Raw genomic sequence first — 230,686 nt, 5'->3', positions numbered from 1 at the left:
CAGGAACACACCGACGACGATGAGGCAGCCGATCGCGGCAAGCTTGATCAGCGCGAACCAGAATTCGGCCTCCCCGAAGTTGCGGACACTGAACAAGTTGAACATCAGGATCAGACCGACTGTGACCAGAACCGGTAGCCATGCGGGTAGGCCTGGCCACCAGAACCTCGAGTAGCCCGTGATCGCGACCAGGTCTGCGATACCGGTGACGATCCAGGCGAACCAGTACGACCACCCCATGAAAAAACCTGCCGCGGGACCCAAAAGATCGGACGTGAAGTCGACAAACGACTTGTAATTCAGGTTCGACAGCAACAGCTCGCCCATCGCGCGCAGCACGAAGAATACAAAGAACCCGATGATCCCGTACACCACCAGAACTGCCGGACCGGCGACGGAGATTGTTCGTCCTGAGCCCATGAAGAGGCCGGTGCCGATCGCGCCTCCGAATGCGATCAACTGAATATGACGGTTGGCAAGGCCCCGACGCAGGTGCGGCTGCGCCGCTACCGAGTGCTCAACGGCGACATCGTCCGACATGGGTGGTGTCCTCATCAGGTAGCGGCTCGCTTAGGTGCATCAATTGGACCACGACTCCCTGGACAGTTCGACGGTGCCTAAGCGGCGTTCGCTACGTTGTCGACATGGCTTCCTATGTTGCCGGGACAGGCGAATTCACCCGCGACACCAATTACCTCACCACCCGCATCACCGCCGACGGACGTGACGGCTATCCGGTAGCGCCCGGCCGGTACCGGCTCGTTGTTGCCCGCGCGTGCCCTTGGGCTAACCGCACGATTATTGTGCGGCGGCTACTGGGCCTGGAAGACGTTCTCTCCATTGGATTTTGCGGCCCAACTCATGATCAGCGCAGTTGGACGTTCGATCTCGATCCGGGCGGGATCGATCCGGTGCTGAAGATCCCGCGACTACAAGACGCCTACTTCAAGCGCTACCCCGACTACGCCAAAGGCATCACGGTCCCAGCGATCGTCGACATCCCCACCGGTGCGGTGGTCACCAACGATTTCGCGCAGATGACGTTGGATTTCTCCACGGAGTGGACCGCTTATCACCGCGACGGCGCACCGCAGCTATACCCTGATCGGCTGCGGGCCGAGATTGACGAGGTGAGCACACGGATCTACACCGAAATCAACAATGGGGTATACCGGTGTGGCTTTGCCGGCTCGCAACAGGCTTACGAAGCGGCCTACGATCGGCTGTTCACCGCTCTGGACTGGGTGAGCGATCGTCTGACCAGCCAGCGATACCTCGTGGGCGACAGCATCACAGAAGCCGACGTCCGGTTCTTTACCACCCTGGTCCGCTTCGACCCCGTCTATCACGGGCATTTCAAATGCAACAGGTGCAAACTCAGCGAGATGCCGGTGCTATGGGCCTACGCGCGGGATTTGTTCCAAACACCGGGTTTCGGCGATACCGTCGACTTCGTCCAAATCAAGCAGCACTACTACATTGTGCACGCCGATATCAACCCCACCGGTATCGTGCCCAAGGGCCCGGACTTGACTGGCTGGCTGACCCCACATGGCCGGGAAGCGTTGGGGGGAAGGCCTTTCGGCGATGGCCGGCCTCCCGGGCCCTAACCTGCGCCGAGATTGCCGTCAGGGCTGTGATTGGGCAGGCGAGCACGACCATGGCGGCAATCTCGGCGAAAAGGTCAGAACGTCAGCCGCACCGACCATTCCGCGTGCGGGACATCGTGCACTTCACCGGCGGGGTCGACCACCAACGTCAGCAACTGTACGACTATCCCGGTCAGCCGCCCGCGGTGCGGGTCGAGGGTGGGGATGGTCACCGCCAGGCGGGTATTCGGCCGATAGAGAGTGCTGGTGGTGTCGGTCGGGTCTTCATAGACGCGCAGCAGTCGCCAGGGCGCCCGACCAATCGCCTCGGGAACCGAAAGCTGCACCGGATCGTGTTCGTCTGCCGGCAACACGCCCTGCGCTTGCGGGGTCTGACAATCGTCGAGGTTGAGTACGTTGCAGTACAGGTATGGCCCCACGCGGGTCATATATCCGCGTGAGTAGGCGCTGATCTCAGGTCGTTGCGGTCCGGGCTCGCGCACCAGGAGCCACGTGCCGAACCCGGCCCCGGCGGCCAGCAGCATCACCACGGCCGCGAGCAGCACGGCTACCCGGCGCTGTACCGGGGGCTTCATTGGGGGCTCACCGCCGCGCCGCGGCGCGTGCTCTCCTGCTCGACCATCACCGGACGATTACCTCCGAGGCCTGGAATTAACGAATCACCGCGGAAGCTCACGACGGTTTGCGCCAGACCTAGGATCAGCAAAGCGCTGACCGCGGTGAATCCGACCCACAAATCGGTGTACACCATCACCCCCAGCGCTCCGCCCAGCACCCACGCCAGCTGCAGCGTCGACTCCGAACGGCCGAAACCCGATGCCCGTGACTCCTCGGGTAGATCGTGTTGCAATGAAGCGTCCAGCGAGGCCTTCGCAATCGCACTGGACCCCGATGTGATCAGGGTAGCGATGGCAGCCATCACTAGATTGCCGGCCACCGCCGCGGCGAGGGCTAACACGGTGACCGCGACTGTGCAGCGCACCACCAGCACCGCCGGCCTGCCCAGCTGCAGGCGTGCGCTGGTGAAGTTGCCAGCGAAGTTGCCGATTGCGGCCGCAGCGCCGATCAGACCCAGCATCCCCAGCTGAACCCAGCCGTTGGCTTGATGCGCCTTGGCGACAAACGCCGGATATAAGAATAGGAAGCCCACCATCACTTTGATGGTGCAATTTCCCCACAACGAGGTAATGATGTTGCGGCCCAACGGCTGTCGAAGTCTTCCGCCGACCTTCTTGACTTCCTCCGGCCAGCTCCGCCGCAGCGGTTCGCTATGCGAGTGATAGCTCAAAGTGGCTGGAACTTCACCCGCGGTCACCTCGACCCAGCGCGGAATCCGCATTGACAGTAAGGCGCCGGCGATCGTGATCGCGACGACGACGAACAACGCGCCAGGCAGCTTGAGCAGGTGGGCGCAGACGAACTCGACACCGGCCGCGATGGCGCCACCGGCGATGGTGCCGCCGAGCAGACCGAACACGGTTAGCCGGGAATTGACGCGGACCAGGTCAATGCTGGGCGGCATCACCCGTGGCGTTACAGCGCTGCGCAGCACGCTGAACGACTTCGACAACACCATCATGGCCAGCGCGCTCGGATAGAGCACCATTGACGGGTAGCTGCCGGTGGCGCCGTCGTAGTTCATGATCAGCAGCGCTGCCAATCCGGTGCGTAGCGCGAACGAGGTCGCCAGCGCGATGCGGCGGCCGTGCTGCAGCCGGTCCAGCGCCGGACCGATGAGCGGTGCGATCACCGCGAACGGTGCGATGGTGATCAGCAGGTACAGCGCGACTTTGGACTTGCTCTCCCCGCTGGCCGCGGCGAAGAACAACGTGTTGGCCAGTGCAACGGCCATGGCGGAGTCGACCGCGAAGTTCGCTACCACCGGCCACGTCAGCGCCGTCAGCCCGGATTTGTCAGCGCCGTCGGCGGTGGCGGCGCGCTGGACCATCCAGTACATCCGGTAGCCCATTTCGCGGCTTCGCTGCGCGGCGGCCCGAGTGACCGTGATCCGTTCACCAGGGTCCGCGCCGCGTGGTGGCGCGCTGTCGCGTTGGGGTTTCGGCTGCTGCTGGTCCAGGGGCGGGAGATAGCGGTTGGCGCTGGGCATCGGCCGCGGGCGGCGGGCTGGGTCTGATTGCCCGGCTCCTTGTTCGCGTCGTTCCGGCGCTCGCCGTCGTCGGGCTGGCTGAGAGTCAGAGCCGTCGGCCGGGTAGTTCGCCATGCCCGGATGCTGGTCGCGCGAGCCGGTGCGGGTCCGGCGGCCTGGGGTAGAGGCCAAACGGCCCGGATGATCACGCCGCCGTCCAGACACGAATCAATTCTGTCCTATGTCGACTCCATGCGTGTGCAGGCGGCCGGGTGTCGCTTGCCAACCGTGTCTTCCGGCAGAATTGCCAGATGTGTTGCAAAGAGGAGGCAGCGTGACCGGGCCCGTCGAGGATTCCACCGTCGCGACCGTGGCCGAGTGGCCCGAAGGATTGGCCGCGGTGCTCACGGGTGCGGTCGACGACGCCAAGGTGGCCATCGAGGAGCTCAGCGGTGCTGCGGCGGTCGGGGACTACCTTGGGGTCGGTTACGAAGATCCGAACGCCGCCACTCACCGGTTTTTGGCGCATCTGCCCGGCTACCAGGGATGGCAGTGGGCGGTCGTCGTCGCTGCCTATCCCGGTGCCGAGCACGCCACAGTCAGTGAAGTGGTGCTGGTGCCCGGGCCGACGGCGCTGCTCGCGCCGGAGTGGGTGCCGTGGGAGCAGCGGCTCAGACCGGGGGATTTGAGTCCAGGGGACCTGCTCGCGCCGGCATCGGAGGATCCACGGTTGGTTCCCGGTTACAGCGCCAGTGGTGACCCGCAGGTGGACGAGACCGCCGCCGAAATCGGGTTGGGTCGGCGCTGGGTAATGAGTGCCTGGGGCCGGTCGGCGGCGGCCGAGCGGTGGCATGACGGCGACTACGGTCCCGACTCGCCGATGGCGCGGTCCACCAAGCGTGTGTGCCGCGATTGCGGTTTCTTTCTGCCGCTGGCGGGATCGCTTGGCGCGATGTTCGGGGTATGCGGCAACGAAATGTCCGCCGACGGGCATATTGTCGACAAGTTGTACGGCTGCGGCGCTCATTCCGACACCCCGGCTCCGGTGGGCAGCGGCTCGCCCGTGTACGAGCCATACGACGACGGCGTCCTCGATATTTTGGAGCCGCCGACAGTGCAGCCGCCAGAGTCTACGGCGGACTCGCCGGACTAGCTTTTTCGGCTGGCGGCGGCTTTGGCGTCCGCCGGCTCGTGAATTGCCGACCTTGGCACGCTATTTCGGGTCGAGATAGGTTTCGAGTCCGGCTTGTGCGCCGCGTGCACCGCGGCGGGCAGCGGCAAGTTGCCACACGAAGATGCCGGTACCAAGCAATCCGACGACCAGCCCGGCCAGTGTCACCGGACGCCAACTCTGTAGGCCCGGTACCACGAACGCGGCGGCCACCGCGACCAGCCAGGCCAGCGCGCCGACCGTGATAACCGGCCACACCTCGAGCAGTATGGGCGGCAGCGGCGGCGGTTCGCGGCTTCCGTCAGGTTCGACAGACATCGTGCCTAATTTAGCTCGGCAACGAGTACGCAGCGCTGCGGCCTGAGCGAAAAGGATCGAAGTCCGCCGTTCGTCGTTTCTGATCCCGAATTCTCAGGTTCCGATGTAACCTCGCGCCATGCTTGACAGCGATGCGCGGCTGGCTAGCGACTTATCGTTGGCCGTCATGCGGCTGGCCCGCCAACTGCGGTTCCGCAACCCGCAATCGCCGGTGTCGCTGTCGCAGCTGTCTGCGCTGACGACGTTGGCCAATGAGGGCGCCATGACGCCCGGCGCCCTAGCGATCCGCGAACGGGTCCGGCCGCCGTCGATGACCCGGGTGATCGCATCATTGGCTGACATGGGGTTCGTGGACCGCGAGCCACACCCGGTCGACGGGCGGCAGGTGCTGGTCTCGGCATCGCAGTCGGGTGCCGAATTGGTCAAGGCAGCCCGGCGCGCCCGCCAGGAATGGCTGGCCGAGCGGCTGGCGACGCTGGATAGCGATAAACGTGACATTCTGCGTCGTGCCGCCGATCTGATTTTGGCATTGGTTGACGAAAGCCCGTGACCCTACGCTTTGGTGACGCTGACGGTCCGGATGGCCTCGATGTTCAAGACATCAACGATCCCGACGATCCGCGACTCGATGATTTCCGCGACCTGAACAGCATCGATCGTCGTCCTGATCTGCCGACCGGCAAAGGACTGGTGATCGCTGAGGGCGTGCTGGTTGTGCAACGCATGCTGGCGTCCCGATTCACTCCGTTGGCTTTGCTGGGTACCGACCGCAGATTGGTCGAGCTCAAGGATGATCTGGCCGGCGACGTTAAGGCGCCCTATTATCGAGCGTCCGCCGATGTCATGGCCCGGGTAGTCGGCTTTCACCTCAATCGTGGAGTGCTGGCCGCCGCGAGGCGGGTGCCCGAGCCAACTGTGGCGCAGCTGGTCGCCGACGCCCGGACGGTCGCAGTGCTTGAAGGTGTCAACGACCACGAGAATCTGGGTTCGATCTTTCGCAACGCGGCGGGGTTGGGCGTGGACGCGGTGGTGTTCGGCAGCGGCTGCGCCGATCCGCTATACCGACGAGCGGTCCGGGTGTCCATGGGTCACGCTTTGCTGGTGCCGTATGCCCGAGTAACCGACTGGCCCGCCGACCTCGTGGCGCTCAAAGAACGAGGCTTTCGTCTGTTGGCGCTGACTCCACACCGCGAAGCGTGCGCGCTGCCGGAGGCGATGACGGCGGTGCGCGGTGAACGGATTGCCGTGCTGGTGGGCGCCGAAGGCCCGGGACTGACGCCAGCCATTCTGCGGTTAAGCGATGTGCGGGTTCGCATCCCGATGTCGCGGGGCACTGACTCGCTGAACGTCGCGACGGCGGCGGCCATCGCCTTCTATGAGAGGGCTAGGCTCGGCAACGATGCACTCCGCGGCGCGGAGTGAGGTGGGGGTACCCCCAGCCGTGCAGCGGGTAGGGGGCGAGCCGAGCGGATCGGCTAGGCTCGGCGGATGAGCGACGGGCGCAGCGATCGCGACCAATCCCAGCCCTGGGCAACGGGTTTGACGGTGGCGGGGTTTGTTGCTGTGGTTATTGCTGCCGGGGTTGTGGTGCTCAGTCTCGGACTGATTCGGGTGCATCCGCTGTTGGCTGTCGGGCTCAACATCGTCGCGGCCGGCGGGCTGGCGCCGACGTTGTGGGGGTGGCGGCGCACCGCGGTCCTGCGCTGGTTTGTGCTGGGCGCGGGGATAGGTGTGACGGGGGCGTGGCTGACCCTGCTCGTGTTGACCGCATCGGGTCGGGCCTAACCGCTACCCGGCTGGTGACACCAGCAATCAGCGCTGCCCGCCTGAGCGCACCCCGAGCAGGACATCCTCCCATGCCGGAATGGCTGGCTTGCCTCGTCGGCTGCTCACCTGTTGGTCGTGCGGCTCGACGGTCGCCGGTGTCGCGGATTCGACGAAGTCGAGGTGTGCTACCGGCGCCAGTGGGCGCAACGGACGGTTGAAGTCCGGGTCAATGAGCTCACTGGCCGCATCATCGCTTGCGGTGACGGTTCCGCCATGAGCGCCGGGAGTGAAGCAGAAATGTGCGAGGTTGTCGGAACGGCCGGCCTGCCACGCGAGTTGCACCGTCCAGCGGCCGTCTTCATTGCGCCAGGCGTCCCAGCTCAGCTTGTCCGGCTCGAGGCCACGTGTCACCAACGCGGCGCTGACGGTCTCCAGGAGCGTCAGCACTGCTGGGCCGTCAGCGAGGACGGGGTGTGCGGCGGTTGCCAGCTCGGCGGCGCGTGAACGCTCCAGCAACACCGGGTGGGCGAACCGGCGGATTCGCGCGATGTCGGCCTCCCCGGATACCGCCGACCCCGATACCATGGCCACCTGCTCGACAGAGGCGCCAGCCCGGATCCGGGCCTGAATTTCTTTAGGGCTCAGCATGTTGGTGACTTGGATGTCGAGGTGCGGTTGGTCCAGCAACGCCGCGTCGCCGCGCATGGCCGCGCGTAGCCGGTCGTCGGCCGGCAGCTTGAACCGTTCACCAGGGATGTCACCTTCGCAGATGATGGTTTTGCCGTCGGGATCGAGCCCGACGACTTTGAGTTCCCGCATGGCCTCTCCTCGCAGACTCCGTGCAGGGTCAGCACCGGACCTGTTGCGCACTCTAGTGCAGCGAATGCTCGGAGCCGTGCTGACACGCTGGGGGATTGGGGGTCGATGAGCGCCGCGTTACAGGCGCTCGACTACCCAGTCAACGCACTCGGTAAGGGCGCTGACGTCATCGGGCTCGACCGCGGGGAACATCGCGACCCGCAACTGATTGCGGCCGAGTTTGCGGTACGGCTCAGTATCGACGATGCCGTTGGCTCGCAACGTTGCCGCCACGGCCGCGGCATCTACGTCGTCGGTGAAGTCGATCGTGCCCACCACCTGAGAACGCAGCCCAGGGTCGACGACGAACGGAGTGGTGTACGGCCGGTCTTCCGCCCATGCGTACAACCGCTGCGATGAGTCTGCCGTGCGCTTGACTGCCCACTCCAGCCCGCCGTTGCCCAGCAACCAGTCGAGCTGTTCGGCCAGCAGCGCCAGGGTGCCAATTGCCGGTGTGTTGTACGTCTGGTCTTTCAGGCTGTTCTCTACCGCGATCGGCAGCGACAGGAAGTCGGGAACCCAGCGACCGGACGCGGCGATGGACTCGACCCGGGCCAGCGCGGCTGGGCTCATGATGGCCAGCCAGAGGCCGCCGTCGCTGGCGAAGTTTTTCTGCGGCGCGAAGTAGTAGGCGTCGGTCTGGGCAATGTCGACGGGTAGCCCGCCGGCGCCAGAGGTCGCGTCGATGGCGACCAGCGCGTCACCCGAACCGGCTGGGCGGCGGACCGGGACCGCGACGCCGGTCGACGTCTCGTTGTGCGCCCACGCGATCACATCGACCGACGGATCGCCCGTTGGCTCGGGCGCGCTGCCCGGATCCGCTTTGATGACGATGGGGTCGCCGATGAACGGGTTTTTAGCGACGGCGGAGGCAAATTTCGAGCTGAACTCGCCGTACGTCAGGTGTAGCGAACGCTTGTCGATCAGCCCGAAGGCTGCGGCATCCCAGAACGCTGTCGCGCCGCCATTGCCCAGAATGACCTGGTAGCCGTCTGGCAAGCTGAACAGCTCAGCCAGCCCTGACCGAACCCGACCCACCAGATTCTTGACTGGTGCCTGCCGGTGTGAGGTGCCGAACAAGGCAGCTGCGGTGCTGGTCAGCGCCTGCAACTGTTCGGGTCGGACCTTTGATGGTCCCGACCCGAAGCGGCCATCGCGGGGTTTCAGCGCGGCGGGAATGTCAAGGAAAGGGGTGAGCTGGTCGGCCATGCCACCCAGGTTAGTGAGCTGATCCAGCACCGCGACAAAGCGGGCCATTGGCTGGACTCGCCGAAAGCTGGTTTAGCCACGAGCGACGACACTGCAGTGTGAAACAGGTCACATCACAGCGCAGGTTTCGGTGTCAGTCACAGCGCTGCGCGACGATCTGGAGAATTCCCGGTACCTGCGGTACTGTGTACATTACACGTCCAAATGTAAACCTCATCGAGGAGGCTTGATGGCCAGGACGCGAATGGTTCGGCGTTGGCGCAACAACATGGAGGTGCGCGACGACGCCGACTATGTGGGTATGCTCGCCACATTGTCCGAGGGGTCGGTGCGGCGAAACTTCAACCCGTACACCGATATCGATTGGGAGTCAACGGAGTTCGCGGTAACGAACAACGATCCGCGGTGGATCCTGCCGGCCACCGACCCGCTAGGTCGCCATCCCTGGTATCTGGCGCAGCCGGAACACCGCAAGATTGAGATCGGGATGTGGCGCCAGGCCAACGTGGCCAAGGTTGGGCTGCACTTCGAATCCATCCTGGTCCGCGGTCTGATGAACTACACGTTCTGGGTGCCGAACGGGTCACCGGAGTATCGGTATTGCTTGCATGAATGTGTTGAAGAGTGCAACCACACCATGATGTTCCAGGAGATGGTTAACCGCGTCGGCGCGGACGTGCCGGGAATGCCGCGCGGACTGCGTTGGCTTTCGCCGTTGGTGCCATTGATTGCCGGGCCGTTGCCGGTGGCGTTTTTCATCGGTGTGCTCGCCGGCGAGGAACCCATCGACCACACGCAAAAGAACGTGCTGCGCGAAGGCAAGTCGCTGCATCCGATCATGGAGCGGGTGATGGCCATTCACGTAGCCGAGGAGGCGCGACACATCTCCTTCGCCCATGAGTTCCTACGTAAGCGGTTGCCGCACTTGACCAAGCGGCAGCGCTTCTGGGTCTCGCTGTACTACCCACTAACGATGCGGATGTTGTGTAACGCAATCGTGGTTCCGCCCAAGGCATTCTGGCAGGAGTTCGACATTCCGCGTGAGGTCAAGAAGGAGTTGTTCTTCCGATCGCCGGAGTCGCGAAAGTGGTTGCGTGACATGTTCGCCGACGTCCGGATGCTGGCCTACGACACCAGGCTGATGGAGACGCGCTCTGCGCGGCTGATGTGGCGGATATGCAAGATCGACGGCAAGCCGTCGCGCTACCGCAGCGAGCCGCAGCGTCAGCACCTGGCGACGACACCTGCCGCGTAGGCTTTAGGGTTTCTATGCCGCACATCATCACCCAGTCGTGCTGCAACGACGGGTCTTGTGTCTTTGCCTGCCCGGTGAATTGTATTCATCCAACACCGGACGAGCCCGGGTTCGCCACCTCGGAGATGCTCTATATCGACCCGGTGGCCTGCGTGGATTGTGGCGCCTGTGTGAGCGCCTGTCCGGTTGGCGCGATCGCGCCCGACACCCGGTTGGAGTCCAAACAGCTGCCGTTTGTCGAGATCAATGCGTCGTATTACCCGACGCGGCCCGCCGACCTGAAGCTTCCGCCGACGTCGAAGCTGGCTCCGGTCATCCCGGCCGCCCAGGTGCATGTCCGTCGTCGGCCGTTGACCGTGGCCATTGTCGGGTCCGGACCGGCGGCAATGTATGCCGCCGATGAGCTGCTTACCCAACCTGGGGTGTGGGTCAACGTGTTCGAGAAGCTGCCTACCCCTTACGGTTTGGTGCGCGCCGGGGTGGCACCCGATCACCACAACACGAAGAGGGTGACCGAGCTCTTCGACCGGGTCACCGATCATCGCCGTTTCCGGTTTTTTCTCAACGTCGAAATCGGCAGGCACTTGAGCCACGCCGAATTGTTGGCCCATCACCACGCCGTACTGTACGCGGTCGGTGCGCCCGACGACCGTCGTCTGGACATCGACGGGATGGGTATCCCGGGTACTGCAACCGCTACCGAGCTAGTCGCCTGGATCAACGGGCATCCCGACTTTGCTGATCTGCCAGTCGATCTCAGCCACGAACGCGTTGTAGTCGTCGGCAACGGCAATGTCGCCCTCGATGTGGCACGGCTGCTTACCGCCGATCCGGACGACTTGGCCCGCACTGACATTTCCGAGCGTGCACTGCATGTGTTCCGCGGCTCCGCGGTCCGCGAGGTGGTGATCGCCGCCCGGCGCGGGCCCGCGCACTCGGCGTTCACCCTGCCCGAGCTGATCGGGCTGACGGTCACCTCTGAGGTGGTGCTCGACGCCGGCGACCGCAAGCTGGTGGCAGGTGATTTCGCGACCGCCTCAGACAGCTTCACCAGAAAGAAGCTGGAGATCTTGAGCGGCCTTGGCGATAGTTCGACGCCGACTTCGCGGCGGCGAATCCGGCTGGCCTATCAGCTCACGCCCAAGCGAGTGCTGGGCAGGCAGCGGGCTACCGGCGTCGAATTCTCGGTCACCGGCACCGACGAGTCATGTCAGCTCGACGCGGGCCTGGTGCTGACATCGATTGGCTACCGTGGCAAGCGGATTCGCGATCTTCCATTTGCCGAGGCAGCGGCCGTAATCCCGAATGACGGCGGCCGTGTCGTCGACCCGAGCAGCGGCCGGCCGATGCCCGGCGCATACGTGGCGGGCTGGATCAAACGTGGGCCAACCGGCTTCATCGGCACCAACAAGTCGTGCTCGGTTCAAACCGTTCAGGCAGTGGTCGCTGACTTCAACGCCGGCCGGCTGACCGACCCGGTGGCCGAGCCCGCGGCGCTGGCCAAGCTGGTGCACGCTCGCCAACCCGATGCCGTCGACTCCGCGGGATGGCGGGCCATCGACGCCGCCGAGATCGCGCAGGGCAATGCCCAGGGCCGGCCACGCCGCAAGTTCACCGATGTCGCCGAGATGCTGGCGGCCGCAGCCAGCGCGCAGCCGGCACCGCCGCGGCGGCGCCGGCTGGTGGCCCGGCTGCGTGCCCTGTCGTAGTCGGGCGCGAACTAACTGTTTGCCTGCCCAGACATCGCCGCTGCGATCTCATCCATGCTGACCTCGCGGACCGGCTGTCCCAGCGACCAGCGATGGCCGAACGGATCGGCGACCACACCGTAACGATCACCCCAGAACTGGTCCGCCAGCGGCATCACCACGGTGGCACCGGCGTCCAGCGCCCGCTGGAATTTGGTGTCTACATCGGTGACCGTCAGGTGAATCGTGACCGGTGTTCCGCCCAGTGACGTCGGAGTCATCGACTTGCCGCCACACGTTTCCGGGAAGTCGTCATTGAGCAGCACCGTGAAGCCATTGATGCGCACGGCGGCGTGGATCAGCTTGCCGTCGGGACCGGGCACGCGCCCAAGTTCGACACCGTCAAAAGCCTTGACGTAGAAATCGATCGCCCCGGCGGCGTCGTTGACCACCAGATGTGGGGACAATGCGGGTTCGACGTTGATGGCCATGATGTCTCCTCCAAATCTTGTCTGGCCCGGGTTGGGCTCCTGGGTATTGACCCCGGCCGCGATGCAGAATCATCGCGCCCACTGCCATTCAACCGCGGGGCACCGACAGGTTTTGGCGCCAGTGTGGGGCCTATGTACGTCAACCGCCGCGGATTCGTCCATAAGCCCCACGCTCGGCGGATCACTACGCCGTGGAGAGAATCTGGTCCCAGCCAGCCACGGACTCTGGGCTACGTGCTGGGGGTCCCACATAGAGGGCCGACGGGCGGACGAGCTTGCCGAGTCGTTTCTGCTCGAGAATGTGGGCGCACCAGCCCGCGGTCCGACCGCAGGTGAACATCGCCGGCATCATATTGGCCGGCACCCGGGCGAAGTCCAGGATCACAGCGGCCCAGAATTCGACGTTGGTCTCGATGGCTCGATCCGGACGGCGCTCCCGTAGTTCCGCCAGCGCGGCCTGCTCCAGCGCGACCGCGACCTCGTGGCGCGGTACCCCCAACCGTTCGCAGGTGGCCCGCAGTACCCGCGCCCGGGGATCCTCCGCGCGGTAGACCCGGTGCCCGAACCCCATCAGCTTTTCGCCGCGGTCCAGGATCCCCTTGACCAGGCCACGTGCGTCGCCGTTGCGCTCGACCTCTTCAAGCATTGGCAGCACCCGAGCGGGCGCCCCACCGTGCAGCGGTCCACTCATCGCACCGATCGCTCCGGACAGCGCTGCCGCCACGTCCGCGCCGGTCGAGGCGATGACCCGCGCGGTGAACGTCGACGCGTTCATGCCATGCTCGGCGGCCGACACCCAATAGGCGTCGATGGCATCGATATGTTTGGGGTCAGGATCGCCCTGCCAGCGAGTCATGAAACGTGCTGTGACCGTTGGGCATTCATCGATTGTTCGCTGCGGGATCGCTGGCTGATAGATGCCGCGTGCGGACTGCGCGACATAGGACAGCGCCATCACCGACGCCCGAGACAGCTGCTCCCGGGCGGTGGCGTCGTCGATGTCCAATAGCGGCTTGTATCCCCAGATGGGCGCCAGCATCGCCAGGCCTGCCTGGACGTCGACACGCACATCGCCGGTGTGGATCGGCAGCGGGAATGGCTCCGCCGGGGGCAGGCCGCTACCGAATTTGCCGTCGACCAGCAACGCCCACACGTCACCGAACGTGACCCGGTGGTGCACCAGATCCTCGATGTCAACACCGCGGTAGCGCAGCGCGCCACCATCTTTATCCGGCTCGGCGATCTCGGTGGTAAAGGCCACCACGCCGCTCAGGCCAGGGACAAAGTCTTCTGGGACCACAGTCATGGGGAAAATTCTCCCACCTGGCCCGGGCCGATGCTACCGGTCGGTAACACGCCCAGGGTCGCGCTGGCGCGATGGCAGGGCCGGATGACCAGCACCTGTCGAGCAACCTCCGGGTCGACGCTATCGGCTGCTATCACCCCGCGGGTAGCGTTGGCGCGATGGCAGGACCAGATGACCAGCACCCAGTGGTGATCGCAAGCGCGGCGGAGCCGGGCGCAGCGGGTCACCACTCATCGCACCCAGTGGTGATCGCAAGCGCGGCGGAGCCGGGCGCAGCGGGTCACCACTCATCCAACCTGTCGGGGATGCGGGTGGAGTACGGCTCCGTCGAGAAGGACGGCAGCCCCGATCTCGACACGGACTGGCTAGATGACGGTTGGCTTGCGCTGTTCTGCAAGTGGATTGACGACGCGCAGCGCGCCGGAGTTGCCGAGCCCAACGCCATGGTGCTGGCAACCGTCGCAACCGGCAGGCCGGTGAGCCGATCGGTGTTGTGCAAGAGCGCGGATGAGGCAGGAATCACTTTCTTCACCAGCTATGACTCTGATAAGGGCGACGAGCTGGCGGCGACGCCGTATGCTTCGGTGACTTTCCCGTGGTATCAGCTGGGGCGGCAGGTGCATATTCGCGGCCCGGTGAGCAAGGTCGACCCGCAGGTTAGTGAGGACTACTGGTCCAAACGGCCGCGCGGCTCGCAACTGGGGGCATGGGCGTCGCACCAGTCGCGACCGATCGCCTCGCGGACGGCGCTGCTCGATCAGCTGGCAGAGGTGACCGCGCGCTTTGCCGACTTAGAGTGCGTCCCGATGCCGCCGAATTGGGGCGGATACCTCATCGCGCCCGAGGTGGTGGAGTTCTGGCAGGGCCGGGAAAACCGGGTGCACAACCGGATTCGAGTGATCGGCGGGTGTATCGAGCGTCTGCAGCCCTAACCCGGTGAGGATGTGCTACCGGGCGTTGAGAGCCAGCTCACGCCTCGACGGATCGGGGCTAACCTGATGGACCGCCGTGAGATTCTTAGACCCGACCCCGGGCAGGCGCTCGGTTGAGGTAACGACTACCTTCACAGCTATACCAACAGGAATATTAGCCAGAGCGCAAAGGGGTTCTCGTGGCCGACACCGACGACACCGCCACCCTGAAGTACCCGGGAGGCGAGATCGACCTACAGATCGTCCGCGCCACCGAAGGTAATGACGGCATCGCGATCGGCCCGGTGTTGGCCAAGACCGGGTACACCACGTTTGATGTCGGCTACGGCAACACCGCGTCCACCAAGAGCTCCATCACCTACATCGACGGAGACGCCGGTATCCTGCGCTACCGCGGCTACCCGATCGAGCAGCTCGCTGAGAAGTCGACCTTCCTCGAGGTCAGCTACCTGCTGATCTACGGTGACTTGCCGAGCACCGATCAGCTCGCTGAATTCACCCACCGGATCCAGCGCCACACCATGCTGCACGAGGACCTCAAACGGTTCTACGACGGCTTCCCGCGCAACGCGCACCCGATGCCGGTGCTGTCCAGCGTGGTCAACGCATTGAGCGCCTACTATCAGGATGCGCTGGACCCGATGGACAACGGTCAAGTAGAGCTATCGACGATCCGACTCTTGGCCAAGCTGCCCACCATCGCTGCCTATGCCTATAAGAAGTCGGTCGGCCAGCCGTTCCTTTACCCGGACAACGCGTTTTCGCTGGTGGAGAACTTCCTGCGAATGACGTTTGGTTTGCCGGCTGAGCCCTATGAACCTGATCCTGAGGTGGTACGGGCCCTGGACATGCTGTTCATCCTGCATGCCGACCACGAGCAGAACTGTTCGACGTCAACCGTGCGCCTGGTGGGCTCGTCGCGAGCCAACCTGTTCACCTCGATTTCGGGCGGCATCAACGCGCTGTGGGGACCGCTGCACGGCGGCGCCAACCAGGCGGTGCTCGAGATGCTCGAAGGTATCCGCGAGAGTGGCGACGACGTCGGTGAATTCGTCCGAAAAGTCAAGAACCGCCAAGCCGGTGTGAAATTGATGGGCTTCGGTCACCGCGTCTACAAGAACTACGATCCGCGGGCCCGCATCGTCAAGGAACAGGCCGACAAGATCCTGGCCAAGCTTGGTGGCGACGACGATTTGCTGAACATCGCCAAGGGGCTCGAGGAGGCGGCGCTGACCGACGACTATTTCATCGAGCGCAAGCTGTACCCGAACGTCGACTTCTACACCGGCCTGATCTACCGGGCCCTCGGCTTCCCGACCCGGATGTTCACCGTGTTGTTTGCGTTGGGTCGGCTGCCCGGCTGGATTGCGCACTGGCGTGAGATGCACGACGAGGGCGACAGCAAGATCGGCCGTCCGCGCCAGATCTACACCGGCTACACAGAGCGCGACTACACCGCCATTGAAGCGAGATAGCTATGGCGGTCACTGTTGTTGGGTGAACTGCAGGGTTTCTCGTGTAGTGGCTGTGTGACACCGTCGCTGGTGCGTAGTAATAGATAACGCTTTTTGCTCGCCTTTGTCTGAACCGAGTGTGAATCTCGCGACGGTCGCCCGGTGTGTCGCGTCGCCAGATTCACAGTCGGCGCGGGTCACAGGGTGAGCCGCTCACCCATTACTAAGCAATGTCAGGAGCACCCCGGGCGCAGCTGTCGATCTTTGGGGAGCGTGGCGAGCTGGCGCCGATTTCGCGAAGGCCCCTAGCCCCGTTGCGTTAGAGGCTACGGATTTGCCAGCACGATGGGGATTCGCGATGAATTCCAGTGGAGCATAGCTATTTTCAATGGCGAATGGTAACCAGCGCCAGAAGTGTATCCGTACTGCTAGGTTTTCATGGTGGCCAGCACTGCCATGGCGGCGTTGTGGCCGCCGATGCCCGAAACCGCCCCGCCGCGGCGGGCGCCCGAGCCGCACAGCATGATTCGCGCGTGGGCCGTAGCGACTCCCCATTGCCGTGCCGGGGTGTCCAGCGGGTCGTCGTCTTCGGCGAACGGCCAGCTCAACGCGCCGTGGAAGATATTGCCTCCAGTCATCTGCAGTGTGCGTTGCAAATCCAGGGTGGTCGTTGTCTCGATGCACGGTCGGCCGCGTGCGTCGGTCATCAGCACCTCCTGAATCGGTTCGCCAAGAACGGAATTCAGCGACGCCAGGACCAACTCGGTCAGTTGGTGGCGTAAGCCGTCTGGGTCTTGGTGGCCGAACATCGAGTGCGGTGTGTGCAAGCCGAACACCGTCATTGTGTGCGCCCCCGAGTCGCGCAAACCAGCCGACAGGATGCTCGGGTCGGTCAGCGAATGGCAGTAGGCCTCGCATGGCAGTGGATCCGGTAGCTGCCCGTCAGCCGCACGCGAATATGCCGTATCCAGTTGACTCCACATTTCGTTGACATGGAACGTCCCGGCAAACGCCTGCTCCGGTGTGACGCTGTCGTCGCGCAAGCGAGGCAGTCGGCGCAGCACCATGTTTACCTTGACCTGCGTGCCTTGGGCCAGTGGCGGCGGCGGTTCGCCTAGCAGGTTGGCCAGGACCGCCGGTGTGACGCCGGCCAGAATGAACCGGCCACGGACTAGGTGCTCTTCATCGTCGGTGCGGTAGTGCACGCTGCCGTCCGGGTTCACAGCGTAAACATCTGCGCCGGTGGTTATTTCGGCTCCATGGCCGATCGCGGCCGTGGCCAGTGCCGCGGTCACTGAGCCCATCCCGCCGATGGGGACGTTCCAATCCCCGCCAAGCACGTGGTACAGGAAGCAGATGTTCTGCCCCAATGATTGGTCGTCAATGCGAGCGAAGGTTCCGATCAGCGCGTCGGTGGCGATCACCCCGCGGACCAGGTCGTTGCCCACCGCGTCGGCGATGGCGTGCCCGATCGGTGTATCGATCATTGCCCGCCACGCGGCCGCTGCATCGGGTCCACCGGCTGCCGCAACGTGCTGGCGAGCCTGTTTGCGGGTGCGCAGGGGTTCGAGCAGCGTCGGCCCCAGCCGATCGGTCACCAGTCGGCAGCGCCGGTAGAACTCGGCGAATCCGCGCTCATCGCCGGCCGCGCCGATCGCGGCGAATGTGCTGGCGGTATGCCCGATCAGCAAGCCAGAACGCCCCGCCGTAGCCGGCTGCGGTGTATACGACGAATACCGTCGCTGGGCCAAGCGCACCGGGACACCCAGCTCGTCGACGATGCGTGACGGCAGCAAGCTGACCAAGTATGAGTAGCGTGACACTTGGACCTCGACACCGTCGAAAGCCTGCGTCGACACCGCGGCCCCGCCAAGCTGCCCCAGCCGTTCCAGCAACTGCACCTGCAGGCCCGCCCGGGCTAAGTAGGCTGCCGCGACGAGGCCGTTGTGGCCGCCGCCAACGACGATGACATCGAAGTCCGTCGTGTCGAGGTCCCGCGCGTTGGTCATCCTGGGCGTGTTTCTAGCACCGTCACCCCGCGCGGGTCACCGCCAGTTTCGCTAAGTGCTCGACGTTGCGCAGTCGGTTTCCTCCCTTCGCCCATCGCTATAGTGTGCCCGATCTGGGCAGTGTCCTGGTGTCGACTCGGTAGGCTGCATATCGCCTGCAGCGTGGACGAGCCGCGCCAAACGATCAGAGGGGAGGGCGATGGTGGGTGATAAGGGAAGTGTCGACACAACGGCCGCCATCACCGACCCCCGGCAAGCTGCACGATTCGATCGACGCTCGCCCGGCCTTCCGTGGTTGATCGGTGTGGTAGTTATTCCGTTGCTGATCGCGGCAATCGGTTACGGCGCGTTCGATCGGCCCCCGCCCGTCAATGGGCCAACCGGCACGCTGCCGTCACTTACGCCGTCGAACAGTTCTGGCGCTTCCAAGTTCTCCTTGGCGCCGCTTTCAATTAGCCGCAATGCCAACAATATTACGCTCAGCGGCGAGTTTCCCGACGACTCCGCCAAAGCGGCGCTGATGGATGCGCTCAAGGGCTCCCTCGCCCCAGGTGTCAACGTCGTTGACCAAATCCAGATCAACCCCAATGTTGACGCGCTCGATTTCTCAAATGCGGGGCTGCTTTTCAAGCTGAGCGCGTCGATGATCGATTTCAGCCTCACGGTCAATGGTGACACTGTGACCTTGGCGGGAACAGCAGTATCGATGGACCAGAAAAATACCCTCGATCGTGCCGCAGTGCACACCTGGTCCGGTCTGAATATCGTTGACAACATTCAGGTTAAGGGGCAGATTCCGCCGCCTGGAGCTCCCGGCCCCGTTCCGCCTGGAGCCCTTCCGGCTGATCCGTGTGCCGATTTGCAGTCGGCCATTAACGCCGCGACGGGTGGGCCGATTACCTTCGGGAACGACGCATTTAGCTTGACCCCGGCTGACGGCCAGATCCTGACTCAGGTTGCCGACAAGCTCAAGGCATGCCCAAAAGCGCATGCGACGCTCAATGGTTACACCGATAATTCAGGCTCCGAGGGCATCAATATTCCGTTGAGCGCCCAGTGGGCCGGTACAGTCGCCGACTTCCTGGTTGCCCATGGCGTTGCCCGCGATCGCCTCGCCGTGAAAGGTATGGGTTCGGTCAACCCGATCGCCAGCAACGACACGCCCGATGGCCGCGCTAAGAATCGCCGCGTCGAAATCGTGGTCAGCTAAGGAGAATCCGGCATGGATTTGGTGGTCCAGTGGTTGTCGTACCTGCTTGCTTTCGTCGCGGGGTCGGCGGTTTCCTGGGTGATCGTCACCTTGTCGATCAAACGAGCGAGCGACAACACTGAGAGAGAAGCTCCTGCGGATGTGTCCGGCTCGAATGAGATGGGCGCACAGTGATGACCTCTGTGCTGGTCGACCACGCACATTGGGGGCTGGTCGCGTTGTCCTTTGCTATCGGGTTGGTGTTGACCTTGACGCTGATGGTTCGTCGCGTCAAACATCAAGTGCCGGTTCCGACGTCGATGGGCGAGTTGGGCTCTGAGTCCGGCACACCGACGACCACGATCCCTGTTACAGAAGAGCCACCGACGACGATTCCCGTTGCAGAAGAGTCACCGACGACCACGAGTCCCGTGGCGCCATACGCGCCGTTTGGCCCGGGCTCCGCGCGTGCCCGCGCCGACGGCAGCGGGCCGGCGGGATGGCTGGTCAAGGGCCGGTCGGATACCAGGCTCTACTACACGCCCGATGACCCAACATACGATTCGGCTGTCGCCCAGGTCTGGTTCAAGGATGAGGAGTCCGCGAAACGGGCCTATTTCACGCCGTGGCGCAAGAGCTCACGGAAATAAGGTATTCAGCGGGGTTGCGTCGGTTAGCTGGGCGCGGGTATGCGCAGCAGCAGCCGCGCACCGCCCAGCGGGCTGGTTTCTAACGACGCCGTCCCGCCGTGCAGCCGGGCCTGCTGGGCCACCAGCGCCAGCCCCAGGCCTGACCCCGAATGCGATGCCGTCGAGCCTCGAGAGAATCGTTCAAACACCACCTGGCGCTCATCCTCGGGCACGCCGCTGCCGTTGTCGTCGACGGCGATCTCCACCCCGGACCGCGAACTGACTGCGGATAGCTGGACTTGGGTGGCGCCGCCATGTTTCACGGCATTGGCGATTGCGTTGTCGACGGCAAGTCGCAACCCGGCCGGCAACCCCACAATGATGCAGGTCGGCGACGGCACCAGTGAGACGTCGAGGTCAGGGTAGCTCCGGGTCGCGTCGTGGGCGGCACGGTCGAGGAGGTCGGTGATGTCGACCGGCACGTGATCGTCCGACGTCGACAGTTCGCCCTGGGCCAACCGCTCCAACGCGCTGAGGGTGGCCTCTATCCGCGACTGGGTGCGGATCACGTCGCCCAGGACTTCTTTGCGTTGGTCGTCGGCCAGATCCAATGTGGCCAGCACCTCGAGATTGGTGCGCATTGCGGTCAATGGTGTGCGTAGCTCATGGGAGGACACCGCAGCGAAGTCGCGGGCCGATGCTAGCGCCTCCTTGGTCCGGTTCTGTTCATTCCAGATGCGCTGCAGCATTCCCCTCATCGCCTCGGCGATTTCAACGGCTTCGGTGGCGCCGTGCACTTCCACCCGTGGTGCCTCGTCTCCGGCATCGATTGATCGGGTCTGCTGAGCGAGCTGTTTGAACGGGCGCACCGCGAATGCGGCCAGCAGCCAAGCGAACACGGCCGCCGCGGCGATGGCGAATCCGCAGATCAGTAGCACTCGGCGGTGCAAGTTGTTGGTCTCGGCGATGGTGGCGTCGTACGTCGCGCCGACGGCAATTGACGTCGGCTCTGGTGCCGGGATCTCCACCGTGCGCACTCGGTAGCGCACCCCGTGGAGGTCGGTGTCGGCGTAGTCGTCTTTCAGTTTGGGCAGCGTGATGTCGGAATTCGACTTGACCAAGTTGCCGCGGCGCACCGTGATGATGGCGTCCCGGTCGTTGGGCGAGCGCGGAATTTCGTCAAGGCCCCGCGGCACGAACGGGATCGCGAAACCCGCGGCCTCGTCCAGTTTGCGGTCTAGCCGCTCTTTGCGGTCGTTGGTGATCCCGACCCAGACGACGGTGCCGACGATGAGCACTGGAATCGCTGCACCGATGGCTGTGGCGACCACCACCCGGGTTCGCAACGACGGCGTACGGGCAAAGATGCGCGACAGGATATTCATGGCATGCTTCGATCCGGTTACTGCATGCGCAGCACGAACCCGACTCCTCGAACGGTGTGCAGTAGCCTAGGCCCGCCGTTGGCCTCCAGCTTGCGGCGCAGGTACCCGATGAACACGTCGACGACATTGGTGTCGGCGGCGAAATCGTAGCCCCACACCAGCTCCAGCAGCTGGGCGCGCGACAGTACGGCGGTCTTGTGCTCGGCCAGCACTGCCAGCAGATCGAACTCTCGCTTGGTTAGGTCGACGTCGACACCATTGACCCGGGCTCGCCGACCGGGGATGTCCACCTCCAGCGGGCCCACGGTGATGGTTTCCGAGGAGGACGTCGCGGTGGCGCCGCGGCGGCGCAACAGCGCCTTCACTCGTGCTACCAGCTCGGCCAGCACGAACGGTTTGACCAGGTAATCATCGGCGCCGGCCTCCAGGCCCGCCACCCGGTCGTCGACCGAACTGCGTGCGGACAGCACGCAAACCGGGACGTCGTTGTCCATGGCTCGCAACGCCGTGACGACGCTGACACCGTCCAATACCGGCATGTTGATGTCGAGCACGATTGCGTCCGGCCGGGTCTCGGTGGCGCTGCGCAACGCCTCGGCCCCGTCGACGGCGGTTGATACCTCGAATCCGGATAGTCGTAGGCCGCGCTCCAGCGAGGCAAGCACATCGGAGTCGTCGTCGACGACCAACACTCGAGGTGAGCTGACACCAGTGTCCATGCCGCCCATTTTGCCGGATCGTTGCCGACGGCGGTGGGAGGACCACCCGCTGGGTCGCGGGGGAGTGACCCGCCGCACGGCTGTTCCCCGAGTGTCTGCTCTCGACACGGCCGCCCGTCGGTTAATAGTTACTGTTTCGGCGCTGACTGTGTGGTAGTCGAAATCAGTTGGTAGACAGCGATATCCAGTGTATTTGCCACCGCTGATGTTGCGGGATTTAAACTTTGGCGCGCCATCTTGCACCTGGATCGGGAGACGGATTCGGCGAGGGCTAGGGCGTGGTGCTGGCATTCGGACGCGTTGACGCAGTTCGTCGAAGACATCCGGTTGGGTCAGAGGGCCTCGGCGGTCGCGCGTCCGGCAGCGCGTCCGGAGAAGATGCAGCCACCCTGGAAGGTGCCTTCCAGCGCGTTGTAGCCGTGCACCCCACCACCGCCGAACCCGGCGACCTCCCCCGCGGCATACAGGCCGGGAATGGGTTTGCCGTCGGCGCCTAGCGCGCGCGAGGCAAGGTCGGTTTGGATGCCGCCCAACGTCTTTCGGGTCAGGATGTGCAGTTTCACCCCGATCAGTGGTCCCGCATCGGGGTCGAGGATGCGGTGCGGGGCGGCTACCCGGCCGACCCGATCGCCCAGTGAGCGCCGCGCGTTGCGGATGCCTTGAACTTGGACGTCCTTGCTGAACGGGTTGGCCATTTGCAGATCCCGGGCTTCGATCTGCGCGCGGATCACGGCCGGGTCCAAGAGGGGTTCATCGGTGAGGGTGTTCATTCTTGCGACGAGTTCTTCGAGGCTTTCGGCGACCACGAAGTCGGCGCCGTGGGTTTTGAACGCCTCGACCGGGCCCGGCGCATGCTTATTGAAGATCCGTTCCCGCAGAACTGCTTTGCGGCTCTTGGAGGTGATGTCGGGGTTTTGCTCCGAGCCGGACAGCGCGAACTCTTTCTTGATGATCTTCTGGGTCAGGATGTACCAGGAGTGGTCGTAGCGCGCGATGTCGGGGGTGGTGCGCAGGTACCGCAGGGTGCCCAGGGTGTCGTAGCCGGGTAGGTAGGGGGCGGGTAGCCGCCGGCCCAGCGCGTCGAACCACATCGACGACGGGCCGGGAATGATCCGGATAGCGTGGTTCGGCCAGATCGGGTTCCAGTTGATGACGCCTTCGGTGTAGTGCCACATCCGGTCGCGGTTGACCAGCCGTACTCCGCTGTCGGCGGCGATGTCGAGCATCCGGCCATCGACATAGGCGGGCACACCGGTGATCATGGACGCCGGTGGGGTGCCCATCCGCTGCGGCCAGTGGCGCCGCACCATGTCGTGGTTGCCGCCGATCCCGCCGGTGGTGATGATCACCGCCTGCGCGGACAGCTCGAACTCGCTGATCTTTTCCCGGTTGGAGGGGGCGCCGCGCACCGAGTCGTCGGGTGCCAGCACTATGCCTTTGACCCCGGTGGCAGCGCCGTTGGTGAAGACCAGTTCGTCGACGCGGTGACGGTGATAGAACGTCACCAGCTTGCGCGCCGAGCCTTGGCGGGCCGAGTTCACGAACGGCTCCACGACTCCGGTGCCGGTACCCCAGGCGATGTGAAAGCGGGGCACCGAGTTGCCGTGCCCGTTGGTGCGCAGATCCCCGCGCTCACCCCACCCCACGGTGGGCATGAACTGGATGCCGTGCTCAGCCAGGTAGGCGCGCTGATCCCCGGTGGCGAACTCCACATAGCGCCGAGCCCACTTTGCGGCCCAGAAGTCTTCATCGTCGAGCCGGTCGAATGCCGCGCTCCCAGACCAGTCGTTCCAGGCTAATGTGAAGGAGTCCTTGATCCCCAGACGGCGCTGTTCGGGGCTGTCGACCAGGAAGATCCCACCGAACGACCAGAAGGCCTGACCACCCAGGTTAGCTTCGCTCTCCTGATCGACCAGCGCGACCTTCTTGCCCCGAGCGGTCAGTTCGTGGGTCGCGACCAGTCCGGCCAAACCGCCGCCGATGACGATGGCATCAGCGTCCATGTCATGGTCTCCTAACGGTTTGGTACTGATGCCGCCCTCAGGCGCCGTCGGATGCCTAATTGAATCAGATATTCTTATGCATTGGAGTGTGATGTAGATGACATCCACAACTGCCGACGCTGCCAAGCCGGTCCGGGTGACAAAGCGTCGCGCAGAAACTCGTGCCCGGTTGCTTGACGCTGCGTTTCAGGTGTTCGCCGACAAGGGATTCGGGCATGTGCGCATCGAGGATGTATGCACGGTGGCCGGCTACACCCGCGGGGCGTTTTACTCGCAGTTCGACCGCCTTGAGGAACTGTTCTTCACGCTTTACGACCAGCACGCGACCCTGATCGCCGAACAGCTCAGCACCGCCATCGCGGGGTCGGCCGAACCGGCCGAGGTTGTGGACAGGGTTGCGGCCACCCTGCTGCTCGACCGTGACTGGCTGCTCATCAAAACCGACTTCCTGATGCACGCCGCGCGCCACCCCGACCTCGCCCAACGCCTGGTCGCCCACCGCGCTCAGCTGCGAGCAGCCATCGAAGACCGTCTCAGCAGCAGAGCCACCGAGTTACCCGCTGCACTTGGGACAGTGAGCGACGCCGCCCGCGCTGTTGTCGCCATATACGACGGGGTGAGCATTCAACTCCTGCTCGATGGCGACCAGGCCGCCGCCCGCAGCTGGCTCAGTCAACTTCTCAACCTTCTGCTGACCCGCTGACCACCTGGCCAGATCACCGGTAGGCCAGGCGGTGACGGTGGTGCATGGGCCGCGGGCAACGTTGCCATGACCGACTGACACGTTCACCCGGACATCACCACGGTCATGTGTCCCGTGTCGGGTACCTGGTGTCAGTGTCGCGGGGCAACCCGATGCGGCGGTAACGCTGCAACCGCGCCGCAAGACGCTGGGCATCGGGTACCTCGCGTAGCGCGTGCAGCTCGGCGGCGATAGCACTGGACAGCCGTTGGGAAAACGCGACCGGTTCGTCGGCAGCGTCGGGATGCTCGGGCACGATCACGTCGACGATTCCGGACTTCAGCAGGTCGGCCGACCGGATGCCCTGGGCCGCTGCAAGTTCGGCGGCATGAGCGGTGTCACGGAAAACAATCGCGCTGGCGCCCTCCGGCGGGAGTGGCGCCAGCCAGCCATGCAGTGCCGCCAGTACCCGGTCGGCGGGCACCATGGCCAGCGCCGGTCCGCCGCTGCCCTGACCCAGTAGCACCGACACCGTCGGAGTGTCCAGCGTGACGAGCTCAGCCAGGCACTGGGCGATCTGGCCGGCCAGCCCACCCTGCTCGGCTTCGGCCGACAACGCCGGGCCAGCGGTGTCGATCACCAGCACGAGCGGTAGGCGTAGCTCGGCGGCCAGCGCCATGCCGCGCCGGGCCTCGCGCAACGATGCGGGCCCGACCCTGCCCTTTTCCAACCCGCCGGGACCTCGTTGCTGACCAAGGACCACTGCGGGCTGGCCGGCGAATCGGGCCAGTGCCAGCAGCGTGGTCGCTGCCTCGCCGTGACTGGTGCCGGACAGCAGCACTCGGTCGGTGGCGCCGTGCCGCAGCACTCGTTCGACACCTGGCCGGTCAGGCCGTCGCGACGCCATTACCGAGTCCCAAGCCGGCACATCCGGTATCGGTTCGGGTCGCGGCGGCGGCGGTGGCGGCTCGGGGACATCGGCGATCACCGTCAGCGCACGATCCAACGTCGGTCGCAGTCCATCCAGCGCGACGACAGCGTCGATTACCCCATGCCGCTGCAGATTCTCCGCGGTCTGGATGCCGGCCGGGAAGGGCTCGCCATACAGCAACTCGTACACCCGAGGTCCAAGGAAGCCGATCAGAGCACCCGGCTCGGCGACGGTGACGTGGCCCAGCGAGCCCCACGACGCGAAGACTCCGCCGGTGGTCGGGTTACGCAAGTACACCAGGTAGGGCAGACCCGCCCGTTTGTGGAGTTTGACGGCCGCGGCGATCTTCACCATCTGCAGGAACGCGACAGTGCCTTCCTGCATGCGGGTGCCCCCGGAGCTCGGCGAGGCCAGCAGCGGCAGCCGCTCGGCCGTCGCTCGCTGCACGGCGGCGGTGATCCGCTCCGCGGCTGCCACCCCGATCGAGCCGCCGAGGAAGCTGAACTCGCAGACCACGATCGCTACCTGTCGCCCGAATACGCGCCCCTGGCCAGTCAGCACCGATTCGTCTAGGCCGCTGGCGGCTCGGGCGTCAGTCAGCTCCCGCGTGTAGGACTCGGTTACCGGCAGCGCTAGCGGTTCGCGGTCCCAGCTGACGAATGAGCCAGCGTCTAGCACCGCGTCGCGGAGTTGGTCGGTCGTGATACGACTCACCCGACGAGGCTATATAGGCTGGCCCAATGATCGGTATTACCCAGGCCGAAGGCGTTATGACTATCGAGCTGCAGCGTCCCGAGCGCCGCAACGCCCTGAATTCGCACCTTGTCGAGGAGCTGCGGGAGGCGGTACAGAAAGCCAGTAGTGCCGCCAGCGAGGCGCCCACCCGCGTGATTGTGCTGACCGGCCAGGGCACAGTGTTCTGCGCCGGCGCGGACCTGAGCGGAGACGCGTTCGCCGCTGACTACCCTGACCGGCTGATCGAGTTGCACAGGGTCATGGACGCAGCTCCGATGCCGGTAATTGGTGCTATCAACGGCCCCGCCATCGGCGCCGGCCTGCAGTTGGCCATGCAATGTGATCTGCGAGTTGTCGCACCGGACGCGTATTTTCAGTTTCCGACATCGAAATACGGTCTGGCCCTTGATAACTGGAGTATCCGCCGACTGTCTTCGTTGGTCGGCCACGGCCGGGCCCGCGCGATGCTGCTGACGGCGGAGAAGTTGACCGCCGAGATCGCGCTGCAGACCGGGATGGCCAACCGCATCGGCACGCTGGCCGACGCCCAGGCCTGGGCCGCCGAGGTGAGCGGTCTGGCACCGCTGGCGATCCAGCACGCCAAGCGGGTACTCAACGACGACGGCTCCATCGAGGAGGCGCGACCGGAACACAAGGAGCTCTTCGACAAGGCCTGGGCCAGCCAGGATGTCATCGAAGCGCAGGTCGCCCGGGTGGAGAAACGGCCGCCGAAGTTCCAGGGGGCATGACATTCATGCTGCGCAGAGCGCTGCGATGGGCCGCTGGTACGTCCGCGCTGGCGGTGGGCGGTTGGCTGTTGCGGGCATTGCATGGCGCGCCAGCCGCCCTCGGTGCCGACCTAGCTTCGATCCAGGCGGTGGCGGAGGGTTCTCCGAACTACCGAGACGGCGTCTTTATCAACCTCGAATCCGCCTCGGTGCTCGACATGGACCGCGAGCAACTGCGGCTCATCGCGTGGGAGTTTATCGGTGGACGCGACGCGAGCCGGCCGGCAGCGCCGATCCCGTTGGCCGCACCGAATATTTTCGAGGCTGTCCCCGGCCAGCTCGCGGTCAGCTGGTTCGGTCACTCGACGACGCTGCTGGAGATCGACGGCTACCGTGTGCTCACCGATCCGGTGTGGAGTGACCGATGCTCGCCCTCGGACGTGGTCGGACCGCACCGGCTGCACCCACCGCCGATACAACTGGAAGCGCTGCCTGCCGTTGACGCGGTGATCATTAGCCACGACCACTACGACCATCTCGATATCGACACTGTCATCGGGTTGGCTCGCACACAGCGGGCCCCGTTTTTCGTGCCGCTCGGTGTCGGTGCCCACCTTCGCGCCTGGGGGATCCCTGAGCACCGCATCGTCGAACTTGACTGGGACCAGAGTGCTCACATCGACGAGCTCACCCTGATCTGCATGCCGGCACGGCATTTCTCGGGGCGCTTCCTGAACCGAAACACCACGCTGTGGGCGTCGTGGGGGCTGATCGGTCCAAGTCGTCGCGCGTATTTTGGCGGCGACACCGGCTACACCAAGAGCTTCGCGCAGATCGGCGCCGACCACGGGCCGTTCGACCTGACGTTGATGCCCATCGGCGCCTACCATTCGGCATGGCCGGACATCCACATGAACCCTGAGGAGGCGGTCCGGGCGCATCTGGAGGTCACGGACTCACGGTCAGGACTGCTGGTGCCGATCCACTGGGGTACCTTCCGGCTGGCTCCTCACCCGTGGGCTGAACCGGTCGAACGGCTGCTCGTGGCCGCCGAAGCTGCACAGGTCCAGGTCGCCATACCCGTCCCCGGTCAACGTCTCGATCCGGCCGTGCCGTTGAGGTTCAATCCCTGGTGGCGGCTCTGATTGGCTAACTCCGTGTTTTCCGGCCCGCTCGGAAGTTTGGGGTTCCCGCGCTAGAGTCTGCGGGCATGACGAAGCGCGCGGCGATGGCCGCTGTTGTGATGGTCGTGTTGGCGTTAAGCGGATGTGGTTCTGCTCAACCGGTGTCGAACCCGCCGTCCACTTTGTCTGATGCTCCTCCCAACGAGGTGTCGGGTCTGCAGATTCCGGCCGGCCGCATCGACAATGCCGTATCCAAGGTCGACGGCCTGGTCAGCGAGCTGATGAAAAGCAGCGGCATACCGGGCCTGGCCGTGGCCATCGTTCATGGTGGAAAAACCGTGTACGCCAAGGGTTTCGGTGTCAGGGACATCAGCAAAGGTGACGGTCAAGACAACAAGGTTGACGCAGACACCGTTTTCCAGCTGGCTTCGATGTCAAAATCCGTGGGTGCCACAGTGGTGGCGCATGAGGTGACCGACGGCGTCATCGGATGGGACACACCCGTGGTGTCCAAGTTGCCGTGGTTCGCGTTGGCTGATCCTTACGTCACCAGCAATGTGACCATCGCTGACCTGTACTCGCATCGCTCTGGGCTACCCGATCACGCAGGCGACAAGCTGGAGGATCTCGGCTACGACCGGCACCAGGTGATCGAGCACATGCGCTATCTGCCGCTGGCGCCTTTTCGGAGTAGCTACGCCTACACCAACTTCGGCTTGACCGCCGCCGCTGAGGCGGTGGCCACCGCGGCGGGCAAATCGTGGGAGGACCTGTCCGATGAGGTGCTGTACCGCCCGTTGGGGATGTCGTCCACGAGTTCGCGATTCGCCGACTTCATGGCCAGGCCTAATCACGCGGTGAACCACGTCAAGGTTTCAGGCAAGTGGGAGCCACGTTTCCAACGTGATCCCGATGCGCAGACGCCCGCGGGCGGGGTGAGTTCAACGGTCAACGACATGGCCCACTGGCTGACCATGGTGATGGCCAACGGAAGCTACAACGGCCAGTGGATCACTTCGCCTGAAGCTCTGCTGCCCGCCATTACTCCGCAGGTCATTTCGGTGGCCGCGACATCGCCGCAAGCACGGCCCGGCCTCTACGGCCGCGGCTTCAACGTGTCGGTGACGTCGTCGGGGCGTACCGAGTACAGCCACTCCGGTGGCTTCGGGTCGGGGGCAGCGACGAACTTTGTGGTGCTGCCATCCGAGGACATCGGCATCATCGTGTTGACCAACGCCGCGCCGTATGGTGCGCCGGAAACGCTGACCGCGGAATTCATGGATCTGGTGCAGTACGGCCAGGTTCGCCAGAACTGGGCCACCCTGTATAACCACGCAGTCGGCCCGATGAACAACCCGGCGGGCTCGCTGGTCGGCAAGCAGCCGCCAGCCAACCCTGCGCCGGCCAGACCGCTCGGCGACTACCTCGGCGTGTACGCCAGTGACTACTGGGGTCCGGTCATCGTGACCGAACGAGACGGCGCGCTGCAGCTGGCAATGGGGCCAAAAAACCAGACGGTCACCCTGACACACTGGGACGGCGATACCTTCACATTCCCGTTGACGAATGAAAATGCCGCGCCTGGAACGATTTCCAAGGCGGTCTTCTCAGGGTTCCCCGGCGCCACTCTAAACCTTGAGTACTACGACACAGAAAAACTGGGAACGTTCACCCGATGACCACATTGTCGCCCGGCGGCCTGACCGACGCCGAGGTGGAGCAGCGGGTTGCCGAGGGCAAGAGCAACGCCGTTCCGCAGCGCGCCGCTCGCAGCATCGCGGACATCGTTCGGGCCAACGTTTTTACCCGAATCAATGCGATCCTGGGCGTGTTGCTGATGGTCGTGCTGGCGACGGGTTCAGTGATCAACGGGTTGTTTGGCTTGCTCATTGTCGCCAACAGCATTATCGGCATGGTCCAGGAGATTCGGGCCAAGCAGACGCTGGACCAGCTGGCGATCGTTGGGCAGGCGAAACCGTTGGTGCGCAGGCAATCCGGGACTCGAATACTTCTGCCCGGCGAGGTGGTGCTCGACGACGTCATTGAGCTCGGCCCTGGAGATCAGGTCGTCGTCGACGGCGTGATCGTCGAGGTGGATGACCTGGAGGTCGACGAATCGCTGCTGACTGGTGAGGCGGATCCGATCACCAAGGACATCGGCGATGCGGTGATGTCGGGTAGCTTTGTCGTCGCTGGTACCGGCGCCTATCGCGCCACCATGGTGGGCCCGCATGCCTATGCCGCCAAGCTGGCCGAGGAGGCCAGCAAGTTTACCCTGGTGAAATCCGAACTGCGCAACGGTATTAACCGGATTCTGCAGTTCATCACCTACCTGTTGGTGCCGGTGGGTCTGCTGACTATCTACACCCAGTTGTTCACCACACATGCAGGGTGGCGGTCATCTGTGCTGCGGATGGTGGGTGCGCTGGTATCGATGGTGCCAGAAGGGCTGGTGCTGATGACGTCGATTGCTTTCGCGGTCGGCGTCATCAGGCTGGGTCAACGTCAATGCTTGGTGCAAGAGTTGCCCGCTATCGAAGGGTTAGCCCGGGTCGACGTGGTCTGCGCGGACAAGACCGGCACCTTAACCGAAACTGGCATGTGGGTTTGCGCTGTCGAGGATCTGACTGCCCAACGGGCCCAACGGGAAAGTGTCGCGGAGGTGCTGTCCTCGCTGGCCGTTGCCGACGCCCGCCCCAATGCCAGCATGCGGGCGATCGCCGAGAGCTATCAGCGGCCGCCCGGCTGGATCGCCACCGCAACAGCACCTTTCAAGTCGGCCACCAAGTGGAGCGGCGTGTCCTACCGCGACCACGGCAATTGGGTGATCGGTGCGCCCGATGTGCTGCTCGATCCGGCTGCGGCTGCTGCTGAACAAGCCGAGCGAATCGGCGCGCAGGGGTTGCGGGTCCTGCTGCTCGGTGCCGGCGACGTAGCCGTCGACGATCCGCACGCGCCGGGTCATGTCACCCCGGTCGCACTGGTGGTGCTGGAGCAAAAGGTGCGACCAGACGCCCACGAGACGATGGAGTATTTTGCTGCCCAGGATGTTTCGGTCAAGGTAATCTCCGGCGACAACGCGGTTTCGGTCGGCGCCGTCGCCAGCAAGCTCGGGCTGCGTGGAGACGCGATGGACGCTCGTCAACTCCCCGCGGGCCAGACTGAACTGGCTGACGCTCTGGAAACCCGCACCACGTTCGGCAGGGTGCGGCCCGATCAGAAACGGGCCATCGTGCGTGCCCTGCAATCGCGTGGTCATACCGTCGCGATGACCGGCGACGGCGTCAATGACGTGTTGGCGCTTAAGGATGCCGATATCGGCGTCGCGATGGGGGCGGGCAGTCCCGCATCCCGCGCGGTGGCTCAGATCGTGTTGCTGGACAACAGGTTTGCCACGCTGCCTTATGTCGTCGGTGAGGGCCGTCGGGTGATCGGAAATATCGAGCGGGTGGCCAATCTGTTTTTGACCAAGACGGTGTATTCGGCGCTGCTGGCGTTGCTGGTGGGTACCGAATGCTTGTTCTCCAAACTGCTCAACGCCGACCCGCTGCTGTATCCGTTTCAGCCAATCCATGCCACCATCGCGGCGTGGTTCACGATTGGAATCCCGTCGTTCATTCTGTCGTTGGCACCCAACAATGAGCGCGCTTATCCCGGTTTCGTCCGGCGGGTGCTGACGTCGGCGCTGCCGGCCGGGCTCGTGGTCGGCAGCGCAACTTTCGTCTCCTACTTGGTGGCCTACCGCGGCCGTCACGCCAGTTGGCAGCAACAGGACCAGGCGTCGACCGCGGCGCTGCTCACGTTGCTGGTAACCGCGCTATGGGTGCTTGCCGTGGCGGCGCGTCCCTACCAGTGGTGGCGGCTGGCGCTGGTCATTGGCTCGGGTCTGGCCTACGTGGTGATCTTCAGTGTGCCGCTGACTCAGAAAAAGTTCTTCCTGGATCCGTCGAATCTCGTGGTGACGTCGACCGCGTTGGGGATCGGCGTGCTCGGCGCCGCAGTGATCGAGGCAATGTGGTGGATTCGGGCCAGGAAGCTCGGGCTCGAACCGCGGTTGTGGCGGTAACCCGGTAGGGTGCTACCAGCCCTGGGAAGGACATCGACTAAACGCATGGCGAAACTCACCGGATCTATCGACGTACCGCTGCCACCGGACGAGGCGTGGATGTGTGCCTCCGACCTGTCCCGCTTCAACGAGTGGTTGACGATCCACCGGGTGTGGCGCAGCAAGTTGCCCGAAGTGGTGGAGAAGGGCACGGTTATTGAGTCATATGTCGAGGTCAAGGGCATGCCCAACCGGATCAGATGGACGGTCGTGCGTTACCAGGCGCCCGAAGCCATGACGCTGAACGGCGACGGTGTTGGCGGTGTCAAGGTCAAGCTGATTGCCAAGGTGGTGCCTAAGGACGACGGCTCCGTCGTCAGCTTCGATGTGCACCTGGGTGGTCCCGCGCTGTTCGGACCGATCGGCATGATCGTCGCGGCTGCGCTGCGAACCGATATTCGCGAATCGCTGCAGAACTTTGTCACAGTGTTCTCGCGGCCCGAGCCGGGCCGGAACCGGGCCTAAAGCGTGTCATGGCGGCTGTCGCTGACCGCCTGGCCCACCGTTTTCGAACAGCCGTCGGCGTCGGCCGGCCGGTGACTTTCTGGTTTGGCGCGAGTCGATAGTGGTGAACCCCCATTGCCAGGGACAGACACCACGAGGAGGCCATCATGCCCATCCGTAACAGTGCGTCGCTGGGCGCTCCCTGCTGGGTCGATTTGACGTCGTCGGACGTCGAGCGCGCCCAAGACTTCTACGGCACGGTATTCGGCTGGACGTTTGAGTCTGCCGGACCCGAGTACGGCGGCTACATCAATGCTGCAAAGGACGGCCACCGGGTCGCTGGCCTGATGGCCAACCGGCCGGAGATGCAGTCCCCGGACAACTGGGCCACCTACTTCCACACCAGCGATATCAACGCAACCCTGTCCGCGGTCACCGCGGCGAGCGGCACAGTATCCATGGGACCGATGGAGGTACCCGTCCAAGGCTTTATGGCGATGGCGACTGACCCGTCGGGGGCATTCTTTGGGTTGTGGCAGCCGCTGGAGCACCGCGGCTTCGAGGTAATCGGCGAGGCTGGCGCGCCTGTCTGGCACCAACTGTCCACGCGCGATTACCTGGCCGCTCTCGAGTTCTACCGCGAGGTCCTCGGCTGGCGGACCGAGCAGATTTCTGATACCGACGAATTCCGTTACACCACAGCATGGTTCGGCGACCAACAATTACTCGGCGTGATGGACGGCGCCGCTTTTCTGCCGGATGGTGTCCCGTCGAATTGGACCATCTTTTTTGATGCTGAGGATGTTGACAAAACGCTGCACGTGATCATTGAACATGGCGGCGCCGTGTTGCGCGCGGCTGAGGACACCCCCTACGGACGTCTTGCCGCGGTGACGGACCCGACGGGTGTGGTTTTCAACTTGTCCTCACTGCAGAGGTAGTCGCACACGCCGCGCGCCGACCGCAGCACCGACCGGGCACCCGACTAGGGTCGCAACCATGACCCACCGACTGCGCCTTGGTTGGCTGGTGGCGTTTTTTGCCGCGATCGTCTCGGTCAGTGCCTGGATGCCATGGCTTACGACGAAGGCCAACGGCGACGGCTGGGCCAACGCTATCGGCGGCACGCACGGCAACCTGGAACTTCCGTCCGGCTTCGGTGCGGGCCAGCTCATCGTGTTACTGTCGTCGGCGCTACTGGTGGTCGGCGCGATGATGGGTCGTGGGCTGTCGGCCAAGGTTGCTTCGATTGCCGCGCTGATCATTTCACTGCTCATCGTGGGGCTCACGGTGTGGTATTACCAGCTCAACGTCAATCCACCGGTCGCCGCCGAATACGGGCTCTATCTCGGCGCAGCTGGCGCGGTATGCGCGATGGTGTGCTCGGTGTGGGCGGTAATCGCGACAGTGGCCACCGGCCGGTCCAGGTCGTGAGGTCTCAGGCCGACGGGAATTCGTGTTTGCCTGAGGCGGCGCTGTCGCCGGGCTCGTTGACGCCGAACACGAAGGGCGCGAACACAACTTCGCGGCCGTCCGGGTCGCGATAGGTGACGGCTCCCGTCGCTTCCCAGTACGGATGCTGCTGCACGGGTTCGATCGCCGCCTGCTGCAGGCGAGCAATCGCATCCTGCTGTGCCTGTTTGTCAGGGAAGTACAGGCACAGCTGTTCGTGGTGGTCTATGACGAGCGCGTCGGTCGCCTCCACAATTTCTAGCGTTAGGTTCCAGCTGGGCAGGCCGAATATCGCACCGTTGCTGCCGTAGCTCGCCTCGAACGTCTGGTAAAGCGGCAGTCCCACCAGCTCACGGTAAAATCGCACTGTCTCTTTGAAATTCGACGAGCGGCGAGCAAACCGGATGGCGCCGACCGACGCCAACTCCCTGGGCCAATGTGTTGCCCGGCGCGCCTTCTGATTGTCCACTGCTACTCCGGCTCTCCGATGCTGTATATCTGCAGGCCGCTCATAGCCCGATGGCGCTTGCCGCGGAGTCTGCGGCATTCCACCGCCGCAACTCAGCGCCAGGTACCCAAGTTGAATGTGTGCCGCTGGAAATACGTTCCGGCAGTTGCAGCGTGCACACCGGGCCGTCAGCGATCCGGGCTGCGTCGAAGACCAGACAATAAGACGCGTCGGCGTTCATGTCGGTGGTCAGGGTGACCAGATAGCCGTCGTCTTCACCGCTACTACCCAACCGCGGCGCCATCGCGGTCTCACTTCCGTAGACACCGTCGCCGAATGAATAGTGCTCGTGGTGTCCGGTCAGCAGATCGTGTTTGGCCACTCCGTCGAACAGGAACCAGCCCGGTTTGCCGGTAGCGGCATAGGCGTAGCGGTACTTGCGGGCGGCGTAGTCGGCATTGATCATCCCGAACTCGGTGATCGACTCCGACAGTTGCTCTTCTGTCACCGCACCGGTGACCAGGTTGAATCGCCAGCGGTGCAGCCGGGACTGCAAACGATCCAGCGCCAAGAAGCGAAAGAGCCGATCCCATTTCGTTCCACCGGTAGCGCCGCGTTCAAAGGGGTACGGCTCACCTTCGAAGAAGCCGTCGAGCACGATCTCGTCACCCTCTTCGTAAGCGTTGACGAAATGCAGCACGAACGTCGGGTCTGCCTCGAACCACCGGATATCGCCGGTACCGCCGCGGCGCGGGAGCACCGCGAAGCGCGACGGCATGTCGGGATAAAACCGTGGCAAGTGCACGTCGTGCTCGAGCAGTCTCGGATCCCAAAACAACGGGAAATCGTTGAGGATCACGTAGTTTTCGGTGAACGCCATGTCATGCGGCAGCCGCGGCCCGGGCAGCGGGATGTCGACGTAGTGGGCCAGCTCGTTGCTCGCCTCGACGACGCCATAGCGCATGTACGGGTCCTGCTTGCTGTAGTTAAAGAACAACAGGTCGCCGGTTTTGTTGTCCACCTTGAGATGTGCCGACACGCCCCAGTCAACCGGAAAACGGCCGTTCCAGGTCTCCTTGCCGAGCGTGGTGGCGGAATAGGGGTCGATGCGGTACAGATCACCGCACTGGTAGAAACTGGTCAGCGCGACGCCCCGATGGACGATGACGTCGGTGCTCGACGCGTCTTTCATCCGGGTACGAGCGCCCCAGCCCTGTTTACGCTTGGCCAATTGCACCGGTTCGGCCAGACCGGGCCACAGTGGCTCGCCTGCGGCGTTCTCGGCCAAGAATCCGTCTGTGCGGATAAAGCGGTTGCGGTAGAAGGCTTTTCCATCGCGGAAGCCGACCACGTGCAGCATGCCGTCGCCGTCGAACGGGTGATAGGTCGTGAACGCTGGGTGCAGAGGGTTTTCGGTGTTGCGGAGATAGATACCGTCGAGGTCGCGGGGGATTTCTCCCGCTACGGCGGTGAGGTCGTTGGCGTCCCATTCGGTCGTCTGTGGTCGCCACGGGCCAGTCCGGTAGGGGTGGTCGTCGTCTTCGGGCAGGGTGGACAGGAACTTGCCGACAATTTCAACATCCATGTCAGGATCCCTCTACAGTGCTGACAACGAAACTGACCGTGGTGGCGGTGCTACCACCAAAGTTCAACGTGGCGAACCTCTTCGCATTCTGTACCTGGTAGTCACCGGCCGAACCACTGACCTGCTTGGCCGCGTCCAACAGCATCCGCACACCGGATGCCCCCACTGGATGACCGCCGCCAATGAGGCCGCCGCTGGGATTGATCGGTAACCGGCCGCCGATCTCGATCTCACCATTTTCGATGGCCTTCCACGATTCGCCGGGGCCGGTCAGCCCGATGTGGTCGATGGCCAGGTATTCGCTAGGCGTAAAGCAGTCGTGCACCTCAAAACCGTCGACGTCGTCCAGGCTCACCTGCGCGCGGCGCAGCGCGTCCAATACCGCGGCCCGCACATGCGGCAGCACGTACGGGTCGTCAGAAGCGCGGTCCAGTTTTTGCCGCAGACCCAGCCCGACGGTGCGATGTCCCCAGCCATCGATGCGACCGACCGGCTGTGCATTGGGATGATCTCGGAGGTAGGCGTCGCTGACCAGAACCAATCCGGCGCCGCCGTCGGTCATCTGACTACAGTCGAACCGCCGCAGCCGGCCGTCGATGACCGGGTTGGCGGTGTCGTCGGCCTGAGCCAAGTCGGGGATCGTCCAGCCGCGGGTCGAAGCGTTGGGGTTGCGGCGCGCGTTGGCGAAATTGAGTTGCGCAATGGCTCGCAGATGGGAGTCGTCTAGCCCGTAACGCCGGTCGTATTCGTCGGCGACCTGCGCGAACATCGATGGCCACAGATAGCGCGCTTCGGCCCCCTCGTGACCGGTCCACGCCGCGGCGCCGAGATATTGGGCGGCGGTGTCACCGGGCACCGTTTTCTCCAGCTCGATCCCCACGACGAGCGCGATATCGTATGCGGCTGACCGCAGGTCGGCCATCGCCGCGAGCGTGGCGACGCTGCCGGATGCGCATGCGGCTTCGTGCCGTGAGGCAGGTGTGTTCCAGAGTTCATCGCACACCGTGGCCGGCATCGCGCCGAGGTGGCCCTGGCTGGCGAACATCTCGCCGAACGCGTTCGCGACGTGGATGACTCCTGTGGCGGCTATGTCGGTGGCGTCCACCTTGGCCGATGCGAGCGTGCCCGGTACGACCTCGGCGGTCAGCGCCGCGAAGTCGCGGTTTTCTTTGCTGAAGTTGCGAGCGAAATCGGTCTGGTAGCCGCCGAGAATCCACACACCAGTCGAGCTGTCCATATGCCGCACGCTACTCGCCTGTTCGACCCAACCCGCGAGGTTTGCCTAGCCGTGCAGGGCATTGGCATCGGACGCGGAAGACAAACCTGAGTGTTCATCGCCTGGCAGTGCGCTCCGGCGGGACTCGAATCAGCTCGCCGACATCACAGCGACGGCGCGGCCCCGGTCCGGTTCGTCGCGAATTGCATTCAGCACCAAGGTATTGGCGGACTGTTCGGGGCAATGCTGGGCTTAGGTAACGACGGGAGTGGTGCCATTCAGTGGTTAGCAGCACCGGCGCATGGCGGGTGTGGGGCAGGTCCTGGACAGCGGCGGCCGCTACAGGTCGTATGGGTTATGGGGCATCTCGGCCGTGTTCTCCACCGGTATCCCGTAGAGCATCTGGCCTTCCTCGGTTTGGGCCTTCGCGGCCAGGTAGCCCATCGGCCATGAGGGCGGCGTCCCAACGGTCGCCTGGTGGGTCGTCTCCCAGCTCTGCGGCACCGACAACCGGCCAACCGAGGCTGCCTCGCCCAAGCCGGCGGCCACCGGACCGTCCAGGCCCGTCCAGTCGGTAGTATCCCAAAAGTCAGCCCTCATATCATCGGCGCTGATCGGGTACTCGGACTCTAACGACGCCGCCTGGGCGGCGGCCTCGTAACCGTCCAAGTCACCAAGCGGGTCCAGGTCCCCGAACTCGTAGTTGGTCGTCATGTCCGATTACTCCTCACGTGAAAAAGGAGCGGCTGCCCGACATCTGCGGCGAGGCCCCTCTTGCTATTGGTAGTTGTTGGCGTCACGAGCCAGCTCGTCACACAACCCCGTGCCGGATGATCACGATGATGCCAACGCCTAATCCATCTGAACCATCGGCGCTATCGAGATTGCCGTTATTGGTATGCTAGACCGCCGCGGCCTCTGGACCAACCCGGCCTTGTCGGTGATCTCTGGTTGTTCCTGTCACACAGTCAACGCTGACAACGCATCCAACACCCTTAGCTGCATAGGTATCCGCGGGTATCCGCGACGCGGAAGGCCTGTCCGGTGGCCTGTGCGATATACCCGATGCGAGGCAGTTGGCCACGCCTGACGCGGAGCGGCCGCCCGGCCATCGTTAACTGCGACCGACCTCATTGCTCCCGTGTTCAGCCTCGTAAGCACTTCCCCGAAGGACCCGGATGTGTGAGTAATCTCATCAACCAGTTTCTCCCACCTCGTGGCGGCGGCATACCTCGAGGTAGGCCTCGGCTACGCCAAAGATGTTGGCGGATTTAGCTTCGAGTGGTGGTGTCGAGGTCTGCTGTGCTGGTATCACCTTCGGTCAGATCAGGCGTAGGTTTTGTCGTGTCGACATCGGCGGTCGAATACGCAGCCGCGTGGTCGATAAGGCCTCAGAAAAGCGGTCAAGAATCGCTGCGGCCGCGATGGTCCCCTGATACTTCTGCGCGTGCATCGCCAGATGCCCCGCCGCCGTATCAGACACCGCGTCGACAGCGGGACAAGATGCCGCTTGTCACCGCGGCCGCCTCACTGTGGATCTCCCTGCACGATGACGGAGGGCCTGGCCCTTGGGCCGCTGTCGTCAACACCGTGGCGACTGCAACGACACGCCATCCCGCACGGACAAACCAGCAATTACCGGGGGATGGTCAAGTAACCGTTTGGTTGCGCTGTCGGCACCGCCGGAATTTGGTGTTGCCGAGCGACAACCACTGCTCACAGTTATGTGACGAACGCAATAGGTTAAATCCACCCGAACTGCGGCAGTTCAGCGTGCAAACTACACACACCGTCGACTGTTGAACCCTTCTAGCCCTCGGGCTCAGATCGCCCGTCTACCTCGATGTGTCCGAAGACTTATTCGATATCGACGTCCATGTGATGTCCGCTGATGGCCGAGCGTAAGTTCCAGGCGATCCTGGCCGGCGCCGAGGTCAGCGACATCTACTTCGATAGGGAAGGGTTTGTGTTCCAGGGCGAACGGCTTACTGAGGAGCGGGCCGATCAGAAGCCGTCGACGTGCTCAAGAAGGCCTGGCCCGCAACACGGAACTCGGCGATCGCCGCGGCGCCGACCATTAGGCGACCCGCAGAACCTATTCGGACACGTTGAAGTCGATAACGGAGTAGCCCTGCTTGCGTAGCTGGGCGGCCGCCGCTTCCGGGTTTCGACGTACGGCGGCCCGCAGCTGCTTCTCGTGAAGCCCAGCGCGGCTTTTCTCGAGCACGCTCTCCCAATTCGGTTGCGCCTCGGCGAGTTTCTCGCGCACTATAAATTCGACGAGATCTTCCAACGTGGGGCGAAACCGTCGCCCGCCCACGGGGAGGTGAAGCCGCTCCAATAGGCGCTTGCTGCCGTCGAGGCGCTTTCCGGCGTTCTCCCACGCCTTCGAACTAGCGCAGATCTGTAGATGAGCCTCCGGATAGGAGTCCGCCTTATTGCGCTCATAGTCGTAGTGCAGCAGTACATTTGAGTCGTCGCCGACATCTGGATCGTTCGCCAGGATCATCACCGATTGCGTGACCATCAAGTGTTGGCTGTGGCTGTCTGGCGCCAGATGAACAGATAGGCCTATGTAGAAGTTGGGTGGCCGTCGACCAACGGTCACAGGGATGCCGTCGGTCACGTCCTGGTTATGCCTGCTGATCTGGTATCCGACGACGGTACGGTCACGGGAATAGGTCGAGACCACGGAAGTCAGACGGATGCCAGTACAGACTGTCCCGTTGAGAAGCCAGGATAGGTGTTCCCCAAACTTGCGGGATTCTTGCTCGAGGTCAAACCTCCGAGTCAAGGTCTACCTGGTAAAGATCACCAATCGCGACCCAGGCCAGCCGGGCCCGCATCGAGGTGAACCTTCTGGTACGGGCTTGCTCGGCGAGGTCGTCAAAGCTCCTGCAGCCAGCGCGTCGTAGCGCGTTGGCCACCGCGGTCTTCAGATCCTCGCGGGAGGCCACTTCCACGTCAGCACCGACGTCTGTCGCCTTTAGCGCCACCGTCATCGCATCCACCTCCGAACTCCGTCGAAATACGTCAATCTAATGATTGAACAGGCCGAGTATGACACGTATGCCCAACTCTGCATCAATTGATTCACCACCGTAACAAAGCCGTAGGTAAATGGACTTGATGGAGGCAGCGGGACCGACATTCCGGACGTCAGTTCCTCGCTTAGAGCCGGCAAAATTCGCTCAGCTGCGATTTGAGCCACTAGCTGCGGTTATGTCCGGCTCCCGGTCACCTTAGGCACCGGGAGACTCTGCGAATCTACCCGGGCTCAGGGATCCGCTTAGGATCTCATCTGGCGTGTCGTCCATCACCGAATCCTGCGCGACCTGACGAATCGACAACCCATCACTAATAACCGCCAACACGGCCTGATACCTCTGCTCAGCCACGCTCAACTCCCTCATTAAGGGAGTGTCAAGGATCAACCGAAGTAGCTGTCAAGCATCAGCCGAAACAACGTCAACCATCAACCGAAGCCAAAACATCAAGCATCAACCGACGTCATACAAACGCAAAGTGCCCCCGACAGGATTCGAACCTGCGACACCGGCTTTAGGAGAGCCGTGCTCTATCCCCTGAGCTACGAGGGCCAGGGACGTCCTTGAATGCCTAACTAAAACCTAGCCGGTGAAGGCGGCGGGCGGGTTTCAGTGGTGTTCTTGGCGTCCTGGCGCCGTTCCCGGCGATAGGCCTGGTCGTCGGGGTGCGGCAGGTGTGAGTGTAGCGGGCATGATGATAGCCACGCGACGCTTGCGCGTGCGTGGTAGGCGCTCGGCGTGGCGGCCAGCGTTAGGCGGCTCGTTCTTCCGGTTGTCCTCGACGGTGTAAGTACGCCGCTATTGCGTTGCGGCCCAAGGCGAACCCGATTCGCGCTTACCCGTCGCACCGTCGTTTGAGATCGTCGTCGAGTTGTTAGGCTTTGTCTGTTGCGCTGAGTCCCGGGTCGGGTATCGATCGTGACCTCTTGCCAATACGCCGGACTGTAGCGGGTGAATATCGTTGCCGCTGCTGACCTCTAGCACACCGCCCGTGAGCACTTCATAGGTGGAGTCATCCGATACTTGTCATCCTCATCGTGGCCTCCAATTTGGATCCACATTTTCATAATGAAGGTAATCCTTCGCATCGGCCGATCAGGATTCTTGAGGCTGCCGCTGCGACGCCGAGATGCCGGAGTCAGAGGTCCTGCCCATCGGTGTCACAAGTCCCCACAACAAGGTCTTTGGCCCGCTGGTCAGTAGACATCGCGGGATTCATTCTGTATGGATCCGACGACTGCAAAAGGTGGTGCCGTGCAGGTGCGCATGCAACTTCTGGTGAGGCGCGCTGGCTGGCGGCACGCGGGAATGCTTTATGCGTTCAAATGATGTCGCGGCCGATGCTCTGCAGGAGCTGGCCGATCTGATTGCTATCTCTGGTGGCGATCCATATCGGGTGCGCTCTTATGAAAAGGCCGCCCGTTCGGTCGCCGGTTACCCGCTCGACCTGGACACTCTGGACCGGAAGGGTTTGCTGGCGATTCCGGCGATTGGCGCGCACACTGCTGACAAGCTGCTTGAGTTACGGCAGACCGGCCGTATCGCCGCCCTTGAGGAACTGCACGCCCAGCTGCCCGCAGGTCTGCGCGCTCTGCTGGGAATCCCCGGGCTCGGACCGAAGCGGGCCCATCAGGTCTATGTGGAGCTGGGCATTTCGTCGATGCTTGAGCTATTCAACGCGCTGCACGACGAGCAACTACGCCACCTGAAAGGCTGGGGCGAGACCAGCGAACGCAACCTGGCCCGCGCGATCCGTCAGATGCAGGAGGTTGGGGGGCGCATGCCGCTGGCGATCGCTCTGGATATCGCCGAGGATCTGGTGGCGCAGCTCGCCGCACTGCCGCAGGTGAGCCGAGTCGAGTACGCAGGATCGCTGCGGCGGATGCGCGACACCGTCGGCGACATCGACCTGTTGGTGGCCGCAGATGAGGACCCGGCAGCGGTCATGAAACAGTTCTGCACCCTGCCACTGGTGGATCGCGTGTTAGTCCGCGGTCCGACCAAGTCTTCGGTGGTAACAACGAAGGGTATTCAGGTGGACCTGCGGGTGGTACCCGCGAAGGTTTGGGGTGCGGCTCTGCAATACTTCACTGGGTCGAAAGCTCATAACATCCGCATCCGCGAATTGGCGGTGCGCGCCGGGCTGAAGTTGTCTGAGTATGGGCTGTTCCGCGTCGATAATGGCCAGCTCGTGGCGTCGACAGACGAAGCGGACATCTACTCCAGACTCGGGCTGCCGTGGATCCCGCCGGTTTTGCGCGAAGACCGCGGGGAAGTCGAAGCCGCGCTAGGGGATCATCTCCCCGATCTGGTCGAGGTGCACGACATTGTTGGCGACCTTCATGTGCACACTAATCTCACCGATGGCCTGGCCGGCCTGGATGAGATGGTCGCCGCTGCCTCCCGTCGCGGGTATCGCTACTGCGCCATCACCGATCACGCCCCGCAGCTCGCGATGCAACGGATGACCCGTGACAAGGCCCTCCAACAGCGCGGCGAACTGCCCGAGCTGGCTCGCCGCCACGACATCGAGTTGCTGCACGGCTCCGAACTCAACATCGCCGCCGATGGCTCCCTGGACTGGGACGATGACTTCCTCGCCGGCTTTGACGTCCTGGTTGCTTCGGTGCACTCCGATCTCGACCAGACCCGCGAGGAGATGACTCGGCGCCTGCTCGCTGCTATCGAACACCCCTACGTCAACATCATCGGCCATCCGACCACCCGCGTTCTCGGCCGTCGTCCGCCCGTCGATTTCGATGCTGATGAGGTCTTCGCTGCTGCCGCACGGACCCATACCGCCTTGGAAATCAATGCCTTTCCTGACCGGTTGGACCTCAGCGATGGACTCGTGAGCCGCGCTCGCAAATACGGCGTTGCTTTTGCGATCGACACCGACGCCCACGCCGTGCCACATTTGGACTACCTCCGTTACGGTGTTGCCGTTGCCCAGCGCGGCTGGGTATCGGCCGGCGAAGTGATCAACAGCTGGCCGCTGGATCGGCTGCGCGCGTTCCTCGCAAAGGGACGCCGCCTCGCCGACAACCCGTCAGCCGCACACCACCGCGCCCATACCCGCCCTCATTGAACAAGCCAAAAGTGTTGGCCGAATTTATCGGGCAGGTGCCAACGACGACAGCCACCGAGAGATCGTGGGCCGCGGATAGGGGATAGGAGTCTACGAGTCCGCTACTCTTCGTCTGCGATGAGGTAAACCTCGTCGTCGATGATGTGAACCGCGGCTTCCTCCGCCGATGCTGCGCCTCCGCTGATGCCGACGTCCTCAGCGACCAACCCGGCCTCGGCGTCTTCGCCAAATCCCTGGTCCGGCGCGACAAGCCGGCCGGCTCGCGCTCGGCCAACCTCGCGTCGCTGGGGAAATTCGGCTTCGCGCTCGGCTTCGTCGGAGCGTTGCTGCTCGGTTTCATCGAGCAGGACATCGATTCGCGCGGCAGGATCCGGCTCTTCTGCTACAAGCATCTGGTCGATGGTTTCAGACGGTCCGAAGGCGCCGAGTCCATATGGTCGTTCGGGCGGCGAATAGCCCTCGTCGAGCATGTCGTCCATGCCCCGGTCGATGAGGGTGTCCTCTGGCTGAAGCTGATTGTCGTTCTCGACACTGTATTCGCCTGCGGCAGAGCCGGCTTCATAGTGAGTGCTCATGATCGTGTACTCCTGAATCGTGACGGTGCCTCCGTACTCGCCGCGTCGGCAGTCCAACCATAAAGATGGCGACGTTGTCCGCCTAGGGCCATTCGTCCCTTTAAGTCGACGGCGGTGGACCGGCGAACCGCGGACTTGTCCCACTCCGTGATCCACACTTGCGCTCGAACTGAAGAGGCCGAAAGTCTCGGCTTCGCTTCGGAATGACTCCTGCAGCAGATCAGATGACTTTCGGCCCCTCGGCCCCTCGGCCCCTCGGCCTCGATGGCCAGTCGGAGCGAGGGGCGAGGGTGATTGGGTGACCATCGGCATTGGCTGCCCGAGGGGTTCAGCCGAGCCGCTCCATTTCGTCGGCCGCGTCGGCCAGTGCTGCCGCTAGCTCGCGGGCTGCCGCCCCGTCCAGCGCGTCCAGGTGGCGGGTATGCACGGTGATCCACCGCCGCGTCGAGCCGTCCGCCTGCTGTCGGCCGAAGATTTGAACGCGGGCCTGCCTGCCACGGCGGGTGGTCCCCTCGAAGTCGCGGAACCAGTTACTGTCAAGCTGCCAGTCGAACGTGCGCACCGCGCCCGCGGGCGGCGCGACATCGTCGAATGGCATCGGGGCAGAGATGTTCATGGCCGCCCACTCCCGTGCCATCTCCAGCAGCGTCTGGGGCTCATCGCGTTCAAGGCGCTCGAGCTGTGCGATCTGCGCAGCGGTGAGCTGGTCGGCCACGTCGCGCCAGGTTTGAGCGGTGTCGTCGTGAGTGGTCATGATGTGCAGTGTGTGTGACTAGCGCCGCTGTCGGCGAGGGCCGAAAGTCATCATGTCTTGGGTCTATCCGTCGGTGCGCTCCGTTGGCGCGGTGCTTGGTGAGCGTGCTTAGCTCACGTTGCCGCTCAATCGTTTTGACCGATCCCTACCGTGTCGCCGGTTGCTGCGGGGTAGCTCCACCGCTTTTCGTGGTTTTTGCTAGGGGTTGGCGGTGAGCTACCGGGCTCAGGTGATCGATGAACCAGTCGCGGGCCAACACCGCGACCCGCTCGAGGGTGCCAGGTTCTTCGAAGAGGTGGGTGGCGACGGGAACGACGACGAGCTCACACTCGCCGGGCAGCATGGCCTGGGCCCGTCGATTCAATTCCAGTACCACGTCATCGCGCCCACCCACGATCAACAATGTCGGCGCGCGAACCTTGGTTAGGGCCGGGCCTGCCAGGTCAGGCCGCCCACCGCGCGACACCACCGCCGCCACCCTCGCGCGGGGATCGGCGGCCGCGGCCAGGGCCGCGCCCGCCCCCGTGCTGGCGCCGAAGTAGCCAACCGGAAGCGCCGCGGTATCGGGTTGGTTAGCCAGCCAGTCGGTGACATCACCCAGCCGTCGCGCCAACAATTCGATATCAAAAACGTTGGCGCGGTTGCGCTCCTCATCCGGGGTGAGCAGATCGAACAGCAGGGTGGCAAGACCCGCCGTGTTCAAAACCTCGGCCACATAGCGGTTGCGGGGGCTGTGGCGGCTGCTTCCACTACCGTGAGCGAATACCACCACGCCGACCGGATGCTCCGGAATTGTCAGATGTCCGGCCACCGACACCAGTCCGGCGCTCACCCGGACTTCCTCGTCACGTATTTGCGGGTCGCCGGGCGTGGCGGTGGCCGCGGGCTCGCCAAATCCGTTCCGGGCGCGATCGAGCAGCGCGATCACCTCAGCGTCGGACGTCTGGGTGAAATTACAGTATCCCTGGCCGACGGCGAAGAAGAACGCCGGTGTGTGTAGGCAGACCACCTCGTCGGCGTATCCAGCGAATCGCGCGAAGATATCGCGTCCGCCGATAGGAACTGCCAGCACCACCCTGCTGGCGCCCTGGGCGCGGGCCACCTGGCAGGCGGCCTTGGCGGTCGCGCCGGTTGCAATGCCGTCATCGACGATCACCGCGATCCGCCCCGCGATCGGGGTGCGGTTATGCCCGCAGCGGAACCGTTCCGAGCGACGCGCCAGTTCCGCCCGCTGCTCCGTTTCGACGGCGGCCATCTCGTCCTGTGACAGGTCGGCTTCGGCCACCACCGAGTCGTTGGTCACCCGCACGCCGCCCTCACCGATGGCGCCGAAGGCCAGTTCGGGTTGAAACGGCACCCCCAGTTTGCGTACTACCAGGACATCCAGCGGCGCCCGCAGTGCCTTGGCGACCTCGAAAGCCACCGGCACCCCACCGCGCGGCAGGCCCAACACAACAATGTCCTTGCTGCGCAACGACTCCAGGCGCTCGGCCAGGTGCCGTCCAGCGTCGACACGGTCGTCGAACAACCTCATACTGTCGCGCAATGAAGCCAGCCGCCGGGCCAACGGACGCCCGCCATCATCGCTACCGGTCAGTTCTGTCATCCCCCGAGTGTGGCGCGACGGGTGGGCCCGCCGAAGGGCCTTAGGACCATTCCCGGTGGGGACCAACGCCTCCTGACGGGCTATCGACGACCCTCTAGCGTCGGCGGGATGGAGACGGATCAGTCGTCGGGCTCTTCGGGTAACCCTGATGAGGTGACAGTGCTGCTGGGCGGTGACGTCATGCTTGGGCGTGGCGTCGATCAGATCCTGCCGTATCCCGGTGAACCGGTGCTACGTGAACCGCATCTGCGTGATGCGCGGGGATACGTCCGGCTGGCCGAGCACGCGAACGGGCCGATTCCACGCCCGGTGGATTGGCACTGGCCTTGGGGTGAGGTGCTGGCGCTCCTCGACGAGGCCGCCCCCGATGTGCGGCTGATCAACCTGGAGACAACAATCACCGCCGACGGTGAATTCGTCGAGCACAAGACGGTCTGTTATCGAATGCACCCGGATAACCTGCCAGCCCTGACGGCGTTACGGCCGAACGCGTGTGCCCTGGCCAACAACCACATTCTCGACTTCGGCTACCAGGGGCTGACTGACACCGTCGCGGCTCTCACCGCGGCGGGGATCCAGAGTGTCGGGGCGGGAGCCGACCTGCCCGCCGCTCGCCGCCCTGCGGTGGTCAGCGTTCACGGTAAACAACGGGTGCTCGTCGGCTCGGTGGCGGTGAAATCGGCCGGCGTTCCCGAATCTTGGGCCGCCCACTACAACCGGCCCGGGGTGTGGCTGATCCGGGATCTATCACTGCGGGATGTTGCCGACGAGGTGGCCGCAGAGGTGCTGGCGCACGAACGCGACGGCGATGTCGCCATCGTCTCGGTGCATTGGGGATCCAATTGGGGCCATGCGATAGCGCCGAGCGAAATCGCGTTCGCGCACTGGCTCATCGATGCCGGCATCGACGTCGTGCACGGACATTCTTCGCACCATCCCAGGCCGATCGAGATATACCGTGGCAAACCGATCCTGTACGGCTGCGGCGACGTCATCGATGACTACGAAGGCATCGGCGGGCACCAGTCGTTCCGCGGCGACCTCAGACTGGTGTATCTGATCCAAACAGATTCCGTCAGCGGTCAACTGGTCTCGCTGCGGATGATTCCGCTGCGGGTGCGGCGGATGCGACTCGAGCGGGCCTCTCAGACCGACGCCGAGTGGCTGCGCAAGACCGTCGAGCACACCAGCCGCCGGTTCGGGACCCGGATCACGGCGCGATCCGACGATCTACTGGAGGTCGTATCATTTCACGGTGACATTCATCGCCGGATGAGCCGGGCAGGCTGAGGAGCGACCACGAACCCGTAGTGTAGTACGGAAAGCCATGGCAGAGTACACATCAGGGCATCGGAGTGTGCCGCACACTGCGGATCTGCGGATCGAGGCGTGGGCGCCGACCCGCGATGGCTGTATCAGGGAGGCGGTGCTCGGCACGGTAGAAAGCTTCCTGGATTCCTCGTCGGTTCGGCCGCGCCACACCCGCCTGCGCCGGCTGACGGCCGACCGTGACGACGATCTGCTGGTCGCGGTGCTCGATGAGGTCATCTATTTGTTGGATACCGAGGGCGAGGTACCGGTTGATGTCAATCTGAACGGTGCCGACGGCGCCGTCGACGCCAACTTTACGATGGTCGATGCAACGACGCTGCCTCAGGTCGGTGCTGTACCGAAGGCGGCGTCGCTCAACGAGCTTCGCTTCTCGCACGGCCAGCATGGCTGGCGGTGCGCGGTGACACTTGACGTGTGAGTGAGGGAATCATCCGCATGAAGATCATCGAGGAGGCGCCATATCGATTCCGGATCGAACAAGAAGGCGCGATGCGGGTGCCTGGGATCGTGTTCGCGTCCAGGTCGCTGTTGCCTGACGAACACGCCGATATGGCGTTGGTTCAGGTGGCCAATGTGGCGACACTGCCGGGGATTGTCCGGGCGTCGTATGCGATGCCGGACGTGCACTGGGGCTATGGGTTTCCGATCGGCGGCGTCGCCGCAACCGACATCGACGCCGACGGGGTCGTCTCCCCCGGCGGGGTCGGCTTTGACATCTCCTGCGGGGTAAGGCTTTTGGTCAGTAACCTGGACCGCGAGCGGTTGCAACCAAAGATCCGCGCGGTGATGGACCGGCTCGACGTTGCGATACCGCGCGGCGTGGGCACCAAGGGTGTGTGGCGGCTGCCCAACCGCGGTGTGCTGGAGGATGTTTTGACCGGCGGCGCCCGGTTCGCGGTGCAACAGGGACACGGCGTTGCCCGCGACCTGCAGCGCTGCGAAGACGGCGGCATGCTCAAGGGGGCCGACGCGGCAACGGTCAGCGAGCGGGCGATCGAACGAGGGCTTGGGCAGATCGGCAGCCTAGGCTCGGGCAACCACTTCCTGGAAGTGCAGGCCGTGGAACGTGTCTACGACACCACCGCCGCCACACAGATGGGCCTGTCCGAAGGCACTGTCTGCGTCATGATCCACACCGGCTCACGCGGCCTGGGTCACCAGATCTGTACCGATCACGTCCACCAGATGGGAAACGCTATGGGCCGCTACGGTATTCAAGTACCCGACCGCCAGTTGGCGTGTGTGCCCGTTCGCTCGCCCGAAGGACAGGCCTACCTGGCAGCGATGGCCGCGGCCGCCAACTACGGACGCGCCAACCGTCAGCTACTCACCGAAGCGACCCGTCGGGTGTTCGAGAAGCAAACCGCGACATCGCTGGACCTGCTTTACGACGTATCGCATAACCTCGCCAAGATCGAAGAACATCCCGTCGACGGCCAGATGCGCACCCTGTGCGTGCACCGCAAGGGCGCGACCCGCTCGCTACCACCGCACCATCCCGAGGTGCCGACCGAACTGGCCGCGGTCGGCCAACCGGTGCTCATCCCCGGCACGATGGGCACCGCCTCCTACGTGCTGGCCGGTGTGCCGGATAACCCCGCCTTCTTTTCCACCGCACACGGCGCCGGCAGAGTGCAAAGCCGCCACCAAGCCGCCCGGCACACCAACGCCGAGGCGTTGAGCAGAAGCCTCGAGGATGCCGGTGTACTTGTGCGCGGCAAGTCCCGCAAGGGGCTTGCTGAGGAAAAACCCGAGGCCTATAAGGACATCGACGCTGTCATCGAAACCAGCCACCTCGCCGGGCTAGCCCGCAAGGTCGCCCGCCTCATACCCCTCGGTGTGGTGAAAGGCTGACGAACCTGCTCGCAGTGCAGCCCGCCACCGGGCTAGGAGCGTGGAACGTGCTCTCCGGGCTGTGGACATTCGTCGGGCAGGTGAATAACTACTGCGCCGTCTTCGGCCGTCGCGGCCTGGCCACGGCGATACGCCGTCAAGTAGAGCCATCCCGGTCCGATGGGTTGTTTGCAGCGGGCGCATTGTGGGTCGGCGACCATTGCTCCCTCCTTCCTCGGCATCACTATCTCGGCCCTCATCCTCCGCGTCTGGCACGCGTCGCTGAGCCGCTATTGACCGCCTCCAGCGCAGCAGCGCCAGAAACGGGCCCGTGAGGCTATCCGGCGGCGACCTTCGCCGGCGTGGGATAGGGCGCCCCGAAGTCGGGGACGGTCTGATAGCCGCGCCTTCGGGCCGCGGCCGCGCCGCGGCGCAGCAGTGCGCCAAGCCCGATGAAGGTGGCCTGGTCGAAGATCATCGGGGTCAGCAACCGGTTATGCACAAAGCCGAACGCGATTCCGCTCGCCGGGTCGGCCCACCCGATCGATCCGCCCATGCCGGCGTGACCGAATCCGGGCAATACTCCCGCAATGGGTACCGCGTGATATCCCATGTGCCAGGCCAGTGGCAGGAAAAGGTTGTGGTCGGGTCGCAGGCTGGGCCTGCCGGTCAATCCAGCCACCAGTTCGGGCGACAGGAATCGTATTCCGTCGAGCTGGCCCCTGTTGGCGATTGCACCATAGACGCGTGCCAGCGCGCGTGCGGTGCACACCCCATTAGCTGCCGGTACCTCGCCGTCGAGTATCGGAATGTTGCCTTGGACAAAGGCTTTCATACCTGGGAAGTACATCGCCCCGAAAGCGGCCGAGAACGAGAAGGCGGCGATTTTCGGTGCCACGAAGTTGAACAGCGGGTTTGCTCTGGTGCTCTGCGGGGCGATGATCTGTGCTGTGTGGGTCGGCGCGTCGGCCGGTGGCCGGCCCAGATGCAGTCCGTCGGTGTTCAGCGGCTGGGCCAGCTCCTCGCGGATCAGCTCGCGCATTCCCTTGCCCGTGACTGCGCGCGCCAGGCCGGACATCAACCATCCGTAGGTCATGGCATGGTAGGCTGGCTTACCCAGCAGCCGCCCTGCCGGCGCTGCTGCCAGTCGGGCCTCCATCAGGTGGTGGTCCATCAAGTCGGCGGCGCTGGCGCCGTCCAAGTGGGACAGCCCGGCCCGGTGCCGCATCATGTCGCCAATGGTGATGGCTGATTTGCCGTTCGTGCCGAACGCGGGCCAGTAGTCGGCGACCGGCACGTCGTAGGCAAGCAACCCCCGGTCGACAAGCCGATGGATGACCGTGGAGGCCAAGCCCTTGGTCGCGGAAAACACCATCGCGCCGGTGTCGGCCGACCACGGCACGTTGCCACGGCGGTCGGCCCATCCGGTCCACACGTCGACAACTGGTGTGCCGTCGAGGTATACCGACAGCGCGCCGCCGCCGAGTTGGCGGACCGGAAACAAGCTGGCGAAACTGCGGATCGCGCACGCAAAGTTGGCGTCGGCGGCGCCGTGGACTCCGCCCGGCAGCCAATTACCTTGGTGGTAAACGCCTGTGCTTGTCATAGAGTTCAGAATCGACCATGACAAACAGGCCGGACGAGTGCCGGACGGCCTGAGCGCCGTCGTCGTAAGTCCCTTGCTCGAAGGGGCAGAAGTCACTATCGCACACGGCCACCGCTGCCGCCGCGGCGGCGGTTCAGCCTTCGTGCGGGTGGGTCATGTTCCGTCTTTCGCGGCTGCAGATGTCAGCGCGTCTCGCGACGATGTAGGGGAGCGTCGTGATCGGCCATCGTCCGTAGCGCGACCGAGCCCAACGACCCGCCCCGTCTCGGACAGCCAACCGAGGCGACGACGGACCCTTGGTCATCCAAGTTGGTGACGTGATACCCCTTCCGCTGACGGGCCGAACGTGTGCACGATTGAATTCCCGAAGGATAAGGAGAAGCGCATGAAGGCAAAGGTCGGTGACTGGCTGGTGGTCAAGGGCACCACAATCGACCAGCCAGACCAACGAGGACTGATCACTGAGGTTCACTCACCAGATGGGGCGCCACCGTATGTGGTGCGGTGGCTCGCCACCGACCATGAGGTGACCATTGTTCCTGGCGTCGACGCGGTCGTCGTCACAGCTGCGGAGCAGGCGGACGCCGACGAGCGTGCCCAGCATCGGTTCGGTGCCGGGCAGCCAGCACATCTCTCGCGATAAGTGCAAGTAGGCGCTTTCGAAGCCGATGAAGTCGGCGTGGCCGGTGCAGGTGCGGCGCCGCGATGGGACGCTCACTCGCTTCGACGTCAGACGAATTGAGGTAGCGGTCGCGCGCGCCAGCCGTGAGGTGGGCTATGACGACCCCGACATGCCGGCCGCGCTGGCCAAGGCTGTTGCCGATGCGCTGGGGCCCAGAGTTGTACCCATCGAACAGATTCAGGATTTTGTTGAGGCGCGGCTCGGCGAATCTGGCCTGGATGACGTTGCCCGGGCCTACATCATCTATCGGCAGCGGCGCAACGAGCTGCGCATGGCAAAAGCTCTGCTCGGGGTGCGCGACGAGCTGAAGCTGGGCCTGTCCGCCGTGGCGGTGCTGCGGAAACGCTATCTCCTGTGCGACGAGCAGGGTAGACCGACCGAGTCGACCGGCGAGATGATGGACCGCGCGGCACGCTTCGTCGCGGGCGCCGAGGATGGGTACCGGCGCGGCACCTCGGCGCGGTGGGCGGAGCGCTTTGCGGCGCTGCTGCGCAACCTTGAATTCCTGCCGAACTCGCCCACGCTGATGAACGCGGGCACCAATATCGGACTGCTTGCCGGATGTTTCGTTCTGCCCGTGGAAGATTCGCTGCACTCGATCTTCACGACTCTTGGACATGCTGCCGAGATCCAACGCACTGGCGGGGGCGTTGGTTACACCTTCAGCCACTTGCGACCCGCCGGGGATCATGTGTCCATTACGTCCGGCACCGCGAGCGGACCGAATTCGTTTCTTCGACTGTTTGACGCTGCGGCGGACGTGGTCTCGATCGGTGGTCGTCGCCGCGGCGCATGCATGGCGGTCCTCGACGCGTCACACCCGGATATCTATGACTTCGTCACCACCAAAGCCGAAAAACACAGCGATCTTTCACATTTCAACCTGTCTGTCGGAGTCACCGACGCGTTTCTGCGCGCCGTTGAACGCAACGGCACACACCGCCTCGTCAACCCCCGAACCGGTAAGACCGTCGCGCGGATACCTGCCGCCGCGCTGTTCGGCGCCATCTGCGAAGCTGCACACGCATGCGGCGATCCCGGGGTGTTATTTCTCGACACGATCAACCGGGCCAACCCAGTTCCCGGACACGGCCGAATCGAGGCAACCAATCCGTGCGGGGAGGTTCCGCTGCTGCCCTACGAGTCATGCAACCTCGGCTCGATCAACCTAGCCCGGATGGTCACCGATGGTCGCGTCAACTGGGATCGGCTGGCCGCGGTGGCGGGGCTGGCGGTGCGGTTCCTCGACGACGTCATCGATGTCAGCCGCTACCCATTCCCCGAGTTGGGTGAGGCCACCCGGGCGACCCGCAAGATCGGGCTAGGTGTGATGGGTTTGGCCGAACTACTTGCCACACTGGGCATCCCGTACGACAGCGAGAATGCCGTGCGGTTGACCGGCCAGGTCATGCGTCGCATCCAGCAGGAGGCACACACGGCGTCGAGGCAGCTGGCAGACGAGCGGGGCTCGTTCCCCGCGTTCGCCGATAGCAGGTTGGCGCGTTCAGGGCCGCGGCGAAACGCACAGGTCACCTCCGTCGCTCCGACAGGCACCATCTCGCTGATCGCCGGCACCACCGCCGGGATCGAGCCGATGTTCGCCATCGCCTTCACGCGCGCCATCGTTGGCAGGCACCTGCTGGAGGTTAACCCGTGCTTTGACCGGCTGGCCCGCGACCGCGGCTTATACAGCGACGAGCTGATTGCCGAGATCGCACAGCGCGGGGGAGTGCGTGGCTATCCGCAACTACCGGCCGAGGTGCGGTCGGCGTTCCCGATCGCAGCCGAGATCGCCCCGACGTGGCATCTGCGTGTCCAAGCCGCCGCGCAGCGCCACGTCGACGCCGCCGTCTCCAAGACGATCAACTTGCCCGCGACCGCAACTATCGATGACATCCGTTCGATCTACCTGGCCGCCTGGAAGGCTAAGGTCAAGGGCATCACGGTGTATCGATACGGTAGCCGCGGGGACCAGGTATTGACTTATGCCGCGCCGCAACCGGCACTGGCCCAGGCCGATACCGAGTTCAGCGGCGGCTGCGCCGGGCGATCCTGCGAATTCTGATGACATGCGGTCGATGTTCTTGGGCCATGGCGATCCTTCAAGCATCGAAACTGTGAGTGGGCGTGGACCTTCTCGGCGTGTCGTCACGGTAGCTACAGTGTCGAGGCCGTCAACCTGAAGCACCCTACGGTTAGGCGCTTGTAGTGGTGCCCCGCTCATGTTCCGATACTCGTGCGACGCGCTTCTACTTGCGAAGCACGAATCCACACCAAAGCCCGAATTAACTCCGGTTTAATCAAGCACGAAGTTCCCGAAGAGCGCTACGCATCGGGCTAATTGACACCACGGCCTGGATCTAGTCGCAGCGGTGGTCGGGACGGAGTCCTAGCCATCATCGGAGCTCGGCGATCACCTTCGCGAAGTTGTCGATGTGCTTATCCTGCACGGTGAAGGACGTCACACCGTACGTGTCGCGGTACCCGGACAACGTGTCGGCTATTCCGCGGGGGGACCCGCTGAGCACCGCGGGTAGGGCCAGCAATTGCTCGTCCGACGCAGTCGGCGCATGGCGGCGGGCTAGCGACAAATCGGGGATGGTCTCGCCGATGTCCGGCACCGCCGTGATCGCCAAGTTCAGCTCCAGCGCATCAAACCGATCACCGGCAGCGTTACGGACGAACTCGACACGCTCGGCCAACGGATCATCGAGCCCGTGTGGGTTGGCGCCGGTAAGCCCGATGATGTCGGCGCGCTGGGCGGCCAGGGTCATGACGCGGTCGCCGGTGCCAGCAATGAGGATCGGCACGGCCGGAAGATGCCCCTTCAAATAGGCCGTCATGTGCTCGAGATAGTCGACTCGACGTCCGGCGCTCGGGTACGGCAGTTCGGCGGCCTCGAATTCCTCCTGGACGTAACCGGCGCCCAGGCCGATTTCGAGACGGCCGTCGCTGAGGAGGTCCAGTGCCTCGACGTCGCGGCTGAGCAGCGCGGGCTTGTAGAAGCCGGCGTTGAGCACATACATGCCCAGCCGGATCGTTGTCGTGACCTGGGCGGCGGCTGTCAGCGTCGGAAACGGCGCCACGCTGCCGAGATGGTCGGGCACCTGCAGGATATCGAATCCAAGGCCTTCCGCACGTTGTGCTTTCTCTTGTAGCGCAGTGCGTGACTTGATTGCACGGATGCCTAGCCCAAAGCGAAAATCCTTGGCCACCAACAACCTCCGTTCAACGAGCTAAGGGAACCTGCCAGCAACGGGCTGTGGCCACCAAACCCTGCACCAGGGTGCTGAAATCCGAAACGTGACCGCAGCAAGCTGACCTCAGCAACCCCGGATTCGCTCAACAACGCCGAAAGCGACGGTGGTGCAGGCTCGGATGGCAACAGTGTCGGGCGAGGCCAGGGTGTGGGATCCCAGCGGCGCAGCGAGTCGATCCAACGCTGGGGCAGCCCATGGTGGACGGCGCCTTCGATGATTCTTGGCAGGTAGCCCGGCCGGGGCGGACCCGCGGCGAGCCGATGGTCGATGTATACCCACGCCGGCGCTGGCCCCTTGCCGGTGTGCACGGTCAGCCGGTCGCGTCGGTAACGCACCGGTACCCCCTCGGCCCGGTCCAACGCGGCCAGGTCATGGTCGGATACCTGCCAGAGCACCCCGTGCACCTGATTTCCGGCGAACGGCTCGACGGTCGCGACGCCGCGTTCATTGATCAGCCAGTCGTGATCACTCAGTATCGCCGGCCGTGGATCGACGGCGTCGGGACAGCGCCGCGCCATCTGTCTCACACACAGGTTCGACCCATATGCGAAATACGCATGCCGGCCGGCCGGCATTTAGCTGGTTACGGTCAGATAGATCAGCACCACGTTAAGCAGACTAACCAGTACCGCGACGGCCCAGCCAAGAACAGTTGTGGCGGGATGGTTGGTATCGCTACCCATCAGCCCGCGGTTACTGGTCAGTCTGACCAGCGGAAGCACCGCGAACGGTATACCGAAGGACAGCACGACCTGGGACAGCACCAATGAGCGGGTGGGGTCGAAGCCGAGCGCCAGGATCACGACCGCGGGGCACAACGTGATCAAGCGCCGCATCAGCATCGGAATTGACCGCTGCAGCAATCCCTGCATGATCAAGGCGCCGGCGTAGGCGCCCACCGATGCGGATGCCAAGCCGGAGGCGAGTAACCCGATCGCAAACAGCACCGCGATCGTCGCTCCCAAGGTGTCATGGATGGCGGCGTAGGCGCCCTCAATGGAGGCGGCTACCTGGTGATGCTGCAGGTTGATCGCGGCCACTAGCAGCATCGCCGCGTTCACGGTTCCGGCGATCGCCATCGCCAGGGCGACGTCTAAGCGGGTGACGCGGAGCAGTCGACGCCGGCTCCGGCCCGCGTGGGGATGTCCGTGCCGGTCGAGGGCAAGACCGGAATGCAGGTACACCGCGTGCGGCATCACGGTGGCGCCCATGATCGCGGCGGCCAGCAGCACGCTTTCGGTGCCCCGGAAGCGCGGCAGGAGGCCGTTCAGCACGTCCTCAGGCGGGGGCGTCGCGACGAAGAAACTGGCTGCAAAGCCGACGGCTATGACGAGTAGCAGTCCAGTGATGACGCGCTCGAACAAAAGCTGGCCTCGACGGTCCTTCACCGTCAGTAGCAGCAACGACACCGCCCCGGTGATCACCCCGCCGAGCAGCAGCGGTAGACCAAACAGCACGCGCAAGGCGATGGCCCCGCCGACCATTTCAGCGACATCGGTTGCCATCGCAACCAGTTCGGCCTGCACCCAAAAGGCCAGCCGGAGCGGACGACTCATTTGCTTGCCGATTGCCTGGGGCAGTGACTGTCCGGTCACCAGCCCAAGCTTCGCCGACAAGTACTGCACCAGGCCGGCCAGCACATTGGCCACGACCACCACCCACAGCAGCAGATAGCCGAACTGCGCGCCGGAGCTGACGTTGGCTGCCACATTTCCGGGATCGACATAGGCGATTGCGGCGACGAAAGCCGGTCCGAGCAGATACCAGCTCGTCTTGAGCTCTGCCTGGGTGCTTTCCGCCAACGCTTTGCCCCTCGATTCATTACCCCCGATAGGCAAGTGAGGTTAACGAACATGTCTTGCTACGGCGAACTGGGCTAGCGGTAGTCGAGATTAGCCCGGGACGCATACCGGGGTTTATTGGGACCGGTGGGCCACCCTATCGCCGGGGACGTAGCGCCCCCGGCCGGTGATCAGGGGCAGGTCCAGGGTCGTCACGATACCCGGCGGGGCGGCCACCACCGCGGGGATCGCGTTGACGACCCGCATCGCGGTGGCGACCAGTCCGGCGTGGTTGTGATCGCCCTGGCGACTGCGCAGGCAGACGTCCATCGCGTAGGACGGTTCGCCGGTGACTTCGACGCGGTACGAACCGCCAGGCTGAGCGGGTTGCGGCCAATCGGGACACAGGTCCTCGCGTAGCCGGGTGACGTGTTCTAGGACCACGGCGGGCTCGCCGTTGACCATCCCCAGCACCTCGAATCGCACTGCCGCGGCGCTGCCCATGGGTATGTGGCCGGACGCGATGTCGAAGGCTTCGGGGGCGGGTCGCCGGACGTACTTCTCGGTGATCTCGTCGAGCGAAATACCCAGGCCCGCAGCAAGTTGTCGGATTACCGATCCCCACGCCAAGCTCAGCACACCCGGTTGCAGCAGCATCGGGATCTCGTCGAGCGGCTTACCAAACCCCATCACGTCGAACATGACGACGGCGCTGTCGTAGGTGGCGTAGTCGACGATCTCCATGCAGCGCACCTGCTGGATGCTCTGACAGGTGCCGGTCAACGCTAGCGGCAGCAGGTCGTTCGCGAAGCCCGGATCGATACCGTTGACGTACAAGCTGGAATCACCTTCACGCGCAGCGTCTTCCAAGGGCTCGATGAGATTTTCGGGGATCACTTGCCACGGATACTGCAGGAAGACAGGACCGCTCCCGACAATGTTGACTCCGGCGGCCAGCACGCGCCGATAGTCCTCCAAGGCTTCGGGCAGCCGGTTATCGGCCATCGCGTTGTAGACGGCGCATCGCGGCCCGGTGGCGAGCACCGTGTCCAGATCGGTGCTAGCTCGCACGCCCGTCGCGTCGGCAAGCCCGGCAAGCTCTGCCGCGTCCTTACCCGCCTTGGCATCCGATGACACCCAGACGCCGGTGAGCTCGAACTCCGGGTTGATGATAAGCGCTCTAAGCGCATGGACGCCGACGTTGCCGGTGCCCAATTGGACGACGGGTATGGGCATGACAGGCTCCCTAGCGGTGGGGGTTCACAGGTCCGGGATGGGTAGGTCAAGATTCGGGAATGTGAGGCCACCATCGACTTCCAGAGTCTTGCCAGTTAAATAGCTGCCGGCCGGCGACGCCAAATACACTGCCGCGGCAGCGATGTCGAGGGGATCGCCGAGGCGGCGCATCGGTGTCACCTGTTCCATCGGCGTCCGCAGCTCGTCGTTGGAGGCGACTACATCCAACGCGGAGGTGAGAATGGACCCAGGAGCGATGGCGTTGACCCGGATGCGTGGACATAGGTCCAGCGCCGCCAGCCGGGTGTAGTGCGACAACGCGGCTTTGGCAGTGCCGTAGGCGGCGAAACCACGTCCGGCCAGCCGGCCCATGGTGGAACTGATGTTGATCACGCTGCCGCCGCCGGAGTGCTCAAGCATCAACGGCACCGCCGCGACAGTCAACGCGTGGGCGGTGCCGACATTGAACGTGAATGCGTCTTTGAGGTCCTGAGTCGAGGTGGTCAGCAGTGTGTTCGGCATGGTCCCGCCGACGTTGTTGACGACAATGTCCAGTCTCCCGAACGCCTTGACGGCCTGGCCGGCCAGCTGCGCGGTGATGTCGGGATGGGCCAGGTCGCCGACGACGGTGTGAGCGCGACGGCCGGCGGACCGGACCTGCTCGGCGACGGCGTCTAGTTCGGACTGCGTTCGCGAGGCGATGACGACATCAGCACCGGCCTCGGCGAATGCCAGCGCAATGGCCGCACCGAGGCCGCGGCCGCCACCAGTTATGACGGCGACTTTGTTGTCGAGACGGAACCTGTCAAGGATCATTGCGGCCCTTCTCGTTTAAATTGTCAGCCGGCAGGGCAGCAAGCTTCGCCGTCTCGGCCGGCAGCGTTTCTGGAACAGGTTCTAGTTTGTCATATGAGCGTGGCTATGTAATGGCTCAAGCCTTGACGACTGCCCCCACCAGCGAAAAATTTTGTCGAAATTATGTTCGATCCGGGCGGCTGCGAACGCGGCGGCGTTCTGCTGTCCACCAGTAACGGCCAGTCAAAATTTGCCGCAGGTAAACCTTGTTAATGTAGCCTCATGGCTCCGGGGAAGACGGCTAGTTGGCGCGCCGACGCTACTGGAGGCGGCCAGATTTACGCTACCGTGAGGAACTAGATTGAAGCTCAACCAGTTTGGCGCCACGATGGGGCTCCTGGCTACTGGTGCACTGATGTTGTCGGGCTGTGGCAGCGACAACAACGCAGCTGCAGGAGGTGCAAGGACAGGCCCATCGTCAGGTCAGGTGAGTTGCGGGGGGAAGCCGACACTGAAAGCCAGCGGGTCGACCGCCCAGGCCAACGCGATGACCCGCTTTGTCAACGCCTTCGAACGGACATGCCCAGGTCAGACGTTGAACTACACGGCTAATGGTTCGGGTGCGGGGATTAGCGAATTCAGCGGCAACCAAACAGATTTCGGCGGATCAGACTCGCCGCTGAGTAAGAAAGAGTACGCCGCAGCAGAGCAACGCTGCGGCTCGCAAGCGTGGAACTTGCCGGTGGTCTTCGGCCCCATCGCGGTCACCTACAACGTAAACGGCCTGAGTTCACTGAACCTGGACGGTCCGACGACCGCGAAGATCTTCAATGGCTCTATCACCAGTTGGAACGATCCCGCGATCCAAGCGCTGAACGCTGGTGTCGCCCTTCCGGCTGAGCCGATTCATGTCGTGTTCCGCAATGACGAGTCCGGGACCACGGATAATTTCCAGAGGTACCTAGATGTCGCATCAAACGGCGCGTGGGGCAAGGGCATCGGCAAGACGTTCAAAGGCGGTGTCGGTGAGGGCGCCAAGGGCAATGACGGCACGTCGGCAGCTATCAAGGCCACTGAAGGGTCGATCACCTACAACGAATGGTCGTTCGCGCAGGCGCGGAAGCTGAACATGGCCAAGATCGTCACGTCGGCCGATCCGGAACCCGTCGCGATCAGCGCCGACTCGGTCGGCAAAACGATTTCCGGGGCCACGATCATTGGCGAGGGTAACGATCTGGTGCTCGACACGGTCTCCTTTTCCAAGCCGGCGCAGCCCGGCTCCTACCCAATCGTGCTGGTGACCTACGAGATTGTCTGCTCGAAGTACCCCGACGCCCAGGTCGGTAGGGCCGTGAAGGCATTCCTGCAGAGCACTATCGGTGGCGGCCAGAATGGTCTGGGGGACAACGGATATGTACCTATTCCGGATTCTTTCAAGTCCAGATTATCGACCGCAGCTAATGCGATCGCTTGATATGAAGTCGCCATGGCCCCAAGCTCGCTAGCACCTACGACCGTGATCAAGCCCACCCCGGCAGCAGTCGGTGCACGCGTAACCCGGCGGGGCGATCGACTGTTCAAATTAGCCGCTGCCGCAGCCGGTTCGACGGTCGTGGCCGCGATCCTGCTGATTGCGATATTCCTGTTGCTTCGTGCTGTGCCGTCGTTGCGCGCGAACCATGCGAATTTCTTCACCAGCGCCAAATTCGACACCGCCGGCGATAAGGGCCTCGCGTTCGGTATCCGCGACCTGTTCATGGTGACGGCGCTGAGTTCGATGTGTGCCCTGGTGTTGGCCGTGCCGGTGGCGATCGGAATCGCGATATTCCTCACCCAATATGTGCCGGCACGGCTGTCGCGTCCGTTCAGCGCGATGGTTGATCTGCTGGCTGCGGTGCCATCGATCATCTTCGGGTTGTGGGGGATATTCGTGTTGGCGCCGAAGCTCCAGCCGATTGCGGCGTTTCTCAACCGCAACCTGGGATGGCTGTTTCTGTTCAAACAGGGCAACGTGTCGTTGGCTGGCGGGGGCACCATCTTCACCGCCGGCATCGTTCTCGCGGTGATGATCCTGCCGATCGTCAGCTCGGTGTCGCGCGAAGTGTTTCGCCACACTCCGCTCCTTCAGATCGAGGCGGCTCAGGCGCTGGGCGCGACCAAGTGGGAGGTGGTACAGATGACTGTGCTGCCATTCGGCCGTAGCGGCATTGCCGCGGCGGCAATGCTCGGTTTGGGCCGCGCTTTGGGAGAAACCGTGGCGGTGCTGATCATCTTGCGCTCAGCCGCCCGCCCAGGCAATTGGTCGCTGTTCGATGGTGGGTACACGTTCGCTTCCAAGATCGCCTCCGCGGCATCAGAATTCAGCCAACCGCTGCCGACTGGGGCCTACATCTCCGCAGGATTTGCACTGTTCATCCTGACGTTCGTCGTCAACGCAGCCGCTCGTGCAATCTCTGGCGGAAAGGTGAACGGATAAGCTGCGATGAACCTTGACGCCCTCGACCAGCCGGTCAAAGCGGTAGTGTTACACCCCATTAGCATGCGACGGCGGATCAAAAACAACGTTGCGACAATGCTTTTCCTCGCCTCGTTTCTCATCGCGCTGGTGCCGCTAGTCTGGCTGCTGTCGGTCGTGGTCGCGCGAGGCTGCTACGCCGTCACCCGGTTCGACTGGTGGACCCACTCGCTGCGAGGCGTGCTGCCAGAAGAGTTTGCCGGTGGGGTGTACCACGCGCTGTATGGGTCGTTGGCGCAGGCCGGGGTGGCGGCCATCATGGCCGTGCCGCTGGGATTGATGACCGCGGTGTATCTGGTGGAATACGGTTCTGGCCGGTTCGCGCGGGTGACCACGTTCATGGTTGACGTGCTTGCCGGGGTGCCTTCGATCGTAGCGGCGTTGTTTATCTTCAGCCTGTGGATCGCCACCTTGGGATTCCAGCAGTCTGCCTTTGCGGTGTCGTTGGCGTTGGTTTTGCTGATGTTGCCGGTGGTGGTGCGGTCTACCGAGGAAATATTGAGGTTGGTGCCTGACGAGCTGCGAGAAGCCGGCTACGCGTTGGGTATTCCCAAGTGGAAGACAATTGTGCGCATTGTCTTTCCAATCGCGACGCCGGGCATCATCTCTGGTGTCTTATTGTCCATTGCACGCGTCATCGGCGAAACCGCGCCGGTGCTCGTCCTGGTTGGGTACAGCCGCTCCATCAACCTCGACATCTTTGACGGCAACATGGCCTCGCTGCCGCTGCTGATCTACACAGAGCTCACCAACCCTGAACATGCGGGTTTTCGGCGGGTTTGGGGCGCAGCGCTGACCCTGATCATGGTGGTGGCCGGGATCAATCTCTTCGGCGCGGGGTTTCGCTTCCTGGCTACCCGACGGCGCAGCGTGCGCCGGTGACATTCGTGGGCGGGGGCCGCTACCCGGCGCGTTAGGGCCGTCAGTTTGACGACTCGGTCATTGCCGCGGTCGGCGACGTAGACGGTCCCATTCTTGTCCACCGTCACCGCCAAGGGGATGTTGAGGCCGGTGAACGACAGCATCGTCGTGGTGTTGGATCCGGCCGGCAACTTCACCACCCTGGTTGTTATCGTGCTTGGTGAGGTACACGTTGCCGCCACTGTCTTAGCAGCGTGAATCTGCAGTTGGAGACCAAGACCAGGGCGTTGGCCGGGTGGAAGGGTTATGCCGACGCTGGGGTTATGCTGACCGGCGGCGTGTGTTGCCTGGTGGGGGGCCGTGCGGGACCGGATTCATCGGCATAATCACAGATGCGTGGTCTGAGAGCAATGCTGGCTTTCCTGTAATTCAGAAGGAAGGAGATAGCGGTGTGAACAGCAGCGTTGCTTGCGGAGGGCGTCAGGCGTCGAATGGAGTTGGCCATCAACGGCTTCGAGCGCTTCCTGGCGGCTGACACCCGCAACTCCTCGGGACACACCTCACGGTCGTGTTCGCCGCACTGGCGGTATCCAATTAGATTGGTCGGCAAACCGATTGGAGAATAAAGAAATTCGTTCGTGGCAGTGGTTCAACTCGGGTAGCATGCGGGTCGGTCAGCAACTTGGCAGCATTAACCTCCGGTCGTAGACGTTGAAATCTGGAAACGCTTTACGGAATTATGGATGATCCTGGCATTTTATGTTAATCATCGACATCGATGACTCCCTTTTCGGCCAACATCCGTAACTTGTTTTCGTTGATGATCTGCCGCGCGGGCGGCGGAAACGGTTTCATCGGCGAATCCACTTCTCGTGCATACTGCATCATCGCGTCGGCGTTGTTGTACCAGTACGACTGGTACTGGGTCTCCAGGCTCTGAATCTTAATGGTGTATACCCCCAGCATGTTGTCGTTGGCCAGCTGCGTTACCAAAGCGCGATTCTCACTGATGCGCTGCGGAGATACCATATTTCTCTTGGCACAGTTATAGGCTATCGCGAAAAGTTCGGCTTTTTTGTACAGATATTCGGCATGCTCTGCAACCGAATATAGCCAATCGCGATACTCGTTGGCCGCCCTGGCCATGCGCGTTGCCGCCTGACCATTCCACGCCTTATCCAGCGCCATTAGCGCGCCACCCATCTCGTAGCCCGCGTGAAACAGCCCCCTCGCAAATTCATTCCACGCATACGAGGCTTCGTACATCGACTCAGTACCCCTCCGGCCACCTAACAGCTTGGCGGCGTTGACTTCTGGCGGGTTCGCTCCGAAATTCCTTAACATTCTTTATGTCCAATACTGGTAACGACTGCTGCTACATCAGTGCGCAGAATTTTATGGATTTTGCGTTGGTGGTCTCGGCGTTCGAATACTGCTGCTCGGCCTGCGACAGCGCGGTCAAAAACAGCTCAAGAATCACCGAGCCCCCGCCCAAGGCCATGTGACAGTCCGCCGCCGCATCGCGGAGCCGCTGCGCTGCGTATATCGACACCTCGTCGGTGCTCGGGGGCTCAACCTTGGCCCTCGAATCGCGTGTCCTAGCTTCGCTAGTATTTATCTCATCAGCGACACCGCGCAGCGTACCAACCGCGGTGTTCAGCACCTCGGGGGATGTGGCTAAAAAAGACATACCGACTCCATTTTTCCTTCAAGAAACCGCGAGCAATCGCTCAGAGGATGGCGGCGAAATACCGCTCACGTACCCGACCCACGCCGCCAGCGTTGGCGGTGCCGAACAACTAAGCGTATTCTACGCGTGTAGAATACTATGGGGCGCGCCTCGACGCTAGTTGGCATGACAACTACCCGCGCTTGCGGGCGCCGCCATCAGTCAGGTATGGCGAATCAACACCGTCACCACTCGACATCGACGAGTCTCACAAGACGTACCCGGCATGCTTAAGGCCGGCGTCGCCATCGGCACCGCCGCGGCTAGCGGATTCTGAATTGCACACAGCTGATTCTGGGTTGTGCTCGGTAGGCGCCGGGCGCGGCGAACCACAATTGCACGCGGCAGGTTGGACTGCAGCATCCAAAATTATTCGGGCGCTGATCTTGACGCCGCTTTCGAGTCGGTCCTTTTGGCGGCAGTCTTCTTCGCGGTTGTCTTCGTCGGGGATTTCCGGTCGCCAGAGCGTGCCTTCACGCTGGCCTCCAGTTTGGCGAGCAGGTCGGAAACATCCTCGGTCTGGTCAAGCTCAGCCGGCTGCTCCTCAACGGTAAATGCTTCCCCACCTTCGAGTTTCGCGTCGATCAGCTCCTGCATCTGTTCCTGGTAGGTATCGCGATAGCGGTCCGGGTTGAACTCGTCGGCCATCGATTCCACTACCTGCCCTGCCATCTTGAGCTCTGCGGGTTTGATGTCGACCTTCTTGTCGAGCACGGGGAAGTCGGGGTCGCGGATTTCGTCTGGCCACAACAAGGTGTGCACCACCATCACCTCGCGCTTGCCGAAGTCCTTGACGCGCAGCGCCGCCAGTCGGGTTTTGTTACGCAGCGTGAAATGCACGATCGCCATCCGGTCGGTTTCGGCAAGCGTCTTCGCTAGCAACACATACGATTTCGACGACTTCGAATCCGGCTCCAAAAAGTAGCTGCGGTCGAACATCATGGGGTCGACGTCGCTGGCCGGGACGAACTCCAGTACCTCGATTTCGCGGCTGCGCTCCTCGGGCAGCGTGGCGATGTCGTCGTCGGTGATCACCACCATTTGTCCGTCGTCGGATTCGTAGGCCCGGGCGAGATCACCGTATTCGACGACTTCGCCACATACCTCGCACATTCGCTTGTATCGGATCCGCCCGTTGTCTTTGGCGTGCACCTGGTGGAACTTGATGTCGTGGTCCTGAGTTGCGCTGTACACCTTGACTGGGACGTTCACCAGCCCGAACGCAATTGAACCCTTCCAGATGGAGCGCATGCAGTCAGTATGCCCACACTCGCTGTCGCATAACAGCACACCAGGCCGCAAAGTTGGGATAGTGCATTGCCGGCAGGCAATCCGGTCATCCCTACTCTCGTCACAGTTGGGGAAAACGTACTGGGGGATACGGTGATTGGGCATCAATAGCCGCTCGGCCGGGTAGGTCGGCGCCGGTGCGGGCGATAGTCAGTGCCGACGACAGGGCCGCTGCGTCCAGCACGGCTGACAGCGCGTCGAGCCGAATTCGCCGCAGATTGGCTCGCCGGTCGGCGCCTAATAGGCCATGTCCCCATAACGCGTCGAGCAGTCCGACCATGAATGCGTCACCGGCGCCGACGGTGTCCACGACCTGGACCTTCCTGGCGGCCACCCGGGCCTCGCCGGTCGCGCACAACGCCAGCGCGCCCTGCTCGCCCATGGTCACCGCAACGATCGCCGGTCCAGATGCCAACCAGGTTCGGGCGGTCCACTCCGGTGCGCGGTTAGGATCGATCCAGCGTAGGTCCTCGTCGCTGACCTTGACGATGTCGCTGCGCTGGACGAGATGTTCGATGCGCTCGCGGGCCAGATCCCGGTCTACGATCAGCGACGGACGCACATTGGGGTCGAAGCTGACCGTGGCCGACACCCGGTAGGCATCGAGCAGGGCCGCGACCGCCCAGCAGCCCGGCTCGCGCACGGCGGCGATAGATCCGGTGTGCACGAACAGCGGCGGCGCGACCGGAGGCGTCCCGGACAGCTCCCATTCCAGGTCGAACGTGTAGGTGGCCGACCCGTCATCGGAAATCGTGGCCACCGCGGTCGGCGTCCTGGTGGCGCCGGCACTGCTCGGAACAAGTTGCGCGCCCGATGCCGTGACGTATTCAATGATGCGCTGGCCAGGTTCGTCGTCGCCGATGTGGGTCAGGAAATCGACGTCGCGGCCAAGCCTGGCCAGCCCGACGGCGACATTGAGCGGGCTGCCGCCGACATGCTCGGTGGCGCCTTGGCGCTCGACGATGTCGATCAGCGCCTCACCGATTACCAGGCCGCGCGTCACGGACGTCCTGAGCCGGGGTGGTGAACCACGGTGTCGACGGTACAGCTACCCGACGGTGCCATTGCGCGACAACGTACGTTGACTTCATGGGCTCGACGGCGCAGCCGGTGACGCTGACCAACGCCGACAAGGTGCTGTACCCGGCGACCGGGACCACAAAGCACGACGTCTTCGATTACTACACGCAGATCGCCGAGGCGATGGTGCCGCATCTCGCCGGACGTCCGGCGACCCGTAAGCGCTGGCCCAACGGGGTCGACCAACCCTCGTTCTTCGAAAAGCAGCTGGCGTCATCGGCGCCGGACTGGCTGCCGCGCGCCAGCGTGACCCACCGGTCGGGAACCACGACCTATCCGATTATCGACAGCCCCACCGCGCTGGCCTGGATCGCGCAGCAGGCCGCGCTGGAGGTACATGTGCCGCAGTGGCGGTTCGTCGGAGATCCCGGCAGGTTACAACCTGGCCCGGCGACCCGATTGGTGTTCGACCTGGACCCCGGTGACGGCGTGACAATGGCTCAGCTGGCCGAAGTGGCCCGCGCGGTCCGGGACCTGATCGCCGATATCGGGCTGACCACCTTCCCGCTCACCAGCGGCAGCAAGGGGCTGCACCTCTATACGCCGCTTGACCAGCCGGTGAGCAGCCGAGGCGCCACGGTGTTGGCCAAACACATTGCGCAGCAACTGGAAAAGGCCATGCCTACCCTGGTGACGTCGATCATGACGCGAAAGTTGCGGGCGGGGAAGGTGTTTGTGGACTGGAGCCAAAACAGCGGCTCGAAGACCACCATTGCGCCGTACTCGCTGCGCGGCCGAGAGCACCCGACCGTCGCGGCGCCACGCAGCTGGGAGGAACTCGACGATCCCGCGCTATGCCAGCTGCGCTACGACGAGGTACTTGGCCGGGTCGCTCATGACGGTGACCTGCTGGCGCGGCTGGACGCCCCGGACGCCCGAGTGCCCAGCCCGGATCGGCTGACCAAGTACCGCAGCATGCGCGACGCATCGAAGACTCCCGAACCGATATCTTCAACGAAACCGGCGAAACCGGCGACTGGCCAAGGCAATACGTTCGTCATCCAGGAGCACCACGCCCGCCGATTGCACTACGACTTCCGGCTGGAACGAGACGGGGTACTGGTGTCGTGGGCGGTGCCGAAAAACCTGCCAGACACCCCGTCGGTGAACCATCTGGCGGTACACACCGAGGATCATCCGCTGGACTACGCCACATTCGAGGGTGAGATCCCGAAAGGTGAATATGGCGCTGGCAAGGTGATCGTCTGGGACTCGGGAACCTACGACACCGAGAAGTTCCGCGACTCCGCTGAAAAAGGGGAGGTCATCGTCACCTTGCATGGCAGCCGGATCACCGGGCGCTATGCGCTGATTCAAACCGACGGCGACCAGTGGCTGGCGCACCGGATGAAGGACCAAAAGGTCTTCGCGTTCGACGAGATCGCCCCCATGCTCGCGACGCACGGTTCGGTGGCGACCCTGAAGGCAGGCCAGTGGGCGTTCGAAGGCAAGTGGGACGGCTACCGACTCCTGATCGAGGCTGACCACGGTACGGTACGGTTGCGGTCCCGCAGTGGACGTGACGTTACCGCAGAATATTCACAATTGCGTTCACTGGCAGCCGATCTCACCGAACACCACGTGGTGCTCGACGGTGAACTCGTCGCTCTCAACAAATCCGGTGTGCCCAGCTTCAACGAGATGCAGAACCGTAACCACGCCACCCGCATCGAGTTTTGGGCGTTCGATTTGCTCTATCTAGACGGCCGCTCGCTGCTTCGGGCGCGCTACCTTGACCGGCGCAAACTGTTGGAAACCTTGGCCACTGCAAGCAGTCTCATTGTTCCCGAGCTGCTGCCCGGCGACGGCGCCGAGGCTCTCGAGTACTCACGCAAGCACGGCTGGGAGGGTGTGGTCGCCAAGCGGCGCGACTCCAGTTATCAGCCGGGCCGGCGCTCTGCGTCGTGGGTCAAAGACAAACACTGGAAAACCCAGGAGGTCGTCATCGGTGGCTGGCGCGCTGGGGAAGGCGGACGTAGCAGTGGCATCGGTGCGCTGCTGATGGGCATCCCCGCTGCTGGCGGGCTGCATTTCGCCGGGCGGGTCGGTACCGGCTTCACTGGGCGCGACCTGACCAACCTCAAGAAGATGCTGGCGCCACTGCGCAGCGACCGCTCTCCGTTTGATGACTCGCTTCCCGCACGCGACGCCAGAGGCGTGACGTTTGTCACGCCGGTTTTGGTCGGCGAGGTGCGCTATAGCGGATGGACCGCGGATAACCGGCTGCGCCAAACGAGCTGGCGTGGGCTGCGCCCAGACAAGCAACCAAGTGAGGTGGTGCGGGAATGAAATGGGTGACATTTCAACTTTTGGACGCTGGCGCTGCTGGCGAACGCACCGGGGTGCTCTCCGGTGACGTGATCTGCGCGATGCCGCCGGGCGTGACACTGCTTGATCTGGTCGGGGGTGGCATTGACGGGCTGCGGGCAGCTGGCGAGGATGTGCAGCGTTCGCCAGCGGCGGTAGTGCAACTCGCCGACGTGCGGTTGATGGCGCCGATCCTGCGCCCGCCGTCGATCCGCGACTCGTTGTGCTTTTTGGACCATATGCGCAATTGCCAGGCCGCGCTGGGCGCCGGACGGGAGCTTAGCGACACCTGGTACCGCATCCCAGCTTTCTACTTTGCTTGTCCAGCAACTGTTTTGGGACCATACGACGACGCGCCGACGGCTCCCGGAAGTGCTTGGCAAGACTTTGAATTGGAAATCGCCGCGATCATCGGATCCAGCGGCTCAGACCTCAGGGACCTGACTGTCGAGGAAGCCGAACAGGCCATCGTTGGCTACACCATCTTCAACGACTGGTCCGCACGCGACCTGCAACAGATGGAGAGTCAACTGGGGATTGGGCAGGGCAAAGGCAAAGACAGTGCCGTCACACTGGGCCCCTACCTGGTTACCCCTGATGAGCTCGAGCCGTACCGCCGCGACGGCAAGCTCGACCTACGGGTGAGCGCCCGGGTCAACGACACCGTGATCGGATCGGGTTCGACCGCCCAGATGGACTGGACCTTCGGCGAAGTTATCTCCTACGTCTCCCGTGGGGTGACGCTGCGCCCGGGCGACGTTATCGGCTCCGGTACGGTACCCACCTGCACGCTCGTCGAGCACCTGAGCCGCACGGCGCTGGAATCGTTCCCGGGCTGGCTGCACGACGGCGACGTCGTCACCCTGCAGGTGCAAGGGCTGGGCGAGACCCGGCAGACCGTCCGCGCGAGCCGCCCGCCACATCCGTTGGCGGCTCGGCCCAATCCCGATGCCACGGCCGCTCCTGGTCGGGTCAACCGGGCGCCCGCACGGGTGCCCTACACCCGTGGGCTGCACGAGGTCGCCAACCGAGTGTGGGCGTGGACGCTGCCGGACGGCGGCTACGGCTGGAGTAATGCGGGGCTGATAGCCGGCGACGGCGCGTCACTGCTGGTCGATACCTTGTTTGACCTGGCGTTGACCCGCGAGATGCTCACCGCGATGAAGCCCATCACCTTGTCCGCGCCCATCACTGACGCGTTGATCACCCACTCCAACGGTGATCACACGCACGGCAATCAATTGCTGGACCGATCGGTGCGAATCATTGCCGCCAAGGGCACTGCCGACGAGATCGCACACGGCAGGGCGCCCGAGATGCTGGCCATGATGCAGACCGGCAACCTCGGCCCGGTTGCAACGCCATACACGCGAGACCGCTTCGGGCGCTTCGACTTCAGCGGAATCAAGGTGCGCAACGCAGACCAGACGTTCGACCATGACCTCACCGTCGAAGTCGGCGGCCGGCAGGTCAATCTGCTGAACCTGGGTCCAGCCCATACCGCCGCGGACTCCGTGGTGCACGTGCCCGACGCTGGTGTGTTGTTCGCCGGGGATCTGCTGTTCATCGGATGTACCCCGATTGTGTGGGCCGGGCCGATCGCCAACTGGGTCACCGCGTGCGACACGATGATCGCGCTCGACGCGCCGACGGTGGTACCCGGCCACGGTCCAGTCACCGATCCAGATGGGATACGTGCGCTCCGTGGCTATCTCGTTCACGTCGCCGAACAAGCCGAAGCCGCCTATCACAAGGGTCTGTCGTGGGCTGAGGCCGCTGAGACCATCGATCTAGGCGAGTACGCGACCTGGCTGGACGCCGAACGGGTGGTCGTCAATGTCTATCAGCGTTACCGCGAACTTGACCCTGACACCCCGCAGCTCCAAGTGCTGGCACTGCTGGTGATGCAGGCCGAGTGGTTGGCCAAACGCTGCTCTTGACGCGAAAGTTCAGCTGCCAAGCGGTTAAACTCGGTACGTGCAGCGCAACCCTTGAATATGGCTCTATCCGTCTCAAACAATGACGGCGTGGCTCGCCACGAATAAGTACGCGCAAACCGTGCTCGGCGGTGTTCGGCTAGCCCCGCCCAATCACGCGGAGGTGCGCCCCAACTCGTACACCGGTGATGCGTCCATCGAGTACCTAAGTCATAATCGACCGATGGGAACGAACCCGCCATCGCTTGTTGAGGCGCAGATGCTGCTGCTGCGGTTGATCGACCCGGGCACCCGGGCGGATCCGTTTCCGGTGTATCACGCGTTACTTGACCACGGGCCGATGCAGCTACCGGGTATGCCGTTGACAGTGTTCTCGTCGTTTTCTGACTGCGACGAAGCACTACGCCACCCGTTGGCGGCCAGCGACCGGCTCAAGGCGACATTAGCGCAACAGGCCATTGCTGCTGGTGCAGAACCGCGACCGTTCTATGCCTCGTCGTTTATGTTTCTTGATCCGCCGGACCATACCCGGTTGCGCAAGCTTGTCAGCAAGGCGTTCGCACCGAAGGTCGTTCAGGCGCTGGAAGGCGATATTACTGCGCTGGTCGATTCCCTGCTGGATAAGGGGGCCGCGGCCGGCCAGCTTGACGTCATTGCCGACCTAGCCTTTCCATTAGCGGTGGCTGTGATTTGTCGGCTGCTGGGGGTGCCGTACGAAGACGCGCCGGAGTTCGGTCGCGTCTCAGCGCTATTGGTGCAGTCCGTCGACCCGTTCATTACCATTACCGGTGAACCGCCGGAGGCCACTGAGGAGCGGCTGCGTGCCGGTGTGTGGCTGCGGGATTACCTAGAGCAGCTAGTTAAGCGCCGACGCGGCACGCCCGGTGATGATCTGATCTCCAGGCTGATCGAGGTGGACGAGTCGGGTGATCAGTTGACCGAGGAGGAGATCGTCGCAACGTGCAGTTTGTTGCTCGTTGCTGGTCATGAGACCACGGTGAATCTGATTGCCAATGCGGTCCTGGCGATGTTGCGCAACCCGTCGCAGTGGAAGGCGCTAGGTGACAACCCGCAGCGGGCACCGCTGGTCGTTGAGGAGACGCTGCGCTACGACCCAGCAATCCACCTAATCGGCCGGGTCGCTGCTGAGGATATGACGATCGGTCAGACTGCTTTAACCAAGGGCGACACAATGGTATTGCTGCTTGCTGCCGCCAACCGCGATCCAGCGGTCTACTCACGCCCCGATGAATTTGACCCGGACCGTCCCAGCTCGCGACATTTGGCATTTGCCGTCGGCTCACATTTTTGCCTGGGAGCGGCGCTGGCCCGGTTGGAAGCGACCGTCACGTTATCTGCAATCAGTGCGCGTTTCCCACAGGCACAGCTGGCCGGTGAACTGGTCTACAAGCCAAACGTGGCAATGCGCGGAATGTCGGCACTGCCCGTGCAGGTCTGATCTAGTCCTCAACGGGATTGAGAACCACACCAACAGCCCGGCCGGAGCCGTCAAAGCTGCGCCAGGAAAGCGGGCCCTGAAGCGGGATCACCTGTGGCGCTTAGACTTTCGAGATCACTTTCGCTGCGTAGCTTTCCAGATGGCGAATCTTTGTCTCTAGCGGCTCGGTATCGGGTCCCTTGGTGTAGGGCCATCGGAAGCCCACGATCGCGTCGGTGACGCCTTTGTCCTCGAGGCGCCTGATGCCGTCGACGGTGTAGGCATCCATCGAAATCACGTGAATCTCGAACGGTCCGGTCTTGCCCTGTTCCTCGCGAAACTTCTTGACCCGGGTGATGAGCCGGTCGAGCTCTTCAGGGGCGGTGCCTCCGCCGTGCATCCAGCCGTCAAGGCGCGCCGCGCGCCGCAGCGCGGCATCGGCGTGCCCGCCGACCAAGATCGGGATCGGCTGGGTCGGCGCCGGGCTCATCTTGGTCTTGGGAATGTCGTAGAACTCGCCGTGGAACTCAAAGTAGTCACCGCCGGTAAGGCCGCGGACGATCTCAATGCATTCGTCAATCCGCTTGCCGCGCATAGCGAATGGGGTGCCCATTAGCTCATAGTCTTCTGGCCATGGGCTGGTGCCGACGCCGAGACCCACCCGGTTGCCGATCAGCGCGGCCAATGAACCCACCTGTTTGGCCACCAGGGCGGGCGGCCGAACAGGCAACTTGAGGACGAAGAAGTTGAATCTTAGCGTTGATGTCACCGCGCCCAATGCCGCTGTCAAGACAAAGGGTTCGATGATTTCCTTGCCGTCCAGGAATTCGCGGCTGCCGTCAGGCGTATACGGGTACTTGGAGTCGGACTCGGCCGGGTAGGCGAGGCTGTCGGCGATGGTCATGCTGCTATAGCCGGCCGCCTCGGCGGCTCTGGCCAGGGGGATGTAAAACGTCGGGTCGGTCAGTGACTCCGCAAAGGTGAACCGCACGTGATCTACCTTCCTCGCAGGGGCCGTCACACGAGATTAGAACGTGTTCTAATCTGACCCGCGTTCGGGTCCCGCGCAACAGGTCGCACGGGTGAAACTGGCTAGAGCTGGCTTTCCGGGCCAATCACCGCCCAGACGGTCTTGCCCGATGACGTGGGAGTGCTGCCCCAGGCCCGTGATAATGCGGCGACGATCGCCAGACCAGATACATCAATGCCAGTCAGGGGTGACGCCAACCGCCGAGCGGGTGCGGCGCTGCCGTCAGACACCGCGATAGTGGCTGTCGCGCCGTCACTTTCGATCTGCATCAGCGGGTCGCTTCCGGTATGTTCCAGCACATTTTCCACGAACACGTTGACAACCACCAACGCGACCGGGATGAGCGCGGTTTGTGACCAGGCAGTCAGCCACTCGCGGACGAGCCGGCGTGACTCGCGAAGACTGGTCAGATTCGCGGGCAGCTGGGCATCGATGCGCCGGAGGGTGCGACGCGCGAGCCGATTTATGCCCGTCATCGCACTTTTCTCGGTCGGGTACACCGGCATGAAGCGGCCGACCCCGCTGCGCGCGATCGCTTCGCGGGCCGCACGGTGACCGCAGACAAGCACGATTGGAACGTCCGGCTGGGTGCCGACTTCCCAGCGCACGCTGATGAAGGCCGACCACGCCGATTCCGCTGCCGCTTGAAGTCCGGTGACGTCGACGATGATGGCCGAAGGCTGGTCGATGGTGGCCTTCATGATGCAGTTGCGCAGCGCCGTCGAGTTGCTGGTGTTCAACACGCCCTCGAGGGTCAAGACGGTCATTGAATGCTCCGTGCGTGCGGCAATGGCCAACGAGCCCGGCGACTTGGCCACTGCGCTCACCGCAGCCGCCCGTCAGCCCGCGACCCACTGCGGCGCCGGTGCGGGCGTCTCATTGGTGGCTGTAGTGCCCCCGGTGCTAACTTGGCCGACAAGCAATTGGGCGTCGTGATCCGGGCTTGCCGCTCCATGCTGTCGTCCTTCCGTCGGTTGCTCCTCGAACTCCCGTCTGGCCAACTTCCTTGAGGCTGCCGCTGCTCGCGTAAACACGTCCGGCTGCTAATGCGACATGAGTGGTATAGCCGGTCTTGCAATACAGTTGGCACGGACCCATGGCGGTGCCGCAGGGGGACACGAGTCGGGTGAGTGCCCGATCCCGCCCGTCCGAAGCATCCGCCACGCCGTCATCGCCTGTCTCGTCGTCTGCCGCAGCACAAGTACCCACGAGGGTTACCCATTTCACGCATGTGGCCAACCTTTAGTGTGGGCTGAATTTCAGCGTATCCGGATTGCCCCGATAGCCAATAGCTAGCAAATCCGGAACAGCGCAACAAGCGCCGAACCGCCTCGATTATGCGTTCGGGACTGGTTCAGGGGCAGTGGAATGCGTACGGTGGAGCGCCCACTCCGGCGATCGAGTGCGTGCCCCAGGGCGTTTGTTCGACGATGCGAGCGGGCGCACTGCGATCTCCCACCGTCACCGTCGCGTGTGCCGCCTGCTTGAGCGCAGCATCGGGCAAAGGGTCGAACACCGTCCCCTGCCAGTGGTATTGGCCGTCGATCGGGTTGAGGTGGCCGGTAAGTCGCACGCGCACCGGATGGCGGGTGCCGGCAATCGTTAGCGTCGCCGCGCCATCATAGATCTCATCGTGGTCACTTGCGTTGCAGGACAAGTCGAACGCTGTAAACGTCGGGGCAACCCGATAAAGTTGGGCGGGTCTCAGGTAAACCCGCTCGTTGAACACCTGTTGGCTGCTGCGCCGGACCTCGATGCGGGTGCTGGCAGTGCGCTGCAGCAGCCCGACGCATTCGGCAACGTAGCGTGCTTGCGCGCCGATGTCGGGTCCGGTGATGAAGAAGTAGTTGGGAAACCCGTGAACGGCAACCCCGAGGTAGGGTTCCATGCCGTCCACCCAGGCCTGCCGGATAGTCAGTCCGCCGGCACCGACCAGCGTCTCATCGAGGATCCGGTCGCGGATCGCGAAGCCGGTACCGTAGATGATGGCGTCAGCGCGGTGATTCACTCCATCGCTGGTGCGGACGCCGAGCGCGGTCACGGTTTGGATCGATGACCTCACCAACGCTGCCGCGGGCCCAGGTGCCCGGGGTCGGGTGTGGCGGCGCAGCCAGCGTTTGGCACGAGGTGTCCGCAAGGGTACTTCTGAGACAATTCGACGCGGGGCGTGTGCGAAGACCGTGACTGAGGCTGCTGATTCGCTCAACTGGCCGATGTAGTGGCCGGTGGTGGCGTCGGTGCCGACCACCGCGATGTGCTTACCGGCCGGATTGAAATTGACGTCCCACTGTGCCGAGTGGAACGACTCGCCACGAAAAGTATTGCGCCCGTCTAACTTTGGTATCCACGGTACGTATGTGGACCGGCCGGTCGTAATGACGACGCCGCCCTGGAAAAACTCGCCGGCAGCTGTTCGCAACGTCCAGCAATGGGAGTAGTCGTCGAATACCGAACTGATCACTTCGTGGCCGGCCGCTTCGTCGAGGATCGCAAAGTCGGTGACGCCGGTGGCCAGCAGCTCGGCTCGAACGCGGTGCCCCCCGGCTCCCGCAGCGATGACGACGACACGGTGGCGGGCCTGAGCTGGGCTGGGTGTCTGGGTCACAGAAACTTGCAGCGCTTCCAGCCGCGGCGTGAGATCGGGCCCATCAGGCCTGTCTCGGTCAAAAACGCGGCCAGCGGGGCGAAGCCGGCCACCTGGACTTCGTGACGGTGTGGGCTGTTGCGCGCGGTCATTCGTGCCCGGTGTGGATCTAGACCTGTCCGCGCGTATGGAACGGGATTGCTGAACAGGAAACGGAAGAAATAGCCACCGAGCCCGTTGATGTTGGCCATAAACCATTTGTTGAACCGAGGCATTGTCTGCACCCGCTTGCGTGCGCCGTCGCGAGCGAACTGTATGTGGCGAGCCTCTTCGGTGACGTGAATCCGCATCAGCCGCTGGATAATTGGCTGCAATTCCGGGTCGTCCATCATCTGCCGTTGCAGTGAGTCGAAGATTTCTTCGCCGATCAGGGCGGCCACCCACAGCATCGAACCCCGCTGGAACGCCAGCGGCAGGGCGTTGATGATCATCCGGTGCACGAGCCGTGGGCGTACCGGCTTGGCGCCGATGCGCTCGATCACTTTGCCGAACATCACCATGTGCCGGGTCTCGTCGCCCAGCTCGGTCAGCTTGTAATGCGTTGACCGGCTCGTGGGATCCTCGTGCAGGAGGGTGCGTAACAACGATTGATTGAGCATGTTCTCGAACCAGATTCCGGCTGACAACGTGTTGACCAGTTCCTGGCGGGATAGCTCGATTTGTTGCTCGTGGGTCATCTCGTCCCACATCGGGGTGCCGTACAGGGACACCAGCCGTGGCGGCAGATAGAACTTGTCCGGGTCGAGCGGGGCGTCCCAATCGATGTCGACGACGGGCTCGTAAGACTTTTTTACCGAGCCCTTGAGTAAACGCTCGGAGAACTCTTCACGACTCGGCCCGCTCGGTTTTACCGCAGTGGTCATCGCTGAATTTCCCTTCGGTGCGTGAGACGGTAGGGAGATCGCAATCGATAGTCGATACCTATGGTATCGGGTACCTGGGGTCTCGACTAGATGGTTGGAGCGTTCAATTACGTTGACCCAAAACGGGCCGTGCCGGTGCGTCAGGAGGCATTAGTGAGGCACATCCACATTATCGGCATTGGCGCCGGGGATCCCGACTATCTGACCGTCCAGGCGATCGAAGCGCTCAACGACACGCAAGTGTTCTTCGCGATGGACAAAGGCGAGTCGAAGAACGACCTGGTTGCGCTGCGGCGGGAAATCTGCACGCGGTTCATCCGCGCGCCTGGCTATCGATTCGTCGAACTGCCTGACCCGAAGCGGTTGACCGATGCCGATTACCGGGAGGCGGTCTCTGACTGGCACGCGGCGCGAGCGCGGATCTGGGCTTCGGCGATCTCCGCCGAACTGGGGCTCGACGAAGTAGGCGCCTTTTTGGCTTGGGGTGACCCGTCGCTGTACGACAGCACGCTGCGCATCCTTGACGACGTTGCGGCCGATGTTGGTATCACCTATGACGTCATTCCGGGTATCAGCGCGATGCAGGCGCTCACCGCTCGGCATCGCATCCCGCTCAACGAGGTCGGTGAACCGGTTGTCATCACCACCGGTAGGCAGCTGCGCACGCGCGGGCTGTGTGGCTCTGCCGTGGTGATGCTGGACGCCGATTGCTCGTTTCAGGTGTTCCCCGCGGACACGCGGATTTGGTGGGGCGCCTACCTGGGCACCGACGACGAGCTGCTGATAGCGGGCACGATTGGCGAGGTCGGGCCGCGCATCGCCGCGCTGCGGGCCGCCGCCCGGGCTCGGCGCGGCTGGATCATGGATATCTATTTGCTCAGGGCCGCAGCGGCGGGGCCGGCGTAGCGGCGTTAGACAGCGTGCCGCCGCGGTCGGCAGACTGAATGCGTGCCTGAGCTTCCCGAGATCGAAGCGTTGGTCGACCATTTGCGGCGCCACGCGGTCGGTTTGCCGGTCGGCCGCGTCGATGTCGCCGCGCTGTCCGTGCTGAAAACCTTCGATCCGCCGATCGACGCGTTACGCGGCCAGACCGTGGTCGGGGCCGACCGGTGGGGCAAGTACCTAGGGCTGCGGGCCGACGCGGTGCTGCTGATCGCTCATCTGTCGCGCGCAGGCTGGTTGCGGTGGTCCGAGAAGCTAGCTGCGGCACCGTTGCGCCCTGGCAAAGGGCCGATCGCGCTGCGCATCCATCTGGGGATCCCCGGTAGTGCGCCCGGCTTCGACCTCACTGAGGCTGGGACCCAGAAGCGGCTAGCCGTCTGGTTGGTTGACGACCCGAAACAGGTCCCCGGGATTGCTGCCCTCGGGCCGGACGCGCTGGGTATCAATGTCGAGGGGTTGGCGGGGCGACTGGCCGGCAACACCGGTCGGATCAAGACCGTCATCACCGACCAGAAGGTGATCGCCGGTATCGGCAATGCCTACAGCGACGAGATTCTGCATGTTGCCAAGATCTCGCCGTTCGCCACGGCCGGGAAGTTATCGGACGAACAGCTCACCACCCTGCACGACGCGATGGTGTCGGTGCTGTCCGACGCGGTCAGCCGGTCCGTCGGTCAGAGGGCTGCCATGCTCAAAGGGGAGAAGCGGTCCGGGCTACGGGTGCATGCGCGTACCGGGTTGCCGTGCCCGGTGTGCGGGGATACCGTGCGCGAAGTGTCGTTCGCGGACAAGTCTTTTCAGTACTGTCCAACGTGTCAGACCGGCGGCAAGGTGCTGGCCGACCGGCGCATGTCGCGGCTGCTTAAGTAGTAGATATGCTGCCCGGGTGACTCGCCAGAAGATCCTCATTACGGGTGCCAGTTCCGGCCTGGGCGCCGGAATGGCGCGTTCGTTCGCTGCCAAGGGTCGTGACCTGGCGCTGTGTGCCCGTCGTGCCGACCGGTTGGGCGAGATGAAAGACGAACTGTTACAACAGTATCCAGCAATCAAGGTCGCCGTCGCCGCGCTGGACGTCAACCACCATGAGCAGGTGCCGAAGGTATTCTCCGAACTCAGCGATGAGCTTGACGGGATTGACCGTATCGTTGTCAACGCCGGCATCGGCAAGGGCGCCCGGCTCGGCTCCGGCAAGCTGTGGGCCAATAAGGCGACTATCGAGACCAACTTGGTGGCCGCCCTCGTGCAGATCGAAACCGCGCTGGAGATGTTCACGAAAAGCGGCTCGGGGCATCTGGTGCTCATCTCCTCGGTGCTCGGCGCCAAAGGGGTACCGGGCGTTAAAGCCGCCTACGCCGCAAGCAAAGCCGGAATGCGCTCACTGGGCGAATCGTTGCGCGCCGAATACCCAAGTGGCCCGATCAAGATCTCAGTGGTGGAGCCGGGTTACATCGAAACGGAGATGACGGCCAAATCAGCGAGCACAATGTTCATGGTGGACAACGCAACTGGTGTTAAGGCGCTGGTCGACGCGATAGAACGCGAGCCCGGTCGGGCCGTGGTGCCATGGTGGCCGTGGGCGCCGCTGGTACAGCTGATGCGGGTGCTGCCGCCGCCGCTGATGAAGTGGTTCACTTAGGTCGCGAGCGCGCGTGTCTGTGCAACGACACGCCGCACTGGGTGGCATTTTGCGCACGCGCAAGCCGCGTCAGCCCACGCGCCCTCGTCCGGTTCGGTAGCGACGGACCAGCGTATCGGTGGAGCTGTCCGTCTGTCGCGCGGGCGAGGCGTCGCCGGTGATCACCGGAAGCAGCGCCTTGGCTTGTGTTTTGCCCAGCTCCACGCCCCACTGGTCGAACGAGTCGATGCCCCAGATCACGCCCTCGGTGAACACCTGATGCTCGTAGAGCGCGATCAGCTGGCCCAGCACCGACGGGGTGAGCCGGTTGGCAAGGATCGAGGTGGTCGGACGGTTTCCAGGCATCACCTTGTGCGGCACTACTTCTGCGGGTGTGCCTTCGGCCGTGATTTCTTCCGCGGTCTTACCGAACGCCAGCACTTGGGTCTGGGCGAAGAAATTGCTCATCAACAGGTCGTGCATGCTGCCAGTGCCTTCGGCAGTTGGCAAATCGTCGACGGGTTGGCTGAATCCGATGAAATCGGCCGGCACCAACCGGGTGCCCTGATGCAGCAACTGGTAGAAGGCGTGCTGGCCATTGGTTCCCGGTTCGCCCCAATAGATTTCACCGGTGTTGGTGGTGACCGGCGTGCCGTCAATGCGCGTCGACTTGCCGTTGGATTCCATGGTTAGCTGTTGCAGATAGGCTGCGAAACGCGCCAAGTCGTTGGAATACGGCAGCACGGCCCGCGATTGCGCACCCAAGAAGTCGGAATACCACAGTCCGATCAGGCCGAGCAGCACAGGTGCATTGGATTCCAATGGCGCGCTCTTGAAATGTTGGTCAACGATGTGGAAGCCGGACAGGAAATCAGCGAAGGACTCTCGCCCGACGACCGCCATCAGCGACAGCCCGATCGCCGAATCGACCGAATAGCGGCCGCCAACCCAGTCCCAGAACCCGAACATGTTGGCCGTGTTGATGCCGAAGTCGTCGACCAGGCGCTTGTTGGTAGAGACGGCGACGAAATGCTTGGAAACGGCGGCGTCGCCAAGCGCGTCGGTCAGCCAGCGCCGCGCGGCGGTGGCGTTGGTCAATGTTTCCAGCGTCGAGAACGTCTTCGATGCGACGATGAAAAGCGTTGTGTCAGGCTCTAAGTCTGCCAATTTCGCGGTCAGGTCGGCGGGATCGACGTTGGACACGAAACGCGCCGAGATCCCCGCGTCGGCATAGTGGCGCAGTGCTTGGTACACCATCACCGGACCCAGGTCTGAACCACCGATGCCGATGTTGACGACGGTGTTGATGCGTTTCCCGGTGGCGCCGGTCCATTCGCCGCTGCGCAGCCGGTCGGTGAAGTCACCCATGGCATCCAGCACCGCGTGTACGTCCTGGACAACGTTTTGGCCGTCGACGATCAGTTCGGTGTCTCGGGGTAGCCGCAGCGCGGTGTGTAGTACCGCCCTATTCTCCGAGGTGTTGACGTGGACGCCGGCGAGCATCTGGTCGCGGCGTTGTTCGAGGTTGGCCGCTCGGGCCAGATCGACCAGCAGTCGCACCGTCTCGCGGGTGATGCGATGTTTGCTGTAGTCGATGTAAAGGTCGCCGACCGTGACCGTGAGCTCGCGGCCGCGATCGGGATCGTCGGCGAAGAACTGGCGTAGATGGGTTTCCCCGATCTCATCGTGATGCCTGCGCAGGGCGTCCCACGCCGGGGTGGCGGTGATGTCGGGGATTGCTGGCACGGAGGTCATGGTTTGACCCTAGTGCGCTCTGACGCGACGGCGCAGGACCGCTGGCCGACGCGTTTGCTTCGTTAGTGGCCGAGCCGGCCTCTGCCTAATCGCAACAACAGCATTGCCAGATCCTTACCATCGGGACCAAGCTCGCTATAGCGTTCGATGACCTTCATCTCGCGGCTATGTACCAGGCGGGTGCCGCCAGACGCCATCCTTACTTTGCCGATCGCCTGGGACACTTCAGCACGCCGCTTAACCGCAGCGAGGATCTGAGCGTCTAATCGGTCGATCTCTTCGCGCAAATGCTCGATGTTGGTCAGTTGCGGCGCTTCGACCACTTCGGTGTTCATCTCAGTTAACTCCGCGTTCTCGTGATGTGGGGGTTCTGGTCTCATCCGGTATCAGGCCTCACAAAGAGATAAGCCCCGAAGCCGGAAGCGGACCACGGGGCTCTGCGAAAGCAGCTAACCCACGGGCACCGCGAGCCGGTACCCGTAGAAAAATCGGCGGTGCAACTCGTGGGTCGAGAGCTGCACGAGGCGCTGCTTGTTAAGCACTAAATGAGTGTGCCACTCACGGCCGTGTTGGTGCAAAGCACGGCTCAAAATTTTGGCGCTAGGAAACCGCCATGACGTAAGTAGGGTGCGGCTCGTGGTCGTCACGGGGTGGTGGTCGTCGGTGCTATAGATTCCGGGCTTAGCGAACATGCTGCGATGCGACCGCCTCCGGAAGGCCGTTGCGCGAAACGCGGGACACATACCACCAGATGACCCCAATCGCAACGGTGTTCTCGCGCTGTTCGCCAAATAGCCTGAGATGGCCGCTTTTTGACAGGATTTAGGTCGATGCTTCAAGCGGCGGCCGCCCGGGATGCATTAGCCAATGAGTTGGGTTCGACGGCCGGTGCCTTCTCGGAGCGCACGGCCAGCTTCACGCTCGGCTAGCACGAGCCCCGCGTGGCAGATTATGCGCGCTGCGTAGCCCGGTCAGCCGCCGTCGGCGGACGGCGGTAGGTTTGGAATGACATGAGTGTGCACGCGACCCCGGAAGACCTAGCCAAGCCCGCCTCCGAAGCAGATCGACTGCTTGACGGCCTCAACCCGCAGCAGCGCCAGGCGGTGGTACATGAGGGTTCGCCGCTGCTGATCGTGGCCGGTGCCGGCTCGGGCAAAACTGCGGTGTTGACGCGGCGGATCGCTTACCTGATCGCGGCCCGAGGTGTCGGGGTCGGCCAGATCCTGGCCATCACCTTCACCAACAAGGCTGCCGCGGAGATGCGCGAGCGTGTAGTGCGGCTAATCGGCAACCGAGCCCGGGTGATGTGGGTGTCGACGTTTCACTCGACCTGCGTACGCATTCTGCGTAACCAGGCGTCCCTGATCGGCGGCCTCAACTCCAACTTTTCCATCTATGACGCCGACGATTCGCGCCGACTGCTGCAGATGATCGGCCGAGACATGGGGCTCGACATCAAGCGGTACTCGCCACGGCTGATGGCCAACGCCATCTCCAACCTGAAGAACGAGTTGATCGACGCCGAACGCGCGGTGGCCAACCTGTCTGAAGACGCCGATGACCTGGCCCGTACCGTTGCCGCCGTCTACGGCGAATACCAGCGGCGACTGCGGGCAGCCAACGCGCTGGACTTTGACGACCTGATCGGGGAAACCGTCGGGGTCCTGCAGGCCTTCCCGCAGATCGCCGAATACTACCGGCGGCGGTTCCGGCACGTCCTGGTCGACGAATACCAAGACACTAACCACGCACAGTACGTGCTGGTCCGGGAATTGGTTGGCCACGGCGTTGATGTACCGCAAGACGTGCCGCCGGGGGAGTTATGCGTCGTCGGCGATGCCGACCAGTCGATCTACGCGTTCCGCGGAGCCACCATTCGCAACATCGAGGACTTCGAACGCGACTACCCGGACGCTACAACGATTCTGCTGGAACAAAATTACCGCTCGACGCAAAACATTCTGTCGGCGGCCAACTCCGTGATTGCCCGTAACTCCGGACGCCGTGACAAGCGACTGTGGACCGACGCCGGCAAAGGCGAGTTGATTGTTGGCTACGTCGCCGACAACGAGCACGACGAGGCCAGGTTCGTCGCCGATGAAATCGATGCGCTCGCCGGGCACGGCGAGATCACCTACAACGATGTAGCTGTCTTCTATCGCACCAACAATTCATCGCGGTCAATGGAGGAAGTGTTTATCCGCGCCGGAATTCCGTACAAAGTTGTTGGGGGAGTTCGCTTTTACGAGCGCAAGGAGATTCGCGACGTCGTCGCTTACCTGCGGGTGTTGGACAATCCCGGCGACGCCGTCAGTATGCGGCGCATCCTCAACACACCGCGTCGCGGCATCGGCGATCGCGCCGAGGCTTGCGTGTCGGTGTACGCCGAGAACACCGGCACCAGCTTCGCCGACGCGCTACAGGCCGCGGCCGAAGGAAAAGTGCCAATGCTGAATACCCGTGCGGAGAAAGCGATCGCGGGTTTCGTTGAGCTGCTTGACGACTTGCGGGGTCGTCTCGATGACGACCTGGGTGATCTGGTCGAGTCTGTGCTGGAACGTAGCGGATACCGCAGGGAGTTGGAGTCCTCCAACGACCCGCAGGAGTTGGCCAGGCTGGACAATCTCAACGAACTCGTAAGCGTCGCACACGAATTCAGTACCGACCAGGCCAACATTGCTGCGCTCGAGGAGGCTGGCGAGCTCGGCGGCACAGCCGCTGACGAAGATGTGCCGGACACCGGTGTGTTGGCGGCGTTTCTGGAACGGGTGTCGCTGGTTTCTGACACCGACGAGATCCCTGAGAACAATTCCGGTGTCGTCACGCTGATGACGTTGCATACCGCGAAAGGATTGGAGTTCCCGGTGGTGTTCGTCACCGGATGGGAGGACGGCATGTTCCCGCACATGCGGGCGCTGGACGATCCTACGGAGCTCTCCGAGGAGCGTCGGCTGGCCTATGTCGGCATCACCCGGGCCCGTCAACGCCTCTACCTGAGCAGGGCTATCGTTCGGTCTTCGTGGGGGCAGCCCATGCTCAACCCCGAGTCGCGGTTCCTGCGGGAAATCCCGCAGGAACTCATCGACTGGCGGCGCAGCGCCCCCGCCCCGTCGTACAGTGCGCCGGTGAGCGGCGCAGGCCGGTTCGGTACGGCGCGCCCGTCGCCGATCCGGTCCGGAGCAAGCAAGCGTGCGCTGCTGGTGCTGGCGCCCGGTGATCGGGTGACACACGACAAGTACGGCCTGGGTCGGGTCGAGGAAGTCTCCGGTGTTGGCGAATCGGCGATGTCACTGATTGACTTCGGCAGCTCAGGGCGAGTGAAGCTGATGCACAACCACGCCCCGTTGAGCAAGCTTTAATAGTCAGCTTTCCAGCCAGCGTTTGGTCTGCGGAAGTGCCACCAGCACCGCGCTGGCGATCGGCAGCACGGGAAGCGCGTGCACGATCCACGCAACTCGGGCGCCGGCGATGAATACACCGCCGTAGGTCAGCAAGGCGACCACCGCGCCGGCGACGATGAGGTAGCGCCCAATAGAGCGCCGTTGCAGCAGCATGATCACGCCGGACACGGTGGATATGGCAAACACCAGGGCGAGAAACCCCACCGCAAGGCAAAACAGCCGGTCGGATTTCCACCAGCCGGCGATCAGGTCGGTGGCCACCACCGATGTGGCCCACCCGCTGACGATGCTGACCGCGCAGGCGGCGACCGCTGCCCGGGAACTCGGCTCATCGGTCGGTGCGCCGGTTAGGTCCGCCCGCCGGCCCACACGAGTGGGGGCCGCCGATTCCGCGACCGCAGGAATCGGTCCTGTCGGGGCGCGTCGGATAATCCTGGTCCGCGATCCGTCGGGCGACGCCGTAGGGACGTGCGGTGGGGTGGGTGAGGGCGGGTCGTCCGGCTCGGTCACAAGGTCAACCGGCGTAGTTGCCGACGTAGATTCCCCGCTTGGCCAGCCACGGCACGGGGTCAATTCGCTCGCTGCCGCCCAGCAGCACTTCGAAATGCAGGTGCGGGCCGGTGGAGTTGCCTCGGTTACCTATGGTGGCGATCTGGTCGCCCGCCATCACGCGCTGGCCGACGCTGACCAGCGTGGTATTGACGTGACCGTAGAGCGTGACCGTGCCGTCGGCGTGGCGCAACTTGACCCACATGCCGTAGCCGGCGGTCGGGCCAGCGTCGATGACAACGCCGTCGGACACCGCAAGGATCGGGGTTCCGATCGCGTTGGCGAGGTCGATACCGGCGTGCAGCACACCCCAGCGGTACCCAAAATTTGAGGTGAATGTGCCTTTTGTCGGCATCACATAGAGCGGCTGCGCCAGGCGCGCCTCGCGCTGAGCGCGCTCGTGTGCGAAGGCCACGCCTTTGGCGAGCTCCTCGTTGTGCACCGCGGCACTCGCTGCGGGCTGGACCGCGATGACCTGGACGCCGCGGGTTGCATTGCTGACCGCGGCACCGCTCAGCGCCGATGCGTTGGCGGTCAACACCGTCTCGATCTTGGGGGTAGCGGCATGAGTGGTGGCGGCATGTGCTGCCGCGGCCACCGCGCCGGCAGCCATTGCCGAGATCAGCAAACGGCCTCTGGCCGCGCTGGTCGGTTGCTTTCGGTGCTGGCCGGGTCGGCGCCGCGCGCCGGTGAAGTTCGGGGCAACGTTGGCCGGCGTGGCTAGCGGCTCCGAGGTCAGATTGTCGATGTCATGTAGATCGTCGAGCTCTGGAGCCAGCAGCACCTGCGTTTCGTTGTTGAAGCTGTAGTCGTCGCTGAACTCCAGCTCGTCAATTTCGGCCAAATCTAGGTCATAAAGGTCATCGAGGTCGTCAAAGCCGTCGACGGGAATGATTTCGGTAACGTCGTTGCGGTGGTGCTCCAACCAGCGGTCGCGGGAGGAGCGCACTGCTCCGGGAGCCATGCGGGAGCGAACGAGATGGTACTGGGGCAACTGAAATGTCCTCGGATCGTGACCATAACGTTATCTGGACCCTGAGACGGTAGCCGCTAGCGGATGCTGCTGGCAAATCTGAGACATATTCCGCCCGAGATTGTGATTGGGATCACGTTACGGGCTAATTAACAATTGGTGACTGGTCTCACATCGGTGGGATGCGGCGTTAGCCGCCGTTTGGCGTGTGGCTACAGTTCCACCGTGCGTGTTGCCGAATATGGCACCGCCTACCTATTTGGCCAATGCGAAGACAGTGAGCCCATGGATCTTTTTGAGTATCAAGCCAAGGAATTGTTCGCCAAGCACGGCGTACCTGGCACACAGGGGCGGGTGACCGATAGCGCAGAAGGCGCTAAAGCCATCGCCACCGAGATCGGTCGTCCGGTGATGGTGAAAGCGCAAGTAAAAACCGGCGGGCGAGGCAAGGCGGGGGGCGTCAAATACGCCGCCACCCCCGACGATGCCTACCAGCACGCCAAGAACATTCTTGGCCTGGATATCAAAGGCCACATCGTCAAAAAATTGCTGGTGGCCGAAGCTAGCGACATCGCCGAGGAGTACTACCTCTCCTTCCTGCTCGACCGGGCCAATCGGACCTACCTCGCGATGTGTTCGGTGGAAGGCGGCATGGAGATCGAAGAGGTGGCCGCCACCAAGCCCGAACGGCTGGCCAAGATCCCGGTGGACGCCGTCAAGGGCGTGGACCTGGCCTTCGCGCGTTCCATCGCGGAGCAGGGCCATCTGCCGGCTGAGGTACTGGACACCGCCGCGGTCACCATCGCCAAGCTGTGGGAGCTCTTCGTCGCCGAGGACGCCACCCTGGTGGAGGTCAACCCGCTGGTACGCGATCCGCAAGACAAGATCCTCGCGCTGGACGGCAAGGTCACGCTCGACGCCAACGCCGACTTCCGCCAGCCCGGGCACGCCGACTTCGAGGACCGCGACGCCACCGACCCGCTGGAGCTCAAGGCCAAGCAGCACGACCTCAACTACGTCAAGCTCGACGGCGAGGTGGGGATCATCGGAAACGGTGCCGGTCTGGTGATGTCGACCCTCGATGTCGTCGCCTATGCCGGGGAAGGGCATGGGGGCGTTAAGCCGGCCAACTTCCTCGATATCGGCGGTGGCGCTTCCGCCGAGGTGATGGCCGCCGGTCTGGATGTGGTTTTGGGCGACGAGCAAGTCAAGAGCGTGTTCGTCAACGTATTCGGCGGGATTACCGCGTGCGACGCCGTGGCCACCGGAATTGTCAAGGCGTTGGAAATCTTGGGCGAGGAGGCTAACAAGCCTTTGGTGGTGCGCCTGGACGGCAATAACGTCGAAGAAGGCCGACGCATCCTGGCTGAGGCCAACCATCCGCTGGTGACGCTGGTTCCGACGATGGACGAGGCCGCCGACAAGGCCGCCGAGCTGGCGAGCGCCTGAGCGAAAGGACCCATGACTCACATGTCCATATTTCTGACCAAAGACAACAAGGTCGTCGTCCAGGGCATCACTGGCAGCGAGGCCACCGTCCATACCGCTCGAATGCTCAAGGCGGGCACCCAAATCGTGGGCGGCGTCAACGCCCGCAAGGCGGGCGCCACCGTCACGCATGAGGACAAGGGCGGCCGGATCATCAAGCTGCCGGTGTTCGGCGGCGTCGCGGAGGCGATGGAAAAGACCGGCGCCGACGTGTCGATCATCTTCGTGCCGCCCAAGTTCGCCAAGGACGCGATCATCGAAGCGATCGACGCCGGGATCCCGCTGCTGGTGGTCATCACCGAGGGAATTCCAGTGCAGGACACTGCGTATGCGTGGGCTTATAACCTGGAGAAGGGCGGCAAGACCCGCATCATCGGGCCGAACTGCCCCGGCATCATCACGCCCGGCCAGGCGCTGGTGGGCATCACCCCGGCCACCATCACCGGAGCCGGTCCGATTGGTTTGGTGTCCAAGTCGGGCACTTTGACCTACCAGATGATGTTCGAGCTCCGCGATTTCGGCTTCTCCACCGCGATCGGTATCGGTGGCGACCCGGTGATCGGTACCACCCACATCGACGCCATCGAGGCCTTCGAAAAAGATCCCGATACCAAGATCATCGTCATGATCGGCGAGATCGGTGGGGATGCCGAAGAGCGCGCCGCCGACTACATCAAGGCCAACGTGTCCAAGCCCGTCGTCGGATATGTCGCGGGATTCACTGCGCCGGAAGGCAAGACGATGGGCCACGCCGGTGCCATCGTGTCCGGCTCGTCGGGCACCGCGGCCGCTAAGAAGGAAGCCCTGGAGGCGGCGGGCGTCAAGGTCGGTAAGACTCCGTCGGAGACGGCGGCGCTGGCCCGCGAAATGCTGCGCACCCTGTAATGGGCTGCTCGAGTGTGCTACACCGCAGCGGCCAGTTTGCCGGCTAGCCGTTCGACGTAGCCGGCGACTTCGTCTTCGGTGCGGTCCGGCATGCCGAACAGCACCTCGGTCACCCCGAGCTCGGACCACCGGGCCAGCTTCTCGGGCATCGGTTTGATGTCCAGGGCCACAATCTGGGGAGCACCGTCACGGCCAGCGGCCGCCCAGGTGTCCTTCAGCAGCTTCACCGGTTCGTCGATGTCGCAGTCACGCGGAGTCGTGATCCAGCCGTCGGCGTTGCGGGCGATCCAGGTGAAGTTCTTCTCGGTGCCCGCCGCACCCACTAGCACCGGAATGTGCGCCTGCACCGGCTTGGGCCAGGCCCAGCTAGGCCCGAACCTGACGAACTCGCCGTCGTAGCTGGCTTCTTCTTGTGTCCACAACGCCCGCATTGCTTCGAGGTATTCGCGCAACATGGTGCGGCGCCGCCCGGGTGGCACGCCGTGATCGGTGAGCTCGTCGGTATTCCACCCGAACCCGACGCCGAGGCTCACTCGGCCGCTGGACAAATGGTCCAGGGTGGCAATGCTTTTCGCCAGCGCGATGGGGTCATGTTCGACGGGCAGCGCCACCGCGGTGGACAGCCGAACCTGCGACGTCACCGCGCACGCCGTGGCCAAACTCACCCATGGGTCAAGGGTGCGCATATAGCGGTCGTCGGGCAGCGATGCATCACCGGTCGTCGGGTGGGCTGCCTCGCGCCTAACCGGGATATGGGTGTGTTCGGGCACGTAGAACGTGTGAAAGCCGTGGCTCTCCGCAAGCTTGGCGGCCGCGGCGGGGGTGATGCCGCGGTCGCTGGTGAAAAGCACAAGCCCGTAGTCCATGCCGAGAATTAGAACGTGTTCCACCTGCGGCGGGCAAGCGGTCGAGCCGACGATTGCGGCGGCCATCGGTGCTGGGCGAGTTGACACGCAGGTGGCCCCGGCGCGGGCGCCCCAACGTGCGCTAGCGTGGGTGATCGAATGCGTCGCAACGTAAGCGCTGCCAATTTAGGCGTTTATCCAACGGCGCGCGTGGGAGCACAGCGTTGCACTGCAGCAGTGGCGCCGTGACGGCACTGGAAGCAACAGGAGGAGTCATGACCTACTCGCCCGGTAGTCCCGGATATCCACCCGCGCAGCCCGCCGGGTCCTACCCTGGCGCCACACTCTCTTTTGCCAAAAGCGACGACGGTGAGAGCAAGCTTTCCCACTACTTGACGATCGCGGTGGTGGTACTCGGTCTGGCAGCGTATCTCGGAAATTTCGGCCCGACGTTTACCCTGAGCGCCGACCTCGGTCCGGGCTCCGGTGGACGCGCCGGTGATGCCGGCACTGCGGTCGTCGTTGCGCTGCTGGCCGCCCTGCTTGCCGGGTTGGCCCTGCTGCCCAAGGCGAAGAGCAACGCCGGGGTAGTCGGGGCGATCGCGGTGCTGGGTGCGCTGCTGGCGGTCTCGGAGATGATCAATATGCCCGCCGGCGTCTCGATCGGTTGGGCGATGTGGTTCGTTCTGGCTTGCAGCGTGCTCCAAGCGATCGCTGCTGTCGCCGCGCTTCTGCTGGAGGCGGGTGTTATCACTGCACCGGTACCGCGGCCGAGGTACGACTCTTACCCGCAGTATGGCCAGTACGGGCAGTATGGCCAGTACGGGCCTCAGTCGTATTACGGCCAGCCGAGTGGACCGCCGCAGGTCGGACTGCACGCGCACAGCCCGCAGCAGTCACCCGCCGGGTATGGGTCGCAGTACGGTGGATATACCTCAAGCCAGGCTCCGACCCAGGCCGGGATGCCGACCACGGGCGGATTCGGCGCGCAGCACTCGGCGCAGCAAGGACCAGCGACCCCACCCACCGGCTTCCCAAGCTTTAGCCCGCCATCGGTCGGTGCGGGCACCGGGTCGCAGGCGGGTTCGGCTCCGGTCAGTTACTCCAATCCCACCGGGAGTCAGCAGTCCTACGGTCAGGGTCAGGATTCGACGTCGTCATCGTCGGGGTCAGCGCCGGTTTAACCGGGCGCTTTCGCGCCTAGCTGGGCATATGCGCCGGGAATGAAAAGGGTGCCAAAAGGTGAGGACAATCGGGCCGCGGGTGCTCGCCAGGCGCGTGACCTGGTAAGGGTCGCATTCGGCCCGGCAGTGGTGGCGCTGGTCATCATCGCCGCGGTCACGCTGCTCCAGCTGCTGATGGCCAACAGCGACATGACCGGCGCGTTGGGCGCCATCGCCAGTATCTGGCTCGGCGTGCACCAGGTGCCGACCTCAATTGGCGGCCGCGAACTGGGCGTAATGCCGCTGCTGCCGGTCCTGTTGATGGTGTGGGCTACTGCACGCAGCACTTCGCGGGCCACCTCCGCGTCCTCGTCGTGGCTTGTTGTCCGGTGGGTTGTCGCGTCCGCGTTGGGCGGGCCCTTGCTGATAGCGGCGATCGCGCTGGCGGTTATCCATGACGCGTCGTCGGTGCTGACCGAGCTGCAGACGCCCAACGCCTTGCGCGCGTTCACCGGCGTGCTGGTGGTGCATTCCATCGGTGCGGCGATCGGGGTGAATTCGCGGGTGGGTCGACGAGTGCTGACGGCATCGCGGCTGCCGGACTGGGTGGGTGATTCGGTGCGCGCCGCGACAGCCGGGGTGCTGGCGTTGCTTGGGCTCTCCGGCCTGGTGACGGCGGGGTCGCTGGTTGTGCACTGGGCGACAATGCAAGAGCTTTACGGCATCACCGATTCGATATTCGGCCAGTTCAGCTTGACAGTGCTGTCGGTACTGTATGCGCCCAATGTGATTGTGGGCACTGCGGCGGTCGCGGTCGGTTCCAGTGCCCACCTTGGTTTTGCGACGTTTAGTTCGTTCACTGTTTTTGGTGGCGATATCCCGGCATTGCCAGTATTAGCCGCGGCTCCCGTGCCGCCGCTCGCGCCAGTCTGGGTCGCCCTGCTGATCATCGGCGCGTCATCGGGGGTGGCGGTCGGGCAACAATGCGCCAGACATCCGCTGCCTCTGGTTACCGCGATGGCTAAGCTGCTGGTCGCGGCGGTGGCTGGGGCACTAATGATGGCATTGCTTGGCTACGCCGGGAGCGGTCGGCTGGGCAATTTCGGCGATGTGGGCGTGGATCAGGGCACCCTGGTGGTCGGCGTCTTCTTCTGGTTCGCTGTCGTTGGTTGGGTCACGGTGGTCGTGGCCGGCGGGATCAGGAGGCTTCCCGGACAGCCCAAACCACCACCCGCCCCGCCGATCGAAGAGCACGCCGACGCAGCGTCGGTAAACCACGGTGCGTCCACCGACGACGACCTCAACGTTGCCTTCGACGTCTCTGGAGACGACGAAGTGCCCAAAGCCGAACCCCCCGAGGCCGAGGATTAGCCGCATCGGCGCCGAACGTGCGGCTGGGCGCACGCTCGGTCACGAACGTGCGACTGGCTTCACGTTCGGCCAAGGATCCGCTCGACTAAGTCGGATGTCTGGTTCTTCTGCGGCCGCTTGCGTGGCCGCCATCGTCGCCGGACTACGCTCGCGGTGTGGCCGAACCGCTCTGTGTGCCCCCCAGTGCACCGGCGCGGGTGGTGGTGCTGGCATCGGGCACCGGTTCGCTGCTGGGTTCACTGATCGACGCCGCCGTCGGTGACTATCCGGCGCGGGTGGTGGCCGTCGGTGTCGATCGTGCCTGTCGGGCGACGGAGATCGCCAAGGCGGCGTCAGTGCCGACCTTTACCGTCCGACTCGCTGACCACCCCGGGCGCGATGCCTGGGACGCCGCGATCACCGAAGCCGCCGCGGCGCACACGCCCGATCTGGTTGTCTCGGCGGGATTTATGAGAATCCTTGGGCCGCAGTTTCTTTCACGATTCTTTGGCCGTATCGTCAATACTCATCCGGCGCTGCTCCCGGCATTCCCGGGTGCGCATGGCGTGGCTGACGCGTTGGCATACGGTGTGAAGGTCACCGGCGCTACGGTGCACCTGGTGGATGCCGGCACCGACACCGGGCCGATATTGGCGCAGCAACCCGTTCCGGTGCTCGACGGCGACGACATAGCGACTTTGCATGAACGCATTAAGGTCACCGAACGGCGGCTATTGGTCGACGTGGTGGCCGCAATCGCGACCGGTGGCGTGACCCTGGTCGGCAGAAAAGCGACGATCGGACGAAAGGCGACCATAGGATGAGTACCGACGAGTCAAAAAGGCCGATTCGCCGCGCGTTGATCAGTGTGTACGACAAGACCGGCCTGATTGACCTTGCCCAGGGTCTGAGTGCGGCGGGCGTCGACATCGTCTCGACCGGATCTACAGCGAAGGCCATTGCCGATAAAGGGATTTCGGTGACACCTGTGGAGGAGCTGACCGGGTTCCCCGAGGTGCTCGACGGCCGGGTCAAGACGCTGCACCCGCGAGTTCATGCCGGCCTGCTGGCCGACTTGCGCAAACCCGAGCACGCCGCGGCGCTTGAGCAACTCGGAATCGAGGCATTCGAACTAGTTGTCGTCAACTTGTATCCGTTCAGCCAGACGGTCGAGTCCGGTGCGACGGTCGACGAATGTGTCGAGCAGATCGATATCGGCGGACCTTCGATGGTGCGGGCGGCCGCGAAGAACCATCCCAGCGTGGCGGTGGTCACCGACCCGCTCGGGTACGCTGGCGTGCTTGCTGCGGTGCGCGGCGGCGGATTCACCCTCGCTGAGCGTAAAAGGCTGGCGTCGATGGCATTTCAGCACACCGCGGAGTACGACATCGCCGTCGCCAGCTGGATGCAGTCGACGCTGGCGCCCGAACAGCCACCGACGGCGTTTCCGCAGTGGTTTGGCCGGAGCTGGCGTCGCTCGGCAATGCTGCGCTACGGCGAGAACCCGCATCAGCAGGCGGCCCTGTACAGCGACCCCAGTGCCTGGCCGGGCCTGGCGCAGGCCGAGCAGCTGCACGGGAAAGATATGTCCTACAACAACTTCACCGACGCAGACGCGGCCTGGCGTGCTGCCTTCGACCACGAGCAGTCGTGCGTGGCAATCATCAAGCACGCCAACCCATGCGGGATTGCAATCTCGTCGGTGTCGGTCGCCGACGCACATCGCAAGGCCCACAACTGCGACCCGCTGAGTGCCTACGGCGGAGTTATCGCCGCCAACACCGAAGTCAGCCTTGAGATGGCAGAGTACGTGAGCACCATTTTTACCGAGGTGATCGTTGCGCCCGCCTACGCGCCAGGCGCCGTCGACGTGCTGGCCCGCAAAAAGAATGTCCGGGTTTTGGTGGCCTCTGAACCGCTACGCGGGGGTAGCGAGCTGCGGCCGGTCAGTGGGGGACTGTTGATCCAGCAACCCGACCAGCTTGACGCGGCCGGTGACAACCCGGCGAACTGGACCTTGGCGACCGGATCACCGGCCGGCCCAGCGACGTTGACGGACTTGGTCTTTGCGTGGCGTGCCTGCCGTGCGGTGAAGTCGAACGCGATCGTGATTGCCGCCGACGGCGCGACTATCGGTGTTGGCATGGGTCAGGTCAACCGGGTTGACGCCGCCCGCCTGGCCGTTGAGCGTGGCGGCGACCGGGTCCGTGGCGCGGTGGCGGCCTCCGACGCGTTCTTCCCCTTCGCTGACGGACTTCAGACGCTGGCCGCGGCCGGAGTCACGGCGATAGTGCACCCCGGAGGCTCCGTGCGTGACGAGGAAGTTACCGCAGCCGCGGCCAACGCTGGGGTCAGTTTGTATCTCACCGGAGCTCGCCACTTCGCGCACTAGACCGGGTGCGGCCAGGCGAGTCAGGCCCGGGGCGCTGGGCCTGACCAGTTGCGTGACATACGCACGAAACATTCGTATGGCTATTGTTTCCGGATGCCACTTAAACCTGCTGCCGACGCATCGACTCATGGTGTCGGTCTGCTCGATGCGGCCGCGATCTTGTTCCCGCTGTGTGGCCACGCAGCGGGCGTAGGTGCTCGCATTACCCGTTGTCGGCCGCGGCATTCGACTACGAGGCCACAAAGAACCCGATACGCTGCTGCGATCATGGCATTCAAACAGCACCTCGCGGGTATCAGCGATCCAGCCACGGTCGGCGACCTGCCGAGCTGATGGCGGGTGCACCAGTGGGCGATGAACGGCCGCGGCGCAACCGGCGTGGGGTGGATAAGCGAACTGCGTTGCGGAGTGTGCCGATACTCGCCGACGTCGACGACGACCAGATCGATCGTCTCTGTAGCGCCGTAGATCGCTACCATGTCCAGGCCAACGAGTGGCTCTTTCGGATGGGAGATCCATCGGACGCCATCTACATAGTTGACTCGGGGCGATTCGCCGCTGTCGATGTCGATGAACACGTGATTTCTGAGATGGCATCCGGTGACTCGATCGGGGAGCTGGGCGTGATCGCGGGGACTGTCCGGTCGGCTGATGTACGGGCTCTTCGGGACGGTTTCGTCTGGAAGGTGGCCGCTGACACGTTTACCGATCTGCTCACCACGACTCCGCAACTGCAATCGGTGATGCTGCGTGCAATGGCGGGGATGCTTCGCGAGTCTCGATCTGCGAACATCTCTCGGCGTCCCCGGGTCATCGGCATCCTCTCGACGGGGGACGCGGCCGCGGCGCCGATTGTCGACGCGGTGGCGACGCGCCTGGCCTGCTACGGCAAGACCGCCGTGGTCGCGCCGCCCGTCGACACAACGGCCGCAGTCGGTGATTACGGCGAGTTTGTCGAAGCGTTCAGCGCAACCCTGGATCGGGCGGAGCGAAGCAACGATTGGGTCCTGGTGGTGGCCGACCGAGGCTCAGGCGACCTGTGGCGACGATTTGTTGGCGCGCAGAGTGACCGACTTGTGGTGCTGGTGGACCAACCACATCCTCCGGAGGCGGTCGATCAACTTGTTACTCACGGGCCAGTCCACCTGATTACGTGCATCGCAGAACCGGATCCGAGTTGGTGGGATCTGCTGGACCCGATCTCACACCACCACGCCGACGACAATGGCATCGGTGCGCTCGCCCGCAGAATCGCCGGCCGATCCCTAGGTCTGGTGCTGGCAGGTGGCGGCGTTCGAGGGCTGGCACATTTTGGTGTTTACGACGAGCTCACTCGGGCGGGCGTTGTCATCGATCGGTTTGGCGGAACGAGCGCGGGTGCTCTTGCGGCTGCGGGCTTCGCGCTCGGGATGGACCCCCATGATGCGATCGCTAATGTCCATGAGTTCTTTGCGCAGGCCAACCCATTAGGCGATTACGCGGTCCCGGCCGTCGCTCTCACTCGAGGTGGACGCTTCGATCGGGTAATCGACAAATTCTGTGGCGGCACCTTGATCGAGCACTTGCCACGAGAGTTCTTCTGCGTTTCGGCAGACCTCACCACGGGCGATCAGGTGATCCATCGGCGCGGGCCGATGTCGGTCGGGGTGCGCGCCTCGATCGCGATCCCCGGTATCCTGCCGCCTGTCCAATATGGCAAGCAGATCCTGGTCGACGGTGGACTGTTGAACAACCTTCCGGCCGACGTGATGTGCGCCGACCCAGACGGCGAAGTCATCTGCGTCGATCTGCGTCGAACGTACGTGCCGTCGAAGGGCTTTGGTCTGCTGCCGTCGTTCGTTCAACCTCCCGCGTTCGTCCGGCGGCTATTGACCGGGACCGATGTTGCCCTACCGCCGTTACAAGAGACGCTGCTTCGCGCCTTTGATCTTGCGGCCTCCACCGCGAATCTGCGCGAGCTTCCGCGAATCGCGGCCATCATCGAGCCGGACGTTTCATCGATCCATCCGTTGGACTTCAAGAAGGTTGATGCCGCCCTGGACGCGGGTCGGATCGCGGCCCGAGCGGTTCTCGAAGCACAGCCCCACCTCGCTAGCTGAGTCCACGGGCACCGCGGCCCACTGTTCAACTGAAGAACCATTACGCATGTCCGTATCCCGTCGTAGCGTGGAGTGGTGACTTCACCGAGCAATCTGCCCCGCACGGTCGGCGAATTACGCGCCTCCGGTCATCGTGAACGGGGAGTCAAGCAGGAAATCCGCGAGAATCTGCTGACCGCGCTGGCCGAGGGAGACGATGTTTGGCCGGGCATCCTGGGGTTTGACGAGACCGTGTTGCCGCAGCTGGAGCGGGCGCTGATCGCAGGTCATGACTTCGTCCTGCTCGGCGAACGCGGGCAAGGCAAGACTCGGCTACTGCGGGCGTTGGTCGGACTGCTCGACGAGTGGACGCCGGTGATCGCCTGCGCCGAGCTGGGTGAGCATCCGTACTCCCCGATCACGCCGGAGTCGATCCGGCGGGCCGATGAGCTCGGCGACGCCCTGCCGGTGGAGTGGAAGCACCGCAGTGAACGCTACACCGAGAAGCTGGCCACCCCCGATACCAGCGTCGCCGACCTGGTTGGTGACATCGACCCGATCAAAGTCGCCGAGGGGCGCAGCCTCGGGGATCCCGAGACCATCGCCTACGGGCTTATCCCGCGCGCCCACCGCGGCATCGTGGCGGTCAACGAACTGCCCGACCTCGCCGAACGCATCCAGGTATCGATGCTCAACGTCATGGAGGAACGCGACATCCAGGTTCGCGGCTACACTTTGCGGCTGCCGCTGGACGTGTTGGTGGTCGCCAGCGCCAACCCCGAGGACTACACCAACCGTGGTCGCATCATCACTCCGCTCAAAGACCGATTCGGCGCCGAGATCCGCACCCATTACCCGCAAGAGCTGGAGGCGGAGATGGGCGTCATCGCCCAAGAAGCACACCTGAGCGCACAGCTGCCCGACTACCTGACGCAGGTGATCGCGCGGTTTGCCCGTTACCTGCGGGAGTCCCCTTCGATCGATCAGCGGTCCGGGGTGTCGGCGCGGTTCGCGATCGCGGCCGCCGAGACGGTCGCGGCCGCTGCCCGGCACCGCGGCGCGGTGTTGGGAGAGACCGATCCGGTAGCCCGGATCGTCGACCTGGGCACTGTGATCGATGTGCTGCGCGGCAAGCTGGAGTTTGAGTCCGGCGAGGAAGGCCGCGAACAGGCGGTGCTCGAGCACCTGTTGCGCCGCGCGACCGCGGACACCGCCTCGAGGGTGCTGGGCGGCCCGAACGCTGTGGACGTCGGCTCGTTGGTGGCTGCCGTCGAGGGCGGTGCCGCGGTGACGACGGGCGAGCGGGTGTCGGCTAAGGATGTGTTGGCCGCCGTCCCGGGATTGCCGGTTGTGGACAGAATCGCGAGGAAACTGAGCGCCGAATCCGAAGGAGAACGCGCCGCGGCGCTGGAACTGGCGTTGGAGGCGTTGTACCTCGCGAAGCGTATCGACAAGGTGTCCGGGCAAGGCCAAACCGTCTATGGGTAGGGGACACTCGTCGCGCTACTCGGCGTATACCGGTGGACCCGACCCGCTGGCCCCGCCGGTGGATCTGCGTGAGGCCCTGGAACAGATCGGCCAGGACGTCATGGCGGGCACCTCGCCCCGGCGCGCCCTGTCCGAGCTGCTGCGGCGGGGTACCAAGACTATGACCGGGGCCGACCGGCTAGCAGCTGAGGCGAACCGACTCCGACGGGAGTTGTTGCGCCGCAACAACTTAGACGGCCTCCTGCAGGAGATTAAAAAGCTGCTCGACGAGGCTGTGCTGGCCGAACGCAAGGCACTGGCCCGCGCGCTGGACGACGACGCCCGCTTCGCTGAGCTGCAACTGGACGCGCTTCCGCCGTCACCGGCCAAGGCTGTCCAGGAACTGTCCGACTACACCTGGCGCAGCGGCGAGGCCCGCGAATCCTACGAGCAGATCAAGGATTTGCTCGGCCGCGAGATGCTGGACCAACGCTTCGCGGGCATGAAACAGGCGCTGTCACACGCCACCGATGAGGATCGCCAGCGTGTCAATGAGATGCTCGACGACCTCAACGACCTGCTGGACAAGCACGCCCGCTGCGAGGACACTCGGCAGGATTTTCAAGAATTCATGGACAAGCACGGCGAGTTCTTCCCGGAAAACCCGCGCAATGTCGAGGAGCTGCTGGACTCGCTGGCGAAACGAGCCGCTGCCGCGCAACGCTTCCGCAACAGCCTGAGCGAAGAGCAGCGACACGAACTGGATGCTTTGGCACAGCAAGCATTTGGGTCTCCGCGGCTAATGCAAGCGCTCAACCGACTGGACGCACATCTGCAAGCCGCACGCCCTGGCGAGGACTGGACCGGGTCGCAGGAGTTCTCTGGCGACAATCCGTTCGGCATGAGCGAAGGCACCCAGGCGTTGACCGATATCGCCGAGTTGGAGCAGCTCGCCGAGCAGCTGTCGCAGAGCTATCCGGGCGCCACCATGGACGACGTGGACCTGGACGCGCTGGCCCGCCAGCTCGGCGACCAGGCCGCGATCGATGCTCGAACACTCGCGGAATTAGAACGCGCGCTGGTCAATCAGGGTTTCCTGGATCGCGGTTCCGACGGCCAGTGGCGGCTTTCCCCCAAGGCCATGCGCCGGCTCGGTGAGACGGCGTTACGTGATGTGGTGCAACAACTTTCCGGCCGGCGTGGCGAACGTGACCATCGGCGCTCCGGGGCTGCCGGCGAGCTCACCGGCGCGACTCGCCCGTGGCAGTTCGGTGACACCGAGCCGTGGCACATCTCCCGCACGCTGACCAACGCGGTGTTGCGGCAGGCGGGAACAGCCCCGCTGAATGGGCCGAGTGGCCCACTCCGGATAGCAGTCGACGACGTGGAGGTTTCCGAGACCGAGACGCGCACCCAGGCTGCGGTTGCTTTATTGGTGGATACCTCGTTTTCGATGGTGATGGAGAATCGCTGGCTGCCGATGAAACGAACGGCGCTCGCGCTCAACCACCTGGTGTGCACGCGGTTCCGGTCGGATGCCTTGCAAATCATCGCGTTTGGTCGGTATGCCCGGACGGTGACAGCCGCCGAGCTGACCGGGTTGGAAGGCGTCTACGAGCAGGGCACCAACCTGCATCACGCGCTCGCGCTGGCGGGCCGTCACCTGCGCCGACACCCAAGCGCGCAGCCCGTTGTGCTGGTGGTGACCGACGGTGAGCCGACCGCCCACCTGGAGGACGTCGACGGCGACGGTTCTGCGGTGTTTTTTGATTACCCGCCGCATCCGCGGACCATCGCCCACACCGTGCGTGGGTTCGACGATATGGCAAGGTTAGGTGCGCAAGTCACGATCTTCCGGCTAGGCAGTGATCCCGGCCTGGCACGGTTTATCGACCAGGTTGCGCGACGAGTCGAGGGGCGCGTTGTGGTGCCTGATCTCGACGGGCTGGGAGCGGCCGTGGTGGGCGACTACCTGCGGTCGCGGCGGCGTCGCTAGCGGCGATCGCGACTAGTTGAACCGCGAAAGTGCAACTGGCTACGCCGCTACTCGGGAAACGTGTCGGTAGTTGCACTTTCGCCCACGCCGTAGGTGACCTAGCCCCGGCCACCTGGGGACTCGTACAGGTACGGGTAGTGCACGTTCGGGTCGTTTCCGGGCCGCATGCTCGGTGGTGGCGGCGCCGTGCGCCAAGCGGCCGGGAGATGACAGCCTGTGTCGGTGGAGTAATCCAACGGGCTGTCGCTGTCGCCGTTGACCAGGTTGATCAACGCACCGTCGTCGCTGATTTGGGAATTGTTGGGTGCGCCCAGCGGCAATGGCGGGCTCCCGGGCGCGGAGTTGTTGGGCCGAAAGTTCGCCGCCGCGAACACCGGTGCCAACTCGGTCACGATCTGCAGCCATTGCGCCGACGTTGGAGCAGGGCTGCCGAAGAACAGATCGGTATCCTGCTGCCGACCTATGGCAGCGATGAACGGGCCACTGCAGCCGTTGATTTGGTGCGAAACTTGTACTGTCGAAAATTGGGTTGCCGATGAGTATTTCGTGATTGTTGCGCGGATTGTGACGTCGATGCTGGCGAGCTGCTGCACAACGGTTTCCAGGTCTGGCCGCTGGTTGACAATTTTCTGTAGACGGTCCAACTCGCCATGCCCTGGTATCGGGTTGGGGTTGTAGGTTGCGGGATCAACGCATCCGGTGAGCACCGCTGCCATCGCGCTCAGCACCGCTACCACGACCCCGCGTTTGTTCATGACTACGGCCCGGCGATGATGATTGGCGCCTGCTGCGGCGGGATCGCCGGAGGCGGTGGTTTGATCAGGTCGTTCGGCAATCCTGCCAGCACCGCGGCCAAGTTGTAGCCACTCATGCGCAGCCGTTGGTTGGCGTCGACGCGAGTATATTCGGCGTGCCCGTATGCGCCGCAATTCCACTGCCCATCACCGGATTTTCCATCCAGAGCGAAACCTGACTGGGTGGATAGCTCGATGAAGCCAGGCACATCTTGCAGGCCCCGGCCGAACACGCCGGTAAAAGGAATCAGGCCGGCGACCGCGTCGTTGCCCGCGATCATGTAATAGGCATGTCCAGGTTCAACGCCAAGCGCAGCGGCGTTGCTGAGCTCGGCACCTGGTGAGCCATACAAGACGACGTCGTGGACGGGTGCGCCCTGCTGCAACGCCAGGCTGGTGGTGAGCGACCCGTAGGAATGCCCAAACGCGGTGATGTGCTGATCCGCCACAGCGGTGGTGGCCGCCAAGCCCTTATAGAAGCTGTTCAGCGGCCCCGCGCCAGCGCGGGCGAGCCAGTCGTGGGTGACCTCTCGGAGGCTATCCGGCGTGTCATAGCCCAGCCAGCTAACACAAGCCACCGCACCGGGATTCGCGACGCCGGCTCGTTTGCGCAAATCGACTGCCTTGTTGCGCTGGGCGTGGGCTTCGCTAACCATCTGTGCAACGGTGGAGCTGACCCGCGCGTTCATCCCACCGACGGTGACTCCGACACGTAGTGCGTTGTCGACATCGCCGACCCCAACGGCCGCAAGCACCTTGTCGGGATTGCTGATGGTGTCCAGCAGTATCAAGCTGACGCCTCGGTGTGCGGTCAAGGTATCTCGCAGCTGCTTGAGATCCGCCAACTTGTCGGTGTCCTGGTGCCAGACCCCGTTACCGTCGCACCAACCGTTCTGCAGCCGGGTAATTTCACGTTGCAGCACAGGAATATTGAGCTCGTCGCGAACCTCGGTCGGGATGCCGTCGAGGTTGCGGATGGTGTTTCCGAACCACTGTTTAACCCGATCCTGCTGGTACGGAATCAGTGAACGCCACCACGTGTTGACCACATCGGGACTACTGCCTGGCGGTGGCAGATGCGGCATTCTGGGTGGCTCGTGGCTGATTTCGGCGTCGACCTGTTCGGGGGACAGCTCACCGCCGGCACCGCGAACCGCCGCCGCCAGATCTTCATCTGCGGTCTCTGCATCAGCCAACAGCTGGCTGATGTTCTCCCTCAGCATGATTGCGGTGTCAAGGATGCAGTTCTGGGCCCCGGCGGTTAATGACGACAAGTTGGAAGGCGGCAATACCGCACCGGTGGTGTCGACAATCGTGAGCTGATGGTCCAGGGCTGTCTGACGAATCATCTGCAATCGCCACTTGATCGCAGCAACCTCGTCAGCCGACTTCTCCGCGGCCCTCGCGGCGGCTTCGCAGGCGTCGGCGTGGGTGTCGAGGATAAGCGCGGTGCGGTAGGTCGCTGCCTGGGCCGCTGCTGCGGTGTCACCGCCAAAATCGAGCAACCGCATGATTTCGCGCAGCGCGTCCGATGCGGTGCGGGTGCCGTGCGCCCGCTTGGTCGCAGCCCCAAAGACTGTTGTGATCGCCGCGGGATCCCAGTGCTCAATATCAACCAGGTTCAACGTCATGGCGTGGGTCAGATTTCACCGTCGACGGTGTCATTCACCTGGGCCAGGGCGGTGGCGTTGCGCTGTTCGGATGCGGTGAATCCGGTAGCGGCGACATACATGCCACCGGCATGCTCACTGAAGCGGCCGATGTGATTGGTGCTGGCTATCGCCCACCGATCAAGCAACCCCGACAACGCGGCCGCCGACGAGCCGACCCATCCCGGCTGAGCGTTCTCCGCTTCGCGGCGGCAGGACTGCTGTAACACCAGCAACGAATCGCCATGCTCGGCCAGCTCATTACCCGCGTAGCAGAGTATGTCAGGAATTGCCCGCAACTCTTCGGCCATAACCGCCCCCTGCCCGGATCAAATCCACACCCTCGGCATTTCTCGCCGGAGTATGGCACGAGCATCGGGTGTCAGCCAGTCACCGCCGAGTGCGTGAGCAGACCGGTTTTCTGCTACCTGCGGGGCCTGCGGGCCTTGCGTTTGATGCCCACGCCGCCCCACAGCGAGAAGCCGCGGATTTTCACCGTCGGTGCGCCTGGTGTGCCTTGGCCTAGCACTTGGCGGTCGAAGCTGCCCATCACACCGTGGCCGCTGATCTCCACGTTGACTTCGGGTGGCAGCAAAATAGTCTGCACACCCATCACTGAGTACGCGTGGAGTTCAACCTCTGTCGAGGTGAAGTCCGCGTAGCGCAAATCCAGCACCCCGCTGCCCCACAGCGAGAATGTGGTCAACTTCTTCGGCACATTCCATCGGCCGCGCCGCTCAAATCCGCTCATCAGGGCCAGCAGCAGCGTTGATGGCGCCGGATTGGGATTGCCGCCTCTGCGGGCGTTTACTTGCGAACCTGGCAGATCGGCCCGCAGCTGCTCCAGTTCCTGGTACGTTGTCGCCGCATATGCCCTGGTAAGCCGGTCTTCGTAGTCTTTCAGCTCCAGGCGGCCTTGCTCAGCGGCGTAGGCCAGCAACTGCGCAATCTGGATGCGGTCGGTGTCTGCTGCACGCAAAGGCTCGTCACGTGCGCCCTTCGCGTCACGTTGCGCTGAATTGCTCATCACCCACGAGCGTACGACCTCAAGATTTGGCTGCAATAGCAGTGCCTAAACTGCAACCTTTGCAGCGGCCGCATCGTTGGGGCGGATGGCCCCGCTCCTGCCTCAGCGGCTCGCATCCTCGGCGGGAGGTACGGTCCAACTCGGCGGGCGTTTCTGCAGGAACGCGAGCATGCCTTCGCGAGCTTCGTCGGAAACAAACAGTCGGGCCGAATCCATGGTGAGCCGCTCGGCATCGCGGTCGAATCCTTCGAGAACAGCGGCGGTGGTCAGCGCCTTCGACGCCGCAAGACCCTGCGGTGAACCGCGACCTATCTCGGCGACCAGCGACGCGACCGTGGCATCAACGTCGTCAGCTGCCATCGTGATCAATCCGATCTTTGCGGCTTCGGCGGCATCGAACGTCTCGCTGGTTAGGTAGTACCGGGCGGCGTAGCGGGCCGACATCTTCGGTAGCACAGTCAGTGAGATGATCGCCGGCGCGACGCCGATCCGAGCCTCGGTCAGCGCGAAGGTGCTGCGCGGACCGGCGACCACAATGTCGCACGCACCGACTAGGCCGAATCCGCCGGCGCGGACATGGCCGTCGATGGCACCGATCACCGGTAGCGGCGAGGAGACGATGGCGCGCAGCAGCGTCGTCATTTCCCGGGCCCGCGCCACGGCCATATCGAATGCCGATGGTGGCGACCCGCTTCGCCCGGCTGCGCCGCGCTCGCGATCGCCACGCAGGTCGCCGTCACCGGTCTCGCTCAAGTCCGCACCGGCGCAGAACGTGCCGCCGGTGTGCCCGAGCACCACCACCCGCACCGCCGGATCCGCCGCTGCGTCTCGCAGGCCCTGGTGCAATTGGCTAACCAGGGTGCTCGAGAGCGCGTTGCGGTTATGGGGAGAGTTCAGCGTCAGCTGGGCGAAAGGACCTCCGCAGGCGGCCGGGCCGGCGTAGTCGACGAGTGCATCCATCGGTAAGGCTTCAGTAGCTTCGAGGCAGGCCCAGCGAAGTCTGTGCGACGTAGTTCAGCACCATCTCACGACTAATCGGCGCGATCCGTGCGAACCTGGTTGAGGTCACCATGGCGGCAACGCCATATTCCTGGGTCAGCCCGTTGCCACCCATTGACTGCACGGCCTGGTCGACGGCGTGTCCGGCCGCTTCGGCCGCCGCGTACTTGGCCATATTGGCGGCCTCGGCCGCGCCGAAGTCGTCGCCGTTGTCGTAGAGCGTTGCGGCCTTCTGCATCATCAGCTTGGCGAGTTCGACCTCAATATGGCTCTGCGCCAACGGATGTGACAGACCCTGATGTGCGCCGATAGGGGTGGACCAGACCTTGCGGGTCTTGACGTAGTCGACGGCCTTATCGAGCGCGAAGCGTCCCATCCCCACGGAGCTGGCCGCGCCCATGATGCGCTCGGGGTTCAGGCCCGCGAAAAGCTGTGCGATTGCGGCATCCTGGGCTCCGACGAGTGCGTCGGCGGGCAGCCGCACGTCGTCAAGAAAGACCTGGAATTGACGTTCGGGACTGACCAGCTCCATCCCGATCGGGTGATACGTGAAGCCAGGGGCATCGGTGGGCACCACAAACAACGCCGGGCGCAGCTTGCCAGTTTTAGCCTCTTCGGTGCGCGCCACCACCAGCACCGCCTGCGACTGGTCGATACCGGAAATGAAGACCTTCTGGCCTTTGAGGATCCAGTCGCTGCCGTCGCGTCGCGCGGTGGTGGTGATGTTGTGCGAGTTGGACCCGGCGTCCGGCTCGGTGATCGCGAACGCCATCGTCAGTGAGCCGTCGGCGATGCCAGGCAGCCAGCGCTTCTTCTGCTCGTCCGTGCCGAACTTGCTGATGATGGTGCCGTTGATGGCGGGCGAGACCACCATCAGCAGCAGTGCGCTGCCGGCGGCCGCCATTTCCTCCATGACCAGCGACAGCTCATACATTCCGGCGCCGCCACCACCGTACTGCTCCGGCAAATTCACCCCGAGAAAGCCGAGCTTGCCTGCTTCGGACCACAATTCGTCGGTGTGCTGATGGGCGCGCGCCTTCTCCAAGTAGTACTCGTGACCGTAGTTGGCCACCAGCGCGGCCACCGCTTTGCGCAGCGCCTGGCGTTCGTCGCTTTCGATGAAGCTGGTATCGGTCACCACGGATCTCCTTCTTGCTCACTTGGCGGTTCGGGCGCTTCCACCCGGGCTGGGCCTGGATGGTCGCGATCCGCTGCGCCCGGCTGCGCCGCGCTTGCGATCACTCCTAAAGCATGGTCGCGATCCGCTGCGCCCGGCTGCGCCGCGCTTGCGATCACTCCTAAAACGGCGCCAACTTCGACTTGTTGACCGGTATTGACGTTGAGCTGGGTCAGTACGCCGTCGGCCGGCGCGGTGATGGTGTGTTCCATCTTCATTGCTTCCAGCCAGATCAGTGGCTGGCCTGCCGTGACGGTTTCGCCAACCGCGGCGCCAACCCGGATGACGTTGCCTGGCATGGGTGCAACCAGAGATCCCTGTTCGACGGCCGAACGAGGTTCGGGGAACCGTGGCAGTGCGAGCAGGTGAACGGGACCGCGCGCCGAATCGATGTAGATGTCCTGATTGTTAGGACCGTAACGCGCAACCGCGAAGCGGCAGGCCACCCCGTGCCCGTCGGCCAGCACAACCTCATCCACGGCAGCCGAGACCAGTCGCACCGACTCGTCGCCAGGAAGTACCAGTCCGCTTCTGGTGAATCGATATTCGATCTTGTGCTCACGTCCCTCGTCGTCACGGTAGCTCTTGACTTGATAGCCCGACACGACGTTTCGCCAGCCACTGGGGATGGCGCCGAAGACGGTGGCCAAAGCGCGGTTGTACACGGCGTCGGCGAGCGCGGCGGCCAGTGCCGACAATCGGATCGCCGCATCATCAGCCAGCGGAGCCGACAGCCTGGCCATGCCGTGGGCGTCGAAAAACGCAGTATTGGTGGCGCCGTCCAAGAACGCCGGATGACGCAGCACGTTCACCAGCAACTCGCGGTTGGTGCGCACACCATGCAGCCGGGCGCGGCTCAGCGCGTCGGCGAGCACCATCACCGATTGCCGACGCGTCGGAGCGTAGGAGACGACCTTGGCCAACATCGGATCGTAATGAATCGACACCGCGGATCCGTCCACAATCCCAGAATCCAGCCGGATCCCGGTTCGCTGTCCCAGCGAACAAAATTCGGCCCGAACCGTCGGCAGGTCGATCGTGTGAACCAGGCCGGCTTGTGGTTGCCAGCCGCGCGCCGGATCCTCGGCGTAAAGCCGAGCTTCAATCGAGCTCCCTTGCGCTAGTGGAGGTTCGGAGGAAAGCCGGCCGCCATCGGCCACCGTCAGCTGCAGCTCAACAAGATCGAGTCCGGTGGTCTCTTCGGTAACTGGATGCTCGACCTGCAGGCGGGTGTTCATCTCCAGGAAGTAGAACTCACCATCATCGTCGGCGAGGAACTCCACCGTTCCGGCGCCGGTGTAGCCGATTGCGCCGGCCGCCAGCCGGGCCGCGTCGAAAAGCTTGGTGCGCATACCTGGTGTGCGTTCAACTAACGGTGACGGCGCCTCTTCGATGATCTTTTGGTGGCGGCGCTGAATGGAGCATTCCCGTTCCCCGACGGCCCACACGGTGCCATGGGTGTCGGCGAGGACTTGCACCTCAACATGGTGTCCGCCTGCCAAGTAACGTTCGCAGAACACCGTCGGATCGCCGAAAGCGGACTGCGCTTCACGCCGGGCTGCGGCGACTTCGGCGGGCAGGGCTGATAATTCGCGAACCACGCGCATCCCGCGGCCGCCTCCCCCGGCCGAAGCCTTGACCAACACCGGCAGTTCGTCCTCGGTGACCGAGTCCGGGTCAAGTTCGTCGAGCACCGGCACTCCGGCGGCCGCCATGAGTTTCTTGGACTCGATCTTGGACCCCATCGCGCGCACCGCGTCCGCCGGCGGCCCGATCCAGCACAGGCCCGCCTCCACCACGGCGGCCGCGAAGTCGGGATTCTCCGAAAGGAATCCATAGCCAGGGTGCACCGCGTCGGCGCCGGAAGCGCGGGCAGCGGCAATGATCGCCTCGGCGTTCAGGTAATCGTTGGTCTGCGGTAGTTCGACCCGGGCATCGGCCTCTGCCACGTGCGGCGAGCCGGCGTCCGGGTCGGTGTATATGGCGACGGTGCCTAAACCCAGTCGACGGCAGGTGGCGAACACCCTCCGGGCGATCTCGCCCCTGTTGGCAACCAGCACTCGAGTGATTCCCATGCGCATCACATCCGGAAAACGCCGAAGTTCGACGTTCCTTTGATCGGGCTATTGGCTATGGCGGACAAACACATTCCCAGCACGGTTCGGGTGTCGCGGGGGTCGATCACCCCGTCGTCGTAGAGCATCCCGGACAACACCAGCGGCAGCGACTCGGCTTCGATCTGGCCTTCGACGGCAGCCCGCATTGCGGCATCAGCCGCTTCGTCGACCTGCTGACCGCGGGCTTGCGCGGCCGCTCGGGCGACGATCGACAGCACGCCGGACAGTTGGGCACCGCCCATCACCGCCGACTTGGCGCTGGGCCAGGCGAACAGGAATCGAGGGTCATAGGCGCGTCCACACATGCCGTAGTGCCCGGCTCCGTACGACGCACCAATCAGCAGCGAGATGTGCGGGACAGTCGAGTTGGAAACGGCGTTGATCATCATCGAGCCGTGCTTGATCATGCCGCCCTCTTCATAGTCCTTGCCCACCATGTATCCGGTGGTGTTGTGCAGGAACAACAATGGCGTGTCGGAGCGGTTAGCCAGCGCAATGAACTGGGTGGCTTTCTGCGACTCCTCACTGAACAACACACCCCGCGCGTTGGCCAGGATCCCCAACGGATACCCGTGCAACTGGGCCCAGCCGGTCACCAGCGACGACCCGTACAGCGGTTTGAACTCGTCGAAGTCGGAGCCATCAACGATGCGGGCGATCACCTCACGAGGGTCGAACGGGATACGCAGATCTGCGGGCACGATGCCGATCAGCTCTTCGGTATCGAACAGCGGTTCGGTCACCGGCCTGGGGGCAGGTCCCTGTTTGACCCAGTTCAGCCGCGTCACGATGCGACGCCCGATGCGGATCGCGTCGAGCTCGTCGACGGCGAAGTAGTCAGCCAAACCCGATATGCGCGCATGCATTTCGGCTCCACCAAGAGACTCGTCATCGGATTCCTCGCCGGTGGCCATCTTCACCAGCGGCGGGCCGGCCAAAAATACCTTAGAGCGTTCCTTGATCATCACCACGTGATCGGACATCCCCGGCACGTAGGCACCGCCGGCGGTGGAGTTGCCGAACACCAGGGCGATGGTGGGGATCCCGGCCGCCGAAAGCCGGGTCAGGTCGCGGAACATCTGCCCGCCGGGGATGAAGATTTCCTTCTGGGTGGGCAGGTCTGCCCCACCGGATTCCACCAGCGAAATGACCGGAAGCCGGTTCTGGAAGGCGATCTTATTGGCCCGCAGTATCTTTCGTAATGTCCACGGGTTGCTGGTGCCGCCTTTGACGGTGGGGTCGTTGGCGACGATCATGCATTCGACGCCGCACACCACGCCAATGCCGGTGACCAGGCTGGCGCCGACCGCGAACGCGCTGCCATACGCCGCCAGCGGGCTGAGCTCCAGAAACGGGGAGTCGGGGTCGACGAGCAGCTCGATGCGTTCCCGGGCTGTCAGCTTGCCGCGAGCGTGATGACGCTCGACGTACTTCGGGCCGCCCCCGGCCAACGCGTTGGTAAGTTCAGCGTCGATCTCGCTCAGCTTTGTCGTCATCGCCGAAGCTGCCTCGGAATAGGCATCGGACTTCGGATCGAGTGTGGATCGCAACACGGTCATGACCACCGCCGACGATGCAGAGCGAAGCGATGTGGGGGTACCCCCAGCCGCGCAGCGGCGAGGGGGCGAGGAGGTGGTGTAATCATGATTGGAATCCAAGGGTTTTCGCGGCGAGTGAAGTGAGGATTTCGGTGGTTCCGCCGCCGATGCCGAGGATCCGCATGTCCCGGTATTGGCGTTCGACTTCGGATTCGGCCATGTAGCCCATGCCGCCGAATAACTGCACAGCTTGGTTGGCAACCCATTCCCCGGCCTCGACGGCGGTGTTCTTCGCGAAACACACCGGCGCGATCAGGTTCGTCTCTCCCGCCAGCTGACGCTCCACGACACTGCGGGAATAGACGCGCGCCACGTCGATGCGGCGGGCCATCTCGGCGAGCGTGTTCTGCACCGCCTGTCGGGATATCAGCGGACGGCCGAACGTTTCCCGGTCGCGGCACCACTGCACGGTGATGTCCAGGCACCGCTGCGCGCTCGAATATGCTTGCGTGGCAAGGGCGATGCGCTCGGATACGAATGCCTGGGCGATCTGGGCGAATCCGGTGTTCTCGGCGCCGACCAGATTGGCCGCCGGCACGCGCGCGTCGACGTAGCACAGCTCGGCGGTATCTGAGGACCGCCAGCCCATCTTGTCCAGCTTGCGGCTGACTGCAAAGCCAGGTGTGTCCTTCTGGACCACGAGCAGCGAAACCCCTGCGGCGCCATGGCCTCCGGTACGCACCGCGGTGACGACGTAGTCGGCCCGTACCCCGGAGGTGATGTAGGTCTTGGCGCCGTTGACGAGGTAGTGATCGCCTGCTAAGACCGCGGTGGTGCGTAGGTGTCCGACGTCCGAACCGCTGCCGGGCTCGGTGATGGCCAGCGCACCAATGAGTTCGCCGGCCAACGTCGGCCGCACGAACTCCTCGATCAGCCGCGCATCGCCGGACGCGACCATGTGCGGCACCGCGATTCCGCACGTGAACAACGAAGCGAAAACCCCGCCAGGTGCGCCGGCTTGGTGAAGCTCCTCGCAGATGATCACCGAGTCGGCGCCGTCGCCGCCACCGCCGCCCACCGCTTCGGGAAAGCCCGCGCCGAGCAGCCCGGCTGCCCCCGCGCGGCGGTGCAAATCGCGGGGCAGATCGCCGGTGCGCTCCCACTCGTCGATATTGGGCAGGATCTCCCGTTCGGTGAACGAGCGCACCGCCTTTCGCAGCTGTTCGCGCTCCGGTGTGGTCCAGATGCTCATGACAAGAGGCTCTCCGGGACGTCGACATGGCGGCTGCGCAGCCATTCGCCTAGTCCCTTGGCTTGGGGATCGAATCGCGCTTGGTAGGCAACGCCCTTGCCGAGGATACCTTCGACGACGAAGTTCACCGCCCGCAAGTTGGGCAGCACATGGCGGGTGACGTCGAGGTCGGCCGTCTCGGGAAGTAGCTCCTTGAGCAGCTCGACGGTCAGCGTGTTGGCCAGCCAGTGCCACTGCTCGTCGGTGCGCACCCAGACGCCGATGTTGGCTGACCCGCCCTTATCGCCGCTGCGGGCCCCGGCGATCCGGCCCAGCGGCACCCTGCGCACCGACCCGGCCGGCAGCTGATCCGGCAGCGGCGGGGGAGTAACGGGTGTTAGCTCCAACGTGTCTGTCGCACAAGGAATATTGGTGCGAGTGCCATCGGAGTGCACCGCGATGTGCGGCACTTGGGCGGCGTCGACATAGCCGGGCGTGAAGACGCCGTAGACCTGACCGTCGCCTGGCGGGGCGGTGACGCTGAACCCCGGATAGCTCGCGAGTGCTAATTCGACTGCAGCCGAGGAGAATCGGCGACCGACATTGGCGGGGTCGGGGTCGCGAACAATACAGTGCAGCAAGGCGCTCGCGGCTTCTTCGGTGTCGGCGTCGGGGTGGTCGGTGCGGGCCAACGACCACTCAAGCTCGGCGGGCTTGACGGTCAAGCTAGCTTCCAGCTGGCGTCGCAGCAGGTCGGCCTTGGCCTCGATGTCCAGGCCGGTCAGGACGAATGTCATGGCGTTGCGGAATCCGCCGATGCTGTTTAGTGACACCTTCAGCGTAGGCGGTGGCGGTTCGCCGATCACACCCGCGATGCGGACCCGGTCGGGGCCGTCGGCGGATAGGTCGATGGTGTCCATCCGGGCCGTGACGTCCGGGTTGGCGTAGCGGGCGCCGGTGATCTCGTAGAGCAGCTGGGCGGTGACGGTGTCGATGCTGACCAGGCCGCCGGTGCCGCGGTGTTTGGTGATCACCGAGGAGCCGTCGGCGTTGATCTCGGCTAGGGGGAAACCGGGGTGCAGGAGGCCGGAGGACTCCGAAATTTCGGTGAAGAACGAGTAGTTGCCGCCGGTGGCTTGGACGCCGCATTCGATGACATGGCCAGCGACCACGGCGCCGGCAAGCTGGTGGTAGTCGGTGCGGCCCCACCCGAAGTGTGCGGCCGCCGCCCCGACGGTCACCGATGCGTCGGTGACTCGGCCGGTGACGACGACATCGGCTCCGGCACTGAGGCAGTCGACGATGCCCCACGCGCCTAGATAGGCATTGGCGGTCAACGGCGTGCCAAGCCCTAATTCTGCGGCCCGCGGCTGGAGGTCGTCGCCTTCGACGTGGGCGATCCGGGCGCCGATACCCAGACGCTCGGCCAGCTCCCGTACGGCCTCTGCCAGCCCGGCGGGGTTCAGGCCGCCGGCGTTGGCGACAATGCGCACCCCACGGTCGCAGGCCAATCCCAGACAGTCCTCAAGTTGGGTCAGGAAGGTCTTGGCGTAGCCGCGGTCGGGGTGTTTCATCCGGTCGCGACCGAGAATCAGCATGGTCAGTTCGGCCAGATAGTCGCCGGTGACGAAGTCAAGTTCACCGCCGGTGAGCATTTCACGCATGGCCGATAGCCGGTCGCCATAGAAGCCCGAGCAATTCCCAATGCGGACGGCGTGAGAAACCATCCGCGCCTCCCTTCAGGCGACCACCCGGTGAGTGCAACCAACCAACCGGTAGGTTAGCCGGTGTGGCCGGTGCCACGTCAAGGTGCCGACGTGACGCGACACATACGTCGCGCTCAGACACGCGGCGGATCGCGCTGGCTTATGCGGCGCGGCGCGGCCCGCGGGCGGGTCATTTTGGTGACCAGCAGGTCACCGACTACCCTTAGTGGCAATCGTCAACCCCAACCGAGGAGTAAGGCCCGACCATGGCGACACCCAAGCGCAGGATGTCGCGCGCGAACACCCGAAGCCGGCGCGCGCAGTGGAAGGCCACCCGGACCGAGCTTGTCGGTGTGACGGTGGCAGGTCAGCGGCACAAAGTGCCCCGCAGACTGCTCAAGGCGGCCCGTCTTGGTCTTATCGACCTCGACCGGCGTTAATCCCGATTCCCCCGTTGCCGCGTAACGGGGTCGACGTGCGCGTCGTCGACTGGAAGATTGCGATTCAGCGCTCAGCGCGCCTCTCAGGCCGCTCTCAGGCGCCGGGACGAAACTAGTGGCCGTGCGGATACTTGTCGTTGACGACGATCGCGCGGTGCGCGAGTCGCTGCGCAGGTCGCTTTCGTTCAATGGTTACTCGGTCGAACTGGCCCACGACGGGGTCGAGGCGCTGGAGATGATTGCCAGCGATCGGCCGGACGCTCTCGTTCTCGATGTCATGATGCCGCGTCTGGACGGCTTAGAGGTCTGCCGTCAGCTGCGAAGCACCGGCGACGACCTGCCGATCCTGGTGTTGACCGCCCGCGATTCGGTCTCCGAACGGGTCGCCGGCCTGGATGCCGGCGCCGACGACTACCTGCCTAAACCGTTTGCCCTTGAAGAACTGTTAGCGCGGATGCGGGCGCTGCTGCGCCGCACCAAGCCTGATGACGCTGCCGAGTCCGTGGCGATGAGTTTTTCCGACTTAACGCTGGACCCGGTGACCCGCGAAGTCGCCCGCGGGCAACGCCGGATCAGCTTGACCCGTACCGAATTCGCATTGCTGGAAATGCTGATCGCTAATCCGCGGCGGGTACTTACGCGCAGCCGCATCCTCGAAGAGGTGTGGGGATTTGACTTTCCGACCTCGGGCAATGCGCTGGAAGTCTATGTTGGGTATTTGCGCCGCAAAACGGAGGCCGATGGTGAGCCGCGGCTAATCCACACCGTACGTGGAGTGGGTTATGTGCTAAGGGAGACGCCGCCCTGATGGTCCGGTTTGCCCGGCGCCGGCGCGCACCGTTGCGAGCCACGGGGTTTGATGAGCGGCGACCCGCTGCGCCCGGCTCCGCCGCGCTTGCGATCGCCACCAGTTCGTTATCCCTGCGGTGGCGGGTAATGCTGCTAGCAATGTCCATGGTGGCGATGGTCGTCGTCTTGATGGCATTCGCCGTCTACGCGGTGATCTCGGCCGCGCTGTACAGCGACATCGATAACCAACTGCAGAGCCGGGCGCAGTTGCTGATCGCCAGTGGTTCGCTGGCAGCCGACCCCGGCAAGGCCATTGAGGGCACTGCCTATTCGGATGTCAACGCTATGTTGGTGAACCCGGGCCACTCGATTTACACGGCCAATCAGCCGGGTCAGACCCTTCCGGTCGGAACGGCGGAGAAAGCTGTCATCCGTGGTGAGCTGTTCATGTCGCAGCGCACCGCGTCGGACCAACGAATACTCGCCATCCACCTGCCCAACGGCAGTTCGCTGCTGATCTCCAAGAGCTTGCGGCCAACCGAAGCTGTCATGACCAAACTGCGCTGGGTGCTTTTGATTGTCGGAGGCATTGGTGTCGTGGTCGCCGCGGTGGCCGGGGGGATGGTGACTCGGGCGGGGCTGCGTCCGGTGGGGCGTCTGACCGAAGCGGCCGAGCGAGTGGCGCGTACCGACGACCTGCGGCCCATCCCGGTGTTCGGCAGTGACGAATTAGCCAGGCTCACTGAGGCATTCAACTTGATGTTGCGGGCATTGGCCGAGTCTCGGGAACGTCAGGCGCGGCTGGTCACCGACGCTGGACATGAGTTGCGCACCCCGCTGACCTCGCTGCGAACCAACGTCGAACTGCTGATCGCCTCGATGGCTCCCGGAGCGCCGCGGCTACCCGACCAGGAGATGGCGGACCTGCGTGCCGATGTACTCGCGCAGATTGAAGAATTATCCACGCTGGTAGGCGATTTGGTGGACCTTACCCGCGACGACGCCGGGCAGGTGGTGCACGAGCCGGTCGACATGTCCGAGGTCCTTGACCGCAGTCTGGAGCGGGTCAGGCGGCGGCGCAACGATATTCACTTCGACGTCCAGGTCATCGGATGGCAGGTCTATGGTGATGCCGCCGGGCTGTCGCGTGCGGTGCTGAATCTCATGGATAACGCGGCCAAGTGGAGCCCGCCGGGCGGCCACGTCGGCGTCACGATGCGCCAGCTCGACCCGTCGCACGCTGAGCTGGTGGTTTCCGACTACGGTCCGGGGATTCCGCCGCAAGAGCGCCGTCTGGTGTTCGAGCGCTTCTACCGATCGACGACCGCACGGTCGTTGCCGGGTTCGGGCCTTGGGTTGGCGATCGTCAAACAGGTGGTCCTCAACCACGGGGGTTTGCTTCGCGTCGAAGACACCGTGCCGGGAGCGCAGACCCCGGGAACGTCGATTTACGTGCTGCTACCCGGACGCCCGATGCCGATTTCGGCGTACCCCACGCCCGCGGCGCAGGACATGGGCGAAGCCAATTCCCCAGACAAGACGGACCCGGTCGTGCAGGTTTCCGGTCAGTCGGCGAACTCTCGGGATTCGGCGAACGTTATCTCAGTGGACTCTCAGTCCGCGCGGGCAAGGTAGTTGGCAGTTACTGTTAAAAAAGCGGCCCGCATGAGCCGAATTGCCCAGATGAGCCGACATAGAGGAAGAGCGACTTAGCGACATGACGAATCACCCGAGGTATTCGCCACCGCCGCAGCAGCCGGGATACCGTAGCGCGCCTAATCAGCCCGTGCCGCCCGCGTACGCCGAGGGGCAGCAGCCGTACCAGCAGCAATTCGACTGGCGCTATCAGCAGTCGCAGCAGTACCGCCGACCCTATGAGCCATTCGGTGGTACGGGTCCTATGCCGCGGATCGGTGGTGCGGGTCCGGTCCCGATGCCGTCGATGATTCCGCCGCTGCCTCCGCCCGGGCGGATAGCCGAAAGACGCCCTCGCGCAGGCATGTTGGCCGTTGGCGCACTAGTGATCGCAGTGGTGTCGGCCGGTATCGGCGGCGCGGCGGCGACGGTCGTTGAGCTGGGCACGCACGTCGCGGGCGGCAATGGCGGCGGCCCGGTGACCGGGTCGGCTGCCAGCGTCCCGGCGGCGAACACGCCGTCGGGCAGCGTCGAACAAGTTGCGGCCAAGGTGGTGCCCAGTGTCGTCATGCTGGAGACCGATTTGGGTCGCCAATCCGAGGAGGGCTCTGGCATCATCTTGTCGGCCGAGGGGCTGATCTTGACCAACAACCACGTCGTTGCGGCTGCCGCCAAACCAGGGGCCGGTCCTGGCGGTGGTCCGGCGCCGAAAACCACGGTGACCTTCTCCGACGGCCGCACCGCGTCGTTCACGGTGGTCGGAGCCGATCCCACCAGCGATATCGCGGTGGTTCGGGTTCAGGGTGTTTCCGGACTGACCCCGATTACGGTGGGCTCCTCCTCGGATCTGCGGGTGGGTCAGCCGGTGGTGGCTATCGGCTCACCGCTGGGTTTGGCGGGCACGGTGACCACCGGAATCGTCAGCGCGCTCAACCGGCCCGTGTCGACGACCGGCGAATCGGGCAACCAAAATACCGTGTTGGACGCGATTCAGACCGATGCGGCGATCAACCCGGGTAACTCCGGTGGTGCGCTGGTCAACATGGGCGGTCAGCTGGTGGGCGTCAACTCCGCTATTGCCACCCTCGGTGCTGATTCGGGTGATGCACAGAGCGGCTCGATCGGGCTTGGCTTCGCGATTCCCGTCGACCAAGCCAAGCGCATCGCTGACGAGTTAATCAGCACCGGCAAGGCGACGCATGCGTCGCTGGGTGTCCAAGTGACCACCGACAAAGGCACCCCGGGCGCCAAGGTTATGGACGTGGTGGCTGGTGGCGCGGCCGCGAATGCCGGTGTGCCCAAGGGTGTGGTTCTCACTAAAGTCGACGACCGCCCGATCAGTAGCGCCGACGCGTTGGTTGCCGCCGTGCGGTCCAAGGCACCCGGCGACAAGGTGTCGCTGACCTACCAGGATCCTTCCGGTGGCAGCCGCACGGTCCAGGTCACTCTCGGCAAGGCGGAACAGTAATTGAAAGCTAACGCGCCAGTCGATAAGCAATTGTCCGAGCTCGGATATACGGTTGCACCCATGGAAAAGGGTGCGGAGTTGGTAGTCGGCCGGGCACTTGTCGTCGTTGTCGACGATCGCACCGCGCATGGGGACGAGGACCACAGCGGACCGCTGGTCACCGAGCTGTTGACCGAGGCCGGGTTCGTCGTCGACGGTGTGGTGGCGGTGGCGGCTGACGAGGTCGAGATACGCAACGCATTGAACACTGCAGTGATCGGTGGGGTGGACCTGGTGGTCTCGGTCGGCGGAACCGGTGTTACGCCACGTGACGTCACTCCAGAGGCCACCCGCGAGATTCTGGATCGGGAAATCCTGGGTATCGCCGAAGCCATCCGCGCTTCGGGGCTGTCCGCGGGAATTGTCGATGCCGGATTGTCGCGGGGTCTAGCCGGCGTCTCGGGAAGTACGTTGGTGGTCAACCTCGCCGGCTCCCGTTATGCGGTGCGCGACGGAATGGCGACACTGAATCCGCTGGCCGCCCAGATCATCGGGCAATTGTCGAGTTTGGAGATCTAGACCGGCACCTGTGGTCAGGTGTCCGCGCGAGGTTCGTGGTTTGGGGGTGGCGTCAGATCAGCTGCACCGACGTGCCTGCCGGACGGGGCCCCGTTGCTTTGGGCGAGAAGATCACGGATTTCGGCGAGTAGGACGACTTGGGCCCCGATGTGGTCGGCGTCGGCCTGCGCGACCTCACCGCGCTTGCGTAGCGTGGTGTAGGGCAGCACGACCAGGAAGTACACCACCACAGCGATCAGCAAGAAGTTGATCGCGGCTGACAGCACGATGTTTAAGTCGATGGCTTGACCGCCCCCGATGCTGATCCGCAAGGCGCCGAGATTGGTCTGTTGGTTGACGCCGACCCGATTGATCAACGGCGTAATGATGCTGTCGGTGAACTTGGTGACCAACGCGGTGAACGCGGTACCGATAACCACCGCGACGGCCAGGTCGACGATGTTGCCCCGCGAGAGAAACGCCTTGAACCCTCTGAACATGGGATGTCCTTTCTGCAGTGGCATCTGTTAATCCAGCACTGGAAACCCAACAAAACCTAACCCGTCGGGGGACACCGGCGAAGCCGCCCCAGCCCGGCTGACTGCCCGACCCGATGGTGGATAGCTTGGCGACTGATCACCCGTGGCGAGCTGACAAGCACCGAATCGGTCCTGTCGCCTGGGCGGGAGGCCTTGAGCCGCTGCAACATTGCGTCAGCGCTCACCATCACGACGGCGGCCGGCGGGCATCCTATGAACGTTGATTGACACGCGCGTAAAAATATCCCGAAGGTGAACGATCGGCGCTAAACTACCGCCACCGTACCCAGCAAAAGGACTCGTATGAGCCAGCCTCCCCTTGTTCAGCTGAGGGACTTAAGCCGGAGTTTCCAAGAAGGCGCAGCCGAGCGCCACGTCCTAGACCACGTCAATGCTGATTTTGAACCAGGCCAGTTTGTGGTGCTATTGGGTCATAGCGGCAGCGGCAAAAGCACGCTGCTCAACCTCATCAGTGGCATCGAACAACCGACCGCAGGTGACGTCATAATCGGCAACTTTAATATCACCAAAATGCGTGAGCGCGAGAGAACGCTTTTCCGGCGCGATCAGATCGGTTTCGTTTTCCAATTCTTTAACCTTATACCCACTCTTACGGTGCTCGAAAACATTACCTTGCCTCAAGAGCTAGCTGGGGTGCCGCAACGAAAAGCGGCGAATGCCGCTCGCGACTTATTGGAAAAAGTGGATATGGCCGGTCGTGAAAGGGTTCTCACCGATAAACTCTCGGGTGGAGAACAACAACGGGTGGCCATTTGTCGGGCGTTGGCGCACAATCCGGTCCTGGTCCTCGCCGATGAACCCACGGGTAACCTCGACAACAAAACAGGAGATAAGGTATTGGAACTTCTGCTTGAGCTCACGCGCCAAGCAGGTAAGACATTGATCATGGCTACACACAATCCGGCAGTGGTTTATCAGGCTGACCGAGTTCTCTATTTGCATGGCGGTAAATTGGTGCCCGATTTGGCCGAAGAAACCGAAGTGAGCGACCGGATCGGCTCGGGTCGGATTATGTGATTGATATGAAAAACCGCACGGCGTTTGCCTATCTACCGCTTTGGAGAACGGCTTGGCGCCGGGCGCGCCAAAGGCCGTTTCAATATATTCTTTTGATCCTAGGAATTGCCCTAGGGGTGGCCATGATCGTGGCTATTGACCTGTCCAATTGCTCAGCCCAACGCGCTCTTGACATCTCCGCCGACGCCGTCATGGGAAAAGCTACACATCGCGTGGTTGGCGGCCGTGACGGCAGCCTCGACCAACAGGTCTACCTGGATATTCGCAAACAAGGATATGATTTTTCCGCTCCGGTGATTGAAGGATATGTGTTGGCTCCCAAAATGGGAAATCGCGTCATGCGATTGATGGGGGTCGACCCTTTTGCGGAGCCACCTTTTCGCCCCGATATATGGAGACAGCAAGATCTTCAGGCGGCAAGTAATTTTCTCATCCGGCCGAATGGCGTCATTCTAAGTCGAGATGTGGCGACAGAGTATCATTTGGCACCGGGTGACAGCTTCACACTACAAGTGGAAGGCACACCCACCACCGTCTCCTTGGTGGGCCTCATTACACCAGTAGATGCAATTACAGGACAACGGTTACGAGACCTAGTCCTCGCCGATATTGCCACCGCTCAAGAGCTGTTTCACATGCCTGACAAATTTAGTCACATCGACTTGATAATCAAAGATCAGGCCACTGCCATGCAGATCAAGCAAAGGTTGCCGAGCAGTGTCCGTCTAGAGCCGGCGGCTGCTCAAAACAATGCCATGAAACAGATGATGACAGGCTTTACTGTCAATCTGACCGCCATGAGTTTGATCGCTTTGCTTGTTGGCACATTTCTGATCTACAACACCGTAACGTTCAATGTTGTGCAACGCCGTCGGCTGTTTGGCATGTTGCGCTGTCTGGGTGTCACTCGTGACCAGTTGTTTTGGCTGGTAATGACTGAAACCCTCGTCGCGGCACTGCTCGGCAGCGGATTGGGCCTCTTGTTCGGAGTTTGGCTCGGCGAAAGCTTAATTGGCCTCGTGACTCAATCCATCAATGATCTCTACTTTGTCGTCAATGTACGTGAGGTGGCTTTGTCGACTGAAAGTCTGTTGAAAGGACTGGTCATCGGCATCATTGCTGCGCTATTAGCCGCCCTGCCGCCTGCTGTAGAAGCGATGCGCAGCACCCCGGCCAATACCTTGCGTCGATCAGCCCTAGAAGGCAAAGTAACCACGCTCGTACCGTGGTTGTGGGCTGCGGGGTTCGGTTTGGGTGGCTTTGGCGCATTAATGTTGTGGTGGCCGGGCAAGAACTTGGTCTTGGCGTTCATTGGTTTCTGTGCCGTTCTAACTGCTTTTGCGCTGATAGCGGCGCCGGTGGCCCGGTTAGTGATGTTGCGCGTAGCTCCTCTGCTCGGCCGCTTGTTCGGTCCACTGGGATGGATGGCCCCGCGAGATATCGTGCGCTCACTGAGCCGAACCTCTGTCGCTATTGGCGCTTTGATGACGGCCGTCTCGGTGATTGTCGGCGTCTCGCTGATGGTGGGTTCATTTCGGCAAACGTTCGCCAGCTGGCTCGGGATGACGTTGCAAACGGATATCTACGTGTCTGCACCTTCCTTAGTTTCCACTCGCCCCAGCGGTAATTTGCCAGCGGATGCCGTTCGGATTTTGAGTGAATGGCCGGGCGTACGTGAGGCAGTTACGAGTCGTTTTGCGGCCGTCTTTGCCCCCGACTGGGGGCGAGAGGTCGACCTGACCGCAGTCTCGGGCGATATATCTGACGGCAAGCGGCCGTATCGCTGGATTGGCGGTGACGAGCGGACGCTGTGGCAGCGCTTCTCGGCCGGCGAAGGAGTAATGATATCGGAGCCATTGGTATCACGGCAAAATTTGCGGACTCCGCCGGAGCCGATAACGCTGATGACGGACTCGGGACCCCGAACATTCCCCGTTTTAGCGATTTATTCCGATTACACCTCAGATCAAGGGGTGGTACTGATGGATCAGGCGACCTATCGGTCCCGTTGGCACGACGTCGATGTGACGACCATGGCTCTCTTTTTGAAACCGGGTGTCAGTGTCGATGGATTGCTGAATCAACTGCACGCAACATTCGCGGGCCGAAAAGATATTGTGATTCAATCGAGCCGTAGTCTTCGCGAAGCGGCACTGGCTACTTTTGATCGCAGCTTTGCTGTGACCCGTGCATTACAATTGGTGGCCACAACGGTCGCCTTTATTGGAGTATTAGGCGCTTTGCTGAGTTTGGCGTTGGAACGAGCACATGAATTGGGCGTTTTTCGTGCAATTGGCATGAGCCGACGTCAACTGTGGAGATTGGTTTGCCTTGCGGCCGGCCTAATGGGTGGGATGGCTGGTTTGATAGCGCTGCCGGCGGGCTTTGTATTGGCGTGGATTCTCATTCACATTATTAACGTCCGCTCATTTGGTTGGACTCTGGAGATGCAGTTTGAATTTAAGTACTTTGGCCAGGCCTTCTTAGTGGCAGTGGTCGCTGCGCTGGCGGCGGGTGTCTATCCCGCTTGGCGCTCGGCGCGGTTGAGCATTGCCTCGGCTATTCGAGAAGAGTAACAGGACATGAAAAGGATAGGTTTGGTTCTTGTTACGCTTCTTGTTTTGGTGGCGGTAGGGTGGTGGCAACGGCCGGAAAGGCCAGTAGCGGCTACTGGATCCTTACTTGGCATGTTGTCCGACGAAAATACGGCTGGATATGCCTTGGCCACCGAAGCGGGTGGCGTTAGATTTCCACGCGACCTCGGGCCGCACAACGATTACCAAGGTGAATGGTGGTATTACACCGGAAATCTGGCAACCGCTGATGGGAGGCTATTTGGGTACCAGCTCACCTTTTTCCGCCGGGCTTTGGCGCCTCCTGGGAAGATGGCAGCCACTGCCGACGCATCCTCGTGGCGTACTGGTCAAGTCTATTCAGCGCACTTCGCCGTGAGCGACATTGCTAAGAGAGCGTTTTATCCTGCAGAGAAATTTAGCCGGGAGGCGGTGGGGCTAGCCGGCGCCAGGGCGCAACCCTATGCAGTGTGGTTGGAAGACTGGTACGTGCGCGAAGCAGAACATAATTCGATCCAGATTGTAGCGAAAACGGACCACGCTACTGTTGATCTGAGCCTGCGTCCCACCCTACCTCCTATTCTGCACGGAAATGAGGGGCTAAGTACCAAAGGTGAGCAAGCTGGAAACGCCACGTACTACTATTCGATAGTGCGGCAGGAGACACAGGGAACCGTGACGGTTGATGGCGAGAAATTCGCCGTTAGTGGTCTGAGTTGGAACGATCACGAGTACGGTAGTAGTGCTTTGGGTGCCGAAGATGTCGGTTGGGACTGGTTCTCGCTGCAATTTGATAATGGGACAGCCTTGATGATGTTTCAGATTCGGGAATCTAATGGGAGTGTGAAGCCAGCATCTAGTGGTTCTTTCATCGCCAGCGATGGCACTGTAACCCATCTGGGGTTATCCGATTGGCGCTTGACAACCAAGGATCGTTGGACGAGCCACCGTGGTGGCGCCACGTATCCCATTCGGTGGGAAATCGAGATCAATCGGATAGGCTTGACGCTTTCCGGGGCCGCCTTGATGCCTAATCAGGAATCGCCGCTATCAACTACCTATTGGGAGGGGGCGGTGGCGTTTGACGGACATTATCGGGATACACCCATCAAGGGTCGGGGCTATGTTGAAATGACGGGCTATTCGCGATCGCCGCAGTGAAGTTCGGGCAAGAGCCCTTATCTTGGTCACACGCATAATCGACTTGTGGAGCGAGGACAATGATTGAACTCAGCTACAGTACCTTCGGGTTAACCAACATTGACTTCCTGGATTCCATTACCGAAGTAGACAAGTCCGGATACCCCGGAATCGAGCTAGCTTTTCACCGAGACCACTTCAACCCGTTCAACCTGACCGATGAATACGTTGGCGAGATCAAGAAGCGACTGTCCTCCGTGCAGACCAAAGCCGCTTGCGTGGCAACGGCTTCCCATTTCTTCAGCCCGTCCCGTCCCCACGAACCATCCCTGATGAGTCCCGATCTGGCGGGCCGGAAACGCCGCATTGACCTGATCCGCCGCGGCATCGACCTCGCTCGCAAGCTGGATGTTCCTCTGGTGACTTTTGGAAGCGGATTTATCCGCGACGAGCATGTGATGAATCCGTCGGCCAACCCGCGTGAACTGCTGGTAGACAGCATCCATCAATGCCTGGCGAGTGTGCACGACGGTGAAGACATCACCCTGTTGATCGAACCGGAACCGGGCATGTTCATCGAAACGATAGAACAGGGACTGAGCCTGATCAATGAAGTGAATTCACCCAAATTTCAATTGCATGTGGATATGTGTCACTTGTATTGCTCAGATAAGGATTATGTCGGCGCGTTGGCAAAGGTCGCGCCCTATACCCGCTTCCTTCATGTGTCCGACGCGCAGCGTGGTTATAACCTGAAGATCCTGAAACCGACGGATGATATGAAGCTCGATCTCGATTTCGCCAACTACCTGGTCTACTTTCCTGAATTTGCGGATTATCTTCTCGTGGATGCCGACCGTCCGATATATTTTTGCGATCAAGCACCGTCGAAAGCGCAGGAAAAACGGCTTCAAGATCTCTTAGACTCTGTGAACATTACGAAGAAACTCACTCTGGTGAACTATGGAAAACTCGATGCAAGCGCCTCGCCGCATGACGATGAGATTTTTACGTACCTCATTTCCGTTCCTGGGCTGAGCTACGACGTACTCGAAAGGGCGCGACCGATCATCCTTTACTTACGGACCACAAGGGACACACAGGGCAAGTTGTTGATGGACAAGATGGTCGCAAATACCTTGACTGGTATCGCTCACTTCCATGAGGTTCCTGGCGAAGGGACGATGGACTTTGCCTCCGGTTTCAAGGCGCTGACAGATAACGGTTTCTCCGGTTATGCGTCGGTGGAGCTATATCATCACGTTGCGTCGTGGGAGAAGGCGATGAACGATAGCTTTAAGCATCTATCGCAGTTTTTGTAGAAATAATTGCTTTGGCTAAAGAACTACAGGAGTTTTTATGATTGACCTGGAGCAGCTCGGCTGGGAGGCCGAGACGGTTGGCGAACTCGATCACCGATTATTGAAGGCGCCGCATGTCAAACTACGCTCCGCAAATGAGGGACCCAAAGGGGACGTAGTCTATTGTGTCGACCTGCGTATCAATCAACCGAATGTCGAATTTCTATCGTCAACGGAAATGCATTCCCTCGAGCATTTCCTGCTCTATGGCTTTCTCAAATACTTACCACGGAATTTTCTATCTGTAGGCTTGATGGGATGCCAAACTGGCTTTTATCTGGTCCTTCATAACGAAGGCAATGTCGAAACGATCTGCAACACCTATGAAGCCATCCTCAACGATGTACTGGTGGCTAGTGAAGTGCCCTACGCCAACATCCAGCAGTGTGGCAACGCCGAAAATCACAGTGTGGAACTTGCCCAAGCCGTCGCCAAAAAGGTGCTGGATGCGCGAGCTAACTGGCGGCGGGTGGTATGACCGATATCCTGTCCACTAGGCGCGTCAAGTACGCGTCCGTAATCGAATACGAAGTTGTCAACGCGCCGAACCTCTTCGTTCCGGAAAGTACGGCTTTGCTATCGTCGGGGAAGGTCAAAAATGGTTGTCGCTTCGTGGTCGTTGATGAAAACGTGGATCGGCACTATGGCGATGAAATGCGAAGTTATTTCACTCGACATGGGATCAAGGCTAAGATCGTTGTATTCCCCGGTGGCGAAGAGAATAAGACTGCTGAATATTATTTCTCGATTGTTCGCGAACTAGATGCCTTCCCCATCCATCGCCGGGACGAACCGATCATCGCCATTGGCGGCGGCGTATTGACCGATGTGGTCGCTTTCGTGGCAAGCACCTATCGGCGCGGCGTGCCGCATATTAAAGTGCCTACCACATTGATGGGGTATGTCGATGGATCCGTAGGCATCAAGAACGGCATCAACTTCAATGGAAACAAGAACCGCCTCGGCGCCTTCCAGCCTCCACAAAAAGTGCTGCTCGATAAATCCTTCCTGCGTACGCTGCCGCGTCGTCACATCCTGAATGGTGTCTGCGAGATTATCAAGTTGGCGGTGATCGCAGATGCGGGTTTATTCCATTTATTGGAAGCCCACGGACCTGAAAGTGTCGACGTTCATCTGCAAAACGATGAAGGCTGTGAGATCCTGGACCGTGCGGTCGCAGGGATGCTTGCGGAACTAGAGCCCAATCTCTACGAGGTAGACCTCGACCGCAAAATGGATTTCGGTCATACCTTTAGTTACGGATTGGAAACCCACCACGCATCGGACCTTTTACATGGTGAGGCGGTGTTGCTCGACGTCCTCCTTTCGGTCTTGATCGCCCGCTCACGGAATCTGCTAGCCGATGAGGAAACGAGCCGGATTTTCGACCTGGTTGAAAAACTCACTGTCGGGTTGGATATGTCACTCTTGGAGCCGCATCTGCTCTGGGGCTCGTTACAGGAGCGCGTCTATCACCGTAACGGGTTGCAACGCGTACCCATGCCGCAAGGAATCGGAAGCTGTATCTTCCTGAACGATATTTCGTATGACGAAATATCGAACGCGACTAAAGCACTTGAGGATTGGATGGTCCTTGGATGATGACAACTTTTGATAATGTAGATGGAAACGAGATTGAGAAATTTGACAAAGTATCACAGACCTGGTGGGACCAGAAGGGCGAAATGGGGGCGCTTCATGCCGTGAATCCCTTGCGCACCAAATTCATCATGGAGAAACTCGCTGTTCAAAACGCAAAAGTTCTGGATGTAGGATGCGGTGGTGGAATCTTGTCGGAAACGTTAGCTAAAGCCGGCGCGCGTGTGACCGGCATAGACTTATCACTGCAGTCACTGGAAGCCGCACGCGATCACGCTCGAAGAGAAAAATTAAAGATCGAATACTTGTATGAGAGCGTCGAAGCGATCGCAGCGAAAAACGCAGAACGGTTTGACGTCGTCACCTGTATGGAAATGCTCGAACACGTGCCGGAGCCGCAGCAGATCGTCGCGGCATGCGCAGAAGCCCTGAAACCTGGGGGACACGCCTTCTTTTCTACGATCAACCGCACACGGAAGGCATTCCTGTTTGCCATCATCGGGGGCGAATATGTGCTGCGTCTGTTGCCACGTGGCACGCACGCGTATAGCAAATTGATCCGGCCGGGCGAATTGATAGCATGGAGTCGGGCCAGCGGCCTGGATTTTGTGAGGTTCGCTAGCTTGATTTACAATCCATTCACCAAGAAGTTTAAAGTCGCCGCAGATATTGTGGATGTCAACTACATGGCGCATTTCAGCAAGAAGAGCTAAGAATTCAAAGCGGAGTCACGGAGATGAAACGTTTCTTGGCCCTTTCCCGGACCACTCATGGCGTTCTGGATCTCGCCACTCCCGCATTTTGCGCCGGGCTTGCGCTGGGGAGCTTCCCTCCGTGGCGGGTCATTCTGCTTTCGGTCTTCACGGGCTTTGCCGCATATACAGCGATTTACGCATTGAATGACCTAGTTGGCAAAGCCGTAGATGAGGAGAAATTTGCAGGCGGCATCAATGCAGGTTATTCCGTCGAGGCTTCGGAGCTGCGCTATCCGTTAGCGCGGCAGGCGCTGAGTTATCGAAGTGGAATCCTGTGGTTTGCGCTGTGGTTTGTTGCTGCTCTCATCGGCTCCTATTTCCTTAACCCTGTCATTGTGGTGATCCTTATAGCAGCGGCCATTTTGGAAGCTGTCTATGTGCTTCTACTCAAAGTCACTTACTGGAGAACCGTCGTCAGTGGCTTGGTCAAATCCAGCGGGCCTGTTTGCGCCATCTTCGTTGTAGAACGTAACCCCTCTGCTGCCTTGGTCTTATTGGTGCTGGCCTGGGTCTTCTGCTGGGAGATCGGCGGACAAAACGTACCGGCCGACTGGAACGACACCGTGGAAGACGGACGTGTCAAGGCCAAGACCATTCCTCTAGAACTTGGCACGCACACAGCGGGTAACATCGTCCTGCTCGCATTGGGAGCCACAGTCCTCACCAGCCTATTCATGCCATTCGTTTCCCCGCTCAATCTCGGTATCCCGTACCTGTTGGCAAGCGCCGCGGCCGGTGTCTATTTGCTTCTCATACCGGCTTGGCAACTCCGCCGTAGTGGCGAGGGGAGACGAGCCGCGAAACTGTTCGACAGTGCAAGTTATTATCCGCTGGCTCAATTGCTCATCATCATAACTTTCGTTCTGATTAAGTAGTCCCTTGAACCGCCCCGTCAAGCAGGTGATGGCTGCGGCGCGCTCCTAGTCGTGGCGGGAGACCGTGGAATTGACCAGTGCCAACGGTGCCCGGCGAGCCGCGCAGTCAGATATCACCACGGTCCGACCGTCCGGCAGGCCGCTGTCGGCGGGGGTGATTGGCCATAATGTCGGCAGTGCCCGCTGCGATGCCGGGCCGGACCGGATCGGTGCACATCGTCTGCGTCACACACTGGCTTCTTCGATGCTGTAGGCCGGGCGTCGTTGTCTGAGGTGGGTCAGGTGCTGCGCCACCGCAGCGCGATGTCCACCGCGATCGACGCGAAGGTCGATGATGGTGCTCTGCATCCGCTGGCCCGGTCGTGGCCGGGAACCGCACCGGCTGGGGCCGATGACGGTGCCCGGAACGTGATGCGGCTCTAGCCGGGGACTCGATCATGAACACGTTGTGCGAGAACGTCACCGACTACTCGCCACGCGCCGGGCGGTGGGTTTCAAAGTCGAAGGCCTGAATAAGCTGCTGTGGAGCTTCGTCGCGTTCTGCGAAGAACGCAGAGTCACCGGCGTTCAGAACGACCTCGCGATCAATGGGCCACGGCGGGATCAAGGTTCCCGTCAGTGACGCTCTGGTTGTCCGCCGGATGGACGCGGTACGGATCTTCGCCCGCTATCAGTACGTACTGGACCCGGCCCCCAGATACCCCGGCGACATAACCATTGATTTTGTGGTAAAGGTGCTGAGATGCTAGTGTAGTTGACACGTGTCAAGTGCGTGGTACACGTTCACATAACTAAGTGCTTGAAGAAAGTGCTAGTGACTCAACTAAATCAAGACAACATAGAAATAATAGAAGATTGCTACTGGCCGATAGATCTGCCAGCGATATGTTGACTGTAGTGTTGAGGAGAATGTAACCGAGGTGCCAAATTTTAACGCATTACCACCCGAGATCAACGTTAGTAATATTCGCGGTCCGGGTTCTAAGCCGATACGGATCGCTGCAGCAACATGGGCCAGTCTGGCGGACGAGTTGCGTTCTGAGGCAGAGCAGTGGCGAAATCAAGTTATCGAGACGGAAGACTTGTTTAAAGGTGGGGCAGCGGGCAATTTTATAGCAGCGGCAGGACGGTACTATACCTGGCTGTATAAACACGCCTATACGGCCAGTGTGACCGCAGAGTATCTCAATCAAGCGGCGTCGGCCTACGAAACGACGGTCAACTTGATGGTGCCGACAGCTTCGATAGTGGCGAATCGCGCGGCTGCCTTAACCATGAAAACAACCAACCTTTTGGGGCAATTCACCACCAAAATCATGGAGCTGGACCGGGCGTACCAAGAGATGTGGGCCCAGAATGCGGAAGCGATGAATATCTATCAGTTTGTTGCCTTCGATATTATGAGGCTGGTTGAAGAAGCAAAGATTATGCCGGTGCCGGTGGTGATCTCCAACCCTTTCGGCGGCTTTGATGACGGTGAAAATATAATAATAAAATCCCTTCGACGGCTTTGATGCCACCGAAAATATAATAGTACAATACAAATCTAATTCTCTTGTTGGATTTGGTGTTGGCGGTGTTTGAGTTCTGACCGTTGGCGGCGCGCATCATTGAACCGGCCAGCAATGCTCCCTTGTACCACCCCGTCAAGCGAATGATGGCTGCGGCGCACTCCTAGTCGTGGCGGGAGACCGTGGAATTGACCAGTGCCAACAGTGCCCGGCGAGCCGCGCAGTCAGGTAGGCAGGCAAGCTCGTCGCGCGCTTGTGCTGCGTAGGTGCCGACGATTTCCTTCGCCTTAACCAATCCCGCTGCGGTTCGCAGCAATGCAAAGACTTCGGCGATGCTGTTGTTGGGGTTGCCCAGCGACTTGCGCATGGGCGGCGCTGGGCGACCTGCGCCTACGTCGGTGGCCGTTAACCCGCTGGGTTGGTCGGAGTTGCTGGCGATGGCGACAATGTCGTCGGAGATATGACAGGCGGTGCCGACCAGGCGGCCTATCCGCGACAGACAATTGGCCACCTCGTCACTTGCGCCGGAAAAGGTTACTCCCAACTGCGCGGAGGCCGCGACCAGCGATCCGGTCTTCTCGCGCACGCACTGCAGGTAGTGGTCCATCGGATCAACATGGTCGGCTGTTCCGCGGGTCTCGCGCATGTGCCCGGTGACCAGCTCGGCGAATGTCTCGGCGATCAGGAGAAACCCCCGCGGGCCCAGCCGCGAGCCTAGCTGCGAGGCCGTCGCAAACCGGTAGTCACCCGCGAGGATTGCGATGTTGTTATTCCAGCGGGTGTTCGCGCTGGATGTTCCACCGCGCACCGTCGCCGTTTCCGCGACGTCGTTGTGATGAAGCATCGCCCGGTGCATCATTTCGATGGCCGCCCCCGCGACCGTGACTTGCCACGCATCGGGATCCGGGCCAAGTTGTGCCGCAAGCACCGTGAAAAGGGGCCGGAATGGTGTGCCGTCGGTTTCGAAATAATGCGGTGCCGCGTCGCGGATTATCTGGTCGTCTTGGGAGAGCTCGCTGCTGATTAGCTCTTCGATTCGGGTTACGCCATCGTGGACACTTGCGGCGAATTGTGGGTCACCAAGGTTAACCCCCGCGGGCACCCCCACTGGTGAGCCCACGTGTACAACATAGGGTTCGCTGCAGCCATGCGCAATCGGGTTAGGGAATTCGTGCCGACCTAGGCGTCGTCGCGGTACTCAGTGCAGGGTCAAGGTCACCGTCTGGCCAAGCGCCGAGCCCGCCACCGTATTCGCCACGCGAGCCGGAAGCGCCACCAACACGACGCGGTCGGCGTCTGCGGCCTGGACTTTCTGCTTGGCCGACACGAGAACCACGACGGCGTCGGTGGCCAGTACCTTGCTGACTGCCGGCGCGTCGTTGGCCGGTGCAGCCAGCACATCGACCACATCGCCGACCCGGACCAGGTCGATCAGAGCGCTGTCCGTCAGATGCAGCGGCACGATACGGGCGCCCGGCCCGGCCGTCGACTCCGCTAGCCGAGTCCCCAGCAAACGGACATCGGTGAGCACTTCGCCGCGCCGTGTTGGGCTGGCCAGCGTCGAGCTGACCACGGCACCTAGGTCGGCTTGCGAACCATCGGGAACCGTTGTTGCCAAACGCTTCTCGAGGCGGACATCGTCGGGAGTCAACGCGGTGCCGGGCCGCAGGTCGCGGGCGGCAACTACCACCACGGCACGATCACTGTCTGGATTCGACCGCAGCGCCGCAACGCCGGCCAGCATGACTAGCCCGCCGGCGGCGGCTCGCCGAGCCAGCACGGTCCGGGTCCAGTCCGGACGCAACGCGGTCGATATTCGGCTGAATAGGCTTGGATTCAGCGATGATTCCCCCACGCCGCAACGGTAAGCGCTGCGCAGCGCCGGCGATGCCGGTCAGAAATCGCCTTGTGGATAACCGGCTAGCTCGAAGCCGCCGCGGTGGCCGGCGCAGCGGAGCTGCTTGATTTCTCGCTGGACCCAGACTTCTCGCTGGATCCCGAACTCGACCCCGAATCGCTCTTCGCGGACCCAGTGGTCGAACTGTTCGACTTTTTGCCTGATTCGCGGCTGTCGGTGCGGTAAAAGCCGCTGCCCTTGAACACCACGCCAACGGCGTTGAACAGCTTGCGCAGCCGACCGGAGCACTTGTCGCAGGTGGTCAGCGCATCCTCGGTGAAGGCCTGCACAACATCGAAGCGGTCGGCGCACTCGGTGCACTCGTAGCTGTAAGTCGGCACAAAAACCTCCGGGTAATATCGCCTGGTTTAGCACTCTACCGTGCCAAGTGCTAGAACCGCCACGTGATGGTGATCATTCCCCGCTCGGTAGCGCGATCACTCCACGCTCTGGCATAACCGCATGGGTCATTCGGACGTCGTGCGGCTCCGATGGCAACGCGTTGAGAAACTCGGGATCCCGCACGATCGCGATCAGCCGAGCGTGCGGATCCCGACCTGCCAGCGAGCGGTCGTAGAAGCCGCCGCCTCGGCCTAATCGCACGCCGTGGCGGTCGACTGCCAGCGCCGGGACCAGCACCAGGCTGGCTTCGGCCAGGGCCGAGGAGGGCAGCCATGGCTCGGGCGGCTCGAGCACCCCCCAGCGCCCGGGGGTAAGTCCACCGGGCCGGTACTCGCCCCACCGCAGCGGCAGTGGAGTCTCATCACCGCTGGTACGCGCAACCGGCAGCAGCACCCGTCCCGTTCTGCATAGCAACACATCCAGCATCTCGATAGCGCCCGGCTCGGTGCCTACCGGCACGTACGCGCAGACGGTGCTGGCGCTGGTCACCAGCAGTTCCAGGTGCTGGCTGAGCATCCTGGCCTCGGCGGCCCGAACGTCGTCGGCAACGTTACGCCGGGCCGCCAGCAGCTGTTTCCGCAACGCGGCCTTGCTCGCGGTCGCCATGCGCTCAACTTAGGACAACTTAGGGCACCCCCAGCTTTCGCACCGCCACATCGAGTCGGCAAACCCGGTGCACGTTATCGTGTGAACGATGTCACCCCCCCCAAGCGCGCAAGTCCCGATCCCATTCACGGCGATCGTCCCTGCGGCCGGCCTGGGCACCCGTTTCTTGCCAGCAACCAAAACGGTGCCCAAAGAGCTGCTGCCGGTCGTCGACACGCCTGGTATCGAGCTGGTCGCCGCCGAGGCCGCGGCGGCCGGGGCCGAACGTCTGGTGATCGTCACCTCCGAAGGCAAAGACGGGGTTGTCGCTCATTTCGTCCAAGACCTGGTGCTCGAGGGCACGCTGTTGGCGCGCGGCAACAAAGCCATGCTGGCCAAGGTGCGTCGTGCGCCGGAGCTCATCAAAGTTGAGTCCGTCGTGCAGGCCGAGCCGCTAGGACTGGGACATGCTATCGGCTGTGCGGAGCCCGCACTGGCGCCGGATGAGGACGCCGTCTCGGTGCTGCTGCCCGATGACTTGGTGTTGCCGACCGGTGTGCTGGAGACGATGTCGAAGGTGCGGGCCCGCCACGGCGGCACGGTGTTGTGTGCCATCGAGGTGGCGCCGGAGGAGATCAGCGCATACGGGGTTTTCGACGTCGAGCCGGTTCCCGGTGGGGACAATCCTGACGTGCTGAAGGTCATCGGCATGGTGGAAAAGCCCAAGGCCGAAGACGCCCCTTCGACGTTTGCGGCAGCCGGTCGCTATGTGCTCGATCGCGCAATCTTCGATGCGTTGCGTCGCGTCGACCGTGGCGCAGGCGGCGAGGTGCAGATCACCGACGCGATCGCGCTACTGATCAACGAGGGCCATCCGGTCCACGTCGTGGTGCATCGCGGATCTCGACACGACTTGGGAAATCCCGGCGGCTACCTGAAGGCTGCGGTTGACTTTGCGTTAGATCGTGACGACTATGGCCCGGATTTGCGGCGGTGGTTGGTGGCGCGGTTGGGCCTAACCGAGCAATAGCCTGGCTACCAGATTCCAAGAGCCGGCCACGGCGGGCCCGGCTCGCCCGACGCGGTGCCCGGCAGGGCTGAGGGCAGAAAGGCGCGCTTGTGCGTTCTGTGGAAGAGCAGCAGGCCCGGATCTCGGCCGCCGCGGTAGCCCCGCGGCCAATCCGGGTCGCCATTGCCGAGGCACAGGGATTGATGTGCGCCGAAGAAGTGGTGACCGAACGGCCATTGCCCGGTTTCGACCAGGCCGCGATCGACGGTTACGCGGTGCGCAGCGTCGACGTCATGGGTGTCGGTGAGTCGGGTGTCGGTGAATCCGATCCATCCGATGAGGATGGGCGTGAGGTGCTGACCTTGCCGGTGATGGGAACCATCGAGGCCGGTACGCGCACACCCAGCAGGCTGCAGCCCCGCCAGGCTGCCCGAGTGCAGACCGGGGCCCCGTTGCCGACGCTGGCCGATGCGGTCCTGCCGGTGCGGTGGACCGACGGCGGCCTGTCGCGGGTGCGGATTCTGCGCGGCGCGCCGTCGGGTGCCTACGTGCGGCGCGTGGGGGACGATGTGCAGCCTGGTGACGTCGCCGTGCGCGCCGGAACGATCATCGGGGCGGCCCAGGTGGGGCTGCTCGCGGCGGTCGGCCGCGAACGAGTGCTGGTGCACCCGCGGCCACGGCTGTCGGTCCTGGCCGTAGGTGGGGAGCTGGTCGACATCTCGCGCACCCCCGGCAACGGGCAGGTGTACGACGTCAACTCGTATGCATTGGCCGCGGCCGGCCGCGATGCCGGCGCGGAGGTGAACCGCATCGGCATCGTCAGCAACGACCCGAAGGAGCTCGGCGAAATCGTCGAGGGCCAGATCAGCCGGGCCGAGGTCGTGGTGATCGCCGGCGGAGTCGGGGGGGCGGCGGCCGAGGCGGTGCGGTCGGTGCTCTCGGAGCTGGGCGAGATGGAGGTCGTTCGCGTCGCCATGCATCCTGGCTCCGTTCAGGGCTTCGGGCAGCTGGGTCGCGAGGGCGTTCCGACATTTCTGCTGCCGGCCAATCCGGTTAGTGCTCTGGTGGTCTTCGAAGTAATGGTTCGGCCGTTGATCCGGCTGTCGCTGGGCAAGCGCCAACCAATGCGCCGGATCGTGCAGGCTCGCACGCTATCGCCGATCACTTCGGTGGCCGGGCGTAAAGGCTACCTGCGCGGTCAGCTGATGCGGGATCAGGACACCGGTGAATACCTGGTGCAGGCGCTGGGCGGCGCTCCTGGTGCGTCGTCGCATTTACTGGCGACGCTTGCCGAAGCAAACTGTCTGGTCGTAATTCCCAGTGGCGCCGAGCAGATTCGTACCGGTGAGATCGTCGACGTCGCCTTCCTTGCTCAGCGCGGCTGAGTGATCCGACTGCACGCTCTCGTGAACCTGTTGCGCTCCAATGCCCGGCACCCGGGTTGGCCGTTGAACGTGGGACCGCTGCGGGTTGCGGCTGGCGTGATCCGGTTGCGGGCGGTGCGGTTGCGCGATGGCGCGCAGTGGAGCCGCATCCGGTTGGCCGACCGCGCGTACCTCGAGCCGTGGGAACCCAGCACGGACGGCGATTGGGTGGTCCGGCACTCGGTTGCCGCGTGGCAGGTGCTGTGCTCGGGTCTGCGTTCGGAGGCCCGCAAAGGTCGCATGCTGCCGTACGCGATTGAACTCGACGGAAACTTCTGCGGTCAGTTGACCATTGGCAACGTTACCCACGGGGCGTTGCGGTCGGCGTGGATTGGCTATTGGGTATCGAGCTCGGCGACCGGTGGCGGGGTGGCAACCGGGGCGTTGGCGTTGGGCCTCGACCACTGCTTCGGCCCGGTCATGTTGCATCGGGTGGAGGCCACCGTGCGCCCCGAGAATGCGGCGAGCCGGGCCGTGCTGGCAAAGGTCGGATTCCGTGAAGAGGGCTTGTTGCGCCGCTACCTCGAGGTCGACCGGGCGTGGCGTGACCACCTGTTGATGGCCCTCACCATCGAAGAGGTCGCCGGGTCGGTGACGTCGAGCCTGGTCCGAGCCGGGCACGCTAGCTGGCTCTAGTCACGCGTCTGGTGAAAAGCTGCCTCCGTCGTGTGGCTGACGTGACACGAGTGACGTTTGGTGCTTGCGGTGCTTGTCCTAGGGAAATTACAGGTGTGTAATTGTCCTGGTCGCGTTGACCCGGGTCGGGTTGGTCACCGATCGGCCTCGCCGGGGAAAGGAACAGGTCATCATGCCGAGCATCCCCCAATCGCTGCTGTGGATTTCGTTGGTGGTGCTGTGGCTGTTCGTGCTGGTGCCGATGCTGATCAGCAAACGTGACGCGGTTCGGCGCACCAGCGATGTGGCGTTGGCGACTCGGGTGCTCAACGGCGATGCCGGTGTCCGACTGCTCAAGCGAGGCCGTCCCGCCGCCGGTCATCGCAGCGACCCCGACTGGAAGCCGGATGAGGACTGGCGGCAGGACTCGGTCGAGGGTGAGTTCGCCGATGCTGACCAGGACCTCGACGAAGACCAGGACCAAAACGTCGACGATATGCGGCGTCCACGTCCGGTGGTCATGGAGGTTGCGGCGGCCGGGCCCACCGATCCCGACTACCTGGACGTCGACGTCGTCGAGGATTCGGCGGCGCTGCCGGCCGGGGAAAACGGCGAGGTAACTGAGCCCGTCCTGCTTGCCGCCGACGCTGAGGCTGAGCACGAGCAAGGTGACCGGTACGAATACGTCGACGACTCGTCGGGCCTAGAGCTCGAGCAGCAGGACGACGAGTCGCCGGCGACAGTCGCGCCGGCTGTTTCACGGCAGCGTCGGTACGACACCAAGACCGCCGCCGCGGTCAGTGCGCGCAAGTACGCGTTCCGCAAGCGGGTGCTGATGGTGATGGCGATCATCTTGGTCGGCTCGGCCACCGCGGCGTTCGAAGTGGATTCGAGCGCCTGGTGGATCTGCGGTAGCGCCACCGCCGTCACGGTGCTCTATCTGGCCTATTTGCGCCGGCAAACCCGGATCGAGGAGAAGGTGCGTCGCCGTCGGATCCATCGGATGGCACGTGCTCGGCTCGGCGTGGAGAACGCTCGTGACCGTGAATTTGACGTGGTCCCGTCGCGGCTGCGGCGTCCGGGCGCGGTGGTCCTGGAAATCGATGACGAGGACCCCATCTTCGAGCACCTGGACTACGAGATGCCGATCCGGACGTTTGGCTGGCCCAGGGACCTACCGCGAGCCGTGGGCCAGTAGCGCCCGCGACGGTGCTGGGGCTGTCCTGGAACTGGTAGCCTGCTAGCAATCAGGGGCTATGGCGCAGTTGGTAGCGCGACTCGTTCGCATCGAGTAGGTCAGGGGTTCGATTCCCCTTAGCTCCACCATGTGATGTGTCAAGACATCGGAATAGGTCCGAACCCTCGGTTAGGGTTCGGGCTTTTTCTTTGGGTGGGTGCTGGGGGCGGTGCGGGGTTGGTAGTTCCTGGTCGGGTCCAGTATTAGCTGGCGGATGAGTTCGCCGGTGGCGGCGTTGATGATTCGGATGTTGAGGTCTTGGATGAGTAACAGGACACGGGTGTGGGCGTGGGTTCGGCCGATGCCGATGTGGTGGAGTTGTCCGGCGTGGCGCAGGGTGAGTTTTCCGAATTGGTCGATGCGGTCGCGGCGGACTCGGTTGTGGGTGTCGGGCTGTTTGCTGGGGGTGGCTTTGGGTCGGGCGGTGTAGGTGGTTGCCGGGGTGGCGTGATGGGGTAGTTCGCGGTGTGGGCGGTGGCGGTTGTAGATGTCGGTGAACTCATTAAGTTGGGTTTGTAGTTCGGTGATGGTGGTAGCGCGGGGCTGGGCGGTGAGCCATTTTTTGAGGGTCTGGTGGAAGCGCTCGACTTTTCCGCAGGTGGTCGGGTGATTAGGCGTGGAGTTGATCTGGGTGACGCCTAGGCGGTGCAGTTCGGTTTCAAAGTGGTTGCGTCCGCCTTTGCCGCCGGAGAAGCAGGTGGTGAACACCATGCCGTTGTCGGTCAAGGTTGAGTATGGAATGCCATGGGTGGCTATGGCTTTGCGGAATTCGGCTAGGACGATGGAGCCGGTGACGCGGCGATGGGCGGTGACCGAGAGGGCGTAGCGGGCGTGATCGTCGATCCAGTTCAAGATCTCGACGTGGGTAGCGTCGGCGAGCCACCAGTGGGTGAAGTCGGCTTGCCAGCGTTCGTTGGGTTGTTCGGCGGCAAAGCGGATGTAGGAGGACTTGGGTCGCCGCTAAGGGGTGGAGGTGATCAAGCCGGCCGCTGCCAGGTGACGGTGGATGCTGGGCACCGACACCACTAGACCGTGGTGATGGCGCAGGTGCCAGGCGATGGTGTGGGGCCCGTGGTCGAGTCCTTTGCTGGCCAGATCGTTGCGCAGGCCAATGATCAGATCGATGGTGGCCTGGGGCAGCCGGGTCGGGCTGGTGTGCGGCCGACGCGAGCGTGGCTCGAACGCGGCCGCACCTTCGAGGCGATAACGCTTGACCAGGCGCGAAATCCACCCCTGGGAAACCCCCTACTGCTGAGCCACCTCAGATTGGCTACGACCCTCGACAACGACAGCAGTGATAACCAGACGGGCTTTCGACACCCACCCAACATCGGTTCATCAACCTATTCCGATGTCTTGAGACATGCTATTCCGATGTCCTGAGACCACACACCCTTAGCTCCACCCGTGATGAGTCAAGACATTGGCAAATCGGTCTGTGGAGACCATGTCGTTGTCGGTGCGGGTGGAAGCTGGAATACCGTGCTGTTCAACAGTTTTGCTGAACGTGGCGGCCGGGACGGTGCGGCCGGTAACGCGGCGATGCGCGGTGACTGAGAGGGCACTTCCACCGAGTCGTCACGCGCGGCCTTAGCGACCACTCGGGACATCTCCGGGCGCCCGTACTATCCGTGTGACACCAGTCGCCCAGCGTGCATTCTGTTGTGATGCCAAAAATCAGCTGAGCATTTGCTAAGACGGGTGTGCCGCACCGGATCTCGTCACCGGCCCGCCCTATTGTCGAAGCATGAGCACCAAGTACTACCTGCAAAAAGTACCGGTCGAATCCGTCGAGCCGGGTTTCTCGCTGGCCATCCGACACGACGGCGATTACCGTCTATTCCAGGTCGAATGCACCCAGATGTCTCAGCGCAGCGGCCAACCTGTGATGTTCACGCTGACGTCCGAGCCGGTCAATGGCGGTGACCCCTGGGTCGTCGAGTACGAAGCGGGCACGCCAATCGTGCGGCTCCTCGGAGTTTGCGCGGCCGCCTCGTAACGTTAGACGCGCCTCATCCGGGCTTACTGGCGGTGACGAACTGCAGCACGCGTTGTGCTTGCTGCTGGATGTTCACCAGCCCGGCCGACGAAAACAGGTCGACGAACGTCTGTCGGTCGAAGACCGTGAGCCCGATCGAGCGGGCGGCAGTGGTCAGGGCGTACCGGACCGCAGCGGCTTGCCCGGCATAGCTGGTCAGGATCGCGATCCGGCCGCCAGGCCGGAGCACTCGCACCATCTCGTGCGCGACCCGGAACGGCTCCGGCATCAGGTACAGCGCGCCGAAACAGCAGACAGCGTCGAATGTTTCATCGTCAAAGGGCAGCAGGTGCGCGTCACCGCGGACATAACATGTCCGCGGTCCGCTGTTGTCCAGCACTGCTCGCGTTAGCATCGGCGCAGAAATGTCGAATCCGACCGCGAGGCTGCCGTCCGGCAGTCGTTGTGCCAGCGGCGCGGTGAAATTGCCTGGCCCGCAAGCGACGTCGAGCAATCGTGTCGCATTCGATAGACGCAGCGCCGCCGCCGCGCGATGCTGCTCGGCTCGGGTGGTGACGCCGCTGGCGGCGTAAAAGGAGGTCGGGCGCCACAGCCGTTCGTACACGGTCGCAACGAACCGGCTGTTCATGGCCCGCTGAGCCAAGGTCGGGGCCAAAGAACTCGTCGATTCGCCCAGCACGTCCAAAAAACCGTTCCGCAGGACGGCGGTCGTGTTGAGCAGACCGCGGGTCAACTCGAGCGGGTCCTGGCTTGGGTTGTTGTCGCAATTCACTGAGGACAGCCTAGTGTCGGCGCCCCGACGCGCGTCTTGTTGCCGCCGCAGCAGCAGAAGCCATACCCTGAGTCGCATCGGACCGCGAGACGAGAACGGGGTGGCGGGTTCATGGCAATGCGGGCACCGCGAGTCCCGTGTCTAACCCCTGAGACCCCCGGGATGTCGCAGTGGCCGAGTTGATCGCCGATCGGGCCGAAGAGCTTGCGGCAATGGACATCTTCCAGGGTTGTTCCGCCGAGGACTTGATGTCGTTAGCGGCCAGCGTTAAGCCCCTGGTGGCCGCGGCCGGCCAGGTGCTGATGCAGCAGGGCGAGAAAGCCGTTTCGTTCCTGCTGATCTCGTCGGGTACTGCCGAGGTGAGGCGTGTCGGCGACGACGGCGCAGTGATCGTCGGGCAGGCGTCCCACGGCATGATCATTGGCGAGATCGCTTTGCTGCGTGACGGCCGGAGGACGGCAACGGTTACCACGACCGAACCACTGACCGGTTGGGTAGGTGACACCGACGCCTTCGCCCAGATGGTGCAGATTCCCGGTATCACGCGGCGGCTGTTGCGCACGGTCCGGCAGCGTCTCGCCGGGTTCATCACGCCCATCCCCATACAACTTCGCGACGGCAGCCACCTGATGTTGCGTCCTGTCCTCCCCGGCGACGCCGAGCGCAGCCTGCGGGGTCACGTCCGATTCTCCCGCGAGACGCTGTATTTGCGGTTTATGTCGGCTCGTGCTCCCAGCGAGGAGCTGATGCACTACCTATCCGAGGTCGACTACGTCGACCATTTCGTCTGGGTGGTGACCGACGGGGGTGATCCGGTGGCCGACGCCCGGTTCGTCCGTGATGAGAGTGATCCGACAGTCGCCGAGATCGCGTTCACCGTCGCCGATGCCTATCAGGGTCGGGGCGTCGGGACCTTCCTGATCGGCGCGTTGTCTATCGCCGCTCATGTCAACGGAGTCACTAGATTTTCCGCGCGGATGCTTACTGACAACGGGCCCATGCGCGCGATCATGGACCATCACGGCGCAGTCTGGCAGCGCGACGACATCGGCGTCGTCACCACCGTCATCGATGTGCCCCGCCAGCGGGACCTCATCATCGGGCGTGCGATGGCTGACCAGATCGCGGGCGTTGTTCGTCAGGTAATCGGGGCGGTCGGTTGAGCTGCTTGCGGCCGTTCACGATTGGTGCGGTCGTGACGCTCGTGGCCACCGGATGCGCGCGGTCGCCCACACCCGAGCCGGTTCAGCCCTCGCTGCCGCTGTCGGCTCATGGCGCCGGCGTCCACCCGGCCAACATCCGTAGGATCGGTCGCGAGCTGCCGCCCGACTATGAGGTGACCAACGGCATCCCCAGCGCGGCCTCACCGAGATTGATCTGGGGACTAGCAGCGGATGCGACGACGAAGTCGTCGCAGTGCGCGACGCTCGCCGACCCTGGCCGTGGACACGACCAATCCGCGCAGGGCGTGTCCGGGTCAGGTGCGGGCGGCATCGTCGACGCGGTGGTGGTGGCCTTGCCGGGGCCGGTGGCCGTCGGCCGTGACCTCCTCACGGCGTGTGGGCAATGGACCATGACGGCCGGGCGTGCCGCCGCCAGTGTCCGCCTCACCGACGCGCCGCGCATCGACGGCGTCGATACCCTAGGCATGACCGCCGACGTGCGGACATCCGTCGAGTCCGGCGCCGAAACCAATTCGCGGACATACACATTCACAGCGTACCTGGGCAACTACTACGCATTCACTACATTGACCACCGACCCTGGCTCAGCGCTCCCAGCGCTGGCCCCGCAATTCGCCGCGGATCTGCTGGTCAAAACGGTGTCCACGTTGCGCAGCTGAACGTCTACCTTGGGTAGATTGGCCACGATGTTGAAGATGGTATTCGCGGTCGCATCCGCGTGCTTGCTCGCCGGCTGCTCATCGGGCCCGGCTACCTCTTCGACGAAGGTCAACATCGCCAAGGTCACGGACCTGAAGTCGAGCTTCGGGTCTGACTTCAATGTCACCAGCATTGGTGAAAGGGCGATCGATCCCAAGCTGCTGTCGGCGCGGAAGCTGCCCGACGGACTGACCTTCGATCCGGCGGATTGCGCGAAACTGGCGGTCGGGCCTGCGATGCCGCCGGACATGCAAGGCAATATGGCGGCGGTCTCCGCTGAGGGCCATGGCAACCGGTTCATCGTCATCGCGGTGGAGACTTCCAAGCCGTTTCCGCTCAACGATCCTGGGCAGGGCTGCACGAAGGTGTCATTCTCCGGGGCCCAAGTGCGGGGCGGAATCGAGGTAATCGATGCGCCGCACATCGAGGAGGCGCGCACGCTGGCTGTGCGCCGCGTCCTGCAGACGGTGGTAGCCGGGACACCCCGCACCGGCGAGCTTTACGACTACACCGCTGCGTTCGGCGACTATCAGGTGATCGTCATCGCCAATCCGCTGGTAGTCCCGGGACAGCCGGTGGTGCCGGTGGACACGCAGCGTGCCCGCGACTTGCTCGTCAAGGCGGTGAGCACGATCCGAACCTAGCGCACGTCGCGTGGTCGGAACTGGATGCTGACCCGCGGGCCTGTTGGCGCGGACGTCTTGGGGACCGCGTGCTCCCAGGTGCGTTGGCAGGAGCCGCCCATCACCAGCAGATCGCCGTGTGCCAGTGGCAGGCGCAACGACGGGCCGCCGCCGCGTTTACGTAACGCGAAGACTCGTGTGGCGCCGAGGCTGACGATCGCCACCATGGTGTCCTGGAAGCTGCTCCGGCCGACAGTGTCGCCATGCCAGGCGACACTGTCGGAACCGTCGCGATAACAGCACAATCCGACAGTGGTGAAGGGCTCACCCAGCTCGCCGGCGTAGATGTCGTTGAGTCTGCGGCGCAGCCGCGTCAGCAGTGGATGCGGAGGATCTTCGGTTGTCAGGTCGTGAAAACTCACCAGCCGGGGCACGTCGACCACCTTGTCGTACATCTGCCGGCGTTCAGCACGCCACGACACCCCAGACAACAACGCGTCCAGCAGCTCCGCTCCGTCTGTCAGCCAGCCGCAGCGGAGCTCAATAAAGGCGCCGTCACCGAGTTGTCGTCGCTCGTGATGCTCGAACAGTGAGCCCTGCAGCGCGATCCCCACGGCGACCAGTCTATCGCACATTCGTTCGATTAACGGGGATCGATGGGTTGGTGCATGATGCGACCGGTCGCGTCGGCGCGGCTACGGTTCTCACTGTGACTGTTGCCGAGCTGGGCGCGTATTCCGAGGTGGGGGCGCTGCGGGTCGCCATCTTGCACCGTCCGGGCGCCGAACTGCGGCGACTCAACCCGCGCAACAACGATCAGCTGCTCTTCGACGGGCTGCCCCGGGTCTCGCGCGCGCAGGAGGAGCACGACCAATTCGCCGAACTACTGCGCTCCCGCGGCGTGGAAGTGTTGCTGCTGTCTGACCTGCTGATTGAAGCTTTGGCGAGTGGGGCCGCCCGGATGCATGGGGTCGGCGCGGCCGTAGATGCACGGCGTCTTGGTACGGCGTTGGCACAAGAACTTTCGGCGTATCTGCGCGGCCTCGACCCGGTCACGCTGGCCCACGTGTTGACGGCTGGGATGACGTTCAACGAGCTTCCGCCAGACACCCGGAACGATGTGTCGTTGGTGCTTCGCATGCATCATGGGGCGGATTTCGTCATTGAGCCGTTGCCGAATCTGGTGTTCACCAGGGACTCGTCGATCTGGGTCGGGCCGCGGGTGGTGATCCCCACCCTGGCGCTACGGGCCCGCGTTCGCGAGGCGTCGCTGACCGACCTGATCTATGCCCATCATCCGCGCTTCACCGGCGTGCGGAAGGCCTACGAATCAAGGTCAGCGCCCGTCGAAGGTGGTGACGTACTGCTACTCGCCCCGGGCGTGATCGCGGTGGGGGTGGGTGAGCGGACCACTCCTGCCGGCGCGGAAGCGTTGGCGCGCAGCCTTTTTGACGATGATCTTGCGCACACGGTGCTCGCGGTCCCGATCGCGCAGCGACGCGCGCAGATGCACCTGGACACCGTGTGCACGTTGGTCGACACGGACACGGTGCTGATGTATGCCAACATCGTCGATACGCTCACGGCATTCGCGATCCAGCGCACGCCCCATGGTGTGACCGTTAGCGACGCCGCTCCATTTCTCGAGGCGGCCGCAAGGGCGATCGGCATCGACAAGTTGCGGGTCATCGACACCGGGTTGGATCCCGTAACCGCCGAACGTGAACAGTGGGACGACGGCAACAACACGTTGGCATTGGAGCCCGGCGTTGTTGTCGCCTATGAGCGCAACGTACAGACCAACATCCGCCTGCAGGACGCGGGCATCGAAGTACTGACCATCGCGGGTTCTGAATTGGGTACCGGTCGCGGCGGGCCGCGCTGCATGTCCTGCCCTATTGCCCGCGATCCGCTGTAGCTCTCGGCGCCGACCGCCGGGCCAGTGCGTCGCGCGCCCGGTGAACGACGACATTCGGCCGATCCTCGTTGATCACCTTGATCACGTGCCAACCAAGACGATCGAGTATCTCGGTTCGGCGAACGTCTCTCACATACTGGCGCCGATCCTGGCGATGCTGGTCGCCGTCATATTCGAGAGCCACCATCGGCTCTTCCCACCCCATGTCGAGATGTGCCACGAATTGGCCATCGGTGACTTGGATCTGGGTGGTAGGCCGAGGTAGGCCAGCATCGATGAGGACGAGCCGCAGCCAGCTTTCTTTTGGCGACTGGGCTCCTCCGTCCATCAGGGAGATAGCCGCTCGGCAATGTCGTGCACCTCTGGCTCCCTTATTGCGGGTAGCTATCGGCATGATGTCCGCGGCCGTGAGGTTGGTCGCGGCGGCCAGCGCGTCCAGGTGGGCGACCGCGACACCCCGTGGCAGATGGCGTGCAAGGTCGAACGCTGTGCGCGCCAGACTGGTGACGAGTAGCTCGCCCCGCCCAACGACGTCCTCATCGCTGATCCGTTCCCGCCGAACGATGATGCCCGGCGGTGGATGGTGGAACGGACCTACAAGCTCGACCGGGGTGAAGTCGTCAACCCATTTCGCTCCGTGCAGTGCCGCTGCAGCGCGGCCCGCCACAATGGCCCTTCGGCCTGACCATAACCAGGCCGCGTGGATGTTGTCCCGCAGCGACCTGACCGTGTCCTTTGGTAGGTAGACGTCGTGATGGATTTTTCGGTAGTTCCAACGTAATTGGCCGCGGGTCAAGGCGCCGCGTGCTATGGCTTCGCTTCCTAGAAACACCCCCGTCACACGATCTATGGTGTCCGTTGCCACCGACATGTCGTCGAGATTGCCGTCGTGGTCGTGGTCAGCGCCGCAATCGCAGCCCTCACTGCAATCTCGGTGCAGCAACTAGCGCCAACTGGGCAGCCAGATCTCCATGTTCCAGGTCTGTTGCGAGATAGGCAGACCGGTGAGCACCGGAAACAGCCAAACGAAGTTTGTCACCACTAACGCCACATAGCAGGAGACCACGATTAGCCCGAGTGTGCGTCGTTCGGAGCTCTGATTACGGGCGTAGAGAATGTCGCCGAGGATCAGCGCGATGCCCATGACTAGGAACGGCGCCATCGTCGCCGCGTAGAAGAAGTACATCTGCCGGTCGATGTCGGCGAACCACGGCAGCCACCCCGCGCAATACCCGAGCAAAACAGCCGCGTAGCGCCAGTCTCGCCGAATGACCGCCCGCCAAGTCGCGTAGACCAGGACAGGCACCGCTAGCCACCACATCGCGGGCGTGCCGACCAGCATCTCGGCCTTGACACATGACTGTGCCCCACAACCGGGCACGTCCTGCTGATCAATCGCGTACAGTACCGGCCGCAACGACATTGGCCAGCTCCACGGTTTGGATTCCCACGGGTGGTAGTTGCCCGCCGAATTCGTCAGGCCGGCATGGAATTGCAGTGCCTTGGCGTGGTAGTACCACAGCGAGCGAATGGCGTCGGGCAGTGGGATCACCCCGTGGCGCCCAATTGTTTGACCGACCTGGTATCGGTCGATCGCGGTCTCGGACGCGAACCACGGCGCGTAGCTGGCTAGGTACACCAGCACGGGGATGAGCCCCAGCGCATATCCGGCGGGGACAACGTCACGTCGTAGGACTCCCAGCCATGGCCTGTGTATCTGGTACTGCCGCCGCGCCGCCACATCAAACGCCAACGACATCACACCAAAGAACAGCACGAAATACAGGCCGGACCACTTTGTCGCACAAGCCAATCCAAGCAGCACCCCGGCCAGGAAACGCCACCAACGTACACCGAGCCGCGGACCATAAGCTGTTTCGCTGGACCGCCCCTCCGTGAGCGCTATGTGCATTCGTTGGCGGACCTGATCGCGGTCGACGACGAGGGCGCCGAACGCCGCGACCACGAAGAAGGTGAGGAAGCCGTCGAGCAGTGCGGTGCGCGCGGTGACAAAGCTGACGCCGTCGCAGATAATCAACAACCCCGCGATAGCGCCGACCAGCGTCGAGCGGGTGATCCGCCGCACGATCCGCAGCACCAGTGCCACCATGACCACGCCGAGCAGCGCACCGGTGAATCGCCAGCCCACGCCGTTGTATCCGAAGATGGCCTCGCCGATGGCAATCAATTGTTTACCGACTGGGGGATGAACGACCAGGCCGAAGCCGGGGTTGTCTTCCACCCCATGGTTGTGCAACAACTGCCACGCCTGCGGCGCGTAGTGCTTCTCGTCAAAGATGGGTGTGCCGGCATCGGTCGGCGAGCTCAGATTGAGGAAACGCGTCACAGTTGCTAGCACGGTGATGACGCCGGTCGCGATCCAACCGCGCACGTCGTCGGTTGGCCCGAAATCTGCTACCGGCACCAGCGGCCCTGGACTAATGACGGGCATCGGGGGCTCCGCGGGGTTTTCCAAGGCGACGGGGGTTTCGCGGGGCGGGGCGGTCATTACGTCGATCGTAGGCTGTCCGTCATGACCGATGGTCGCCTGTTGCTGGGTGCCACCCCGTTGGGCCAACCCTTGGATGCGTCGAGAAGGTTGACCGACGCGCTGCGTTGTGCCGATGTGGTGGCGGCCGAAGACACCCGGCGGGCGCGAACTTTGGCGAAAACCCTCGGCGTGGCCATCACCGGCCGACTGATCAGCCTGTTCGACCAGGTGGAGGCCGCGCGGGTGTCTGCCTTGGTAGCCGACATCGAAGCTGGCGCCACGGTGCTGGTGATCAGCGATGCTGGAATGCCGGTGATCAGCGACCCCGGTTATCGGCTGGTCGCGGCGTGCATCGCTGCTGGCCTGCCGGTGCGGTGTCTGCCCGGGCCGTCCGCGGTGACGACGGCGCTGGCCGTGTCCGGTCTTCCGTCGGAGAAGTTCTGTTTCGAGGGTTTCGCACCACGTAAGAGCTCGGCACGCAGCACCTGGTTGGCTTCGCTGGCCGACGAACGGCGCACCTGTGTGTTCTTCGAATCGCCGCGCCGGTTGGCCGCATGCCTGCGCGATGCCGTCGACCAGCTCGGCGGTTCTCGTCCGGCGGTGGTTTGCCGGGAGCTGACCAAGGTGCATGAGGAGGTGGTGCGCGGATCGCTCGACGAGTTAGCAGCCTGGGCGGCCGACGGTGTGCTCGGTGAGATCACCGTTGTGCTGGCCGGTGCAACTCCGCGCGCCGACTTGTCCTTGCTAGTCGCTGAGGTGGAGAACCTCATCGCAGGAGGTGCCCGCGTCAAGGACGCGTGCGGCCAGGTGGCCGCTGTGCATTCGGCGGTGCGCTCGCGCCAGCTCTACGACGCGGTCTTGAGGTCACGCCAGGCGGGAAGGTAACTGAGCGGGCCAACTAGACCGTGTGTGATCGGCAAATGCCGGGGAACCGCTGCAGCTATGTGCAGGCCTTGAACGGACCAAGTTGGGGTCCGCAGACGTGCGGCGGGGGCGGCAGGGCCGGCAAGGCTGGCGGTGGAGGCTGGGCCGGCAGTTGAGGGTGCGGCAGGGCCGCGAGAACCGCTGGTGGCGCCGGTAGCCCTGGGGCCGGTAGCCCCGGGGCCGGGAGACCCGGGGGCAGCGCCGGTAGCCCTGGGGCCGGGAGACCCGGGGGCAGCGCCGGTAGCCCTGGGGCCGGGAGCCCCGGGGGCAGCGCTGGTAGCCCCGGAGCCAGCGCCGGGAGCGCCGCGGCCGGTAGACCCGCCATGAGCGCCGCGAGACTGGCCGGCAGACCCGCGACGAACGCGGGAATATCTGCGAGCGCTGGAAGCCCCCCGGCTACCGCCCCAAGGCCCGCCGCGAGCGCCGGGTTTACCGCCGCGAGTAGCGCGGGGAGACCCGCAGTCAGCGCCGAGCCGACCGACGTCAATAGCGATGGGTTGCCGAGCGCTAGTAGCAGAGACGCCGGGCCACCGGTCAGCACCGCGGGTAGCGCCCCGGCCAGTAGCTGTGGGATATCCCCCGACGGGATACCCGGGATATTTAACCCCGCTAGCAACGACTGGAGACCTCCCGCTATCGACGACGGGATACCTTGCGTGGGATTCAGCAACCCGGCGACGCCGCCGGATTCGGAGTTAAGACCGAGAGCGCTAGCGAGCGCGGGCTCGATGAGGTCTAGTGCCAGCAGGGCGGTCGGTACACCCACCGCAGTCGACCACCCGAGGGCAGAGCTGGCCAAGCCGCCCAAGCCTTGTACGCCGCCCACGACTGACCAGGCCACGCTTTGCGCAATCCCGAGGCCAGCCCAGAAGTTGGGAAGGCCAATGCCAAGCGCGGGTACGGCAAACCCAGGTAAGCCCAGCATGCCGAGATCGGCCAGGCCGGGGGCGGTGGCCAGCGCGCCCGCGTTAGGCAAGCCTGCCAGCAGGTTCGGGTCGGGCACGCCGGGTAGGCCCGGGTCGTCGAGGACGGGCAGCGCGGTCGGCGACGAGCCCGATCGGGGAGCCACTGCCGGCGCTATCACCTGCCCTGCTGCCGAGAACGGGCTAGGCATAAAGTGCTCTATCGGTCCCGCCGCCTCCGGCGCTCTGGCCACGGAGACCGCGGGTGGCAAGGCTTGGGCCGCCTGTCCCGACTGTGCCGCCGAGTTCGGCATAAGGACCGAAGCCAGTCGGTCGCAGTCTGCGCCGGCGGCGCTGTTCGCGCATACCGCTCCGCTCGGTGTCGGCGGGCCGACCGAACTTACCGGGCTAACCGCCAGCGTTCCGCCCAACATCGCGGCAGCCGCCGCGCCAAGAGCAGCGATTCTCATCACCGACCCCCAACTCGCTGTCGACTCGCGATACACGGGTCTATCTGCTGGAGCTTAGGTTTGCGGGGCCTGCGTTGTGAGCGTTATCAGAAATTCCGCTGGGGCTAACCGACCGACGCCGCGGTCGCGACAGATGGTAGCCCGACGATGGGTGCCGCCTTATGCAGGCACTCCTGCCATTCAGCGTCGGGATCGGAGTCGGCGGTGATCCCGCCGCCGACTCCCAGCACGGCGTTACCGGTGGTGTCGAATTCGACGGTTCGGATCGCGACGTTCAGCTCGCAACCGGCGATGGGGGACGCCAAACCAACTGTGCCGCAATATATCCCACGGCGTCGGGGTTCCCATTGCGAAATCAATTGGCGGGCCCTTAGCTTGGGGGTTCCAGTTATCGAGGCAGCCGGGAAGGCGGCGTCTAGCAGCACCGCCGTTGGCAGCTCGACGGGAACCTGGGCCGACACCGTGGAGACCAGGTGCCACACGCCCGGCGCGCGCCGTACCACCAACAGCTCGGGTACGGTGACCGTGCCGGTAATGGCTACTCGGCCGAGGTCATTACGCACCAGATCCACGATCATGATGTTCTCGGCCACCTCTTTGGCCGAAGCCCGCAATGCCGACGGCCAGGCCTGCAACGGCAAGGTGCCTTTGATCGGGCTGGACGTCACGACGGCACCACGGCGTCGAAGGAATAGCTCCGGGGATAGCGATGCCACCGCACCCCACGGTCCAGCGACATAAGCGGCACGCGCCGGAGCGGTGCGTGCCACCCCACCGATGAAGAAGTCCAGCGGGGCGCCGGTGACGGTCCCGGTGAACTGTGTGCACACACACGCTTGGTAGATCTCGCCGGCACGGATCGCCTCCAGGCAGGCAAGTACGCCGTCGCGATGGGCCCCCCAGTCTGCCCTGTCCCAGTCGATCTGGCAGTCTCGCGCGGGCCCCGGCGTTGTTGCTAGTGCGGCGGCCAGCCAGCCGGGCATCGGTGCACCGGACAGGCTCTCGTACCACCACTGCGCGCTACGGTCGCGACGCAGCACACAGTCGGTCCAACCGCCGGCGGCTTCGGGGATCCGGTTTGGCTGCCCGTCGGCTGCGGGGTCCGGGTAGGACAGGTAGCCGACCCAGCCGCCGCCCACTGCTGCCGAATCGGGTGTTCGTGCGCCTAACTGGACTGCGAACGCGTCGTCGACGTCCACCGGTTGTACTGACAGGCTCGGTGCGATTACTGCCAGCGCGTCGAACCAATCGCCGGTCAAAGCAGCGGGCGGCGGCAAATCGAGCCCGGTGGTGGCGTCGCCGAGAGCGCGCAGCACCTGGGGTGCGCCGCCAAGATCGCCGAGCCGCTCGATTCGCACCGCCCTAGCTTGACAGAACAGCGGATTTTCGCACCCCCGGGCGTCGCCGAGGTTGGATTGGCTCGCCTTCTCCTCACGCCGCGTCGCGGCGCGCATCGTCGCCGGGCTAGTCCCGGCTGATCGCGCGTGTGGTCGCCACGGTCGCCAGTTTGTCGGGGTTGCGCATCACGTAGAAGTTCGTGATCTTGTTGTCGGCGATCTCCAACGTGACCACCATCTCAAGGCGTTCCTTGTGGTAGAGCAAGACCGCCGGAGCACTGTTACAGGTCACCATCTCCACGCGCAGCGTCGCCCACACCTCGTGCATCTTGCGCATCAGCCCGACGATGGCCCTGGCCACCCGCGATGCGCCGGCAACGGGTCGGCGGGCAGCGCTCACCTTGCCGCCACTATCGGCTACCCAGGTGGCGTCGGGCGCGAGCATTGCCATCAGGGCCTCGACGTCACCGCTGGCCGCCGTGGCCAGGAACGCAGTGGTGATCTCCGCATTGCGCTGTGGATCCACAGTGGCGAATCTTCTCCGCCGCGCCCGTACGTGTTCGCGTGCCCGGTGGGCGACCTGCCGGATGGTTGGCGCCGGTTTACCCACCGCGTCGGCAATCTCGTCGTAGCTGAATCCGAACACCTCCCGCAGCACGAACACCGCTCGTTCGTCGGGGCTTAGCGTTTCCAACAGGACCAGCATCGCCATCGAAACTGATTCCGCCAGGACGATGTCGGCCGAGGGGTCCTGGTCGTCGAGAAGCAGCGGCTCCGGCAGCCACGGCCCCACGTACTCTTCGCGGCGGCGGGCGTCGGCCCGCAACGCGTTGAGCGCTTGGCGGGTGACCAGCTGGGCCAGGTAGGACTTGGTATCGCGCACGGTCGCCAGGTCAACGCCAGCCCACCGCAGATAGCTGTCCTGCAACACGTCGTCGGATTTTGTTGCCGAGCCGAGGATTTCGTAGGCGATGGTGAACAGTAACGGGCGCAGCAGGGTGAACCGCTCCGCGTGCTCACCACCGGTCGGTGCGCGCGTCATCGCAGAGCGACCTGCTGGTTGGCCGCCAACCTTGCGGGCCTATTGCCGCCCTTGAGCCAGAAGTACGAGCCGGGTCTGGTCGCCTCGCGCCGGATGGACCACACGGTGGCCTTGCAGATCGATTCTTTGATGGACGCGGCTACCCGGCCGCCCACGACCACATTCATCGGGGTGTCGTCGGTGTGCGCGAGCTGGAAGGTGGCGTGCGAGCGGCCCAGGCTGATGCACTGCCCGACGAACGCCTGGTTCAGTTTCGCCGGCTCATTTCCGGCGATACGGCTGAGCACGGTGTTGGCGGCTTGGGCGCCCAACGGCCCAGCGGCTTGACAGCTCATCCGCAACGGGTGGCCTGATGGTGCGGCGGCGTCACCGGCAGCGACGACGCGATCGTCGTCAACGCTGGTCAGCGTTTCGTCGGTGAGGAGCCGGCCCACGGCGTCGGTGCGTAGCCCGCTGCGTGCGGCCAAGTCGGGCACAGCGAATCCCACCGTCCACACGGTCGCGGCGCTGGGTAGTACCGCGCCGTCGCCGAGTACCACCGCGTCCCACCGCACCTCGGTGGCGGCCACGGACTCGCGCACGTCCACACCGAGCTTGCGTAGCTGCTTCGTCACCGAGCGCCGGCCCAGGTTGCTTAACGACGGCCCTAGGATGCCGCCACACACCAGCGTCACCGAGCGACCTTGCTCGGCCAGCTCGGAAGCCGTTTCGATACCGGTCAATCCGCCGCCGACCACCGTGATGGGAGCGGTAACAGGCAGATCGGTGACCACGTACCTCAGCCGGTGAGCGCTCTCCAGTTCGGCTACCGAATAAGCGAATTCGGCTGCGCCGGGCACCCCGGATGGTGTGGCGGGCGTCGTGCCAGTGCTGCCCACGGCGTAGATCAGGTAGTCGTAGTTCAGCACGGCACCCGAGGCCAACAGGACCTGCCGGTCTCCGGTGTCAATACCGGAGACGGTGTCGACGACCAGCCGGATCCCGGCGCTGAGCAGCGTGTCGTAAGCGAGGGTCGCGGCGGCGGTGCTGGCGACCACCTGATGCAGGCGGATTCGCTCGACGAAGACCGGACGGGGATTCACGAGTGTGATGTCGATGTCGCGGCGCAGCCGCAGATGGTTGGCGGCCAGTGTTCCGGCGTATCCGCCGCCGACAACGACGACATGAGTGCGGTGGTCGGTCATCTCGGTCATTGGGTGTCTCCTAGCTTGTGCGGGTGCTGACGTGGTCCCTAACGGATCTATGCCTTTGAGACACCGCAGGCCGGACTGGCGTGACAACCTCGGCCCAGATTGTGAGCTGTCTCACTTGTGAGTCTGGCGGCTGGGTATCACTTAGGCGCCACTTAGGGCCTCGCTTGGCGCCAGGCCGTCGCGCCGATCCAGCTGAGCCGAGCCGGCCCTGGGTGATAGGCTGCGCACTATCAATTCGTGACCTGCCCCGGCCGAATACACCCACAGACAGCAACGCGAACGACGCTGGCCTCTCCACTGCGCATCGGGAGTGCATGGGGGAGAAGCAGCCTTGACGACGACCATCCCCTGATTGGGCAGCCGCCCGGATGGGAACATGTGCCACCTCGGAGGACCCTGTGCCGCGCAGCCTGCTAACCCGGTGCTCGCGCAGTGAGGTAACCACCGCTGTGTTGTCCGGCCCTGTCCCGGGCGATGCAATGGAGGCGTTATTGTCCACGTGCTGGATGCCGATGCCGTTTCTCGCCGACCGCGAGGCGTTGTCGCTGGGCGCGCGTTAGTACTGGCAGCGATGGTTCGTATGTTGGGGAAAAGCACGGTAGTTGTTGCCGCATGCGCGGGGCTGGTCCTGACCGGGTGTGGTCATCAGACCGAACCCGGACCACTCAACGCGATGGTCAGTCCGGCCATACCGACTACCGTGCAGGAGCTTCCCAACCCGCTGCGCGGCCAATACGAAGATCTTTTGGAACCGCTTTTCCCGCAAGGTAATCCCGCGCAGCGGCGGTATCCGGCGTGGCCTGCGTCACATGACGCCAGTATCCGTGTCGCGTGGCGTCAATTGCAGCCCACTGATCCGCGCATGCTGCCCCCCGACGCCCCCGACGATCGCAAATACGACTTCAGCGTCATCGACGACGCGTTAACGAAGTTGGCTAACCGTGGCATGCGACTGATGCTCCGCGTGTACGCCTACAATTCCTGTTGCAACGGCTCTTCCCCGGACAACACCAACATTGCGATTCCCGACTGGGTGCGGGCGGTTCCCGGCACCAGCGCCGACTATTCTGGGCCACCCAGCAGTCCTATATCCGGGACGACGCAGGTAGTGCCGAACTGGAATGATCCCACCTACCTCAACGGTTTTGAGCAGCTGCTTGCCGCGCTGGGTCGGCGCTATGACGGCGATGAGCGGCTCAGCGTTTTCGAATTCTCCGGATATGGGGACTTCAGCGAGAACCACATAGCGTATTTGCGTGACGTGCTCGGGGCGCCAGGTGCAGAGCCTGAACAAAGCGTCGCGACCCTGGGGTATTACAGCCAGTTCACCGATCAAAGCATCACCATCGCATCGATTCGGCGGCTGGTAGCGGCGAACGTAAACGCTTTTCCCCATACACAATTGGTGGTCAATCCGGAAAACCCAGAGATCGTGCGCGAACTGCTCGCCGACGACGTGACTAAAAGACTGTCCGCGCCGGTAGGCATCCGCGCCGATCGCCTGGGCGTCTCGGCGCCGTTGCCGGCATGGGCCGAGTCCAACGACTCTCACTACGTGCAGTCCAAAGATGTAGTCGTGACTGCGATCCGGCAGCGGCTCGCGTCGGCGCCGGTGATCACTGAGTGGTGCCAGTTGCCAAACGGAGCCGACCCGCGGTCTTACTATGAAAAGGGCCTGCGCGACGTCATCAAGTATCACGTGTCGATGACGTCGAGTGCCAGCTTCCCGGATCGGGATTCGACATCGGCGATGGACCCGAGGTTGTATCGACTTTGGGCGCAAGCCAATGCCGCCGCGGGCTACCGGTACTCGGTCGAGGCGCGGCCGGGATCGCAATCGATACAAGGTAACGTGGCGACGATAGCCGTCGTGTGGACCAACTACGGGTCCGCGGCGACCAGCGAAAATTGGCGACCCGGCTACAAATTGGTGGATTTCTCGGGCGCAGTGGTTCGTACGTTACCGGCAACGGTCAACCTTAAGGCGTTGGTCCGTGATGACTCCAGCCAATCACGCGAGGAGCCTGGCCCGGCATCGGCCAGCGAATCGGTGCACGTCGACCTGGGTGGTTTGGCGCCTGGGCATTACACGCTGCGGGCGTCGGTGGAGTGGCAGCAGCACAAGCCAGGTGGTTCACATGTGGTGAACTATCCGCCGATGGCGTTGGCCCGCGACGGCCGGGACCTCTCCGGGTTGTATCCGGTTGCTACGCTGGATATTCCGCGTGGCAACCTGACATCGGCCAACGGCCAATGACACTGTGTGCCTACCCCGCGCTGATCCCGACACATGCTTGGCGGGCACACTCCGCCGGCGCCCACGGTCCACGGCTGTACTCCTGGGTGTGGTTTCGTCTACTGGCCGAAGACGACACTGACATCGGTGTCCATCATTTGCTGATCCGTCTGCTGATCGGTCGCAACGACACCACCGGCGAGCACGCCGTCCTGCGTGCTACAGCCCGCGTCCGGTGCCGCAACGCGCCGTGGCCATTGCCACCGAACGCGACACCGCACCCACCCCGACCGTGCTGATCGCGTTGACCGTCAATGAATTTCGTCGACTCTTCGACGCTCTGTTCCTGGCACTTACCACATTGTCGCGACTTTGCTGATGATGACCATTGACGTAGTGGTCGTCGTGTTGCAGCTCATCGAGTCGGTTATTCTAGGCCCGATTATCGACTTATGATTTGGAATCATCGATATGTTGACCTTGGCGGCAATTCTCACCCTCCATTCTCGTGGCCGCAACGCTAAACATGTTGGCCGGATGGGTGATTGGGGCGTCAACTTCATTGCCGACTCCGTTGCCAATTGGCATTGGCGGCGGGTACCTCGCGGACCAGTCGAGGGACGAGGAGCCTACTGAAGTCGGTGGAGATGGCAGAGGGTGCTGGCACGTGAGGCGTTGCTGGGACCGTAGTTAAGGAGTAGGTCGGGCGGCCAACAGGGCTGACGGTGCGGGGTGGTGCTGCGTTCGGCGGTGGTCCGCAGGTGCCGATGTTGCCGGCCGGTTCGGAGCCGGAGGTGGTCCGGTCGGGCCGGCTAACGGGGGTGGGTAAAGCGCCGAGTGCCGGCGGCGCCGTGCCGCACAACAGCAACGGTCGAGTCGAGCGGCGGACGCTGTAAATCCTCACCGCGGCACAAGGAATCGGCTTCCCCTACGGTAAGCAGGTCATTCGGATCACCCGCGAACGTCTTGTGAACGCCATCGGCCAATCCAGCGTCGAGGTCATCCACGCCGTCTGCAGCCTGTCCTTCGAGCACGCTAGACCTCACCATCGCGGGCTGGCGGCGCCAGCACTGGGGCATCGAAAACCGCGTTCACTGGGTCCCGCGACGTCACTTTCGGCGAGGACGGTCACCACGCCCACACAGGCAACAGCGCGCAGATCCTCGGGGCCATCCGCAACGCCGCGATCAACTGCACCGCCTGGCTGCTGCCGACAACATCACCGAGGCCTGCCGCGCCACCCGCCCTTACCGCTGACCGCCGCCTCGAGCTCCCCAACCCACAAATCCCCAGCTCACAAGCCTGCTGTCAACAACGCCGGAGCCCTAGGGGCAACCCCACTTGCTGTAACTCGTCTGATACCCTAATGTTTCTGATGCATCAACGTGTCTGATAAGTTAACGTGTCTGATACGTTATGGTGAGGTTCCCGCAACTAAGGCGGTCGAGAGGAAGTGCTAGTGACTCATCCACAAGGATGTTCCCCTCGGCCCCGACGGCCGGTAAAAGGGCAGGGGCACGTTGCGTGAAAGGCGTATGCGTATGTGTCTGCTATTAGGAGGAAAACCGGTAGGACCGTGAATGGCTGTTCGTTTACCAGTCGAGGTCGACGGAGTTAAGGGGCCGGGTTCTCCGATAACGCGTGACAGCAAGGAAATTTACATGCTCCTGGATAATTCGCTTTTTGCGAATCTCCTTTTTTTAAAAATAATGCTAGATGCGAGTACTTCAAATAATGCGAGGTGGCGAGCACTTCGAAGCCACGGAGGATGCGCATCCTATATGCCTGGGATATCCATCGAACTCTAAAGACTTCCCGAAAACTGAAAATGATGAGGTTTTCTATAGCGTTTGTGATAACCGTTTGAAATAACTAAGCGATTGAGAGGGAGTACTAGTGATTGATTTTTCGGATGATGATGACCCGAAAGGCTTAGAGGATATACCCCCACAAAACGTGGATCCGCCGCTAACAAACTTGGATCAGTCATCAACAAACTTGGATCCGTCGCTATCAATGTTGAATCTGTCGTTACTGAAGGACGTGGAGCAGATACGGGCAAACCCGGATGGCATGACAGAGGTGAGCACCAAAATGGTGGAGATAGCTCACCAGATTTCAATAGCAAATGCCAAGAAGGCCCCGGTGATGACCAAGATTCCCGCGCCGGGGAAGGATAGTGTATCAGCTTTGTCGGCGAGGTTTTTTAATGCTCGCGGAAAGCTGTACCAGGTGCATACCGATCGAGGCGCGGACATCGGCAAGCGGTTCTCCTGGAGCCTAAAGGAAGCCGCATCGAAATATATTCACACTGACGAGGACAACAAGAAGAGTCTGAATCTTCTCGAGGATGATTAATTTCCGTTTAATGCTCGCGGGCTGCTGTACCAGGTGCATACAAGGACAACGGATGAGGATCGTGTCACAGCTTAGCTACGCACGGTTTGTTACCGGCGAATAGATCTGCCAGCGATATGTTAATTGTAGAGTTCAGGAGAAAGTAACCGAAGTGCCAAATTTCGACCTAATATCACCCGAGGTCAACGTTAAAAATATTCATGGTCCGGGTTCTAAGCCGATGCGGACCGCTGCAGGTGCATGGGCCAGTCTGTACGAAGAGTTGAGAGTTGCGGCGGATAGTTGGTTTGAGCAAGTTATCGCGACGGAAGACTTGTTTAAAGGTCCGGCAGCGGAGAAATTTGTAGCAGCGGCAGGACAGTACCATGGCTGGCTGATTGGACATGCCAACACGGCCTGGGAGACCTACGAGGGCCTCAGTGGAGTGGTGGGGGCCTACGAAAAGGCGGTCGAATCGATGGTGCCGACATCTTCGATAGTGGCGAACCGCGCGACTGCCTTAACTCTGAAAACAACCAATTTTTTGGGGCAATTCACCACCAAAATCATGGAGCTGGATGACGAATACCAAAAGATGTGGGCCCAGAATGCGGAAGCGATGAATCAGTATCAGTATACTATCTTCGATATTATGGCGCGGGTTGAGAAGAGCGGAATTATACCGGCGCCGCAGATAATCGACGACACTTCCAAGAGCTTATCCCACGTTGATTATGTATTAATCTGATTCTCTTGTTGGATTGGCGTCGGCGGTGTTTGAGTTTTGACCGTTGGCGGTATGCGGACTTTGGCCCGGTGTTGACCGCTGCGGTGTCCGTTCGTGATGGCCCGCCACCTGGTCGGCGGATAACCACTGCGGCTTTGGACTGTGTCACCCATAACGCAACGAAATTAACTGTAAGGAGATACAAAGAGTATGACCGCACGTTTTATGACCGATCCGCACGCGATGCGGGATATGGCGCGCCGTTTTGAGATGCACGGCCAGACGGTGGAGGACGAGTCACACAAGATGTGGGCCTCGACGCTGAACATCGCGGGTGCGGGCTGGAGTGGGGCCGCGCAGGCAACCTCGTTTGACACCATGGGGCAGATGAATCAGGCGTTTCGCAACATCGTGAACATGCTGCACGAGGTGCGTGACCAGCTAGGTGCTGCTGCCACCCGCTACGAGCAGCAAGAGCAGGCCTCCCAGCAGATCCTGCAGGGTAGCTAACGGCGGAAAACCGCCGCTGTCCACGACCTTTTCTCATTCACTTTCTCAATTGAGGAGCACAAAAACTCATGTCCAGCATTAACTACCAGTTCGGGGATGTCGACGCCCACGGCGCGACCATCCGCGCGCAAGCGGCGTCGTTGGAAGCCACCCATCAGGCCATCCTGGCCAGTGTGCGCGACGCCGCTGACTTTTGGGGCGGCCAGGGCTCGGCGGCATGCGAGCAGTTCATCACAGATTTGGGACGCAACTTCCAGATGATCTATGAGCAGGCCAACGCCCACGGCCAAAAAGTGCAAGCCGCCGGCAACAACATGGCCGACACCGACCGCTCCGTCGGCTCCGCATGGGCCTAACCCCCACACCGGCCGGCAGATGAAGTGACAATCCCCGGGAATCATCAAGACTCCGCCGGTAAGGCGGTGACCGCGTCGTCATATATGGGGTTGGCGTGACGATTTGGTTTGCGGTGCCGCCGGAAGTGCATTCGGGGTTGTTGAGTGATGGTCCGGGTCCTGGCGCGCTGTTGGCAGCGGCTAAGGTGTGGACTTCGCTGAGCGTCGAATATGCTTCGGCGGCAGAAGAATTGACTGCAATGCTGGGTGCCGTCCAGGCTGGTGCGTGGCAGGGTCCGAGCGGGGAAAGCTACGTGGGCGCGCACGCGCCGTATCTGGCCTGGCTGACTAAGACCAGTTCTGACTGCGCAGGGGCAGCCGTCCAGCTTGAGGTGGTGGCAGGGGCTTATACCGGCGCGTTGGCCGAGATGCCGACATTAGCGGAGCTGGCCGCTAACCATGCCACCCATGCGGTGTTGTTGGGCACGAATTTCTTTGGTGTGAATATGATCCCGATTGCGGTCAATGAGGCCAAGTATGTGGAGATGTGGCTTCGGGCGGCCGCCACGATGAGTGCTTATCAGGCGGTCGTGACTGCGGCGCTGGGATCGAGGCCACGATTTACACCGGCGCCGGAAGTGCTCAAAGCTGGTGGCGGCGAAGCCAACGCCGGTGCGTCCATTCCCGCCGCGCCGGAGGCTTTCCCGATCATTACCATCATATTGGTAATTTTGGCGATTATCGCTCTGATAGTGTTTGGGGTGGCGCTTGCATTTGCCATCACGGGGGCTGTCTATGCGATTCTTCTGACGTTAGTGGCCCTGGCAGCGGCGATCCTTTTCGCGATTATTGCGGTCATCTTGACCCCTCCGTTCCTCGCGGTCGCCGTGCCATTTGGCGCCGCGATTGCGTTGCCGATTGCGTTGCCGATAGGGATTGGTGGGTATCTTGAGGGCCGGTCGAGGGAGGAGCCCGTTGAAGTCGGTGTAGAGACAGCAGACGGGTCGTCTGGCGCTGGGCGCTCTGGGGTGGTGCCGGTGTTAGGGGAGTCGGTTGGGGTGGTACCGGAGGGCAGGTTGGTGACGGCTGTGGCGCCGGCTCCTGCGGGTACGTCGTCGTCGGTGGTGGCTGCTGACCGGGGTACTGGTCCATGGGGCTTTGCTGGGACGGCGGGTAAGGAGTCGGTTGGGGGGCCTGCGGGGTTGATGGTGTGCGGTGGTGGTTTGTTCGGCGGTGCTCCGCGGGCGCCGATGTTACCGGCTAGCTGGGAGCCGAATGTGGTTGGTGGCATGAATTCACGGGCGTAGGTCAGCGGAGTTCAACATTGCGGCCATGCTCCCTTGGCTCGAAAGTGGTGTGGGGCGGCGACGGCCCCCGCGCAGGAGATAGGCACCCCTGACCAACTGCGGGTCCACGGCGACCAGTGAAAATTGGCAACCCGCCAATAAATTGGTGGATTTCTCGGGCGCAGTGGTTCGTACGTTACCGGCAACGGTCGTTGGTCCGCGATGACTCCAGTCAGTCACGCGAGGAGCCTGGCCCGGCATCGGCCAGCGAATCGGTGCACGTCGACCTGGGCGGTTTGGCGCCTGGGCATTGCACGCTGCGGGCGTCGGTGGAGTGGCAACAGCACAAGTCAGGTGGTTCACATGTGGTGAACTATCCGCCGAGACCTCTCCGGGTTGTATCCGGTTGCTACGCTGGATATTCCGCGCGGCAACCTGACATCAGCCAACGACCAATGACACTGTGCGCCTACTGGCGATCCTTGGTCGCTAGCTCGTTTTATTAATTGTTGGAAGCTGCCACTGGTGGCTACCCGACAGTTACCAGGTTGCGGCGACATGTCGCTAGCCAGGTCCCATCGGTGGCAAACCAGCTCCAAATTGGTCCTATCCTCTCGGCGCACGACGTCATGTAACTCGCGCCACGATCCGTTAACCGTGCTGCAAGGTTGCTGAAACGTTGCTGTACGATGACGTTCACATAACTAAGCGGTCAAGGAAGAGCGCCTAAGTGTTTCAGCCAGAAGTACCGGACAACGAGATCCAGGTAGTCGTCAACCCGTCGTCATCGCGCCCGTTGTCAACAGACTTGGATCCGTCGTCATTGGGCCCGTGGTCAGCAGGGTTGGATTCGTCGCTATCAAACTTGGGTGCGTCGTACCTACGCGACAAGGAGGCGATGCAGGCACGTCTAGATAGCATGGCTGAGGTAAGTGCCAAGATGGTGGAGATAGCTCACCAGATTTCGATAGCAAATGCCAAGAAGGCCTCGGTGATGACCAAGATTCCCGCGCCGGGGAAGGATAGTGTGTCAGCTCTGTTGGCGAGGTTTTTTAATGCTCGCGGAAAGCTGTACCAGGTGCATACCGATCGAGGCGCGGACATCGGCAAGCGGTTCTCCTGGAGCCTAAAGGATGCCGCAACTGAATATGAAGAAACTGAGAAGCGCATCACGGATCTTCTTTATCCCGAGTGATATTACGTAATGCTCGTTTAATGCTCGCGGGCTGTTGTGCTAGCTGCGTACCGGTCGAGGCGCGGGCATCGGCAGGCAGTTGTCCCGGAGCCTGGAGCTGCCGCATCTGCTTATACGAATACTGCCGAGGACGACGAGGATCGCTGTCACAGCGTAGCTACTCGCGGTGTGCTACCGGCGAATAGATCTGCCAGCGATATGTTGATTGTAGAATTGAGGAGAAAGTAGCCGAGGTGACAAATTTCAACTTATTACCACCCGAGGTCAACGTCAAAAGTATTCGTGGCCCGGGTTCTAAGCCAATGCGGACCGCTCAAGCGGCATGGGACGGTCTGGCGGAAGAGTTGTACTCTAAGGCGGATGAGTGGATAGCTCAAATTGCCGCGGCGAAGGCTGTGTTTGAAGGTGGGGCAGCGGGCAGATTTATGGAAGCGGCAGGACAATACCATACCTGGCTGAATGGACACGCCAAGGCGGCCCGTGCGAACGTCGAGTATCTCGCTCACGCGATACATATCTACGACGCGACGGTCGAGGGGATGGTGCCGACATCTTCGATAGTGGCGAACCGCGCGGCTGCCTTAACCATGAAAACAACTAACCTTTTGGGGCAATTCACCCACAAAATCGTGGAGCTGGATCGGGCGTACCAAGAAATGTGGGCCCAGAATGCGGAATTGATGAATACATATCAGTCTGCTATCTTCGATATTATGGGGCAAGCCGAGAGAGAAGGAATTACACCGGCGCCGCTGGTAATCCACGGCGGCTCTTCCAGGTCCAGCGGCTATCATCCCATCAGCAGCAGCATCACCTTCGACGAAGAAGAGAAATTCTCCTGACCGCTAACCTGGCATCAACCAACGGTCAGCTCCAAACTGGTCCTATTCTCCGGCGCACGACATCATGTACCCGGCAACACGATCCGTTAACCTTGGTGTTAAGGTTGCTGAAATATTGCCGTACGATGACGTTCACATAACTAAGTGGTCAGGGAGAATGCCCTAAGTGTTTAAGCCAAAAGTAGCGGACGAAGAGATCCGCGTAGTCGAACAGGCGTCACCGCGCCCGCGGTCAGTATTCGTGGATCCGCCGGAAGAAGACTTGCAGCCAGCAGAGCCGGAGTGGGGCCTGCCACCAGACTTGCAGGAGTCGCGGCTACGCGAGTTGCAGGCGATGCGGGCACGTCCAGATGGCATGGCTGAGGTAAGTGCCAAGATGGTGGAGATAGCTCACCAGATTTCGATAGCAAATGCCAAGAAGGCCCCAGCGGTGACCAAGATTCCTGCGCCGGGGAAGGATAGTGCGTCAGCTCTGTTGGCGAGGTTTTTTTAATGCTCGCGGGGTGCTGTACCAGGTGCATACCGATCGAGGTGCGGAGATCGGCAAGCAGTTCTCTTGGAGCCTAAAGGATGCCGCATCTGAATATAAATATGCTGACGAGCGCAGCAAGGGTCTTTTCGGGTACGAGGATTACTGCGGAACCTGAGGGCTGCCGCAGCTGGTTATACGCGCACTGACTTACGGTCGCGAAGAGGATCGTGTCACAGGGGCTGTCAGCCTCCTCGTTGGTGCCGAATAGAAAGATAGTTACTAATCTGATTCTCTTGTTGGATTTGGTGGCGGCGGTGTTTGAGTTTTGACCGTTGGCGGTATGCGGACTTTGGCCCGGTGTTGACCGCTGCGGTGTCCGTTCGTGATGGCCCGCCACCTGGTCGGCGGATAACCACTGCGGCTTTGGACTGTGTCACCCATAACGCAACGAAATTAACTGTAAGGAGATACAAAGAGTATGACCGCACGTTTTATGACCGATCCGCACGCGATGCGGGATATGGCGCGCCGTTTTGAGATGCACGGCCAGACGGTGGAGGACGAGTCACACAAGATGTGGGCCTCGACGCTGAACATCGCGGGTGCAGGCTGGAGCGGGACCGCGCAGGCAACCTCGTTTGACACCATGGGGCAGATGAATCAGGCGTTTCGCAACATCGTGAACATGCTGCACGAGGTGCGTGACCAGCTCGGTGCCGCCGCCACCCGCTACGAGCAGCAAGAGCAGGCCTCCCAGCAGATCCTGCAGGGTAGCTAACGGCGGAAAACCGCCGCTGTCCACGACCTTTTCTCATTCACTTTCTCAATTGAGGAGCACAAAAACTCATGTCCAGCATTAACTACCAGTTCGGGGATATTGACGCCCACGGCGCCACCATCCGCGCGCAAGCCGCGTCGTTGGAAGCCACCCATCAGGCCATCCTGGCCAGTGTGCGCGACGCCGCTGACTTTTGGGGCGGCCAGGGCTCGGCGGCATGCGAGCAGTTCATCACAGATTTGGGCCGCAACTTCCAGATGATCTATGAGCAGGCCAACGCCCACGGCCAAAAAGTGCAAGCCGCCGGTAACAACATGGCCGACACCGACCGCTCCGTCGGCTCCGCATGGGCCTAACCCCCACACCGGCCGGCAGATGAAGTGACAATCCCCGGGAATCACCAAGACGTTGGTTGTCGGGGATTGATCCTAAGATGAGCCGAGCACCGCGCAGCGGCACAGGCAGGGCCGTGCTGCTGCGCGGTGAGGGACAACCAAAGGCTCCGGGATCCAGGGGCGGGCCGCAGACTCATCGTGCGTAGCGATCGCGATAGCGACCTTGGGATCCAGCAGGGGCGGCCCCGGCAGCCCGGTATGGCACTCGGTGCAGGTGACAATGGCAGCGCGGCCGCCTGCATCTCGGTTCATGCCACTCGCTCGTGGTCGGGCTGGGTGTCGGGTGTCGCGTTCTTCGGCTGCGTGTAGATATGTTCGTAGTCAATGGGACTGAGCATGTCGTTGGTGGAATGCCTACGTGACGAACTTCCTCTCCCGGTATGGAAATGCTTGTTACGCAACAATTCCCATTCAATAGTTGGAGTTGAAAGACTCAGCGACCGCATTATCAAGAGCCGACCAGGTACGCTCCAATCGACTGCGTGACACCGGCGGAGCGGCATGCGACGTCGACAGTTTCCCGGTGTATGCACCACCCATGACATAGCGTTGGCCTGCGCAGCTCACGGGCTCGCCACTCGATGGCCGCGACCGGGATGATGCTGGGATAGTGAAACGCCCTGGTTCTGCCGGAGCGCCGGCGACGAATCGTTGTGGCCGAGCTTCAAGCGCGAGTGCTACTACCGGCACACCGACGCGACGAAAGCGGAACTGATTGCTGCAGTCGACAATTGGATGATTTTCTACACCAACGACCGGAAGCGCGCAGTGCTTGGAATGCGCTCATGATGGTGAATACTTCTTTGCTACCAACGCCCGGCCCCGGCGGCGGCACGTGCATTTGACAGCTCGTCTGGACAGGCGATGCGTTAATAGATTCACGCCATTCCCACGGGCGACGACGCCCTGGTGGCCGAGTGGATGTGGCCAATATTTCGTCACGCCGTAAACAAATACACGAAAGTCGATTTTTGTTATCTCAGATGGATAAAAGGAGTCAATTTCGCGTAGTTTAGCCTCAAAATTTCACGGTCGCTCGAGTTCTCCGTCCTCTTATCGGACACCCCAAGATTGCAATTAACGAGCTTCACCTAGCCAACCGAGGTCACTTCCCGGGACCACTGGCAGCCGAGTGAACGTTCCAGGCTAGCGGATCCGGTCGGCAACGGCCCGGCGGTCACTCGGCAAACCATGTCGAACGGCCGCACTGGCAGGGCTTGTCGGCATCACGCGAGCGGTTTTACGACAGCGCACCGGCGAAAAGTAGTCGGGCGCGAACCCGATCCCGTTCCCCAGAAGCGAACGAATAGGTTTGGCGCTCTCAGCAGTGGTACCCGAAGTGATAGCGTATCGGCGAATCCGCCGTATTGATTCAACACCTGAATATGGAGTCGAAATGAAGTTGAAGCTTCCTCGCCTTTGCGTTGCGATATTGGGTTGTGCTGCGGCTATTGTGTCTTCTGCTGCGGTTGCCAGCGCTGATCCGCCTGACCCGCACCAGCCGGACATGACGAAGGGCTACTGCCCGGGTGGTCGATGGGGTTGGGGCGAATTGGCCGTGTGCGACGGTGAGAAGTACCCTGACGGGTCGTTTTGGCACCAGTGGATGAGAACCTGGATGGTCGGCCCTCAGTTCTACTACGACTGCGTCGGTGGTGACGAACCTCTCCCGGGCCCGCCGCCGCCTGGTGGCTGCGACGGGGCAATTCCGCCCGCGCCGCCTGCCCCGCCCGCAACCTGACCGCAGCGGCGATGGCCGTCGCTCACTGCGTTCGCTCCGCTCACTCGACTTCGGGGTTGGATGCTCGTCTCGTTCCCGTCGCTCACTGCGTTCGCTCCGCTCACTCGACTTCGGGGTTGGATGCTCGTCTCGTTCCCGTCGCTCACTGCGTTCGCTCCGCTCACTCGACTTCGGAAGGCTGGTAGCGGGGGAACACACCGGTGGGTGGCGGCAGCACTGTGCCGGGGGCCAGCCGCACACCGACGGCAGTGAACGCCCGTTGGTCTTGGCCCTGGCCAAGCAAGTCCAACATCGTGCCGGCCGATTCCGGCATGACGGGCTGGACGAGCAACGCCGCAATTCGCACCGCCTCGCAGGTCGTGTAGAGGACGGTACGGAACCTGGCCTGATCCGCTTCGGACTCGCTCTTGCGCAAGACCCAGGGCTGTTGCGCCGAAAAGTACTTGTTCGCATCGCCGAGCATCAGCCAAATGGCTTCCAAGGCCAGGTGCATCGCCTGCGAGTCAAAACTGCCGCGTACCCGCTCCAACAAGCCGTCGGCCGCTGTGAGTAGCGCCGTGTCGGCGGAGGTGAACTCGCCGGGTTCCGGCACCACCCCGCCCAGGTTCTTGGCCACCATCGACAACGACCGTTGGGCCAGATTGCCGAGCTCGTTGGCCAGGTCGGTATTAATCCGGGTGATGATCGCCTCGTCGCTGTAACTGCCGTCCTGGCCGAACGGCACCTCGCGCAGCAAGAAGTAACGCACCTGATCAACACCGAACGTATCGACGAGGGCCGCCGGGTCGACGATATTGCCCACCGACTTGCTCATCTTCTCGCCGCGGTTGAGCAGAAACCCGTGCGCGAAAACCCTGCGCGGCAGCTCGATTCCGGCCGACATCAAAAACGCCGGCCAGTAGACCGTGTGAAACCTGATGATGTCCTTGCCGATCATGTGTAAATCGGCGGGCCAGTAGCGGCGGAACAACTCCGAGTCGGTGTCGGGGAAGCCGGCCCCGGTGAGGTAGTTGGTCAACGCGTCGACCCAGACGTACATGACATGGTCCGGATGGTCGGGGACCTGCACCCCCCAGTCGAACGAGGTGCGCGAGATGGACAGATCCCGCAGTCCGCCGGAGACAAAGCTGATTACCTCGTTGCGCCGCACCTCGGGCGCGATGAAGTCCGGGTTGGCCTTATAGTGGGCCAGCAGCTTGTCGGCATACGCCGACAGCCGGAAGAAAAAGGTCTGCTCCTCGGTCCAGGTGACCGGGGTTCCGGTCTCCACGGCGATCCGGGTCCCGTCGACAACCTGGGTCTCCGATTCGACGAAGAATCGTTCATCACGCACCGAGTACCAACCCGAGTAGGCGTCCTGGTAGATGTCGCCGGCGGCGAACATGCGACACCAGATCTCCTTGGACGCCTCATGGTGGTCGGCGTCGGTGGTGCGGATGAATCGGTCGAAGGAGATGTTCAACCGCTCCTGTAGGCGTTGGAACACATCGGAATTGCGACGAGCCAATTCAGCGGTGGGCAGCCCCTCGGCCGCCGCGGCCTGCGCGACCTTGAGACCGTGTTCGTCGGTTCCGGTCAGGAAGCGCACGTCGAAGCCGTCCAGCCGCTTGAACCGCGCGATGGCGTCGGTGGCGATGTACTCGTAGGCGTGCCCCAGGTGCGGCGCGGCGTTCGGGTACGTGATGGCGGTGGTGACGTAATAGGGCCTCATCGAGACTCCACCCTATTGTGTGCGCGTGACTTCTCACCGCTCAGCCAATCAAGACGCGCCTCCCGCTCCGGAACCCCTGTCGCCGTTGATCGACGCCCATACCCACCTCGACGCGTGCGGCGCCCGCACGGCTGATGACGTGAAAGCCATCGCCCAGCGAGCCGCGGCGGTCGGTGTGGTTGCGGTCGTCACCATCGCCGACGACTTGGACTCCGCGCGCTGGGTCACCGCGGCCGCCGAGTGGGACCGGCGGGTGTACGCGGCGGTGGCGTTGCACCCGACGCGCGCAACCGCGCTCACCGATGCCGCTCGGGCCGAGATCGAACAACTGGCGGCCCATCCGCGGGTGGTGGCTGTCGGCGAGACCGGTATGGATCTGTATTGGCCCGGCCGCCTCGACGGCTGTGCCCCACCTGACGTGCAACGTGAGGCGTTCGCTTGGCATATCGACTTGGCCAAGCGATGCGGCAAACCGCTGATGATCCACAACCGGCAAGCCGACGTGGAGGTGCTCGACGTGTTGCGCGCCGAGGGCGCCCCCGACCAGGTGATCTTTCACTGCTTTTCGTCGGACGCTGCGATGGCCCGCCGCTGCGTAGCCGCCGGGTGGCTGCTCAGCTTGTCCGGGACGGTGAGCTTCCGTAACGCTCGTGCCCTGCGGGAAGCCGTTCCGTTGATCCCAGCGCAGCAGCTTCTGGTGGAAACCGACGCGCCATTTTTGACCCCGCATCCCCACCGCGGCCTAGCGAACGAGCCCTACTGCCTGCCTTACACTGTTCGGGCGGTCGCTGAACTGGCAGACCGCGCACCTGAGGAGTTGGCTCACATCACCACCAGCAATGCTCGACGTGTCTACGGACTGGGGCCAGCATCCGCGTGATTTCCCCTACAGCTTCGGTGTCAGAGTTGCTCCGCATTGGCCAGTTCGTTACCGTCTTGTTATCGAATGGTGGGCCTGTGGGCCCATTTTGTAATTTTTGAGCCGAAAAGGTCGATGAAAAGGTCGATGAATTGGTTGCTGAGGTCGGGATAGGCGAGTGTTGAACGTACTCACAAAGCTTCACCAGACCCCGTCGCCGATGCTGCGGCTCGTCGTTGGGGGGCTGCTTTTGGTCCTCGCGTTCGCCGGCGGTTACGCGGTCGCCACCTCCAAGACGGTGACATTGACCGTCGACGGAACCGCGATGCGGGTGACGACCATGAAGTCGCGGGTGATTGACATCGTCCAGGAGAACGGGTTCGCCGTCGGTGAGCGTGATGACCTGTATCCCGCCGCTGATGTCGCGGTTCATGACGCCGACAACATTGTGTTGCGGCGCAGCCGGCCACTAGAGATTTCACTGGACGGCAAGGACGTCCAGCAGGTGTGGACGACGGCATCCACCGTGGACGAGGCGCTGGCCCAACTTGCGATGACCGACACGGCTCCGGTCGCGGCGTCTCGCGGCAGCCGTGTTCCGCTGACGGGGATGGCGCTGCCCGTCGTCAGCGCCAAAACGGTCCAGATCAACGACGGCGGCGCGGTGCGCACGGTGCATCTGCCGGCGCCGGATGTCGGTGGGCTGCTGGCCGCCGCCGGTATGCCGCTGCTAGCGAGCGATCAGGTCGCGCCGAGCGCGACGTCGCCGATCGTGGAGGGTATGCAGATCCAGGTGACCCGTAACCGCATCGAAAGGGTCATCGAGCGGATTCCGCTGCCCCCGAACTCCCGTCGTATCGAGGACCCGGAGATGAACGTCAGCCGCGTGGTCGTCGAGGACCCGGGCACCCCCGGCACCCAGGATGTGACGTTCGCGGTGGCCACAGTCAACGGTGTCGAGACCGGCCGGCTGCCGGTCGCCAACGTTGTGGTGGAGCCGGCCCGCGAAGCGGTGATGCGGGTGGGCACCAAGCCCGGTACTGAGGTGCCCCCGGTGAGCGACGGGTCCATCTGGGACGCTATTGCGGGCTGCGAGGCCGGTGGCAACTGGGCGATCAACACCGGTAACGGGTATTACGGCGGTGTGCAGTTCGACCAGAGCACCTGGGCAGCCAACGGCGGGCTGCGATATGCGCCCCGTGCCGACCTTGCCACCCGGGAAGAGCAGATCGCGGTTGCCGAGGTGACGCGGGCACGCCAAGGATGGGGTGCGTGGCCAGTATGCAGCGGGAGAGCGGGTGCGCGCTGACCATCCGGCTGCTCGGGCGTACCGAGATCAGGCGGCTGGCCAAGGAACTCGAATTTCGGCCACGGAAATCTCTCGGCCAAAATTTCGTGCACGACGCCAACACGGTGCGACGTGTGGTTGCGACCTCTGGAGTGAACCGGTCTGACGTCGTTTTGGAGGTTGGTCCTGGCCTGGGATCGCTCACGCTGGCATTGCTGGACCGCGGCGCTGCCGTCAGCGCCATCGAAATCGACCCAGTGTTGGCGGGTCGGTTGCCGCAGACGGTTGCCGAGCATTCAAACAGTGATGATCGCAAGCGCGGCGGAGCCGGGCGCAGTGGGTCGTCACTCATCGAGCCCAGTGATGATCGCAAGCGCGGCGGAGCCGGGCGCAGTGGGTCGTCACTCATCCAGCCCAGTGAGATCCACCGGCTCACGGTGTGCAACCGCGACGTTTTATCTCTTCGCCGTGGTGATCTGGCTACAGACCCGACGGCCTTAGTTGCCAACCTGCCGTACAACGTTGCGGTTCCGGCGTTATTGCATCTGCTCGCCGAGTTCCCGTCCATCCGGACCGTGACGGTGATGGTGCAGGCCGAGGTCGCCGAACGGCTTGCCGCCGAGCCGGGTGGCAAGGATTACGGCGTGCCCAGCGTCAAGCTGCGCTTCTTCGGCCGGGTCCAGCGCTGCGGCATGGTGTCGCCGACTGTTTTCTGGCCGATTCCCCGCGTCTTTTCCGGTTTGGTACGCGTCGATCGCTATGAGACCTCGCCGTGGCCGACCGATGAAGCCTTCCGTCGGCAGGTATTCGAACTGGTGGACATCGCATTCGCTCAGCGGCGCAAGACAGCTCGCAACGCGTTTGTGGAGTGGGCGGGTTCGGGCAACGAGTCAGCGAATCGATTGCTTGCCGCTAGCATCGATCCTGCCCGTCGCGGTGAGACGCTGTCCATCGACGACTTCGTGCGACTGCTGCAACGTTCCGATGATCGGGACGACAGTAGCCAGGACGCGGCGGTGCGGCCCGCTTCAGGGCAAGCTTCGGCGAGCTGACGGGCGGGTTGGTTGCCCGCAGCGATAGTCTGCTGCGGTGTCCGCGTCTGATGGCAACACCGCTACACAGTGGGTGCCCACCGGGTCGGTCACCGTTCAGGTGCCCGGAAAGGTCAATCTTTACCTCGCTGTCGGTGATCGCCGCGACGATGGCTACCACGAGCTGACGACGGTTTTCCATGCCGTGTCGCTGGTCGACGAGGTGACGGTGCGCAACGCCGACGTGCTGTCGCTCGAGCTCGTCGGCGAGGGTGCCGACCACGTGCCCACTGACGAACGCAACATCGCCTGGCAGGCGGCCGAGCTCATGGCCGAGCACGTTGGCCGAGCGCCGGACGTTTCGATCTTGATCGACAAGTCCATTCCGGTGGCCGGTGGGATGGCGGGCGGCAGCGCCGATGCGGCCGCGGTGTTGGTTGCGATGAACTCATTGTGGGAACTCGGCGTGCCCCGTCGCGACTTGCGCATGCTCGCGGCGAAGCTAGGTAGCGACGTGCCGTTCGCGCTACATGGTGGTACCGCGCTGGGGACCGGTCGCGGCGAGGAGCTAGCCACCGTGTTGTCCCGCGACACGTTCCACTGGGTGCTGGCGTTCGCCGACAGCGGTCTGCACACGCCGGCGGTGTACGCCGAGCTGGACCGGCTCAGGGACGTCGGAAAGCCACCACGGCTGGCCGAACCCGGGCCGGTGTTGGCCGCCCTGGCCGCCGGCGATCCCGAGCAGTTGGCGCCGCTGCTGGGCAACGAATTGCAAGCGGCCGCGGTCAGCTTGGACCCGGCGCTGCGGCGTGCGCTACGCGCCGGTGTGGACGCGGGTGCGCTCGCGGGCATCGTGTCTGGCTCGGGTCCGACCTGCGCGTTCCTGTGTGCCTCGGCGACCTCGGCGATCGATGTTGGCGCGCAGTTGTCAGGGGCGGGTGTGTGCCGCACTGTTCGGGTCGCTACCGGGCCGGTACCCGGTGCCCGCGTGGTACCCGCGCCGATGACCGAGGTCTGAACGATGTGTGAAATCTAACTCAAACCCAGTCAGCGTTTGGCAGTTACTTAAGAGGAGTTTAAGATACTCGGCGGTGACGAGTATCGATACGCAAGAGTACGTAGCGTTGCTGCCCGCCGGGTACGCCGGCGGGCAGTTAACGAATCGCCGGACCGTCGGCTCATCGCTGATTCGAGACCTAACCGCTCCCCAACTGTGCACGCGTGCCTGCTACACAGCGACGTCCGGCAGGTGGAACATGAGATTCCAGGCCCTTGGGGGAAACACCGGAACTGAGGAGGGTTTGTGAGCAGGTTTACCGAAAAGATGTTCCGCAACGCCCGCGAGTCCTCCAAGGGCATGGTGACGGGTGAGCCACACAACCCGGTTCGCCACACCTGGGGCGAGGTGCATGAGCGCGCTCGTCGGATAGCCGGTGGGTTGGCAGGTGTCGGCGTAGGCCACGGCGACGCAGTCGGTGTGCTGGCAGGCGCGCCGGTCGAGATTGCTCCGACCGCACAAGGGTTATGGATGCGCGGCGCCAGTCTGACCATGCTGCATCAGCCCACCCCGCGGACCGACCTAGCGGTATGGGCGGAAGACACCACGACCGTCATCGACATGATCGAGGCCAAGGCGGTCATCGTCTCCGATCCGTTCATGCCTGCCATGCCGGTGCTCGAGGAGCGCGGCATCAAAGTGGTCACCGTCGAGCAGCTGCTGGCAGCCGATCCGGTCGACCCGATCGAGACTGACGAGGACGATCTGGCGTTAATGCAGCTGACGTCTGGATCCACTGGGTCGCCGAAAGCCGTTCAGATCACCCATCGCAACGTGCATTCCAATGCCGAGGCGATGTTCATCGGCGCCCAGTACGACGTCGAGAAAGACGTGATGGTCAGCTGGCTGCCGTGTTTTCACGACATGGGGATGATCGGGTTTTTGACGGTACCGATGTACTTCGGTGCCGAGCTGGTCAAAGTCACCCCGATGGACTTCCTGCGCGACACTCTGCTGTGGGCCAAATTGATCGACAAGTACAAGGGGACAATGACGGCCGCCCCTAACTTCGCCTACGCCTTGTTCGCCAAGCGGCTGCGCAAGCAGGCGAAACCCGGACAATTCGACCTGTCGACGCTGCGTTTCGCGCTGTCGGGTGCCGAGCCCGTGGACCCGGCCGACGTTGAGGACCTGTGCGATGCCGGCGCCCCGTTTGGGCTCAAGCCGGAGGCGATTCTGCCCGCCTACGGCATGGCCGAGACCACGCTGGCGGTGTCGTTCTCCGAATGCAACGCGGGCTTAGTGGTGGACGAGGTGGATGCCGACCTACTTGCCGCGCTGCGCCGTGCAGTGCCGGCTACCAAGGGCAATACCCGTCGGCTGGCCTCACTGGGGCCGCTGTTGCACGGCATCGAGGCCCGCATCGTCGACGAAGACGGCAACGTGCTGCCGTCTCGGGGTGTCGGCGTGATCGAGCTGCGTGGTGAGTCGCTGACACCGGGTTATCTCACGATGGGCGGGTTCATGCCGGCGCAGGACCAACACGGGTGGTATGACACCGGCGATCTCGGCTACCGGATGGAAAACGGTCACGTCGTGGTGTGCGGTCGGGTCAAGGACGTCATCATCATGGCCGGCCGCAATGTCTACCCGACCGACATCGAGCGGGCGGCGGGCCGGGTCGACGGTGTTCGCCCGGGTTGCGCGGTGGCCGTGCGACTCGACGCCGGACATTCGCGTGAGACCTTCGCTGTGGCTGTCGAGTCGAACGCCTTCGAGGACACCGCCGAGGTGCGCCGCATCGAGCATCAGGTGGCGCACGAGGTGCTCAAAGAGGTGGACGTGCGGCCGCGCAACGTGGTGGTTCTCGGCCCGGGCACCATTCCGAAGACGCCGTCGGGCAAGCTGCGGCGGGCCAATTCCGTCACCCTCGTCACGTAAATTCTTTGCAGCGAGCGACCGCAAACTGCCATGGTTTGCGGCGTGTCGTTGTACGGACACGCGCGCTGGCGACGCGAAGCGCAGCTGAGGCCGGCGGCTACCAGGCGTGGACGCGGTTCTGCGCGGGCTCTAGACCCAGTTCGACCAACAACTCGGTGGCGTCGGCAGCCTGCTCGCAGATGGTAGGCACCTGCACGCGCTCGGCGGCGGTGAAGTTCTCCAACACGAACGACGCCGGGTCTTTGCGGCCCGGCGGGCGACCAATCCCAATACGCACCCGCTGAAAGTCTTTGGTACCCAACGCGGTCGCCACCGAGCGCAGCCCGTTGTGGCCACCCTCGCCGCCGCCAAGCTTGAGCCGGATGCGGCCGAAGTCGAGGTCGAGATCGTCGTGGACGACGATGATATCCGCGGGCGCTACCGAGTAGAACTTCGCCAGCGGCGCCACCTGCCGGCCAGACTCGTTCATGTAGCTGCGCGGCTTGGCCACCAACACCGAGCACCCGGCCAGCCGGCCGCTGACGACGTCAGCGCCGGAACGCTTATGCGCCTTGAATTTTGAGCCCAGTCGCGCAGCGAGCAGGTCGGCAACCATAAACCCGACGTTGTGCCGGGTGCGGGCATAGTTGTCTCCGGGGTTGCCCAGGCCGACCACCAAAAGCGGTTCGGCCACCTCGCGAACCGCCTACTCGGACTCGGTTGCGGCGGCCTCGACTTCGCCGGCTGCTGCTCCTACTTCTGGGGCTTCGCCGGCCTCGCCTGCGCCCTCGGCCTCGAGCTGCGCGGCGGTCGGCGCATTCACCACATTGACCACCAGCATCTCCGGGTCCGAAACAAGGGTGACGCCCGTCGGCAGCGGTATCTGCCCGGCGGTGAACTGGGTACCCGCTTCGGCGCCCTGGATGGACACCGTCAACTGCTCAGGAATCGACAGCGCCTCGGCTTCGATCTCGATGGTGTTGGCCTCCTGGGTGACCAGGGTGTCGGGTCCAGCGTTGCCCTCGACCTCCACGGAGACTTCGACGACGACCTTTTCTCCGCGACGCACGACCAGCAGATCGGCGTGCATGATGGTGTGGCGGATCGGGTGGACGTCGATTGCCTTGGTCAACGCCAGCTGTTCTTTGCCGGCGATGTCGAGGGTGAGCACCGCGTTGGTGCCGGCGTGTCGGAGTACGGCGGCGAAGTCATGTGCCGGCAACTCCAGGTGCTGCGGCTCCTCGCCGTGGCCGTAGAGGACGGCGGGAACTTTGCCGTCGCGTCGGGCTCTGCGGGACGCGCCTTTGCCGGTGCTAGTACGCACTGAGACGCTCAGCTGGTTGACCGCTGACTTAGCCATGATGTCGCTCCTGTGTGCTCTGTGCCTTGAGGTTCGCCGGGCACGGCCAGGGTCGCGACGTCTATGTCGGTCTCCGTCGATAACGGTGCTCTGGAAGTCTGGGTAAACCACCATCCACCCTCGCCGTGACGCCCGGACAGGTTAGCGCATAGGCACCTCAGAGGGGAAATTTGGTGCCAGTGAGCTGCTCGGACAGCTTCCAGAGCGCGGTGGCGGTAGCTGTTCGCCGAGCCGCCCGACTGCGGCCCACCGGCTGGGTGCGGCCGACAAAGCCGAACTTCGGGCCGACGAACGTGTTGCCCGGCACATCTTGTGACACGGCGTACAACGTTTGCCGGGCGCCGAAATCGGCGTCGGTGGACACGATGGTGCCGACCCGCATCAGCGCGTCGGCGAACTTGTGGCCGGAGTGTCCTTGCAAGTTGGTGTGCGAGTAGCCCGGATGGGCCGCCAGTGCTCGCAGCGGCGAACCGACCGCCGTCAGACGCTGCTGCAGCTCGCTGGTGAACAGCAGGTTGGCGAGCTTCGACTGGCTATAGGCCGGCCACGCCGAGTACCGGCGGGACCTCCAGTTCAGGTCGTCGAGGTTGATGCTGCCCATCCTGTGCATCAGCGAGGAGACCGTCACCACCCGATCGGTGAGCTTGGGCAGCAGCAAGTTGGTGAGCGCGAAATGACCGAGGTGGTTGGTGCCAATCTGGCTCTCAAAGCCGTCGGCGGTCACCGCGTACGGGGTGGCCATGATGCCGGCGTTATTGATCAGGATGTCGACCTGGTCTACCCCGTCGGCGAACTGACGCACCGACGAAAGATCCTGCAGGTCAAGTTGACGAACCTCGACTTGACCGGTTTCGTAGCCGGTCATCTGCTGCGCGGCGGCTTCGCCTTTTTGGATGTTGCGGACGGCCAGGATGATCCGGGCGCCGTTCCGCGCCAGCTCGCGGGCCGTCACCGCGCCCAGCCCACTGTTGGCACCGGTAACGATGGCGGTTCGCCCCGCGAACGACGGCAGATCGGCGGCGGTCCAGTCAGGCATGTCTGATTACCTTAATGACGTCGAACGGGCCCGATCCCGGGTGGTGGTGACTGGTTCAGCCGTTGTGAGAGTCCAGCTAGTTTTCTGGGCAGACGTGGCACGGTGGCGCGCCCAGTGCTGCGGCATGCAGGTTCGGGACGCTAAGCGGCTCAAAGGAATTGGATAAGGAAAACACGCGGCTAAAGAAGCTAATCGACCGAGCGGCACCAGAGATCGTTTGCTTGCGCCTAGACCACGAACCGGGGCGCAGGCGACGACGGATCTGTGGCGGGATTCGACGACGCCGACATTTTCCAGGTATTGCGAAAGCGGAACGGGTTTCCCCGTCGTGGTTGTGGTCGGTGTTGTCGTGCTCGTTGTCCAGATCGATTGGTAGTCAGGCGCCTTCGGTGCGCAGGCGGCCGCCGATAGTTTCACAGAATCTGGTGGACCGCGTCGCTCGGCCGAGCCAGCCGGGTGCCCTTGGGTGTGACGACAAACAGCAGGTCGATGAGGATGTGTTGTTCGACCATGGCGTCCAGCCGAGTTCGATTGCGCCCGATCAGATTGGTGAGCCGATGTGCGTCGCGATGCTTCCGGCACGCAGTGCGGATGTAATTAGCATCTTGTGCCGCAATGGGTTATACGGCACGGGATCGTGTTGACTGGGCGACCCGTGCTAGTCACGGCTGATCTTGAATCAAGAAGATTTCAATATCGCGACAGACAAGCAACGATTCTCGGTTTCACGGTGCCGGTAACGCTACGGTTTGCGTGTCATTTACCAGAAGGAGGCCGATGGGCCAGGGTCAGTCCACCGCAATGGCACGCCGCGCCTTCCTGGCAAACGTCGTGCGGGTCGGCGGCGCCGGACTTCTCGCGCCACTAGTTGGCCCGGGAATCATGACTGCCCGCGCGTGTCCCCCGTTTGACCCGCAGTTCGCTCTCGACGTTCCGCTTCCACTGAGCTTCGCCGCCTACGCGATAGAGAATTCGTTGCATGTGAAGCTCCCGCCGGGATACGACTGGACCGCCAAGGTTGTAGTTAACGTTGACGATGCCGCCGTGCTACGCGCCCAGAATCCCAAGCTGGCAAAGATAGCAAAGGTAGCGATCGACCAACGTGTATTCGGGCTGATGGGCCGCAACATATCCACTCGGACTGCGTTCTTGGCATTCCGCGGCACCGTTGACTACGACGACGTGATAACGGATCTCGGCATGATGCCCACCCCTTACCATCCAGTCGATGGGTTCGGATGGGTGCACTCTGGCTTTCTGTTTATGTACGGTTTGCTTCGACGTAGCATCGTCGAGTACTTGCCCGTCGCGTGCACGGGTTGCGACAAGCTCCTGATCACCGGCCACAGCCTCGGCGCAGCGCTCGCTGTACTGGCTGCGCCCGACGTCATGAAAAATGTTGTGCCGAACCTCGTACCTAGTCTCATCACGTTCGCAGGGCCGGCAGCCGGACTTTGGGACTTCGCAACGGCATTCAACGGCGCCATCGATAACTGCTACCGAGTGGTGAACGCGTACGATCTGGTTCCCTACATGCCACCTCCGCCGTACGAACATGTGGGCGTTCCGGTCGCAGTCGACAGCGGGGGATCAGTCGATCCGTTTTGGCGTCACAGCCTTTACGCCTATCAGGTCGGGCTGGAGAGAATGATTAAGTCACCCAGACGGTGACGGACGGGACATTACTTGGGGGCGACGACAAATCCGCGGATGATCGCCTCGATGTCGTTTGACTGTGCGACCGCCTCGTTGGCCAAGCTAGTAATGGTGAGCTGAACGAGGTATTGCTGCTTGGCGGGCGGGGGGCCGGTGGGGACCACGATCCGGTTCCAGGCATGTAGTCGCCTGCCCTCGAGGTCATAGCTGCCTTGGATCATTGCCGACGGAAAACCGTTGTAGGTTGCCGTCGAGGCGTCCAGCTGCCTGAAGTTCTCGAAGAGTTGGGCATCGTCGTTCCCGTGCTTGATGACTTGGGCCGGGTCGAAGTCTCCGCGCAACTTGAACACCACGAGCCTGGCCGTCGGATATTTGCCACCTTTGGCGATGATCAGCGTCTCCGGCGTGATGTTCGGATTGCTATACGCCGACCAGCCCGGTGGCGTCGGTATCGACACGGTAAGACCCGGCAGGGAGTTCGGCGCCACCTGCTGCCCGGTGACGCCGATACTTTCCAGATACTGCGGCAAAGGGACCGGCTTGTCGGTCGTGGTCGTGGTGGTGGCCGTCGAACTTTTCGACAGGATCGATTGGTAGTCAGGGGCTTTCGGCCCACAGGCGACCAGTGAAACTTGGGCCATCGTCAGCGCAGCCGTCGCAACTATGGCCGCCGATAGTTTCACAGAATCTCGTGGACCGCGTCGATCGGCCGAGCCAGCCGGGTGCCCTTTGCGGTGACGACAAAGGGTCGTTCGATGAGGATGGGGTGCTGTGCCATGGCGTCTAGTAGCTGCTCATCGGTCGCGGTGGCGAGATTAAGTTCGGCATAAAGCGGTTCGCGCTTGCGAACCGCGGTGCGGACGTCGATGCCGGCGTCGTGGACCATTCTTACCAGCTGGTCCCGGGACGGTGGCGTCTTCAGATACTCCACGATGCTAGGATCAAAACCGTTGTCCCGCAACAAGTCTAACGTTCTGCGTGAAGTGCTGCACTTGGGATTGTGATAGATAACGGCGTCGTGGGGGCCGGCGGCCATCTATGCGTCCCCGTCGAATAGCCCTGTGACTGAGCCGTTTTCGAAAACCGCGCGGATGGTGCTGGCTAGCAGCGGCGCGATGGACAAAACCGTGAGCTGGGAGAAACGCTTCTCCTCGCCGATCGGCAGCGTGTTGGTGACGATCACTTCCCGGGCCCCGCACTGGGCCAGCCGCTGCGCAGCTGGGTGCGACAGCACGCCGTGGGTAGCCGCGATGATCACGTCACTGGCGCCGTCGTTACGCAGCAGCTGCACAGCGCCGGCAATGGTGCCGCCGGTGTCGATCATGTCGTCGATCAGCACACAGGTGCGCCCCTGCACTTCGCCGACGACCCGGTTGGACACCACCTGGTTGGGCACGCGCGGGTCGCGGGTCTTGTGAATGAAGGCCAGCGGCACGCCGCCCAAAGCGTCGGCCCACTTCTCGGCGATCCGCACCCGGCCGGAGTCGGGGGAGACCACCACCATGTTGCCGTCCGAGTAGTTGTCCTTGATGTAGCCGGTCAGCAGGTTTTGCCCGCGCATGTGGTCGACGGGCCCGTCAAAGAAACCCTGAATCTGGTCGGTGTGTAGATCGACGGTCACGATCCGGTCGGCGCCCGCCGTCTTAAGCAGGTCAGCAACCAGTCGCGCCGAGATCGGTTCGCGGCCGCGGTGCTTCTTGTCCTGTCGAGCGTAGGGGTAGAACGGCATGACGGCGGTGATCCGCTTGGCGCTGCCCCGCTTGAGCGCGTCGATCATGATCAGCTGTTCCATCAGCCAGCTGTTCACCGGTGCCGGGCAGGATTGCAGGACGAACGCGTCGCAGCCGCGCACTGATTCGTGGAAGCGCACGAAGATCTCGCCGTTGGCGAACTCCCGCGCGTCCTGCGCGGTGACGTGAACGTCGAGTTCTTTGGCTACCTGCTCGGCCAGTTCCGGGTGTGCGCGGCCGGAAAACAGCATCAGGTTTTTTCGATTATCGGTCCAGTCGTGGCTCAACGTGCCGCCCTCGCCGTATCGGGGTTGAGATAGGGAATGGGGAAGGCCTCATCGTACGCAAGCGTTTGGTCCGGAGGTGTGGTCGGGTTGCCAGAAAACGAATTCACGGTAGCTGGCCGGGTTCGGATTTCTGCTGGGATTGTTTGCCGGCACGTGCCGAGGCCTCCTCTGCGGCCGCAGCCGCGGCACTGCCGGGCCGCTTGCTCTGCACCCAGTTTTCGATGTTGCGTTGCGGGCCCGCGGAAACCGCCAGTGCTCCAGGCGGGACGTCGTCGCGTACCACCGTGCCGGCGCCGGTGTACGCGCCGTCGCCCACGGTCACCGGCGCGACGAACATGGTGTCCGACCCAGTGCGGACGTGCGACCCGATCGTGGTGCGCTGTTTGGTCGTGCCGTCGTAGTTGACGAACACGCTGGACGCGCCGATGTTGCTGTGCTCGCCGATATCGGCGTCGCCGACGTAGGTCAAATGCGGCACCTTGGTGCCGGTCCCGATGGTGGAGTTCTTGGTCTCGACGAACGCGCCTAGCTTGCCTTCGGCGCCCAGCACGGTCCCGGGCCGCAGGTAGGTAAACGGACCGACCATGGCGCCCGCACCGATCGTCGACGATGTGCCGTGCGTGCGGACCACCGCCGCTCGCTGACCGACCGAGACGTCGGTCAGCGTGGTATCCGGGCCGATAACGCAGCACCCGCCGATCTGAGTACGGCCGAGCAGCTGAGTGCCGGGGTGGATCACGGTGTCGCGGCCGATTGTCACGTCGATATCGATCCAGGTGGTAGCAGGGTCGACGATCGTGACGCCGGCCATCTGGTGAGCGGCCACAATGCGGCGGTTGAGCTCGGCGCTCAGCTCGGCCAGCTGAACGCGGTTGTTGACGCCAGCCACCAGCGCGTTGTCGTCGACGTGGCGGGCATGCACCGTTTGGCCGTCCCGGCGCAGGATGGAGATCACGTCGGTGAGGTAGAGCTCCTGTTGGGCGTTGTCGGAGCTCAGCCTGGTCAACGCCGACCGCAACGCCGCGATATCAAAGGCATACACGCCGGCGTTGACCTCGCGGATCTCACGTTGTGACGGCGACGCGTCGGCGTCTTCGACGATCGCCATCACTTCGTTGTCCTGGGTGCGCAGGATCCGGCCGTAGCCAAGGGGATCGCTAAACGTTGTGGTTAGTACCGTCACCGCGGCGGATGTGGCGTTGTGGGTCGTGATCAGGTCGGCCAGGGTGTCGGCGTCTAGCAGGGGTGTATCGCCTGAGGTGACGACGACAATGCCGGCGTAGTCATCGGGTAGTGCGGACAAGCCGCAGTGCACGGCGTGTCCGGTACCGCGAGGTCGATCCTGCAGTGCGACGTCAATCGTGCGTCCGAGGGCGTCGGCCAGTTCGGCGACCAGCGGCGCAATGCGCTGGTGCTCGTGGCCCAGTACCACGACCAGATGCTGGGGTGCCAGCTTGCTGATTGCGTGCAGCGAATGCGACAACATGCTGCGACCGGCAATGGTGTGCAGCACTTTCGGGGTATCTGACCGCATCCGGCTGCCGGGCCCGGCCGCTAAGACCAGGACCGCGGTATCACCCATTTGCTCTCCTCTCGCGAGTGCGCGTGTCGGTACATCGACACGCCGTCAAGCGTGGCATTTCGCGCGCGCTCGCGGCAAAAACACAGCTCCGTCGCCAGGACTCGAACCTGAACTATCTGAACCAAAATCAGAGGTGCTGCCGATTACACCACGACGGATTGCATATTGAAGGATGAGCGGTCCGCCGTGGTTGGCGGGCCGCGCCACCAAATGACTTTAGTCTGACGACGAAGCGGGCCGCTTGCGGCCCGAGTGGGGGCACGCCCCCACAAGTGGGAGGTACCCCCACCCGCGTGCGGGGGAGAGTCGGACAATTCGACCAGGCGAACCGATACCCTCAATGGCGTGGCGGTGCTGGACCGGGAGCCTGACAAACAAGACAAAGAAGTGCGGGCGCCGCGCGCCCGGATGACCGGTAGCGAGCGTCGACGCCAACTTATTGGCATTGCGCGCTCGTTGTTTGCCGAGCGCGGCTATGACGGCACCTCGATCGAAGAGATCGCGCAGCGTGCCAACGTGTCCAAGCCGGTCGTGTATGAGCATTTCGGCGGCAAGGAAGGCCTGTACGCGGTGGTGGTCGACCGTGAGATGTCGGCGTTGCTGGACGGCATCACCTCGTCGTTGACCAACAACCGGTCCCGGGTGCGTGTCGAGCGGGTCGCGCTGGCGTTGCTCACCTACGTCGAAGAACGCACCGATGGCTTCCGGATCATGATCCGCGACTCCCCGGCCTCGATCAGCTCGGGCACCTATTCCAGCTTGCTCAACGACGCCGTCAGCCAGGTCAGCTCCATCCTTGCCGGCGACTTCGCCCGTCGCGGCCTAGATCCGGGTCTGGCCCCGCTGTACGCACAGGCGCTGGTGGGTTCGGTGTCGATGACGGCGCAATGGTGGCTCGACACCCGCGAGCCCAAGAAGGAAGTCGTCGCCGCGCATCTGGTTAACCTGATGTGGAATGGCCTGACTCATCTGGAGGCCGATCCTCGGCTGCAGGACGAGTAGGTTTTTGACGCGCTGCAGACGTAGATGCGTCGTATGATGGTGACATGCCTGCGCCAGGTCCTGAGCTTGGGGTTCTTCTCAACCGGGTTAACGAGGCGACCAAGCTGTTACAGCGGTCCAAGACCGTCCCCGGCGAGGTTGCCGGGCTCATCGACAGCTTTGACCGGACACTGAAGGCAGCGACGCCGTTGCGTCTTGAGGCCGACCCATATCTGACGACCCAACTGTGGGCGGCAGCGTATAGCGCGGAGAAGGCGCTTCGCCATGACGACCACGAGCAGCAGCGCCGTGATGTGCGCATTGCGCTCGAGCAATTCCGACATGCATTGCGCGACATCGCCGAAAGTCGGCCGTACAGCGATAACGCGCCGGTCCGCGACGTACTTGCCAGGACGGCCGAGACCCTCGCCGTCCCGCAGAAGACCCTCGCCGACTTGCTCAGGGTTTCCGTTCGTCAGCTTCAGCGCTGGCTTGCGGTGGGTGGGCCTGAGCCGGCGACGGATGATGCTGCGCGGATCCGCGTGGTTGGGCAGGTCGTGAACCAATTACGCCACTCATTTACTGGCCCGGGAGTAGTCGCCTGGTTCGATCGGGAGCATCCAGTGCTCGGTCGGCGCCCAATTGAGCTGCTCGGCGACCCGCTGTGCTACCCGCAGCTGCTCGGTGCGGCGACCGCGGCTCGTGCCATGACGGTATGAGACTGACCGTATTTCGGCATGCTTCGTATGACTCGCCGTGGTGGGCATTTCCCAGCTCGCGCGCTGGTCGCTTCCACCGCGCGAGAACCGACACCGTCCAGTACTTGAGTTTGCATCCGCTCGGCCCTGCCGCCGAGATGCTTCGCCACAATGTTGGCCAGAGCGGCAATCCGGACGATCTCGTGTTGAATTTGTGGGCGGCGGTGGTCGACGTGGACAGCCCGACATGGGTCGACTTCAACGATTGCGCCAGGTACGGGCTGACGCCGGACGAGCTGGTCGGTGACGATTACACCGCTACGCAGGCTTTGGCCGACGAGGTTGTTGCCAGCGGAGCAACCGCAATGGTCGTGCCATCGGCCGCGCTGCCTGGAACCCACAACCTGATCTTGTTTGGTGTCCGAGTCCGCAATCCATTTCTGAGTTCATCTCTAACGCTCGAAGAGGTCCCGACCGGGCACCTGACCGACGCAGCGCGTCCTGCGGCCGAGGTGGTGCCGCACGTCCGGTGGCGTGGCGCTCCGCATACGGCGCTGGAGCAGTGGAAGAGCACCGGAAACTACGACCTATTCGACGATCCCACCGCATCGCGTTACTAGTGCGAACGATTCGGCTTACCCCGATGGTGGTGAGCTTGCTGCGCCCCGCTACGCGGCGCTGGCACTCACCACTACCCGCAGTCGCGCGACAGCAGATCGGCGATGGTTTCGCGGCGGACCAGTGCACGGGCCCGACCATCCTGGACCGCTACCAACGGTGGCCTGCCGACCATGTTGTAGTTCGACGCCATGCTGTGGTGATAGGCACCGGTGCAGGCCACCGCCAGCACGTCGCCGGGGTGCACGTCTGCCGGCAGTTCGACATCGCGGGCGATCTCGTCGCCCGCTTCGCAGTGCCGGCCTGCCACGGTGACACGCTGCTTGACTCCGAGCGGATGCCGGTTCGCCAACGCGACCGTGTACTGCGCCCCGTACAGCGACACCCGCGGGTTGTCGCTCATACCGCCGTCCACCGCAACAAAGGTGCGGCCGCCGGGTTGGGTCTTCACGGCGCATACCCGATACAGGGTGACACCGGCCCGGCCGCTGATTGCACGACCGGGTTCCACCACGATGGCCGGGCGGGGGAAATGCGCGGCGGCGCACGCGTCATCGAGCGACTCCTCGATCACGCGGGCCAGCTTGTCGAGGTCCAGTTCGCGATCTCCCACCACGTAGGGGATGCCGTGACCACCCCCGATGTTGAGCTCGGTGAGGATAACGCCATGCCGGGCCCGCATATCGGCCATCGCCGCGATCATCCGGTGAATGGCCTCGCCATAGCGGGCCGCGTCGGTGACCTGCGAGCCGATGTGGCAATGCAGCCCGACCAGATCGAGGATCGGGTGCGCAAGCACCCTTTGCACCGCGACATCGGCTCGGTCACCTTGCAGCGTGAAGCCGAACTTTTGGTCACTGATCCCGGTGGTCACCGCCGGGTGCCCGTGAATGTCGACATCGGGCGTCACCCGGATCAGTACCCGCTGGCGGCGGCGTGCCAAGCCGGCCAGGTAGGCGATCTCCATCGCCGAATCCACCACAATGCGCCCGACCCCGAACGTGACTGCGTCGCGCAACTCGTCGGGTGACTTGGCGTTGCCGTGCATGATGATGCGCGCCGGTTCCACCCCGCCGGCCAGGGCCGTGGCTAGTTCACCGGCTGAGCAGACGTCGACGCCGAGGCCCTCTTCGCGCGCCCAGCGCGCCACCGCGGTGGTCAGCAGCGACTTTCCCGCGTAGACGATCTCGACACCGGGCAAGGCCCGGCGGTAGCGGCAGGCACGATGCCGAAAGTCGGTTTCGTCGATCACATAGGTCGGGGTACGGAACTCGTCGGCGATGTCGGTGAGAGGCACGTCGCCCACGCACAGCCGGCCGTCCTCGTCAGAACAAGTCGTGACCGGCCAGATCGCGGGATCGAATCGCAGCGGAGCCGCCTTGCCGATAGACGGCAGGATCTCTAGCAATGTCATGCTTTCAAGGTGCGCCCGGCCGGTATCGGGTGCGGTTATCCTTACGATCCCTTGACGGCGCCGGGGTCAATCTTGACGAAGTCCAGTGCTCGCGATCAGCCCTAGCCCGGCGACGGTGAGCGCCGCTGCGGTGCGAGTAAGGAGCCGGGCAATCAGCCCTAGCCCGGCGACGGTGAGCGCCGCTGCGGTGCGAGTAAGGAGCCGGGCAATCAGCCCTAGAATGGCGCATCATGACCGCACCGGGGCCTGCTTGCCCAGACACCCCAATCGCGGGGCTCGTTGAATTGGCGCTCACCGCACCGACCTTCTGCCAGCTCATCGAGCGCGCGGGCGCTCGACCGGCCGAATTGAGCCTGGTCGGCCCTGCCCGGGTGCGGTTGTTCGCCGCCAGCGCGCTGGCTCGGCTGGGTCCCTTGCTGGTGGTCACCGCCACCGGTCGCGAAGCCGACGACCTTACCGCCGAGCTGCGCGGCGTCTTCGGCGACGCCGTGGCGGTGTTCCCGTCCTGGGAGACGCTGCCGCACGAACGACTTTCACCTGGCGTTGACACCGTCGGCACTCGGCTGATGGTGCTGCGCCGGCTAGCCCATCCCGACGATGCCCGGTTGGGTCCACCCCTGCAGGTGGTGGTGACCGCGGTGCGCTCGCTGCTGCAGCCGATGACAGCGCAGCTGGGCCTGGTGGAACCTGTCATCTTGAGCGTCGGCGACGAGACCGGTTTTGAGCGGGTTATCGCGCGCCTGGTCGAGCTGGCATACACCCGGGTGGACATGGTCGGCCGGCGCGGCGAATTCGCTGTCCGCGGTGGGATTCTCGACATCTTCGCCCCGACCGCCGAACATCCGGTGCGCGTCGAGTTCTGGGGTGACGAGATTACCGAGATGCGGATGTTTTCGGTGGCCGATCAGCGCTCCATTCCCGAGGTAGGCGTCGACACGTTGGTCGCGGTCGCCTGCCGGGAACTGCTGCTCAGCGACGACGTGCGGGCGCGGGCCGCCGAGTTGGCCGCGCAGCACCCCGCCGCCGAGCATGCGGTCACCGGCAACGTCAGCGATATGCTCGCCAAGCTGGCCGAGGGGATCCCGGTGGACGGGATGGAGGCATTGTTGCCGGTGCTTCGTCCCGATGATTACGCGCTGCTGACCGACCAGCTCGCTGCCGGCACGCCGGTGTTGCTGTGCGACCCGGAGAAGGTCCGCACCCGGGCCGCCGATTTGATCAAGACCGGCCGAGAATTCCTCGAGGCGTCGTGGTCGGTCGCCGCCATGGGTGCCGACAACCCGGCGCCCGTCGACGTCGAGCAGCTAGTGGCGATCGCAAGCGCGGCGGAGCCGGGCGCAGCGGGTCGCCACTCATCCAACCTGGGCGGGTCGGGGTTCGCCGAATTAGGCGACGTGCAGGCCGCCGCCATCCGGTCGGGTCATCCGTGGTGGACGTTGAGCCAGCTGTCTGACGAGTCGGCGTTGGAGCTTGACATCCGGGCGGCACCTTCGGCGCGTGGGCATCAGCATGACATCGACGGCATCTTTGCGACGCTGCGTGCGCATGTCGCCACCGGTGGATACGCCGCGATCGTCACGCCCGGGACCGGAACCGCCCATCGAGTGGTGGAGCGACTTGCCGAGTCCGACATCCCGGCCGCGATGCTGGAACCGGGCGCGGCTCCCGGACTCGGCCTGCAACCGGGCCTGGTCGGGGTGCTCAAAGGTCCGCTGCTCGATGGTGTAGTGATACCGGGCGCCAACCTGGTGATCATCACCGAAACCGATCTGACCGGCAGCCGAGCGACGGCCGTCGACGGTAAGCGGCTGGCGGCCAAGCGGCGCAACACCGTCGACCCGTTGGCACTGACCGCTGGCGACCTGGTGGTGCACGATCAGCACGGCATCGGACGGTTCGTGGAGATGGTCGAGCGCACCGTTGGCGGGGCCCGGCGCGAGTACCTGGTGCTGGAATACGCCTCGGCCAAGAAAGGGGGTGGCGGGGCGAAAAACACTGACAAGCTGTATGTCCCGATGGACTCGCTGGATCAGCTGTCGCGGTATGTCGGCGGGCAAGCGCCGGCGCTGAGCCGGCTCGGCGGCAGCGACTGGGCCAACACCAAGACCAAGGCCCGCCGCGCGGTGCGGGAAATCGCGGGCGAGTTGGTGTCGCTGTACGCCAAACGCCAGGCCAGCCCCGGCCACGCGTTCGGGCCGGACACGCCCTGGCAGGCCGAGATGGAGGACGCGTTCGGCTTCACCGAGACCGTCGACCAGCTCACCGCGATCACCGAGGTCAAGGCCGACATGGAAAAGCCGGTGCCGATGGACCGGGTGATCTGCGGCGACGTCGGCTACGGCAAGACCGAGATCGCGGTGCGGGCGGCGTTCAAGGCGGTGCAGGACGGCAAGCAGGTTGCCGTGTTGGTGCCCACCACGCTGTTGGCCGACCAGCATCTGCAGACGTTCACCGATCGGATGGCCGGATTCCCGGTGACCGTCAAGGGGCTGTCGCGGTTCACCGACGCCGCCGAGTCCCGCGCGGTGATCGACGGCCTTGCCGAGGGGTCAGTGGACGTCGTGATCGGCACGCATCGGCTGCTGCAGACTGGGGTGCGCTGGAAGGATCTGGGCCTGGTCGTCGTCGACGAGGAACAGCGGTTCGGCGTCGAGCACAAGGAGCACATCAAGTCGCTGCGCACCCACGTCGACGTGCTGACCATGAGCGCCACTCCGATCCCGCGCACGCTGGAGATGAGCTTGGCCGGGATTCGGGAGATGTCGACGATCCTGACCCCGCCCGAAGAGCGCTACCCGGTGTTGACCTACGTCGGCCCGCACGATGACAAGCAGGTCGCGGCGGCGTTACGGCGCGAGCTGCTGCGCGACGGGCAGGCGTTTTACGTGCATAACCGGGTCAGCTCCATCGATCAGGCTGCCGCCCGGGTGCGTGGCCTGGTGCCCGAAGCGCGGGTGGTCGTCGCCCACGGGCAGATGCCCGAGGATCTGCTGGAAGGCACCGTGCAGGGGTTCTGGAACCGCGAATACGACATCTTGGTGTGCACCACGATCGTGGAAACCGGCCTGGACATCTCCAACGCCAACACGCTCATCGTGGAGCGCGCCGACACCTTCGGGCTGTCCCAGCTGCATCAGCTGCGGGGTCGGGTCGGCCGTAGCCGCGAGCGTGGTTACGCCTACTTCCTCTACCCACCGCAGGCGCCGCTGACCGAGACGGCCTACGACCGGTTGGCGACCATTGCGCAGAACAACGAGCTGGGCGCGGGCATGGCGGTGGCGCTCAAGGACTTAGAGATCCGCGGCGCCGGCAATGTGCTGGGTATCGAGCAGTCCGGGCACGTCGCCGGTGTCGGGTTCGACCTGTACGTGCGGTTGGTGGGCGAGGCCGTCGAGGCGTACCGAGCCGCTGCCGACGGCAAAACCGTCGTTACGCCCGAGGAGCCCAAGGATGTGCGGATCGACTTGCCGGTGGATGCACACCTGCCGCCGGACTACATCGCCAGCGACCGGCTTCGACTCGAGGGCTACCGGCGACTGGCCGCGGCATCATCTGATGCAGAGGTCGCGGCCGTTGTGGACGAGCTCATCGACCGCTACGGGGCGCTGCCAGAACCGGCCCAGCGGCTGGTGGCGGTGGCTCGGTTGCGGCTACTGTGCCGCGGCTCGGGCATCATCGAGGTGACCGCCGCGTCGGCCGCGACCGTGCGGCTGTCTCCTTTGACGCTGCCGGATTCCGCCCAAGTGCGGCTCAAGCGGATGTATCCCGGCGCGCAGTACCGCGCCACCACGGCCACGGTCGGAGTTCCTATCCCGCGAGCCGGCGGTGTCGGCGCTCCGCGTATCCGCGATGTGGAGTTGGTCCAGATGGTGGCTGACTTGATTACCGCGCTGCAGGGTGTACCGCGGAAGGACATTGGCATAACGGGACCAGAACCGACATCGAATGAGTCGAATGAGGAGCAACAGGTTCGATGATCCGCGCCGGTGACGATGCAGAGCGAAGCGATGAGGAGGAGCGGCGCAGCAACTTCGCCGGTGACATGATCGTGGTCTTGTGCGACCCGCGTCGCCCGTCGCTGGTTCCGGTCGAAGCGATCGAGTTCCTCAGCGGCGAGGTGCAATACACCGAAGAGATGCCCGTCGCGGTGCCCTGGTCGCTGTCGGCGGCACGTCCTGCGCACTCCGGTGACGACGCGCCGGTGTTGTTGTCGTCAGACCCGAACCACCCGGCCGTCACCGCACGACTGGCCGCCGGTGCCCGGCTGATTTCGGCACCGGAGGCGCCGCGTGGCGAACGGCTGGTCGACGCCGTCGCGATGATGGACAAACTGCGCACCGCTGGTCCCTGGGAAAGTGAGCAGACCCATCACTCGTTGCGCCGCTACCTGTTAGAGGAGACCTACGAGCTGCTGGACGCGGTCCGCAGCGGCAACGCTGAAGCGCTGCGCGAAGAACTCGGCGACGTGTTGCTGCAGGTTCTCTTCCACGCCCGCATCGCCGAGGACGCGTCGCAACTTCCTTTCACCATCGACGATGTCGCCATCACGCTGATGCGTAAGTTGGGCCATCGAGCACCGGGAGTACTTGCAGGCGAACAAATTTCGCTTGAGAAGCAATTGGCGCAGTGGGAAGAGCGTAAGGCTGCCGAAAAGCCGCGGAACTCGGTGATGGACGACGTCCATACCGGCCAGCCGGCATTAGCATTGGCGCAGAAGGTGATTCAACGTGTCGAAAAAGCTAGGTTGCCCGCTGACCTGATACCCGCCCGGATCATCTCAATCTCGGTATCCGGTGATATTGACACCGAGAATTCGCTTCGCACAGCGGTTTTAGAGTTCGTGGATATGGTCCGAGGCGTTGAGAAAGCTATTGCCGCCGCACGTCGCGGGGAAAGTGTTCCGGAGGAGTTTGACGTAACTCCGCTCGGCGAGATCACCGAGCACGAGTGGCGTACCCACTGGCCAGCCGGCAAATCGGCTGCCGGAGAGGAGTCCGAGCCGCCGAAGTTGGGGGCGCAGACCGCCGATGCCGATGAGGGCAACGCAGCGGATACTGAGGAGTCTCAGGGTGACGCCGAGCCTGCTGATGAACCCAAAGCGTCCAAGCGGCGCAAAGGGTGGCGCAAACACCGGACCGCCTGCATTTCCAACCAGCAATCATCGTAGTGTTTGCTTGACCTGTGCAATTAGCACGGAAATTTGCCTATAGAACAGTTGGCATGGTTAACATCTGCAGTAGCCAACGTTGCTAATAGCAAATCGATAGTCCGCTGAAATCGACGCCGGATCGGCGCGCCACCGCCCCGCAGCGACGGGGTAGTCGGCAAACCCATGGGACGATGATCAGGCCGAAGTTGGTGCCGGGGAGTCATAGGGGAGTGTGGTGTCGCCGAGACGTTGGTTGCGTACGGTCGCCGTGATCGGCGCGACCGCCATGCTGCTGGCGTCCAGCTGTACCTGGCAGCTGAGCCTTTTCATTCCCGAAGGTGTGCCGCCGCCAGCCGGGGATCCCGTCCCGCCGGTGGACACCCATGCCAGTGGTCGGCCCGCCGAGCAGTTGCGCGCGTGGGCGGAGAAACGCTCTGCAGCGTTGGAAATTCCGGTCATCGCGCTGGAGGCCTATGCCTATGCCGCCCGCGTCGCCGAGGTCGAGAACCCGAAGTGCCATATCGCGTGGACCACGCTGGCGGGCATCGGACAGGTGGAGAGCCATCACGGCACGTACCACGGCGCGACGCTAGCACCGAATGGTGATGTACGTCCCCCCATCCGTGGTGTTCGTCTTGACGGCACCGGCGACACCGTCCGCATCGTCGATAACGATGAGGGCGGTATGCAGGCTGATGGCGGGGTGGCGCGCGCGATGGGACCGATGCAGTTTATTCCGGAAACATGGCGGCTGTACGGGGTCGACGCCAACAACGACGGCATCGCCAGCCCGGACAACATTGACGACGCCGCGTTGTCGGCCGCCGGCTATTTGTGCTGGCGCGGAAAGGATCTCGCGACACCACGAGGCTGGATCACCGCGCTGCGCGCCTACAACAACTCCGGCGTCTATGCACGGGCCGTCCGAGACTGGGCGACCGCCTACGCGGCCGGTCACCCGCTGTAGAAGGATGGATCGGGTGACCCAGGCTTTACGCTAAAGGCGGCCCGGGACCGACGCGTCAGTGAAGGTTCCCCGCTGGCGGGGTTGAGCCGGGTCGAGCCAACCCACCGGACGTCCACCCATCAGCCACGACACAAGGAGAACCCAGTGCCGATTATCGAGCAGGTCGGGGCCCGCGAGATCCTCGATTCCCGTGGCAACCCGACGGTTGAAGTCGAGGTGGCGCTGATTGACGGAACATTCGCCCGCGCGGCGGTGCCTTCGGGCGCATCGACCGGCGAGCATGAGGCCGTCGAGTTACGGGATGGCGACGGTCGTTACGGCGGCAAGGGTGTGAAAAAGGCCGTGCATGCCGTCCTCGACGAGATCGGCCCGGCGGTGATCGGCCTCAACGCCGATGACCAGCGGCTGATCGACCAGGCGCTGCTGGACCTCGACGGCACCCCCGATAAGTCCCGGCTGGGCGGCAACGCGATCCTGGGCGTCTCGCTGGCCGTCGCTAAGGCGGCCGCCGATTCAGCGGAATTGCCGCTGTTCCGCTATATCGGAGGGCCCAACGCGCACATCTTGCCGGTGCCGATGATGAACATCCTCAACGGCGGCGCGCACGCCGACACCGCCGTCGATGTTCAGGAGTTCATGGTGGCGCCGATCGGGGCACCCAGCTTTGTTGAGGCGCTGCGTTGGGGTGCCGAGGTATACCACGCGCTCAAATCGGTGCTGAAGAAAAAGGGGCTAAGCACCGGCCTGGGCGATGAAGGTGGCTTTGCCCCTGACGTGGCCGGCACCACCGCGGCGCTGGACCTGATCAACTTGGCCATCGAGGCGGCGGGTTTCAAGCCGGGGGCCGATGTGGCATTGGCCCTTGATGCGGCGGCCACCGAGTTTTACACGGACGGCACCGGCTACAACTTCGAGGGCACGACCCGCACCGCCGAGGCGATGACTGAGTTTTACGCCGACTTGCTGGGCGCATACCCATTGGTGTCCATCGAAGACCCGTTGTCCGAAGACGATTGGGACGGTTGGGCCGCTCTGACGGCGTCGATCGGGGAGCGGGTGCAGATCGTCGGGGACGACATCTTTGTCACCAACCCTGAGCGACTGGAGGAGGGCATCGATCGCGGTGTGGCAAATGCGTTGCTGGTCAAGGTGAACCAGATCGGCACGTTGACCGAGACGCTCGACGCTGTCGCGTTGGCACATCACAGCGGATATCGCACGATGATCAGCCACCGCAGCGGCGAGACCGAAGACACGATGATCGCCGACCTGGCCGTGGCTCTGGGTAGCGGGCAAATTAAGACGGGAGCGCCCGCCCGCAGTGAGCGCGTCGCCAAATATAACCAGCTGTTGCGGATCGAAGAGGCGCTCGGCGACGCCGCCCGCTATGCCGGCGATCTGGCATTTCCGCGATACGCCGTGGAAACGAGATAAGTGACACCCAATCCGAAACGCGGCTAGATCTCCCATGCCCGAAGCGAAACGGCCAGATCCGAAGCGCCGCTCCCCGGCATCACGCCCGGGGAAAGCCGGTGACTCGGTTCGAGGCCGTCGCTCCACCAAGCCCGTCGCTAAGCCGTCCGCCAAGCCGTCCCGGACCTCACCGGCGTCGTCACAGGCCGGCCGGAACTCGATGCGGACGCTGACTGAGCATGTGGTCGAACCCGTCAAACAGTCGATCATCGAATCCCTGGAACGGCGGTCCGATCAGCGGTTGGGCTTCACCGCGCGGCGCGCGGCGGTGCTGGCTGCCGTTGTTTGCGTGCTGACACTGACCGTTGCCGGGCCGGTACGCACCTACTTCGCGCAGCGCACCGAGATGGAGCAGTTGACGGCAACCGAAGCCACATTGCGCCGCCAAATCGCGGATCTCGAGCAGCAGAAGGGCAAACTCGCTGACCCGGCCTATATTGCGGCGCGGGCCCGTGAGCGTCTCGGCTTTGTGATGCCCGGAGATGTCCCGTTTCAAGTCCAGCTTCCGTCGACGGCCGCCGTGTCCTCGCAGCCAGGGGGCCACGCCGCGAAACCGGCCAACAACGACCCGTGGTACACCTCGCTATGGCATACCATCGCCGACGCGCCGCACCTACCGCCGGCGGCCGGCCCGCCGGCGCCCCCACCCGCTCCGACACCCACGACGTCCGGTGGTTGACCGTGCCGACCTGGAAGCCGTGGCCCGGCAACTGGGTCGCGAGCCGCGTGGGGTCCTCGAGATCGCCTACCGTTGCCCCAACGGTGAACCCGGTGTCGTGAAAACCGCGCCGAAACTTGCTGACGGCACCCCGTTTCCGACGTTGTACTACCTGACGCATCCGGCGCTCACTGCCGCAGCGAGCCGGCTGGAATCGACCGGACTGATGCGTGAGATGACCGAGCGACTGAGCCAGGATCCCGAGCTGGCTGCCGCGTACCGGCGAGCGCACGAGTCGTATCTAGCCGAGCGGGACGCAATCGAGTCGCTGGGGACCACGTTCTCTGCTGGAGGCATGCCCGACCGGGTCAAGTGTCTGCACGTGCTGATCGCCCACTCGCTGGCCAAGGGGCCCGGGTTGAACCCGCTTGGCGACGAGGCGCTCGCGTTGCTGGCCGCCGATCCGGCGACCGCCGCGACCTTAGTAGCCGGCCAATGGAAGGAACGTGACCGGTGAGCAGGGTCGCCGCGATTGACTGTGGTACCAACTCGATTCGGTTGCTGATCGCCGACTTACAAAGCGGGTCAGCGGGCGGGCAGTGGCGCGATGTGCATCGCGAGATGAGGATCGTGCGGCTGGGACAGGGAGTCGACGCAACGGGTGAGTTTGCGCCGGACGCGATTGCCCGGACCCGGGGCGCACTGGCCGACTATGCCGCGCTGCTCAGTGCTCACCGTGTCGAGCGGGTACGGATGGTTGCCACGTCGGCCGCGCGCGATGTCGCCAATCGTGATGTGTTCTTTGCGATGACAGCCGACGTGCTCGGCGCCGTGATCCCTGGCTCGGTCGCGGAGGTAATCACCGGCGCCGAGGAAGCTGAGCTATCTTTCCGCGGTGCGGTCGGTGAATTAGATAGTGCCGGTGCGCCTTTCGTTGTCGTCGACTTAGGTGGTGGTTCCACCGAGATCGTGCTTGGCGGCGGGTCGGCGGGGCGCGGGGCAGTGGCGAGTTACTCGGCCGACATCGGCTGCGTACGGCTGACCGAACGTTGTTTGCACTCCGACCCGCCGACACCCGAAGAAGTCGCTGCGGCCCGCCAGGTGGTGCGTGAACGGCTCGATGTGGCGTTGCAGCGGGTGCCGGTTGAGCACGCGCGGACCTGGGTTGGGCTGGCCGGGACGATGACCACGCTGTCTGCCCTGGCCCAGAATATGACGACGTACGACGCTGCGGCCATTCATCTTTCGCGGGTTTGCAGCAGTGATCTGCTGGCCGTCTGTGACCGGCTGATCGGTATGACGCGCATGCAGCGCGTCGCGCTGCCGCCGATGCATGAGGGCCGGGCCGATGTGATCGGCGGCGGTGCGATCGTGGTCCAGGAGTTGGCGCGCGAGTTGCGTACCCGGGCGGGTATCGACGAGCTGACCGTCAGCGAACACGACATTCTGGACGGCATCGCGCTCTCGATCGCGGGGTAAGCCCCGGTCGATGTCACACCGGCGCGGTCAAGTTGTTGACCGAGTGGTGGGTTGCTTAAGGTTTACCAACGGTTTGTGGTTCACGCGGACATTGAGGAGTTGACCTGTCGCCATCTGATGAGTGCATCCCAATGGCGAACCGAGTCGCATGACGGTCGACTACGCGAACGACTCCGATACCCGCGCCCACGCGGAAAGACCGTTAATCGCGCGGATGATCCATGCGTTTGCGGTGCCCATCATTGTGGGCTGGTTGGCTATTTGCGTCGTCCTCACCATCTTCGTGCCATCGCTGGAAGCGGTCGAGCAAGCGCGTTCGGTGTCACTGAGTCCTCAGGAAGCGCCGTCGTATACGGCGATCAGGCGCATTGGCCAGGTGTTCCACGAAGGGAACTCCGACAGTTCAGCGATGATCGTGTTGGAGGACGACCAGCCGCTCGGTGACGCGGCTCATAAGTACTACGACGTGCTAATACGGAAGTTGAGAGCTGATACCAAGCACGTTCAGAACGTGCAAGACTTCTGGGCCGATCCTCTCACGGCGGCGGGCGCGCAAAGCAACGATGGTAAAGCCGTGTCTGTCCAATTGCGTCTGGCGGGTAATCGAGGTGAGCCGCTGGCCAATGAATCCGTGGAAGCCGTCCGCAAGATCGTCGCGGAGACGCCCGCTCCGCCGGGGCTCAAGACTTATGTCACGGGGGCGTCGCCGCTCATTGTGGATATGCAGCGTAGTGGTGAAAAATCCATGTTCAGGATCACCGTGGCTTCGGTGGTTGTGATTTTTGTTATGTTGCTCCTTGTCTATCGTTCGACCGTTACCGTCATTGCGTTGCTGTTCACGGTCGGGGTTGAATTGACTGTGGCACGCGCAGTTGCCGCTCTTCTCGCGCATAGCGGTGTCGTTGGTCTTACCACCTTTGTGGTCAGTCTGATTACGTCGCTGACAATTGCGGCCGGCACGGATTACGGGATTTTCCTCTTCGGGCGGTATCAGGAGGCGCGCCAGGCTGGCGAAGACAAAGAGGCCGCCTTTTATGCCATGTACCGCGGAACCGCCCATATCATTGTGGGCACTGGCTTGACCATTGCCGGCGCGACCTTGTGCCTCGAATTCGCCCGGATGCCCTCCTTTAAGAGCCTGGCGATTCCCACCGCGGTGGGGATGCTGATTACCTTGGCGGTCGCGTTGACGCTGGGGCCGGCAATGCTGGTCGTCGGCAGCCGTTTTGGCCTGTTCGACTCCAAGCGGCTGCTCAAAGTTCGTGGTTGGCGCCGTGTCGGCACTGTGGTAGTTCGCTGGCCCCTGCCCGTGCTGATCGTCACGATGACGATCGCTTTCGTCGGCTTGCTGGCGCTGCCCGGATTTCGAATCAACTACAACGACAGGGCATATTTACCGTCCTCTGCCCCGGCAAATGAAGGATTCGCCGCCGCGGATCGCCACTTCTCCCCAGCCCGGATGAAGCCGGAGATTTTAATGATCGAAGCGGATCGCGATATGCGAAATCCGTCAGATTTTCTGATCCTGGACAAACTGGCTAAAGGAATATTCCGTGTTCCGGGAATCTCGCGGGTGCAGGCCGCCACCCGACCCAACGGAACGGCAATGGACCACGCATCAATACCGTTTCAGATCAGCATGCGAAACGCCGGTCAGGTACAGATTTTGCATTACCAACGCGACCGGATGAACGACCTGCTGAAGCAAGCCGACGAGATGGCCAGAACAGCGGCGCTTATGCGGCAGATGAATGCATTGATGTCACGGCTTGCGGACAATAGTCACCGCCTAGCTGGTGATACCGTAGAGATGCAGCAAATCGCCAACGAGGTACGCGATAACATCGCGGATTTTGACGATTTCTGGCGACCAATTCGCAGCTATTTCTATTGGGAAAGACACTGCTTCGATATTCCAATCTGCTGGTCATTTCGATCGATCCTTGACGCATTGGACGGCCTGGACCAGATCGACGAAAAGCTGAACAGTTTCGTGGCGGACATCAAAGAATTTGACGCGGTGATGCCCCAGATGGTTACGACGTTCCCGCCGATGGTCGACGCCATGGAAAGTATGCGAACCATGATACTGACCATGCACAGCACCATGTCCGGGATTATGGATCAAATGGACGAGATGAGCGACAACACGAACGCCATGGGAAAGGCTTTCGACGCCGCCAAGAATGATGACTCATTTTACCTTCCGCCGGAGGTCTTCAAAAGCGCCGATTTCCAGCGCGTTATGAACTCATTCCTATCGCCCGACGGACACGCGGCCCGCTTCATTATTTTGCACCGGGGAGATCCGCAAACGGCGGAGGGCATCGCCAGCATCGATGCGATAAAGACGGCGGCAGAGGAGTCACTCAAAGGAACGCCTTTGGAGGACGCCAAGATCTACGTGACCGGCACGGGAGCCGCCGTCAAAGACATCGCCGAGGGCGCCAACTGGGATCTCGTGATAGCAGGGATTGCTGCGTTCTGCTTCATTTTCATCATCATGCTGATCCTCACCCGCGCCTTTGTCGCCGCCGCGGTGATTGTCGGCACGGTGGCCGTGTCACTGGGTGCTTCCCTCGGGCTGTCGGTGCTGGTTTGGCAGCATATTATCGGTATGGATTTGCATTATATGGTGCTGACGATGTCGGTCATCGCCCTTTTAGCAGTGGGATCTGACTACAATCTATTGTTGGTTTCACGGTTCAAACAGGAAATTGGCGCCGGGCTGAACACCGGGATTATCCGTTCGATGGGCAGTACCGGAAAGGTTGTGACGAACGCGGGCCTGGTATTCGCCTTTACCATGGCGGCCATGGTCGTCAGCGATCTGCGGGTTATCGGACAGGTCGGCACCACGATCGGTCTCGGTCTGATCTTTGACACGATGATCGTTCGCTCGTTTATGACCCCGGCCATAGCCGCGCTGCTCGGACGATGGTTTTGGTGGCCGCTGAGAGTGCGCAGCCGGCCTCTGTCGCATTAGCGAGTGCAGCGCACCGCCGACATGGCCGGTCGGCCGGGGCCAGCGGCAGCCGTGACCTGTGTCACACGCCACGCGGCGAGCAAAGTCGGACTCGGTCGGTATAATTCGCGTGTACAAAAACTGGACACCGGAGTCCGTTCTTCCCCGTAGCGGCCACACTCAGGCGTCCTCCTCCGTAAATATTGGGCGTCCGGTGGTATGGCGACATCCGAGAAGTCCATCATTTTGGAGGGGTGATAGTGCCACGGCATGACTGGTTAGCGCAGGCGCGCCACTTGCCGTTGGCCTTTGCTCAGGTCCGTGAGGACCCCTGGCAAGACGTGTGGCTTGCGTTGCGGCAGCACCAGGCGCGGGGCGCAGCGTTGCGGATCGCATTGACGGCCTCCGGCGGGTGTACCGCTGCGACATTGGCGGCGTGTGCGGGTGTCGGTTCGCTGCATCTCGTCGATGCTAATCCCGCGCAGCTGGCGTTGACCCGGCTCAAGCTGTACCTGCTGCAGACGGTCAGTAGCGCAGAACGAATGCGGTTGCTGGGACACACGCCGATGCCGGTGGCGGAGCGTCACGTTGCCTTGGAGTCGGTGTTTGCGGCAGTAAACCTCGAGCCCGATGTCTTTGGTCCGATGCAGGACGTTGCCACCCGGGGCCCGGATTTCTCCGGTCGTTACGAGTGGCTATTCGCCGCCTTACGTCAAGATTTGGCGCAGTGGCGAGACGAATTGGACGCCGTGCTGGCGCTACGGAATCCGGTTGAGCAGGCACGGCTGGTTGCTCCGGACACAGCCCTCGGTGAGGCGTTGGACCGTGCCTACGATGCGGCGTTCGACCTGGATGTCCTGGTGCAGTTATTTGGTGAGGGAGCGACGGCCAACCGGGTCGAGCCGTTCGCCCGGCACTTCGCCCGCCGGACCCGCCATGTTCTGGCAACCCTGCCTGCAGCCGACAATCCCTACCTGTGGCAGCTGCTGGCGGGCCGCTACCCCGGTGTCACGGTGCCGTGGCTGGCCCAGGAGGCACCGGTACTGCGGTTGCCGGAGATCACCGTCGCGCAGAACCCGATGGATGAGGCACTTGCAGCCGTTCCGCCCGGCCAGTTTGATATTATACACGTGTCGAATATTCTCGACTGGCTAACTCCTACGCAGGCTCGGGTGACGTTGGAACGTGTCTGGCAGGCCTTACGGCCGGGCGGCATCGTGGTGGTGCGCCAGCTGAACTCGACGTTAGATGTGCACGGCTGCGGCCCTGAGTTCCGGTGGGACCCAGTGGCCGACGAGCTGCACAGCCGGGACCGCAGCTTCTTTTACCGGGCTTTGCACATCGGTGCGAAGCCCTGACCCTGCTCCATCTTCCCGCCCCAGCCCTACCCCGATTGGAGAGCAATGACCACGACCGGCTATCTCACCCAGGCCCCGCAGGTAACGGCCAAGGCCGAACAGCTTCTTGCCGATGTGAAAATCATGGCTAACCCGTATCTGACCACACTGGTCGACGGCAGCATGACGCTGGAGCACTTCCGCGCCAGCCAGGAGCAGTTCGGCTTCGCCGTCACCTACTTCGCCCGCCCGATGGCCTCGTTGATCTCCCGGATGGAGTTACCCGGCCAGCGCCTCGGCATCTTGAGCAACATCCTCGAGGAGCACGGCGAATTAAAGCCGCACGCTTTCCACCACCACACGTTTCGGCAATTCCTGGCCAGCATCGGCAGCGACGATGCTGAACGTTTGGACGCCCTGACCCCGTCCCCTCAAGTGCATGCGTTCAACAGCGTCCTCACCTCCGCGTGCACGATGGAGGATCTGGCGGTGGGGGCTAGTTGTCTGGGCATCATCGAGCATGCTTTCGCCGCGATCTCGGCCACCATCGGCTCGGCTGTGGTAGCGCGCGGCTGGGTCGCCGAGGATGATCTGGTGCACTACGCACTTCACGCGGAGATCGACGAGCAGCACGCCGAGGACTTCTTCATCATCGTTGAACCCTCCTACGACGACCCCACCACCCACGCAGCTATCGACCGGGGTCTGCGGTTGGGCGCTTACGTCTTCAACCGCCTCTACACCGACCTGTACACCCTCACCGGCTGAGCTTCGGTGACGACAGTCCACAGGCTCGAGGGCCCGCCGTCGGCTGACTTGGCCCGCGCCCTGGAGATTTTCGAGGAGCAGTTCAGCTACCCGCTGGGGCCGGGTCGCAGCTTCCGAATTTCGCATGGCGACGACTACACGCGGTTCTACCGCGCAATGGCCGAGGTTGCCATCGTGTTCGTGGCGGAGCGTGACGGCCGGGTGATGGGCACCGTTGCTGCCGCGCTGCGCCCGCTGCGGACCCCAGATGGGCGCGAGCAGCACTCCGCCTATATCGGGGACTTGAAGATCCTGCCGGCCGAGCAAGGCGGGCGGACGATTTTCAGGCTCGGCGTCGCTTTTCTTAGAGAAGCGAGAAAGCATAAAAACGGTGAGGGAGCCTTCGGCGTGGTGATGGATGGCACCGCCAAGTCGCCATCGGACTATTCCGGGCGGCTCGGCTTCCCCACCGGCGAAGAGATCGGCCACATCACCGTACTGAACATCCCCACCTCCCGGACCGCCCACGCCACGGCAGAACATACCGCCCACCAGGTATCCCCGGCGGCTGCCGTGGAGTCGTATTGGCGATGGACGCAAGGCCACTACGCTGTGCGGGCGGGCGACCCAACGCTGCGCTCCGAGCTGACCCCGACCACACTGATGCTGCCGGACGGCTCGGCGTGCGGGCTGCTGGAAGACACCCGCCACGCCAAGCGCCTTCTCACCGAGGACGGCGAGTTGCGAAGCGCGCACTTGTCCGACTTCGCCTACCGCGATCCGGCGTGCGGGGCAGCGCTCCTCCACGCTGCGCTGCCAGTGGCGGCCAAGTATGGCAATCCGGCCCTGTTCGTCGCCATTCCGGCATCCGACACCGACGCCTTCCTGGCCCATCTGGGCATCCCGGAAACAGTGGTGGCCCCCGCAACGATCTATGGTTCAGGCCTGGCCGCTGCGGCGCGATGGAGCGTCAACACCGCGGAGATCTGAGGGCACTTTCGCCTACACGAGAGGACATCACGATGGCGGAAGCCACGAACGATCCGATTCGGTTGCCTGCGGGGCCGAAGCTGCCGATGCCGATTCAGGGGTGGGGATTAGCTTTCGCGAGGAATCGTGCCCGATCATGGGTGACCAAGCGGTATGGATCAACGTACTGCCTCAATCTACCGTTTTACGGCCATTCGCTTGTCGTCAGCGAGCCATCGCTGTTGAAAGAACTCTTCGTATCTGCCAGCGATCTCGTCAGTCGGCCCGCGATCGTTGGCCGTGTACTGGGACCGGGCTCGCTATTTAGTTTGACCGGTGCCGAGCACCGCAGGCGTCGCAAACTGCTGGTGCCACCGTTTCATGGCAAGCGTATGGAGACTTACTCGGCGATCGTCGAGGAAGAGTTCATGAGCGAGGCTCGAACATGGCCCGAGGGAATCGAATTCGAATCCCTGTCCGCAATGGCGAGGATTACCGGCAACGTCTTCCTGCGCGCGGTCTTTGGAGCGAGCGGTGCAGTCTTTGATGATCTCCGTTACCTGGCGCCGCGGACGCTTCCACTTGCTGGTCGTCTGCTGGCCGCTCCGGAATGGTTGCGGCGCGATCTTGGTCCCTGGAGTCCATGGGCCAAAGTGCAAGCGGCCCGAAAACTTTTTGACGACCTGGTCGCGCAGCTGATCGCTGAAGCTCGTGCAGACCCGAACCCTGAGGCGCGCACCGATATCCTGGCGCTGATGCTGCAGGCTCGTTATGACGATGGTTCACCGATCACTGACGCTCATATCAGCGATGAACTGCTGACGCTGCTAGTGGCCGGACTCGAAACGACTGCCACAACCCTGACATGGACTGTCGAGCGGTTGCGTCGCAGCCCGGATGTCTTGGCGCAACTTGTCGATGAGGTCGATAACGGCGGAACCGCGCTGACTCAGGCGACGATCTGGGAGGTGCAGCGTTACCGGCCTGCACTCTCTTTCGTCGCTCGACGAGCGGAAACGCGGATGCGCCTGGGGCAGTGGGTAGTTCCGGAGGGACATTGCGTCATCGCCGATATCTGGGCTGCCCACCATGCGTCGGACAGCTTCGAGGAGCCAGAACGGTTTGATCCCAGCCGATTCGCGGATGGACCGCCAGAGAGTTACGCGTGGGTACCATTCGGCGGCGGCATGCATCGTTGCATTGGCGCTGCCTTTGCAAACATGCAGATGACAACCGTGGTGAGAACGCTATTGCGCGAATTCGAGCTGTCTGGAACCGATGCTCCGGCAGAGCCGGTTCATTTTCGGGGTGTCGCCAACGCGCCGGGTCGTGGCGGGCGCGTAGTGGTCCGCCGCCGTTCAGCGGGCTCGCACGGCAGGTATGCGTCCGGGGATGCGACGCTCCGGAGCGTGAACGATGCGTCATAGGTCCCTCCGATCTGCTGCAGCACCAGCGTCACTGCTTCCACCGCCGGACCGCTTCGTCGGTGCGTCCACGTCGCCAATACCTACCGAGACACCTATCAGGGGAGGACTTCACGATGGCGGAAGCTACTACTGATCAGATTCGGTTGCCTCCGGGTCCGAAAGTGCCGCAGCTGATTCAGGCGTTGATATTCATTTTTGCGAAGCAACGCGCCCGGATGTGGTTGACCAAACGTTATGGATCCGTGTACCGCCTCAATCTACCGGTGTACGGGCATTCGCTTGTCGTCAGCGAGCCATCGCTGTTGAGGGAACTCTTCACTTCTCCCAGCGATCTGGCCAGTCGGCAAACACCGAACATGGGCCTTTTGCTGGGACCGGGTTCGACATTCAGTTTAGACGGTGCCGAGCATCGTGAGCGTCGCAAACTGCTGGTGCCACCGTTTAACGGTAAACGCATGGAGACGTATACGGCGATCGTCGAAGAGGAGTTCATGAGCGAAGCTCGAACATGGCCCGATGGAATCGAATTCGAAACCATGCCATCGTGGACGAAGATCACCGGCAACATCATCTTGCGTGCGGTCTTTGGCGCGCACGGTGCAGTTTTTGACGAGCTCTATGAATTAGCGCCGCGGACGATTCTTCTCGGCGGCCGCATGATGATGGCTCCAAAGTGGCTTCGGCGCGATTTCGGCTCGTGGAGCCCGTGGGCCAAACTGCAGGCGGCGCGAAAGCGTTATGACGACCTGGTCGCGCAGCTGATCGCCGAAGCTCGTGCAGATCCGAGCTTTGAAGAACGAACTGACATGCTGGCGTTGATGCTGCAGGCTCGTTATGACGACGGCTCACCCATCCCTGACGGTCACATCAGCGATGAACTGCTGACGCTGCTAGTGGCTGGACACGAAACGACTGCCACCACCTTGGGGTGGGCTGTCGAGCGGTTGCGTCGGAACCCTGGCGCCTTGGCGCGACTTGTCGATGAGGTCGATAACGGCGGAACCGCGGTGATGCAGGCGACGATCTGGGAGGTGCAACGTTGCCGGCCCGTAGTAGATCTCGTTCATCGGCAAGCGCATACGCAGCTGCGCCTGGGTCCCTGGGTAGTTCCGAAGGGGGATTTCGTTGTTGCCGATATGTGGACTGCCCACCATGCGTCAGCTAGCTACGAGGAGCCAGAACGGTTTGATCCCACCCGCTTCGCGGATGGACCACCAGACAGATACGCGTGGGTACCTTACGGCGGAGGGGTGCACCGTTGCATCGGCGCCGCCTTCGCAAACATGGAGATAGCAGTCGTTCTGAGACTGCTGCTGCGCGAGTTCGAACTCGCTCCGTCCGATGCCCCCGCCGAGCCAATCCATTTTCGGGGCGTCACCAACGGACCGGGTCACGGCGGGCGCGCCGTGCTGCACCGCCGTTAAGTCTGCGCCTCCGCTGCGGCGAGTTCCTTCTTCCACTGCCGAAACGTCTCGTCGGTACGTCCGCGTCGCCAATAACCGGAGATCGACGACGACCATTTGCCATCCACGCCACGCTCCTTGCGGATATACGGGCGCAGGTTGTGCATCACGGTTTGGGCTTCACCGTGGATGAAGACTTGCACCTGTCCGGGTAGCCAGGGAGTAGTGGTGACGGCCTCGATCAACGGCGCGTGATCCCCGGCGCGATCTTCGGGAACCAAATCGGCGCGGCCGCCGCGGTAGACCCAGTTCACCTCGACGGATTCCGGTGCAGTCAACGGTATTTCGTCGTCGGGTCCGGCGACTTCGATGAAAGCTTTGCCGATTGCAGTAGCGGGCAATGCCTCCAGCGCGGCGGCAATGGCCGGGAGCGCGGATTCGTCGCCGGCCAGCAGATGCCAATCGGCGGCAGGGTCGGGGGCATAGGCGCCGCCGGGCCCCATCAGGTAGATCGGCTGGCCGGGCTGGGCCGACGCCGCCCACGGACCCACCAACCCGTGCTCGCCGTGCATCACGATGTCCAGGGCGATCTCGCGGGCTGCCATGTCGACCTGACGGACGGTTATGGTCCGGACCGAAGGTTGCTGCTCGGGTGGCAGGCCAGCGAAGCTGTCCAGGGTCAGCGGCTGGGGCAACCCGGCCACGTCGATGTCCGCGGCGACAAATACCAGCTTGACGTAGGAGTCGGTGAATTTGTTGGGCACGAAGGCGTCAAAGTTACTGCTGCCGAGCACCACCCGGACCATGTGTGGTGTGACTTGTTGGGTACCGACTACCCGGAAAGCTTGTAGTGGTCGACCTGCCATTTATCCTCCTGCTTTCGCCCGAACCCATTGATGCTATAAGCGTCCCTTCCTGGCTTGTGCGAGCAGCGCACGGCTGTACACCAAGTTGGCTGTGAGACCAACGATCATGCTGGGCGCTACGGTCACCGCGATATTCGAGGTGCCCGCCACCAGGTGACCCACAATGAGCCAGGACGCAATCAGGACGGAATTCCCGATAGCGCCTAGCCAGAAGCCATACACGGGATTTGACGGGATGCGGAACAGGCGTTCGAGCGCCAATGCCAGTACAAAAGTCGCCGAGAAACTGAGCGCTGCCTGGGCCGCGCCGGCGCGTAAGGCGACGTCTGTGCCGAGGTGAAAGTGGATGAGGGCAGCCCAACAGCCATACATCGCGGCCGATCCCACCGCGAGCAGCAGTGGCCGGGCATTGCGTCGCAGCAACCCGCTATTGGCGACGATGCGTTTCGATGTCATGGCGCGCATGGCAGCACCTCACGTTAGTCGGGAGTTGTCTGAGTGGGTGGCGCGACCGCTGCTCACCTGTGGCGCCACATTTTGCCTGATAGCCTATTACGTTCCCGGTCAGTTCGCATTTCTCGTCCGCCGGGTGGTGTGACCGGGATCCGTGGCGCGTTGTGGCTTAGGCTTCGAAGCGATAGCCCATGCCCGATTCGGTCAATAGGTGTTTGGGGTGCGACGGGTCATCTTCGAGTTTGCGCCGCAACTGCGCCAAATACACGCGCAGGTAATGGGTCTCGGTGGCATACGCCGGTCCCCACACTTCTTTGAGTAGCTCTTCGCGGCCGACCAATTTGCCACGGTTGCGGACCAGCATCTCAAGCATGCCCCACTCGGTCGGGGTGAGGTGCACTTCGGCGCCGTTCTTGGTGACCTTCTTGGCCGCCAGATCGACGGTGAATGCCTTGGTTTCGACAACCGGCTGATCTAGTTCGGCCGCTGCGGTGTTGCGTCGGACCGCGGCGCGCAGCCGAGCCAGGAATTCGTCCATCCCGAACGGTTTCGTGACGTAGTCGTCGGCGCCCGCGTCCAGGGCCTCGACCTTGTCCGATGAATCGGTGCGTGCCGATAACACGATTACCGGTGCCGTCAGCCAGCCGCGCAGCCCGCCTAGTACCTCAATACCTGATATGTCAGGTAGGCCGAGATCGAGGACCACTACGTCGGGCCGGTGCTCAGCTGCAGCACGCAGCGCCCCCGCACCGCTCGACGCGGTAATGACATCGTAGCCGCGCACGGACAGGTTGATTCGCAGCGCGCGCAGGATTTGCGGCTCGTCGTCGATCACCAGCACGCGGGTCACCTGCGCCGCTTCTCCTCATCGCTTCGCTCTGCATCGTCGCCGCGGAGGTTGCTGCGCCGCTTCTCCTCATCGCTTCGCTCTGCATCGTCGCCGGCGCGGGTCATGGGTCACCGTATCGTTGCGGCGCAGCAAGATCCACCACCACGGTCAGTCCGCCTCCCGGTGTGTCGCTGGCCGCAATGGTGCCGCCCATGGCCTCGACGAAACCGCGTGCCACCGACATTCCCAGACCGACACCGGTTGTGTTGTCGTGATCACCGAGCCGCTGGAAGGGCTCGAAGAGCTGATCCTCGGCCCCACGCGGGATTCCTGGGCCCTCGTCGATGACATTGATCAGCACACGGTTTCCCAGCTGTCCCGCGTTGACCCGGACCACGCAATTGGGCGCGTATCGCAACGCGTTGTCGATCAGGTTAGCAAAGACCCGCTCGAGTAGTCCGGCGTCGGCCATCACCACGGTGCCACCCACGTCGACCTTGACGCGGTCGATGGCGGATCGGTAGAAACCGGTGGCCCCCTTGCCGATACTGACCAGGGCGCGTTGCACCGTTTCCTCCAGGTAGACCCGGTGTAGTTCCGGGTGTACCACGCCGGCAGCCAGCCGCGACGAATCAAGCAGGTTTCCCACGAGTGCGGTGAGCTGGTCGATGGACTCTTCGATGGTGGCCAGCAATTCGGCGGTGTCCTCGGCGGAGAAGGCGATGTCTTCGGCGCGCAAGCTGGATACTGCGACCTTAGCGGCCGCCAGCGGCGTGCGCAGGTCGTGACTGACCGCTGAGAGCAGCGACCGCCTCAGTTCATCGGCTTTCACGATCGCCTCGGTCTGGCTGGCTTCCTCGGCTAGTTCGCGCTGTCGTATCAGACCCGCGGCTTGCTTGGCCACCGCGCTGAGCACCCGGCGGTCACGCGCGGAGAGTTTCTTGCCGGCCAGCAGCATCCAGAATTCGTCATCGCCGACCTCGATCGCAGTGTCTGCGGAATCAACCGTCACACAAGGGTCTTTGCCCACGCTGGCGATAACATAACCCCTGTGCTTTCCACCGCCGCGGTCGTCCTCAGCGGGCTCGCGCAGCATGCTGACCGCGTGCTGTGAATAGGTTTCTCGTACGCGTTCCAGCAGGGTCTCGATATCCGCCCCGCGCAGCACCGAGCCCGCGAACAGTGTCAGCAATTCCGCCTCTTGCGAGGCGCGTCGGGCTTCCCGGGTGCGTTTAGCCGCGTCGTTGACGAGGACCGCGACCGCGACCGCGATCAGCAGCAGCACCAGCTCGGTGATGGCGCTGTTGGGTTCGGCGATGGTGAAGCTGTGCCGCGGATTGATCAGATAGTAATTCAGCAGCAGCCCGGACAGCACCGCCGAAAGAGCCGCCGGGGCAACGCCTCCCAGCAGACCCACCAGTAGCACCCCGACGAAAAACAATGCGCTCTCGCCGTCGTTGTTCAGATGCCGGTCCAGCGTGGTGACCGTAACGGCGCAGATGATTGCCGGGATGATGATGGCCGCGAGCCAGGAGGTGACGCGCCGCTCGCTGGGCGAAAGCGACGCGGCTCGAAAGCCGTGTTTGGACTCCTCGTGGGTGACAATGTGGACGTCGATCTTGCCGGACCGTTGCACAATGGTCGGGCCGATGTCTTCCTCGAAGATGCGCGCCCACCGAGACCGGCGGGAGGTGCCGATCACGAGCTGCGTGGCGTTGATCTCGCGAGCGAAATCGAGTAGGGCGGTGGGCACGTCGTCACCGACCACGGTGTGCAGGGAAGCGTCGAGGCTGTTCGCCAGCTCGCGAATTTTAGTTATCCGGGATTCTGCGAGGCCGGCTAGTCCGTCGCCGTGTATGACGTGCACCACCATGAGCTCGGCGCTGGACTTCGATGCGATCCGCGATCCCCGCCGTACCAACGTCTCCGATTCCGGACCGCCGGTGACCGCCACGACAACGCGCTCACGTGCCTCCCACATTTCGGTGATTTTGTTTTCGGCGCGGTAGTGTGCCAGCGCGGTATCGACCTGGTCGGCCAGCCATAGCAACGCCAATTCTCTTAGTGCAGTGAGATTTCCGCGGCGGAAATAGTTGGATAGCGCCGCGTCGATTCTTTCTGGAGCGTAGACGTTGCCGTGGGATAGCCTGCGGCGTAGCGCCTCTGGCGTGATGTCGATGAGTTCGACTTGCGAAGCCTCTCGCACGATCGAATCCGGCATCGTTTCTTTTTGCTCGATGCCGGTGATCTGGGCGACGACGTCGTTGAGGCTTTCCAGGTGCTGGATATTGACGGTGGAGATCACCGTGATGCCGGCGTCGAGCAGTTCCTCGACGTCCTGCCACCGTTTTTCGTTCTTGCTGCCTGGTGTATTGGTATGGGCGAGTTCGTCGACCAGGACTACCTGCGGATGACGTGCCAGCACGGCCGGCACGTCGAGTTCGGGGAAACGGCTGCCGCGATATTCGATAAAACGGGGACCGATGATCTCGATGCCGTCAAGTAGCTCAGCGGTTTTCCGGCGTCCGTGTGTCTCGACGATCGCGGCCACCAGGTCGGTGCCGCGTTCCAAACGGCGGTGCGCTTCGCCGAGCATCGCATACGTTTTACCGACACCCGGGGCCGCGCCGAGGTAGATGCGTAGCTCCCCGCGTTTGGGAGAGTGGTCTTTGCGACTGATGTCACCCACGTGACCATCATCCACCAGTGTCCTCAACTGGTGACCGGGTACTTGTGGTCGAGTGCCAGGTTGAGTGCCAAGACGTTAACCCGGGGTTCACCCAGGAACCCGAGGTCGCGGCCGTCGGTGTGCTCGGCCACGACGGAACGGATCTGATCCGGGCTGACGTGCCGGGCGCCCGCGACCCTGGCGACCTGGATAGCGGCGTAGGCCGGTGAGATATTCGGATCCAAGCCGCTGCCACTTGCGGTGACCGCGTCGCTGGGCACCTGTGGGCTATCAGGTGCGGTGCCGCGGATGGGCACGATCTGGCCGATCGAGTAGTCCTCGCCGAACTGTGCGCATTCGACATGCACGCCTAAGTAACTGACCAGGAATGGTTGCTGTGTTGTCGCGCATGGCTCGTTGACGCTGACGACCCTTGTCGGCCGGACAACATTTCCGCGGGTATCGCGCGGACCGATCACCGACAGCACCGCGCCGACGCCGTCTGAAGTGCAGAACGGCCGCAACCCCGCCTCCGTGCCGAGGCCCTCGGCCTTGGCGACGGCCGCGCTGCGGGAACATGCCAGCGTCAGCAGGCTGGCCTTGAATCCGGCGTCGGCCGGTTTGGCGCCGGTCGCCACCTTGGCCGGGTCCGCCGGCGTGTCGACGATGCTTTCCGGACCCAAGTTACTGCCGCCGCTGGCCAGCGGATCGTAGCCAGTGCCGGCCGCCGATGGTCGCGTCTGGAAATATTGCGGCAGCGGGTCGCCGGCGTCAGTGGTGAACAACTGGCCGATCAACTTACTGCCGACCGGTTTGCCGTCGACCGTGATGATCGAGCCCTCCGCCTTGTCGTGCAGACCGGGGAGCTGCGCGACGAGCCAAATAAACAGCGGGTAGCCGATGCCGACGATCACGGTCAAAACCAGCAGCCCGCGCAACGCAGCCCAGTGCTGGCGAACAAGGTTGGTGAAGTTCATCTCAGGCCATCCCGGGAAGTAGTTGGACCATCAGGTCGATGGCCTTGATCCCGATGAACGGGGCGATGAGCCCGCCCACTCCGTAGATATAAAGATTGCGGCTCAACAGTTTCGACGCATGGCAGGGCGTATAGCGCACACCGCGCAGCGCCAGCGGAATCAGTGCGACGATGACGACCGCGTTGAAGATCACTGCCGACAGAATCGCCGACTGCGGACTGTGTAACCGCATGACGTTGATCAGGTCCAGACCCGGGAACAGCGCCACGAACAGTGCCGGGATGATCGCGAAGTACTTGGCGACGTCGTTGGCGATCGAGAAGGTGGTCAGTGCGCCGCGGGTGATCAGCAGCTGCTTGCCGATCTCAACAATCTCGATGAGTTTCGTCGGATCTGAGTCTAGGTCGACCATGTTGCCGGCCTCTTTGGCCGCGCTGGTGCCGGTGTTCATCGCCACTCCGACATCCGCCTGGGCCAGCGCGGGGGCGTCGTTGGTTCCGTCGCCGGTCATCGCGACGAGCCGGCCGCCCTCCTGTTCGCGCTTGATCAGCACCATCTTGTCCTCGGGCGTGGCCTCGGCGAGGAAGTCGTCGACACCAGCCTCCTCGGCGATCGCCTTGGCGGTCAACGGATTATCGCCAGTGATCATCACTGTCCGAATGCCCATTCGACGCATGGCGTCGAACCGGTCGCGCATCCCGGTTTTCACCACATCTTTGAGATAAATGACACCGAGCACCCGTGCTGCACCGGTGGTGACCTCGCCCACCACCAGTGGGGTGCCTCCGGCGGCGGAGATGCCGTCGACAATTTGTCCGAGTTGGTGCGACACGGTGCCGCCATGGCTGCGGATCCACTCTGAGACCGAGCTGGCCGCGCCCTTGCGCAACTGTCGTCCATCGATGTCGACCCCCGACATCCGTGTCGTCGCGGTAAACGCGACCCAGGTGGCGTGGGCGAGTTCTCCGGGTGTGCGGGCGCGCAGCCCATAGGCCACTTTGGCGTACACGACGACGGAGCGGCCCTCGGGGGTTTCGTCGGCGATGCTGGACAGCTGAGCGGCGTCAGCAAGTTCCTCGGCGCTGACCCCGTTGACCGGAATGAATTGCGACGCCTCCCGATTGCCCAGGGTGATGGTTCCGGTTTTGTCTAGCAGCAGCGTGTTAACGTCGCCGGCTGCCTCCACCGCACGCCCCGACATGGCTAGCACATTGCGCTGGACCAATCGGTCCATGCCGGCGATGCCGATGGCCGACAGCAGTGCACCGATCGTGGTCGGGATCAGGCACACCAGCAACGCCACCAAGACGATGCCGGTGACGCCGTTGCCGTCGAGGGCTTGGGTATCCGGCACACCGGGGCGCCCCGCCTTGGAGTAGATCGCGAGCGGCTGCAGCGTCGCGACAGCGAACACAAAGATGATGGTCAGCGCGGCGAGCAGAATGTTCAGCGCAATCTCATTGGGCGTCTTCTGCCGGTTGGCCCCCTCAACCAGGGCGATCATCCGATCCAAAAAGCTTTCCCCGGGCTTCTGGGTGATTTTGACCACGATGCGATCCGAGAGGACGGTTGTCCCGCCGGTCACCGCCGAGCGGTCGCCGCCGGATTCGCGGATAACCGGCGCCGATTCTCCAGTAATGGCCGATTCATCCACTGAAGCAATGCCTTCCACGACATCGCCGTCGCCGGGAATGATTTGGCCGGCTTCCACGACGACGATGTCGCCCAGTTGCAACAGGGGCGCGGCGACTTCCTCCTCTTCAACACCGGGAGAGCCGGCAGCACCAGGTTTCCAGCCCTGCAGGCGGCGTGCCACGGTGTGCGCCTTGGCCTTTCGCAGCGTATCGGCTTGTGCCTTGCCACGCCCCTCAGCGACGGCCTCGGCCAGGTTGGCGAACACCACCGTCAGCCACAGCCAGAACACGATGAGCCAGGCGAACCAGCTCGGTGCGCCGATCGCCAGCACCGTTGCCCACACGGCACCGATCTCGACGATGAACATCACCGGGTTGCGCCATAGCGTGCGCGGGTCGAGCTTGCGCACGGCCGACGGCAGCGACGTCAGCAGCATCTTTGGGTCCAGCAGACCGCCGTGAACCGGGTGCCCTGATGCGCCGGCGGAATGCGCGGGGACGGCCAGATCTGTTGCAGGCGAAAGCATGTCAGTGGATCCCTTCGGCCAGCGGCCCGAGCGCCAGCGCGGGCAGGAACGTGAGGGCAACCAGAATGATGGTCACACCAGCGACTAGCCCAACGAACTGAGGCTTATGAGTGGGCAGGGTGCCCGCGGACTCCGGCGTCGTGCCCTGACGGGCCAGCGAGCCGGCCAGTGCCAGCACCAGGATGATCGGCAGGAACCTACCGAAAGCCATCGCCAGGCCGAGCGCGGTGTTATACCAGACGGTGTTGGCCGACAGGCCAGCGAATGCGGAGCCGTTGTTGTTGGCTGCGGAGGTAAACGCATATAACACCTCTGACAGACCGTGCGGTCCGATGTTGGTCATCGCCGCGCGCTGGCCCGGCAGTGCTATGGCGATGGCGGTGCCTACCAGCACGATCAGTGGAGTGACCAGAAAGTAGCTAGCCGCGAGCTTAATTTCGCGGGAGGTGATCTTCTTGCCGAGGTACTCCGGTGTCCGGCCCACCATCAATCCCGCGACGAACACCGTGATGACCGCCAGGATCAGCATTCCGTACAAGCCCGAGCCGGTACCACCCGGTGCAACCTCACCGAGCTGCATGTTGAACATCGCCATCATGCCGCCCAGGCTGGTGTAGGAGTCGTGCACCGAGTCGACGGCGCCGGTCGACGTTAGTGTGGTGGCGTCGGCCCAAACAGCCGAGTTGGCGACCCCGAAACGCTGTTCGACGCCTTCGGCCGCGGCGCCCACCGCGGTGGGGACAGTGCCGTGATGCTGCAGCTGAACCAGCATCATCAGGGCGACGCTAATAGCGGCCAGACTCACCATGACCGCAGCGATCGCGTAGCCCTGCTTGGGGCTACCCACCACGCGACCGAAGGTGCGCGGCAGCGAGAAACTGATGACCAGCAGCAGGAAGATCTCCAACCAGTTGGTCCAGGTGGTCGGGTTCTCGAACGGGTGCGATGAGTTGGCGTTATAGAAGCCGCCCCCGTTGGTGCCGAGTTCTTTAATCACCTCCTGGCTGGCGACTGGACCACCGGTGATGGTTTGTGACGAGCCGGCCAGTGTGGTGACGACTTGGTCGTTGAGGTGGAAGTTCTGCACAGCGCCGCCGGAGATCAGCGCGACCGCGGCGATGACGGAGATCGGCAGCAGGATGCGCAGCGTGCCGCGGACTAGGTCGACCCAAAAGTTGCCGAGTTCTCCGGTGTGTTTGCGGGCGAATCCACGCACTAACGCGATAGCGACAGCCATGCCCACCGCGGCGGATACGAAGTTCTGCACTGCCAAACCCGCCATCTGCACCAGATGGCCCTGGGTGGTTTCACCGGAATAGGCCTGCCAGTTGGTGTTGGTGACGAAGCTGACGGCGGTGTTCCACGCCAGCGCCGGCGTCATCTTGGTCGCCGGATCGTGCAGGTGCAGCGGAAGCTTGTCCTGGACCAGTTGCAAGACAAACAAAAACACGACGCTGATCGCGGAAAATGCTAGGACGCTGCGGGCATAGGTGGACCAGGTCTGCTCCGCTTTTGGGTTGGCGCCCATCATGCGATAGATGAACCGCTCAAGTCGCGTGTGCTTTTCGGTGCGGTAAACCCGGTACATGTAGTCGCCGAACGGCACATGGACGACCGCCAACGCCACGACCATAAGCGCGAGGAACAGCAGACCCGCCGTGGTGCTACTCACTAGAACTGCTCCGGAAACAGTAGGGCCGCGAAAAGTAACAGCGCGATGAGTACGGCAAGCACCAATCCGATGATGTTCGCGACGCTCACAGTCGATCCACCAGTTTGACCGCGGTGCCCAGGATGGCGAAGATCGCCACCGTCAGCAGGAGGTAAATCACCACAGACATCTTGTCTCCATTCACGACAACGCGACTGAGTCAATGATCCGTGCGGGTGCGGGCACCAGCAACCTGACCCTAGGCTGCAAGGGGCAGCAATGACGCTAACCCCGCGCTGGGCAAACGTAGCCGCCATTTGACGGTATTTTTACGGACTGAGCCGTGGCTGTGGCTACCGCGACACTTACAAGGTTGCGGCGACACGCCGATATTCTCACCATGGTTTCAGTCTCGGCGAATATTCACCGAACTTCAGGTCGGGGAGCTAACGCCCCAGAGCGCAGCGGCCTAGGCTAAGTACCCGTAACCGGATGGATCATCGGAAGCCGTACCCGAAAAACGGTGCGGCCGTTAGCGGACTCGGCGGTAACCGAGCCATGATGCGCCTTGACGATCGAGCTGACGATGGCAAGGCCCAATCCATTGCCTAACCCATTGGCCCGGGACTTGTCCGCGCGGATGAACCGCTCGAATAGCCGGGGCAGGACATCGGCGTCAATATCGGGCCCATCGTTACCAACCGTCAGTTCGGCGTATGGCTCACCGGGGTCACAGCGGTGGCGGGTGATGCCCGTGGTGACCGTTACGCCCGGCGGCGTATGTATCCGGGCGTTGCTGAGCAGATTGCTGACGAGTTGGTGGAGTCGGGCGTGATCCCCGCGGACCCATACCGGCTCGTCCGGCAGGTCATTGATCCAATGGTGCGTCGGCGCCGCGACCGCGGCGTCGTTCACCGCGGTAACCACCAGGTCGGCCAAGTCGACGTCGTCGGTTTGCAGGTCTTCGCCCTCGCCTAACCGGGAGAGCAGGAGCAGCTGGTCAACGAGCGACGTCATCCGTCGTGCTTCCGATTCAATGCGGGCCAGGGCGTACTCGGTGGTTGGCGGCAGCGCCGAACTATCTTGACGGGTGAGTTCGGCATAACCGTGAATCGCAGCCAACGGTGTTCGCAGCTCGTGGCTGGCGTCGGTGATGAATTGGCGCATTCGCAAGTCGGACTCGGCGCGCTGTGACAGCGCGCTATCTACGTTGTCCAGCAACCGGTTTAGCGTCTGTCCGACGATACCGACTTCATTGTCCGGGTCGGTATCCTGTGGCTGCACCCTTGCGTCGATCCGGTCGTCATCGCCGGTAAGTGGTAGTGCGGCCACCTCCGCGGCGGTCGCGGCGACCCGGCGCAGCGGGCGAAGCGTGTACCCAACCACCCAAACCGTGAGTGCCGCCGTGACCAGTAGCGCACAAGCCACAAGAACGATGGTGGTGATGTTCTTGCGCGCAATGATTTGGTTGGCGAGGGTAAGCGACACACCGACGACAAGGATGTCGGATCCTTCCACCCGGCAGTCAACCCGGTAGGGCCCCAGGCTGCCGAGGTTTTCGGTATGGGCTGGGCCGTCGGTCCACATCTGCGTTTCGATAGCGCGGACCACGTCGGGCGGCGCGGGCCGCGGCTGGTCTTCGGAGAAGACTGCCGAGCCGACCACAACGCCGTTGTGCAGCACGGCGATCAGGTTTCCCGGCGTCTGTTCGGTGAACTCCAGCAACGCCTCTGCCACCGGTGGAGTGCCGGCATGCGCCGAACTATGTTCGCCGTTGCGGTATCTCGCGTATGCGTTATCGAATGCGTCCAGGGATTCGGCGACCGCCGCGTCATTCATCGCAGTGACATACCCGCGCAGGCTCAGCACCGAGACGACGCCGACAGCTACCAGCACGACGGTGACGACAGCCAATACGCCCAACAGCAACTGGCGACGCAAGGAACGGGGGAGCCACCATGGAACGTTTCTGGATGGCAGGTTTCGGTCCGTTGTCATATGGAGGCCGTTCGGGAGTTATTCCGGTGGCCGCAGCATATATCCAACACCGCGGACGGTATGGATCATCGGCTTTCTGCCGGAGTCGACCTTCTTCCTCAAATAAGAGATGTATAGGTCGACGATGCTAGTGCGCCCAGCGAAGTCGTAGTTCCAGACCCGGTCGAGGATTTCGGTGCGGCTCAACGCTCGGCGGGGATTGCGCATCAGGAAGCGAAGCAGTTCGAACTCGGTCGAGGACAGCGATATCGGCGTGCCGTCGCGGGTGACTTCGCGGCTTGCGGTGTCGACTCGCAAATCGCCGACCTTGAGAGCCTCGGCGGCGGGTGGGGTCAGCTGAGTGGAGCGCCGCAACAACCCACGGAGTCGAGCGACCAGCTCCTCGAGGCTGAACGGCTTGGTCATGTAATCGTCGGCGCCTGCGGTTAGGCCGGTAACCCGGTCCATGACCGAGTCGCGCGCGGTCAGGAACAGCGTCGGGGTGTACAGGTTGGACTCTCGGACTCGCTGCAGAATTCGCAGTCCGTCCACGTCGGGGAGCATGATGTCAAGGACCAGTACGTCGGGGCTGACCTTGTCGAACTTGGCTAAGGCTTCGCGTCCGTTGTGGGCGATTTCGACCACCCAGCCTTCGTAGTGCAAGGCCATCTTTACCAGGTTGGTCAGCGCCGGCTCATCGTCGACCAGCAAAACTCGGATCGGGGTTCCGTCGGCTCGATGGATGCGGGGCAGCTGCCCGAGAATAGCCTGGCGCGGCCGCTGGCTACCCACGTATCCCGACATTGCGGTCATTTTCCTTCATGTCTGAAGCATATCTGACTTTCATGGATCTCATAGAATTCTCAAATATGAACGCAAAGCGGTTTCGGTGATTTGTTCAGCTTGGTCGGTGTTGGAACCGAGCCTCGGCAAGGACGTGGCCGGATGGAGGGGGCACGTCCGCGGAGGCGTGTGTTCAGTACCCAACGAAAGGCCCGCACACCGAGCGGCGTACGGGCCTTTCGTTGGGCGGCGTCAGGCCCAGCTGGATCCGACCGCGCTGTCGGTGCTGGCCATGCTGCTACTCGCGGCCTGCACTTTCTGGCCGTGGGCATTGGCTTGCTCGTAAATCACCTGAAAGTTGCGACCCAATTGGGTGATGAACTCCTGGCAAGCTACCGAACCGGCGCCGCCCCAAAAGTCGCCGGCAGCAAGCACATCGCGCACAATGGCTTGATGCTCGGCTTCCAATGATGCGGCTTGGGCGCGGATGAGGGCGCCATGGGCGTCGACGTCGCCGAACTGGTAGTTAATGGTCATTGTTGATCTCCTTCTAAGTCGAAAGTGCTGGGCAGAAGCCAGTTTTCGAAATCAGCTGCCCAGGAGGCGCTGCGAGGATTCCTCTTGTTGCTCGTAGTTGTTGGCATCGCGAACTAGGCCGTCGCGCACCCCGTGCAGCATGTTCACGATGTTGCGAAACGCCTGATTCATCTGCCCCATGGTGTCGTAGGAGGTCGCCTGGGCGGTCCCACTCCAGCCCGCGCCCGCGATGTTCAGCGACGACGCCCACATCTTGCGGGCCTCGTCCTCGACCGTTTGGGCGTGCATCTCAAATCGACCCGCCATGTCCCGCATCGCGTGCGGATCGGTCATAAAACGTGGTGCCATGTCGTCTCTCTCTCCTGATCTCAAAGCCTTTAGTTTGTCGAAATTCTTTGTGTTTGATAGGTGCGGTGGGAGCCGCATAACGGCCAGATTACGGCTTAGCGGTTAACTCCTGGCCTCAAATGCATGACATATCCTTCCCTTTTTTCGCATCAGACCATGACCTGTTTGGGCATGACGATGGGCTTGAACCCGTACCGCGGCCCGGCATACGCGCCGGCGCCCTTGGCGGCGGCGGCCATCCCGGGCATCCCCGGCATCCCGGTGACCGGCCCGGCTTCGTTGGGAACGGTCCAGCCACTGCCCTCCAGTGGAGCCGTAGCGGAAGCCAAGGTCACTGGGGTGGCCGCTGACCAGCTGGCGGGCACTGATAGACCGCCGACCGCGGATGCCTCGCCCAGACCAGCCGCCAACGCCCCGCCTAAGCCCGTCGGCGCCAAAGTGTTCACCAGGGCCGCTTCCCCCGCGGTGGCCGCACCGGCAGCGCCAGCAACGTCACTAGCGGCAACTGCTGGTGCGGCGGCGCCAAGTGTGTGTGCCAGCGACACTGCGGTCGGAATGGCGGTACCAACAACCCAAGCTCCAGTGACACCGACCTGCTGGACGCCATTAAATATCAGTGGAGTGCCCAAAAGACCGTCGACTGCATTCCCGAGAGCCTGCACATCGGGGGGTAAAAGGCCCCATAAATTCGAACCAAGAGCAGTCGGGTTAGCAAGCAACGACACCGCGTTCTGCAGGCTAGAGAGAGCTGACCCCAACCCCTGGATTGGGGAGGACGCCGCAGCCTGGCTAACTGCGGCAGCTTGCAGGGCCGCCCCACCCGGGTTAGTGGTCTGCGTCGCCGGCGTCAGCGGTTCAAGCACCCCGGCCGCCGCCGAGGAGGCCGCGTAGGTATACATCGCGGTGGCGTCTTGGACCCACATCTCGGCGTAGTGAGCTTCGGTGGCCATGATTGTTGGCGTATTGATACCCAGGACGTTCGTCGCTACCAGACCGGCCAGCAGCGTCCTGTTGGCGGTGACCACCTCCGGGGGCACGGTCGCCATAAACGCCGCCTCATAAGCGGCCGCCGACGCCGTCGCTTGGGAGGCCGCCTGCTGGGCGGCCGCCGCCGTGGTGCTCAGCCAGCTCATATACGGTTGGGCCGCGGCCGCGGCTGCCGCCGATCCCGCACCGGTCCATTGCTCGTCGGTCAGCCTGGTGACGATTGATTCCCATGAGGAGGCTGTGGTGCTCAATTCCGCGGCAAGGTTGTTCCAGGCGGTCGCGGCGGCCATCATCGGGCCTGCACCTGCACCGGTGTACATGCGCGTGGAGTTGATCTCCGGGGGTAGAGCTGCAAAATCTAATACCATTTCGGTATCCCGTTCCTAGTGACCGAGTTTCGTTTTTTGCTAAACGCGTTGGCCGTGTTGGCGCCTACACGCTCGTCGGCCTTGGCATGACGATCGGTTTGACGCCGTAGCGCGGCGCACCGAAGCCGGCGGAATTGCGGGCAGCGGAGGTTAACCCGGGCATGCCTGGCACAAAGGTCCCCGACCCGGCTGGCGGCGCGGCCGTCGTCCAACCCACCGTGTTGACCGCCGCCGCGGTGTTTGAGGCCGGGATGGTACTGACCCAACTCGGCGGCACCGACAACTTGTTTCCGACCATGGTCGCCTGGCCCAATCCCGCGGCCACCGGCATCGCGCCGATGCCCGCGCCAGCCACCCCAGAGCCGGCCGGCCCCGTCGTTCCAGCGAGGTCCGCGGCGCCGGCTGCCGCACCGGCGGCGTCACTCGCGTCAGCCGGAAGTAGACCACCACCCGCCATCCCGATCAGGCACGACATAGCGGAGGCCCAGTTCCCATCCTGATAGCTGATGAAGTTTGCCAAGTTACTGGACAGGCTCAACGGGTTGCCGTTGGCGCTGTTGACGGGGCCACCGAGCATCGTGCTCATCCCGTTGACGAGTGAGGTCAGGGCATCGATGGGTCCTCCGGACCCGACACTGGCCGCGGACGCGTTAGCGGCTTCGGTGGTTCCATACGTACTGGCGCTGAGCCCTAAGGTGTTTACAAATTGCTCTTGAATAGCTTGGGCTTCGGCGGCGAGCTGCTGATAGAGAGTGCCGTAGGTGGCAAAGATCCCCGCCTGCAGGGCCGATACCTCGTCAGCGGCCGCGGGAGCGATGGTGGTGGTCGGGGCTGCAGCGCCCGCGTTTTCCGCAGTCAGCGAACTGCCGATTGTTGCTAGCTGCGTCGCAGCGGCGGCTAACTCTTCGGGTATCGCTTTGAGAAATGACATCAATTGCTCCTAAAGTGTGACGCGGCCGACTTAAGGTGACGGGCCGACTCTGTGTGTTTGCGTATGGGCCCCTGTGAATTGCCGTAAGACCAGTGATCCCCGTCCCCACAGTCCTGATCGAAAGAGCCAGGGGCATGGGCATTTACGGTTTCTTAACGCCGACGCGGGCAGTTTTAACAAGCTCCGGTCGGGTGACATGGCGGTGTGATCTGGTTCCCCATCGGAGGCACCGATTAATGCGCGCGACGCGCGGGTCCTACGCTAAGCGAGGCTTCGGCGCACGTCGGGTAACGAGGTGACATCGCGTGGGGATGCGATGTCCCAGACTCGGCTCCCGCACGCTAGATTCGCCGCCGGGCCCCCATAGCCCAATTGGCAGAGGCAGCGGACTTAAAATCCGTCAAGTGTCGGTTCGAGTCCGACTGGGGGCACGGGTAACACACGCAGGTCAAGGCCGTGCCGCAGCATGAGCGTCGGTCTCGGCCGTGTCTGCGACGGCGATGGCCCCGCATTCCGGGAGTCGGTGTCAACGATCAGCTGTGCACCAGCAGCAGGTGCGACGTTCTGTCAAACCGGCCGGTCCCTTCGGAAACAGGTCAGAAACATGGCGTTGCTCTGGGAACTTCGGCTTGCCGCGCTGATCGGTAAAGCGTGTAACCCACCTGGGGTACCTCGATGACACCAGGTATCAGTGTCCAGGTGAAGGCCCGGCCATCGAGCTTGAAGCCCTTGCTCTCGTAGAAGCGGCGTGCCCGATAATTGTTCTCGGTGCACCACAAGACGATGTCATCTGCGGGTTGTGAGCGGAGAGCATGGTCAAGCAGGGCGCTGCCGACACCCTGACGTTGGTTTTCCACCGCGACATAGAGCGCGTCGATTTCGAGATGGTCGGGGTTCCCGGGCTCCGGTCCGAAGATGCTCATGCCGATGAGCTGGCCGTGGGTCTCGGCAAGCCACATCGACCACCCAGGTCGATCTAGCCGGTGGATGTATTCGTCATCGCTCCAGTTTTGCCTGCCGAACATGTCAAGCACATGGGGTGCCAGGATTCCGGCGTAGGACTGTCGCCAACTCGGGTAGTGCATCTTCTCGACGCTGTCATAGTCCGCGGGCTCGGCTTGCCGGATGTGGATACCGTCGGGAATCTGTGTCACGACCACTACGCTAGTTGGTTGGTTGTCTGTTGGGACATTGCGAACCCCGGTCACCGACAACCGGTGTCGTTCCGTCAGTGAAAGCGATTGCCCGGCAACGGGTAGTAGGGCCGATTGGGCGGCGAACCCGGTTGCATCAGACCTTGCCGCCGGGGTCGGTGCCAATGCCCATACACTGACCCATTGTGGGCATGCTGTTTGGCTTTGCGCCGTGGATCGTCTATTGGGTGCTGGTCGGTAACGTCCCTTCGCCGCTGCCGTGTTGGTCGCACTGGTCATCGCTGTCGCCGCGGTGGTGATCGGAAGGCCCCGGAATTCGCTCGAAATCGGAGCTGTTGCAACGTTTTTGGTATTGGTAGTTTTGACATTTGCGCTCAGCGAATCGCTCATGGGGCGCTGGATGCAGTCATTGAGCAACGCCGGGATCTTGCTGGTGGGGCTCTTCAGCCAGCTGACTGGCAAGCTGTTCGTGCGTGACTTCGCGGCCGCGGAGCAGCCTGACGACGTGGTCAAGACCCAGCTGTTCGCCCGGAAGGCCACCATTCTGGACGCCAAGACTCCGTTGTCCGTCGTCTGCTACTGGGTCATTCCGTTCTCGCTGCTGGGTGTGACGGCGCTAGCGTCGCGGTTCCTGCTCGACCGGATGCTGGTCGGGGTCGACGACATCGCCCGGGAAACCTCGTTCGTCGCCTACGACGAAGCCACCATCGATGAGCTGTATTACCTCGCGCAGGAACACGCCAACCGCGAAGTCGGCGCAGGTAAAGAGGCCTACGACGTGAAAGTCGGAGCGTTGGGAACACCGCTGACCGGAGACGAGTCCCGAAAGTCGTGGCCGTCGACCTACAAGGTGCGTGAGCGGCGGCACTAGACAAGGACCCGGTCCGTCGCGCCGCAGCTCGGATAGATTGGTTGCGGCGGGGCACACCCGACCTAGCCACCCTTGTATCCGCACCCGCTCCGCATTTCGTTGTGACCAGCACCGGTCACGGCCGCAACCAAATCGAGAGATGCCCCGGCCTGGCTGCCAAGCATCAGGAGGTGACATATGAGCACCGACATCTATTTTGGGGGACACAACTACCCCCAAATGGCCGCCGCGCGAGGAAGGATCGAGCCCGCGCCGCGTCGGGTTCGTGGCTATCTTGGCTCCGCGCTGGTCTTCGACACCATCGCGGCGCGTTACGTGTGGGAGGTGCCCTACTATCCGCAGTACTACATCCCGCTGGCGGATGTTCGCGCGGAGTTCCTGCGCGACGAGAACCACCCGCAGCGGGTGCAGTTGGGGCCGTCGCGGCTGCACTCGCTGGTCGGAGCAGGCCAGACCCACCAGTCAGCCGCGCGAGTGTTTGACGTCGATGGTGACGGTCCCGTCGCGGGCACCGTGCGATTCGACTGGGATCGGCTGCGGTGGTTCGAGGAGGACGAGCCGATCTATGGTCACCCACGCAACCCGTATTCGCGGGTCGACGCGCTGCGCTCGCACCGCCACGTCCGGGTGGAGCTGGACGGCGTCGTCCTCGCCGATACCCGGTCTCCTGTGCTGCTGTTCGAAACAGGTTTACCCACAAGGTATTACATCGACCCGGCCGATGTCGCCTTCGAGCATTTAGAACCCAGCTCGACGCAGACGTTGTGCCCGTACAAGGGAACCACATCGGGTTATTGGTCGGTGGGCGTGGGAGACACCGTGCATCCGGACCTGGCGTGGACGTACCACTATCCGCTACCCGCCGTCGCGCCGATCGCCAGCCTGGTGGCGTTCTACAACGAGAAGCTCGACATCATTGTCGACGGTATGGCCCTGCTGCGACCGCGCACCCAGTTCAGCTAGTCGCTGGCCGGTGTTCGTCGCGCGGATGCTCCAGCGTGCGGCCAGCCGCCCGCTGGAGCGCGACTGTGCGGCCAGTTTCACCCGCGATCGTCAAGCCTTGCATGGGTGCAGCACCCTGCCGGCGCGCTGTTGATCCGACCGGACGGTGATGTCGCCTGGGCCACCGACCAGGCTGCGTTCTCTGACGTTGATTTGTTACGTAGCGCGATTGTTCGCTGGTTCGGTGTTCCGCGGGTGAACTTTCCGCAATAACTCCGATAGCTACGTGCCTGATCGGCGCAGTGTGATATTTACCTCTCGGTGTCGGCAATGCTGAGAATTTCTTACCTTAATACCCGACTAAGTGGTTTGCTTATGTCCATAGTTAGCTGGTAAATAAGTTATGACGATTTGCTGTTTGTGAAACGTTGGTATTGTTTAAAATGGCAGCATGAACGCAGCCTGAGCGGTTAATGTGATGTAGCTAACAAACGTTCTGTATGAATTCTTTTTGCTCGGAATTCGGTGCGTAGGCTGCCTTTAACCTCGGTTAATCGCGGCTAATCTCAGGGGTCGGCACCGGACGGTGATGCGGCGCTGAGTGTCGCCCGCGATCAGACCAACACGGCAAAGGCGGTGTCAGCATGAGCCCAGGCAGCGGTGTGACCGGCGTGGTAAGGATTCCCGTCAACAACGGTCCGATCAGCGGCATCGCCGCCAGCCCCGATGGCAGCCGCCTGCTGGTCACCAACTACGGCCGCAACACGGTCTCGGTCATCGACACCGGTACCTGCCGGGTCCTCGAGACTATCGCTGGCCTCGACGAGCCGTTCGCGATCGCCATAGGCGGCGTGCAGGCGAATCGGGCGTACGTCAGCGCGGTCTCTACGGCGTATGACTCGATCGGCGTCATCGATTTGTCCACCAACACGGTCATTGCGTCTCATCCACTCGCGCTCAGTGTGAGCGACCTGGTGGTCAGCGCCGACGGTCATTACGTTTACGCCAGCCGAAACGGTGCCGATAGTGCTGACGTCGTGGTGCTGGACACGGCAACGGACCGCCTGCAGGTGATCGACATTGCTGGACCAGCTGGAGCGCCGGGAACCACCACCGCATGCCTGTGCGTCAGCGCTGACGGAGGTCGGTTGTATGTCGGCACCAACGGGCCGGCCGGCGGGTGGCTGGTGGTGATGGCCCCGCACGCACCGACCGATGACGACGCGGGCCGACCTCCGCGCTGGCGCCAGGGGCACTTGCCGCGGTTACGCGGGAAAACTAGGCAACCGGGCTTGGGCGTCATGGACGCCATTGAGATCGGATTGCCGATCCGTGACGTCGCGGTCAGCCCCAACGGCTCCATCGCCTATGTCGCCAGTTGCGACCCTCAGTTCGGTGCGGTGGTCGACTTCGTCGACACCCGAACCAACACGATCATCGGCACCCGCAAGGTCGGCGAGATCGGGGGCCTTCTCACCGGGTTGACGCTCAGCGGCGACGGTGAGCGTGCCTACCTGGTCAGCGACGACAGCGTCACGGTGCTGTGCACGCTGACCCACGACGTCATCGGCGCCGTGCTGCTGGCCGAGCCGCCGTCATGCGTAAGCGAAAGTTCGGACGGAACATACCTGTACATCGCCGACCATTCCGGTGCGGTCATTGTGATACCGGTTGCCTCGGCCACCGGGTCGGGTTTTGCCAGCGGGCCACTGATGTGCGCCGCCGCCGCCGAGTGGACGGTGCCCGAGTCGCTGGCCTACGAGGCGGCACTTGCTTAACCCGGCGACGCGACACCGAGTCGGCCGACGCGAAAACGCCCATCGCGGGGGACCCGTTTCGCACGCGGCCGCACGGCGATAACATTCGCCCACCGAATGCCGAGACCCATGAGGCGATATTTCGATGTACAGCACGATGCAGGACGTCCCGTTGACGCTCACCGCAATACTGCGGCATGGCTGCGGTGTGCACGGGGCGCGGACGGTGACCACTGCGACAGGTGCCGGATACCGGCGCAGCAGCTACCGTGAAGTGGGCCAACAAGCCGCCCAATTGGCAAATGCGTTGCGCCGCATTGGCATTACCGGAGACCAGCGGGTTGCGACGTTCATGTGGAACAACGCTGAACATCTGACGACTTATCTCGCGGTTCCGGCGATGGGTGCGGTGCTGCACACCCTCAATATCCGGCTCTTCCCCGAACAGATCGCCTTTGTCGCCAATGAGGCCGAAGACCAGGTCATCCTGGTCGACTTGTCGTTAGCCCCCTTACTGGGGCCTATCCTGCCCAGCCTCGACACCGTGCACACCGTGATCGCAGTCGGGGATCAAGACATCGCGCCGCTGGCCGAATCGGGCAAGACCGTGCTGCGGTACGCCGAATTGATTGACGCCGAGTCCCCCGAGTTCGACTGGCCGCAGCTCGATGAGAATTCCGCGGCCGCTATGTGCTACACCAGCGGCACCACCGGCAACCCCAAAGGTGTTGTCTACAGCCATCGTTCGAGCTACCTGCACACCATGGCGGCGTGCACGGCCAACGGTTTGGGGCTCGGCTCCAGCGATAACGTGCTGCCGATCGTGCCGATGTTCCACGCCAACGGGTGGGGGTTGCCGTATGCGGCGTTGATGGCAGGCGCCGACCTCGTGTTACCCGATTGCCACCTTGACCCTGCCTCTCTGATCGACATGGTGGACACGCTGCGGCCCACGGTCGCGGCCGCGGTGCCGACCATCTGGAACGACGTCATGCACTACCTGGAGAAAGACCCGGACCACGACATGTCCTCGTTGCGGCTGGTGGTCTGCGGCGGCTCGGCCGTTCCGGTATCGCTGATGCGCACCTTCGAAGAACGACACGGCGTCCAGATTCGGCAGCTGTGGGGCATGACGGAAACATCGCCACTGGCGACCATGGCGTGGCCACCGCCAGGAACCCCGCAGGACCAGTACTGGGCCTACCGTGGGACGCAAGGCCAACCGGTCTGCGGAGTGGAAGCCCGAATCGTCGACGACGACGGTGCGGTGCTGCCCAACGACGGCAACGCCGTGGGTGAAGTGGAAGTTCGTGGCCCGTGGATTGCGGGCTCCTATTATCTGGGGCGCGACGAGTCCAAGTTTGCCTCCGGTTGGCTGCGCACCGGCGACGTCGGGACCGTTGATGAGCGGCGCTTTGTCACGTTGACTGATCGGGCCAAAGACGTCATCAAGTCCGGTGGGGAATGGATCTCGTCGGTCGAGTTGGAGAACTGCCTGATCGCGCACCCGGACGTGCTCGAGGCCGCGGTTGTCGGAGTTCCCGACGAGCGCTGGCAGGAACGACCGCTCGCGGTCGTGGTGCTCAACGAAGGCGCGTCGGTCAGCGCCGGCGAGCTGCGAATGTTCCTCGCGGGCAAGGTCGTTCGGTGGTGGCTGCCCGAACGATGGGCCTTTGCGGACGCGATTCCGCGCACCAGCGTTGGCAAGTACGACAAAAAGGCCATCCGGTCCCGTTACGCCGAGGATGTCTACCAGGTCATCGAGGTACGCGACTAAAGGGACTAAAGGGTTGGCCTTAACTCCGGTCCCGGGCAAGATGAGGGACATGAGCCTGCGGGTCGTTCAATGGGCAACGGGGTCGGTTGGGGTGGCGGCGATCAAAGGTGTGTTAGATCATCCCGAGCTCGAACTTGTGGGCTGCTGGGTGTATTCCGAGGCCAAGAGCGGCAAAGACGTTGGCGAGATCATTGGCACGTCGCCGCTCGGGGTGACCACGACCAACAATGTCGACGAGGTGCTCGCGCTGGATGCCGACGCGGTCATCTATGCACCGTTGTTGCCCAGCGTCGATGAGGTCGCCGCGCTGCTGCGCGCCGGCAAGAACGTCGTCACCCCACTCGGCTGGTTTTATCCGAGCGAAAAGGAAGCCGCGCCGCTAGAAATCGCCGCGCAGGCCGGCAATGCGACCCTGCACGGCGCCGGCATCGGGCCAGGGGCGGCCACCGAGCTGTTCCCGCTGCTGTTATCGGTGATGTCTACCGGTGTGACTTTCGTTCGTTCCGAAGAGTTTTCAGATCTCCGCAGCTATGGCGCCCCGGATGTGTTGCGCTATGTGATGGGTTTCGGTGGGACGCCGGATAGTGCGTTAACCGGACCGATGCAAAACCTGCTCAACGGGGGCTTTCGTCAATCGGTCCGGCTGTGCGTTGATCGGTTGGGCTTTGCCGCCGATCCCGAGATCCGCGCGTCGCAGGAGGTAGCCGTCGCAACGGCGCCGATCGACTCGCCGATTGGGGTAATCGAGCCCGGACAGGTCGCCGGGCGCCGCTTCCGCTGGGAGGCGTTGGTGGGCGACACAGTGGTCGTTGCGGTCATCGTGAACTGGCTGATGGGGTCGGAAAACCTTGATCCACCTTGGTCTTTCGGTCCTTCAGGGACACGCTACGAGATCGAGTTACGCGGAAATCCGGACGCGTTTGTGACGATCAAGGGATGGCATCCGCAAAGTGTGGCGGCGGGATTGCAGAGCAATCCCGGGATCGTGGCTACCGCAGCGCACTGTGTCAACGCGATCCCTGCTACGTGTGCCGCTCCTGCGGGTATTCAGAGCTTCTTCGATTTGCCGCTGATCACTGGCCGGGCCGCCCCACGGCTGGCGCGCTGAATGTGATCTGACTGCCGGCCGACTAGTCCTCGATCCCGGGCCGGACAGTTTTACCCGCGTCGGTGTCCAGGGCGTCCAGTGCACGCGTGGCCAGCGCTCGGCCCACGGCAATCACGTCCGCCGCCCGGTGAAATTCCAGGCCCCGGCACGTCGAGCGGGGTACTTCGATCAGCACGTCGGGTGGGTAGGCCGCCAGCGTATGGCGCGCCAGCGCGGATTGGGCGATGTCGATTGTCCGATTCATCACGTCGAAGCTGCCTAGTTTGGGAATTTCGGGCGGTTCCACACCAGGGCTTTCTGACCACGTCTCCGATTCCGGGACTGACGCGCCGAACCGGCTGAGCACCGCGCGCGCTGTCGGCCGGTCTAGCAGCGACCGGGCAGCGGTCGTGTCGAGCAGGGCAGAAGTGCTGCGCAACATGCGGTTCAACCACTCGGTGGTGACGCCCGGCTCCGCTTGGCGGTCGTCGTTGACGTCACTGCCGTTGAGGCTCACCGCGATGGTTAGCTCAGCGTTGACCGCGGCGATCGGTGCCATTGGTAGCGGATCCAGGATGCCGCCGTCGGCGAGTAGCCGTCCGCCGACGGCATGCGGGGCAATCACCCCGGGTATCGCGATGGACGCCCGGATGGCTTCGTCGACCGGGCCGCGCTGAAACCACACCGACTTGCCGGCCAACAGGTCGGTCGCGACGGCGGTGAACGGGATGGAAAGTTGCTCGATGGTGACCGGACCCAGGATGTCGCGGACCGCGTCCAGGATTTTCTCAGCGCGCAGCACCCCAGCCGCGCTGATGGACGGGTCCAATAGCCGCAGAATGGTCCGCTGTGTCAGGGACCTCGCCCATTCCGCGAGCGCGTCGAGTCGTCCGGCCGCGTGTACACCGCCGACCAGCGCACCCATCGACGACCCGGCGATCCCGACGATGTCGTAGCCGCGCTCCCGCAGCGCCTCGATCACCCCAATGTGGGCATAGCCGCGGGCCCCGCCGCTACCCAGGGCCAGTCCAACCCGAGTCGGTGTCGACGCGCGCGAGCGCGCGGCCACTCCACCAGGTTCATCGGGCACCTATTCATTTTGCGGGGCTGAACGCAGCATCATCGCCCGGGTCGGCAATTTCATGCACCCGTGATCTCAATTGCCGATTGCGATTGCCGCGCAGCTGCCCGTGGCGGGCCTGACCGTCACCCGCATTCGTGGTTGGCGGCAGCGCGCGCGGCGGTAATCACCGCCGCTTGCCGGGCCAGGTTCAGATCTGCCCACCGAGTATGCCAGCTGCCCGCACTACCCGATGGCGACTGCTGAACCATGGCCAGGTACGGCTCGACCAGCGACTCACCGGTCCTGTGCTGGGCATCCATCCACAGTTTTGCGGCGTGACAGGCCTGGAAATACTCCTCCTCGGTCGAGTCTGCTGGGACGTCGACCCTGGTCGTTACGCCGGCGGGGGAGACACCGACGGGGCTCGGCACCACTGAGCTCAGCCCCGCTGACGACGAGGTGACCGTGCCGCTACCGGCACTATGCGAGCAACCCAGGACCCCGGACAAACCGACCACACCGGCCGCGAGAACGACCATGCCGCGCAACAGGGAGCGGCGACGACACCAGCGCACGATGTCAATCTATGCAACACTGGCAGCTGTGATGGAGCGCATCGGATTTTGTGAGTGTTGTCGGCCCTAACGCGTCGCCACTTGCCCGATCCCATCACCCTGGAGCTCTCCCAATGTCGTTACCTTCTGACGCCGCTGTTGCGCCGCGCGCGCTGACGATCCCGTCCTCGGGGCCCACCCGACTACGGGTGCCCGACCTGCTGAACGCCACCGACCAAGCCGCCGACGACGTCATGAGCGGGCGGTGTGACCACCTGCTGCCTGACGCCGGTGTCCCGGAAACGCAGCGCTGGTTCACCCGCATCCATGGCGACGAAGAGCTCGACATCTGGCTGATCAGCTGGGTCCCCGGTCACGCGACCGAATTGCACGACCACGGCGGGTCACTCGGTGCGCTGACAGTGTTGTCCGGGTCGCTCAACGAATTCCGCTGGGACGGCCGGCGGTTGCGCCGCCGCCGGCTCGATGCTGGCGATCAGGCCGGCTTCCCGCTGGGCTGGGTGCACGACGTGGTGTGGGCGCCGCAGCCGGTTGCCGGGCGGGCACGTACGGTCAATAGCACGCGGCCGGTGCAGCCGACCCTGAGCGTGCATGCCTATTCGCCACCGCTGACCGCGATGTCGTACTACGAGGTCACCGAACGCAACATGTTGCGCCGCCAGCGCACCGAACTCACCGACCAGCCTGAGGGGCAGTGATGAGCCGGATCGATCGGGTATTGGAAACCGCCCGCGGCCGGTATCGCCGGCTTCCCGCCGTCGAGGTGGTCGATGCGGTGCGGCGCGGCGCGGCGCTCGTGGACATCCGGCCGCAGACACAGCGCGCTCGTGAGGGCGAGGTGCCGGGGGCGCTGGTGATCGAACGTAATGTCCTGGAATGGCGGTGTGACCCGACCAGTGACGCCCGGCTGCCGCAGGCCGTCGATGACGACGTTGAGTGGGTGATCGTGTGCTCGCAGGGCTACACCTCGAGCCTGGCGGCGGCGGCGTTGCTGGACTTGGGGCTGCACCGCGCCACTGATGTCGTCGGCGGCTACCACGCGCTGGCGGCCGCCGACGTGCTGGCTTCGCTAGGGAGATAGCCGCGAGCGTGCGGAGAATGCCGGTCCACGCGGCGTGTCGTCGTACGGACACGCACGTTCGCGAGGGATTAATTGTTGCCGTGCAGCAGCTGCCGCAACCGGTCAGTTTTCTGCGGTGTCCAGCCGGGCGGCGACAACACCGCGGCCCAACCGTTGGCGACGTCGGCGACATAGTGGTGGCCATGCCCGTCGGGCACCTCGACGGCGACCGCCATGTCGGCAGAGACCTGCAGGAAAGTGACCACCGGGATCCATTGCGTCTGGGGCAGCACGTCGTAGCCCCGCTTTTCTTGCAGCCAGTCCGGTCTGGAGAAAAGTAGGTTGGGAGTCCACCACGCGATCGGGTCGGAGGCGTGCTGCAGGTACACCACCTTCGGTCTGCCCCACGGTGCGTTCGGGCGCTCCAGATTGCTTGGGCGGGCAACGAACCGGACGTTATGACCGTCGTCGTAGATGGGCAGCCACTCCGGTGAACCACGATCGCGGGTCTCGGTCAGTTGGGTCCAGATGGTGTTGTTGAACGTCGGTCCGGAAAACAATGCACCGTCGGTGCGGGCGACGACGTTGTTGAGGCTCATGAACGGCGCCTCGCCACCGAACGATCCCAGACTTTCGCCGAACACGACCAGCTTGGGCCGCTGCGCTTCCGGCATTTGTCGGACCAGTTTGTCAACCGCTTCAAAGAGTGCCTGGCCGGCGCGCCGGGCGTTCTCCTTGTCCACCAGGAACGACAGCCAGCTGGGCAAAAACGAATACTGCATGCTCACGATCGCGGTGTTGCCGTTGTACATGTACTCCAGCGCGTCGGCTTCGGCCTCGTTGATCCACCCGGTTCCGGTGGTCGTTGCGACCGCGACGACAGCGCGCTGCAATCCGCCGGTCCGTTGCAGCTCGCGCGCCGCCAACTCCGCGGTCGCCGAGATGCCGTCCGCGGAGTCCAGTCCCGCGTAGGCACGGATCGGCTCGATGGCCGGGGTTGCGTTGAACGCCGCGAGTTGGTCGACGGTTGGGCCGGCCTCCACGAAAATTCGGCCTTGATGGCCCAGCGACTCCCACGACACCAGCGATTCTGGGCCACCTGATCGCAGCCGGGATTTCGGTGGCGCGGTATCGGGATTCACCTCGTTGTTGACCGAGGCGAAGGTGTTGTTCAAGGTGCGCATCATGACTTTGATGACGACACCGTTGAGCAACGTGATCGTCAGCACCACGAGCAGGGCCACCACGATGGTCGCTGACACGCGAAACGGTGCTATCCGATCGACCTGTCCCACAAGGAAACTGACGAGTTTGCGGATCATCTGGCCGATTTCGACCAGGGTGAACAGCACCACCAGCGACAGCCCTGCGGTCAGCGGGTAGTCGTACCATTCCAGGTGTTCCACGCCCATCAGGTCGCGGACCTGGTCTTGCCAGAGGTGGAACCAGATCGCCATCACGGCCAGCCCGACCGGGCTGATCCCGATGAGCGCCAGCCAGGCCCAGCGCGGCGCGGACGGGCTAGAGTCCTGAGCGCGCATGTAGCGGACCAGCCAGACGCCAAAGACACCAAAGCCATAGCCGATCGCGCCGGAGCAACCGCTGACCAGCCCTTGGAACAGCGGACCGCGCGGCAGCAGCGACGGCGTCATCGAAAACCAGATGAAAATCAGGCCAACCGCGGTCCCGGTGAAAGTGTAGTGGCGAGCCCACCAGGCACTGCGGGTTGGTTGCGGCACCGGCATCGTGGTTTCGGTGGGTTCAGCGGGAGCGTTAGCGTCGGCGGATTCCTCAGTGTCGACGGCTGATTCGCTGTCGACCGATTCGTCGCCAGCGGCGGTTGCCGCAGCACCTGTTTCGCTCATCGGTGGGCGAACTGAGGAGCGCGTTTCTCGATGAAGGCCGCCATTCCTTCGGACTGGTCGTCAGTCGCGAAGGTCGAATGGAAGAGCCGGCGTTCGTAGAGCAGTCCTTCAGTCAGCGTGGATTCGAAGGCTCGATTGATTGCTTCCTTGGCCATCCGGGCCGCTGACCGTGACATTTGCGAAATGGTGGCGGCGACGGCTTTGGCCTCGGTCAGCAAATCGTCGGCCGGCACCACCCGCGAAACCAGGCCGCTGCGTTCAGCTTCGGCCGCGTCGATGGTGCGGCCGGTCAGGATCAGGTCCATTGCTTTGGCCTTGCCGATCGCTCGGGTCAGACGCTGCGAGCCGCCCATGCCCGGCAGCACGCCGAGTTTGATCTCTGGCTGACCGAATTTCGCTGTGTCGGCGGCGATCAGCAGATCGCACATCATCGCCAGCTCGCAGCCACCGCCGAGTGCGTATCCGGCCACTGCGGCGATCGTCGGGGTGCGCACGGCGGCCAGCTTGCCCCAGGCGGCGAAGAAATCAGCGTCGAATGCGTCGGCGAACGTGAGGCTGGCCATCTCCTTGATGTCGGCGCCGGCGGCGAACGCCTTGGGCGAACCAGTAATGAGGATCGCCCCAATGTCCGGATCGTTGTCTAATTCTGTTGCTGCACTGGTGACTTCGTTCATTACTTGGCTGTTTAGCGCGTTCAGGGCTTGTGGCCTGTTCAGTGTGATGATGCCAACTCGCTGATCGCGCTCGACGAGGATGGTGTCGTACGTCATGTGTGACCCTCCTAGAAATTCAAGTCGTCATCGACCGGCTCGAAATACCCATCGATGTCGGCTGCGGTGACTTCGGCTAGTGTCGCCGGCGCCCATTGTGGATTGCGATCTTTGTCGACCAGCTGCGCGCGGATGCCCTCCACCAGGTCGTGTGAGCGTAGTGACGCCGACGACACCCGATAATCTTGGGTCAGAACATCTTCCAGCGTTTCCAGTTTGGCGGCGCGACGCACCGCCTCCAGCGTGACCGACAATGCGACGGGGGAGCGGCTGGCGATCAGGTTGGCGGCGTCGTCAGCAGGTCCCGCCCCATCTCCCCGATGTCCACGCAACGCGGCGATGATGTCTTCGACGGTGTCACCCATGTAACACTCGTCGATCCAATCACGTTGTGCGGCAAGGTTGCTTGGTGGAGGTTCGATAGCGTAGCCGGCTAGTGCGCTGTTGACGCCGTCGGCAATGACCGCTCGGGTGAACGCGTCGAGGTCGCGGTGTGGCACATAGTGGTCGGCGAAGCCCAGTGCTATGGCGTCGGCCCCGGAAAACGGCGCTCCGGTGAGCGCGGCATGCAGACCCAGCGCGCCAGGCGCTCGGGACAACAGGTATGTCCCGCCGACGTCGGGGATGAACCCGATGCCGACCTCGGGCATGGCCACCTTCGAGGTATCGGTCACCACCCGGGTGTTTGCGTGTGC

209 protein-coding genes, 4 tRNA genes and 8 pseudogenes (2 of these 221 only partly in view) are annotated in these 230,686 nt (G+C 63.2%); 119 read left to right on the top strand and 102 right to left on the bottom strand.

Features of this window, described 5'->3' with window-relative positions:
• Positions 1 to 540 carry the 5' end (the start) of an amino acid permease gene (locus tag B586_RS16375; protein ID WP_054879394.1) on the bottom strand. The gene continues 903 nt to the left of window position 1, outside the view, so the window shows 540 of its 1,443 coding nt (coding positions 1-540); the start codon lies at positions 538 to 540; its stop codon lies beyond the left edge, outside the window.
• Between the two features lie 104 nt (positions 541 to 644).
• Here B586_RS16375 and B586_RS16370 point away from each other — a divergent pair, with 104 nt between their 5' ends.
• Positions 645 to 1,610, top strand: coding sequence for a glutathione S-transferase family protein (locus tag B586_RS16370; protein WP_047314249.1), 966 nt, complete (start codon positions 645 to 647; stop codon positions 1,608 to 1,610).
• Between the two features lie 74 nt (positions 1,611 to 1,684).
• On the opposite strand, the gene B586_RS16365 is transcribed toward B586_RS16370, so the two are convergent.
• Complete coding sequence (locus B586_RS16365; RefSeq protein ID WP_047314250.1) at positions 1,685 to 2,185, bottom strand: DUF2771 domain-containing protein; 501 nt, start codon at positions 2,183 to 2,185, stop codon at positions 1,685 to 1,687.
• Positions 2,182 to 3,888, bottom strand: coding sequence for an MFS transporter (locus B586_RS16360; RefSeq protein WP_156406907.1), 1,707 nt, complete (start codon positions 3,886 to 3,888; stop codon positions 2,182 to 2,184). The genes B586_RS16365 and B586_RS16360 overlap by 4 nt, the downstream gene beginning before the upstream one ends.
• Before the next feature lie 142 nt (positions 3,889 to 4,030).
• Between B586_RS16360 and B586_RS16355 the strand changes: the two genes are divergently transcribed.
• Positions 4,031 to 4,849 (top strand): DUF3027 domain-containing protein, encoded by an 819-nt coding sequence (locus tag B586_RS16355; RefSeq protein ID WP_054879396.1) that lies wholly within the window; start codon positions 4,031 to 4,033, stop codon positions 4,847 to 4,849.
• Positions 4,850 to 4,909: 60 nt separating this feature from the next.
• Here B586_RS16355 and B586_RS16350 read toward each other — a convergent pair whose 3' ends face one another.
• Positions 4,910 to 5,185 (bottom strand): DUF2530 domain-containing protein, encoded by a 276-nt coding sequence (locus B586_RS16350; RefSeq protein ID WP_054879397.1) that lies wholly within the window; start codon positions 5,183 to 5,185, stop codon positions 4,910 to 4,912.
• Between the two features lie 118 nt (positions 5,186 to 5,303).
• On the opposite strand from B586_RS16350, the gene B586_RS16345 reads away from it, so the two are divergent.
• The 3 genes from B586_RS16345 to B586_RS16335 all read left to right on the top strand — a co-directional run bounded on the left by B586_RS16345 (position 5,304) and on the right by B586_RS16335 (position 6,970).
• Positions 5,304 to 5,735, top strand: a complete 432-nt coding sequence (locus B586_RS16345; protein WP_054879398.1) for an Rv0880 family HTH-type transcriptional regulator — start codon at positions 5,304 to 5,306, stop codon at positions 5,733 to 5,735.
• Positions 5,732 to 6,607, top strand: coding sequence for a TrmH family RNA methyltransferase (locus B586_RS16340; protein WP_054879399.1), 876 nt, complete (start codon positions 5,732 to 5,734; stop codon positions 6,605 to 6,607). The genes B586_RS16345 and B586_RS16340 overlap by 4 nt, the downstream gene beginning before the upstream one ends.
• Before the next feature lie 66 nt (positions 6,608 to 6,673).
• The gene (locus B586_RS16335) at positions 6,674 to 6,970 is read left to right on the top strand and encodes a DUF2537 domain-containing protein (RefSeq protein ID WP_047314255.1); all 297 of its coding nucleotides are present in this window, start codon (positions 6,674 to 6,676) and stop codon (positions 6,968 to 6,970) included.
• A 27-nt stretch (positions 6,971 to 6,997) separates the two neighbouring features.
• Here B586_RS16335 and sepH read toward each other — a convergent pair whose 3' ends face one another.
• Together sepH and serC are read right to left on the bottom strand one after the other, a co-directional pair.
• Positions 6,998 to 7,771 (bottom strand): septation protein SepH, encoded by a 774-nt coding sequence (sepH, locus tag B586_RS16330; RefSeq protein ID WP_054879400.1) that lies wholly within the window; start codon positions 7,769 to 7,771, stop codon positions 6,998 to 7,000.
• Positions 7,772 to 7,888: 117 nt separating this feature from the next.
• Positions 7,889 to 9,019 (bottom strand): phosphoserine transaminase, encoded by a 1,131-nt coding sequence (gene serC / locus B586_RS16325; RefSeq protein WP_047314388.1) that lies wholly within the window; start codon positions 9,017 to 9,019, stop codon positions 7,889 to 7,891.
• A gap of 229 nt (positions 9,020 to 9,248) precedes the next feature.
• Between serC and B586_RS16320 the strand changes: the two genes are divergently transcribed.
• Both B586_RS16320 and B586_RS16315 read left to right on the top strand, forming a co-directional pair.
• Positions 9,249 to 10,274 (top strand): AurF N-oxygenase family protein, encoded by a 1,026-nt coding sequence (locus B586_RS16320; protein ID WP_047314257.1) that lies wholly within the window; start codon positions 9,249 to 9,251, stop codon positions 10,272 to 10,274.
• Between the two features lie 14 nt (positions 10,275 to 10,288).
• A complete protein-coding gene (locus tag B586_RS16315; protein WP_054879401.1) occupies positions 10,289 to 11,983 on the top strand; it encodes an FAD-dependent oxidoreductase in 1,695 nt (564 codons plus the stop codon).
• An 11-nt stretch (positions 11,984 to 11,994) separates the two neighbouring features.
• Here the strand turns inward: B586_RS16315 and B586_RS16310 are convergent, their stop codons facing one another.
• Positions 11,995 to 12,453 (bottom strand): VOC family protein, encoded by a 459-nt coding sequence (locus B586_RS16310; protein ID WP_047314259.1) that lies wholly within the window; start codon positions 12,451 to 12,453, stop codon positions 11,995 to 11,997.
• Between the two features lie 184 nt (positions 12,454 to 12,637).
• A complete protein-coding gene (locus B586_RS16305) occupies positions 12,638 to 13,759 on the bottom strand; it encodes a citrate synthase 2 (protein WP_054879402.1) in 1,122 nt (373 codons plus the stop codon).
• Between the two features lie 305 nt (positions 13,760 to 14,064).
• Here B586_RS16305 and pdxH point away from each other — a divergent pair, with 305 nt between their 5' ends.
• A complete protein-coding gene (pdxH, locus tag B586_RS16300) occupies positions 14,065 to 14,691 on the top strand; it encodes a pyridoxamine 5'-phosphate oxidase (RefSeq protein ID WP_047314389.1) in 627 nt (208 codons plus the stop codon).
• Between the two features lie 179 nt (positions 14,692 to 14,870).
• The gene (locus B586_RS16295) at positions 14,871 to 16,166 is read left to right on the top strand and encodes a citrate synthase (RefSeq protein WP_047314261.1); all 1,296 of its coding nucleotides are present in this window, start codon (positions 14,871 to 14,873) and stop codon (positions 16,164 to 16,166) included.
• A gap of 407 nt (positions 16,167 to 16,573) precedes the next feature.
• On the opposite strand, the gene B586_RS16290 is transcribed toward B586_RS16295, so the two are convergent.
• Positions 16,574 to 18,154, bottom strand: a complete 1,581-nt coding sequence (locus B586_RS16290; RefSeq protein ID WP_054879403.1) for a phytoene desaturase family protein — start codon at positions 18,152 to 18,154, stop codon at positions 16,574 to 16,576.
• Positions 18,155 to 18,356: 202 nt separating this feature from the next.
• On the opposite strand from B586_RS16290, the gene arfA reads away from it, so the two are divergent.
• The 3 genes from arfA to arfC are packed head-to-tail and all read left to right on the top strand — an operon-like array spanning position 18,357 to position 19,993.
• Positions 18,357 to 19,364, top strand: a complete 1,008-nt coding sequence (gene arfA / locus B586_RS16285; protein WP_418001141.1) for a channel-forming protein ArfA/OmpATb — start codon at positions 18,357 to 18,359, stop codon at positions 19,362 to 19,364.
• Between the two features lie 12 nt (positions 19,365 to 19,376).
• Entirely contained in the window at positions 19,377 to 19,538 is a 162-nt protein-coding gene (gene arfB, locus B586_RS21480; RefSeq protein ID WP_047314263.1) for a channel accessory protein ArfB, read from the top strand.
• Positions 19,539 to 19,549: 11 nt separating this feature from the next.
• Positions 19,550 to 19,993, top strand: a complete 444-nt coding sequence (gene arfC, locus B586_RS16280) for a channel accessory protein ArfC, sunset domain variant (protein ID WP_438804118.1) — start codon at positions 19,550 to 19,552, stop codon at positions 19,991 to 19,993.
• Between the two features lie 23 nt (positions 19,994 to 20,016).
• Here the strand turns inward: arfC and B586_RS16275 are convergent, their stop codons facing one another.
• The 3 genes from B586_RS16275 to B586_RS16265 form a co-directional block, all read right to left on the bottom strand.
• Positions 20,017 to 21,357: a sensor histidine kinase gene (locus B586_RS16275; protein WP_047314265.1), complete on the bottom strand. Its 1,341-nt coding sequence runs from the start codon at positions 21,355 to 21,357 to the stop codon at positions 20,017 to 20,019.
• A gap of 17 nt (positions 21,358 to 21,374) precedes the next feature.
• Positions 21,375 to 22,085 (bottom strand): two-component system response regulator PrrA, encoded by a 711-nt coding sequence (gene prrA, locus B586_RS16270; RefSeq protein ID WP_156166248.1) that lies wholly within the window; start codon positions 22,083 to 22,085, stop codon positions 21,375 to 21,377.
• Positions 22,086 to 22,408: 323 nt separating this feature from the next.
• Complete coding sequence (locus tag B586_RS16265) at positions 22,409 to 24,079, bottom strand: FAD-binding dehydrogenase (RefSeq protein ID WP_054879406.1); 1,671 nt, start codon at positions 24,077 to 24,079, stop codon at positions 22,409 to 22,411.
• Positions 24,080 to 24,176: 97 nt separating this feature from the next.
• Between B586_RS16265 and B586_RS16260 the strand changes: the two genes are divergently transcribed.
• A complete protein-coding gene (locus B586_RS16260; RefSeq protein ID WP_047314267.1) occupies positions 24,177 to 24,782 on the top strand; it encodes a TetR/AcrR family transcriptional regulator in 606 nt (201 codons plus the stop codon).
• A 103-nt stretch (positions 24,783 to 24,885) separates the two neighbouring features.
• Here the strand turns inward: B586_RS16260 and B586_RS16255 are convergent, their stop codons facing one another.
• On the bottom strand, positions 24,886 to 26,406 hold the full coding sequence (locus B586_RS16255; protein WP_047314268.1) for an acetyl-coenzyme A carboxylase carboxyl transferase subunits beta/alpha: 1,521 nt from the start codon (positions 26,404 to 26,406) through the stop codon (positions 24,886 to 24,888).
• A 26-nt stretch (positions 26,407 to 26,432) separates the two neighbouring features.
• Between B586_RS16255 and B586_RS16250 the strand changes: the two genes are divergently transcribed.
• From B586_RS16250 to B586_RS16220, 7 genes are all read left to right on the top strand, one after another.
• Positions 26,433 to 27,176: an enoyl-CoA hydratase gene (locus B586_RS16250; protein ID WP_054879407.1), complete on the top strand. Its 744-nt coding sequence runs from the start codon at positions 26,433 to 26,435 to the stop codon at positions 27,174 to 27,176.
• Positions 27,177 to 27,181: 5 nt separating this feature from the next.
• Positions 27,182 to 28,300, top strand: coding sequence for an MBL fold metallo-hydrolase (locus B586_RS16245; protein ID WP_156406906.1), 1,119 nt, complete (start codon positions 27,182 to 27,184; stop codon positions 28,298 to 28,300).
• 65 nt (positions 28,301 to 28,365) lie between these two features.
• The gene (locus tag B586_RS16240) at positions 28,366 to 29,958 is read left to right on the top strand and encodes a serine hydrolase (protein ID WP_054879408.1); all 1,593 of its coding nucleotides are present in this window, start codon (positions 28,366 to 28,368) and stop codon (positions 29,956 to 29,958) included.
• Complete coding sequence (locus B586_RS16235) at positions 29,955 to 32,345, top strand: cation-translocating P-type ATPase (RefSeq protein WP_054879409.1); 2,391 nt, start codon at positions 29,955 to 29,957, stop codon at positions 32,343 to 32,345. The genes B586_RS16240 and B586_RS16235 overlap by 4 nt, the downstream gene beginning before the upstream one ends.
• Positions 32,346 to 32,390: 45 nt before the next feature.
• Positions 32,391 to 32,849 (top strand): type II toxin-antitoxin system Rv0910 family toxin, encoded by a 459-nt coding sequence (locus B586_RS16230; protein WP_054879410.1) that lies wholly within the window; start codon positions 32,391 to 32,393, stop codon positions 32,847 to 32,849.
• A gap of 146 nt (positions 32,850 to 32,995) precedes the next feature.
• Positions 32,996 to 33,769 carry a VOC family protein gene (locus B586_RS16225; RefSeq protein ID WP_054879411.1) on the top strand — a complete coding sequence of 258 codons (774 nt, stop codon included), beginning with the start codon at positions 32,996 to 32,998 and terminating at the stop codon, positions 33,767 to 33,769.
• A gap of 58 nt (positions 33,770 to 33,827) precedes the next feature.
• Positions 33,828 to 34,262 (top strand): hypothetical protein, encoded by a 435-nt coding sequence (locus B586_RS16220; RefSeq protein ID WP_054879412.1) that lies wholly within the window; start codon positions 33,828 to 33,830, stop codon positions 34,260 to 34,262.
• A gap of 4 nt (positions 34,263 to 34,266) precedes the next feature.
• Here B586_RS16220 and B586_RS16215 read toward each other — a convergent pair whose 3' ends face one another.
• From B586_RS16215 to B586_RS16180, 9 genes and pseudogenes are all read right to left on the bottom strand, one after another.
• Complete coding sequence (locus tag B586_RS16215) at positions 34,267 to 34,749, bottom strand: VOC family protein (RefSeq protein ID WP_156406818.1); 483 nt, start codon at positions 34,747 to 34,749, stop codon at positions 34,267 to 34,269.
• 40 nt (positions 34,750 to 34,789) lie between these two features.
• Positions 34,790 to 36,313, bottom strand: coding sequence for a carotenoid oxygenase family protein (locus tag B586_RS16210; RefSeq protein ID WP_054879413.1), 1,524 nt, complete (start codon positions 36,311 to 36,313; stop codon positions 34,790 to 34,792).
• Position 36,314: 1 nt separating this feature from the next.
• A complete protein-coding gene (locus B586_RS16205; protein ID WP_054879414.1) occupies positions 36,315 to 37,550 on the bottom strand; it encodes an acetyl-CoA acetyltransferase in 1,236 nt (411 codons plus the stop codon).
• Positions 37,551 to 37,868: 318 nt separating this feature from the next.
• Positions 37,869 to 38,243, bottom strand: coding sequence for a PE/PPE C-terminal domain-containing protein (locus B586_RS16200; protein WP_054879415.1), 375 nt, complete (start codon positions 38,241 to 38,243; stop codon positions 37,869 to 37,871).
• Between the two features lie 607 nt (positions 38,244 to 38,850).
• Positions 38,851 to 39,018: pseudogene (locus tag B586_RS22830) on the bottom strand (hypothetical protein); the annotation flags it as partial.
• Between the two features lie 606 nt (positions 39,019 to 39,624).
• Positions 39,625 to 40,323 (bottom strand): hypothetical protein, encoded by a 699-nt coding sequence (locus B586_RS16195; RefSeq protein WP_054879416.1) that lies wholly within the window; start codon positions 40,321 to 40,323, stop codon positions 39,625 to 39,627.
• Positions 40,307 to 40,531, bottom strand: a complete 225-nt coding sequence (locus B586_RS16190) for a hypothetical protein (RefSeq protein ID WP_054880862.1) — start codon at positions 40,529 to 40,531, stop codon at positions 40,307 to 40,309. Before B586_RS16190 ends, B586_RS16195 begins: the two co-directional genes overlap by 17 nt.
• A 240-nt stretch (positions 40,532 to 40,771) precedes the next feature.
• Positions 40,772 to 40,927 (bottom strand): hypothetical protein, encoded by a 156-nt coding sequence (locus B586_RS21120; RefSeq protein ID WP_156406816.1) that lies wholly within the window; start codon positions 40,925 to 40,927, stop codon positions 40,772 to 40,774.
• A gap of 128 nt (positions 40,928 to 41,055) precedes the next feature.
• Positions 41,056 to 41,128, bottom strand: a tRNA-Arg gene (locus B586_RS16180).
• A 763-nt stretch (positions 41,129 to 41,891) separates the two neighbouring features.
• Between B586_RS16180 and polX the strand changes: the two genes are divergently transcribed.
• Positions 41,892 to 43,664 (top strand): DNA polymerase/3'-5' exonuclease PolX, encoded by a 1,773-nt coding sequence (gene polX / locus B586_RS16175; RefSeq protein ID WP_054879417.1) that lies wholly within the window; start codon positions 41,892 to 41,894, stop codon positions 43,662 to 43,664.
• Positions 43,665 to 43,765: 101 nt separating this feature from the next.
• On the opposite strand, the gene B586_RS16170 is transcribed toward polX, so the two are convergent.
• The 3 genes from B586_RS16170 to B586_RS16160 all read right to left on the bottom strand — a co-directional run bounded on the left by B586_RS16170 (position 43,766) and on the right by B586_RS16160 (position 46,527).
• Positions 43,766 to 44,239 carry a DUF5709 domain-containing protein gene (locus tag B586_RS16170; RefSeq protein ID WP_047314394.1) on the bottom strand — a complete coding sequence of 158 codons (474 nt, stop codon included), beginning with the start codon at positions 44,237 to 44,239 and terminating at the stop codon, positions 43,766 to 43,768.
• A gap of 328 nt (positions 44,240 to 44,567) precedes the next feature.
• Complete coding sequence (locus B586_RS16165) at positions 44,568 to 44,993, bottom strand: hypothetical protein (protein ID WP_054879418.1); 426 nt, start codon at positions 44,991 to 44,993, stop codon at positions 44,568 to 44,570.
• A gap of 145 nt (positions 44,994 to 45,138) precedes the next feature.
• The gene (locus tag B586_RS16160; protein ID WP_054880863.1) at positions 45,139 to 46,527 is read right to left on the bottom strand and encodes a phosphoribosyltransferase; all 1,389 of its coding nucleotides are present in this window, start codon (positions 46,525 to 46,527) and stop codon (positions 45,139 to 45,141) included.
• Positions 46,528 to 46,707: 180 nt separating this feature from the next.
• On the opposite strand from B586_RS16160, the gene B586_RS16155 reads away from it, so the two are divergent.
• Genes B586_RS16155 through rtcB form a run of 3 tightly spaced genes read left to right on the top strand, consistent with a single transcriptional unit; the run spans position 46,708 to position 49,785 of the window.
• Positions 46,708 to 47,889 carry a CapA family protein gene (locus B586_RS16155; RefSeq protein ID WP_054879419.1) on the top strand — a complete coding sequence of 394 codons (1,182 nt, stop codon included), beginning with the start codon at positions 46,708 to 46,710 and terminating at the stop codon, positions 47,887 to 47,889.
• A gap of 37 nt (positions 47,890 to 47,926) precedes the next feature.
• Positions 47,927 to 48,349 carry an archease gene (locus B586_RS16150; protein WP_047314284.1) on the top strand — a complete coding sequence of 141 codons (423 nt, stop codon included), beginning with the start codon at positions 47,927 to 47,929 and terminating at the stop codon, positions 48,347 to 48,349.
• A complete protein-coding gene (gene rtcB / locus B586_RS16145; RefSeq protein ID WP_269465128.1) occupies positions 48,346 to 49,785 on the top strand; it encodes an RNA-splicing ligase RtcB in 1,440 nt (479 codons plus the stop codon). Before B586_RS16150 ends, rtcB begins: the two co-directional genes overlap by 4 nt.
• A 316-nt stretch (positions 49,786 to 50,101) precedes the next feature.
• Here rtcB and lipL read toward each other — a convergent pair whose 3' ends face one another.
• Complete coding sequence (gene lipL / locus B586_RS16140; protein ID WP_054879421.1) at positions 50,102 to 51,370, bottom strand: esterase/beta-lactamase LipL; 1,269 nt, start codon at positions 51,368 to 51,370, stop codon at positions 50,102 to 50,104.
• A gap of 385 nt (positions 51,371 to 51,755) precedes the next feature.
• Here lipL and B586_RS16135 point away from each other — a divergent pair, with 385 nt between their 5' ends.
• Both B586_RS16135 and B586_RS16130 read left to right on the top strand, forming a co-directional pair.
• Positions 51,756 to 52,013 carry a DUF1918 domain-containing protein gene (locus B586_RS16135; RefSeq protein ID WP_047314287.1) on the top strand — a complete coding sequence of 86 codons (258 nt, stop codon included), beginning with the start codon at positions 51,756 to 51,758 and terminating at the stop codon, positions 52,011 to 52,013.
• A gap of 25 nt (positions 52,014 to 52,038) precedes the next feature.
• Complete coding sequence (locus B586_RS16130; RefSeq protein WP_054879422.1) at positions 52,039 to 54,117, top strand: adenosylcobalamin-dependent ribonucleoside-diphosphate reductase; 2,079 nt, start codon at positions 52,039 to 52,041, stop codon at positions 54,115 to 54,117.
• 331 nt (positions 54,118 to 54,448) lie between these two features.
• Here B586_RS16130 and B586_RS16125 read toward each other — a convergent pair whose 3' ends face one another.
• From B586_RS16125 to B586_RS16105, 5 genes and pseudogenes are all read right to left on the bottom strand, one after another.
• Complete coding sequence (locus B586_RS16125; RefSeq protein WP_211141512.1) at positions 54,449 to 55,273, bottom strand: LLM class F420-dependent oxidoreductase; 825 nt, start codon at positions 55,271 to 55,273, stop codon at positions 54,449 to 54,451.
• Between the two features lie 71 nt (positions 55,274 to 55,344).
• Positions 55,345 to 55,887, bottom strand: a pseudogene (locus tag B586_RS16120) (gamma-glutamylcyclotransferase family protein); the annotation flags it as partial.
• Positions 55,888 to 57,114 carry an Nramp family divalent metal transporter gene (locus B586_RS16115; RefSeq protein ID WP_047314289.1) on the bottom strand — a complete coding sequence of 409 codons (1,227 nt, stop codon included), beginning with the start codon at positions 57,112 to 57,114 and terminating at the stop codon, positions 55,888 to 55,890.
• Between the two features lie 114 nt (positions 57,115 to 57,228).
• Positions 57,229 to 58,329: an NAD(P)H-dependent amine dehydrogenase family protein gene (locus B586_RS16110; protein WP_054879424.1), complete on the bottom strand. Its 1,101-nt coding sequence runs from the start codon at positions 58,327 to 58,329 to the stop codon at positions 57,229 to 57,231.
• Positions 58,330 to 58,353: 24 nt separating this feature from the next.
• The gene (locus tag B586_RS16105; protein WP_054879425.1) at positions 58,354 to 59,145 is read right to left on the bottom strand and encodes an SDR family oxidoreductase; all 792 of its coding nucleotides are present in this window, start codon (positions 59,143 to 59,145) and stop codon (positions 58,354 to 58,356) included.
• A gap of 340 nt (positions 59,146 to 59,485) precedes the next feature.
• Here B586_RS16105 and pstS point away from each other — a divergent pair, with 340 nt between their 5' ends.
• The 3 genes from pstS to pstA are packed head-to-tail and all read left to right on the top strand — an operon-like array spanning position 59,486 to position 62,521.
• Complete coding sequence (pstS, locus tag B586_RS16100) at positions 59,486 to 60,598, top strand: phosphate ABC transporter substrate-binding protein PstS (protein ID WP_047314292.1); 1,113 nt, start codon at positions 59,486 to 59,488, stop codon at positions 60,596 to 60,598.
• A gap of 12 nt (positions 60,599 to 60,610) precedes the next feature.
• Positions 60,611 to 61,600 (top strand): phosphate ABC transporter permease subunit PstC, encoded by a 990-nt coding sequence (gene pstC, locus B586_RS16095; protein WP_054879426.1) that lies wholly within the window; start codon positions 60,611 to 60,613, stop codon positions 61,598 to 61,600.
• A gap of 6 nt (positions 61,601 to 61,606) precedes the next feature.
• Positions 61,607 to 62,521: a phosphate ABC transporter permease PstA gene (gene pstA, locus B586_RS16090; protein ID WP_054879427.1), complete on the top strand. Its 915-nt coding sequence runs from the start codon at positions 61,607 to 61,609 to the stop codon at positions 62,519 to 62,521.
• 35 nt (positions 62,522 to 62,556) lie between these two features.
• Here the strand turns inward: pstA and B586_RS22615 are convergent.
• The 5 genes and pseudogenes from B586_RS22615 to B586_RS16070 form a co-directional block, all read right to left on the bottom strand.
• A pseudogene (locus B586_RS22615) lies at positions 62,557 to 62,746 on the bottom strand (hypothetical protein); the annotation flags it as partial.
• Positions 62,747 to 63,262: 516 nt separating this feature from the next.
• Positions 63,263 to 63,844: a PPE family protein gene (locus B586_RS16085; RefSeq protein ID WP_082607662.1), complete on the bottom strand. Its 582-nt coding sequence runs from the start codon at positions 63,842 to 63,844 to the stop codon at positions 63,263 to 63,265.
• A 31-nt stretch (positions 63,845 to 63,875) separates the two neighbouring features.
• Entirely contained in the window at positions 63,876 to 64,190 is a 315-nt protein-coding gene (locus B586_RS16080; RefSeq protein WP_054879429.1) for a PE domain-containing protein, read from the bottom strand.
• Between the two features lie 408 nt (positions 64,191 to 64,598).
• Positions 64,599 to 65,480, bottom strand: coding sequence for a non-homologous end joining protein Ku (gene ku / locus B586_RS16075; protein WP_054879430.1), 882 nt, complete (start codon positions 65,478 to 65,480; stop codon positions 64,599 to 64,601).
• Between the two features lie 100 nt (positions 65,481 to 65,580).
• Positions 65,581 to 66,522: a carbohydrate kinase family protein gene (locus B586_RS16070; protein WP_054879431.1), complete on the bottom strand. Its 942-nt coding sequence runs from the start codon at positions 66,520 to 66,522 to the stop codon at positions 65,581 to 65,583.
• Positions 66,523 to 66,608: 86 nt separating this feature from the next.
• Here B586_RS16070 and B586_RS16065 point away from each other — a divergent pair, with 86 nt between their 5' ends.
• The 3 genes from B586_RS16065 (at position 66,609) to B586_RS16055 (ending at position 72,302) form a co-directional block, all read left to right on the top strand.
• Positions 66,609 to 68,888 (top strand): ATP-dependent DNA ligase, encoded by a 2,280-nt coding sequence (locus tag B586_RS16065; protein ID WP_054879432.1) that lies wholly within the window; start codon positions 66,609 to 66,611, stop codon positions 68,886 to 68,888.
• Positions 68,885 to 70,846: a fumarylacetoacetate hydrolase family protein gene (locus B586_RS16060; protein ID WP_054879433.1), complete on the top strand. Its 1,962-nt coding sequence runs from the start codon at positions 68,885 to 68,887 to the stop codon at positions 70,844 to 70,846. Before B586_RS16065 ends, B586_RS16060 begins: the two co-directional genes overlap by 4 nt.
• A 220-nt stretch (positions 70,847 to 71,066) precedes the next feature.
• Positions 71,067 to 72,302, top strand: a complete 1,236-nt coding sequence (locus B586_RS16055) for a cytochrome P450 (RefSeq protein ID WP_047314397.1) — start codon at positions 71,067 to 71,069, stop codon at positions 72,300 to 72,302.
• A 100-nt stretch (positions 72,303 to 72,402) separates the two neighbouring features.
• On the opposite strand, the gene B586_RS16050 is transcribed toward B586_RS16055, so the two are convergent.
• The 4 genes from B586_RS16050 to B586_RS16035 form a co-directional block, all read right to left on the bottom strand.
• Positions 72,403 to 73,272 carry a TIGR03619 family F420-dependent LLM class oxidoreductase gene (locus B586_RS16050; RefSeq protein ID WP_047314299.1) on the bottom strand — a complete coding sequence of 290 codons (870 nt, stop codon included), beginning with the start codon at positions 73,270 to 73,272 and terminating at the stop codon, positions 72,403 to 72,405.
• A 101-nt stretch (positions 73,273 to 73,373) separates the two neighbouring features.
• Positions 73,374 to 74,138, bottom strand: a complete 765-nt coding sequence (locus tag B586_RS16045) for an STAS domain-containing protein (protein ID WP_054879434.1) — start codon at positions 74,136 to 74,138, stop codon at positions 73,374 to 73,376.
• Positions 74,139 to 74,665: 527 nt separating this feature from the next.
• Positions 74,666 to 75,655, bottom strand: a complete 990-nt coding sequence (locus B586_RS16040) for a DUF4873 domain-containing protein (RefSeq protein ID WP_236971423.1) — start codon at positions 75,653 to 75,655, stop codon at positions 74,666 to 74,668.
• Positions 75,656 to 75,912: 257 nt separating this feature from the next.
• Positions 75,913 to 76,818, bottom strand: a complete 906-nt coding sequence (locus B586_RS16035) for an AurF N-oxygenase family protein (RefSeq protein ID WP_047314302.1) — start codon at positions 76,816 to 76,818, stop codon at positions 75,913 to 75,915.
• Positions 76,819 to 76,908: 90 nt separating this feature from the next.
• Between B586_RS16035 and cobF the strand changes: the two genes are divergently transcribed.
• The 4 genes and pseudogenes from cobF (at position 76,909) to B586_RS16020 (ending at position 79,396) form a co-directional block, all read left to right on the top strand.
• Complete coding sequence (gene cobF / locus B586_RS16030) at positions 76,909 to 77,724, top strand: precorrin-6A synthase (deacetylating) (RefSeq protein ID WP_054879436.1); 816 nt, start codon at positions 76,909 to 76,911, stop codon at positions 77,722 to 77,724.
• A gap of 42 nt (positions 77,725 to 77,766) precedes the next feature.
• Positions 77,767 to 78,009: pseudogene (locus tag B586_RS22220) on the top strand (DNA-formamidopyrimidine glycosylase family protein); the annotation flags it as partial.
• A gap of 132 nt (positions 78,010 to 78,141) precedes the next feature.
• On the top strand, positions 78,142 to 78,630 hold the full coding sequence (locus B586_RS22215; RefSeq protein ID WP_276011644.1) for a zinc finger domain-containing protein: 489 nt from the start codon (positions 78,142 to 78,144) through the stop codon (positions 78,628 to 78,630).
• Positions 78,631 to 78,646: 16 nt separating this feature from the next.
• On the top strand, positions 78,647 to 79,396 hold the full coding sequence (locus B586_RS16020) for an SDR family oxidoreductase (RefSeq protein WP_047314305.1): 750 nt from the start codon (positions 78,647 to 78,649) through the stop codon (positions 79,394 to 79,396).
• Positions 79,397 to 79,465: 69 nt separating this feature from the next.
• Here B586_RS16020 and pgi read toward each other — a convergent pair whose 3' ends face one another.
• Together pgi and B586_RS16010 are read right to left on the bottom strand one after the other, a co-directional pair.
• Positions 79,466 to 81,130, bottom strand: a complete 1,665-nt coding sequence (gene pgi, locus B586_RS16015; RefSeq protein ID WP_054879437.1) for a glucose-6-phosphate isomerase — start codon at positions 81,128 to 81,130, stop codon at positions 79,466 to 79,468.
• 62 nt (positions 81,131 to 81,192) lie between these two features.
• The gene (locus B586_RS16010; protein WP_082129356.1) at positions 81,193 to 81,510 is read right to left on the bottom strand and encodes a chorismate mutase; all 318 of its coding nucleotides are present in this window, start codon (positions 81,508 to 81,510) and stop codon (positions 81,193 to 81,195) included.
• Positions 81,511 to 82,140: 630 nt separating this feature from the next.
• Here B586_RS16010 and pcrA point away from each other — a divergent pair.
• Positions 82,141 to 84,489, top strand: coding sequence for a DNA helicase PcrA (pcrA, locus tag B586_RS16000; protein ID WP_047314309.1), 2,349 nt, complete (start codon positions 82,141 to 82,143; stop codon positions 84,487 to 84,489).
• A 3-nt stretch (positions 84,490 to 84,492) separates the two neighbouring features.
• On the opposite strand, the gene B586_RS15995 is transcribed toward pcrA, so the two are convergent.
• The gene (locus B586_RS15995; RefSeq protein WP_054879439.1) at positions 84,493 to 85,041 is read right to left on the bottom strand and encodes a hypothetical protein; all 549 of its coding nucleotides are present in this window, start codon (positions 85,039 to 85,041) and stop codon (positions 84,493 to 84,495) included.
• A 4-nt stretch (positions 85,042 to 85,045) separates the two neighbouring features.
• Positions 85,046 to 86,044: a M23 family metallopeptidase gene (locus B586_RS15990; RefSeq protein WP_054879440.1), complete on the bottom strand. Its 999-nt coding sequence runs from the start codon at positions 86,042 to 86,044 to the stop codon at positions 85,046 to 85,048.
• 294 nt (positions 86,045 to 86,338) lie between these two features.
• Here B586_RS15990 and sucC point away from each other — a divergent pair, with 294 nt between their 5' ends.
• Both sucC and sucD read left to right on the top strand, forming a co-directional pair.
• Entirely contained in the window at positions 86,339 to 87,502 is a 1,164-nt protein-coding gene (gene sucC / locus B586_RS15985; RefSeq protein ID WP_054880864.1) for an ADP-forming succinate--CoA ligase subunit beta, read from the top strand.
• A gap of 21 nt (positions 87,503 to 87,523) precedes the next feature.
• Positions 87,524 to 88,426: a succinate--CoA ligase subunit alpha gene (gene sucD / locus B586_RS15980; RefSeq protein WP_054879441.1), complete on the top strand. Its 903-nt coding sequence runs from the start codon at positions 87,524 to 87,526 to the stop codon at positions 88,424 to 88,426.
• A gap of 17 nt (positions 88,427 to 88,443) precedes the next feature.
• On the opposite strand, the gene B586_RS15975 is transcribed toward sucD, so the two are convergent.
• Positions 88,444 to 89,292, bottom strand: coding sequence for an LLM class F420-dependent oxidoreductase (locus B586_RS15975; protein WP_054880865.1), 849 nt, complete (start codon positions 89,290 to 89,292; stop codon positions 88,444 to 88,446).
• 254 nt (positions 89,293 to 89,546) lie between these two features.
• Here B586_RS15975 and B586_RS15970 point away from each other — a divergent pair, with 254 nt between their 5' ends.
• The 7 genes from B586_RS15970 (at position 89,547) to B586_RS15940 (ending at position 99,717) form a co-directional block, all read left to right on the top strand.
• Positions 89,547 to 90,455, top strand: a complete 909-nt coding sequence (locus B586_RS15970; protein WP_054879442.1) for a DUF5336 domain-containing protein — start codon at positions 89,547 to 89,549, stop codon at positions 90,453 to 90,455.
• A gap of 39 nt (positions 90,456 to 90,494) precedes the next feature.
• Entirely contained in the window at positions 90,495 to 91,805 is a 1,311-nt protein-coding gene (locus B586_RS15965) for a cell division protein PerM (RefSeq protein WP_054879443.1), read from the top strand.
• Positions 91,806 to 91,960: 155 nt separating this feature from the next.
• Complete coding sequence (gene purN, locus B586_RS15960; RefSeq protein ID WP_054879444.1) at positions 91,961 to 92,608, top strand: phosphoribosylglycinamide formyltransferase; 648 nt, start codon at positions 91,961 to 91,963, stop codon at positions 92,606 to 92,608.
• Positions 92,605 to 94,176 (top strand): bifunctional phosphoribosylaminoimidazolecarboxamide formyltransferase/IMP cyclohydrolase, encoded by a 1,572-nt coding sequence (gene purH, locus B586_RS15955; RefSeq protein WP_054879445.1) that lies wholly within the window; start codon positions 92,605 to 92,607, stop codon positions 94,174 to 94,176. The genes purN and purH overlap by 4 nt, the downstream gene beginning before the upstream one ends.
• Positions 94,177 to 94,523: 347 nt before the next feature.
• Entirely contained in the window at positions 94,524 to 96,275 is a 1,752-nt protein-coding gene (locus B586_RS15950; protein WP_236971304.1) for a cyclic nucleotide-binding and patatin-like phospholipase domain-containing protein, read from the top strand.
• 72 nt (positions 96,276 to 96,347) lie between these two features.
• Positions 96,348 to 97,742 carry a magnesium chelatase ATPase subunit I gene (locus tag B586_RS15945; protein WP_054879447.1) on the top strand — a complete coding sequence of 465 codons (1,395 nt, stop codon included), beginning with the start codon at positions 96,348 to 96,350 and terminating at the stop codon, positions 97,740 to 97,742.
• Positions 97,735 to 99,717 (top strand): vWA domain-containing protein, encoded by a 1,983-nt coding sequence (locus B586_RS15940; protein WP_054879448.1) that lies wholly within the window; start codon positions 97,735 to 97,737, stop codon positions 99,715 to 99,717. The genes B586_RS15945 and B586_RS15940 overlap by 8 nt, the downstream gene beginning before the upstream one ends.
• A 98-nt stretch (positions 99,718 to 99,815) precedes the next feature.
• Here the strand turns inward: B586_RS15940 and B586_RS15935 are convergent, their stop codons facing one another.
• The 10 genes from B586_RS15935 to B586_RS15890 form a co-directional block, all read right to left on the bottom strand.
• The gene (locus B586_RS15935) at positions 99,816 to 100,472 is read right to left on the bottom strand and encodes an LppA family lipoprotein (protein ID WP_054879449.1); all 657 of its coding nucleotides are present in this window, start codon (positions 100,470 to 100,472) and stop codon (positions 99,816 to 99,818) included.
• A gap of 2 nt (positions 100,473 to 100,474) precedes the next feature.
• Positions 100,475 to 102,142, bottom strand: a complete 1,668-nt coding sequence (locus B586_RS15930; RefSeq protein WP_156406812.1) for an alpha/beta hydrolase — start codon at positions 102,140 to 102,142, stop codon at positions 100,475 to 100,477.
• Positions 102,143 to 102,150: 8 nt separating this feature from the next.
• Positions 102,151 to 102,471, bottom strand: a complete 321-nt coding sequence (locus B586_RS15925; protein WP_236971303.1) for a hypothetical protein — start codon at positions 102,469 to 102,471, stop codon at positions 102,151 to 102,153.
• A 113-nt stretch (positions 102,472 to 102,584) separates the two neighbouring features.
• Positions 102,585 to 103,187, bottom strand: coding sequence for a DUF1707 SHOCT-like domain-containing protein (locus B586_RS15920; protein ID WP_047314321.1), 603 nt, complete (start codon positions 103,185 to 103,187; stop codon positions 102,585 to 102,587).
• A gap of 102 nt (positions 103,188 to 103,289) precedes the next feature.
• Positions 103,290 to 104,147 carry an enoyl-CoA hydratase family protein gene (locus B586_RS15915; RefSeq protein ID WP_047314322.1) on the bottom strand — a complete coding sequence of 286 codons (858 nt, stop codon included), beginning with the start codon at positions 104,145 to 104,147 and terminating at the stop codon, positions 103,290 to 103,292.
• Between the two features lie 10 nt (positions 104,148 to 104,157).
• On the bottom strand, positions 104,158 to 105,324 hold the full coding sequence (locus B586_RS15910) for an acyl-CoA dehydrogenase family protein (protein ID WP_054880867.1): 1,167 nt from the start codon (positions 105,322 to 105,324) through the stop codon (positions 104,158 to 104,160).
• Positions 105,321 to 107,438, bottom strand: coding sequence for an acetyl/propionyl/methylcrotonyl-CoA carboxylase subunit alpha (locus B586_RS15905; protein ID WP_054880868.1), 2,118 nt, complete (start codon positions 107,436 to 107,438; stop codon positions 105,321 to 105,323). The genes B586_RS15910 and B586_RS15905 overlap by 4 nt, the downstream gene beginning before the upstream one ends.
• Positions 107,439 to 107,443: 5 nt before the next feature.
• On the bottom strand, positions 107,444 to 109,033 hold the full coding sequence (locus B586_RS15900) for an acyl-CoA carboxylase subunit beta (RefSeq protein WP_156406904.1): 1,590 nt from the start codon (positions 109,031 to 109,033) through the stop codon (positions 107,444 to 107,446).
• Between the two features lie 88 nt (positions 109,034 to 109,121).
• Positions 109,122 to 110,270 (bottom strand): acyl-CoA dehydrogenase family protein, encoded by a 1,149-nt coding sequence (locus B586_RS15895; protein ID WP_054879451.1) that lies wholly within the window; start codon positions 110,268 to 110,270, stop codon positions 109,122 to 109,124.
• Positions 110,267 to 111,976, bottom strand: coding sequence for an acyclic terpene utilization AtuA family protein (locus B586_RS15890; protein WP_054879452.1), 1,710 nt, complete (start codon positions 111,974 to 111,976; stop codon positions 110,267 to 110,269). The genes B586_RS15895 and B586_RS15890 overlap by 4 nt, the downstream gene beginning before the upstream one ends.
• 245 nt (positions 111,977 to 112,221) lie before the next feature.
• On the opposite strand from B586_RS15890, the gene rpmF reads away from it, so the two are divergent.
• The 5 genes from rpmF to B586_RS15865 all read left to right on the top strand — a co-directional run bounded on the left by rpmF (position 112,222) and on the right by B586_RS15865 (position 116,845).
• Positions 112,222 to 112,395, top strand: coding sequence for a 50S ribosomal protein L32 (gene rpmF / locus B586_RS15885; RefSeq protein ID WP_047314326.1), 174 nt, complete (start codon positions 112,222 to 112,224; stop codon positions 112,393 to 112,395).
• 121 nt (positions 112,396 to 112,516) lie between these two features.
• Complete coding sequence (gene mprA, locus B586_RS15880) at positions 112,517 to 113,203, top strand: two-component system response regulator MprA (RefSeq protein WP_047314404.1); 687 nt, start codon at positions 112,517 to 112,519, stop codon at positions 113,201 to 113,203.
• A complete protein-coding gene (locus tag B586_RS15875; protein WP_082129358.1) occupies positions 113,203 to 114,819 on the top strand; it encodes a HAMP domain-containing sensor histidine kinase in 1,617 nt (538 codons plus the stop codon). The genes mprA and B586_RS15875 overlap by 1 nt, the downstream gene beginning before the upstream one ends.
• Positions 114,820 to 114,901: 82 nt before the next feature.
• Positions 114,902 to 116,287, top strand: a complete 1,386-nt coding sequence (locus B586_RS15870; RefSeq protein WP_082607660.1) for a trypsin-like peptidase domain-containing protein — start codon at positions 114,902 to 114,904, stop codon at positions 116,285 to 116,287.
• Positions 116,288 to 116,347: 60 nt separating this feature from the next.
• The gene (locus tag B586_RS15865) at positions 116,348 to 116,845 is read left to right on the top strand and encodes a MogA/MoaB family molybdenum cofactor biosynthesis protein (RefSeq protein WP_047314327.1); all 498 of its coding nucleotides are present in this window, start codon (positions 116,348 to 116,350) and stop codon (positions 116,843 to 116,845) included.
• A gap of 14 nt (positions 116,846 to 116,859) precedes the next feature.
• On the opposite strand, the gene mscL is transcribed toward B586_RS15865, so the two are convergent.
• Positions 116,860 to 117,324 (bottom strand): large-conductance mechanosensitive channel protein MscL, encoded by a 465-nt coding sequence (mscL, locus tag B586_RS15860; protein WP_047314328.1) that lies wholly within the window; start codon positions 117,322 to 117,324, stop codon positions 116,860 to 116,862.
• Between the two features lie 342 nt (positions 117,325 to 117,666).
• On the opposite strand from mscL, the gene B586_RS15855 reads away from it, so the two are divergent.
• From B586_RS15855 to B586_RS15810, 10 genes are all read left to right on the top strand, one after another.
• Positions 117,667 to 118,401 (top strand): ABC transporter ATP-binding protein, encoded by a 735-nt coding sequence (locus B586_RS15855; RefSeq protein ID WP_047314329.1) that lies wholly within the window; start codon positions 117,667 to 117,669, stop codon positions 118,399 to 118,401.
• Between the two features lie 5 nt (positions 118,402 to 118,406).
• Positions 118,407 to 120,977 carry an FtsX-like permease family protein gene (locus B586_RS15850; protein ID WP_054880870.1) on the top strand — a complete coding sequence of 857 codons (2,571 nt, stop codon included), beginning with the start codon at positions 118,407 to 118,409 and terminating at the stop codon, positions 120,975 to 120,977.
• Positions 120,978 to 120,983: 6 nt separating this feature from the next.
• On the top strand, positions 120,984 to 122,135 hold the full coding sequence (locus B586_RS15845) for a lipocalin-like domain-containing protein (RefSeq protein WP_054879453.1): 1,152 nt from the start codon (positions 120,984 to 120,986) through the stop codon (positions 122,133 to 122,135).
• Between the two features lie 59 nt (positions 122,136 to 122,194).
• Entirely contained in the window at positions 122,195 to 123,436 is a 1,242-nt protein-coding gene (locus B586_RS15840; RefSeq protein ID WP_054879454.1) for a sugar phosphate isomerase/epimerase family protein, read from the top strand.
• Positions 123,437 to 123,473: 37 nt separating this feature from the next.
• Positions 123,474 to 123,953 carry an S-ribosylhomocysteine lyase gene (locus B586_RS15835; protein ID WP_047314333.1) on the top strand — a complete coding sequence of 160 codons (480 nt, stop codon included), beginning with the start codon at positions 123,474 to 123,476 and terminating at the stop codon, positions 123,951 to 123,953.
• Complete coding sequence (locus B586_RS15830; protein WP_047314334.1) at positions 123,950 to 125,077, top strand: sedoheptulose 7-phosphate cyclase; 1,128 nt, start codon at positions 123,950 to 123,952, stop codon at positions 125,075 to 125,077. Before B586_RS15835 ends, B586_RS15830 begins: the two co-directional genes overlap by 4 nt.
• The gene (gene ubiG, locus B586_RS15825) at positions 125,074 to 125,787 is read left to right on the top strand and encodes a bifunctional 2-polyprenyl-6-hydroxyphenol methylase/3-demethylubiquinol 3-O-methyltransferase UbiG (RefSeq protein ID WP_211141510.1); all 714 of its coding nucleotides are present in this window, start codon (positions 125,074 to 125,076) and stop codon (positions 125,785 to 125,787) included. Before B586_RS15830 ends, ubiG begins: the two co-directional genes overlap by 4 nt.
• 23 nt (positions 125,788 to 125,810) lie before the next feature.
• Positions 125,811 to 126,704: a UbiA prenyltransferase family protein gene (locus B586_RS15820; RefSeq protein WP_047314336.1), complete on the top strand. Its 894-nt coding sequence runs from the start codon at positions 125,811 to 125,813 to the stop codon at positions 126,702 to 126,704.
• A gap of 264 nt (positions 126,705 to 126,968) precedes the next feature.
• Positions 126,969 to 127,127: a hypothetical protein gene (locus tag B586_RS21665; RefSeq protein WP_211141508.1), complete on the top strand. Its 159-nt coding sequence runs from the start codon at positions 126,969 to 126,971 to the stop codon at positions 127,125 to 127,127.
• 497 nt (positions 127,128 to 127,624) lie between these two features.
• Positions 127,625 to 128,218 carry a PPE family protein gene (locus tag B586_RS15810; protein WP_054879457.1) on the top strand — a complete coding sequence of 198 codons (594 nt, stop codon included), beginning with the start codon at positions 127,625 to 127,627 and terminating at the stop codon, positions 128,216 to 128,218.
• A 160-nt stretch (positions 128,219 to 128,378) separates the two neighbouring features.
• Here the strand turns inward: B586_RS15810 and B586_RS15805 are convergent, their stop codons facing one another.
• From B586_RS15805 to B586_RS15790, 4 genes are all read right to left on the bottom strand, one after another.
• Positions 128,379 to 129,335: a polyprenyl synthetase family protein gene (locus B586_RS15805; RefSeq protein WP_168162557.1), complete on the bottom strand. Its 957-nt coding sequence runs from the start codon at positions 129,333 to 129,335 to the stop codon at positions 128,379 to 128,381.
• 78 nt (positions 129,336 to 129,413) lie between these two features.
• Complete coding sequence (locus B586_RS15800) at positions 129,414 to 130,070, bottom strand: SAF domain-containing protein (RefSeq protein WP_047314337.1); 657 nt, start codon at positions 130,068 to 130,070, stop codon at positions 129,414 to 129,416.
• A 65-nt stretch (positions 130,071 to 130,135) separates the two neighbouring features.
• A complete protein-coding gene (locus tag B586_RS15795; RefSeq protein WP_047314338.1) occupies positions 130,136 to 130,453 on the bottom strand; it encodes an FmdB family zinc ribbon protein in 318 nt (105 codons plus the stop codon).
• 73 nt (positions 130,454 to 130,526) lie between these two features.
• Positions 130,527 to 131,120 carry a 5-formyltetrahydrofolate cyclo-ligase gene (locus B586_RS15790; RefSeq protein ID WP_054879458.1) on the bottom strand — a complete coding sequence of 198 codons (594 nt, stop codon included), beginning with the start codon at positions 131,118 to 131,120 and terminating at the stop codon, positions 130,527 to 130,529.
• Between the two features lie 88 nt (positions 131,121 to 131,208).
• Here B586_RS15790 and B586_RS15785 point away from each other — a divergent pair, with 88 nt between their 5' ends.
• From B586_RS15785 to B586_RS15765, 5 genes are all read left to right on the top strand, one after another.
• Entirely contained in the window at positions 131,209 to 132,129 is a 921-nt protein-coding gene (locus B586_RS15785; protein ID WP_047314340.1) for a UTP--glucose-1-phosphate uridylyltransferase, read from the top strand.
• 89 nt (positions 132,130 to 132,218) lie between these two features.
• The gene (glp, locus tag B586_RS15780; protein WP_047314341.1) at positions 132,219 to 133,493 is read left to right on the top strand and encodes a molybdotransferase-like divisome protein Glp; all 1,275 of its coding nucleotides are present in this window, start codon (positions 132,219 to 132,221) and stop codon (positions 133,491 to 133,493) included.
• Between the two features lie 21 nt (positions 133,494 to 133,514).
• On the top strand, positions 133,515 to 134,168 hold the full coding sequence (locus B586_RS15775; RefSeq protein ID WP_054880872.1) for a GNAT family N-acetyltransferase: 654 nt from the start codon (positions 133,515 to 133,517) through the stop codon (positions 134,166 to 134,168).
• A 172-nt stretch (positions 134,169 to 134,340) separates the two neighbouring features.
• Positions 134,341 to 135,345 (top strand): divisome protein SepX/GlpR, encoded by a 1,005-nt coding sequence (sepX, locus tag B586_RS15770; protein WP_054880873.1) that lies wholly within the window; start codon positions 134,341 to 134,343, stop codon positions 135,343 to 135,345.
• A 52-nt stretch (positions 135,346 to 135,397) separates the two neighbouring features.
• Positions 135,398 to 135,473 (top strand) — tRNA-Ala (locus B586_RS15765).
• A 40-nt stretch (positions 135,474 to 135,513) separates the two neighbouring features.
• Here the strand turns inward: B586_RS15765 and B586_RS15760 are convergent.
• On the bottom strand, positions 135,514 to 136,323 hold the full coding sequence (locus tag B586_RS15760) for an integrase core domain-containing protein (RefSeq protein ID WP_236971421.1): 810 nt from the start codon (positions 136,321 to 136,323) through the stop codon (positions 135,514 to 135,516).
• A gap of 21 nt (positions 136,324 to 136,344) precedes the next feature.
• A complete protein-coding gene (locus B586_RS22210) occupies positions 136,345 to 136,602 on the bottom strand; it encodes a helix-turn-helix domain-containing protein (protein WP_236971419.1) in 258 nt (85 codons plus the stop codon).
• Positions 136,603 to 136,794: 192 nt separating this feature from the next.
• Between B586_RS22210 and B586_RS21105 the strand changes: the two genes are divergently transcribed.
• Both B586_RS21105 and B586_RS15755 read left to right on the top strand, forming a co-directional pair.
• Positions 136,795 to 136,941, top strand: coding sequence for a hypothetical protein (locus B586_RS21105; protein WP_156406811.1), 147 nt, complete (start codon positions 136,795 to 136,797; stop codon positions 136,939 to 136,941).
• Between the two features lie 190 nt (positions 136,942 to 137,131).
• Complete coding sequence (locus tag B586_RS15755; RefSeq protein ID WP_047314342.1) at positions 137,132 to 137,383, top strand: hypothetical protein; 252 nt, start codon at positions 137,132 to 137,134, stop codon at positions 137,381 to 137,383.
• A gap of 13 nt (positions 137,384 to 137,396) precedes the next feature.
• On the opposite strand, the gene B586_RS15750 is transcribed toward B586_RS15755, so the two are convergent.
• Positions 137,397 to 138,155, bottom strand: a complete 759-nt coding sequence (locus B586_RS15750; RefSeq protein ID WP_047314343.1) for a class I SAM-dependent methyltransferase — start codon at positions 138,153 to 138,155, stop codon at positions 137,397 to 137,399.
• Positions 138,156 to 138,367: 212 nt separating this feature from the next.
• Here B586_RS15750 and B586_RS15745 point away from each other — a divergent pair, with 212 nt between their 5' ends.
• Genes B586_RS15745 through B586_RS15735 form a run of 3 tightly spaced genes read left to right on the top strand, consistent with a single transcriptional unit; the run spans position 138,368 to position 140,682 of the window.
• Positions 138,368 to 139,318, top strand: coding sequence for a GNAT family N-acetyltransferase (locus B586_RS15745; RefSeq protein ID WP_156406902.1), 951 nt, complete (start codon positions 138,368 to 138,370; stop codon positions 139,316 to 139,318).
• 5 nt (positions 139,319 to 139,323) lie between these two features.
• The gene (locus B586_RS15740; protein WP_054880874.1) at positions 139,324 to 139,998 is read left to right on the top strand and encodes a DUF5642 family protein; all 675 of its coding nucleotides are present in this window, start codon (positions 139,324 to 139,326) and stop codon (positions 139,996 to 139,998) included.
• Between the two features lie 27 nt (positions 139,999 to 140,025).
• Complete coding sequence (locus B586_RS15735) at positions 140,026 to 140,682, top strand: DUF5642 family protein (protein ID WP_047314345.1); 657 nt, start codon at positions 140,026 to 140,028, stop codon at positions 140,680 to 140,682.
• Here the strand turns inward: B586_RS15735 and B586_RS15730 are convergent.
• Positions 140,679 to 141,275 carry an alpha-ketoglutarate-dependent dioxygenase AlkB gene (locus tag B586_RS15730; protein ID WP_211141506.1) on the bottom strand — a complete coding sequence of 199 codons (597 nt, stop codon included), beginning with the start codon at positions 141,273 to 141,275 and terminating at the stop codon, positions 140,679 to 140,681. The two genes, B586_RS15735 and B586_RS15730, sit on opposite strands and share 4 nt — an antisense overlap.
• Positions 141,276 to 141,370: 95 nt before the next feature.
• Here B586_RS15730 and arcA point away from each other — a divergent pair, with 95 nt between their 5' ends.
• A complete protein-coding gene (gene arcA / locus B586_RS15725; RefSeq protein ID WP_054880875.1) occupies positions 141,371 to 142,579 on the top strand; it encodes an arginine deiminase in 1,209 nt (402 codons plus the stop codon).
• Here arcA and B586_RS15720 read toward each other — a convergent pair.
• Together B586_RS15720 and B586_RS15715 are read right to left on the bottom strand one after the other, a co-directional pair.
• On the bottom strand, positions 142,557 to 143,420 hold the full coding sequence (locus B586_RS15720; protein WP_168162556.1) for an endonuclease domain-containing protein: 864 nt from the start codon (positions 143,418 to 143,420) through the stop codon (positions 142,557 to 142,559). The genes arcA and B586_RS15720 overlap by 23 nt on opposite strands.
• Positions 143,421 to 143,522: 102 nt before the next feature.
• Positions 143,523 to 145,088 carry a dolichyl-phosphate-mannose--protein mannosyltransferase gene (locus B586_RS15715; protein ID WP_082607658.1) on the bottom strand — a complete coding sequence of 522 codons (1,566 nt, stop codon included), beginning with the start codon at positions 145,086 to 145,088 and terminating at the stop codon, positions 143,523 to 143,525.
• Positions 145,089 to 145,112: 24 nt separating this feature from the next.
• Here B586_RS15715 and rsmI point away from each other — a divergent pair, with 24 nt between their 5' ends.
• The gene (gene rsmI, locus B586_RS15710) at positions 145,113 to 145,955 is read left to right on the top strand and encodes a 16S rRNA (cytidine(1402)-2'-O)-methyltransferase (protein ID WP_054879461.1); all 843 of its coding nucleotides are present in this window, start codon (positions 145,113 to 145,115) and stop codon (positions 145,953 to 145,955) included.
• A gap of 55 nt (positions 145,956 to 146,010) precedes the next feature.
• Here the strand turns inward: rsmI and B586_RS22490 are convergent, their stop codons facing one another.
• The 4 genes from B586_RS22490 to B586_RS15690 all read right to left on the bottom strand — a co-directional run bounded on the left by B586_RS22490 (position 146,011) and on the right by B586_RS15690 (position 150,938).
• Positions 146,011 to 147,366 carry a hypothetical protein gene (locus B586_RS22490; protein WP_054879462.1) on the bottom strand — a complete coding sequence of 452 codons (1,356 nt, stop codon included), beginning with the start codon at positions 147,364 to 147,366 and terminating at the stop codon, positions 146,011 to 146,013.
• 104 nt (positions 147,367 to 147,470) lie between these two features.
• The gene (locus tag B586_RS15700) at positions 147,471 to 148,724 is read right to left on the bottom strand and encodes an aminodeoxychorismate synthase component I (protein ID WP_047314349.1); all 1,254 of its coding nucleotides are present in this window, start codon (positions 148,722 to 148,724) and stop codon (positions 147,471 to 147,473) included.
• A gap of 106 nt (positions 148,725 to 148,830) precedes the next feature.
• Positions 148,831 to 149,745 (bottom strand): RNA polymerase sigma-70 factor, encoded by a 915-nt coding sequence (locus B586_RS15695; RefSeq protein ID WP_054879463.1) that lies wholly within the window; start codon positions 149,743 to 149,745, stop codon positions 148,831 to 148,833.
• The gene (locus tag B586_RS15690) at positions 149,742 to 150,938 is read right to left on the bottom strand and encodes an NAD(P)/FAD-dependent oxidoreductase (RefSeq protein WP_054879464.1); all 1,197 of its coding nucleotides are present in this window, start codon (positions 150,936 to 150,938) and stop codon (positions 149,742 to 149,744) included. Before B586_RS15690 ends, B586_RS15695 begins: the two co-directional genes overlap by 4 nt.
• A gap of 571 nt (positions 150,939 to 151,509) precedes the next feature.
• Between B586_RS15690 and B586_RS15685 the strand changes: the two genes are divergently transcribed.
• From B586_RS15685 to B586_RS20390, 15 genes and pseudogenes are all read left to right on the top strand, one after another.
• On the top strand, positions 151,510 to 153,195 hold the full coding sequence (locus B586_RS15685) for a hypothetical protein (protein WP_054879465.1): 1,686 nt from the start codon (positions 151,510 to 151,512) through the stop codon (positions 153,193 to 153,195).
• 214 nt (positions 153,196 to 153,409) lie between these two features.
• On the top strand, positions 153,410 to 153,553 hold the full coding sequence (locus tag B586_RS21100; RefSeq protein WP_156406810.1) for a hypothetical protein: 144 nt from the start codon (positions 153,410 to 153,412) through the stop codon (positions 153,551 to 153,553).
• Between the two features lie 487 nt (positions 153,554 to 154,040).
• Positions 154,041 to 154,480, top strand: a pseudogene (locus tag B586_RS22200) (transposase); the annotation flags it as partial.
• Between the two features lie 590 nt (positions 154,481 to 155,070).
• A complete protein-coding gene (locus B586_RS15675; RefSeq protein WP_156406809.1) occupies positions 155,071 to 155,532 on the top strand; it encodes a PE family protein in 462 nt (153 codons plus the stop codon).
• A gap of 151 nt (positions 155,533 to 155,683) precedes the next feature.
• Positions 155,684 to 156,259 carry a PPE family protein gene (locus tag B586_RS15670; RefSeq protein ID WP_168162554.1) on the top strand — a complete coding sequence of 192 codons (576 nt, stop codon included), beginning with the start codon at positions 155,684 to 155,686 and terminating at the stop codon, positions 156,257 to 156,259.
• A 189-nt stretch (positions 156,260 to 156,448) separates the two neighbouring features.
• Complete coding sequence (locus tag B586_RS15665; protein WP_047315795.1) at positions 156,449 to 156,748, top strand: WXG100 family type VII secretion target; 300 nt, start codon at positions 156,449 to 156,451, stop codon at positions 156,746 to 156,748.
• Between the two features lie 68 nt (positions 156,749 to 156,816).
• The gene (locus B586_RS15660; RefSeq protein WP_054879469.1) at positions 156,817 to 157,104 is read left to right on the top strand and encodes a WXG100 family type VII secretion target; all 288 of its coding nucleotides are present in this window, start codon (positions 156,817 to 156,819) and stop codon (positions 157,102 to 157,104) included.
• A 95-nt stretch (positions 157,105 to 157,199) separates the two neighbouring features.
• The gene (locus tag B586_RS15655) at positions 157,200 to 158,390 is read left to right on the top strand and encodes a PPE family protein (protein ID WP_054879470.1); all 1,191 of its coding nucleotides are present in this window, start codon (positions 157,200 to 157,202) and stop codon (positions 158,388 to 158,390) included.
• A 91-nt stretch (positions 158,391 to 158,481) separates the two neighbouring features.
• Positions 158,482 to 158,828: pseudogene (locus tag B586_RS22195) on the top strand (hypothetical protein); the annotation flags it as partial.
• Between the two features lie 271 nt (positions 158,829 to 159,099).
• Positions 159,100 to 159,564 carry a PE family protein gene (locus B586_RS15650; RefSeq protein ID WP_156406807.1) on the top strand — a complete coding sequence of 155 codons (465 nt, stop codon included), beginning with the start codon at positions 159,100 to 159,102 and terminating at the stop codon, positions 159,562 to 159,564.
• A gap of 233 nt (positions 159,565 to 159,797) precedes the next feature.
• A complete protein-coding gene (locus B586_RS15645) occupies positions 159,798 to 160,406 on the top strand; it encodes a PPE family protein (protein WP_168162553.1) in 609 nt (202 codons plus the stop codon).
• A gap of 166 nt (positions 160,407 to 160,572) precedes the next feature.
• Positions 160,573 to 160,899 (top strand): PE family protein, encoded by a 327-nt coding sequence (locus B586_RS15640; RefSeq protein WP_156406806.1) that lies wholly within the window; start codon positions 160,573 to 160,575, stop codon positions 160,897 to 160,899.
• A gap of 457 nt (positions 160,900 to 161,356) precedes the next feature.
• Positions 161,357 to 161,656, top strand: coding sequence for a WXG100 family type VII secretion target (locus B586_RS15635; protein WP_047316942.1), 300 nt, complete (start codon positions 161,357 to 161,359; stop codon positions 161,654 to 161,656).
• Between the two features lie 68 nt (positions 161,657 to 161,724).
• Positions 161,725 to 162,012 (top strand): WXG100 family type VII secretion target, encoded by a 288-nt coding sequence (locus tag B586_RS15630; RefSeq protein WP_047314358.1) that lies wholly within the window; start codon positions 161,725 to 161,727, stop codon positions 162,010 to 162,012.
• Between the two features lie 1,435 nt (positions 162,013 to 163,447).
• Entirely contained in the window at positions 163,448 to 163,792 is a 345-nt protein-coding gene (locus B586_RS20390) for a hypothetical protein (RefSeq protein WP_047314364.1), read from the top strand.
• A 160-nt stretch (positions 163,793 to 163,952) separates the two neighbouring features.
• Here B586_RS20390 and metG read toward each other — a convergent pair whose 3' ends face one another.
• A complete protein-coding gene (metG, locus tag B586_RS15625) occupies positions 163,953 to 165,503 on the bottom strand; it encodes a methionine--tRNA ligase (RefSeq protein ID WP_054879474.1) in 1,551 nt (516 codons plus the stop codon).
• 19 nt (positions 165,504 to 165,522) lie between these two features.
• On the opposite strand from metG, the gene B586_RS15620 reads away from it, so the two are divergent.
• The 5 genes from B586_RS15620 (at position 165,523) to B586_RS15600 (ending at position 171,619) form a co-directional block, all read left to right on the top strand.
• Positions 165,523 to 166,383, top strand: a complete 861-nt coding sequence (locus tag B586_RS15620) for a TatD family hydrolase (protein WP_082607654.1) — start codon at positions 165,523 to 165,525, stop codon at positions 166,381 to 166,383.
• A gap of 160 nt (positions 166,384 to 166,543) precedes the next feature.
• Positions 166,544 to 167,671, top strand: a complete 1,128-nt coding sequence (locus B586_RS15615) for a resuscitation-promoting factor (RefSeq protein WP_197079855.1) — start codon at positions 166,544 to 166,546, stop codon at positions 167,669 to 167,671.
• A complete protein-coding gene (gene rsmA, locus B586_RS22190; protein ID WP_236971417.1) occupies positions 167,644 to 168,702 on the top strand; it encodes a 16S rRNA (adenine(1518)-N(6)/adenine(1519)-N(6))-dimethyltransferase RsmA in 1,059 nt (352 codons plus the stop codon). The genes B586_RS15615 and rsmA overlap by 28 nt, the downstream gene beginning before the upstream one ends.
• Before the next feature lie 37 nt (positions 168,703 to 168,739).
• On the top strand, positions 168,740 to 169,699 hold the full coding sequence (locus B586_RS15605) for a 4-(cytidine 5'-diphospho)-2-C-methyl-D-erythritol kinase (protein ID WP_054879476.1): 960 nt from the start codon (positions 168,740 to 168,742) through the stop codon (positions 169,697 to 169,699).
• A 285-nt stretch (positions 169,700 to 169,984) separates the two neighbouring features.
• Entirely contained in the window at positions 169,985 to 171,619 is a 1,635-nt protein-coding gene (locus B586_RS15600) for a fatty acyl-AMP ligase (protein WP_054879477.1), read from the top strand.
• 97 nt (positions 171,620 to 171,716) lie between these two features.
• Here the strand turns inward: B586_RS15600 and pth are convergent, their stop codons facing one another.
• The 4 genes and pseudogenes from pth to B586_RS22930 form a co-directional block, all read right to left on the bottom strand.
• Positions 171,717 to 172,292, bottom strand: a complete 576-nt coding sequence (gene pth / locus B586_RS15595; RefSeq protein ID WP_054879478.1) for an aminoacyl-tRNA hydrolase — start codon at positions 172,290 to 172,292, stop codon at positions 171,717 to 171,719.
• Between the two features lie 12 nt (positions 172,293 to 172,304).
• On the bottom strand, positions 172,305 to 172,958 hold the full coding sequence (locus B586_RS15590) for a 50S ribosomal protein L25/general stress protein Ctc (protein WP_054879479.1): 654 nt from the start codon (positions 172,956 to 172,958) through the stop codon (positions 172,305 to 172,307).
• Between the two features lie 157 nt (positions 172,959 to 173,115).
• Entirely contained in the window at positions 173,116 to 173,994 is an 879-nt protein-coding gene (locus B586_RS15585; protein WP_047314372.1) for an oxidoreductase, read from the bottom strand.
• Between the two features lie 279 nt (positions 173,995 to 174,273).
• Positions 174,274 to 174,411, bottom strand: a pseudogene (locus B586_RS22930) (LpqN/LpqT family lipoprotein); the annotation flags it as partial.
• 360 nt (positions 174,412 to 174,771) lie between these two features.
• Between B586_RS22930 and B586_RS15575 the strand changes: the two are divergent.
• Entirely contained in the window at positions 174,772 to 175,665 is an 894-nt protein-coding gene (locus B586_RS15575; protein ID WP_236971301.1) for a lipase family protein, read from the top strand.
• A gap of 11 nt (positions 175,666 to 175,676) precedes the next feature.
• Here B586_RS15575 and B586_RS15570 read toward each other — a convergent pair whose 3' ends face one another.
• The 5 genes from B586_RS15570 to B586_RS15550 all read right to left on the bottom strand — a co-directional run bounded on the left by B586_RS15570 (position 175,677) and on the right by B586_RS15550 (position 179,407).
• Positions 175,677 to 176,291, bottom strand: a complete 615-nt coding sequence (locus tag B586_RS15570) for an LpqN/LpqT family lipoprotein (RefSeq protein ID WP_054880879.1) — start codon at positions 176,289 to 176,291, stop codon at positions 175,677 to 175,679.
• Positions 176,292 to 176,329: 38 nt separating this feature from the next.
• Positions 176,330 to 176,686: an arsenate reductase (glutaredoxin) gene (gene arsC / locus B586_RS15565; protein WP_047314373.1), complete on the bottom strand. Its 357-nt coding sequence runs from the start codon at positions 176,684 to 176,686 to the stop codon at positions 176,330 to 176,332.
• The gene (locus tag B586_RS15560) at positions 176,687 to 177,667 is read right to left on the bottom strand and encodes a ribose-phosphate diphosphokinase (protein ID WP_054879480.1); all 981 of its coding nucleotides are present in this window, start codon (positions 177,665 to 177,667) and stop codon (positions 176,687 to 176,689) included.
• A gap of 103 nt (positions 177,668 to 177,770) precedes the next feature.
• Positions 177,771 to 179,249, bottom strand: a complete 1,479-nt coding sequence (gene glmU / locus B586_RS15555; protein WP_047314375.1) for a bifunctional UDP-N-acetylglucosamine diphosphorylase/glucosamine-1-phosphate N-acetyltransferase GlmU — start codon at positions 179,247 to 179,249, stop codon at positions 177,771 to 177,773.
• An 86-nt stretch (positions 179,250 to 179,335) separates the two neighbouring features.
• A tRNA-Gln gene (locus B586_RS15550) sits at positions 179,336 to 179,407 on the bottom strand.
• A gap of 250 nt (positions 179,408 to 179,657) precedes the next feature.
• Between B586_RS15550 and B586_RS15545 the strand changes: the two genes are divergently transcribed.
• Genes B586_RS15545 through B586_RS15535 form a run of 3 tightly spaced genes read left to right on the top strand, consistent with a single transcriptional unit; the run spans position 179,658 to position 181,548 of the window.
• Positions 179,658 to 180,251: a TetR/AcrR family transcriptional regulator gene (locus tag B586_RS15545; protein WP_156166275.1), complete on the top strand. Its 594-nt coding sequence runs from the start codon at positions 179,658 to 179,660 to the stop codon at positions 180,249 to 180,251.
• A gap of 44 nt (positions 180,252 to 180,295) precedes the next feature.
• Positions 180,296 to 180,949 carry a hypothetical protein gene (locus B586_RS15540; protein WP_047314377.1) on the top strand — a complete coding sequence of 218 codons (654 nt, stop codon included), beginning with the start codon at positions 180,296 to 180,298 and terminating at the stop codon, positions 180,947 to 180,949.
• The gene (locus tag B586_RS15535; protein ID WP_047314378.1) at positions 180,946 to 181,548 is read left to right on the top strand and encodes an RES family NAD+ phosphorylase; all 603 of its coding nucleotides are present in this window, start codon (positions 180,946 to 180,948) and stop codon (positions 181,546 to 181,548) included. The genes B586_RS15540 and B586_RS15535 overlap by 4 nt, the downstream gene beginning before the upstream one ends.
• A 71-nt stretch (positions 181,549 to 181,619) precedes the next feature.
• On the opposite strand, the gene lysA is transcribed toward B586_RS15535, so the two are convergent.
• Positions 181,620 to 182,960 carry a diaminopimelate decarboxylase gene (gene lysA, locus B586_RS15530; protein ID WP_054879481.1) on the bottom strand — a complete coding sequence of 447 codons (1,341 nt, stop codon included), beginning with the start codon at positions 182,958 to 182,960 and terminating at the stop codon, positions 181,620 to 181,622.
• A 230-nt stretch (positions 182,961 to 183,190) separates the two neighbouring features.
• On the opposite strand from lysA, the gene mfd reads away from it, so the two are divergent.
• From mfd to B586_RS15465, 13 genes are all read left to right on the top strand, one after another.
• Positions 183,191 to 186,937 (top strand): transcription-repair coupling factor, encoded by a 3,747-nt coding sequence (mfd, locus tag B586_RS15525; protein ID WP_054879482.1) that lies wholly within the window; start codon positions 183,191 to 183,193, stop codon positions 186,935 to 186,937.
• 65 nt (positions 186,938 to 187,002) lie between these two features.
• Complete coding sequence (locus tag B586_RS15520; protein WP_082607751.1) at positions 187,003 to 188,127, top strand: nucleoside triphosphate pyrophosphohydrolase; 1,125 nt, start codon at positions 187,003 to 187,005, stop codon at positions 188,125 to 188,127.
• Positions 188,128 to 188,344: 217 nt separating this feature from the next.
• Positions 188,345 to 189,076 (top strand): lytic transglycosylase domain-containing protein, encoded by a 732-nt coding sequence (locus B586_RS15515; RefSeq protein ID WP_054880880.1) that lies wholly within the window; start codon positions 188,345 to 188,347, stop codon positions 189,074 to 189,076.
• Positions 189,077 to 189,220: 144 nt separating this feature from the next.
• The gene (gene eno / locus B586_RS15510) at positions 189,221 to 190,510 is read left to right on the top strand and encodes a phosphopyruvate hydratase (protein WP_047314381.1); all 1,290 of its coding nucleotides are present in this window, start codon (positions 189,221 to 189,223) and stop codon (positions 190,508 to 190,510) included.
• A gap of 34 nt (positions 190,511 to 190,544) precedes the next feature.
• Complete coding sequence (locus tag B586_RS15505; protein WP_054879483.1) at positions 190,545 to 191,228, top strand: FtsB family cell division protein; 684 nt, start codon at positions 190,545 to 190,547, stop codon at positions 191,226 to 191,228.
• Positions 191,221 to 191,724 (top strand): DUF501 domain-containing protein, encoded by a 504-nt coding sequence (locus B586_RS15500; RefSeq protein WP_047314383.1) that lies wholly within the window; start codon positions 191,221 to 191,223, stop codon positions 191,722 to 191,724. The genes B586_RS15505 and B586_RS15500 overlap by 8 nt, the downstream gene beginning before the upstream one ends.
• Complete coding sequence (locus tag B586_RS15495; RefSeq protein ID WP_054879484.1) at positions 191,721 to 192,686, top strand: Ppx/GppA phosphatase family protein; 966 nt, start codon at positions 191,721 to 191,723, stop codon at positions 192,684 to 192,686. Before B586_RS15500 ends, B586_RS15495 begins: the two co-directional genes overlap by 4 nt.
• Positions 192,687 to 192,834: 148 nt before the next feature.
• Positions 192,835 to 195,672 carry an MMPL/RND family transporter gene (locus B586_RS15490; RefSeq protein ID WP_054880881.1) on the top strand — a complete coding sequence of 946 codons (2,838 nt, stop codon included), beginning with the start codon at positions 192,835 to 192,837 and terminating at the stop codon, positions 195,670 to 195,672.
• Positions 195,673 to 195,911: 239 nt separating this feature from the next.
• Positions 195,912 to 197,009, top strand: coding sequence for a DUF3419 family protein (locus B586_RS15485; RefSeq protein ID WP_236971300.1), 1,098 nt, complete (start codon positions 195,912 to 195,914; stop codon positions 197,007 to 197,009).
• A 45-nt stretch (positions 197,010 to 197,054) separates the two neighbouring features.
• Positions 197,055 to 197,756, top strand: coding sequence for a TenA family transcriptional regulator (locus B586_RS15480; RefSeq protein WP_047316078.1), 702 nt, complete (start codon positions 197,055 to 197,057; stop codon positions 197,754 to 197,756).
• A gap of 6 nt (positions 197,757 to 197,762) precedes the next feature.
• Positions 197,763 to 198,725 carry a GNAT family N-acetyltransferase gene (locus tag B586_RS15475; RefSeq protein ID WP_054879486.1) on the top strand — a complete coding sequence of 321 codons (963 nt, stop codon included), beginning with the start codon at positions 197,763 to 197,765 and terminating at the stop codon, positions 198,723 to 198,725.
• Positions 198,726 to 198,757: 32 nt separating this feature from the next.
• Complete coding sequence (locus tag B586_RS15470; protein WP_054879487.1) at positions 198,758 to 200,131, top strand: cytochrome P450; 1,374 nt, start codon at positions 198,758 to 198,760, stop codon at positions 200,129 to 200,131.
• A 113-nt stretch (positions 200,132 to 200,244) separates the two neighbouring features.
• The gene (locus tag B586_RS15465; protein WP_054879488.1) at positions 200,245 to 201,555 is read left to right on the top strand and encodes a cytochrome P450; all 1,311 of its coding nucleotides are present in this window, start codon (positions 200,245 to 200,247) and stop codon (positions 201,553 to 201,555) included.
• On the opposite strand, the gene B586_RS15460 is transcribed toward B586_RS15465, so the two are convergent.
• The 15 genes from B586_RS15460 to B586_RS15395 all read right to left on the bottom strand — a co-directional run bounded on the left by B586_RS15460 (position 201,552) and on the right by B586_RS15395 (position 217,070).
• Complete coding sequence (locus B586_RS15460) at positions 201,552 to 202,400, bottom strand: siderophore-interacting protein (RefSeq protein WP_054879489.1); 849 nt, start codon at positions 202,398 to 202,400, stop codon at positions 201,552 to 201,554. The genes B586_RS15465 and B586_RS15460 overlap by 4 nt on opposite strands.
• Before the next feature lie 33 nt (positions 202,401 to 202,433).
• Complete coding sequence (locus B586_RS15455; RefSeq protein WP_054879490.1) at positions 202,434 to 202,865, bottom strand: hypothetical protein; 432 nt, start codon at positions 202,863 to 202,865, stop codon at positions 202,434 to 202,436.
• A 157-nt stretch (positions 202,866 to 203,022) separates the two neighbouring features.
• Entirely contained in the window at positions 203,023 to 203,703 is a 681-nt protein-coding gene (locus B586_RS15450; protein WP_054879491.1) for a response regulator, read from the bottom strand.
• A gap of 100 nt (positions 203,704 to 203,803) precedes the next feature.
• On the bottom strand, positions 203,804 to 206,398 hold the full coding sequence (locus B586_RS15445; RefSeq protein WP_236971298.1) for a sensor histidine kinase: 2,595 nt from the start codon (positions 206,396 to 206,398) through the stop codon (positions 203,804 to 203,806).
• The gene (locus tag B586_RS15440; protein WP_054879492.1) at positions 206,395 to 207,327 is read right to left on the bottom strand and encodes a potassium-transporting ATPase subunit C; all 933 of its coding nucleotides are present in this window, start codon (positions 207,325 to 207,327) and stop codon (positions 206,395 to 206,397) included. Before B586_RS15440 ends, B586_RS15445 begins: the two co-directional genes overlap by 4 nt.
• A 1-nt stretch (position 207,328) precedes the next feature.
• Entirely contained in the window at positions 207,329 to 209,488 is a 2,160-nt protein-coding gene (gene kdpB, locus B586_RS15435; RefSeq protein WP_082607652.1) for a potassium-transporting ATPase subunit KdpB, read from the bottom strand.
• A gap of 1 nt (position 209,489) precedes the next feature.
• Positions 209,490 to 211,160 (bottom strand): potassium-transporting ATPase subunit KdpA, encoded by a 1,671-nt coding sequence (kdpA, locus tag B586_RS15430; protein ID WP_054879493.1) that lies wholly within the window; start codon positions 211,158 to 211,160, stop codon positions 209,490 to 209,492.
• Complete coding sequence (locus tag B586_RS22185; RefSeq protein ID WP_156406805.1) at positions 211,160 to 211,249, bottom strand: potassium-transporting ATPase subunit F; 90 nt, start codon at positions 211,247 to 211,249, stop codon at positions 211,160 to 211,162. Before B586_RS22185 ends, kdpA begins: the two co-directional genes overlap by 1 nt.
• Positions 211,246 to 211,344, bottom strand: coding sequence for a potassium-transporting ATPase (locus tag B586_RS22825; protein WP_418001110.1), 99 nt, complete (start codon positions 211,342 to 211,344; stop codon positions 211,246 to 211,248). Before B586_RS22825 ends, B586_RS22185 begins: the two co-directional genes overlap by 4 nt.
• Before the next feature lie 269 nt (positions 211,345 to 211,613).
• Complete coding sequence (locus tag B586_RS15420; protein ID WP_054879495.1) at positions 211,614 to 213,137, bottom strand: sensor histidine kinase; 1,524 nt, start codon at positions 213,135 to 213,137, stop codon at positions 211,614 to 211,616.
• Positions 213,138 to 213,155: 18 nt separating this feature from the next.
• The gene (locus B586_RS15415; protein ID WP_047316068.1) at positions 213,156 to 213,929 is read right to left on the bottom strand and encodes a response regulator transcription factor; all 774 of its coding nucleotides are present in this window, start codon (positions 213,927 to 213,929) and stop codon (positions 213,156 to 213,158) included.
• Positions 213,930 to 214,151: 222 nt separating this feature from the next.
• Entirely contained in the window at positions 214,152 to 214,436 is a 285-nt protein-coding gene (locus B586_RS15410; RefSeq protein ID WP_047316067.1) for a WXG100 family type VII secretion target, read from the bottom strand.
• Positions 214,437 to 214,487: 51 nt separating this feature from the next.
• Positions 214,488 to 214,784 (bottom strand): WXG100 family type VII secretion target, encoded by a 297-nt coding sequence (locus B586_RS15405; protein WP_047316066.1) that lies wholly within the window; start codon positions 214,782 to 214,784, stop codon positions 214,488 to 214,490.
• 149 nt (positions 214,785 to 214,933) lie between these two features.
• Entirely contained in the window at positions 214,934 to 216,139 is a 1,206-nt protein-coding gene (locus B586_RS15400) for a PPE family protein (protein ID WP_047316065.1), read from the bottom strand.
• A gap of 64 nt (positions 216,140 to 216,203) precedes the next feature.
• Positions 216,204 to 217,070, bottom strand: a complete 867-nt coding sequence (locus B586_RS15395) for a PPE family protein, SVP subgroup (RefSeq protein ID WP_047316064.1) — start codon at positions 217,068 to 217,070, stop codon at positions 216,204 to 216,206.
• A 357-nt stretch (positions 217,071 to 217,427) separates the two neighbouring features.
• Here B586_RS15395 and B586_RS15390 point away from each other — a divergent pair.
• Positions 217,428 to 217,501 (top strand) — tRNA-Leu (locus B586_RS15390).
• A 165-nt stretch (positions 217,502 to 217,666) separates the two neighbouring features.
• On the opposite strand, the gene B586_RS15385 is transcribed toward B586_RS15390, so the two are convergent.
• Positions 217,667 to 218,224, bottom strand: a complete 558-nt coding sequence (locus B586_RS15385; RefSeq protein WP_054880884.1) for a GNAT family N-acetyltransferase — start codon at positions 218,222 to 218,224, stop codon at positions 217,667 to 217,669.
• A gap of 185 nt (positions 218,225 to 218,409) precedes the next feature.
• On the opposite strand from B586_RS15385, the pseudogene B586_RS15380 reads away from it, so the two are divergent.
• From B586_RS15380 to B586_RS15360, 6 genes and pseudogenes are all read left to right on the top strand, one after another.
• Positions 218,410 to 219,095 (top strand): annotated as a pseudogene (locus B586_RS15380) (hypothetical protein).
• Between the two features lie 177 nt (positions 219,096 to 219,272).
• On the top strand, positions 219,273 to 220,058 hold the full coding sequence (locus B586_RS15375) for a DUF427 domain-containing protein (RefSeq protein ID WP_054879496.1): 786 nt from the start codon (positions 219,273 to 219,275) through the stop codon (positions 220,056 to 220,058).
• 105 nt (positions 220,059 to 220,163) lie between these two features.
• Positions 220,164 to 220,310 carry an aromatic-ring hydroxylase C-terminal domain-containing protein gene (locus tag B586_RS21080; RefSeq protein ID WP_156406804.1) on the top strand — a complete coding sequence of 49 codons (147 nt, stop codon included), beginning with the start codon at positions 220,164 to 220,166 and terminating at the stop codon, positions 220,308 to 220,310.
• 371 nt (positions 220,311 to 220,681) lie between these two features.
• A complete protein-coding gene (locus tag B586_RS15370) occupies positions 220,682 to 221,815 on the top strand; it encodes a YncE family protein (RefSeq protein ID WP_054879497.1) in 1,134 nt (377 codons plus the stop codon).
• A 124-nt stretch (positions 221,816 to 221,939) separates the two neighbouring features.
• The gene (locus tag B586_RS15365; protein ID WP_054879498.1) at positions 221,940 to 223,571 is read left to right on the top strand and encodes a long-chain fatty acid--CoA ligase; all 1,632 of its coding nucleotides are present in this window, start codon (positions 221,940 to 221,942) and stop codon (positions 223,569 to 223,571) included.
• A gap of 49 nt (positions 223,572 to 223,620) precedes the next feature.
• A complete protein-coding gene (locus tag B586_RS15360) occupies positions 223,621 to 224,679 on the top strand; it encodes an NAD(P)H-dependent amine dehydrogenase family protein (RefSeq protein ID WP_054879499.1) in 1,059 nt (352 codons plus the stop codon).
• Positions 224,680 to 224,701: 22 nt separating this feature from the next.
• Here B586_RS15360 and B586_RS15355 read toward each other — a convergent pair whose 3' ends face one another.
• Both B586_RS15355 and B586_RS15350 read right to left on the bottom strand, forming a co-directional pair.
• Positions 224,702 to 225,748: a patatin family protein gene (locus B586_RS15355; RefSeq protein WP_054879500.1), complete on the bottom strand. Its 1,047-nt coding sequence runs from the start codon at positions 225,746 to 225,748 to the stop codon at positions 224,702 to 224,704.
• A 116-nt stretch (positions 225,749 to 225,864) separates the two neighbouring features.
• A complete protein-coding gene (locus B586_RS15350) occupies positions 225,865 to 226,296 on the bottom strand; it encodes a lipoprotein LpqV (RefSeq protein WP_270049162.1) in 432 nt (143 codons plus the stop codon).
• A gap of 113 nt (positions 226,297 to 226,409) precedes the next feature.
• Between B586_RS15350 and B586_RS15345 the strand changes: the two genes are divergently transcribed.
• Entirely contained in the window at positions 226,410 to 226,994 is a 585-nt protein-coding gene (locus tag B586_RS15345; RefSeq protein WP_082129595.1) for a cysteine dioxygenase, read from the top strand.
• Positions 226,994 to 227,377 carry a rhodanese-like domain-containing protein gene (locus tag B586_RS15340; protein ID WP_047316057.1) on the top strand — a complete coding sequence of 128 codons (384 nt, stop codon included), beginning with the start codon at positions 226,994 to 226,996 and terminating at the stop codon, positions 227,375 to 227,377. The genes B586_RS15345 and B586_RS15340 overlap by 1 nt, the downstream gene beginning before the upstream one ends.
• Positions 227,378 to 227,445: 68 nt before the next feature.
• Here B586_RS15340 and B586_RS15335 read toward each other — a convergent pair whose 3' ends face one another.
• The 3 genes in view from B586_RS15335 to B586_RS15325 are tightly spaced (at most 11 nt apart) and all read right to left on the bottom strand, a layout consistent with a single transcriptional unit that may run on beyond the window.
• Entirely contained in the window at positions 227,446 to 229,221 is a 1,776-nt protein-coding gene (locus tag B586_RS15335; protein ID WP_054879502.1) for an alpha/beta hydrolase, read from the bottom strand.
• Entirely contained in the window at positions 229,218 to 229,991 is a 774-nt protein-coding gene (locus B586_RS15330) for an enoyl-CoA hydratase (RefSeq protein ID WP_054879503.1), read from the bottom strand. Before B586_RS15330 ends, B586_RS15335 begins: the two co-directional genes overlap by 4 nt.
• A gap of 11 nt (positions 229,992 to 230,002) precedes the next feature.
• Positions 230,003 to 230,686, bottom strand: the 3' portion of a protein-coding gene (locus B586_RS15325; RefSeq protein ID WP_054879504.1) for an enoyl-CoA hydratase/isomerase family protein. Its footprint extends 363 nt past the window's final position; the window shows 684 of its 1,047 coding nt (coding positions 364-1,047); its start codon lies beyond the right edge, outside the window; the stop codon is at positions 230,003 to 230,005.

Origin of the sequence: Mycobacterium haemophilum DSM 44634 (assembly GCF_000340435.2) — a bacterium.
GTDB lineage: Bacteria > Actinomycetota > Actinomycetes > Mycobacteriales > Mycobacteriaceae > Mycobacterium > Mycobacterium haemophilum.
Note: the sequence above shows the minus strand (reverse complement) of the source record. Positions and strands in the feature narration are given on the sequence as shown.

Coding starts and splice junctions, on each gene's coding strand:
- B586_RS16135 (WP_047314287.1), top strand. CDS start 51,756: ATGAAGGCAAAGGTCGGTGACTGGCTGGTGGTCAAGGGCACCACAATC.
- B586_RS15480 (WP_047316078.1), top strand. CDS start 197,055: ATGACCACGACCGGCTATCTCACCCAGGCCCCGCAGGTAACGGCCAAG.
- B586_RS15870 (WP_082607660.1), top strand. CDS start 114,902: ATGACGAATCACCCGAGGTATTCGCCACCGCCGCAGCAGCCGGGATAC.
- B586_RS16275 (WP_047314265.1), bottom strand. CDS start 21,357: ATGAATATCCTGTCGCGCATCTTTGCCCGTACGCCGTCGTTGCGAACC.
- lysA (WP_054879481.1), bottom strand. CDS start 182,960: ATGACATTGCTAGAGATCCTGCCGTCTATCGGCAAGGCGGCTCCGCTG.
- B586_RS15715 (WP_082607658.1), bottom strand. CDS start 145,088: ATGACCGCCCCGCCCCGCGAAACCCCCGTCGCCTTGGAAAACCCCGCG.
- B586_RS15840 (WP_054879454.1), top strand. CDS start 122,195: ATGATTGAACTCAGCTACAGTACCTTCGGGTTAACCAACATTGACTTC.
- B586_RS15660 (WP_054879469.1), top strand. CDS start 156,817: ATGTCCAGCATTAACTACCAGTTCGGGGATGTCGACGCCCACGGCGCG.
- purH (WP_054879445.1), top strand. CDS start 92,605: ATGAGTACCGACGAGTCAAAAAGGCCGATTCGCCGCGCGTTGATCAGT.
- B586_RS16110 (WP_054879424.1), bottom strand. CDS start 58,329: ATGCCCATACCCGTCGTCCAATTGGGCACCGGCAACGTCGGCGTCCAT.
- B586_RS16370 (WP_047314249.1), top strand. CDS start 645: ATGGCTTCCTATGTTGCCGGGACAGGCGAATTCACCCGCGACACCAAT.
- arsC (WP_047314373.1), bottom strand. CDS start 176,686: ATGGCCGCCGGCCCCCACGACGCCGTTATCTATCACAATCCCAAGTGC.
- B586_RS16335 (WP_047314255.1), top strand. CDS start 6,674: ATGAGCGACGGGCGCAGCGATCGCGACCAATCCCAGCCCTGGGCAACG.
- B586_RS15935 (WP_054879449.1), bottom strand. CDS start 100,472: ATGAACAAACGCGGGGTCGTGGTAGCGGTGCTGAGCGCGATGGCAGCG.
- ku (WP_054879430.1), bottom strand. CDS start 65,480: ATGCGCTCCATCTGGAAGGGTTCAATTGCGTTCGGGCTGGTGAACGTC.
- B586_RS15505 (WP_054879483.1), top strand. CDS start 190,545: ATGCCCGAAGCGAAACGGCCAGATCCGAAGCGCCGCTCCCCGGCATCA.
- B586_RS22490 (WP_054879462.1), bottom strand. CDS start 147,366: ATGAGAATCGCTGCTCTTGGCGCGGCGGCTGCCGCGATGTTGGGCGGA.
- B586_RS15745 (WP_156406902.1), top strand. CDS start 138,368: ATGGACATCTTCCAGGGTTGTTCCGCCGAGGACTTGATGTCGTTAGCG.
- B586_RS15535 (WP_047314378.1), top strand. CDS start 180,946: ATGAGACTGACCGTATTTCGGCATGCTTCGTATGACTCGCCGTGGTGG.
- B586_RS16105 (WP_054879425.1), bottom strand. CDS start 59,145: ATGATCCTTGACAGGTTCCGTCTCGACAACAAAGTCGCCGTCATAACT.
- B586_RS15415 (WP_047316068.1), bottom strand. CDS start 213,929: ATGACCGCAATGTCGGGATACGTGGGTAGCCAGCGGCCGCGCCAGGCT.
- serC (WP_047314388.1), bottom strand. CDS start 9,019: ATGGCCGACCAGCTCACCCCTTTCCTTGACATTCCCGCCGCGCTGAAA.
- arfB (WP_047314263.1), top strand. CDS start 19,377: ATGGATTTGGTGGTCCAGTGGTTGTCGTACCTGCTTGCTTTCGTCGCG.
- B586_RS15930 (WP_156406812.1), bottom strand. CDS start 102,142: ATGACGTTGAACCTGGTTGATATTGAGCACTGGGATCCCGCGGCGATC.
- B586_RS15360 (WP_054879499.1), top strand. CDS start 223,621: ATGAGCCTGCGGGTCGTTCAATGGGCAACGGGGTCGGTTGGGGTGGCG.
- B586_RS16065 (WP_054879432.1), top strand. CDS start 66,609: ATGGGCTCGACGGCGCAGCCGGTGACGCTGACCAACGCCGACAAGGTG.
- B586_RS15460 (WP_054879489.1), bottom strand. CDS start 202,400: ATGGCAGGTCGACCACTACAAGCTTTCCGGGTAGTCGGTACCCAACAA.
- B586_RS15915 (WP_047314322.1), bottom strand. CDS start 104,147: ATGGATGCACTCGTCGACTACGCCGGCCCGGCCGCCTGCGGAGGTCCT.
- B586_RS15965 (WP_054879443.1), top strand. CDS start 90,495: ATGAAAAGGGTGCCAAAAGGTGAGGACAATCGGGCCGCGGGTGCTCGC.
- B586_RS16235 (WP_054879409.1), top strand. CDS start 29,955: ATGACCACATTGTCGCCCGGCGGCCTGACCGACGCCGAGGTGGAGCAG.
- B586_RS15990 (WP_054879440.1), bottom strand. CDS start 86,044: ATGGCTCCCGGAGCAGTGCGCTCCTCCCGCGACCGCTGGTTGGAGCAC.
- B586_RS16245 (WP_156406906.1), top strand. CDS start 27,182: ATGCTGCGCAGAGCGCTGCGATGGGCCGCTGGTACGTCCGCGCTGGCG.
- kdpB (WP_082607652.1), bottom strand. CDS start 209,488: ATGCTTTCGCCTGCAACAGATCTGGCCGTCCCCGCGCATTCCGCCGGC.
- B586_RS15845 (WP_054879453.1), top strand. CDS start 120,984: ATGAAAAGGATAGGTTTGGTTCTTGTTACGCTTCTTGTTTTGGTGGCG.
- B586_RS15465 (WP_054879488.1), top strand. CDS start 200,245: ATGGCGGAAGCTACTACTGATCAGATTCGGTTGCCTCCGGGTCCGAAA.
- B586_RS15400 (WP_047316065.1), bottom strand. CDS start 216,139: ATGGTATTAGATTTTGCAGCTCTACCCCCGGAGATCAACTCCACGCGC.
- mscL (WP_047314328.1), bottom strand. CDS start 117,324: ATGTTCAGAGGGTTCAAGGCGTTTCTCTCGCGGGGCAACATCGTCGAC.
- rpmF (WP_047314326.1), top strand. CDS start 112,222: ATGGCGACACCCAAGCGCAGGATGTCGCGCGCGAACACCCGAAGCCGG.
- B586_RS15570 (WP_054880879.1), bottom strand. CDS start 176,291: ATGGCCCAAGTTTCACTGGTCGCCTGTGGGCCGAAAGCCCCTGACTAC.
- B586_RS16200 (WP_054879415.1), bottom strand. CDS start 38,243: ATGACGACCAACTACGAGTTCGGGGACCTGGACCCGCTTGGTGACTTG.
- B586_RS15455 (WP_054879490.1), bottom strand. CDS start 202,865: ATGCGCGCCATGACATCGAAACGCATCGTCGCCAATAGCGGGTTGCTG.
- B586_RS15975 (WP_054880865.1), bottom strand. CDS start 89,292: ATGGACTACGGGCTTGTGCTTTTCACCAGCGACCGCGGCATCACCCCC.
- cobF (WP_054879436.1), top strand. CDS start 76,909: ATGGTTGGAGCGTTCAATTACGTTGACCCAAAACGGGCCGTGCCGGTG.
- B586_RS15575 (WP_236971301.1), top strand. CDS start 174,772: ATGGGCCAGGGTCAGTCCACCGCAATGGCACGCCGCGCCTTCCTGGCA.
- B586_RS16130 (WP_054879422.1), top strand. CDS start 52,039: ATGAAGTCGGCGTGGCCGGTGCAGGTGCGGCGCCGCGATGGGACGCTC.
- B586_RS15855 (WP_047314329.1), top strand. CDS start 117,667: ATGAGCCAGCCTCCCCTTGTTCAGCTGAGGGACTTAAGCCGGAGTTTC.
- B586_RS16320 (WP_047314257.1), top strand. CDS start 9,249: ATGGCCAGGACGCGAATGGTTCGGCGTTGGCGCAACAACATGGAGGTG.
- B586_RS15375 (WP_054879496.1), top strand. CDS start 219,273: ATGAGCACCGACATCTATTTTGGGGGACACAACTACCCCCAAATGGCC.
- B586_RS15895 (WP_054879451.1), bottom strand. CDS start 110,270: ATGAGCATCTGGACCACACCGGAGCGCGAACAGCTGCGAAAGGCGGTG.
- B586_RS15925 (WP_236971303.1), bottom strand. CDS start 102,471: ATGGCCGAAGAGTTGCGGGCAATTCCTGACATACTCTGCTACGCGGGT.
- B586_RS16160 (WP_054880863.1), bottom strand. CDS start 46,527: ATGAGGTTGTTCGACGACCGTGTCGACGCTGGACGGCACCTGGCCGAG.
- B586_RS15690 (WP_054879464.1), bottom strand. CDS start 150,938: ATGACCGAGATGACCGACCACCGCACTCATGTCGTCGTTGTCGGCGGC.
- B586_RS15370 (WP_054879497.1), top strand. CDS start 220,682: ATGAGCCCAGGCAGCGGTGTGACCGGCGTGGTAAGGATTCCCGTCAAC.
- B586_RS15405 (WP_047316066.1), bottom strand. CDS start 214,784: ATGGCACCACGTTTTATGACCGATCCGCACGCGATGCGGGACATGGCG.
- glmU (WP_047314375.1), bottom strand. CDS start 179,249: ATGGGTGATACCGCGGTCCTGGTCTTAGCGGCCGGGCCCGGCAGCCGG.
- mfd (WP_054879482.1), top strand. CDS start 183,191: ATGACCGCACCGGGGCCTGCTTGCCCAGACACCCCAATCGCGGGGCTC.
- B586_RS16310 (WP_047314259.1), bottom strand. CDS start 12,453: ATGGCCATCAACGTCGAACCCGCATTGTCCCCACATCTGGTGGTCAAC.
- B586_RS16010 (WP_082129356.1), bottom strand. CDS start 81,510: ATGAGACCAGAACCCCCACATCACGAGAACGCGGAGTTAACTGAGATG.
- B586_RS16150 (WP_047314284.1), top strand. CDS start 47,927: ATGGCAGAGTACACATCAGGGCATCGGAGTGTGCCGCACACTGCGGAT.
- pstA (WP_054879427.1), top strand. CDS start 61,607: ATGAACCTTGACGCCCTCGACCAGCCGGTCAAAGCGGTAGTGTTACAC.
- B586_RS21105 (WP_156406811.1), top strand. CDS start 136,795: ATGAGTCAAGACATTGGCAAATCGGTCTGTGGAGACCATGTCGTTGTC.
- ubiG (WP_211141510.1), top strand. CDS start 125,074: ATGATGACAACTTTTGATAATGTAGATGGAAACGAGATTGAGAAATTT.
- sucD (WP_054879441.1), top strand. CDS start 87,524: ATGTCCATATTTCTGACCAAAGACAACAAGGTCGTCGTCCAGGGCATC.
- B586_RS16365 (WP_047314250.1), bottom strand. CDS start 2,185: ATGAAGCCCCCGGTACAGCGCCGGGTAGCCGTGCTGCTCGCGGCCGTG.
- B586_RS15490 (WP_054880881.1), top strand. CDS start 192,835: ATGACGGTCGACTACGCGAACGACTCCGATACCCGCGCCCACGCGGAA.
- rsmA (WP_236971417.1), top strand. CDS start 167,644: ATGCAGCGGGAGAGCGGGTGCGCGCTGACCATCCGGCTGCTCGGGCGT.
- B586_RS15330 (WP_054879503.1), bottom strand. CDS start 229,991: ATGACGTACGACACCATCCTCGTCGAGCGCGATCAGCGAGTTGGCATC.
- B586_RS15785 (WP_047314340.1), top strand. CDS start 131,209: ATGTCACCCCCCCCAAGCGCGCAAGTCCCGATCCCATTCACGGCGATC.
- B586_RS15635 (WP_047316942.1), top strand. CDS start 161,357: ATGACCGCACGTTTTATGACCGATCCGCACGCGATGCGGGATATGGCG.
- B586_RS16240 (WP_054879408.1), top strand. CDS start 28,366: ATGACGAAGCGCGCGGCGATGGCCGCTGTTGTGATGGTCGTGTTGGCG.
- B586_RS16165 (WP_054879418.1), bottom strand. CDS start 44,993: ATGACCACTCACGACGACACCGCTCAAACCTGGCGCGACGTGGCCGAC.
- B586_RS15735 (WP_047314345.1), top strand. CDS start 140,026: ATGTTGAAGATGGTATTCGCGGTCGCATCCGCGTGCTTGCTCGCCGGC.
- B586_RS15395 (WP_047316064.1), bottom strand. CDS start 217,070: ATGTCATTTCTCAAAGCGATACCCGAAGAGTTAGCCGCCGCTGCGACG.
- B586_RS15695 (WP_054879463.1), bottom strand. CDS start 149,745: ATGACGCGCGCACCGACCGGTGGTGAGCACGCGGAGCGGTTCACCCTG.
- pdxH (WP_047314389.1), top strand. CDS start 14,065: ATGCGGGTGGAGTACGGCTCCGTCGAGAAGGACGGCAGCCCCGATCTC.
- B586_RS16260 (WP_047314267.1), top strand. CDS start 24,177: ATGACATCCACAACTGCCGACGCTGCCAAGCCGGTCCGGGTGACAAAG.
- B586_RS15345 (WP_082129595.1), top strand. CDS start 226,410: ATGTCGTTACCTTCTGACGCCGCTGTTGCGCCGCGCGCGCTGACGATC.
- B586_RS16080 (WP_054879429.1), bottom strand. CDS start 64,190: ATGTCTTTTTTAGCCACATCCCCCGAGGTGCTGAACACCGCGGTTGGT.
- metG (WP_054879474.1), bottom strand. CDS start 165,503: ATGAGGCCCTATTACGTCACCACCGCCATCACGTACCCGAACGCCGCG.
- B586_RS15410 (WP_047316067.1), bottom strand. CDS start 214,436: ATGACCATTAACTACCAGTTCGGCGACGTCGACGCCCATGGCGCCCTC.
- B586_RS15585 (WP_047314372.1), bottom strand. CDS start 173,994: ATGCCTGACTGGACCGCCGCCGATCTGCCGTCGTTCGCGGGGCGAACC.
- pgi (WP_054879437.1), bottom strand. CDS start 81,130: ATGACCTCCGTGCCAGCAATCCCCGACATCACCGCCACCCCGGCGTGG.
- B586_RS15875 (WP_082129358.1), top strand. CDS start 113,203: ATGGTCCGGTTTGCCCGGCGCCGGCGCGCACCGTTGCGAGCCACGGGG.
- B586_RS16155 (WP_054879419.1), top strand. CDS start 46,708: ATGGAGACGGATCAGTCGTCGGGCTCTTCGGGTAACCCTGATGAGGTG.
- B586_RS15365 (WP_054879498.1), top strand. CDS start 221,940: ATGTACAGCACGATGCAGGACGTCCCGTTGACGCTCACCGCAATACTG.
- B586_RS16205 (WP_054879414.1), bottom strand. CDS start 37,550: ATGGACAGCTCGACTGGTGTGTGGATTCTCGGCGGCTACCAGACCGAT.
- B586_RS20390 (WP_047314364.1), top strand. CDS start 163,448: ATGAAGTTGAAGCTTCCTCGCCTTTGCGTTGCGATATTGGGTTGTGCT.
- sepH (WP_054879400.1), bottom strand. CDS start 7,771: ATGCGGGAACTCAAAGTCGTCGGGCTCGATCCCGACGGCAAAACCATC.
- B586_RS15335 (WP_054879502.1), bottom strand. CDS start 229,221: ATGAGCGAAACAGGTGCTGCGGCAACCGCCGCTGGCGACGAATCGGTC.
- B586_RS16220 (WP_054879412.1), top strand. CDS start 33,828: ATGACCCACCGACTGCGCCTTGGTTGGCTGGTGGCGTTTTTTGCCGCG.
- B586_RS16290 (WP_054879403.1), bottom strand. CDS start 18,154: ATGACCAACGCGCGGGACCTCGACACGACGGACTTCGATGTCATCGTC.
- B586_RS15755 (WP_047314342.1), top strand. CDS start 137,132: ATGAGCACCAAGTACTACCTGCAAAAAGTACCGGTCGAATCCGTCGAG.
- pstC (WP_054879426.1), top strand. CDS start 60,611: ATGGCCCCAAGCTCGCTAGCACCTACGACCGTGATCAAGCCCACCCCG.
- B586_RS15820 (WP_047314336.1), top strand. CDS start 125,811: ATGAAACGTTTCTTGGCCCTTTCCCGGACCACTCATGGCGTTCTGGAT.
- B586_RS15545 (WP_156166275.1), top strand. CDS start 179,658: ATGACCGGTAGCGAGCGTCGACGCCAACTTATTGGCATTGCGCGCTCG.
- B586_RS16210 (WP_054879413.1), bottom strand. CDS start 36,313: ATGGATGTTGAAATTGTCGGCAAGTTCCTGTCCACCCTGCCCGAAGAC.
- B586_RS16250 (WP_054879407.1), top strand. CDS start 26,433: ATGATCGGTATTACCCAGGCCGAAGGCGTTATGACTATCGAGCTGCAG.
- B586_RS15470 (WP_054879487.1), top strand. CDS start 198,758: ATGGCGGAAGCCACGAACGATCCGATTCGGTTGCCTGCGGGGCCGAAG.
- prrA (WP_156166248.1), bottom strand. CDS start 22,085: ATGGGCGGCATGGACACTGGTGTCAGCTCACCTCGAGTGTTGGTCGTC.
- B586_RS15685 (WP_054879465.1), top strand. CDS start 151,510: ATGGTTCGTATGTTGGGGAAAAGCACGGTAGTTGTTGCCGCATGCGCG.
- B586_RS15440 (WP_054879492.1), bottom strand. CDS start 207,327: ATGAACTTCACCAACCTTGTTCGCCAGCACTGGGCTGCGTTGCGCGGG.
- B586_RS16190 (WP_054880862.1), bottom strand. CDS start 40,531: ATGACGGTGGCGCTAAAGGCGACAGACGTCGGTGCTGACGTGGAAGTG.
- B586_RS15520 (WP_082607751.1), top strand. CDS start 187,003: ATGATCGTGGTCTTGTGCGACCCGCGTCGCCCGTCGCTGGTTCCGGTC.
- B586_RS15970 (WP_054879442.1), top strand. CDS start 89,547: ATGACCTACTCGCCCGGTAGTCCCGGATATCCACCCGCGCAGCCCGCC.
- B586_RS15830 (WP_047314334.1), top strand. CDS start 123,950: ATGACCGATATCCTGTCCACTAGGCGCGTCAAGTACGCGTCCGTAATC.
- B586_RS16265 (WP_054879406.1), bottom strand. CDS start 24,079: ATGGACGCTGATGCCATCGTCATCGGCGGCGGTTTGGCCGGACTGGTC.
- B586_RS15340 (WP_047316057.1), top strand. CDS start 226,994: ATGAGCCGGATCGATCGGGTATTGGAAACCGCCCGCGGCCGGTATCGC.
- B586_RS16035 (WP_047314302.1), bottom strand. CDS start 76,818: ATGACCACTGCGGTAAAACCGAGCGGGCCGAGTCGTGAAGAGTTCTCC.
- B586_RS16315 (WP_054879401.1), top strand. CDS start 10,289: ATGCCGCACATCATCACCCAGTCGTGCTGCAACGACGGGTCTTGTGTC.
- B586_RS15790 (WP_054879458.1), bottom strand. CDS start 131,120: ATGGCGACCGCGAGCAAGGCCGCGTTGCGGAAACAGCTGCTGGCGGCC.
- polX (WP_054879417.1), top strand. CDS start 41,892: ATGCGTTCAAATGATGTCGCGGCCGATGCTCTGCAGGAGCTGGCCGAT.
- B586_RS15890 (WP_054879452.1), bottom strand. CDS start 111,976: ATGGTTTCTCACGCCGTCCGCATTGGGAATTGCTCGGGCTTCTATGGC.
- B586_RS15540 (WP_047314377.1), top strand. CDS start 180,296: ATGCCTGCGCCAGGTCCTGAGCTTGGGGTTCTTCTCAACCGGGTTAAC.
- B586_RS16305 (WP_054879402.1), bottom strand. CDS start 13,759: ATGACTGTGGTCCCAGAAGACTTTGTCCCTGGCCTGAGCGGCGTGGTG.
- B586_RS16230 (WP_054879410.1), top strand. CDS start 32,391: ATGGCGAAACTCACCGGATCTATCGACGTACCGCTGCCACCGGACGAG.
- pcrA (WP_047314309.1), top strand. CDS start 82,141: ATGAGTGTGCACGCGACCCCGGAAGACCTAGCCAAGCCCGCCTCCGAA.
- B586_RS15940 (WP_054879448.1), top strand. CDS start 97,735: ATGGGTAGGGGACACTCGTCGCGCTACTCGGCGTATACCGGTGGACCC.
- B586_RS15630 (WP_047314358.1), top strand. CDS start 161,725: ATGTCCAGCATTAACTACCAGTTCGGGGATATTGACGCCCACGGCGCC.
- sucC (WP_054880864.1), top strand. CDS start 86,339: ATGGATCTTTTTGAGTATCAAGCCAAGGAATTGTTCGCCAAGCACGGC.
- rsmI (WP_054879461.1), top strand. CDS start 145,113: ATGACCGATGGTCGCCTGTTGCTGGGTGCCACCCCGTTGGGCCAACCC.
- B586_RS16060 (WP_054879433.1), top strand. CDS start 68,885: ATGAAATGGGTGACATTTCAACTTTTGGACGCTGGCGCTGCTGGCGAA.
- B586_RS16085 (WP_082607662.1), bottom strand. CDS start 63,844: ATGTTAAGGAATTTCGGAGCGAACCCGCCAGAAGTCAACGCCGCCAAG.
- B586_RS16350 (WP_054879397.1), bottom strand. CDS start 5,185: ATGTCTGTCGAACCTGACGGAAGCCGCGAACCGCCGCCGCTGCCGCCC.
- sepX (WP_054880873.1), top strand. CDS start 134,341: ATGCCGAGCATCCCCCAATCGCTGCTGTGGATTTCGTTGGTGGTGCTG.
- B586_RS16225 (WP_054879411.1), top strand. CDS start 32,996: ATGCCCATCCGTAACAGTGCGTCGCTGGGCGCTCCCTGCTGGGTCGAT.
- B586_RS16170 (WP_047314394.1), bottom strand. CDS start 44,239: ATGAGCACTCACTATGAAGCCGGCTCTGCCGCAGGCGAATACAGTGTC.
- B586_RS16055 (WP_047314397.1), top strand. CDS start 71,067: ATGGGAACGAACCCGCCATCGCTTGTTGAGGCGCAGATGCTGCTGCTG.
- B586_RS15835 (WP_047314333.1), top strand. CDS start 123,474: ATGATTGACCTGGAGCAGCTCGGCTGGGAGGCCGAGACGGTTGGCGAA.
- B586_RS15905 (WP_054880868.1), bottom strand. CDS start 107,438: ATGGGAATCACTCGAGTGCTGGTTGCCAACAGGGGCGAGATCGCCCGG.
- B586_RS15865 (WP_047314327.1), top strand. CDS start 116,348: ATGGAAAAGGGTGCGGAGTTGGTAGTCGGCCGGGCACTTGTCGTCGTT.
- B586_RS15590 (WP_054879479.1), bottom strand. CDS start 172,958: ATGGCTAAGTCAGCGGTCAACCAGCTGAGCGTCTCAGTGCGTACTAGC.
- B586_RS15920 (WP_047314321.1), bottom strand. CDS start 103,187: ATGAGCAATTCAGCGCAACGTGACGCGAAGGGCGCACGTGACGAGCCT.
- B586_RS15420 (WP_054879495.1), bottom strand. CDS start 213,137: ATGACAACGGACCGAAACCTGCCATCCAGAAACGTTCCATGGTGGCTC.
- B586_RS16345 (WP_054879398.1), top strand. CDS start 5,304: ATGCTTGACAGCGATGCGCGGCTGGCTAGCGACTTATCGTTGGCCGTC.
- lipL (WP_054879421.1), bottom strand. CDS start 51,370: ATGACAAGCACAGGCGTTTACCACCAAGGTAATTGGCTGCCGGGCGGA.
- B586_RS15850 (WP_054880870.1), top strand. CDS start 118,407: ATGAAAAACCGCACGGCGTTTGCCTATCTACCGCTTTGGAGAACGGCT.
- B586_RS15665 (WP_047315795.1), top strand. CDS start 156,449: ATGACCGCACGTTTTATGACCGATCCGCACGCGATGCGGGATATGGCG.